Annotated in this window: 196 protein-coding genes and 2 pseudogenes (1 of these 198 only partly in view); 105 read left to right on the plus strand and 93 right to left on the minus strand. The window is 65.7% G+C overall.

Going from position 1 to position 230,686, the window contains the following annotated elements:
* Positions 1 to 59, plus strand: partial view of a transcriptional regulator CynR gene (gene cynR, locus H3H55_RS30755; protein ID WP_193101562.1) — the 3' portion only. It extends 823 nt beyond the left edge of the window; the window shows 59 of its 882 coding nt (coding positions 824-882); the start codon falls outside the window, past its left edge; its stop codon occupies positions 57 to 59.
* 87 nt (positions 60 to 146) lie between these two features.
* Here the strand turns inward: cynR and H3H55_RS30760 are convergent, their stop codons facing one another.
* Positions 147 to 350, minus strand: a complete 204-nt coding sequence (locus tag H3H55_RS30760) for a hypothetical protein (RefSeq protein WP_193101564.1) — start codon at positions 348 to 350, stop codon at positions 147 to 149.
* A gap of 34 nt (positions 351 to 384) precedes the next feature.
* Entirely contained in the window at positions 385 to 1,704 is a 1,320-nt protein-coding gene (locus H3H55_RS30765) for a DUF3422 family protein (RefSeq protein ID WP_193101565.1), read from the minus strand.
* A gap of 129 nt (positions 1,705 to 1,833) precedes the next feature.
* Here H3H55_RS30765 and H3H55_RS30770 point away from each other — a divergent pair, with 129 nt between their 5' ends.
* On the plus strand, positions 1,834 to 2,709 hold the full coding sequence (locus H3H55_RS30770) for a LysR family transcriptional regulator (protein ID WP_048249776.1): 876 nt from the start codon (positions 1,834 to 1,836) through the stop codon (positions 2,707 to 2,709).
* On the opposite strand, the gene H3H55_RS30775 is transcribed toward H3H55_RS30770, so the two are convergent.
* The 3 genes from H3H55_RS30775 to H3H55_RS30785 form a co-directional block, all read right to left on the minus strand.
* The gene (locus H3H55_RS30775) at positions 2,710 to 3,270 is read right to left on the minus strand and encodes a hypothetical protein (RefSeq protein WP_193101566.1); all 561 of its coding nucleotides are present in this window, start codon (positions 3,268 to 3,270) and stop codon (positions 2,710 to 2,712) included.
* A gap of 62 nt (positions 3,271 to 3,332) precedes the next feature.
* Positions 3,333 to 3,683 (minus strand): hypothetical protein, encoded by a 351-nt coding sequence (locus H3H55_RS30780; RefSeq protein WP_193101567.1) that lies wholly within the window; start codon positions 3,681 to 3,683, stop codon positions 3,333 to 3,335.
* Between the two features lie 172 nt (positions 3,684 to 3,855).
* Positions 3,856 to 4,773 (minus strand): LysR family transcriptional regulator, encoded by a 918-nt coding sequence (locus H3H55_RS30785; protein WP_193101568.1) that lies wholly within the window; start codon positions 4,771 to 4,773, stop codon positions 3,856 to 3,858.
* Between the two features lie 325 nt (positions 4,774 to 5,098).
* Here H3H55_RS30785 and fae point away from each other — a divergent pair, with 325 nt between their 5' ends.
* The 4 genes from fae to H3H55_RS30805 all read left to right on the plus strand — a co-directional run bounded on the left by fae (position 5,099) and on the right by H3H55_RS30805 (position 9,655).
* Complete coding sequence (gene fae / locus H3H55_RS30790; protein ID WP_011356415.1) at positions 5,099 to 5,623, plus strand: formaldehyde-activating enzyme; 525 nt, start codon at positions 5,099 to 5,101, stop codon at positions 5,621 to 5,623.
* A 40-nt stretch (positions 5,624 to 5,663) separates the two neighbouring features.
* Positions 5,664 to 6,686, plus strand: a complete 1,023-nt coding sequence (locus tag H3H55_RS30795) for an aldo/keto reductase (RefSeq protein WP_193101569.1) — start codon at positions 5,664 to 5,666, stop codon at positions 6,684 to 6,686.
* A gap of 22 nt (positions 6,687 to 6,708) precedes the next feature.
* Positions 6,709 to 8,160 carry an NAD-dependent succinate-semialdehyde dehydrogenase gene (locus H3H55_RS30800; protein ID WP_193101570.1) on the plus strand — a complete coding sequence of 484 codons (1,452 nt, stop codon included), beginning with the start codon at positions 6,709 to 6,711 and terminating at the stop codon, positions 8,158 to 8,160.
* A gap of 121 nt (positions 8,161 to 8,281) precedes the next feature.
* Positions 8,282 to 9,655 (plus strand): MFS transporter, encoded by a 1,374-nt coding sequence (locus H3H55_RS30805; RefSeq protein ID WP_193101571.1) that lies wholly within the window; start codon positions 8,282 to 8,284, stop codon positions 9,653 to 9,655.
* Positions 9,656 to 9,843: 188 nt separating this feature from the next.
* Here the strand turns inward: H3H55_RS30805 and H3H55_RS30810 are convergent, their stop codons facing one another.
* Together H3H55_RS30810 and H3H55_RS30815 are read right to left on the minus strand one after the other, a co-directional pair.
* A complete protein-coding gene (locus H3H55_RS30810; RefSeq protein ID WP_164462844.1) occupies positions 9,844 to 10,143 on the minus strand; it encodes a type II toxin-antitoxin system RelE/ParE family toxin in 300 nt (99 codons plus the stop codon).
* Positions 10,140 to 10,397, minus strand: coding sequence for a type II toxin-antitoxin system ParD family antitoxin (locus tag H3H55_RS30815; RefSeq protein WP_048249785.1), 258 nt, complete (start codon positions 10,395 to 10,397; stop codon positions 10,140 to 10,142). Before H3H55_RS30815 ends, H3H55_RS30810 begins: the two co-directional genes overlap by 4 nt.
* Before the next feature lie 31 nt (positions 10,398 to 10,428).
* Here H3H55_RS30815 and H3H55_RS30820 point away from each other — a divergent pair, with 31 nt between their 5' ends.
* Together H3H55_RS30820 and H3H55_RS30825 are read left to right on the plus strand one after the other, a co-directional pair.
* A complete protein-coding gene (locus H3H55_RS30820) occupies positions 10,429 to 11,487 on the plus strand; it encodes a hypothetical protein (RefSeq protein ID WP_226800415.1) in 1,059 nt (352 codons plus the stop codon).
* A complete protein-coding gene (locus H3H55_RS30825) occupies positions 11,484 to 11,849 on the plus strand; it encodes a hypothetical protein (RefSeq protein ID WP_193101572.1) in 366 nt (121 codons plus the stop codon). The genes H3H55_RS30820 and H3H55_RS30825 overlap by 4 nt, the downstream gene beginning before the upstream one ends.
* A 99-nt stretch (positions 11,850 to 11,948) precedes the next feature.
* Here H3H55_RS30825 and H3H55_RS30830 read toward each other — a convergent pair whose 3' ends face one another.
* Positions 11,949 to 12,824, minus strand: a complete 876-nt coding sequence (locus H3H55_RS30830) for a LysR substrate-binding domain-containing protein (RefSeq protein ID WP_129516382.1) — start codon at positions 12,822 to 12,824, stop codon at positions 11,949 to 11,951.
* A 198-nt stretch (positions 12,825 to 13,022) separates the two neighbouring features.
* Between H3H55_RS30830 and H3H55_RS30835 the strand changes: the two genes are divergently transcribed.
* The 6 genes from H3H55_RS30835 (at position 13,023) to H3H55_RS30860 (ending at position 21,858) form a co-directional block, all read left to right on the plus strand.
* Positions 13,023 to 13,961 carry a LysR substrate-binding domain-containing protein gene (locus H3H55_RS30835; RefSeq protein WP_193102249.1) on the plus strand — a complete coding sequence of 313 codons (939 nt, stop codon included), beginning with the start codon at positions 13,023 to 13,025 and terminating at the stop codon, positions 13,959 to 13,961.
* Between the two features lie 314 nt (positions 13,962 to 14,275).
* Complete coding sequence (aldA, locus tag H3H55_RS30840) at positions 14,276 to 15,700, plus strand: aldehyde dehydrogenase (protein WP_129516381.1); 1,425 nt, start codon at positions 14,276 to 14,278, stop codon at positions 15,698 to 15,700.
* Between the two features lie 130 nt (positions 15,701 to 15,830).
* Positions 15,831 to 17,153 carry an MFS transporter gene (locus tag H3H55_RS30845; RefSeq protein ID WP_226800416.1) on the plus strand — a complete coding sequence of 441 codons (1,323 nt, stop codon included), beginning with the start codon at positions 15,831 to 15,833 and terminating at the stop codon, positions 17,151 to 17,153.
* Positions 17,150 to 18,367: a mandelate racemase/muconate lactonizing enzyme family protein gene (locus H3H55_RS30850; protein ID WP_048249792.1), complete on the plus strand. Its 1,218-nt coding sequence runs from the start codon at positions 17,150 to 17,152 to the stop codon at positions 18,365 to 18,367. Before H3H55_RS30845 ends, H3H55_RS30850 begins: the two co-directional genes overlap by 4 nt.
* A 17-nt stretch (positions 18,368 to 18,384) precedes the next feature.
* On the plus strand, positions 18,385 to 20,052 hold the full coding sequence (locus H3H55_RS30855; protein ID WP_193101575.1) for a GMC family oxidoreductase: 1,668 nt from the start codon (positions 18,385 to 18,387) through the stop codon (positions 20,050 to 20,052).
* Positions 20,053 to 20,490: 438 nt separating this feature from the next.
* The gene (locus tag H3H55_RS30860) at positions 20,491 to 21,858 is read left to right on the plus strand and encodes an acetate kinase (protein ID WP_193101577.1); all 1,368 of its coding nucleotides are present in this window, start codon (positions 20,491 to 20,493) and stop codon (positions 21,856 to 21,858) included.
* 68 nt (positions 21,859 to 21,926) lie between these two features.
* Here the strand turns inward: H3H55_RS30860 and H3H55_RS30865 are convergent, their stop codons facing one another.
* From H3H55_RS30865 to H3H55_RS30895, 7 genes are all read right to left on the minus strand, one after another.
* Positions 21,927 to 22,523, minus strand: coding sequence for a hypothetical protein (locus tag H3H55_RS30865; RefSeq protein WP_193101578.1), 597 nt, complete (start codon positions 22,521 to 22,523; stop codon positions 21,927 to 21,929).
* 8 nt (positions 22,524 to 22,531) lie between these two features.
* A complete protein-coding gene (locus tag H3H55_RS30870; protein ID WP_193101580.1) occupies positions 22,532 to 23,224 on the minus strand; it encodes a C39 family peptidase in 693 nt (230 codons plus the stop codon).
* 3 nt (positions 23,225 to 23,227) lie between these two features.
* A complete protein-coding gene (locus H3H55_RS37430; RefSeq protein ID WP_226800418.1) occupies positions 23,228 to 23,698 on the minus strand; it encodes a hypothetical protein in 471 nt (156 codons plus the stop codon).
* A gap of 230 nt (positions 23,699 to 23,928) precedes the next feature.
* Entirely contained in the window at positions 23,929 to 25,173 is a 1,245-nt protein-coding gene (locus tag H3H55_RS30880; protein ID WP_193101582.1) for a hypothetical protein, read from the minus strand.
* Between the two features lie 688 nt (positions 25,174 to 25,861).
* The gene (locus tag H3H55_RS30885; protein WP_053077708.1) at positions 25,862 to 26,683 is read right to left on the minus strand and encodes a quaternary amine ABC transporter ATP-binding protein; all 822 of its coding nucleotides are present in this window, start codon (positions 26,681 to 26,683) and stop codon (positions 25,862 to 25,864) included.
* Positions 26,684 to 26,697: 14 nt separating this feature from the next.
* Positions 26,698 to 27,663, minus strand: a complete 966-nt coding sequence (locus tag H3H55_RS30890) for an ABC transporter permease (protein WP_129516372.1) — start codon at positions 27,661 to 27,663, stop codon at positions 26,698 to 26,700.
* A 70-nt stretch (positions 27,664 to 27,733) separates the two neighbouring features.
* A complete protein-coding gene (locus H3H55_RS30895) occupies positions 27,734 to 28,771 on the minus strand; it encodes an ABC transporter substrate-binding protein (protein WP_193101584.1) in 1,038 nt (345 codons plus the stop codon).
* Positions 28,772 to 29,341: 570 nt separating this feature from the next.
* Here H3H55_RS30895 and H3H55_RS30900 point away from each other — a divergent pair.
* The 3 genes from H3H55_RS30900 (at position 29,342) to H3H55_RS30910 (ending at position 32,674) form a co-directional block, all read left to right on the plus strand.
* Positions 29,342 to 30,493, plus strand: a complete 1,152-nt coding sequence (locus tag H3H55_RS30900) for a porin (protein WP_048249800.1) — start codon at positions 29,342 to 29,344, stop codon at positions 30,491 to 30,493.
* 235 nt (positions 30,494 to 30,728) lie between these two features.
* Positions 30,729 to 31,538: an OXA-1043 family class D beta-lactamase gene (blaOXA, locus tag H3H55_RS30905; RefSeq protein ID WP_193101586.1), complete on the plus strand. Its 810-nt coding sequence runs from the start codon at positions 30,729 to 30,731 to the stop codon at positions 31,536 to 31,538.
* Positions 31,535 to 32,674: an acyltransferase family protein gene (locus tag H3H55_RS30910; protein WP_193101588.1), complete on the plus strand. Its 1,140-nt coding sequence runs from the start codon at positions 31,535 to 31,537 to the stop codon at positions 32,672 to 32,674. The genes blaOXA and H3H55_RS30910 overlap by 4 nt, the downstream gene beginning before the upstream one ends.
* Positions 32,675 to 32,819: 145 nt before the next feature.
* On the opposite strand, the gene H3H55_RS30915 is transcribed toward H3H55_RS30910, so the two are convergent.
* The 5 genes from H3H55_RS30915 to H3H55_RS30935 form a co-directional block, all read right to left on the minus strand.
* Positions 32,820 to 33,575: a hypothetical protein gene (locus H3H55_RS30915; protein WP_193101590.1), complete on the minus strand. Its 756-nt coding sequence runs from the start codon at positions 33,573 to 33,575 to the stop codon at positions 32,820 to 32,822.
* Positions 33,576 to 33,612: 37 nt separating this feature from the next.
* Positions 33,613 to 35,004: an alkaline phosphatase gene (locus H3H55_RS30920; RefSeq protein ID WP_193101592.1), complete on the minus strand. Its 1,392-nt coding sequence runs from the start codon at positions 35,002 to 35,004 to the stop codon at positions 33,613 to 33,615.
* Positions 35,005 to 35,036: 32 nt separating this feature from the next.
* The gene (locus H3H55_RS30925) at positions 35,037 to 36,470 is read right to left on the minus strand and encodes an alkaline phosphatase (RefSeq protein WP_193101594.1); all 1,434 of its coding nucleotides are present in this window, start codon (positions 36,468 to 36,470) and stop codon (positions 35,037 to 35,039) included.
* Positions 36,471 to 36,624: 154 nt separating this feature from the next.
* Positions 36,625 to 37,215, minus strand: coding sequence for a class I SAM-dependent methyltransferase (locus H3H55_RS30930; RefSeq protein ID WP_193102251.1), 591 nt, complete (start codon positions 37,213 to 37,215; stop codon positions 36,625 to 36,627).
* Between the two features lie 198 nt (positions 37,216 to 37,413).
* A complete protein-coding gene (locus H3H55_RS30935) occupies positions 37,414 to 38,397 on the minus strand; it encodes an aldo/keto reductase (protein WP_193101596.1) in 984 nt (327 codons plus the stop codon).
* A 120-nt stretch (positions 38,398 to 38,517) separates the two neighbouring features.
* On the opposite strand from H3H55_RS30935, the gene H3H55_RS30940 reads away from it, so the two are divergent.
* Positions 38,518 to 39,435: a LysR family transcriptional regulator gene (locus tag H3H55_RS30940; protein WP_193101597.1), complete on the plus strand. Its 918-nt coding sequence runs from the start codon at positions 38,518 to 38,520 to the stop codon at positions 39,433 to 39,435.
* Positions 39,436 to 39,495: 60 nt separating this feature from the next.
* On the opposite strand, the gene poxB is transcribed toward H3H55_RS30940, so the two are convergent.
* Together poxB and H3H55_RS30950 are read right to left on the minus strand one after the other, a co-directional pair.
* Positions 39,496 to 41,217 (minus strand): ubiquinone-dependent pyruvate dehydrogenase, encoded by a 1,722-nt coding sequence (gene poxB / locus H3H55_RS30945; protein WP_193101599.1) that lies wholly within the window; start codon positions 41,215 to 41,217, stop codon positions 39,496 to 39,498.
* Positions 41,218 to 41,443: 226 nt separating this feature from the next.
* Positions 41,444 to 41,971: an Lrp/AsnC family transcriptional regulator gene (locus H3H55_RS30950; RefSeq protein ID WP_047901851.1), complete on the minus strand. Its 528-nt coding sequence runs from the start codon at positions 41,969 to 41,971 to the stop codon at positions 41,444 to 41,446.
* 150 nt (positions 41,972 to 42,121) lie between these two features.
* Between H3H55_RS30950 and mdeB the strand changes: the two genes are divergently transcribed.
* Positions 42,122 to 44,854 carry an alpha-ketoglutarate dehydrogenase gene (gene mdeB, locus H3H55_RS30955; RefSeq protein ID WP_193101601.1) on the plus strand — a complete coding sequence of 911 codons (2,733 nt, stop codon included), beginning with the start codon at positions 42,122 to 42,124 and terminating at the stop codon, positions 44,852 to 44,854.
* A 60-nt stretch (positions 44,855 to 44,914) separates the two neighbouring features.
* Here mdeB and H3H55_RS30960 read toward each other — a convergent pair whose 3' ends face one another.
* The 3 genes from H3H55_RS30960 to H3H55_RS30970 form a co-directional block, all read right to left on the minus strand.
* Positions 44,915 to 45,388 carry an RES family NAD+ phosphorylase gene (locus H3H55_RS30960; RefSeq protein WP_193101603.1) on the minus strand — a complete coding sequence of 158 codons (474 nt, stop codon included), beginning with the start codon at positions 45,386 to 45,388 and terminating at the stop codon, positions 44,915 to 44,917.
* Complete coding sequence (locus H3H55_RS30965; protein WP_193101605.1) at positions 45,385 to 45,888, minus strand: antitoxin Xre/MbcA/ParS toxin-binding domain-containing protein; 504 nt, start codon at positions 45,886 to 45,888, stop codon at positions 45,385 to 45,387. The genes H3H55_RS30960 and H3H55_RS30965 overlap by 4 nt, the downstream gene beginning before the upstream one ends.
* 110 nt (positions 45,889 to 45,998) lie before the next feature.
* Entirely contained in the window at positions 45,999 to 46,499 is a 501-nt protein-coding gene (locus H3H55_RS30970) for an Lrp/AsnC family transcriptional regulator (RefSeq protein ID WP_129516359.1), read from the minus strand.
* 196 nt (positions 46,500 to 46,695) lie between these two features.
* On the opposite strand from H3H55_RS30970, the gene H3H55_RS30975 reads away from it, so the two are divergent.
* From H3H55_RS30975 to H3H55_RS31045, 15 genes are all read left to right on the plus strand, one after another.
* Complete coding sequence (locus H3H55_RS30975; RefSeq protein ID WP_048249818.1) at positions 46,696 to 47,712, plus strand: 1-aminocyclopropane-1-carboxylate deaminase; 1,017 nt, start codon at positions 46,696 to 46,698, stop codon at positions 47,710 to 47,712.
* Positions 47,713 to 48,319: 607 nt separating this feature from the next.
* Positions 48,320 to 49,732, plus strand: coding sequence for an undecaprenyl-phosphate glucose phosphotransferase (locus H3H55_RS30980; protein ID WP_193101612.1), 1,413 nt, complete (start codon positions 48,320 to 48,322; stop codon positions 49,730 to 49,732).
* 52 nt (positions 49,733 to 49,784) lie between these two features.
* A complete protein-coding gene (locus tag H3H55_RS30985) occupies positions 49,785 to 50,936 on the plus strand; it encodes a polysaccharide biosynthesis/export family protein (RefSeq protein WP_193101614.1) in 1,152 nt (383 codons plus the stop codon).
* Positions 50,933 to 51,430, plus strand: coding sequence for a low molecular weight protein-tyrosine-phosphatase (locus tag H3H55_RS30990; RefSeq protein WP_193101616.1), 498 nt, complete (start codon positions 50,933 to 50,935; stop codon positions 51,428 to 51,430). Before H3H55_RS30985 ends, H3H55_RS30990 begins: the two co-directional genes overlap by 4 nt.
* Positions 51,427 to 53,724 carry a polysaccharide biosynthesis tyrosine autokinase gene (locus H3H55_RS30995; protein WP_193101617.1) on the plus strand — a complete coding sequence of 766 codons (2,298 nt, stop codon included), beginning with the start codon at positions 51,427 to 51,429 and terminating at the stop codon, positions 53,722 to 53,724. Before H3H55_RS30990 ends, H3H55_RS30995 begins: the two co-directional genes overlap by 4 nt.
* Positions 53,721 to 54,968 (plus strand): glycosyltransferase family 4 protein, encoded by a 1,248-nt coding sequence (locus H3H55_RS31000; protein WP_193101619.1) that lies wholly within the window; start codon positions 53,721 to 53,723, stop codon positions 54,966 to 54,968. The genes H3H55_RS30995 and H3H55_RS31000 overlap by 4 nt, the downstream gene beginning before the upstream one ends.
* Positions 54,965 to 56,137: a polysaccharide pyruvyl transferase family protein gene (locus H3H55_RS31005; protein WP_193101621.1), complete on the plus strand. Its 1,173-nt coding sequence runs from the start codon at positions 54,965 to 54,967 to the stop codon at positions 56,135 to 56,137. Before H3H55_RS31000 ends, H3H55_RS31005 begins: the two co-directional genes overlap by 4 nt.
* Positions 56,131 to 57,423, plus strand: a complete 1,293-nt coding sequence (locus tag H3H55_RS31010; protein WP_193101623.1) for a lipopolysaccharide biosynthesis protein — start codon at positions 56,131 to 56,133, stop codon at positions 57,421 to 57,423. Before H3H55_RS31005 ends, H3H55_RS31010 begins: the two co-directional genes overlap by 7 nt.
* Positions 57,413 to 58,543, plus strand: coding sequence for a hypothetical protein (locus H3H55_RS31015; RefSeq protein WP_226800419.1), 1,131 nt, complete (start codon positions 57,413 to 57,415; stop codon positions 58,541 to 58,543). Before H3H55_RS31010 ends, H3H55_RS31015 begins: the two co-directional genes overlap by 11 nt.
* Complete coding sequence (locus tag H3H55_RS31020; protein ID WP_193101625.1) at positions 58,536 to 59,561, plus strand: acyltransferase family protein; 1,026 nt, start codon at positions 58,536 to 58,538, stop codon at positions 59,559 to 59,561. Before H3H55_RS31015 ends, H3H55_RS31020 begins: the two co-directional genes overlap by 8 nt.
* A 329-nt stretch (positions 59,562 to 59,890) precedes the next feature.
* Positions 59,891 to 60,487, plus strand: coding sequence for a fimbrial protein (locus H3H55_RS31025; RefSeq protein ID WP_319022340.1), 597 nt, complete (start codon positions 59,891 to 59,893; stop codon positions 60,485 to 60,487).
* A 70-nt stretch (positions 60,488 to 60,557) separates the two neighbouring features.
* The gene (locus tag H3H55_RS31030) at positions 60,558 to 61,277 is read left to right on the plus strand and encodes a molecular chaperone (protein ID WP_193101627.1); all 720 of its coding nucleotides are present in this window, start codon (positions 60,558 to 60,560) and stop codon (positions 61,275 to 61,277) included.
* A 171-nt stretch (positions 61,278 to 61,448) separates the two neighbouring features.
* Complete coding sequence (locus tag H3H55_RS31035; RefSeq protein ID WP_193101629.1) at positions 61,449 to 63,893, plus strand: fimbria/pilus outer membrane usher protein; 2,445 nt, start codon at positions 61,449 to 61,451, stop codon at positions 63,891 to 63,893.
* A gap of 241 nt (positions 63,894 to 64,134) precedes the next feature.
* Positions 64,135 to 64,947: a molecular chaperone gene (locus tag H3H55_RS31040; RefSeq protein WP_193101631.1), complete on the plus strand. Its 813-nt coding sequence runs from the start codon at positions 64,135 to 64,137 to the stop codon at positions 64,945 to 64,947.
* 131 nt (positions 64,948 to 65,078) lie between these two features.
* Positions 65,079 to 66,098, plus strand: a complete 1,020-nt coding sequence (locus tag H3H55_RS31045) for a fimbrial protein (RefSeq protein ID WP_226800420.1) — start codon at positions 65,079 to 65,081, stop codon at positions 66,096 to 66,098.
* A gap of 334 nt (positions 66,099 to 66,432) precedes the next feature.
* Here the strand turns inward: H3H55_RS31045 and H3H55_RS31050 are convergent, their stop codons facing one another.
* Entirely contained in the window at positions 66,433 to 69,501 is a 3,069-nt protein-coding gene (locus H3H55_RS31050) for a hybrid sensor histidine kinase/response regulator (protein ID WP_193101633.1), read from the minus strand.
* A 173-nt stretch (positions 69,502 to 69,674) separates the two neighbouring features.
* A complete protein-coding gene (locus H3H55_RS31055; protein ID WP_129516343.1) occupies positions 69,675 to 70,349 on the minus strand; it encodes a response regulator in 675 nt (224 codons plus the stop codon).
* A 166-nt stretch (positions 70,350 to 70,515) separates the two neighbouring features.
* Between H3H55_RS31055 and H3H55_RS37800 the strand changes: the two genes are divergently transcribed.
* Positions 70,516 to 70,950 (plus strand): hypothetical protein, encoded by a 435-nt coding sequence (locus H3H55_RS37800; RefSeq protein WP_164992078.1) that lies wholly within the window; start codon positions 70,516 to 70,518, stop codon positions 70,948 to 70,950.
* Between the two features lie 105 nt (positions 70,951 to 71,055).
* Here H3H55_RS37800 and H3H55_RS31065 read toward each other — a convergent pair whose 3' ends face one another.
* From H3H55_RS31065 to H3H55_RS31080, 4 genes are all read right to left on the minus strand, one after another.
* On the minus strand, positions 71,056 to 74,118 hold the full coding sequence (locus tag H3H55_RS31065; protein WP_193101635.1) for a hybrid sensor histidine kinase/response regulator: 3,063 nt from the start codon (positions 74,116 to 74,118) through the stop codon (positions 71,056 to 71,058).
* A 364-nt stretch (positions 74,119 to 74,482) separates the two neighbouring features.
* The gene (locus H3H55_RS31070) at positions 74,483 to 75,511 is read right to left on the minus strand and encodes a hypothetical protein (RefSeq protein ID WP_129516340.1); all 1,029 of its coding nucleotides are present in this window, start codon (positions 75,509 to 75,511) and stop codon (positions 74,483 to 74,485) included.
* A gap of 115 nt (positions 75,512 to 75,626) precedes the next feature.
* A complete protein-coding gene (locus tag H3H55_RS31075) occupies positions 75,627 to 76,454 on the minus strand; it encodes a hypothetical protein (RefSeq protein WP_193101637.1) in 828 nt (275 codons plus the stop codon).
* A gap of 117 nt (positions 76,455 to 76,571) precedes the next feature.
* Entirely contained in the window at positions 76,572 to 77,165 is a 594-nt protein-coding gene (locus H3H55_RS31080; RefSeq protein ID WP_193101638.1) for a tetratricopeptide repeat protein, read from the minus strand.
* 358 nt (positions 77,166 to 77,523) lie between these two features.
* Between H3H55_RS31080 and H3H55_RS31085 the strand changes: the two genes are divergently transcribed.
* The 3 genes from H3H55_RS31085 to atsR are packed head-to-tail and all read left to right on the plus strand — an operon-like array spanning position 77,524 to position 80,762.
* Complete coding sequence (locus H3H55_RS31085; protein ID WP_129516337.1) at positions 77,524 to 78,396, plus strand: response regulator; 873 nt, start codon at positions 77,524 to 77,526, stop codon at positions 78,394 to 78,396.
* A 49-nt stretch (positions 78,397 to 78,445) separates the two neighbouring features.
* Positions 78,446 to 78,949: a molybdopterin-dependent oxidoreductase gene (locus H3H55_RS31090; RefSeq protein WP_193101640.1), complete on the plus strand. Its 504-nt coding sequence runs from the start codon at positions 78,446 to 78,448 to the stop codon at positions 78,947 to 78,949.
* Between the two features lies 1 nt (position 78,950).
* A complete protein-coding gene (atsR, locus tag H3H55_RS31095) occupies positions 78,951 to 80,762 on the plus strand; it encodes a hybrid sensor histidine kinase/response regulator AtsR (RefSeq protein ID WP_193101642.1) in 1,812 nt (603 codons plus the stop codon).
* A 20-nt stretch (positions 80,763 to 80,782) separates the two neighbouring features.
* On the opposite strand, the gene H3H55_RS31100 is transcribed toward atsR, so the two are convergent.
* On the minus strand, positions 80,783 to 81,202 hold the full coding sequence (locus tag H3H55_RS31100) for a secondary thiamine-phosphate synthase enzyme YjbQ (protein WP_129516334.1): 420 nt from the start codon (positions 81,200 to 81,202) through the stop codon (positions 80,783 to 80,785).
* A 10-nt stretch (positions 81,203 to 81,212) separates the two neighbouring features.
* The gene (locus H3H55_RS31105; RefSeq protein WP_129516333.1) at positions 81,213 to 81,539 is read right to left on the minus strand and encodes a thioredoxin family protein; all 327 of its coding nucleotides are present in this window, start codon (positions 81,537 to 81,539) and stop codon (positions 81,213 to 81,215) included.
* A 284-nt stretch (positions 81,540 to 81,823) separates the two neighbouring features.
* On the opposite strand from H3H55_RS31105, the gene H3H55_RS31110 reads away from it, so the two are divergent.
* The 6 genes from H3H55_RS31110 to H3H55_RS31135 all read left to right on the plus strand — a co-directional run bounded on the left by H3H55_RS31110 (position 81,824) and on the right by H3H55_RS31135 (position 85,585).
* A complete protein-coding gene (locus H3H55_RS31110) occupies positions 81,824 to 82,525 on the plus strand; it encodes a flavin reductase family protein (protein ID WP_193101645.1) in 702 nt (233 codons plus the stop codon).
* 90 nt (positions 82,526 to 82,615) lie between these two features.
* Entirely contained in the window at positions 82,616 to 82,948 is a 333-nt protein-coding gene (locus tag H3H55_RS31115; protein ID WP_193101647.1) for a DUF2322 family protein, read from the plus strand.
* An 81-nt stretch (positions 82,949 to 83,029) separates the two neighbouring features.
* The gene (locus H3H55_RS31120; protein ID WP_193101649.1) at positions 83,030 to 83,911 is read left to right on the plus strand and encodes a PASTA domain-containing protein; all 882 of its coding nucleotides are present in this window, start codon (positions 83,030 to 83,032) and stop codon (positions 83,909 to 83,911) included.
* Between the two features lie 210 nt (positions 83,912 to 84,121).
* The gene (locus H3H55_RS31125) at positions 84,122 to 84,754 is read left to right on the plus strand and encodes a LysE family translocator (RefSeq protein WP_048243087.1); all 633 of its coding nucleotides are present in this window, start codon (positions 84,122 to 84,124) and stop codon (positions 84,752 to 84,754) included.
* Between the two features lie 215 nt (positions 84,755 to 84,969).
* Entirely contained in the window at positions 84,970 to 85,311 is a 342-nt protein-coding gene (locus H3H55_RS31130) for a type II toxin-antitoxin system RelE/ParE family toxin (RefSeq protein WP_193101651.1), read from the plus strand.
* Positions 85,298 to 85,585, plus strand: a complete 288-nt coding sequence (locus tag H3H55_RS31135; RefSeq protein WP_193101653.1) for a helix-turn-helix domain-containing protein — start codon at positions 85,298 to 85,300, stop codon at positions 85,583 to 85,585. Before H3H55_RS31130 ends, H3H55_RS31135 begins: the two co-directional genes overlap by 14 nt.
* Positions 85,586 to 85,616: 31 nt before the next feature.
* Here H3H55_RS31135 and H3H55_RS31140 read toward each other — a convergent pair whose 3' ends face one another.
* The 3 genes from H3H55_RS31140 to H3H55_RS31150 all read right to left on the minus strand — a co-directional run bounded on the left by H3H55_RS31140 (position 85,617) and on the right by H3H55_RS31150 (position 87,680).
* Positions 85,617 to 86,288 (minus strand): YebB family permuted papain-like enzyme, encoded by a 672-nt coding sequence (locus H3H55_RS31140; RefSeq protein WP_193101654.1) that lies wholly within the window; start codon positions 86,286 to 86,288, stop codon positions 85,617 to 85,619.
* A 144-nt stretch (positions 86,289 to 86,432) separates the two neighbouring features.
* Positions 86,433 to 87,002, minus strand: a complete 570-nt coding sequence (locus H3H55_RS31145; protein ID WP_129516325.1) for a hypothetical protein — start codon at positions 87,000 to 87,002, stop codon at positions 86,433 to 86,435.
* Positions 87,003 to 87,221: 219 nt separating this feature from the next.
* Positions 87,222 to 87,680, minus strand: a complete 459-nt coding sequence (locus tag H3H55_RS31150) for an Lrp/AsnC family transcriptional regulator (RefSeq protein ID WP_006749370.1) — start codon at positions 87,678 to 87,680, stop codon at positions 87,222 to 87,224.
* Positions 87,681 to 87,805: 125 nt separating this feature from the next.
* Between H3H55_RS31150 and H3H55_RS31155 the strand changes: the two genes are divergently transcribed.
* The 3 genes from H3H55_RS31155 (at position 87,806) to surE (ending at position 89,797) form a co-directional block, all read left to right on the plus strand.
* The gene (locus H3H55_RS31155; RefSeq protein ID WP_047901893.1) at positions 87,806 to 88,540 is read left to right on the plus strand and encodes an AzlC family ABC transporter permease; all 735 of its coding nucleotides are present in this window, start codon (positions 87,806 to 87,808) and stop codon (positions 88,538 to 88,540) included.
* Complete coding sequence (locus H3H55_RS31160; protein WP_047901894.1) at positions 88,533 to 88,841, plus strand: AzlD family protein; 309 nt, start codon at positions 88,533 to 88,535, stop codon at positions 88,839 to 88,841. Before H3H55_RS31155 ends, H3H55_RS31160 begins: the two co-directional genes overlap by 8 nt.
* A gap of 179 nt (positions 88,842 to 89,020) precedes the next feature.
* Complete coding sequence (surE, locus tag H3H55_RS31165) at positions 89,021 to 89,797, plus strand: 5'/3'-nucleotidase SurE (RefSeq protein ID WP_193101656.1); 777 nt, start codon at positions 89,021 to 89,023, stop codon at positions 89,795 to 89,797.
* An 83-nt stretch (positions 89,798 to 89,880) separates the two neighbouring features.
* Here surE and H3H55_RS31170 read toward each other — a convergent pair whose 3' ends face one another.
* Both H3H55_RS31170 and H3H55_RS31175 read right to left on the minus strand, forming a co-directional pair.
* Positions 89,881 to 90,702, minus strand: coding sequence for an SDR family NAD(P)-dependent oxidoreductase (locus tag H3H55_RS31170; protein WP_193101658.1), 822 nt, complete (start codon positions 90,700 to 90,702; stop codon positions 89,881 to 89,883).
* Positions 90,703 to 90,716: 14 nt separating this feature from the next.
* A complete protein-coding gene (locus H3H55_RS31175; protein ID WP_193101660.1) occupies positions 90,717 to 91,958 on the minus strand; it encodes an MFS transporter in 1,242 nt (413 codons plus the stop codon).
* A 118-nt stretch (positions 91,959 to 92,076) separates the two neighbouring features.
* Here H3H55_RS31175 and H3H55_RS31180 point away from each other — a divergent pair, with 118 nt between their 5' ends.
* Positions 92,077 to 92,751 (plus strand): ArsR/SmtB family transcription factor, encoded by a 675-nt coding sequence (locus tag H3H55_RS31180; RefSeq protein WP_193101662.1) that lies wholly within the window; start codon positions 92,077 to 92,079, stop codon positions 92,749 to 92,751.
* 58 nt (positions 92,752 to 92,809) lie between these two features.
* Here H3H55_RS31180 and H3H55_RS31185 read toward each other — a convergent pair whose 3' ends face one another.
* From H3H55_RS31185 to H3H55_RS31200, 4 genes are all read right to left on the minus strand, one after another.
* The gene (locus H3H55_RS31185) at positions 92,810 to 95,479 is read right to left on the minus strand and encodes a GH92 family glycosyl hydrolase (RefSeq protein WP_193101664.1); all 2,670 of its coding nucleotides are present in this window, start codon (positions 95,477 to 95,479) and stop codon (positions 92,810 to 92,812) included.
* Between the two features lie 103 nt (positions 95,480 to 95,582).
* Positions 95,583 to 98,051, minus strand: a complete 2,469-nt coding sequence (locus H3H55_RS31190) for a GH92 family glycosyl hydrolase (protein ID WP_193101666.1) — start codon at positions 98,049 to 98,051, stop codon at positions 95,583 to 95,585.
* A 323-nt stretch (positions 98,052 to 98,374) separates the two neighbouring features.
* Positions 98,375 to 98,842 (minus strand): cupin domain-containing protein, encoded by a 468-nt coding sequence (locus H3H55_RS31195; protein WP_193101668.1) that lies wholly within the window; start codon positions 98,840 to 98,842, stop codon positions 98,375 to 98,377.
* Between the two features lie 119 nt (positions 98,843 to 98,961).
* Positions 98,962 to 100,185 carry a Zn-dependent hydrolase gene (locus tag H3H55_RS31200; RefSeq protein ID WP_193101670.1) on the minus strand — a complete coding sequence of 408 codons (1,224 nt, stop codon included), beginning with the start codon at positions 100,183 to 100,185 and terminating at the stop codon, positions 98,962 to 98,964.
* Between the two features lie 144 nt (positions 100,186 to 100,329).
* On the opposite strand from H3H55_RS31200, the gene H3H55_RS31205 reads away from it, so the two are divergent.
* Positions 100,330 to 101,250 (plus strand): LysR family transcriptional regulator, encoded by a 921-nt coding sequence (locus H3H55_RS31205; RefSeq protein WP_193101672.1) that lies wholly within the window; start codon positions 100,330 to 100,332, stop codon positions 101,248 to 101,250.
* Between the two features lie 36 nt (positions 101,251 to 101,286).
* On the opposite strand, the gene H3H55_RS31210 is transcribed toward H3H55_RS31205, so the two are convergent.
* Together H3H55_RS31210 and H3H55_RS31215 are read right to left on the minus strand one after the other, a co-directional pair.
* Positions 101,287 to 102,639 carry a pyridoxal phosphate-dependent decarboxylase family protein gene (locus H3H55_RS31210; protein ID WP_193101674.1) on the minus strand — a complete coding sequence of 451 codons (1,353 nt, stop codon included), beginning with the start codon at positions 102,637 to 102,639 and terminating at the stop codon, positions 101,287 to 101,289.
* A gap of 29 nt (positions 102,640 to 102,668) precedes the next feature.
* Complete coding sequence (locus tag H3H55_RS31215; RefSeq protein ID WP_129516314.1) at positions 102,669 to 102,968, minus strand: ArsR/SmtB family transcription factor; 300 nt, start codon at positions 102,966 to 102,968, stop codon at positions 102,669 to 102,671.
* A gap of 129 nt (positions 102,969 to 103,097) precedes the next feature.
* On the opposite strand from H3H55_RS31215, the gene H3H55_RS31220 reads away from it, so the two are divergent.
* Positions 103,098 to 104,216: a hypothetical protein gene (locus H3H55_RS31220; RefSeq protein WP_193101676.1), complete on the plus strand. Its 1,119-nt coding sequence runs from the start codon at positions 103,098 to 103,100 to the stop codon at positions 104,214 to 104,216.
* A 13-nt stretch (positions 104,217 to 104,229) separates the two neighbouring features.
* On the opposite strand, the gene H3H55_RS31225 is transcribed toward H3H55_RS31220, so the two are convergent.
* The gene (locus H3H55_RS31225) at positions 104,230 to 105,117 is read right to left on the minus strand and encodes a LysR family transcriptional regulator (protein ID WP_193101678.1); all 888 of its coding nucleotides are present in this window, start codon (positions 105,115 to 105,117) and stop codon (positions 104,230 to 104,232) included.
* Positions 105,118 to 105,253: 136 nt separating this feature from the next.
* On the opposite strand from H3H55_RS31225, the gene H3H55_RS31230 reads away from it, so the two are divergent.
* From H3H55_RS31230 to H3H55_RS31240, 3 genes are all read left to right on the plus strand, one after another.
* Positions 105,254 to 106,291, plus strand: coding sequence for an aldo/keto reductase (locus H3H55_RS31230; protein ID WP_193101680.1), 1,038 nt, complete (start codon positions 105,254 to 105,256; stop codon positions 106,289 to 106,291).
* 146 nt (positions 106,292 to 106,437) lie between these two features.
* Complete coding sequence (locus tag H3H55_RS31235; protein ID WP_193101682.1) at positions 106,438 to 106,914, plus strand: GNAT family N-acetyltransferase; 477 nt, start codon at positions 106,438 to 106,440, stop codon at positions 106,912 to 106,914.
* Between the two features lie 230 nt (positions 106,915 to 107,144).
* Positions 107,145 to 107,408, plus strand: coding sequence for a helix-turn-helix domain-containing protein (locus H3H55_RS31240; protein ID WP_193101684.1), 264 nt, complete (start codon positions 107,145 to 107,147; stop codon positions 107,406 to 107,408).
* A 62-nt stretch (positions 107,409 to 107,470) separates the two neighbouring features.
* Here the strand turns inward: H3H55_RS31240 and H3H55_RS31245 are convergent, their stop codons facing one another.
* Positions 107,471 to 108,196: a class I SAM-dependent methyltransferase gene (locus H3H55_RS31245; protein ID WP_193101686.1), complete on the minus strand. Its 726-nt coding sequence runs from the start codon at positions 108,194 to 108,196 to the stop codon at positions 107,471 to 107,473.
* A 178-nt stretch (positions 108,197 to 108,374) separates the two neighbouring features.
* Here H3H55_RS31245 and H3H55_RS31250 point away from each other — a divergent pair, with 178 nt between their 5' ends.
* The 7 genes from H3H55_RS31250 to H3H55_RS31280 all read left to right on the plus strand — a co-directional run bounded on the left by H3H55_RS31250 (position 108,375) and on the right by H3H55_RS31280 (position 119,792).
* Entirely contained in the window at positions 108,375 to 109,361 is a 987-nt protein-coding gene (locus H3H55_RS31250) for a hypothetical protein (protein ID WP_193101688.1), read from the plus strand.
* Positions 109,362 to 109,715: 354 nt separating this feature from the next.
* Positions 109,716 to 110,267 (plus strand): fimbrial protein, encoded by a 552-nt coding sequence (locus tag H3H55_RS31255; RefSeq protein WP_193101690.1) that lies wholly within the window; start codon positions 109,716 to 109,718, stop codon positions 110,265 to 110,267.
* A gap of 55 nt (positions 110,268 to 110,322) precedes the next feature.
* Positions 110,323 to 111,069 carry a fimbria/pilus periplasmic chaperone gene (locus H3H55_RS31260; protein WP_129516306.1) on the plus strand — a complete coding sequence of 249 codons (747 nt, stop codon included), beginning with the start codon at positions 110,323 to 110,325 and terminating at the stop codon, positions 111,067 to 111,069.
* Positions 111,070 to 111,175: 106 nt separating this feature from the next.
* Positions 111,176 to 113,821, plus strand: coding sequence for a fimbria/pilus outer membrane usher protein (locus tag H3H55_RS31265; protein ID WP_193101691.1), 2,646 nt, complete (start codon positions 111,176 to 111,178; stop codon positions 113,819 to 113,821).
* A 28-nt stretch (positions 113,822 to 113,849) separates the two neighbouring features.
* Positions 113,850 to 114,962, plus strand: a complete 1,113-nt coding sequence (locus tag H3H55_RS31270; RefSeq protein ID WP_193101693.1) for a fimbrial protein — start codon at positions 113,850 to 113,852, stop codon at positions 114,960 to 114,962.
* 166 nt (positions 114,963 to 115,128) lie between these two features.
* Positions 115,129 to 115,326, plus strand: a complete 198-nt coding sequence (locus H3H55_RS31275) for a hypothetical protein (protein WP_193101695.1) — start codon at positions 115,129 to 115,131, stop codon at positions 115,324 to 115,326.
* Between the two features lie 275 nt (positions 115,327 to 115,601).
* Positions 115,602 to 119,792: a beta strand repeat-containing protein gene (locus H3H55_RS31280; RefSeq protein ID WP_193101697.1), complete on the plus strand. Its 4,191-nt coding sequence runs from the start codon at positions 115,602 to 115,604 to the stop codon at positions 119,790 to 119,792.
* Positions 119,793 to 119,896: 104 nt separating this feature from the next.
* Here H3H55_RS31280 and H3H55_RS31285 read toward each other — a convergent pair whose 3' ends face one another.
* Together H3H55_RS31285 and H3H55_RS31290 are read right to left on the minus strand one after the other, a co-directional pair.
* Positions 119,897 to 123,268, minus strand: a complete 3,372-nt coding sequence (locus H3H55_RS31285; RefSeq protein ID WP_193101698.1) for a hybrid sensor histidine kinase/response regulator — start codon at positions 123,266 to 123,268, stop codon at positions 119,897 to 119,899.
* Between the two features lie 197 nt (positions 123,269 to 123,465).
* Positions 123,466 to 126,807, minus strand: a complete 3,342-nt coding sequence (locus H3H55_RS31290; protein WP_193101700.1) for a hybrid sensor histidine kinase/response regulator — start codon at positions 126,805 to 126,807, stop codon at positions 123,466 to 123,468.
* Positions 126,808 to 127,199: 392 nt separating this feature from the next.
* Between H3H55_RS31290 and H3H55_RS31295 the strand changes: the two genes are divergently transcribed.
* On the plus strand, positions 127,200 to 127,889 hold the full coding sequence (locus H3H55_RS31295) for a response regulator (RefSeq protein WP_193102257.1): 690 nt from the start codon (positions 127,200 to 127,202) through the stop codon (positions 127,887 to 127,889).
* Positions 127,890 to 128,455: 566 nt separating this feature from the next.
* A complete protein-coding gene (locus H3H55_RS31300; protein ID WP_193101702.1) occupies positions 128,456 to 129,265 on the plus strand; it encodes a TlpA family protein disulfide reductase in 810 nt (269 codons plus the stop codon).
* Between the two features lie 81 nt (positions 129,266 to 129,346).
* Here the strand turns inward: H3H55_RS31300 and H3H55_RS31305 are convergent, their stop codons facing one another.
* The 3 genes from H3H55_RS31305 to H3H55_RS31315 all read right to left on the minus strand — a co-directional run bounded on the left by H3H55_RS31305 (position 129,347) and on the right by H3H55_RS31315 (position 132,260).
* Positions 129,347 to 130,603 carry a putative Na+/H+ antiporter gene (locus H3H55_RS31305; protein ID WP_193101703.1) on the minus strand — a complete coding sequence of 419 codons (1,257 nt, stop codon included), beginning with the start codon at positions 130,601 to 130,603 and terminating at the stop codon, positions 129,347 to 129,349.
* A gap of 548 nt (positions 130,604 to 131,151) precedes the next feature.
* Positions 131,152 to 131,886 carry an aquaporin Z gene (aqpZ, locus tag H3H55_RS31310; protein WP_193101705.1) on the minus strand — a complete coding sequence of 245 codons (735 nt, stop codon included), beginning with the start codon at positions 131,884 to 131,886 and terminating at the stop codon, positions 131,152 to 131,154.
* Between the two features lie 92 nt (positions 131,887 to 131,978).
* Entirely contained in the window at positions 131,979 to 132,260 is a 282-nt protein-coding gene (locus H3H55_RS31315) for a hypothetical protein (protein WP_193101707.1), read from the minus strand.
* Positions 132,261 to 132,352: 92 nt separating this feature from the next.
* Between H3H55_RS31315 and gltS the strand changes: the two genes are divergently transcribed.
* A complete protein-coding gene (gene gltS, locus H3H55_RS31320; RefSeq protein WP_193101709.1) occupies positions 132,353 to 133,564 on the plus strand; it encodes a sodium/glutamate symporter in 1,212 nt (403 codons plus the stop codon).
* A 60-nt stretch (positions 133,565 to 133,624) separates the two neighbouring features.
* On the opposite strand, the gene arsH is transcribed toward gltS, so the two are convergent.
* From arsH to H3H55_RS31370, 13 genes and pseudogenes are all read right to left on the minus strand, one after another.
* Positions 133,625 to 134,347, minus strand: coding sequence for an arsenical resistance protein ArsH (gene arsH / locus H3H55_RS31325; protein WP_193101717.1), 723 nt, complete (start codon positions 134,345 to 134,347; stop codon positions 133,625 to 133,627).
* 65 nt (positions 134,348 to 134,412) lie between these two features.
* Positions 134,413 to 135,483, minus strand: coding sequence for an ACR3 family arsenite efflux transporter (arsB, locus tag H3H55_RS31330; RefSeq protein WP_129516292.1), 1,071 nt, complete (start codon positions 135,481 to 135,483; stop codon positions 134,413 to 134,415).
* Positions 135,484 to 135,547: 64 nt separating this feature from the next.
* The gene (locus H3H55_RS31335; RefSeq protein ID WP_193101719.1) at positions 135,548 to 136,042 is read right to left on the minus strand and encodes an arsenate reductase ArsC; all 495 of its coding nucleotides are present in this window, start codon (positions 136,040 to 136,042) and stop codon (positions 135,548 to 135,550) included.
* Positions 136,043 to 136,064: 22 nt separating this feature from the next.
* Positions 136,065 to 136,400, minus strand: coding sequence for an ArsR/SmtB family transcription factor (locus H3H55_RS31340; RefSeq protein WP_193101721.1), 336 nt, complete (start codon positions 136,398 to 136,400; stop codon positions 136,065 to 136,067).
* A 119-nt stretch (positions 136,401 to 136,519) separates the two neighbouring features.
* Positions 136,520 to 136,801, minus strand: a pseudogene (locus H3H55_RS37440) (helix-turn-helix domain-containing protein); the annotation flags it as partial.
* A gap of 107 nt (positions 136,802 to 136,908) precedes the next feature.
* The gene (locus H3H55_RS31345) at positions 136,909 to 137,604 is read right to left on the minus strand and encodes a GntR family transcriptional regulator (protein WP_193101723.1); all 696 of its coding nucleotides are present in this window, start codon (positions 137,602 to 137,604) and stop codon (positions 136,909 to 136,911) included.
* Positions 137,605 to 137,859: 255 nt separating this feature from the next.
* Positions 137,860 to 138,047, minus strand: a pseudogene (locus H3H55_RS37445) (IS3 family transposase); the annotation flags it as partial.
* Between the two features lie 110 nt (positions 138,048 to 138,157).
* Positions 138,158 to 139,438: an MFS transporter gene (locus H3H55_RS31350; protein ID WP_193101725.1), complete on the minus strand. Its 1,281-nt coding sequence runs from the start codon at positions 139,436 to 139,438 to the stop codon at positions 138,158 to 138,160.
* Positions 139,439 to 139,601: 163 nt separating this feature from the next.
* Complete coding sequence (locus H3H55_RS31355; RefSeq protein ID WP_193101726.1) at positions 139,602 to 141,203, minus strand: CoA-transferase; 1,602 nt, start codon at positions 141,201 to 141,203, stop codon at positions 139,602 to 139,604.
* Positions 141,200 to 142,009: an enoyl-CoA hydratase/isomerase family protein gene (locus H3H55_RS31360; protein WP_226800424.1), complete on the minus strand. Its 810-nt coding sequence runs from the start codon at positions 142,007 to 142,009 to the stop codon at positions 141,200 to 141,202. Before H3H55_RS31360 ends, H3H55_RS31355 begins: the two co-directional genes overlap by 4 nt.
* A complete protein-coding gene (locus H3H55_RS31365) occupies positions 141,984 to 143,321 on the minus strand; it encodes an FAD-dependent oxidoreductase (RefSeq protein ID WP_193101728.1) in 1,338 nt (445 codons plus the stop codon). Before H3H55_RS31365 ends, H3H55_RS31360 begins: the two co-directional genes overlap by 26 nt.
* Positions 143,322 to 144,532: 1,211 nt before the next feature.
* Positions 144,533 to 144,655 carry a hypothetical protein gene (locus tag H3H55_RS37605; RefSeq protein ID WP_264299680.1) on the minus strand — a complete coding sequence of 41 codons (123 nt, stop codon included), beginning with the start codon at positions 144,653 to 144,655 and terminating at the stop codon, positions 144,533 to 144,535.
* Between the two features lie 230 nt (positions 144,656 to 144,885).
* A complete protein-coding gene (locus tag H3H55_RS31370) occupies positions 144,886 to 145,905 on the minus strand; it encodes a LacI family DNA-binding transcriptional regulator (RefSeq protein ID WP_193101730.1) in 1,020 nt (339 codons plus the stop codon).
* A gap of 73 nt (positions 145,906 to 145,978) precedes the next feature.
* Here H3H55_RS31370 and H3H55_RS31375 point away from each other — a divergent pair, with 73 nt between their 5' ends.
* Entirely contained in the window at positions 145,979 to 146,116 is a 138-nt protein-coding gene (locus H3H55_RS31375) for a hypothetical protein (protein ID WP_193101732.1), read from the plus strand.
* A 208-nt stretch (positions 146,117 to 146,324) separates the two neighbouring features.
* Here the strand turns inward: H3H55_RS31375 and H3H55_RS31380 are convergent, their stop codons facing one another.
* The 4 genes from H3H55_RS31380 to H3H55_RS31395 all read right to left on the minus strand — a co-directional run bounded on the left by H3H55_RS31380 (position 146,325) and on the right by H3H55_RS31395 (position 151,439).
* Positions 146,325 to 148,649, minus strand: coding sequence for a beta-glucosidase family protein (locus H3H55_RS31380; RefSeq protein ID WP_226800425.1), 2,325 nt, complete (start codon positions 148,647 to 148,649; stop codon positions 146,325 to 146,327).
* Complete coding sequence (locus H3H55_RS31385) at positions 148,571 to 149,743, minus strand: porin (RefSeq protein WP_226800426.1); 1,173 nt, start codon at positions 149,741 to 149,743, stop codon at positions 148,571 to 148,573. Before H3H55_RS31385 ends, H3H55_RS31380 begins: the two co-directional genes overlap by 79 nt.
* A 94-nt stretch (positions 149,744 to 149,837) precedes the next feature.
* Positions 149,838 to 151,190: a GntP family permease gene (locus H3H55_RS31390; RefSeq protein WP_193101734.1), complete on the minus strand. Its 1,353-nt coding sequence runs from the start codon at positions 151,188 to 151,190 to the stop codon at positions 149,838 to 149,840.
* Between the two features lie 75 nt (positions 151,191 to 151,265).
* Complete coding sequence (locus tag H3H55_RS31395) at positions 151,266 to 151,439, minus strand: hypothetical protein (RefSeq protein WP_193101736.1); 174 nt, start codon at positions 151,437 to 151,439, stop codon at positions 151,266 to 151,268.
* 666 nt (positions 151,440 to 152,105) lie between these two features.
* Here H3H55_RS31395 and H3H55_RS31400 point away from each other — a divergent pair.
* Positions 152,106 to 152,810: a septal ring lytic transglycosylase RlpA family protein gene (locus H3H55_RS31400; RefSeq protein ID WP_226800427.1), complete on the plus strand. Its 705-nt coding sequence runs from the start codon at positions 152,106 to 152,108 to the stop codon at positions 152,808 to 152,810.
* Between the two features lie 140 nt (positions 152,811 to 152,950).
* Complete coding sequence (locus H3H55_RS31405) at positions 152,951 to 153,229, plus strand: hypothetical protein (RefSeq protein ID WP_193101738.1); 279 nt, start codon at positions 152,951 to 152,953, stop codon at positions 153,227 to 153,229.
* Between the two features lie 455 nt (positions 153,230 to 153,684).
* Here H3H55_RS31405 and leuA read toward each other — a convergent pair whose 3' ends face one another.
* Positions 153,685 to 155,394, minus strand: coding sequence for a 2-isopropylmalate synthase (gene leuA, locus H3H55_RS31410; protein ID WP_048243104.1), 1,710 nt, complete (start codon positions 155,392 to 155,394; stop codon positions 153,685 to 153,687).
* Between the two features lie 950 nt (positions 155,395 to 156,344).
* Between leuA and H3H55_RS31415 the strand changes: the two genes are divergently transcribed.
* From H3H55_RS31415 to H3H55_RS31430, 4 genes are all read left to right on the plus strand, one after another.
* Complete coding sequence (locus H3H55_RS31415; RefSeq protein ID WP_129516282.1) at positions 156,345 to 156,734, plus strand: fucose-binding lectin II; 390 nt, start codon at positions 156,345 to 156,347, stop codon at positions 156,732 to 156,734.
* Positions 156,735 to 156,854: 120 nt separating this feature from the next.
* Complete coding sequence (locus tag H3H55_RS31420) at positions 156,855 to 157,691, plus strand: fucose-binding lectin II (RefSeq protein ID WP_193101740.1); 837 nt, start codon at positions 156,855 to 156,857, stop codon at positions 157,689 to 157,691.
* 199 nt (positions 157,692 to 157,890) lie between these two features.
* Positions 157,891 to 158,631 (plus strand): fucose-binding lectin II, encoded by a 741-nt coding sequence (locus H3H55_RS31425; RefSeq protein ID WP_193101742.1) that lies wholly within the window; start codon positions 157,891 to 157,893, stop codon positions 158,629 to 158,631.
* A 149-nt stretch (positions 158,632 to 158,780) separates the two neighbouring features.
* Entirely contained in the window at positions 158,781 to 159,620 is an 840-nt protein-coding gene (locus tag H3H55_RS31430; protein ID WP_193101744.1) for an AraC family transcriptional regulator, read from the plus strand.
* 82 nt (positions 159,621 to 159,702) lie between these two features.
* Here H3H55_RS31430 and H3H55_RS31435 read toward each other — a convergent pair whose 3' ends face one another.
* Positions 159,703 to 163,002 carry an autotransporter outer membrane beta-barrel domain-containing protein gene (locus tag H3H55_RS31435; protein ID WP_193102265.1) on the minus strand — a complete coding sequence of 1,100 codons (3,300 nt, stop codon included), beginning with the start codon at positions 163,000 to 163,002 and terminating at the stop codon, positions 159,703 to 159,705.
* A 183-nt stretch (positions 163,003 to 163,185) separates the two neighbouring features.
* Between H3H55_RS31435 and H3H55_RS31440 the strand changes: the two genes are divergently transcribed.
* Positions 163,186 to 163,326: a hypothetical protein gene (locus H3H55_RS31440; RefSeq protein ID WP_193101746.1), complete on the plus strand. Its 141-nt coding sequence runs from the start codon at positions 163,186 to 163,188 to the stop codon at positions 163,324 to 163,326.
* A gap of 149 nt (positions 163,327 to 163,475) precedes the next feature.
* On the opposite strand, the gene H3H55_RS31445 is transcribed toward H3H55_RS31440, so the two are convergent.
* Positions 163,476 to 164,849, minus strand: coding sequence for a M23 family metallopeptidase (locus tag H3H55_RS31445; protein WP_193101748.1), 1,374 nt, complete (start codon positions 164,847 to 164,849; stop codon positions 163,476 to 163,478).
* 336 nt (positions 164,850 to 165,185) lie between these two features.
* Here H3H55_RS31445 and H3H55_RS31450 point away from each other — a divergent pair, with 336 nt between their 5' ends.
* On the plus strand, positions 165,186 to 166,055 hold the full coding sequence (locus tag H3H55_RS31450) for a mechanosensitive ion channel family protein (RefSeq protein ID WP_193101750.1): 870 nt from the start codon (positions 165,186 to 165,188) through the stop codon (positions 166,053 to 166,055).
* Positions 166,056 to 166,151: 96 nt separating this feature from the next.
* Here H3H55_RS31450 and H3H55_RS31455 read toward each other — a convergent pair whose 3' ends face one another.
* Both H3H55_RS31455 and H3H55_RS31460 read right to left on the minus strand, forming a co-directional pair.
* Positions 166,152 to 167,294, minus strand: a complete 1,143-nt coding sequence (locus H3H55_RS31455) for a branched-chain amino acid ABC transporter substrate-binding protein (RefSeq protein WP_193101752.1) — start codon at positions 167,292 to 167,294, stop codon at positions 166,152 to 166,154.
* 70 nt (positions 167,295 to 167,364) lie between these two features.
* On the minus strand, positions 167,365 to 168,402 hold the full coding sequence (locus tag H3H55_RS31460) for a histone deacetylase family protein (protein ID WP_193101754.1): 1,038 nt from the start codon (positions 168,400 to 168,402) through the stop codon (positions 167,365 to 167,367).
* A 126-nt stretch (positions 168,403 to 168,528) separates the two neighbouring features.
* On the opposite strand from H3H55_RS31460, the gene H3H55_RS31465 reads away from it, so the two are divergent.
* From H3H55_RS31465 to dbpA, 5 genes are all read left to right on the plus strand, one after another.
* Positions 168,529 to 169,017 (plus strand): Lrp/AsnC family transcriptional regulator, encoded by a 489-nt coding sequence (locus tag H3H55_RS31465; protein WP_193101756.1) that lies wholly within the window; start codon positions 168,529 to 168,531, stop codon positions 169,015 to 169,017.
* 65 nt (positions 169,018 to 169,082) lie between these two features.
* A complete protein-coding gene (locus H3H55_RS31470) occupies positions 169,083 to 169,370 on the plus strand; it encodes a hypothetical protein (RefSeq protein ID WP_193101757.1) in 288 nt (95 codons plus the stop codon).
* A gap of 575 nt (positions 169,371 to 169,945) precedes the next feature.
* Entirely contained in the window at positions 169,946 to 171,607 is a 1,662-nt protein-coding gene (mqo, locus tag H3H55_RS31475) for a malate dehydrogenase (quinone) (RefSeq protein WP_193101759.1), read from the plus strand.
* Positions 171,608 to 171,870: 263 nt separating this feature from the next.
* Complete coding sequence (locus H3H55_RS31480) at positions 171,871 to 172,068, plus strand: hypothetical protein (RefSeq protein WP_129516267.1); 198 nt, start codon at positions 171,871 to 171,873, stop codon at positions 172,066 to 172,068.
* The gene (dbpA, locus tag H3H55_RS31485) at positions 172,065 to 173,462 is read left to right on the plus strand and encodes an ATP-dependent RNA helicase DbpA (RefSeq protein WP_129516266.1); all 1,398 of its coding nucleotides are present in this window, start codon (positions 172,065 to 172,067) and stop codon (positions 173,460 to 173,462) included. The genes H3H55_RS31480 and dbpA overlap by 4 nt, the downstream gene beginning before the upstream one ends.
* Positions 173,463 to 173,510: 48 nt before the next feature.
* Here dbpA and H3H55_RS31490 read toward each other — a convergent pair whose 3' ends face one another.
* Together H3H55_RS31490 and H3H55_RS31495 are read right to left on the minus strand one after the other, a co-directional pair.
* The gene (locus H3H55_RS31490; RefSeq protein ID WP_193101760.1) at positions 173,511 to 174,335 is read right to left on the minus strand and encodes a phosphate/phosphite/phosphonate ABC transporter substrate-binding protein; all 825 of its coding nucleotides are present in this window, start codon (positions 174,333 to 174,335) and stop codon (positions 173,511 to 173,513) included.
* Positions 174,336 to 174,357: 22 nt separating this feature from the next.
* On the minus strand, positions 174,358 to 175,458 hold the full coding sequence (locus tag H3H55_RS31495; protein ID WP_193101762.1) for a porin: 1,101 nt from the start codon (positions 175,456 to 175,458) through the stop codon (positions 174,358 to 174,360).
* 664 nt (positions 175,459 to 176,122) lie between these two features.
* Here H3H55_RS31495 and H3H55_RS31500 point away from each other — a divergent pair.
* The 6 genes from H3H55_RS31500 to H3H55_RS31525 all read left to right on the plus strand — a co-directional run bounded on the left by H3H55_RS31500 (position 176,123) and on the right by H3H55_RS31525 (position 182,455).
* Positions 176,123 to 177,046 carry an ABC transporter substrate-binding protein gene (locus tag H3H55_RS31500; protein WP_129516263.1) on the plus strand — a complete coding sequence of 308 codons (924 nt, stop codon included), beginning with the start codon at positions 176,123 to 176,125 and terminating at the stop codon, positions 177,044 to 177,046.
* Complete coding sequence (locus tag H3H55_RS31505; RefSeq protein WP_193101764.1) at positions 177,043 to 178,266, plus strand: ABC transporter permease; 1,224 nt, start codon at positions 177,043 to 177,045, stop codon at positions 178,264 to 178,266. Before H3H55_RS31500 ends, H3H55_RS31505 begins: the two co-directional genes overlap by 4 nt.
* The gene (locus tag H3H55_RS31510; RefSeq protein WP_193101766.1) at positions 178,263 to 179,201 is read left to right on the plus strand and encodes an ABC transporter ATP-binding protein; all 939 of its coding nucleotides are present in this window, start codon (positions 178,263 to 178,265) and stop codon (positions 179,199 to 179,201) included. Before H3H55_RS31505 ends, H3H55_RS31510 begins: the two co-directional genes overlap by 4 nt.
* Positions 179,198 to 179,956 (plus strand): ABC transporter permease, encoded by a 759-nt coding sequence (locus H3H55_RS31515; RefSeq protein ID WP_193101768.1) that lies wholly within the window; start codon positions 179,198 to 179,200, stop codon positions 179,954 to 179,956. Before H3H55_RS31510 ends, H3H55_RS31515 begins: the two co-directional genes overlap by 4 nt.
* 84 nt (positions 179,957 to 180,040) lie before the next feature.
* Positions 180,041 to 181,066 carry a fatty acid desaturase gene (locus tag H3H55_RS31520; protein ID WP_193101770.1) on the plus strand — a complete coding sequence of 342 codons (1,026 nt, stop codon included), beginning with the start codon at positions 180,041 to 180,043 and terminating at the stop codon, positions 181,064 to 181,066.
* 186 nt (positions 181,067 to 181,252) lie between these two features.
* Positions 181,253 to 182,455, plus strand: a complete 1,203-nt coding sequence (locus tag H3H55_RS31525; protein WP_193101771.1) for a benzoate/H(+) symporter BenE family transporter — start codon at positions 181,253 to 181,255, stop codon at positions 182,453 to 182,455.
* 43 nt (positions 182,456 to 182,498) lie between these two features.
* Here H3H55_RS31525 and H3H55_RS31530 read toward each other — a convergent pair whose 3' ends face one another.
* Both H3H55_RS31530 and H3H55_RS31535 read right to left on the minus strand, forming a co-directional pair.
* Positions 182,499 to 183,386 carry an NAD(P)H-binding protein gene (locus H3H55_RS31530; RefSeq protein WP_193101773.1) on the minus strand — a complete coding sequence of 296 codons (888 nt, stop codon included), beginning with the start codon at positions 183,384 to 183,386 and terminating at the stop codon, positions 182,499 to 182,501.
* Positions 183,387 to 183,530: 144 nt separating this feature from the next.
* Positions 183,531 to 184,454 carry an AraC family transcriptional regulator gene (locus tag H3H55_RS31535; RefSeq protein ID WP_193101775.1) on the minus strand — a complete coding sequence of 308 codons (924 nt, stop codon included), beginning with the start codon at positions 184,452 to 184,454 and terminating at the stop codon, positions 183,531 to 183,533.
* Between the two features lie 192 nt (positions 184,455 to 184,646).
* Between H3H55_RS31535 and H3H55_RS31540 the strand changes: the two genes are divergently transcribed.
* Positions 184,647 to 184,844: a hypothetical protein gene (locus tag H3H55_RS31540; protein WP_193101777.1), complete on the plus strand. Its 198-nt coding sequence runs from the start codon at positions 184,647 to 184,649 to the stop codon at positions 184,842 to 184,844.
* A 34-nt stretch (positions 184,845 to 184,878) separates the two neighbouring features.
* Here H3H55_RS31540 and H3H55_RS31545 read toward each other — a convergent pair whose 3' ends face one another.
* Positions 184,879 to 185,832: a LysR family transcriptional regulator gene (locus H3H55_RS31545; protein WP_129516254.1), complete on the minus strand. Its 954-nt coding sequence runs from the start codon at positions 185,830 to 185,832 to the stop codon at positions 184,879 to 184,881.
* A 99-nt stretch (positions 185,833 to 185,931) separates the two neighbouring features.
* Here H3H55_RS31545 and H3H55_RS31550 point away from each other — a divergent pair, with 99 nt between their 5' ends.
* Positions 185,932 to 187,290, plus strand: coding sequence for an NAD(P)/FAD-dependent oxidoreductase (locus H3H55_RS31550; RefSeq protein WP_129516253.1), 1,359 nt, complete (start codon positions 185,932 to 185,934; stop codon positions 187,288 to 187,290).
* A 325-nt stretch (positions 187,291 to 187,615) separates the two neighbouring features.
* The gene (locus tag H3H55_RS31555; RefSeq protein WP_021158004.1) at positions 187,616 to 188,050 is read left to right on the plus strand and encodes a hypothetical protein; all 435 of its coding nucleotides are present in this window, start codon (positions 187,616 to 187,618) and stop codon (positions 188,048 to 188,050) included.
* A gap of 64 nt (positions 188,051 to 188,114) precedes the next feature.
* On the opposite strand, the gene H3H55_RS31560 is transcribed toward H3H55_RS31555, so the two are convergent.
* The 3 genes from H3H55_RS31560 to H3H55_RS31570 all read right to left on the minus strand — a co-directional run bounded on the left by H3H55_RS31560 (position 188,115) and on the right by H3H55_RS31570 (position 189,915).
* Entirely contained in the window at positions 188,115 to 188,357 is a 243-nt protein-coding gene (locus H3H55_RS31560) for an energy transducer TonB (RefSeq protein WP_226800642.1), read from the minus strand.
* 88 nt (positions 188,358 to 188,445) lie between these two features.
* On the minus strand, positions 188,446 to 188,790 hold the full coding sequence (locus H3H55_RS31565) for a transcriptional regulator (RefSeq protein ID WP_193101780.1): 345 nt from the start codon (positions 188,788 to 188,790) through the stop codon (positions 188,446 to 188,448).
* A 186-nt stretch (positions 188,791 to 188,976) separates the two neighbouring features.
* Entirely contained in the window at positions 188,977 to 189,915 is a 939-nt protein-coding gene (locus H3H55_RS31570; protein WP_193101782.1) for a sterol desaturase family protein, read from the minus strand.
* 93 nt (positions 189,916 to 190,008) lie between these two features.
* Between H3H55_RS31570 and H3H55_RS31575 the strand changes: the two genes are divergently transcribed.
* Positions 190,009 to 191,055 carry an AraC family transcriptional regulator gene (locus tag H3H55_RS31575; RefSeq protein WP_193101784.1) on the plus strand — a complete coding sequence of 349 codons (1,047 nt, stop codon included), beginning with the start codon at positions 190,009 to 190,011 and terminating at the stop codon, positions 191,053 to 191,055.
* A 90-nt stretch (positions 191,056 to 191,145) separates the two neighbouring features.
* Positions 191,146 to 191,445 carry a hypothetical protein gene (locus H3H55_RS31580; RefSeq protein WP_193101786.1) on the plus strand — a complete coding sequence of 100 codons (300 nt, stop codon included), beginning with the start codon at positions 191,146 to 191,148 and terminating at the stop codon, positions 191,443 to 191,445.
* Positions 191,446 to 191,935: 490 nt separating this feature from the next.
* Here the strand turns inward: H3H55_RS31580 and H3H55_RS37450 are convergent, their stop codons facing one another.
* Complete coding sequence (locus H3H55_RS37450; RefSeq protein ID WP_226800655.1) at positions 191,936 to 192,094, minus strand: hypothetical protein; 159 nt, start codon at positions 192,092 to 192,094, stop codon at positions 191,936 to 191,938.
* On the opposite strand from H3H55_RS37450, the gene H3H55_RS31585 reads away from it, so the two are divergent.
* Positions 192,021 to 193,589 carry an EAL domain-containing protein gene (locus H3H55_RS31585; protein WP_226800429.1) on the plus strand — a complete coding sequence of 523 codons (1,569 nt, stop codon included), beginning with the start codon at positions 192,021 to 192,023 and terminating at the stop codon, positions 193,587 to 193,589. The genes H3H55_RS37450 and H3H55_RS31585 overlap by 74 nt on opposite strands.
* Positions 193,590 to 193,636: 47 nt before the next feature.
* Here H3H55_RS31585 and kdgR read toward each other — a convergent pair whose 3' ends face one another.
* Genes kdgR through kduI form a run of 3 tightly spaced genes read right to left on the minus strand, consistent with a single transcriptional unit; the run spans position 193,637 to position 196,225 of the window.
* Positions 193,637 to 194,518, minus strand: a complete 882-nt coding sequence (gene kdgR / locus H3H55_RS31590; RefSeq protein WP_193101790.1) for a DNA-binding transcriptional regulator KdgR — start codon at positions 194,516 to 194,518, stop codon at positions 193,637 to 193,639.
* A gap of 59 nt (positions 194,519 to 194,577) precedes the next feature.
* The gene (kduD, locus tag H3H55_RS31595; protein WP_193101792.1) at positions 194,578 to 195,384 is read right to left on the minus strand and encodes a 2-dehydro-3-deoxy-D-gluconate 5-dehydrogenase KduD; all 807 of its coding nucleotides are present in this window, start codon (positions 195,382 to 195,384) and stop codon (positions 194,578 to 194,580) included.
* A 4-nt stretch (positions 195,385 to 195,388) separates the two neighbouring features.
* The gene (kduI, locus tag H3H55_RS31600) at positions 195,389 to 196,225 is read right to left on the minus strand and encodes a 5-dehydro-4-deoxy-D-glucuronate isomerase (RefSeq protein ID WP_193101794.1); all 837 of its coding nucleotides are present in this window, start codon (positions 196,223 to 196,225) and stop codon (positions 195,389 to 195,391) included.
* A gap of 280 nt (positions 196,226 to 196,505) precedes the next feature.
* Here kduI and kdgT point away from each other — a divergent pair, with 280 nt between their 5' ends.
* Positions 196,506 to 197,525 (plus strand): 2-keto-3-deoxygluconate transporter, encoded by a 1,020-nt coding sequence (kdgT, locus tag H3H55_RS31605; RefSeq protein WP_193101796.1) that lies wholly within the window; start codon positions 196,506 to 196,508, stop codon positions 197,523 to 197,525.
* 477 nt (positions 197,526 to 198,002) lie between these two features.
* Here kdgT and H3H55_RS31610 read toward each other — a convergent pair whose 3' ends face one another.
* Genes H3H55_RS31610 through H3H55_RS31620 form a run of 3 tightly spaced genes read right to left on the minus strand, consistent with a single transcriptional unit; the run spans position 198,003 to position 204,375 of the window.
* Positions 198,003 to 199,655, minus strand: a complete 1,653-nt coding sequence (locus tag H3H55_RS31610) for a tetratricopeptide repeat protein (RefSeq protein ID WP_226800431.1) — start codon at positions 199,653 to 199,655, stop codon at positions 198,003 to 198,005.
* Positions 199,655 to 201,646, minus strand: a complete 1,992-nt coding sequence (locus tag H3H55_RS31615) for a phospholipase D-like domain-containing protein (protein ID WP_226800432.1) — start codon at positions 201,644 to 201,646, stop codon at positions 199,655 to 199,657. Before H3H55_RS31615 ends, H3H55_RS31610 begins: the two co-directional genes overlap by 1 nt.
* Positions 201,643 to 204,375 carry a type VI secretion system Vgr family protein gene (locus H3H55_RS31620; RefSeq protein WP_193101798.1) on the minus strand — a complete coding sequence of 911 codons (2,733 nt, stop codon included), beginning with the start codon at positions 204,373 to 204,375 and terminating at the stop codon, positions 201,643 to 201,645. The genes H3H55_RS31615 and H3H55_RS31620 overlap by 4 nt, the downstream gene beginning before the upstream one ends.
* A gap of 548 nt (positions 204,376 to 204,923) precedes the next feature.
* Between H3H55_RS31620 and H3H55_RS31625 the strand changes: the two genes are divergently transcribed.
* From H3H55_RS31625 to H3H55_RS31635, 3 genes are all read left to right on the plus strand, one after another.
* On the plus strand, positions 204,924 to 207,302 hold the full coding sequence (locus H3H55_RS31625) for a DNA polymerase II (protein WP_193101799.1): 2,379 nt from the start codon (positions 204,924 to 204,926) through the stop codon (positions 207,300 to 207,302).
* Positions 207,303 to 207,455: 153 nt separating this feature from the next.
* Positions 207,456 to 207,773 (plus strand): DUF4148 domain-containing protein, encoded by a 318-nt coding sequence (locus H3H55_RS31630; protein WP_193101801.1) that lies wholly within the window; start codon positions 207,456 to 207,458, stop codon positions 207,771 to 207,773.
* An 88-nt stretch (positions 207,774 to 207,861) separates the two neighbouring features.
* A complete protein-coding gene (locus tag H3H55_RS31635; protein ID WP_193101803.1) occupies positions 207,862 to 208,989 on the plus strand; it encodes a J domain-containing protein in 1,128 nt (375 codons plus the stop codon).
* Positions 208,990 to 209,054: 65 nt separating this feature from the next.
* Here H3H55_RS31635 and H3H55_RS31640 read toward each other — a convergent pair whose 3' ends face one another.
* Positions 209,055 to 210,431 (minus strand): pectin acetylesterase-family hydrolase, encoded by a 1,377-nt coding sequence (locus tag H3H55_RS31640; RefSeq protein WP_193101805.1) that lies wholly within the window; start codon positions 210,429 to 210,431, stop codon positions 209,055 to 209,057.
* 66 nt (positions 210,432 to 210,497) lie between these two features.
* On the minus strand, positions 210,498 to 211,211 hold the full coding sequence (gene plcR, locus H3H55_RS31645) for a phospholipase C accessory protein PlcR (protein WP_193101807.1): 714 nt from the start codon (positions 211,209 to 211,211) through the stop codon (positions 210,498 to 210,500).
* 429 nt (positions 211,212 to 211,640) lie between these two features.
* Here plcR and H3H55_RS31650 point away from each other — a divergent pair, with 429 nt between their 5' ends.
* The 5 genes from H3H55_RS31650 (at position 211,641) to H3H55_RS31670 (ending at position 217,957) form a co-directional block, all read left to right on the plus strand.
* Positions 211,641 to 212,867, plus strand: a complete 1,227-nt coding sequence (locus tag H3H55_RS31650) for an amino acid deaminase/aldolase (protein ID WP_193101809.1) — start codon at positions 211,641 to 211,643, stop codon at positions 212,865 to 212,867.
* A 65-nt stretch (positions 212,868 to 212,932) separates the two neighbouring features.
* Positions 212,933 to 214,327: a D-arabinono-1,4-lactone oxidase gene (locus tag H3H55_RS31655; protein WP_193101810.1), complete on the plus strand. Its 1,395-nt coding sequence runs from the start codon at positions 212,933 to 212,935 to the stop codon at positions 214,325 to 214,327.
* Positions 214,324 to 215,508 carry an MFS transporter gene (locus H3H55_RS31660; RefSeq protein WP_193101812.1) on the plus strand — a complete coding sequence of 395 codons (1,185 nt, stop codon included), beginning with the start codon at positions 214,324 to 214,326 and terminating at the stop codon, positions 215,506 to 215,508. The genes H3H55_RS31655 and H3H55_RS31660 overlap by 4 nt, the downstream gene beginning before the upstream one ends.
* A 135-nt stretch (positions 215,509 to 215,643) precedes the next feature.
* Complete coding sequence (locus tag H3H55_RS31665; RefSeq protein WP_193101813.1) at positions 215,644 to 216,840, plus strand: porin; 1,197 nt, start codon at positions 215,644 to 215,646, stop codon at positions 216,838 to 216,840.
* Positions 216,841 to 216,934: 94 nt separating this feature from the next.
* Positions 216,935 to 217,957, plus strand: coding sequence for an AraC family transcriptional regulator (locus H3H55_RS31670; protein ID WP_129516235.1), 1,023 nt, complete (start codon positions 216,935 to 216,937; stop codon positions 217,955 to 217,957).
* 21 nt (positions 217,958 to 217,978) lie between these two features.
* On the opposite strand, the gene H3H55_RS31675 is transcribed toward H3H55_RS31670, so the two are convergent.
* Together H3H55_RS31675 and H3H55_RS31680 are read right to left on the minus strand one after the other, a co-directional pair.
* Positions 217,979 to 219,250, minus strand: coding sequence for a Zn-dependent hydrolase (locus H3H55_RS31675; protein WP_129516234.1), 1,272 nt, complete (start codon positions 219,248 to 219,250; stop codon positions 217,979 to 217,981).
* The gene (locus tag H3H55_RS31680; RefSeq protein ID WP_193101821.1) at positions 219,247 to 220,632 is read right to left on the minus strand and encodes a dihydroorotase; all 1,386 of its coding nucleotides are present in this window, start codon (positions 220,630 to 220,632) and stop codon (positions 219,247 to 219,249) included. The genes H3H55_RS31675 and H3H55_RS31680 overlap by 4 nt, the downstream gene beginning before the upstream one ends.
* A gap of 99 nt (positions 220,633 to 220,731) precedes the next feature.
* On the opposite strand from H3H55_RS31680, the gene H3H55_RS31685 reads away from it, so the two are divergent.
* From H3H55_RS31685 to H3H55_RS31715, 7 genes are all read left to right on the plus strand, one after another.
* A complete protein-coding gene (locus H3H55_RS31685; protein WP_193101823.1) occupies positions 220,732 to 221,622 on the plus strand; it encodes a LysR family transcriptional regulator in 891 nt (296 codons plus the stop codon).
* 180 nt (positions 221,623 to 221,802) lie between these two features.
* Positions 221,803 to 222,894: a DUF917 domain-containing protein gene (locus tag H3H55_RS31690; protein ID WP_193101825.1), complete on the plus strand. Its 1,092-nt coding sequence runs from the start codon at positions 221,803 to 221,805 to the stop codon at positions 222,892 to 222,894.
* 15 nt (positions 222,895 to 222,909) lie between these two features.
* A complete protein-coding gene (locus tag H3H55_RS31695) occupies positions 222,910 to 224,550 on the plus strand; it encodes a urocanate hydratase (RefSeq protein ID WP_193101827.1) in 1,641 nt (546 codons plus the stop codon).
* A gap of 30 nt (positions 224,551 to 224,580) precedes the next feature.
* On the plus strand, positions 224,581 to 225,903 hold the full coding sequence (locus tag H3H55_RS31700) for an MFS transporter (protein WP_193101829.1): 1,323 nt from the start codon (positions 224,581 to 224,583) through the stop codon (positions 225,901 to 225,903).
* Positions 225,904 to 225,920: 17 nt separating this feature from the next.
* Positions 225,921 to 227,555, plus strand: a complete 1,635-nt coding sequence (locus tag H3H55_RS31705) for an HAL/PAL/TAL family ammonia-lyase (protein ID WP_193101831.1) — start codon at positions 225,921 to 225,923, stop codon at positions 227,553 to 227,555.
* Between the two features lie 150 nt (positions 227,556 to 227,705).
* A complete protein-coding gene (locus tag H3H55_RS31710) occupies positions 227,706 to 228,806 on the plus strand; it encodes a porin (RefSeq protein ID WP_193101833.1) in 1,101 nt (366 codons plus the stop codon).
* Positions 228,807 to 228,890: 84 nt separating this feature from the next.
* Complete coding sequence (locus tag H3H55_RS31715; protein WP_193101834.1) at positions 228,891 to 229,961, plus strand: porin; 1,071 nt, start codon at positions 228,891 to 228,893, stop codon at positions 229,959 to 229,961.
* A 19-nt stretch (positions 229,962 to 229,980) separates the two neighbouring features.
* On the opposite strand, the gene H3H55_RS31720 is transcribed toward H3H55_RS31715, so the two are convergent.
* The gene (locus H3H55_RS31720; protein ID WP_129516227.1) at positions 229,981 to 230,685 is read right to left on the minus strand and encodes a GntR family transcriptional regulator; all 705 of its coding nucleotides are present in this window, start codon (positions 230,683 to 230,685) and stop codon (positions 229,981 to 229,983) included.
* Position 230,686: the final 1 nt, after the last annotated feature.

Consider the following 230,686-nt stretch of genomic DNA (forward strand, 5'->3'; position numbering starts at 1 on the left):
GGAGCGCGGCCGCGCGTGCGTTCGTCGAGCTGGCGCTCGCGCAGGGGCGGGGAAAATGAAGGGAGAAGGCGATTCACTTCCGGCCCGCCGAAGGACGGCCGGAAAATGAACGCCTGTACTACATTGAATCGACGCGAAAAATCGCGTCAGTTGTACCCGAGAATCGCCACTGCCGCGACATCCGGCCGATCGAGCGTATTCCCGACGAGCGACGTCATCGGCTCCTGCAGCACGGCCTGATACGACGTCACGCGCGCTTCTTCCGACACGCCCGCGTCATCCGCTGCCGGTTCATCAAACGCATCGAAACCACTAAAGAACGCCGCCGGTTGTTTCTGCGAAAAAGTCATCTCCACTCCTTACCTTGATTATGTTGTCGATGTTTTAACCAGCCTGCTTCAACGTCGCCGCGTGCACGGTCGTGCCGTCATGCGCGGCTTCCGATCGTGCAAGCTGCGCACGCGTGCGCCGCGTGATGTGAATCACCGCGAACACGACCGGTGCGATCAGCAGGCCTTCCGCCAGTTCGGGATCGACCGGCAGGTTCATCACGTGCAGCGCCTTGAACGCCGCCGTCGCGAGCGACAGCACGTAGTACGAAATGGCCGCCACCGACAGCCCTTCGACCGCGTGCTGCAGATGAAGCTGATTGCGCGCGGTTCGCTCCATGCCCGCCAGCAGGCGCGTCACGTCCTTTTCCTGAGCGAGATTGACGCGCGTGCGCAGCAGGTCGACCGCGCGCGCGATCCGCGCGGCGATCTGCTCGTGGCGCGCCCACACGCTGCGGCACGTTTCCATCGCCGGCGCGAAACGCCGCTCCATGAACTCGGCGATCGTCGGCATCCCTTCGATGCGCTCCTCGCGCAATTCCTGGATGCGCGCCAGCACGAGCTTCTCGTATGCCCGCGACGCGCTGAAGCGCGCGCCCGATCCCGCCAGCGATTCGACCCGCACCGCGAGATGCGTGAGCTTGACGAGCAGCGCCGCGTCGTCGCCGTCGGCGCCGCTCGCGTCCATTCGCTGCATCAACGCATGCAAGGCCGCGTGGATCTCGTCGAGCTCGCGGCTCATCCGGCGCGCGACGGGCAGCGCGAGCAGCGCCATCATCCGGTACGTTTCGATTTCATAGAGACGCTGCAGCAAGCGGCCGCCCTGCTCCTCGCGGAAATCCTCGTCGACGACGAGAAAGCGCATGAAGCCGTCGTCGCGCACATGCCAGTCGCAGAACACCTTGCCGCCGCCGAGCACGTTGCTGCCGACGAGCGCGGGCCCGTCGATCCAGCGGCGCAGGTCGCCGCAGACGAGCCGCGCGGCGTCGCCCGACAGCAGTTCCATCCGCACCGCGACGAAGCGGATGCCGGCGAGCCGCGCGAACCACGCGGACGGAATGCCTTCGATCGCCAGATCGTCGAAATAGCCGGTGTCGCGGCGCGGCGCGACGAACGTGAAGGTCGAGAATTCGGTGTGGCGTTCCCACTTCAGGTGCCAGCCGCATGGCGACTGCACCGCGTAGTGCGTCGCGCCTTCGTGCGGCGCGGTGATGCCCGTATCGCGGCACAGCGCGTGCAACAGCGTTTCGTGGATGTCGGGCTGGCCGTCCGCATAGATCGCGTAATGCGTGAGCGACACGGCTTCGGCGAGCCGCAGGAACGGCCGGGCATGCAATTCCGCGGCCAGTGCGGCGCGCAACGGATGGTCGATCATCGAGACACCACTTTTCCCTGTTCAAGCCTGCGTGCCGGGCGGAGCGCCAGCGTGATCGCACTATGGCAGACACACAGCAACAATAAAAACGCATAATGTTGATCGTTACATTCAGTTTTCCTGATACCGATGAAGATGCTCGATCACGACGTGCTCGCCACCGTCGTCGCCGTCGCGGAGACGGGCAACATGACCCGCGCCGCCGAGGCCGTGAACCGCTCGCAGTCGGCCGTGAGCATGCAGATCAAGAGCCTCGAGGACGCGATCGGGCGACCGCTGTTCGTGCGCAAGCCGCGCAGCATCGTGCTGACACGCGAGGGCGAGGTGCTGCTGGGATTCGCCAGACGAATGCTGGCGCTGCGCGACGAGGCATGGGCGGCCGTGGTGCGGCCGGAAGTGACCGGCAAGGTCGTGATCGGCGTGCCGGACGACTATGCGTCGTCGCTGCTGCCGTCGGTCCTGAAGAAATTCTCCGGCACCTACCCGAAGGTCGAGATCCAGGTGATGGGGCTGCCGAGCAGCGCGCTCGCGCCGCTGATCAAGGACGGCACCGTCGACCTCGTGTGCGGCACGCGCATCAAGGGGCTGTCCGGCGACTTCATCCGCCACGAGCCGATGGCGTGGGCCGCGATGACGAACGGGCCGCGCGTGTGGGAGGAACGGCCGCTGCCGATCGCGGTGTTCATGCCAGGCAGCGTCGCGCGCGAGAACGCGATCCGCAGCCTCGAACGCGCGAAGGTGCCGTACCGCACGTCGTATGAAAGCCCGAGCCTGCTCGGGCTGCTCAGCATGGTCGAGGCCGGCCTCGCGGTCGCGCCGCTCGCGCGCTGCGCGATTCCCGCGCAACTGTCGATGCTCGGCCGCTCGCACGGACTGCCCGACCTGCCACCGCTCGAACTGATCCTGGCGCGCAGCACCAAATCAAAGCGGCCGCCGTGCGACTTTCTCGCGGAACAGCTGATGGAAGACCTGCAGCGGCAGACCGGGCAAACCGGCGACGCGTGATCAGCGCGTCGCGCCGAACCCCGCCGCGCCCAGCGCCGCGTTGACGTTCGCGGCGACCGCATCGACGAGTGCCTCGAGCGTATCGCCGCGCACGTGCAGGTGTTCCGGTGCGACGTGCTCCACACGTTGCCAGCCCCACTGCGCGCCCGATGCGACCGACAGCGTCGCGCCGAACCGGTTGCCGTGGCGGCGGCCGAAGATGCTCACGCGCCGTTCGGCCAGATACGCCTGCTCAGGCAGACAGAGGCGGATCTCGACCGCGACCTGGCCGGGATCGTTGACGCGGGCGGCCGGGCTGACCGCCGGCGCGAACACCTTGCCGATCCGCAACGTCACGCAGGTCTCCCAGGCCGCGAGCGGCCCGCCGTCCGCGTCGACCCGCTCGGTGTCGACCGACCACTGATGCCCGTCGGGCACGACGATCGCCTGATGCAGCAGCACTTCGGCGACGCGAACCGTCGTCACGAGCTGACGCGCGAGCTGCTGGCTCGACGGCAGCGACGCCGTCCGCACGCGGCGGCTTGCCGGCCGCGCGATACGCACTTCTTCCGTGAGGTACATAGGCACTCCGTATTCAGGAACCGCGCCGCGCACGACGCGACGCGCAACCGGCATGTCCCGGCTCACCAGGCCTTCGACCCGATCCGCAACCGGCGCGCGACCGGCCCGATCACCGCGTCGGCCTGCTGGGCGATCAGCATGTGCAGCGTGAAATCGAGGTCTTCCGGCGCGATGTCGAAGTGCACGTGGATCACGTCGCGCACGGCGCGCGCGCTGACGACGTACACGCCGAGCGGGGAATTCAGCAGCGCGGCGAGCCGGGCGCGCGCACGCTCGCCGGAGTCGGCCGTCAGCGTGACGGGCAACTGCAGGCGCGGGCGCGGCGGCGGGAAGGGAATGACGTTGTTGTGTGCACCGGCGCGCAACTGGCGGCCGGCGACATCGAAGGCGGGAACGGGATGGATGAAGGTCATGGAGCGGACGGAAGCCGTCTCGGCTGTTCGACACATCCCCAGCTTAGAAGAGACCGCATAAACGTCGTGCAAAAAAACGGGGCGGCAGTGCAAAAAACGGCATGCGGGGCGCATTGATCCGGCCCCGTGCCGAATTGCCCGCCCCACCCGCTCCCGCTTCGCAATTGCCCCGCTACGCGAACGCCTCGAGCGATGCGCGCCGCCGCTCGTCGACCATCGATTCGATCAGCGACACCAGATCGTCGGTCAGCGGGTCGCAGATGCCAGGCGAGCGATGCAGTTCGAGATCGGCCGCCGGCAGCGGCGGCAGCCCGTCCGTTTCATCGAGCACGCGCCAGTTCTCGGGCAGCGTGCAGCGATCGATCATCGTCACGGCCGCGCCGTGGTTCACCGCGATCTTGATGCCGGTCGGGCTCTGGCTCGTATAGACGACGTGATACGGCCGCTCGGCCGTCGCGAGCGCCTGCAGCCCGCGCTGCCGGTAGCAGCACGTCTCGGGAAACAGCGCGAGCGGCACCGACGCCTGCGCGCCGAGCGCGAAATCCCGGTGCGCGGCCCACACGACGTCGTGACGGCCGAGCAGCCGCCCGCCCGCGTTCGGCCCGTGCCGCACGACGAGCGCGACGTCGAGCTCGCCGGCCTGCAGCCGTTCGAGCAGTTCGAGCGACGTCCGGCAATGCACGTGCAGGCGCGCCCCCGGCCGCATCGCATAAAACGACTTCAGCAGGTCGGGCAGCCACAGCTCCGCATAGTCCTCGGGCAGCCCGAAGCGCACCACGCCGCGGTCGCTGCTCGTCTGCTTCAACGCGATGATCGCGTCGTTCTGCACCTGGATGATCCGCCGCGCGTGGATCAGGAAATTCTCGCCGTCGCGCGACAGTTCGAGCCGCCGGCTGTTGCGCATGAACAGGTGCGTATCGAGACGCTCCTCGAGCGTGCGGATGCGCAGGCTGATCGTCGACTGCGTGCGATGCAGTTGCCGGGCCGCCGCGGTGAAGCCGCCGCTTTCGACGACGGCGACGAATGCCCGGATCAGCTCCGGATCGAGCGAACTCAGCTTCGACCAATCGGGCTTCTGAATGGCAGCCATCGGAATTACTCGCTTTCGAAAAGAAAAGGGAAGACGAAAGATAGGGCTCGGAGTACGCCGATTGTTGTCCAGATGCGCTCGGCCCTCCAACCCCTGCCCGGGTATGACAAACCCGGAGCCGGGACGCGAACGCCCACCCGCCGATGCCGTTCCGCCGGCCGTCACGACGGCGGCCGCGGCCCGCCCGGCGGGCGTTTGCGCGCTGGGCCAAGGGCTTTCCCGGAGACGACGAAAACTCATACCTCGATCAGAAAACATCGATTCACCGGCCGCACCGCGGCCCACCACAATCGCCTCACACCAACCGTATCGACGAGACACCGCAATGACCGCATCCCAACCCAGGCAGCTCTACATCGGCGAAGGCTTCGAAGGCCCCGGCGTCAACCTCGCGCACATCAACGTGCTGGTCGGCCCGCGCAACGGCCCGGCCGGGCAGGCATTCGCGACCGCGCTCGCGACGCCGTCGGCCGGCCATGCGCCGTTCGTCGTGATCGCGCAGCCGGGCGTGCCGACCAAGCCGCTCACGCTGTACGTGAACAAGGCGCAGATCGCCAGCGACTTCCACGGCAACGCCACGTGGGGCGCGTCGCAGGCCGGCATCGCGAAGGCCGTGGCCGAAGCGCTCGAGAACGGCACGCTGCCGCCCGAAGCGGAGAACGACTGGGTCGTCGTGTCGGCGAACTGGGTGAACCCGCAGACCGACGACCTCGATGCCGTGTTCGAGAACAACTACCGTGCGTGCCGCAACGCGATCGTCGCCGCGATGGAAGGGCTGCCGCATCGCGACGCCGTGTTCGCCGCCGCGCGCGACGTGTCGAACCCGTTCTACACGCCGAAAAAGAACTGACAGACAACGCGCGGCCGGCCAGGCCGCACCAGGAGGAAGCATGGAATACGTCCGCCTTGGCCAGTCCGGCCTGAAGGTGTCCCGCCTGTGTCTCGGCACGATGAACATGGGCACGCCCGAGTGGAAGCCGTGGATCTTCGACGAAGCGCAGAGCGAGCCGATCGTGCGCCGCGCGCTCGACGCCGGCGTCAACTTCATCGATCTCGCGGATTTCTATTCGACCGGCGTCGGCGAGGAAGTGGTCGGCCGCATCCTGAAGCGCAACGCGCGCCGCGAGGAGCTCGTCGTGACGACCAAGGTCGGCTACGACATGGGCAGCTACCCGAACGCGGGCGGCCATTCGCGCAAGCACGTGCTCGACGGCATCGACGGGTCGCTGAAGCGCCTCGGGATGGATTACGTCGACATCTTCATGCTGCATTTCTTCGACGTGAACACGCCCGTCGAGGAAACCATGAGCACGCTGCACGACATCGTTCGCGCGGGCAAGGCGCGCTACATCGGCGTATCGACGATGTACACGTGGCAGTTCGCGAAGATCATGCAGGCGTGCGAGCGCAACGGCTGGGACAAGCCGATCAACATGCAGCTGCAGCTCAACCTCGCGTATCGCGAGGAAGAGCGCGAGATGGTGCCCTACTGCATCGACCAGGGCGTCGGCGTGTCGGTGTTCAGCCCGCTCGCGCGCGGCCTGCTGACCTGCGAGCCGCAATCGACGCGCAACCAGACCGACTTCTTCACCGCGCAGATGTATGGCGACGCGTCGTCGCTCGCGATCGCCGAATCGGTCGCGAAGGTCGCGAAGCGGCGCGGCGTGCCGCCCGCGCAGATCGCGCAGGCGTGGGTGCTGAGCCGGCCCGGCATCGCGAGCATGCTGGTCGGCGCGGATTCCGTCGAGCAGTTCGACAGCGCACTCGGCGCGCTCGAAACGCGGCTGACCGATGAAGAGCTGCACGAACTGGAACGCAACTACACGCCATGCGACCTGATCAACGACTACACGGCCGGCAAGCGCATCGCGCGCGAGTCGCGTCCGGCGCAGGGCAGTTTCGCGGCTGACTGAAGCACTGAAGGAACGACACACGATGAGCGAATTTCTGAGAACCGGCCATTACATCGGCGGTGAATGGCACGAATCGCATGGCGCGAGCGACGCGACCTATCCGGTGCTGAATCCCGCGACCGGCGAGACGATCGCGAAGGTCGCGAAAGGCGGCGCCGACGACACGCAGCGCGCGATCGATGCGGCCGCCCACGCGTTTCCCGCGTGGCGCGCGCTGACCGCGAAGGAACGCGGCGCCCGCGTGAAGCGCTGGGGCGAGCTGATGCTCGAACACCGCGATGCGCTCGCCGAGCTGCTGACGCGCGAACAGGGCAAGCCGCTTGCGGAAGCGCGCGGCGAAGTCGCCTACGCGGCGAGCTTTCTCGAATGGTTCGCGGAAGAAGCGAAGCGCATGTACGGCGACGTGATCCCGAGCCCGAAGCCGAACGCGCAGATCGTCGTCACGCGCGAGCCGGTCGGCGTCGTCGCGGCGATCACGCCGTGGAATTTCCCGCTCGCGATGATCACGCGCAAGGCCGGCCCAGCGCTCGCGGCCGGCTGCACGATGGTGCTGAAGCCGTCCGAGGAAACGCCGCTGTCGGCGTTCGCGCTCGCGGTGCTCGCCGAGCGTGCGGGTGTGCCGGCCGGCGTGTTCAACGTCGTGTCGGGCGACGCGGTCGCGATCGGCGAGACGCTGACGAGCTCGACCGTCGTGCGCAAGCTGTCGTTCACGGGCTCGACGCGGGTCGGCAAGCTGCTCGCGAAGCAGTCGGCCGACACGCTGAAGAAGCTGTCGCTCGAACTCGGCGGCAACGCACCGTTCATCGTGTTCGACGATGCCGATCTCGATGCGGCGGTCGAAGGCGCGATCGCGTCGAAGTTCCGCAACACGGGCCAGACCTGCGTGTGCGTGAACCGCTTCCTCGTGCAGGACGGCGTGTATGACGCCTTCACGCGCAAGCTCGCGGACGCCGTGCGCAAGCTGCGCGTCGGCAACGCGCTCGCGGGCGACGTCGACCAGGGGCCGCTGATCAACGAAGCGGCGCTCGGCAAGGTCGAGCGGCACGTCGCCGATGCCACCTCGAAGGGCGCGAACGTGCTCACCGGCGGCAAGCGCCACGCGCTCGGCGGCACCTTCTACGAGCCGACCGTGCTGACCGGCATGACGCCCGGCATGCTGATCGCCGAAGAGGAAACCTTCGGCCCGGTCGCCGGCTGCTTCCGCTTCACGACCGAGGACGAAGCCGTCGCCGCGGCCAACGACACGCCGTTCGGGCTGTCCGCGTATTTCTACACGCGCGACCTCGGCCGCGCGTGGCGCGTGTCGGGTGCGCTGGAAAGCGGGATGGTCGGCGTCAATGACGGGATCATCTCGACCGAAGTCGCGCCGTTTGGCGGCGTCAAGCAATCGGGGCTCGGCCGCGAAGGCTCGAAGTACGGCCTCGACGAATACGTGGAACTCAAGTACACGCTGATGGCCGGCCTCGGCCGCTGACCCCCGACCGCTCTCCGCGGTCGATCCGCGCCGCGCGCCGCCCGGCCGCGCGGCGCCTCGCACGGCTTCGCGGCGTCGTCCGACGCCCGCGTGCCGCATGCATAACAAATCCGGAGGCAGCTTGACCCAAGCCAACGTTCAATCCGGCACTGCCCGCGCGCTGCCGCTGTCGCGCGGCGCCGATGCGCCGCACCGCCCCATCGCGCTCGACGACGTGCCGCTCAACCGTTTCCACGTGAAGATCGCCGGCCTGACGTTCGGCGCGCATTTCACCGAGGGCTACACGCTCGGCACGATCGGCTATGCGCTCGCCGCGCTCGGCAAACAGATGCCGATTGACGCGTTCTGGATGGGGATGATCGGCAGCTCGGCGCTGATCGGCATCTTCTTCGGCAGCCTCGTGTTCGGCTGGCTGTCCGACCGTATGGGCCGGCAGAAAATTTTCCTGACCAGCTTCGTGATCATCACCGCGGCCGCGTTCGCGCAGTTCTTCGTGAGCTCGCCGCTCGAACTGTGCTTGCTGCGCGTGCTGATCGGCTTCGGGATGGGCGGCGACTTCACGGTCGGCCACGCGATCCTCGCCGAGTTCTCGCCGCGCAAGCATCGCGGCGCGCTGCTCGGTTCGTTCAGCGTGATCTGGACGATCGGTTATGTCGCCGCGAACGTGCTCGGCCTCGCGTACAGCGACGCCGCGCCCGACGCATGGCGCTGGCTGCTCGCGTCGGCCGCGTTGCCCGCGCTGATCGTGCTGGTGCTGCGGATCGGCACGCCCGAATCGCCGCGCTGGCTGCTCGGCAAGGGCCGCGTAAAGGAGGCGCGCGCGATCGTCGCGAAGCATTTCGGGCCGCACGTGATGCTCGACGGCTCAGCCGAGCCGCATGCGAATACGGGCTTCGGCCGGCTGTTCCAGCGCGACCTGATCCGCCGGACGATCTTCAACTGTGCGTTCTTCGTGTGCCTCGTGATTCCGTATTTCGCGATCTACACGTTCCTGCCGACGATCCTGAAGACCATCGGCCTTGCCGAAGGCTTCGGCGCGGACCTGCTGCTGAACGGCTTCCTCGTGCTGGGCGCGCTGATCGGCATCTGGCTGACGATCCGGCTGTCGCGGCGTGGCTTCCTGATCGGTTCGTTCACGGTGACGTGCGCGTCACTCGTTGCGCTGGCGGTGCTGCCGTCGTCGGCGGCCATCGCGATGATCGTCGCGTTCGCGATCTTCACGCTGACGATGTCGGCGTTCAGCAACCTCGTCGGCGTGTTTCCGCCAGAGTGCTTCCCGACCGAAGTGCGCGCGTGCGGCGTCGGCCTGGCGATCGCGTGCAGCCGGCTCGGTTCGGCGATCGGCACGTTCCTGCTGCCGGTCGGCATCGCGACGCTCGGCTTTCACGCGACGATGTTCGCGCTGGCGGGCGTGCTGCTGGTCGGAATGATCGTGTCGATCGCGTGGGCGCCGGAGACGAAGCATCTGACGCTCGAGGAGGCGTCGGGGCATTGATGATGGAGGCAGGCGTCGTGCCTGCCTGTGGCGGTGCACACAAGCGCTTTCGGATCGGCACGCCGCTTATGTGCGGCGGTAATGTGGAATGCGGATTGTGATTCGAACGAACCCGGCCGAGGCCGGGTTCGTGCATTCGAGCCGGCCGTTTTTCTACCTTTCCGACAACTCGCGATTCGTGTAATCGCTCAGAAGAGAATCGACGCGTAATCGCGCGCGCCGTGCAGGATGTGAAGAATATCGATCCGCGTCGGCGGATCGCCGACGACCCGATAGAAGATCTGGTAGTTGCCGTACACGCGGTGTCGCACACCGTGACGCTCGAAGCGCGGCACCAGCGGAAACGCCAGCGGCATCCCGGCAAGGCCCAGACACTTGTCGCGAATCTCCCGCACGAAGGTCACGGCTCGTTGCGGATTGTCACGCGCAATGTAATCGGCAATCGCTTCGAGTTCGGCAATCGCGAAGTCCGACAGGCGGACGGTCATGCCTGACGATTCGCCTGTGCCCGATACTTCGCTTCGAGGCGATCGAATACTTCCTGAGCATCGGCGCCGCGTCCGGCTTCCGCATCGGCCAGGCTGCGCGCGATCACCGCGTCCAGCGCATTCAGTTGCGCCTCGCGATCCTGAATCAGACGCACACCTTCGCGAAGCACTTCGCTCTTGGACCCGTAGCGCCCCGATTCGACCAGCTTCGCGACATAAGCCTCCAGTTGCTGGCCCAGTTCCGCACTGATCATGTCGACCTCCCGACTGCATTGAATTCGATGCATGAAGGGTAACCTGGTTATCAACAGTTATCAAGAAAATGAACTCCAGTCGAATCGGCACGAATGCAGGCGCCGCCAATCGCGCATCCTGTTCTCGCCTGCTTTCAGGTCGCCTTGCCGGGCTCTCCCGGTGCGAACGCCGATCATGATTGAAGGCATCGTCACGCCACAACCCGGCCTGAAGGTCTATCCATCGGATGCCGTCGTCTTCGCCGAGCCCGCTGCCGGGCTCGCGCGTCACCTGCGTCCGCGTGTTCGAACTGGCCGTTCGGCGGACTCTGCGAACCGGATTCGCGGCGATATGCTCGGTGCTTTCCACTCAGCGCCCGCAGCCATGCCCGCCCAGCGTGTCGATCTCAGTCATGTCCTGCCGTACGAGACGACGTACTTCGACGGTCGGCTGACGGTCGATCGAAACGATCTGGATATCTCCGCACTGCTCGGCGTCGACCGTCACGTTTCCGACGAATTGCTGGTCTCGTTATGCGGCGCGCCGGCCGGGTCGGACGTTCAAACCTATCTCGACAGTGCCGGCAAATTGACATTCGCCGTCACCCACCCCACGTTGATCCGATCGGAAAACCGGATATCAGTATTCCGAACTGCCGATACGCGGGTGCTCGAACTCCGTGCAATCGATCTGGCCGACGGCACGGTCGCCGGACTCGGCGCGGCAATGCTCTGGAGAATCGTTCGGGCGTGTGATACGTTGGACATCACCCGGATCAGCGCTTTGGCGATGGGTGGCCGCAAAGCACCGCCGGAACCCGGCGGGCCCCGGCTCTATGGATATTACGCGTGGCCGAGGTTCGGTTTCGATGCGCCCATTCCCGGCGCGCATCCAGACGAAGCAGCCCTGTTCCAGTATTTCCAGGGATATCCGGTCGGGTTGGCCGATGGCTCGCTTCGATCCCTGCGCACACTCTATGCGACCCGGGTCGGGCGAGACTTCTGGCGAGTCGCCGGGTCACATCGGTGGGTGACATTCGACGTTGCGCCGCATGGTGCATCCGTGCTGACACTGCGGGATTACTTGATCGAGAAGGGGATTTACGAATGACAGAAAAGCACCGCCCAATCGCCGGATTCCGGATCGTGCGGCCGTCGGTGGCGCGCAGTCGTATGAGCGGAAATCGTCTCGTCTGGCGCGCGGAAATGCGGCAACTCCTCGAAGCATTCCTCGCGAACGAACTCCGTCGCAGCCTCGCGCTCACGTCCGCCGCCGAGCCGGTCGCACAATCGACCGGCGAGCCGACGCCCCCGCTGCCGAGAAAAGTCTTCAACGTGGGACGCATCGATCCATCGAAGTGCACGTTGCCCATCATCTCGGAAGCCGAAGCCAAAGCCATCGGGGGCCGGGAAACGTTCATGCATTTCGGCCTGGATCCCGATCTGTACACCGCAACTTGTGACACTCTCTGACAGATCGAGATCGGAGGATCGCCGTGTGAACGATCGACGAACATCGTCGTCGTGATCGATACCGCATTGCGATCCGGGCGCCCCCTTCGCGCCTCTCCCCTACCCCCGCCTCACCGCCTGCTCCCGCAACCACGCGGCGAACGCGATCACATGCTCGACCGCGACGCTCTCCGGCTCGACATCGAGCCAATAGCCGAACGGCCCGATCGGCTGCACCGGCGACAGTCGCACGAGGCTGCCTTCGCCGATCTCCTCCTCGATCATGTTCAGGTCGACCACCGCGAGCCCCGCCCCTTTGCGCGCCGCGCGGATCGCCTGTTCGAGCGTCGAGAACTCGATGCCGTCGCCGATCCGCGCGACCGGCACACCCGCCTGCTCGCACCAGTCGGCCCACAGCGTCAGGCGCTTGCCCTCGTGCAGCACATGCAGCGACGGCAGCCGGCCGAGCAGCACATCGAGCGCGTCGCCGCGATAACGCGGCGCACCGACGAGCGCATGCCGCTCCATCATCAGCAGTTCCGATTGCATCCCGGGCCTCGCCGCGCGCCCGAAGCGGATGTGGCAATGGCAATCGTCGGCCGGCTCCGTGCGGATCGACAGCTCGACGTCGGGCAACGCCTCCGCGAGCGTGCCGAGCCGCGGCGAAAACCACTGCGTGGCAAACGTCGGCGGCAGCGACACCGTCAGGCGCCGCTTCGCGCCCGGCTGCGCGGCGGCCACTTCGCCGACGCCCCGCTCGATCGTGTCGAACGCCTGCCCGATGAACGGCAGCAACCGCTGGCCGGCATCGGTCAGGCGCACGCCCTTGTGATCGCGCTCGAACAGGCGCGCGCCGAGCGCTTCCTCGAGCAGCCGGATCTGTCGGCTCACCGCGCCCTGTGTCACGCACAGCGAGACCGCCGCGCGATTGAAGCTCAGGTGACGCGCGGTCTCCTCGAAAAATCGCAGCGCGATCAACGATGGCAGGCGTCGCATGATGTGTATTCCTCTCGTTCGTTCTGTTGCCGGCCGGCACCGCCGGCCATCGTGCGGGCAGCTTTATCGCAGAAAAGCGCGCCGGCCGTCACACCGTGAAAACCCCGAGGCCCGGCCCGCCACTGCATCACGCGTCGCCCCGTCCCGCCTACAATAACCATCCCGCACCCGACACGACACCGCCCCGTGAGACGCAAGATGCCGGCGCTGAATGCGCTGAAAGCCTTCGAGATGGCCGGCCGCACCGGCAGCTTCACGCGCGCGGCCGAACTGCTCAACGTCACGCAGAGCGCGGTGAGCCGCCAGGTCCGCCAGCTCGAAGGCCAGCTCGGCGAAACCCTGCTCGAGCGCCGCCATCACCAGCTCGAACTGACGGCGGCCGGCCGCGTGCTGCTGCGCGCGCTGCAGCAGTCGTTCGACAAGATCGAGCTGACCGTGCGCAGCCTGCAGGAAAAGACCCACCTGAACCGCCTGCGCGCGAACGTGCCGCCGACCTTCGCCGCGCGCTGGCTGATGCCGCGTCTCGGCCGGCTGCGCGATGCGCATCCCGAATTCGAACTGAGCCTCACGACCCGCATTCACGACAGCCTCGACGAATCGCGTGTGCTCGATTGCGCGATCCGCTTCGGCGACGGCGAATGGGACGGCTTCGACAACGCGCTGCTGATGCAGGAGCAGCATATCGCCGTCTGCGCGCCCGCGCTGTATGCGCGGCTGCGCCAGGAAGGCGCGCCGATCGACCTGAACCGCTTCACGCTGCTGCACGTGCTCGCGACCGACGACCAGCGCTACCTGACCTGGCAACACTGGCTGAAGGCAGCCGGCATCACCGACGTCGACACGCGCGGCGGCTACGAATTCGACCTGCTCGACCATGCGATCCGCGCGGCGATCGACGGCCTCGGGATCACGATCGCCGACCGCCACATGGTCGCGCGCGAACTCGCGACCGGGCAACTGATGCAGGTGCTCAACGTCCACGTCGACGGCCACCAGTCGTACTGGTTCGTCACGCGGCCCGAGCAGACGAACCTGCCCCACATCGTGCAGTTTCGCGACTGGCTGCAACAGGAAGTGTGGCTCGCGAAGCGCCACCTCGAACCGTCGTCGCCGCTACCGCAGGTGCCGCTGGCCTAACGCACGCTCCGCCCCGGCCCGCCACGACCGGCGCCCGCGGGCGACACCTTAGCGCCTTCCGCGCCCGCCCGCATTCGGACCAGTCGGAAAACGCGGCCTGACCACCGCCCGCGCCGCATCCCGCCACCGCCATACCCGCCTTGCCGGACGGGCGATTCCGGCCGATTCGCCGAGTAACGTGCATTTTTCTCATGCTCGGCGCGAAAATAAGTCGTTTGTCGTGCGCTAAACGCATGAAGAGAATGGCCTCTATCCCGTTACGCGCGTGTCGCCACTCGAAGCGATCCGCCCGCATTCATCGGAGGAGTCACTTCATGCGCACCGAACGCAACTATGTGAACGGCCGTTTCGCCGTCCCGGAAAACGACGCGTTCATCGTCGTCCACAATCCCGCCACCGAAGCGCCGTTCGCGCGCGTGCCGGCTGCAACGCCGGCCGACGCGCTCGCCGCCGTCGACGCCGCGGCCGCCGCGCAGAAGGCGTGGCGCAAGCTGCCGAGCGCCGAGCGCGCCACCTACCTGCACCGCTTCGCCGACGCGCTGACCGCGCGCGCGCCGGAGATCGGCGCGGCGCTCGCGCAGGAATCCGGCAAGAGCGTCGAGGATGCGTCGAACGAAGCCGTCTACGCCGGCCAGATCACGCGCTACCACGCCGAGTGGGCACGCCGGATCGAGGGCGAGATCATCCCGAGCGACACGCCCGACGAGAACCTGTTCCTGCAGCGCGAGCCGATCGGCGTCGTCGCGTGCCTGATCCCGTTCAACTATCCCGTCTACACGCTGCTGCGCAAGGTCGCGCCCGCGCTGATCGCCGGCAACACGGTGGTCGTGCGCCCGAGCAACCACACGCCGGTGTCCGCGTTCGAGATCGCCAAGGCCGCCGACGATGCAGGCTTCCCGCCCGGCGTCATCAATATCCTGACGATGGACCACGCGACGGCCGAGGCGCTGTGCACGCATCCGGCGGTCGGGATGATCACGCTGACGGGCAGCGTGAACGCCGGCCGCAAGGTGCTCGACTACTGCAAGGCGAACATCGCGAAACCGTCGCTCGAACTCGGCGGCAAGACGCCCGCGATCATCGAGCCCGACGCCGACCTCGAACGCGCGGCCGCCGCGCTCGTCGCATCGAAGACGACCCACTGCGGCCAGCTGTGCACGGCCATCGAACGCGTGTACGTGCACGACAGCGTGCACGACCGCTTCGTCGCGCTGCTGAAGGAAAAGATGGGCGCCGTACGCAGCGGCAACCGCGCGGCCGATCCGTCGAACATGGGCCCGCTCGTCAGTGCGTCGGCGCGCGCGCACATCCACGGCATGGTCGAACGCGCGATCGCGGCCGGCGCGACGCTCGAAACCGGTGGCGCGATTCCCGACGGCCCCGGCTTCTTCTACCCGGCCACGCTGCTGACGAACTGCCGGCAGGACATGGAGATCGTGCAGGAGGAAACCTTCGGCCCGATCATGCCCGTGCTGCGCTACTCGACGATCGACGAAGCCATCGGCTTCGCGAACGACCACCAGTTCGGGCTGTCGTCGGTGCTCTACACCGAGCAATACCGCACCGCGATGACCGTCGCGAACGCCATCGAGGCGGGCGAGCTGTACGTGAACCGCACGCCGGCCGATCCGTACCAGGGCTTCCACGCCGGCTGGAAGCGCTCGGGTCTCGGCGGCGACGACGGCAAGCACGGAATGCTCGAATTCACGCAGACGCGCCTCGTCGTCATGAAGTACTGACGCCACACCGACGCTCCGTTTCCGGCGCGCGCATCCCGACACCACGCTGCGCGCGCCGCCCCTGATCCGATCGAACACAAAACAAATCTGCAGACCTCCGCCTGAAGGAAGTCTGATGGAGGAAGACATCATGCCGACCCAACCGTCGACGCCCGCCGCGTCGCTCGCGTTGCACGATAAAACGCACGCGTCGCCCGACTCGCGCGCGCAACGCTACCTGCAACTGCTGCTGCTCGTGATCGCCGCGGGCGCGATCTACCCGATGCTGTACCTGCGGCAGGTGTATCAGCCGACGATGCTGCAGTTCTTCCGTATCGACGACGTGCAACTCGGCTACCTGTATTCGTCGCTCGGCACGATCTTTCTCATCAGCTACCTGCCGAGCGGCTGGCTCGCCGACCGCCTGTCGCCACGCTGGCTGATCTGCTTCTCGCTGCTGGCGACGGGCGCGCTCGGGCTCGTCTATGCGACCGGGCCGTCGTTCAACCTGCTCGTATTGATCTTCGGCGGCTGGGGGCTGACCACCGGCCTCACGTTCTGGGCGGCCGTGATCAAGCGCGTGAACATGATCGCGGGCCCCGACGAACAGGGCCGCTTCTTCGGGCTGCTCGACGGCGGCCGCGGGCTCGTCGAGGCGCTGCTCGCGACGATCGCGATCACGCTGTTCGCGTACGTGACGCAAGCACGCGGCGGCACCGATGCGGCCGGCTTCAAGCTCGTCGTGCACCTGTATGCGTTCTTCTGCATCGCGCTCGGCGTGCTGCTTGCGCTGGTGAAGGATCCGTCCCGCGCGAACGATCGCGCGGCGGCCACCGAGCGCCGCAAAGGCAGCGTGCTGACCGACCTGAAGACACTCGCGGCGATTCCCGAGCTGTGGCTCGTCGCGGCGATCGTGTTCTGCGGCTATCAGGTGTTCTGGGCGACCTACAGCTTCTCCGCGTACCTGCACGAAGGCAATTTCGGGCTCAGCGCGACGGCGGCCGGCTTCATCACGACGCTCAAGCTGTGGATGCGTCCCGTCGGCGGCATCGGCGGCGGCTTCCTCGGCGACCGCGTATCGAAGGTGTCCGTACTGTTCTGGGCGCTCGTGCTCGCCGCGCTGTCGCTCGTCGGGCTGATCGCCGCACCGCCGCACAGCCCGCAGGCGATGCTCGTCGTGCTCGTGCTGTTCATCGGCATCCTCACTTATGCAATCCGCGGCCTGTACTGGTCGCTGCTCGACGACTGCAAGGTGCCCACGCATTGCGCGGGCCTCGCGATCGGCCTGATCTCGGTGCTCGGTTATTCACCCGACGTGTTCGTGCCGCTGATCAACGGCTACGTGACGCAGACCTACCCGGGCGCGCACGGCTACCAGCTCTATTTCGGCTATATCGCGGCCATCGCGCTCTGCGGCGCGGGCGCCGCCGCGTTCCTCAAATACCGCCTCAACCGCCTCAAGGAGTCCGCATGAAGATCGTTTCGCTCGAAACCCACATCGTCGCCGTGCCGCCGCCGCATATCGGCGGGATGTACTGGATCTTCGTGAAGCTGAAGACCGACGACGGCATCGAAGGCGTCGGCGAGATCTACTCGGCGACGTTCCATCCGAAGGCGATGGGCCCGATCATCGACGACGTGTTCGACCGCTACCTGCTGAACCACGATCCGCACCATGTCGAGCGGCTGTTCCGCCAGACTTATTCGAGCGGCTTCACGCAGCGGCCCGACCTCACGATGATGGGCGTCGTCAGCGGCCTCGAAATGGCGTGCTGGGACATCATCGGCAAGGCCGCCGGCAAGCCCGTGTACGAACTGCTCGGCGGCAGGATCCACGAGCGGCTGCGCTCGTACACGTACCTGTACCCGAAGAACGCGAAAGGCGAATACGACTACGACGATCCCGACCTCGCGGCCGAATGCGCGGCGGAGAACGTGAAGCTCGGCTTCACGGCCGTCAAGTTCGATCCGGCCGGCCCGTACACGGCGTATTCGGGCCACCAGCTGTCGCTCGAAGTGCTCGACCGTTGCGAGCTGTTCTGCCGTCGCGTGCGCGAGGCCGTCGGCAGCAAGGCCGACCTGCTGTTCGGCACGCACGGGCAGATGGTGCCGTCGTCGGCGATCCGGCTCGCGAAGCGGCTCGAAAAATACGATCCGCTGTGGTTCGAGGAACCCGTGCCGCCGGGCCAGGAAGAAGCGATCGCCGCAGTCGCGAAACACACGTCGATTCCGATCGCGACCGGCGAGCGCCTGACGACCAAGTACGAATTCCACAAGCTGCTGCAGGCAGGCGGCGCGTCGATCCTGCAGTTGAACGTCGCGCGCGTGGGCGGCCTGCTCGAAGCGAAGAAGATCGCGACGCTCGCGGAAGTGCACTACGCGCAGATCGCGCCGCACCTGTACAACGGGCCGGTGGGCGCGGCCGCGAGCATCCAGCTCGCGACCTGCACGCCGAACTTCCTGATCCAGGAAAGCATCATGACGTGGGGCGGGTTCCATTCGGAGGTCGTGAAGACGCCGATCCGCTGGGAAGACGGCTACATCATCCCGTCGAACGAGCCGGGTCTCGGCATCGAGCTCGACATGGACGTCGTGAAGCGGCACACGCCCTACACCGGCGAACGGCTGCACCTGCAGATGGGCGAGAAACCCGTCGACGTGAAGGATCTCGCCCCCGCGAAGGGCTGACCAGGAACAACGCGACCATGACTTACGACTACATCATCGTCGGCGCGGGCTCGGCCGGCTGCATTCTCGCGAACCGCCTCAGCGAATCGGGCCGGCATTCGGTGCTGCTGCTCGAAGCGGGCGAGCGCGACGCGTCGTTCTGGTTCAAGGTGCCGGTCGGTTTCACGAAGACCTACTACAACCGCCGCTACAACTGGATGTATTACAGCGAGCCCGAAGCGCAGCTCGCCGATCGCAAGCTGTACTGCCCGCGCGGCAAGGTGGTCGGCGGGTCGGGCTCGATCAACGCGATGGTCTACGTGCGCGGCCAGCGCAGCGACTACGACGACTGGGCCCATGCCGGCAATCCGGGCTGGGCCTACGACGACGTGCTGCCGTACTTCCGCAAGCTCGAAACCCACGCGGCCGGCGCGACCGATCCGCAGCATCACGGCGCGACGGGGCCGATCCACATCACGTCGATGAAGGCCGACGTGCATCCGATCGTCCACGAGTTCCTGAACGGCTGCGCGCAGCTGAACCTGCCGCGCACCGACGATTTCAACGGCGCGCAGTTCGAAGGCGCGGGCATCTACGACCTGAACACGAAGAACGGTGAACGCTGTTCGAGCAGCTTCGCGTACCTGCGGCCCGCGCTGGGCCGTGCGAACCTGACGCTGCGCTCGGGCGTGCTCGTGCGGCGCGTGACGTTCGACGGCACGCGCGCGACCGGCGTGGTCGTCGCGGGCGAGCACGGCGACGAAACGCTCGTCGCCGCGCGCGAGGTGATCCTCGCGGCCGGCGCGGTCGATACGCCGAAGCTGCTGCAATTGTCGGGCGTCGGCGATCCGGCTCTGCTCGCGCGGGAGCGCGTGCCGCTCGTGCATGCGTTGCCGGCGGTCGGCCGCAACCTGCAGGACCACCTGTGCGTGAGCTTCTACTTCAAGGCGAACCGGCCGACGCTGAACGACGAGATGGGCACGCTGCTCGGCAAGATGAAGATCGGGCTGCGTTACCTGCTGACGAAGCGCGGCCCGCTCGCGATGAGCGTGAACCAGGCCGGCGGTTTCTTCCGCGGTTCGGCCGACACGCAGGAGCCGAACATCCAGCTCTACTTCAACCCGCTGTCGTACCGGATTCCGAAGAGCGACCGCGCGAGCATCAAGCCCGAGCCGTATTCGGGTTTCCTGATCGCGTTCAACCCGTGCCGGCCGACCAGCCGCGGCACGATCGAGATCGCGTCGAACCGCGCGGAAGACGCCGCGAAGATCCGCATCAACGCGCTCACCACGCAGAAGGATCTCGACGAAGCCGTGCAGGGCAGCAAGGTGATCCGTGCGCTGATGCGCGCGCCGGCGCTGAAGTCGATGACCGTCGAGGAAATCTCGCCGGGGCCGCAGGTCGACTCCGACGAAGCGATGCTGCAGTATTTCCGCGAACAATCGGGTTCGATCTACCACCTGTGCGGATCGTGCGCGATGGGGCCCGATGCGGCGACGTCGGTTGTCGATGCATCGCTGCGCGTGCACGGGCTGCAGGCGCTGCGGATCGTCGATGCGTCGGTGTTCCCGAACATCACGTCGGGCAACATCAACGCGCCGACGATGATGGTCGCCGAGAAAGGCGCGGATCTGATCCTGGCGGATGCACAACGCGCGGAAACCGCCGGCACGCGGATGCCCATCCGCGAATCCGTCCCGCACTGACGCGATCGCGTCTCCAGCGACGTCAGCCGGCCCCGTGCATCGTCTGGTCGGAACAATGCCCGCCGGTACACGGGAAAACACCCCCATGAACATGCCGCTCGGCCCGTCCGCACAGGCTCGAAACGTGCATTCGGTTTGACGGAAGTCCCCGCGAAACAGGTGTCGCCGTGTCGTTCGACCGGCGGGACGTGACGTCGTGGGGACGTTGTGCACACGACAAACCAGTGTCGGCGCGCGGCCTCGCTGCCGAAGTTTCATTGCGTTCGATCACGCACATCGATGCGGCCAGAGAGATCCTTTGGCTCGCGTGCGATGTGACGCGCGTTCAGCGCTCGCGTGACGTGACGCGAAGCGAAGCGATCCGGGGCAACGCGCGCGCCGGCCTGCCGTCGGCGTGCAACGGGGAGAGAACCGCGGGCCCGATCGTGGAGGCGCACCGTGAAGCGCATGCCATTTCGCTGCATCCAAGCCATCAGCTATGCAAGCGTGCTGCTCTTTCAGGCCGAAACGCAGGCCCAGTCGCTGGACGCCCAGTCGACGCAGGAGAACATTTCCGCACTGCGCCAGGAAGTCGATCACCATCAGCAGGAACTGAACGCGCTCAAGCGCAGGCTGGCCGACGAAGAAGCCAGTCTCTCGCGCCTGAGCCGGGCGCTGGACAGCCGGGAACTCGCGGCCCGGCGCGGCACGGGCCCCGGGGACGCCGGCGGCCCCGGCGACGCAGCGCCGCAGGCCGATACCGGCGCCCCGGGCGGCACGGCAGGCAATGCCCCCGGCAACGTGCAATCTGCGGCCGGGCCAGCCGCGCCGCCGAACCAGCCGGTCGGCCAGGCGCCGGTGCCGGACACCGCGCCGCCGCCCGTCGCGCCGATCTTCGATCAGCCCGGCGTGCTGACGCCAAAGCACAAGTTCGTCGTCGAGCCATCGCTTCAGTTCAGCTATTCGTCGTCGGACCGCGTCGCACTCGTCGGCTACACGATCATCCCGGCGCTGCTGATCGGCCTGGTCGACGTGCGGGAAGTCAAGACCACCACGCTGACGGCTGCGGTCGCGGTGCGCTACGGGATCACCAACCGGATGGAAGTCGAAGTCCGTATCCCCTATGTGTACTCGACGAACGACACGATCAGCCGCGAGATATTCACCGGTACCGCCCAGGACAACGCGTTCAACAGCCACGGCAAGGGCCTCGGCGACGTCGAAATGACGCTGCGCTACCAGTTCAATACCGGCGGCCCCGACAAGTTCTATTACATCGGCTGGCTGCGCTTCAAGACGGCCACCGGCAAGAGCCCGTTCGACGTCGTCACCGACTGCGTCACGCGCTGCGTCGGCAATGCGACCGGCACCGGCCTGCCGCTCGAGCAACCGACGGGCTCCGGCTTCTACGCGATCCAGCCGGGCCTCACGTGGCTCTTTCCGTCCGACCCGGTGGTGTTCTTCGGCAACGTGAGCTATCTGCACAGCTTCAGCCGCGACAATCTCAGCCTCACGATTCTCGATGGCCAGAAGGACTTCGTCGGCAAGGTGCAGCCCGGCGACATCTGGGGCTTCAATATCGGCATGGGCCTCGCGCTGAACGAGAAAGCGTCGGTGAGCCTCGGCTACGACCAGAGCATCGTGCTGCCCACGAAACAGAACGGCCAGACGGTCCCCAGCTCGGTGCGCGTGATACTCGGCACGCTGCTCGTCGGTTACTCGTACCGGCTGTCGCCGAAGACCACGCTGAATCTTTCGATCGGCGCCGGTCTCACGCGCGACACGCCGGACGTGGTCATGACGCTGCGCGTGCCGATTGCGTTCTGATCACCGGACGGCGCCGGCGGCGGGCCGCTGCCCGCTCATCAGCCATGCATCGGTCGCGCGCCGAGCCGTCATCGTCCCGGCAACGCGCCGAGCAGCGCATGGCTCAGCGTCGACATCACGTTCAGGTTCTTGAACATCGACAGTGTGTTGACGGTCGTGTTGATCGTCGTCATCGCCTGGATTTGCTGGTTGTTCAACGTGTTCTGGATCACCGCGCCGGTCAGCGCCGGCAGCGCGGCGGGCTGCGCGGCGTTGCCGGCGCCGACCTGGATCAGCCCGCCCGCATTGGCGGCGGCCAGCGCCTGCGCCTGTTGCGCCGTGATATGACTGATGTCCGGGATGTTGAAGCTGGTCGACGCGACCAGATTGCCGTTCACGAACGCGACACGCGACACGCCGAACGAAACCTTCAGGCCGCTCGGCATATCGAAGCCGCCGCGCATCGCATCGAGGCGCGCGTCGCTGAGCGCGATCGCGTCGGCTGCCGGCCAGCTCCGTTCTTGCGCGCCGCCCGGTTCGGAGGCCGGCACGACACCGCTCGTCTGCGCGACAGGCTCGACGGTCGCGGAAGGCACGCCGTCCTGCATCGCTGCCGCACTCACGGACGTCACCCCGCCGCACACCATCGCGGCGATGCCGGCGATCTTCCTGGTCTCGGATCTCATGACGGTCCTCAAAAGTCGCTCGGGCCATGCTTCGGCATCACGACGTTGTACAGGCCGTCGCGGGCGATGCCGGTGTAGAGCGGCGCGCTTGGCGCGACGCGCCAGTCACGCGGGTCGTTGAACACCGCCAGCTCGGGCCGGTTGTGGATCACGAAAATCACGTGGTCTTCCCACTTCTGCTCGAAACTCGCCAGCGACATCGGCCGCGTGCCGGTGGCCGGATCGCCGACGAGCACACGCCCGTCACGCAGCCCCTTCACGACCACGAAATGGTGATAGCCATGCTCGGTGATCAACACGATCGCCGGCGTGTGCGTCTTGGCGAGCGTCTGCAACGGCAGCTCGTAGCCGTCCGCGACGAAGCCGTGCGCGCCGAGAAAACGCCGGATGTCGAGCAGCGAGAAGCCCTGCCGGCGGATCTTCTCCTGATTGCCGTTCTCCCACATCTGGGCGAAGGCGGTCTGCTCGGTCATCGGATAGTCGTACTGATAAGTCAGCAGCGTCGCGACGGCAGCCGACCCGCAGCTGAAATCGAACTGCTGCTTGACGGTGCGCTTGAAGCGCGCTTCCTTGAGACTCGTGACGTGCATCGCATAGCCGGCGCCCGTCGGATCGACGACCGTCATCTCGTCCGCCCGTGCAACCGGGCCGGATAGCACGTACGCGAGCGCCGCGATGCACGCTGCGGCAACCTGTCTCATCGCTCAGTTCCCGAAGCGCACGTTGAGCACCGTCGCGTTCTGAATCAACACGTTGGCGCCGGTATTCTGGATGACCGTCGGCAGACCGCTCGAATTGGCGAACGAGCCGTCGGCGATCGAATTCGAGCCGGTCGACACCCGGTTCGCCACGTTGTCGGTCACCGCGCCAGTCAGATAGTTCTGGCCGATCAGCGCATCGCCACCCCGATGCTCGTCGAGCTGGTCGGGCGTCATCGCGACGCCGAAGCTGCCCGCTTGCGCGGTCGCGGCGCCGGTCGCAGGGAGTGCGGCGGTCTCGGCCGGAGCGGCCTGATCCGCGCGCGCGGTGGGTGGGGAAGGTACGGCTGCCGGCGCCACGCCGACGGCTGCCTCCACCGCAACGGTTCGTGCCCAGTCATCCGCGGCATGGGCCGTCAGGCCCGGCAGCAGCGCCGCAGGCAATATCACCAGCGAAAGTGCCGTTCGGATTCGCATGGCTGTCTCCTTGGTCCCTGCGCGAGTCGGCTCGAACCCGACGCACAGGGAGCGGAATCCGCGTGACCGTCGATCGACGGAAATCAGCCCGGCTTGCGCCAACGGGAGCGAGACGGCCATTCAGCCATCCCGCCCTCGCCGGCAGTCCTTCCGTCCGGCGATGGAACGCAAGCCGCGGGATCGCATGCGCCCGCGTCCATGCATTCGACTCGCCAGGACCAACCGGCCTTCTAACGTCCTACGGTCAGGTTCGCCTGCACGGTCACGGCCTGCTGAATGAGCGACGCCATGCCGCTGTTCTGGTTGGCGACCATGATGCCCGCCGCGGTCTGGCCGACGCTCGTCATCGCGTTGGACATGTTGAACGTCCCCGCGTCGACCGTATTGACTCCGCCTGCGCCACCCGCGCCGCCGACCGCACCGTTACCGGTACCGCCTGCGCCGATGCCGCCTGCGCCGCCCGCGCCGCCCATCGCGCCCACCGCGCCGCTACCCGCGGTTGCGCTGCCGTTGCTGGCCGTCGTCGTCGCGCCACCGTTCGCCGCGCTGCCGCCCGTGCCTGCGCCGCCTGCAGCGCCGTTGCCCGCAACGGCCGCGCCCGAGCCGCCTGCTCCGCCCGAAGACGTGCCGGCACCACCCATGCCCGAGCCCGATCCGCCCGAAGCGGTCGACGTACCCGCCGACCCTGCGCCGCCTGTGCCGCTACCCGTACCACTGCCGGTCCCCGTGCCGGTGCCGGTGCCGCTGCCGGCCGATGCCGACGCGCTTCCGCTGCCATGATTCCTGGCCCACGCGGAACCAGGATTGGCGGTGCCGGTGCCGCCGCCCCAGCCGGTGCCGCTGCCCGTGCCGTCGCCGCCTACGCCGACCGAAGCCGCGACTGCGCCGCCGCCCTTGCCGGAACCGTAGCCGCCGCTCGCCGTGGCGGAGCCGCCTGTCCCGCCATCGGCCACGGACGAACCGCCGTTGCCGCCCTTGCCGGCGTTGCCGGTGCCGGCCGTCGCGCTGCCGTTGCTGGCGTTGCCCGCCGTGGCGCTGCCGTTATGCGCGCTGCCGCCTTTGCCGCCGTCGCCGCCCGCACCGCCGCCTCCGCCGTTACCGCCCGTGCCACCATAGCCATACCCGTTGCCACCCTTGCCGCCGCTTCCACCCGCCGCGCTGCCCGAGTTGGTCGCGTGGTTGCCGATACCCCAGACCTGGACGTTGCTGACGTAGCCGTCGAGCTTGCTGAGCGCGACGACCTTGGTGCTGTTGTACGAATCCTGATAGACACTCGCGCCCGGCGAAACTTCATTCGCATTGGACCCGGTGGTGCTGGTCTGGCTTGAGTTGACTGTGTTGGTGAGGGTGTTCGATCCGTCATCGGCTTTCTGGCTGCATGTCGAACTGGTATCGCTGCTGCATGGATTCGCTATCGCGTAGCCGCTGCATCCCAAGGCGAGAAACGCAGCGGACGCCAATAAAGTCTTGCGCATGAAATCCTCCTGAAGTAACGAGGAACGGTTGGCCGACCGCACCAATCCGGACGACAACACGCATCGGCGATGCCAATCCCGCATGCGGCATGAACACAAAGAGACCGTTGGATTCTTCACGCGACGTGGCCTGACTGCCCGATCCCGGCACGCGGTTTATGTTTCAAGTCTGAAACGCGTGGATCGGCATGGCGCCGGGACATCCGCGATATGCGGATGGATTTCCCCTTTACATTCATACGCTTGCCTGACACTACGAACGCAGGCCCTGCAAGCGCGGAATGTTTCACTTTTGAGCCTGCCGCGTCTGGCGCATCCGGGTATGCCCGTAGCGCCGGGTATTCGATCCCGATCGCAAACGCAAGCCCGGCAAGGACGCTCGCCGAATTCATTCCGCCAAGGCGTCAAAAGCCCGCATGGAACGCCATTCAGAAATGTTTCGACTGTGATAGGTCGCTTTTTCTTCGAATTCTGTCCGCGGCGAGCGTCGGCGCGCGCGGGTCGGGATATCGGCCGGAACGAGGATTCCGGCCGGCAGGCGCGATGGCGTGGCGACGCCAATCCCGCTGCAGTGCACCGTACGGAACCCGCGGGCCGCCTGACGCTCAATCACGTGCGGGTGCCCGCCGGCTGCCGCTCAAAACGCAGGCGAGGCACCCCGTGCTTCGCCGGCCGTTCTCGCGCCGGCTCAGTTCACGCTCGACCGCTTCTCCACGAACCTGCGCACGTAATCGTCGGCGGGACGCGACAGGATGTCGTCCGGCGTCCCGACCTGCACGAGCGTGCCGTCGCGCAGGATCGCGATCCGGTCGCCGATGCGCAATGCCTCGTCGAGATCGTGCGTGATGAACACGATCGTCTTGGAAAGCGTCGCCTGCAGTTCGAGCAGCTGATCCTGCATCTCGGTGCGGATCAGCGGATCGAGCGCCGAAAACGCCTCGTCCATCAGCAACACGTCGGTATCCGCGGCCAGCGCCCGCGCGAGGCCGACGCGCTGCCGCATCCCGCCCGACAGCTCGTCCGGGTAATGATCGCCATAGCCGTCCAGCCCGACCTTCGTCAGCCAGTTGCGCGCCGCTTCGGCCGCGTCGTGCCGCTTCTCGCCGCGCGTGCGCAGCGCATACGCCGCGTTGTCGAGCACGGTCTGGTGCGGCAGCAGCCCGAAGTTCTGGAACACCATGCTGACCTTGAAGCGGCGCAGCTCGCGCAGCCCGTGCGCGTCGAGCTTGATCACGTCGCTGCCGTCGATCACGATCTCGCCGGCCGTCGGCTCGATCAGCCGGTTGAAGTGCCGTACGAGCGTCGACTTCCCGGAACCCGACAGCCCCATGATCACGAAGATCTCGCCCGACTCGATGCCGAGGCTCACGTCGTTGAGCCCGACGTTGCAGCCCGTTTCGGCCAGCACGTCGGCCTTGCGCTTGCCGGAGCGCAGCAGGTCGAGCACGCGCGCATGCGCGGCCTGCGGCCCGAACAGCTTGTACACGTGTTTGACGTCGATGGTCGCCATGTCTGTCTCCGTTCCTATGCGCGCGACGATTGCGTCGCCTGATTCGAATCGACGCCCGCCGACTGCGCCTTGCGCGGCAGCCGGTACGGTACGCGCGACGCGCCCTTCTGCCGGCGCTGCTGCGCGAGCCGCCGCCGTGCGCGCCGTTCCTGGCCGAAGCCCTGGCTGATCCGGTCGATCACGATCGCGAGAATCACGATCGCGAGGCCGGCCTGCGTGCCCTTGCCGACGTCGAGCGTCTGGATGCCCGCGAGCACGTCCTCGCCGAGCCCGCGCGAGCCGATCATCGACGCGATCACGACCATCGACAGCGCCATCATCGTCGTCTGGTTGATGCCGGCCATGATGCTCGGCCGCGCCAGCGGTATCTGCACGTTGACGAGCAATTGCCAGCGCGTCGTGCCGAACGCGCGCGCGGCTTCCGTCACGTCCGGATCGACCTGGCGGATGCCGAGATCGGTCAGGCGGATCAGCGGCGGCAACGCGTAGATGATCGTCGCGAGAATCGCGGGCACCTTGCCGAGGCCGAACAGCATCAGCACCGGGATCAGGTACACGAAGCTCGGCAGCGTCTGCATCACGTCGAGCACGGGCAGCAGCATCCGGCGCAGCCACGCGCTGCGCGACGCGAGGATGCCGAGCGGCACGCCGATCGCGACCGACAGCACCGTCGAGACGAGCATCAGCGCGAGCGTCTGCATCAGCTTGTCCCACAGGCCGAAGCAGCCGATCGCGTAGAGCAGCAGCATGAAGAGCGCGCCGAGGCCGATGCGGCGCGTCGCATTCCACGCGATCGCGCCGACGACCAGCAGCACGAGCCACGGCGGCGCCACGCGCAGCGCGCCTTCGAGCGGCACGAGCAGGTAGCGCAGCAGCATCGTGCTGAAGTGATGGAAGCTGTCGCCGTATTGCGCGACGAAAGTCTCGAGCGCGCTGTTGACCCAGTCGGCGATCGACAGGTGCAGAAAGAAGCCGTTCATGTTGATTCTCCGTCGCGCCGCGAAGGCGCGTGACGGCGACGGCGGGCGCGAGCCCGCCGCCGCGCGCAGGTTACGCGCCCTTCAGGTTGCCGGCGATCTTCTGCGCGACGTCGGCCGGCACCCACTGCTTCCACATGTCCTGGCGGGTCTTCAGGAACTGCGTGGCCATGGCCGCGCCGTCGATCTTCTTCGTCGTCATCTCGAGGATCGTCTGGTTCAGGAAGTCCATCGGAAAACGCACCTTGCCGAACACGCCGACGAGATCGGGGTTCGCATCGGCGAACGGCTTCGACACGCCGACCGTCAGCCGCGACACCATGTACGACGACGCGCACTGGTGCGTGCTGCTCTCGTCGCGCAGCGTCTTCCAGCATGCTTCGTTATAGGCCGGCATCTTCAGCGCCGCGAACTTGTATTTCGCCATCAGCGCGGCCGGGCCCCAGTAATAGAACACGATCGGTGCGCCGCGCTGATACGCGGAAGCAATCGCCGCGTCGAGCGCCGCGCCCGTGCCCGGATGGAAGTTCGTGTACGACTGGTCGAGCTTCAGCACCTTCAGCAGGCGCGAGTTCACGCGCTCGCAGTCCCAGCCGGTCGGGCAGTTCAGGAAGCGGCCCTTGTCCGGTTCCTCCTCGTCGGCGAACACCTGCTTGTATTTCGGCAGATCCTCGACCGACACGAGCCCCGGCGCGACCGGCTTGATGTTGCGCGCCGGATCGCCCTTCACCACGTATTCGGGCACGAACCAGCCTTCCGTCGTGCCGCCCGGCAGCGTGTCGCCGATCAGCTTCACGGAGCCCGACGCGACGGCCTTCGCGGTGATCTCGCTGCGGCCCGTCCATTGCTCGGCCCAGATCTGCAGGTCGTTGCGCGCAAGCGCCGTTTCCGTCGCGGCCGTGCTGCCCGGCACGACGTCCGTCTTGCAGCCGTAGCCCTTCTCCATGATCTGCCGCAGCACTTCGGTCGCGAACGACCCGCTCTCCCACGTGATGCCCGCGAAATGGACCGTCTTGCCGTCGGCACACGCGCCGCCGGCCGCATGGGCGGCGGGCGCGGACAGGATCGCCGCGGCGGCGAGAAGGACCGTTTTCAGTCGTCGAATCTGCATGGTGGGTCGTCTCCAAATCGAATCTGTAGTTTGTGCGTCGCGGCATGCGCGGCGACCGGCGAATCGCGAATCCATCCACGTCCGGTCAGTCTGCATCTTTGAGCCACCAATTTGTTTAGGGAAACGAGTAATTCCGATCATTGCAATCGGCAGCGCCAATCGATCGCCGGATACCCCGTCAGGCCCGCCGGACGGGCTTCTCGGCCGATTTCCCGAGGCCAATCGCGGCCCGGGGCGAGCCGTGTCGCGCCCACGCCCGGCGGTTGTTCGGCCGGCATTGCACCGCAGCGCCACGCGTGCCGTTTCGACTGTCGAAACCGCCCGTCGCGCCCCCATCGGCGAACCCGATCCCATCCATCGAAATTACTCGCTTTCGGTTCTTTTTAGGGTTGGGAAGAATGCGCGGTGTCATCGGAGGAGACACGACCCGACGCTGCCGGTCGCCGCGCCGCCGCGCATTGCGCGTTTCCGGCGCCGCGCGCGCTGCGCCGGATCGCCCCGGATGACGGGGCGCGCCTCGCCGGACGCGCTCACGACAACCGATACAAGCTGGATATCCCGGAGATCTCAATGAAAAAGACCCTGACGGCGCTGGCCGTAACGACCGCCTTCGCGTCCCCCGCGTTCGCACAAAGCAGCGTCACGCTGTACGGCGTGATCGACGAAGGCCTGAACTACACGAACAACGTCGGCACCGGCCACGTCTACGAAATGGCAAGCGGCTACGCGCAAGGCAGCCGCTGGGGCCTGAAGGGCAGCGAGGATCTCGGCGGCGGCATGAAGGCGATCTTCCAGCTCGAGAACGGCTTCGACGTGAACACCGGCCGGCTCAACCAGGGTGGCCGCATGTTCGGCCGCCAGGCGTACGTCGGCCTGAGCCAGGCGCAGTACGGCACGCTGACGTTCGGCCGCCAATACGACTCGGTCGTCGACTATCTCGCGCCGACCACCGCCAACGGCAACTGGGGCGGCTACCTGCTCGCGCACCCGTTCGACAACGACAACACCGACAACTCGTTCCGCCTCGACAACACCGTCAAGTACGCGAGCCCGAACTTCGGCGGCTTCCAGTTCGGTGGCGCCTACAGCTTCAGCAACAGCACGAACTTCTCGGACAACCGCGCGTACAGCTTCGGCGCGCAGTACCAGAACAACGGGCTGCTGATCGGCGCCGCGTACCTGCAGGCGAACCATCCGGGCGACGGCTCGGCCGGCGCGATCACCGCGAACGACGCGAGCTTCATCGCCGAGCGCATGCGCGTGTTCGGCGCGGGCATCAACTACACGTTCGGGCCCGCGACGGTCGGCTTCGCGTACACGAACTCGAACTACAAGAACCCGACCGGCAACGGCTACCTCGGCACGCCGGGCGCGATCATCGCGCCGGGAGCGACGGTCAGCGCGATCAAGTACCAGAACTTCGAACTGAACGGTTCGTACCAGATCACGCCGGCGTTCATGGTCGGCGCGCAGTACGTGCTGTCGCTCGAGAAGTACGACGCATCGACCGGCGACGCGAAGCCGAAGATCCACTCGGTCGGGCTGATGGCCGACTACAACCTGTCGAAGCGCACCGACGTGTACGTGCAGGCCGCGTACCAGCACATCGCCGGCGACAAGACGAACTCGATCCTCGACCAGGCGTTCATCCCCGGCACCGACGCGCCGTCGTCGACGTCGAACCAGGTGGCCGTGCGTCTCGCGCTTCGTCACAAGTTCTGACGCCACGCGGTTCTCCAGACTTCACGCGACACCCGCGCGACTCCGCCGAGGTGTCTTTGCCCGCCCGCAAGCGCAAGCCTGCCGGCGGGCTTTTTCATGGGGCGCGGCCCCGCAACCGTGACAGGTCAACCGGCATCGATCCGCCGATACACTGTGCGATTCCTGCGCGCGCCGTCCATGGCATCGGTCCTGCGTAACCGGCGCGTGTTCGCCCCCTGTTCCGAAGGAGCCTCGCTTGAATCCCTGGCGCCGCACGCTGTTCGCCTTCGCCGTCGGCCTGCTGGCCGCCGCGTCCATTCAGGCCCGCCCCGTCTGTACCGTGGTCGCCGATGCAACCACCGGCCAGATACTCGTGCGGCAAGGCGATTGTGCGACCCGCGTCACGCCCGCGTCGACGTTCAAGGTCGCGATCAGCCTGATGGGTTTCGATGCGGGCATCCTGAAAGACGACCACACGCCGACGCTCGACTTCCACACCGGCTACCCCGACTGGGGCGGTGCGCCCTGGCGCGAACCGACCGACCCGGCGCGCTGGATGAAGCTGTCGATCTTCTGGTATTCGCAGCAGATCACACAGGCGCTCGGACAAGCGCGCTTCCAGCAGTACACGAGCGCATTCGGCTACGGCAACGCGGACGTCACCCGCCAAAAGGGCGAATCGAGCGGCGTGATGGGCGCCTGGGTCAATTCGTCGTTGCAGATCTCGCCGCTCGAACAAATCGCTTTCATGCGCGGGATCGCGAACCGGACGCTGCCGGTCAGCGCGCACGCGTATGACATGACCGAACGGATCACGCTGATCGACAGACAGCCCGGCGGCTGGATCGTGCACGGCAAGACCGGCACGGGATCGCCGGGGCTCAAGTACGACGCGTCGCACGCATACGGCTGGTTCGTCGGCTGGGCGGCGAAGGGGCCGCGCAAGCTCGCGTTCGCGTATCTGATCCAGGACGACAAGCGGCAAGCGCCGAACGCCGGGCTGCGTGCGCGCGACACGTTCCTCGACGCGCTGCCGGCGCTCGCCGAACCCGAGGAGCCACAGTGAGCACCATTCCACGCAATGCGCGGATCGACCTGCTCCGCGGCATATCGATCCTGCTCGTCCTCCTGCATCACTTCAACATCGCGTATCCGCTGCGCGACACGGCGCTTGCGCGCGTGCTCGGCTGGGACACGGTCCATGCAATCGTGCGCAACGGCAACTATGGCGTGACGATGTTCTTCGCGATCTCGGGCTACCTGATCACGTCGAATGCGCGCCGCCGCTGGGGCAGCCTCGGCGCGCTCGACGTGCGCGCGTTCTACGTATCGCGCGTCGCCCGCATCGTCCCGTGCCTGCTCCTGCTGCTCGCGCTCGTCAACGGCCTTGCGGCGGCCGGCGTACCGATCTTTACCAACCATGCGCCGCAGGGCATCGCCGTGTCGTTCTGGCTCGTGAATCTCGCGTCGCTCACGTTCTGGATGAACGTGCTGATCGGCGCATACGGATGGGTCAACTACGCGCTCGGCGTGCTGTGGTCGCTGTCGGTCGAAGAGATGTTCTATCTGTCGTTTCCGCTGCTGTGCATCGCGCTGCGCCGCGACACGCGGCTGTTCGCGTTCTGGCTGTTGATAACCGCGATCGGCCCCGTGTACCGCTTCATGCATCCGGGCGACGAAGGCGGCTTCCTGTACGCGTACTTCGCGTGCTTCGACGGGATCGCGATCGGCTGCTGTACCGCGTTGCTGGCCGAACGTGCGCGCTGGCAGGTGCTCGCGGCCGCGCCCGTGCAATGGCTCACGGCTGCGGCGATGACGGTGCTCTATCTCGCGTGGCCGATCGCGGAAAGCCATGTCGTCGGCGTATCCGCGATGGCGCTCGGCACGGCCGTGCTGCTGATCGGCGCGCATGCCGAACGCGAACGCGCGCCCCTCCGCGTGCTCGCGCCGCTGCGCTGGAGCGGCCGGCTCAGCTACGAGCTGTATCTGTTTCACCTGATCGTGCTCGGCGCACTGCGCACGTTCTGGCCGCCGTCGGATATGCACGGCGACGGCAAGCTGGGGTTGCTGGTCGCGTATCTGGTGCTGTCGGCCGGCTTGAGCGCATTGATCGCACGCGGCTATGCAACACCGCTCGACCGCTTCATCAAGCGGGTCGCATCGCGGCCTGCGGCGCGCGTGCCGGACGGCACGCGCTACTAGCAATTCGTCGGCAATCCCTGCCGCGCGGCGGGACAGAAAAAAACGGCCAGGGCCCGGCCGTATCGCACGATACCGGCCGGCCTGACCGCAAGCCCCGCTTACCAAATGTCGAGACTGCGCGACCACGTCATCAGTCGCGCGTCGGTCAATCCAGATAGTCCGCGTATTCCTTGCGCGTATAACCGGCGAGCGTCTGCCACGGCAACGGCGCCCTTCGCGCAGCCGGCTCCGGGGTCAGCGTCAGCTTGCGCACGACGCGACCGTCGGCACTGCGGTATTCGACCGACAGCGGCGCCTGCAGCCGTTCGCTCCACAGGATCCGGTTCACCCCGCGCGCGCCGGGCGACTCGACCGCCTGCTCGTACCAGCGGGTGCCGGGCGCATCGCCGCGCTTTGCGACCGCGAGCCGCTTCAGCTGCGACGGCGGCGTCACGTAGTACGCGTTGTCCCACGAGCCGTCGAAACCCGTGGTTTCATACTCGGCCGGCGGCACACCGACGACCGTCCGGTTCGCCGCGTCCACGTACTCGATACGCGCCGTCTTGCCGTCGTAGGTGACGTGCCGTGCGGCCGCCTGGAAGTTGAAGTGCTTGTGGCCGGCATGGGCGGCGGCCGGCTGCACGCCGGCGCGTGGCGGATCCTGGCGCGCGCCGCCAGCGTCGTGGTCATGGTCGTGATCGTCGCCATGACCGCCGCCCGCCGCCGCGACGGGCAGCACGCGCTCGACCCACACGTGGCCGTCGCGCCGCACCATCCGTTCCCGGTACATCGTGGTGCGCGTCACACCATCGGCCGTCACCGTGCGGCTTTCGTGCAGCAGCACGGCGTCGAGGTCCGCCGCCGCAAAGGCGGGCAACGCGATCAACCCGCAAGCGAGCGCACCGAGAAGCTGGCGTTTCATCGAGGATTCCCGTTCGTCATGAAGGCAGTCACCGGCGTCAGAAACCGAACGCCGAGCGCACGAGACCGAACACCTTCGTGTTGTCGATCGTGCCCTTGAACGCCTTCGCATCCGCACCGTCGGCAAACAGCATCACGTCGCCGCCGCCGTGCGTCTCCGAGCCCGCGCTGCCCATCCGCACGCCGACTTCCTGCAGATACGCCTCGTTCATCGCCGTGGCCGAATCGACCGATGCGCGCACGTTCGGACGGTTCGCGCCATTGCCGAACACCAGCGTCGTGTAGGTATTGCCGTCGGCATCCTTGCTCGGCTGGCCGTCGCGATAGTTGCGGCTGATGTCGAGAATCGGATTGCCGCGCTTCGAATAGCCGTTGATCGTCATCGTGTGGTCGTGGTCGGCCGTCACGACGATCAGCGTATTCGACAGGTCGACCTTCGACAGCGCGACGCGGATCGCTTCGTCGAATGCCGCCGTGTCTTCGAGCGCGCGCTTCGCGTTGGTGCCGTGCAGCGCGTGATCGATCCGGCCGCCTTCGACCATCAGGAAATAACCGTTCGAATTCTTCGACAGCACGTCGATCGCCTTCGACGTCATGTCGGCGAGGCTCGGCTGCAACGGCCCTTCGCCCTTGCCCGCCACGCGGTCCAGCTCGTACTCGAGATGGCTCGTCGAACTGAACAGACCAACCAACTTGCCGTTGCCGGCCTGCGCGAGCTGATCCTTGCTCGCCACGACCGTGTAACCCTTCGCCTTCATCTCGTCGAGCAGGTTACGCCCGTCCGCGCGCCCGCGCTTGTTGGCCACCGGATCGAACGGCGTCCAGTGGTTGCGGCCGCCGCCCATCAGCACGTCGACGCCGTCGCCGAGCGCCGCGTTGTAGCCGGCACCGCCCGGCGCCGCCTGCGCGGCGATGTCGTACTGCGCGTCGCGATGGCAGATGTGCGAATAGGTCGCGGCGGGCGTCGCATGCGTGAGTTCGGTCGTCGTGATCGCGCCGACCGCCTTGCCGCGCGCCTTCGCCAGTTCCAGCAGCGTCGCGACCGGCTGGCCGTTGCCCGGCGCGCAGTTGTTGACGGTCTTGTTGCCGTTGACGTCGTTGCCCGGCGCGACCGCGCGCGTGTCGGACGACATCGACAGCACCTCGTTGTTCATCTTCACGCCGGTCATGTACGCGGCCATCGACGGTGCGCTGTCGGTGGTCTGCGCGTCGTTCGAGAAGGTCTTGACGCGCGCGGTGCGGGCCAGCTTCTCCATCGTCAGTTGTCCTGACTCGCCGACCTTGTAGATCCGGCTCGCCGTCACGGTCGTCGGCCCCATGCCGTCGCCGAGAAAGAAAATCACGTTCTTCGCCTGGCCGGCGGCCTGCGCCGGGCCGCATGCGAAACCCACGACGGCCAGCGCCGCCGCGATGCATTTGATGGTCGACATCCTGTATTCCCCTGTACCCGTGTTGTCGGCGCTCAAAGCTGCACCGCGTTGCGCACCAGCTCGAAGACCTTGTTGTTCTCGATCACGCCGTGGAACGCATCCGCGCCGCGGCCGATCGCCCCGAGGAACACATCCGTGCCGCCGTGCGTCTCGTTGCCCTTGTCCATCCGCACGACCGCCTCCTGGCGATAATCGTCGGCGCCCGTCACCGCGTCGGTGAGCGCGGTGCCCGCGCGGCTGCCCTGCACGCGGTTCTCGCCGTTGCCGAAGCCGATGATCGTGTACGGTGCGCCGTCCGCGTCCTTCGCGACCGCGCCCGTCTGGTAGCTGCGCAGCACGCCCAGCACGCCGGGCTTGCCCGCTTCGGTCTTGCCGGTGCGCGCCGCATAACCGTTCAGCACCAGCGTGTGATCGTGATCGGCCGTGACGACGATCAGCGTGTTCTTCAGGTCGGGATCGGTCTTGCGCACCTTGTCGAGCGTCGCCTTGATCGCGTTGTCGAACGCGACCGTGTCCTGCAACGCGCGCTTTGCGTTGGTGTCATGCAGCGCGTGATCGATCCGGCCGCCCTCGACCATCAGGAAATAACCCTTCGGGTTGTTCTGCAGCACGTCGAGCGCACGCGTCGCCATGTCGGACAGGCTCGGCTCCTTCGTCGCGCCGCGATCGAGGTCGTAGCTCATGTGGCTCGACGAAAACAGGCCCACCAGCTTCCCGCTCTTCGTCGCATCCGCGGCCAGCAGGTCGTCGCGGTTCTGCGCGAACGCGTAGCCCTTGGCCTTCAGTTCGTTGACCAGGTTGCGCCCGTCGATGCGCTTGCCGCCACCGTCCTTCGGTACGAAGAATTGCGTGCCGCCGCCGAGCACGACGTCGACGCCGTCGCCCAGCGCGCCGTTGTAGCCCGCGCCGCCCGGCACGAGCTGGGCCGCGATGTCGTTCTCGGCGTCGCGATGGCACACGTGCGCATACGTCGCGGCGGGTGTCGCGTGCGTGACGCGCGTGGTCGTCACGACACCCGTCGCCATCCCCTTCGCCTTCGCGATCTCCAGCAGCGTCGTCGCCGATTTGCCGTTGTTCGCGCCGCAGTTGCCGGTGAGGCCGGCGGTCGGCTCGATCGCCTTCGTGTCGGGCGACATCGAAATCACTTCGTTGTTGGTCTTGATGCCGGTCATGTACGCCGACATCGACGGCGCGCTATCCGTCACCTGCGCGTCGTTCGAATAGGTCTTCACGAACGCGGATTCGGGCAGCGTGTCGATCGTGAGCGCGCCGTCTTCACCGACCGCATAGATGCGTGCGGCGGTCAGCGTCGTCATCCCCATGCCGTCGCCGAGGAAAAAGATCACGTTGCGCGCCGCCGCCTGCACGGGCGCGGGCGTCGAGCTGGTCGGGCCGTCGTCGCTGTTGCATCCGGCAAGCGCAAAGGCGCCGGCACACAGCAGCGCCGCCATTTTGATTCGATTCATGTTGCCGGTTCCCCCCGGTGTTGATGCTTTCGAAATGAAAGGCGATGTTAGGAACCTGATGTGACGGCAATATGAATGGTATTTGGAAGGATTGGTATGGATTATGAAAGACGTCGTCGCGGCGCCGTGCAGCGACGCCACGCGCGCGGCGGCGTCAACCCTCGGCTTCGGCCGTGGCGTTGCGCACGGTCACGACCCGCGCGGGCGGAATATTTGCCCAGACGATCCGGCTGCCGCATGCAACAAATGCCGAATCGCTCAACGGATGACGGCCGGGCGACCGCAAGTCGTAGGTGAATTGAATCATCACGCCGTCGGCCGACAGCACTCGACGACATTGATCGACGATGGCCGTCACGTCCTGGCGCGGCAGCGTGCGCAACGGCAGGCAAGACACGATCGCATCGACCCGCGCGGCGGGCGGCAGCAGCCGTTCGAGCTGCCGCGCATCGCCCCACACGACCGACACATCCGGAAAACGCCGCCGCAGGTGCTGCACGAACGCCGGCGAACGCTCGACCACGACGAGGCGCCGTGGCGCGACCCCGCGTTCGAGCAGCGCCGCGGTGATCGCGCCGGTGCCGCCGCCGAGTTCGACGACCAGCCCGTCGCCGTCCGGCACCGCATCGGCCATCTCGCGCGCCAGATGCCGCGAACTGGGACACAACGCGCCCACCGCGGCCGGGCGGCCGACCCACTCGCGCACGAACAGTGCCGAGACACGCCACGCGTTCGGCCAGATCATCGGCACGCCCCGATCGGTTGCGCGTTCAGCCTCGATATGCCGCTGACTTCGCGGGGCAGGGCAACGGCAATGCGGGATTCTTTCACGTGCATCCTCCTGTACGAATCGCTCCGTCGCAGGAAGCGCGACGATCAAATGGATTCTAGGAAACGCAAACTTAAGGCGACGTGAAGATTGTCCCTAATACCCCGCGACGGATCAACGATCGACGCGCTGCTGGAAGCTCGCCGGATAACGCTCGCCGACGATCCTGACCTGTTGCAGCGCCACCTCGATCGCGGCGAGATCGTCGGCCGTCAGCACGACGGCGGCCGCGCCCACGTTCTCGTCGAGTCGATGCAGCTTCGTCGTGCCCGGAATCGGCACGATCCACGGCTTGCGCGCGAGCAGCCATGCCAGCGCGATCTGTGCGCGCGTCACGCCCTTGTCGGTCGCGATGCGGCCGAGCAGATCGACGAGGCCCGCGTTCGCCTTGCGGTTTTCCTCCGAGAAGCGCGGCACGATATTGCGGAAGTCGTTCGCGGCGAACGTCGTGCTCGCGTCGATCGCGCCGGTCAGGAAGCCCTTGCCGAGCGGGCTGAACGGCACGAAGCCGATGCCGAGCTCCTCGAGCGTCGGCAGGATGTGCGTTTCCGGCTCGCGCCACCAAAGCGAATACTCGCTTTGCAGTGCGGCGACCGGCTGCACCGCATGCGCGCGGCGAATCGTCTGCTCACCGGCTTCCGACAGCCCGAAATGCGCGACCTTGCCCTCGCGGATCAGGTCCTTGACCGTGCCCGCGACATCCTCGATCGGCACGTTCGGATCGACGCGATGCTGGTAGAACAGGTCGATGCGGTCGATCTTGAGCCGCTTCAGCGCCGCGTCGGCCACTTCGCGGATATGCGACGGCCGGCTGTCGACGCCCTTCATCGGCTCGGCGTTCTCGAAACCGAACTTGGTGGCGATCACGACCTGGTCGCGAAACGGCGCCAGCGCCTCGCCCACCAGTTCCTCGTTGACGAACGGACCATACGCTTCCGCGGTATCGAAGAACGTCACGCCGCGTTCGAACGCCGCGCGAATCAGCGCGATGCCGCTCGCCTTGTCGATGGCGGGGCCGAGCCCGAAACTCAATCCCATGCAGCCGAGCCCGATTGCCGAGACTTCGAGGCCGCTCTTTCCAAGCACGCGCGTTTGCATGAATTTCTCCTGCAGAAAGGTGAAGACGATCGACGGGATGCCGAGGAAGCCAGTGTAGGTTGATGGATACTGCTCAACAATCGGCGTACTATTTCATGCGTTATTGAGGAAATCTCACAAATGCGGCGCACCGACATCGGCGAACTGACGACCTTCATCACGATCGCGGAGCAGCGCAGCTTCAGCGGCGCGGCCCGGATTCTCGGCGTATCGCCGTCGGCGCTGAGCCATACGATCCGCCACCTCGAAGCGCGGCTCGGCGTGCGGCTGTTCAACCGCACGACGCGCTCGGTCGCACTGACGGAGGCCGGCGAACAGTTGCTGCTGCGCGTGCGGCCCGCGGTGGCCGATCTCGAGGACGCGCTGAACGACGCCGCGACCGCCCGCAACCGGCCGTCTGGCCAGATCCGGATCAGCGCGTCGGAGGCCGGGTCGCGTCCGTTGATCCGGCATGTGCTGCCGGCCTTCGTCGCCCGTTACCCGGACATCCACGTCGAATTCGTCGTCGATTCGCGGCTGATCGACATCGTCGAGCACGGTTTCGACGCCGGCGTCCGCGTTCACGAAGACGTGCCGCGCGACATGATCGCCGTGCGCTTCGGCGGCCCGATGCACTTCGTCGCGGTGGCATCGCCCGACTACCTGACGCGGCACGCGCCGCCGGAGAGCCCGCACGACCTCACACGTTACCCGTGCATCCGCTTCCGCTTCGAAAGCGGCGCGCTCTATCGCTGGGACCTGATGCGCGACGGCAAGCGCGTGAGCGTCGACGTCGACGGGCCGTTGACGCTCGGCAACCAGACCCTGATGGTCGACGCGGCACTGACCGGTATCGGGATCGCGTGGGTCGCGGAAGCGCACGTCACCGGCCATCTGGCCGCCGGACGACTGGTGCGTGTGCTGCCCGAGTGGGGCCAGACCTTCGACAGCATGTGCCTCTACTATCCGGCGAACCGGCATCCGCCGGCCGCGTTGCGGCTGTTCGTGGAGGCCGTGCGCGAGTGGGCTGCCGGCGCGCGCGAAGCAGCGCCGGATTGACCGATCGGGAACACAAGGCAAGCCGCGCGCGCTACATGGCGCATCGCACGCGGCACACCATCAACGCAAGTTGGTTCTCGCCAGTTCGACGATCTCGTCGCCGCGACCGCTGAGGATCGCGCGCAGCATGAACAGGCTGAAACCCTTCGCATGCGCGAGCTCGATCTTCGGCGGCATCGCAAGCTCGTACTTGGACGTGACGACGTCGACCACCGCCGGCCCGTCATGCTCGAACGCCATGCGCAGCGCTTCCTCGACGTTCTCCGAATGCTCGACCCGCACGCTGAAGATCCCCGCGCCCTTCGCGATCGCCGCGAAATCGGTCGGGCTCAGGTCGACATTCGTGTCGAGATAACCGGCCGCCTTCAGCTCCATCGACACGAAGCCGAGCAGGCTGTTGTTGTACACGACGATCTTGATCGGCAGCTTGAGCTGGCGCGCGCTCAGCAGGTCGCCGAGCAGCATCGACAGCCCGCCGTCGCCGGACAGCGACACGACCTGCCGCCCCGGATGCGCGCCCTGCACGCCGAGCGCCTGCGGCATCGCGTTCGCCATCGAACCGTGATTGAACGAGCCGTGCAGTTGCCGCTTGCCGTTCATCGTCAGGTAGCGCGCGGCCCACAGTGTCGGCGTACCGACGTCGGCCGTGAAGATCGCGTCTTCCGCAGCGACTTCGTCAACGATCTTCGTCAGGTATTGCGGATGGATCGCGCGGCCCGGCGGCTCGGCCACCGCGAGATCGTCGAGCCCCTTGCGCGCGGCCGCGTAGTGCTTCAGCGCATTCTCGAGGAAGCGCCGCTGCGTCTTGCGCGTGAGGCGCGGCAGCAGCGCCGCGATCGTTTCCTTCACCGTGCCGACGAGGCCGAGCGCGAGCGGCGCGCGATGCCCGAGCTGCGAGCCCTTCCAGTCGATCTGCGCAACCTTCGCATTCGACGGATAAAACGGCCGGTACGGGAAATCCGTGCCGAGCATCAGCAGCGTGTCGCAGGATTCCATCGCGTGATAACCCGAGCTGAAGCCGATCAGCCCCGTCATCCCGACATCGAACGGGTTGTCCCATTCGACGAACTGCTTGCCGCGCAGCGCATGCACGACCGGCGCGCCGAGCGTATCAGCCAGCGCGACCACTTCGTCGTGCGCGCCCTGCGTGCCGCTGCCGCACAGCAGCGTGACCGCGTCCGACGCATTGAGCAGCGCCGCGAGCCGGTCGAGATCGGCATCGGCCGGCAGGATCGACGGCGGCGCCGATGCGCTCCACGCCGGTGCTTCTTCCGGGCCGTCGCCGAGCGCGATGTCGCCCGGCAGCACGATCACCGCGACGCCGCGCTCCTCGATCGCGGTGCGCATCGCACGCGCCAGCACGCGCGGGAACTGCGACGCGTTGGTCACGAGTTCGGCGAAATGGCTGCACTCGCGGAACAGTTCTTGCGGATGAGTTTCCTGGAAGTAACCGAGGCCGATTTCGGTCGAAGGAATGTGTGCGGCGATCGCGAGCACCGGCTGGTGATTGCGGTGACAGTCGTACAGCCCGTTGATCAGGTGCAGGTTGCCGGGGCCGCAACTGCCCGCACACACCGCGAGCCGCCCGGTCGATGCGGCATCCGCGCCGGCCGCGAACGCGGCGCTTTCCTCGTGCCGCGTGTGCATCCAGCGGATCGAGCCGATCTGGGCCAGGCTGAACGACAGGCCGTTCAGGCTGTCGCCCGTCACGCCCCAGATGCGCTCGACGCCCGCCGCCGCGAGCGTCTTCGCCAGGTATTCCGCCATCGATTGTCTTGCCATGATGCCCTCGCTGTTGATGGGTCGAGACACGCATGCGCCGGACGTGCACGCGCAGCCGGCAGCGACCGGACGAGCATACGCGATCGGTTCGCGCCGCGTCGTGACGGTGCAAGCGGGCCGACGGCCGCAGGGCGCGCAGGCGCGCGACGGGTTCGATCCGGCGCGGCCAGCGTCATGGTTCCGTCACCGTGTCGTCAGCGAACGGACAGGCGAACAGGTCGTGCACTCAGCTCCAGTCGGACGCCGACTCGTCCGGATCGACGAGCGTGAGCCCCGCCGCCGGCAGCGGCAGCGCGGTCTTGTAACGCACCTGCTTCAACGCGAAGCTCGACCGAATGTTCGACACGCCCGGAATCGTGGTCAGCCGCTCGATGATGAAGCGTTCGAGCGTGCGCATGTCCGGCATCACGACGCGCAGCAGATAGTCGGCGTCGCCCGACATCAGATAGCACTCCATCACCTCGGGCCGCTGCGAGATTGCCTCCTCGAAACGCTGCAGCGCATCCTCGACCTGCTTCTCGAGGCTGACCTGGATGAACACGTTGATCCGCAGGCCGAGCGGCTCGGGATCGAGCAGCGTCACCTGCTGCCGGAACAACCCCAGCTTCTCGAGCGCGCGCACGCGGTTGAAGCATGGCGTCGTAGACAGGTTCACCGCGCGCGCCAGTTCCGCGTTCGTGATCCGCGCGTTCTGCTGAAGCTGGTTCAGGATGCCGATGTCGATGCGGTCGAGCCGCTTCGGGGAGGTGCTCATGGTTTGAATATTCCTTCTCTCGCGACGATTCCAGAATATTTACACTATACAGCGACAAATTCTGAATGAAATCAGACGCATATTCTGCGGATCGGCGCGTAGCATGAGTCCCATTGATGCGTGCCGCCGCCGGCGCGCGGGGAGACTGGCATGACGGATCTGTCGAACGGTATCGAACACGCGCAGCGCGCGGCCCTCGCGCGCGTCGATGCGGACCCGGAAGAAACCGCCGAATGGCTCGAGGCGCTCGACGCGGTGGTCGCGCACGTCGGCCGCGACCGCGCGCAATACCTGTTCGACCGGCTTGCCGAGCATGCGCGCGCGACCGGCCTCGCGTCGTCGCGCACGCCCGTCACGCGTTACCTGAACACGATTGCGCTCGCCGAGCAGCCGCCGTATCCGGGCGACCTCGACCTCGAAGAGCGGCTGTCGGCCGCGCTGCGCTGGAACGCACTTGCGATGGTCGTGCGCGCGAACCGCGCGTACGGCGAGCTCGGCGGCCACATCGCGAGTTATGCGTCGGCGTCTGACCTGTTCGAAACCGGCTTCAACCATTTCTTCCGCGCGGCGTTGCCCGCGAACGGCGACGCAGGCAGCACGGCCAGCGGCGATCTCGTGTACTTCCAGCCGCATTCGTCGCCGGGCGTCTATGCGCGCGCGTATCTCGAAGGTTTCCTCACCGAGGATCACCTGAAGCACTATCGCCGCGAAATCGCCGGCCCGGGCCTGTGCTCGTATCCGCACCCATGGCTGATGCCCGATTTCTGGCAATTCCCGACCGGCTCGATGGGGATCGGCCCGATCAACGCGATCTACCAGGCGCGCTTCATGCGCTACCTGCAGCATCGCAGCCTCGCGAACACCGCGGGCCGCACCGTGTGGGGCTTCTTCGGCGACGGCGAGATGGACGAACCCGAATCGCTCGGCGCGCTGTCGCTCGCCGCGCGCGAGGGGCTCGACAACCTCGTGTTCGTGATCAACTGCAACCTGCAGCGGCTCGACGGCCCGGTGCGCGGCAACGGCCGTGTGATCGACGAGCTCGAAGCGCAGTTCGCGGGCGCCGGCTGGAACGTCATCAAGGTGTTGTGGGGCTCCGACTGGGATCCGCTGTTCGCGCGCGATCACGCGGGCGCACTGGCGCGCGCCTTCGCCGACACCGTCGACGGGCAGTTCCAGACCTTCTCCGCGAACGACGGCGCATACAACCGCGCGCGCTTTTTCAGCCAGGATCCCGCACTCGAAGCGCTCGCCGCGCAGCTCACCGATGCGGAGATCGACCGCCTGCGCCGCGGCGGCCATGACGCGCGCAAACTGCACGCCGCGTATGCGCGCGCACTTGCGCACCGCGGCCAGCCAACGGTGATCCTCGCGAAGACGATGAAGGGATACGGGATGGGCACGGCCGGCCAGGGCCGGATGACGACCCATCAGCAGAAGAAACTCGACGTCGACGATCTGAAGGCGTTCCGCGACCGCTTCCGGTTGCCGCTGTCGGACAGTGACGTCGAGCAATTGAAGTTTTACAAGCCAGAGGAAGACAGCCCGGAAATGCGTTACCTGCATGCCCGCCGGGCTGCCCTGGGAGGCTATCTGCCCAGAAGGCGGATGGCGGCATCGAAGGGGCTGACCGTCCCTTCGATGCCGGCCTGGGGAGCGTTCGCGCTGGACGCGGCCGGCCGCGAGATGTCGACGACGATGGCGCTCGTGCGCATGCTCGCCGCATTGATCAAGGATCGCGACATCGGCTCGCGCGTCGTGCCGATCGTGGCCGACGAGGCGCGCACCTTCGGCATGGCCAGCCTGTTCCGGCAAGTCGGCATCTACTCGCCGCTCGGCCAGCGTTACGAGCCGGAAGACCTCGGTTCGATGCTCTATTACCGCGAAGACACGCGCGGCCAGATTCTCGAGGAAGGCATCTCGGAAGCAGGCGCAATCTCGTCGTGGATCGCCGCCGCGACGTCGTACAGCGTGCACGACCTGCCGATGCTGCCGTTCTACATCTACTACTCGATGTTCGGCTTCCAGCGCATCGGCGACCTGATCTGGGCCGCCGCCGACCAGCGCTCGCGCGGCTTCCTGATCGGCGCGACGTCCGGGCGCACCACGCTCGGCGGCGAAGGGCTGCAGCATCAGGACGGCAGCAGCCATCTCGCCGCGTCGACGATCCCGAACTGCCGCGCGTACGATCCGGCGTTCGCATACGAAGTCGCGGCGATCGTCGACGCTGGCATGCGCGAGATGGTCGAGCAGCAGCGCGACGTGTTCTATTACGTGACGGTCACGAACGAGAACTACGCGCAGCCGTCCGCGCCGGACGGTGATCCCGACGCACTGCGCGAAGGCATCCTGAAGGGCATTCATCTGCTGCCGGCCGAATCGAATGCGACGGCGCGCGTGCAGTTGCTCGGCGCGGGCGCGATCCTCGGCGAGGTGCTCGCCGCGCAACGGATGCTGAAGGACGACTGGGGAATCGACGCGGCCGTGTGGAGCGTCACGAGCTTCACCGAACTGCAGCGCGACGGAATGGAAGCCGAACGGTGCACGCGGCTTGGTGAGGATGCCGATACAACACCGTACGTGACCGCCGCGCTCGCCGCAACGCGCGGGCCCGTGATTGCCGCGACCGACTACGTGCGCGCGGTGCCGGAACTGATCCGCGCGTACGTGCCCCGCCGCTACGTGACGCTGGGCACCGACGGGTTCGGGCGCAGCGACACGCGCGACGCGCTGCGTGCGTTCTTCGAAGTCGATCGCGCGAGCATCGTGCTCGCCGCGCTGAAGGCGCTGGCGGATGACGGGGAACTCGATGCGGCTGTTGTGCGCGATGCGCGAGCGCGTCTCGGCAAGTCCGCGCAGCCAGGCATCGCGCCATGGCAGCGCTGATCGGGCGATACGGCCGCTCGGCAGTCGACGACTGTTCGTCGATCCAGGCAAGACGACCGATCAGCCAAAGAGGCGAGGATCCAGCGCGAACGCTTCTTTGCTGATCACTTTCACGCTCGAAGCAAAATCCGCATGCAGCGGGTTCAGCAACAAGTTGAAGTCGGTCGGGCAAACGACTGACGGTACGCGCATCGCCAACGGCTCGCCCGCTTCAAGCCAGGCCTGCCCGATCCGGGCAGTCGACTCCGGATCCTGCGACAGGACCGCCCAATCGTCCGGCAGGTCCGGCTGGTACGCGTTGTCATGGACGGTGTCGGGCACTTCGAGCGTCACTAGAGAAAATCCGCCAGCGGGAAGCAAGCCGGACATATGGACGAGCGCCTCGAGCAACGACGTCGACGCATGGCAGCAGGTGTACAGCACACGCATGCCGCGCGGATTCCAGCGGCCACCTGCGATCGCCGCGCCGTTCCCGCTCAGGTCGTCGGCCAGGTAGTGCCCCTTTCGTTCTTTCGCGAGACGATACAACCTCACGCGGCGACCCCGAACTGGGCACGGTTCAGAATGTCGCGCACCCGGTCGTAGCCAGGCTGTACGTCGAGCACTTCGAGCGGCTTCAACCCGTCGAGCTCCGCGTTCGCCCGGCTCATCCACACCGCTGCGCGCTCGCGGTCTTCAAACAGATCGGTCGCGAGATCCAGCACATAGAGCACGCGCGCAACGCGATCGGACTCGCCTTGCGACAACCGGTCGTGTTTGGCGATTTTCCGCAGAATGGTCGAGCTGGGAAGGCTCAGCGCGCTCAAGAGGGACTGAACCGGCACGCCGAGCAACTCGCGCGCGACGCGCTCGATGATGACCGCATCGAAACCCTCCGCGATCGTGCGCCGCTGCGACATCGGCGCCATCCGGCGAAAGGTGTCGAAATCGCCCTTGCCGGCGCCCAGACCGTTCGAGCCGCCCGCCGGCGGCGCGGCGCGGGGCGCGGCAGCCCGCTTGGCAGGCTGACGGGCCGCAGGTGTGGTTGCTGCCATTGCGACTCCCAAATGGGTTAATTTGAATTCCCATTATATACAACCAATCGAGAATTTTCAATTGACCAAATGGCATAGTCGTAACCGCCGCGAACCGCCGGCGCGCCGCGCTACACCGGCAGCGCGTGCGTCGACAGAATCTCCTTGAGCACCATGAACGATCGCACCTGCCGCACGCCGGGCAGGTAGATCAGTTGTTCCGCGTGCAGCCGGTTGAAGCTCTCGTTGTCCCGCGTGCGCACGAGCATGAAATAGTCGAATTCGCCGGTCACGACGTGGCATTCGACACATCCCGACACCTTCTGCGCGGCCTTCTCGAACGCCGCGAACGCTTCTGGCGTCGAGCGGTCGAGCACGAAGCCGATCACGACGAGCATGCCGGCCCCGAGCGGTTTCGGGTCGAGCAGCGCGACGATCCCGCGAATCATCCCCATCTCCTTGAGCCGCTCGACACGCCGCAGGCACGCCGGCGCACTCAGCTTCACCTTCGCGGCGAGGCTCACGTTCGAGATCGACGCGTCCTGCTGAAGCTGCCTGAGGATCGCGCGATCGATGCGATCGAGCGCGGGTGCGGCGTCGGGTGCCGCTGCCGATCTGCTGCTTAATTTCATTGCGTCTTCCTCCGCTTTAGAGAACTTGTATTGCGCTTTCATCGATTTCAACGTCATCAACGTAGGCCGACGATATTTATTTCGCAAGCTCATTTCGCGCCTGCATGCCTATCATTTTTTATCGGGAGACGCCGTGCCGGCTTCTCCCGAGCGCACCGATTCCCATGCACATCCCGCCTTACCGGAGACCGCTTCGATGAACCTGCAACGCTTCCCCCGTTATCCGCTGACGTTCGGCCCGACGCCGATCCAGCCGCTCAAGCGCCTGAGCGCGCACCTCGGCGGCAAGGTCGAGCTGTATGCGAAGCGCGAGGACTGCAACAGCGGCCTCGCGTTCGGCGGCAACAAGACCCGCAAGCTCGAATACCTGATCCCCGATGCACTCGCGCAGGGTGCGGACACGCTGGTGTCGATCGGCGGCGTCCAGTCGAACCAGACGCGGCAGGTCGCGGCCGTCGCCGCACATCTAGGAATGAAGTGCGTGCTGGTGCAGGAGCACTGGGTCAACTACGAAGACCCTGTCTACGATCGCGTCGGCAACATCCAGCTGTCGCGCATGATGGGCGCCGACGTGCGACTCGTCGCGGACGGTTTCGACATCGGCATTCGCCGAAGCTGGGAAGAGGCGATGGAAAGCGTGCGGCAAGCGGGCGGCAAGCCGTATCCGGTGCCGGCCGGCTGCTCCGAGCATCCGCTCGGCGGGCTCGGCTTCGTCGGCTTCGCGGAAGAGGTGCGCCAGCAGGAAGCCGAACTCGGCTTCAAGTTCGACTACATCGTCGTGTGCTCGGTGACGGGCAGCACGCAGGCAGGCATGGTCGTCGGCTTCGCAGCCGACGGGCGCGCGGATCGCGTGATCGGCATCGACGCGTCGGCGAAGCCGGAGCAGACGCACGCGCAAATCACGCGCATCGCGCGGCATACGGCTGAAATCGTCGAGCTCGGGCGTCGCATCGACGAACAGGACGTCGTGCTAGACACGCGCTACGCGGGCCCGGAATACGGACTGCCGAACGACGGCACGCTCGAAGCGATTCGTCTGTGCGCACGGCTCGAAGGCGTGCTGACCGACCCCGTCTATGAAGGCAAGTCGATGCACGGCATGATCGACAAGGTCCGGCTCGGCGAATTCGAGCCGGGGTCGAAGGTGCTGTATGCGCATCTGGGCGGGGTGCCGGCGTTGAGTGCTTACGCGGAGATTTTCCGCAACGGGTGACGCCCGCCCGATCGCGATCCGGCGCGCGCCTGCGCATGCCGTCGCCGCGCCGGTCCGATCGACGATCGTCGACGTCGGGCCGGCGCCGCTTTGTCCCATACCCCGCCCCCTGCCATCCGCCTGCCCGCCGTTCGCCGCGCACCGTTCAGTCGCGTCACGCGCCCCCTTTCCCCTGCGTATCCGACCGCCTCCGTCGCCGAGTTCGACCGGCTTCGCGCGGCTCGACGGATGCCCACGCCGAACGGGACTCGTCCGCGTCGACACATTGACCCTACGACGCAGTCTTGAATCATTCGTACCTGTCCGAGTCTATGAGCGCCTCATTTAGTAGGCGTTCTATTTAAATCGCCCCCCTGCTTGCCGAAAATTGACCGGGTCGAGTCGATTGCAACGTTTCGCAAACATTCGCCCGCAACGGCACGGTTGAAACCGCCGATGCGAGACGCGCGACCGTCCGGCCAATCAAGCAGCGTCATCGTCCAGCGATTGCCCACCCCACGCATTGGAAGCAGCAGCGACACCCGGCCCGGTCCGGGTGTGTCGTGCTGCGCCGCGTCGGGACAACGGCCGACGCGACCCATCCGACAGAACGACAGCAACGGGGCATATGGATACGTCATTCGAAGTCCGGCACACGCAGGTGTCGCCAATCGCGGGGGGATCGATCGCACGCGCGTCCGACGTCGCGCTGATCTCGATCGGCGCGCTCGCCGCGGCGCTGGTCCTGCCCGACACGCGAATCGACCGTTCGCCCGAATTGACCGCCGTCGCATGCGCGGCAACGTTCGCCCTGGTGCTGTTCCCCGCATTCGGCATCTACCGGATACCGCGCGGCCGTTCGAAACGACGCGCCACCGTCCTGACCGCGCTCGCGTGGCTGCTCGCGCAAGCCTGCGCGGCGCTCGTGATGCGCGCGCTGTCGCCCGCGTCGAGCACGCCGTCGAACTGGTATCTGCTCTGGACAGTGACGAGCGGCGCCGCGCTCTGCGTAGCGCGGCTCGTCGCCAGCCGGACGCTCGACCGGATCGGTCGTCCGCCCGAAGGCGGCTACCCGGTCGCGATCGTCGGCACCGGTGCGCATTGCAACGCCGTGCGCGACCGGATCGCCGGGATGCCGTCGGCAGGCTTCCGCGCCGCCGCCACGTTCGATCCCGGCGTCGCATGCCGCGAACGCCACGCCGGCGTGCCGCACTTCGATGCGCTGGACGCATTCGCGCATCATGTGCGAACGCATGCGATTCCGGAAGTCTGGCTCGCGCTGCCGATCGGCGACGCGCGCACCGTCATGACCGTGATCGATGCGTTCCGCAACGATCTCGTCAACATCCGGCTCATGCCTGACGTCAGCACCGTGTCGATGTTCGACACGGGGATGGTCGACCTGGTCGGCGCGCCGGCGATCAACCTCGTCGCGTCGCCGTTGTCGTCGCAAGCGCTGCTTCAGAAAGCCGTGTTCGACCGTTTGTTCTCCGCGGCCGTCCTGGTCGGCACGGCGCCGCTGCTGCTCGCGATCGCGGCGGCGGTCCGGCTGTCGTCGAAAGGCCCCGCGCTGTTCCGGCAACAGCGTCAGGGCGCGAACGGCAACACCTTCACGATCCTCAAGTTCCGCACGATGCGGCTGCACGAAGACAGCCGCGAAATCCGGCAGGCCACGCGCGACGATCCCCGCGTGACCCGCATCGGTGCGTTCCTGCGCCGGACGAGCCTCGACGAACTGCCGCAATTCATCAACGTGCTGCGCGGCGAGATGTCCGTCGTCGGGCCGCGCCCGCATGCGCTCCAGCACGACAACCTGTATCAGCCGATCGTCGACGGCTACATCCACCGTTATCGCGTCAAGCCGGGCATCACGGGCTGGGCGCAGGTCAACGGGCTGCGCGGCGAAACCGACTCCATCGAAAAGATGCAGCGCCGTGTCGAAGCCGATCTCCATTACCTGCGCAACTGGTCGTTCTCGCTCGACATGCGCATCGTCGCGGCCACGGTCGTACGCGGCTGGATGCACGGCAACGCGTACTGACACGCACGCGGCACCGGATTCATTCCGCGCCGCCACCTGATAAGGATTACTTATGACAAATCCAAAAGACATCCGCGCGGAGCATGCCCGCCCGCGCTGCGCGCGCATGCTGCTGGCCATGGCCGCAAGCGTCGCGCTGTCGGCCTGTGCGCTCGCGCCCGGCATGCGGATGAGCCCGCCCTCCGACGCGGCCGACACGCAGGCTGGCAGCGGCGCCCCCTCGTTCCGCATCACGCCGATCGATGCTGGCCTGATTCGCGCACTCGATGCGCAATCGGCCCGGCAACAGTCCGGGCAATCCGACCGTCTCGTCGCGCCGCCCGGCCCGTACCGGATCGGCCCCGGCGACGTATTGCAGGTCACCGTGTGGGATCACCCCGAGCTCGCCGCTTCGCAAGGCGCCGCGCCGCAGAACGCGCCGCGCGCAGCGGACCCGGCGTCCGGCTTCGTCGTCGATCCGGACGGCAACCTGTCGTTCCCGTTCGCGGGCAAGCTGCACGTCGCGGGGTTGACCGCCGACGCCGCGCAAGCCCGGATCGCCGCGGCACTGTCGCGCGTGTATCGCAATCCGCAGGTGACGCTGCGCGTCGCGTCGTTCCGTTCACAGCAGGTCTACATCGACGGCGAGGTCCGTACACCGGGCGCCCAGCCCGTCAACGACGTGCCGATGACGCTCTATGAGGCGCTGGGTCGCTCGGGCGGCCTCGGCCCCGCCGCCGACCAGAGCCGCATGACGCTGGTGCGCGGCGGCGTGACCTATCCGCTCGACCTGAGCCGGATGCTCAGGCACGGCCGCAATCCGGCCGACATCGTGCTCGCCGCAGGCGATCTCCTGCACGTGCCGGCCCGCAGCGATTACGGCGCGTACGTGATGGGCGAGGTCAACAAGCCGTCGCTCGCGGTGCCGCAACGCGACGGACGCCTGACGCTGTCCGACGCGCTGTCACAGGCCGGCAGCGTGAACGCGGGCACGGCCGACGCGGCCCAGATGTTCGTGATCCGCGGGTCGGGCACGGACAGCCCGCAGGTGTTCCATCTCGACGCGCGCTCGCCGGTGTCGATGGTGCTCGCGAACGAATTCGAACTGCGGCCGAAGGACATCGTCTACGTCGACGGCAGCGGCCTCGTGCGCTTCAGCCGCGTGCTCAGCCTGCTGCTGCCCGGCGTCAACACCAGCGTCACCGCGGCGCTCGCCGTCAAATGAACGCGGTCGCCACGCTGCTCGTCGTGTGCATCGGCAACGTGTGCCGCAGCCCGATGGCCGAAGCGCTGTTCCGTGCGCGGCTGCCGGGCGTCGACGTGCAATCGGCCGGCCTCGGCGCACGTGACGGCCAGCCGGCCGATCCGCATGCGGTCGACCTGATGCGCGAGCGCGGCCTCGACATCGCCGCGCACCGCGCGCGCCGCGTGCCGCCCGGGCTCGCCACGCGCACCGACCTGATCCTGACGATGGATGTCGACCAGCAACGCTGGCTCGAGCGCCGCCTGCCGGCGCTGCGTGGCCGCGTGTTCCTGCTCGGCATGCCCGATCCGCGTGACGGCCGCACACGCGGCTTCGACGTATCGGACCCGTACCTCGGCCCGCGCGCGTCTTTCGAACACAGCCTGCGGCACATCGAGCGCGGTGTCGACGCATGGTGCGCGCGCATCGCGCCGGCCGCCCCTTCCACGCTTGTCCTTTCCGATTCGACCCGATGACTTCCACACCTTCTCACGAGCATCCACACGACCGCGACGGCGAGCTCGATCTTGCCGGCGCGATCGACGTGCTCGTTTCCCGGCGCTGGCTGATCGCCATCGTCACCGCCGCCTGCATGGGCGCCGGTACGCTGTATGCGTTCCTTGCCCCGCGGCAATACCAGGCCGACATCATGGTGCAAGTCGAGGACAGCGGCGATTCGTCGGCCGCCAGGAGCGTGCTCGGCGACGTGTCGTCGCTGTTCGACATCAAGTCGAGCGCGGCCGCCGAAGCGCAGATCCTCGCGTCGCGACTCGTCATCACGCGCGCGGTCGACGAGCTGCGCAGCTACATCGTCGCGCAACCGAAGCGCTTCCCGGTCGTCGGCGAATTCGTGTCGCGCTTCAACACGGGAATCTCGCGCCCCGGCCTGCTGGGCCTCGGCGGCTACGCATGGGGCGACGAAAGCGCCGAACTGGCGCGCTTCGATGTACCGAAGCCGCTCGAAGGCGAGCGTTTCGAACTCTCGCTGCTCGACTCGTGGCGCTACCGGCTGACGGGTGCCGCGCTGCCGGAGCCGGTCACGGGTACGTTCGGTCACCCGGAGACATTCGCGACCGCCTACGGCCCGATCGCCATCGAAGTCACCCGCATCGACGCGCATCCCGACACCCGCTTCACGCTCGTGCGCGAATCGCGCGCCGGCACGATCGATGCGCTGCGCCGCGGGCTCGACGTCCAGGAAAAGATCAAGCAATCGAGCGTGATCGTCGCGACGCTGCGCGGCGCCGACCCGCAGCGCGTGCAGGCGCAGTTGCAAGCCATCGCGAACCACTACGTGCTCCAGCATATCGAGCGCAAGTCCGCCGATGCCGCGCAATCGCTCGCGTTCCTCAACGCGCAGTTGCCGGAGCTCAAGAAGCAGTTGCAGGACGCCGAACAGCGCTACACGAACATGCGCAACGCGAACGGCGCCATCGACCTCGACGAAGAGGCGAAGCTGATCCTGCAGCAATCGGCCGACGCGAAGACGCGCGGGCTCGAACTGCAACAGAAGCGCGACGCGATGGGCTCGCGCTTCGCGCCGGGCCATCCCGACATGATCGCGCTCGACGCGCAGATCGCGACGCTCGCGCGCGAGCAGCAGTCGTTCGAGCAACAGGTCAGGCGCTTGCCCGACCTGCAGCAGAACGCCGTGCGCCTGATGCTCGACGTGAAGGTCGATACCGATCTCTACACGGCGCTGCTCGCCAACGCGCAGCAGCTCGAACTGGTCAAGGCAGGCAAGACCGGCAGCGTGCGGCTCGTCGACACGCCGGTCGCGCCCGAGGACCCGGTGCGCCCGAACCGGCCCGTCGTGATCGCGGCCGCCGCGCTGCTCGGCCTCGCGCTCGGCGTCGCGCTCGCGTTCGTGCGCGACACCTTGTTCGGTGGCGTACGCAGCGCCGACGAGATCGAGCGGCCGCTCGGTATCGACGTCTATGCGACCGTTCCGGAATCGCCCGGCCAGCGGCAGGTCGCACGGCGCATCGCACAGTGCGCGCCGGGGCCGCATCTGTTGAGCGTGCTTCATCCGCACGATCCGGCGGTCGAGAGCCTGCGGAGCCTGCGCACCGCGCTCCGCTTCGCGATGCAGCGTGCGCGCAACAACGTGCTGCTGCTGACGGGCCCGGTGCCCGGCGCCGGCAAGTCGTTCGTCGCGTCGAACTTCGCGGCGCTGCTGGCCGCCAACGGCGAGCGCGTGCTGCTCGTCGACGGCGACCTGCGCCGCGGCTACCTGCACGACGCGCTCGGTGTCGGGCGCGAGCCGGGTTTCGCCGAGCTGCTTTCGGGTGCGGTCGAGCCGGATGCGGCGGTCCGCCGCGACGTGATCCCCAACCTCGACTTCATCCCGACCGGCGCAATCCCCGCGCATCCGGCGGAACTGCTCGTCGACGATCGCGTCGGCGCGCTGCTCGATACGCTGTCGGCCCGCTACGACCTCGTCGTGATCGACGCCGCGCCGATCCTCGCCGTCACCGACGCCGTCGTGCTCGGCCACCATGCGGGCACCGTGCTGCTCGCGGCCCGCGCGGCATCGACCCGCGTCGCCGAACTCGGCGAAGCGATCCGGCGCCTCGCGCACAACGGCGTCGATGCGAGCGGCGTGCTGCTCAACGGCGTCGATCCACGTTCCGGCGGCTACGGCTCGCGTTACGGCGCGTATCGCTACACCGAGTACCGCTATGCGCCATCGCGCTGCGGCATCGCGGCGTCGATCGGACAGTCGCTGCGCGCGTTCGCCGCACGCTTGCGGCGAGGAGCGCCGCGATGAACGATACCCGTCAACTCGAACGTCCGGCCGCCGGCGAAGCCGCGCGCATCGCGGCACGACCCGCCGCAGGACCACCCGTGACGCTCCGCGCGAACCGCACGCCGCCGCTGCGTGTCGCGCTCGTCGTCGAAGCGGCGGGCGGCGGCGTGGCCGTCCATCTCGCCGACCTGATCGACGGACTGAGCAAGGCCGGCGGCGTCGAACTGCACCTGATCGTGCCGCGCGGGCCGCGCTTCGACGGTACGATCCTCGACGCGCGCGTGCTGTCACTTTGCGCGAGCGTGCACCATGTGCCGATGCGGCGCGCGGTCGGCTGGCGCGATGCGCTGGCCGTCGCGCACGTGTATCGATGCCTGCTGCGCATTCGCCCCGACATCGTGCACAGCCACAGCTCGAAGGCCGGCGCGATCGCGCGCCTGTGCATCGGGCCGTGGCGACACGTGTACACGCCGCATGCAATCTACACGCTCAACCCGGCCCTGAGCGGGCTGCAACGCTGCGTGTACGGCACGATCGAGGCACTGCTCGGCCACTTCCGCTCGCATCGAATCGTCGCCGTCTCGCGCGACGAAGCGCGGCATCTGCACGACGCGCTCGGCATCCCCACGCATCGCGTTGCGACGATCGCCAACGGCGTCCCGTCAACCGCGACGCTCCCGCGCCGCGACGCGCGGCTGGCGCTCGGCCTGCCGAACGATGCGATCGTCGTCGGTTTCGTCGGGCGTTTCAGCCACCAGAAAGGCGTCGATCGGCTCGTACGGATCGCGCGCGGCGTCTATCGTCAGTGCGGCCTCGACGTGCGCTTCATCGCGATCGGCCCGGGTAACTTCCCTGCCGAGGCCGGCCCCGAGGCTGACGACGTGCCGCCCAATCTTCATGTTGCCGGCCCGGTCGAGCGCGCCAGCCGCTATTTCTCCGCATTCGACCTGTTCGTGCTGCCGAGCCGCTACGAAGGGTTTCCGTACGTCTGCCTCGAGGCGATGGCCGCGCGTGTGCCGATCGTCGCGTCACGCGTCGCGGGCGTGACCGAATTGGTCGACACGCACGGCATCGGCATCGTCGTGCCGAACGACGACGACACGACGCAATTCACCCGCACCGTCGTCGCGCTCGCCCGCGACGCGGAGCGACGCCTCGCGATGCGCACGCACTGCGCGGCGACGCTCGACCATTTCTCCGCCGCGACGATGGTCCGGCGCACCCACGACCTGTATCGCGCACTCGTTCAAGGACACCTCGCATGACTTCCTCTCCCCACGTCGCGCTGCTGCACGCATACAGCGCCAGCAACGCCGGCGACGGCCTGCTGGTCGACCTGTCCGTCTCGCTGCTGCGGGAGGCCTTCGGCGACGCGACACGCGTGTCGATCGTCGCCGCCGATCCCGCGTCGTTTCCCGGCCACGACGACGTGCGCCCGGCCCCCGTGCTCGCCGGCGGCGGCTGGCGACGGCTGGCCGCCGCTGCCGGCGCCGCGCTGCATCTGCCCGCGAACGGCGGGCTGCGCCCGCTCGGCGACTTGCTCGACCAGGTCGACCTGATCGTCGGCGTCGGCGGCGGCTACCTGCGCGCGCGCAATCCGCTCGAGGCGCTCAAGCTCGAAGCCGGGCACCTGCTGCAGATGCGCGCCACGCGCGCGTCGGGCAAACCGGCCGTGTATCTGCCGCAAAGCATCGGACCCACGCTGTCGGCTGGCCCGGTCGGTGCGCACCTGCGCTCGCTGCTTGCCGCGTTCGACACGGTGTTCGTTCGCGACGACCGTTCCGCGGCCTTCCTCGCCGCGAATCCGAATACGCGGCGCGCCCCCGATCTCGCCGTCCTCGATTTCGAGCATCGCCGCGACGCGATCCTGCAGCGCGCGGCGCGCGCCAATCGCGACGTGCGGCACGTCGCGTTCGTGCTGCGCCGCGCACCCGCATGGTCCGCCGCACAACGCGCGCGCTACGACGCATCGATCCGGCAGCTCGTCGAACAGGTAAGCGCAACATGCCGGGTGAGCTTCGCGATACAGAGCACCGGACGCGGCAACGACGATCTGGCGTACTACCACCGCCTCGGCATCCGCGATCCACTGGTACCGCTCAAGGCGCTGCTCGAGCACGACCGGCCCGACGTCACGGTGTCGGTGCGGCTGCACGGCGCGCTCGAATCGATCCTGCACGGCGTGCCGGCATTCCACGTCAGCTACGAGCGCAAGGGCTTCGGCGCCTATGCGGACATGCGGCTCTACGACTGGGTCGTCAACGGCGCGAACTTCGATCCCGCGTCCGTCGCCGACACGATCTTCGCGCCCGGCGCGACGGCGGCGTTCTGGGACGCCGCGCAAACCGGCTTCGCCCGCATTCGCGCGGCGCGCGTGCGCGTGATCGATGCGCTGCGCGCCGCGCTCGATACCGACAAGGGCGAACGATGCTGACGCGCCTGTTGTTGCGGTTTTCGGCGCTCGGCCTCAAATTCGCGCTCGCGATCGTCGTTGCGCGCACGCTCGGCTTCGACGCGATCGCCGCGTACGGGCTGGCGGTCGCCGCGTCGGTGATCGCATCGAAAGTGCTGGGCCTCGGCTTCAGCCCCGAGCTCAACCGGCGCCTGAGCGAGGCCAACCCGCTACCGGCCATCGGCAATGCGCGCCGGCTGTGCGTCGTCTATGGCGCGCTCTACCTGTTGCTCGCCGCCGCGCTTGCCGTGGCGACGCTGAACGAAACCGCCGCCGCGCTGCTCGCGCGCTTCGGGCTGCCAGCGTCGCTCGCGTGGAGCGTACTGCTCGTCGCGCTGTCCGAGCACGCGGCATTCGAGACGAACGGATGGCTGTTCTCGCTGCACCGGCCGCGTGCCGCGTCGCTGCTGCTGTTCGTGCGCACCGGCGCGTGGGCCGGCGTCGCGTGCGCGGGGCTGCTCGCGGGTGTCGTGCAATCGATCGAGACGGTGTTCGCGATCTGGGTCATGACCAACATACTCGTCGTGATCGCGTGCCTGCGCCGGATCGATGCGTTCGCGCACCGCGCGCGCGGCATCCGTTTCCCCGAGAGCGCGACCGATTCGGACGGCGTGTTCCCGGTCTGGTTGCACGGGCTGCCCTTCTACGCGGCCGGCGTGCTCCTCGTGGTGCTGCAATACGCGGAACGCTTCATCGCCGGCAGCCATGTGAGCGCGGATGTACTCGGCCAGTACGTATTCGCATGGTCGATCGCCAACGCCGTGCAGACGGTCGCGTTCGCAACGGTCGTGGCGACGGCCGGCCCGCGCTTCGTGCGAACGCTGGCCGATACGCCCGGCGCGTTTCTGCATCAGGTACGCCATGCGGCGGCGGCCAGCGTGGGCGTGACGCTGCTCGCATCGGCAGTCATCGCCGTCGTGTACCGCGACCTGTTCGCGTTCGCGCACGAGCCGGCGGACGCCGGCCATGCCGCGCTGCTCGCGGTGCTGCTCGTGTCGTTCGTCCTGCGCGCGGTGGCAGACGTACTGTGGGCCGCCGCGATCGCGCTGCGTGGCGGCAGCGTCGTGCTGGCCGCATTGACGGTGATCGCGCTGCTGTACCTGCCGGTTGCGTCGCAACTGATCGCGCGCGACGGCGTCATGGGCGCCGCGCTCGCCCATCTGGCGACGAGCGTCGCGGTCGCCGCGATGCTCGCGCTGAGCGTCGCGCGACTCACGCGCCGACATCGACACATCCCGCCCGCCACGGAGCTGAATCATGCTGGATAAGCTGATTTGCGCGGGCCCGCGGCTCAGCCACGGCCTGATACGCGCCGTCGCCGCGCTGGCCGTGCTGGCTTACTGGGGCATCTATGCGAAAGCCGGTGCGTTTCTGCCCGAGTTCATCTTTCGCGATGCGGAGAAGATCCAGAGCCAGATCGGTGGCGCCAGCACCTACGAAGGCACGTCGTTCGATGCGGTCGCGCGGCTCTACGCGGCGCTCGGCGCGACCGGTACGCATCTGTTCGTCGCGTCGGTCGGCGCGCTCTGCATCTGGTTTGTGCTCGGCCAGGGCAAGCGCGTTGGCTCGATGGCGGCCTGCATGGTGCTGCTCGCGCCGTGTGTGTTCTTCAACCTGTTCGTCGCGAGCAAGGACACGCTCGTCGTGCTGATGGCCATCGCGCTCGCGCGGATCGCGCAGCGTCGCGCCGCGCTTGTTGCGATCGCGGCCGCCGTCGTGCTGTACAGCGCCTATGCAGCCTTTGTACGCAGCTATTTCGCGCTGATTCCCGCGATCGCGATCGGCGTGCTGCTGTTTCGGCGAGGTGCGTGGCCGCGCAAGATCGTGCTGATGCTTGCCGTGCTGCTCGCGATCTTCCTGCTGCCGAACGACGTGTATTACCTGCTGCAGCATCCGCGCGACATGGCCGCGGACTATCTCGAATACGGCTCGCCGTTCGGCGCTCGCACCAGCTTCCGCAACCCGGCCGAGCCGGTTTCGTTCGTCGCGTTCGGCGTCAACTACCTGTATGCGGTGCTCCGCCTGAATCTGCCGGTGCTGTTTTCGCCCGGGCCGAAGGAGATCGCGATGCAGGTGTTCGTGTGGATCGCGCTGGCCGCCGTGTGGCGACGTGCGCGGGGCGATGGCGGTCACGGCCGCGAGGTGCTTGCCGCCCTCGTCATTGGACATGTTGCCGTGTCGATGCTGTTCGAGCCCGATCTCGGCAGCTATACGCGCCATTTGTCGAGCGTGTCGCTGCTGTGCGCGGTGCAGTTCGTGGGTGCGTCGCGAGTGGTGCGGGGGCCGGGGCGGAGATCCGGTACGTCCGGTGCGTCCGACATCACTGCCGGTCACCGCAACCGATCGGCGGTGTCGCGAGAAATCCCGACCGGAAATCGCCATGCGTGACACCGTGCACCCACGCGCGTTCTTCCCCAATATCCAGGCAGCCCGGGCCTTCGCTGCCCTCGCGGTGGTCGCATATCACATGCGCGTGCTTCCGTTCGGCCAGGCTGGTGTCGACGTCTTCTTCGTGATCAGCGGGTTCATCATGTCGTGCGTCGCGCCGGACGAAGGCCGCGCGTTCTTATACAAGCGCCTGGTCCGGATCGTGCCGCTCTACTGGGTGACGACGCTCGGCATCTACGCGATCGCCGTGCTGCGTCCGCACTGGCTGAACACGACGACGGCCGCACCCGAATACCTCGTCAAATCGCTGCTGTTCGTGCCTTACGTCAAGGAAAACGGTCATTGGGGCCCGCTGAACCTGAACGGCTGGACCCTCGAGTACGAGATGCTGTTCTATCTCGCCATTGCGGCAAGCCTTGGGGTCGTCCGCGCACGCTACGCGACGGCGCTCGCCGCGATGGTGCTCGCGTTCTTCTGTGTAGCGGTGGCAATCGGTGGCACGCCCGGCACCGTCGTCCATCACCTCGGACAACCGTTCGTGCTGGAGTTCGGCCTCGGCGTCGTGGCGTATCGGGTGCTGCAGACCCTCATCGCCCGGCGAATCGCCGTGCCGGTGTGGATGTGCGCGGCAGCGGCAACGGCCGCCGTCGCGGCGATTTCGTTGCCTCATGCAATTTTCGGCACGCCGCAAGCGTTGACGCGTGTTGCGCTATGGGGTGTGCCGGCGTGCGTGCTGATCGTTTCGCTGGCCGCGCTCGACATGCGGAACCAGTCGCTCTCGAATCGGATCGTCGCTTCGCTCGGCGCCGCCAGCTATTCGATCTACCTGATCCATCCGTATGTCATAGGACTCACCGAGAAGATCGTCGGCGCGCATGCGAATCTTCAGACGTGGACTGGCATCGCGACCGCATGCGCAACGCTCGGCGTGGTCTGCGTATCCGGATATGCACGCCATGTCCGGATCGAACGGCCGATGGTGTCGGTATTGAACCGATGGCCCCGGCCACCATCGTGATCGCGCTATCGCCGGTTGCCCCCGAGGCAATAGCGCACAAAGTGTGCCACCGCATCATCGCCATTCATGCGTCGAAACGCCACGGACGCGACCGCCCTCTCGTCCAGCTCACCGGACGGCTGTTATCCCGACACGTCAACAACGTCAAATCCCCCGAGTCATTCGCAACCAGGCGTGGCGTTCCCCGCGAAAAGTGAGAAATCGTACGAATCACCTGTTACGGAAAATTTCATTCGTACTCGTCCTATAAGAGAATTTTCACCCCCCCGATAACATTTCTCCTGACTCTTCCAAGAGTTAATTCACCTAAATCTCGAACGGAGAAAATCGTGGCTTTCAACAAGAAAATTCTCGCGCTGGCAGCAATCGCAAGCATGTTCGCAGCCGGCTCGGCGATGGCGGCCGACGGCACGCTCAACTTCACCGGTGCGATCACGGCCGCATCCTGCTCGATCACGGGCGGCGCCGGCTCCAGTGTCACGGGTGGGAAGGGCGACCAGAACATCGCAGTCAACCTCGGCACCGTCAGCGCCGACGCGCTCGGCAGCACCGCGGGCGGCGGCATCGCGGCCGGCACGTCGATCAACCTCAACCTCGATTGCGGCAACACCGCGGCTGGCTTGACTTCGGTCAAGGTGAAGTTCGACCCGATGGCTGGCTCCGGCACCGATTCGAAGAACAACAAGCTGCTCAAAACCACGGGCACGGCCAAGGGTGTCGGCATCGGTATCTACGATGGCGACAACAAGCTGCTGAACCTGGCTGCCAACGAGACCTTCGACGCAGCGCTGACCAAGGGCGGCACCGAAGAGGCGCCGGTCTACACCGCGCAGCTGAACATGCGTGCCGGCTACGTCGCGAACGGTGACGCTATCGACGCAGGTACGGCAAACGGCACGTTGCCGTTCACGCTCACCTACGAGTAATTCGCCCCAACCAAGCGGCAGGATGGTGATTCATGCCGTCCCGCCGCCCTGCCCAGATTCAGATTCCGACATGAAAAGAACACTCATCGCCGGGCTGGTCGCGGCTAGCTCGCTGCTGTCCCTTCCCGTTCCCTCCCACGCCGGCATTTCACTGTCCAGCACCCGGGTGGTCTACACCGCGAAAAGCAAGGAAGCGTCGGTACTCGTCAAGAACCGATCGAAAGACGACGTGATGATCCAGTCGTGGCTGGAAGCGCCAAACGACGCTCATCGCGATCTGCCATTTGCAATCACGCCATCTCTCAGCCGCCTCGGCGGCGAGAAGCAGCAAATGTTGCGCATCTTCTATTCCGGGCAAGGTCTGGCACCCGATCGCGAATCGGTCTTCTGGCTCAACGTGCAGGAAATTCCACAGAAGCCGAAGGACGACAACTCGCTTCAGATCGCAGTACGGCAGCGCATCAAGCTCTTCTATCGGCCTGCTGATCTTCCCGGCAAGCCCGAGGAGGCCCCTGGGCAATTGAAGTGGCGCTGGGCCGACAACGATGGCAAGCCGGGGATGGAGATCGTCAACGACACGCCGTATTACGTGTCCGTGGTGCGTGCAAGCCTCCGTAGCGGCTCGAATGCCTACACCGTCACCCCGGAAATGATCGCGCCAAAATCGTCGCAACGCGTCGCAGTCAAGGATTTCTCGGGTCGGTCCGTCGCAGCGGACGCGAAAGTGGAGTTCGAATCGATCGACGATTTCGGCGCGGCAGTCCGCACCCAATCAGTCATCTCGAGATGACCGAGCAACCGCACCACGTCGTCTCGACCGAATCCTCAATATATTCAGTTTTACTAATTTATTAGAGGGCGCGCATTTCGGAAACTTCGGCAGACGAGAGACGCACTCGAACAAGGCATGAATACAACCGTAAAGAAAATCGCAGCGGCTTGCCAGGGAGCATACTGTCTGATGGCGCTCGGCGGAATCGCCATACCAGCGGCCGTTCAGGCAGCTGAGTTCAACGACATGTTCCTGAAGAAGGACGAGAAAAGCGACTCGACTGTCGAGCTCAAATATTTCGAGCAGGGCAGTTCGGTTCCGCCGGGAACGTACGATATTGACGTGTCGCTTAACCAGCGGCGCGCGAAGCGAGAATCCATTGTCTTTACGGCGAGCGCGTCAGGCGACGTCAAGCCGGTCATCACATACGGGCTGCTCAAGTCGCTCGGCGTGGATGTGAAGCGTCTCGAACGTGAAGGCAAGCTGGAGTCCGGCCTTGCGGATGACGCGCAGGTGAATCTGCCCGATCTCGTCGAAGGTGCGTCGTCGGTTTTCGACGTCGGTATGCTGACGCTCAGCGTAAGCATACCGCAGGCCTACGTGCAGGGCCAGGCGCGAGGTTATGTCGACCCGTCACAATGGAACGAAGGTGCCACTGCAGCCTACACCAACTACCAGGCGACCTTCAGCCACGATACCGACTCCGGGTATCGCAGCGATTACTACTACCTCGGCCTGCGCAATGGCCTCAACGTCGGCGCCTGGCGGTTCCGCAACGAATCGTCGCTGACGGGACGGCGCGGCGCGACATCGAGCTTCACGGCCAACCGCAGCTACGTCGAGCGCGATCTGCAGGGCATCAAGAGCCGGTTGTCGATGGGCGAGGTGTATTCGTCCGGCGAAATCTTCGACAGCGTGCGCTTCGTCGGCGTTCAGGTGAGTTCCGATACGGGGATGCAGCCCGACAACGAAGTCGGCTATGCGCCGGTCGTACGCGGCATCGCACAGAGCAACGCCGTCGTGGAGATTCGCCAGAACGGTTACGTGATTTACTCGACGTCTGTCACGCCGGGCGCATTCGAATTGCGCGACATCTACCCGAGCGGCTCGAACGGCGATCTCGAGATCCGGATCATCGAATCCGACGGCAGCGTGCGCACCTACCGGCAGTCGTACTCGTACCTGCCGGTCATGATCCGTCGCGGCACGATGCGGTATGCGTTCTCCGCGGGCCAGTACCGCGGCTTCGGCCAATCGCGGCCCAAGTTCGTGCAAGGCTCGGTGGTCTACGGCGTGTCGGATAATCTGACCGGCTACGGTGGCCTCATCGGCGCCGAGCGCTATGCAGCCATCGCACTCGGCGTCGGCTATAACTCACCGTTCGGCGGCGTGTCGTTCGACGTCACGCACAGCCAGTCGAATGCGCCGGGACACAAGGCGAGCGGTCAGAGCTTCCGCTTCCTGTATTCGAAAACGCTGTCGGCGACCGATACGACGCTCACCATGGTCGGTTATCGGTACTCGACCGACGGCTATCGCACGCTCAGTCAGCACGTCGACGATTTCGACAGCAGTCAAAGCGGCGGACTGCAACGCCAAAAGAGCCGTGTCGAACTGAACATCAACCAATCGCTCGGCGGCAACGGATCGGTATATGCGAGCATCGGTGAGACGAGCTACTGGAATCGCGGCGGATCGAGCCGCAACATCCAGCTCGGCTATAGCGGAGCGCTGAAGAATCTCAGCTACAGCGTCGCAGTCGCGCGTACTCAGGATACCGGACCATTCGGACGCTCAGACACACAGATCAGCGCATCGATCAGCATCCCAATCGGCGGCGGTACGCGCTCGCATCGTGCGTTCGCGAGTACGGTCGCGTCGACGAACGGCGCTATGAACGTCCAGGCTGGCGTCAGCGGCTTCCTGGATGAACGGAATACGGTCAACTATTCGGTACAGGGTGATTACCGGAAGCATAGCGGCGGAGCCGGCGGCGTAGGCCTCGGGTGGGATACGCCGACGACCAAGCTGACGGCGAACTACAACCAATCCGGTCACGGCAAGCACGTGGATATCGGTGCTTCGGGGTCGATCGTCGCGCATCGAGGCGGCATCACGCTCGGCCAACCAGTTGGCGAAACGTTCTCGATCGTCGAGGTACCGGGCGTCAAGGGCGCACGCTTCGACTCCTCGTCGACGATCAGCACCGATCGTAGAGGGTACGCAGTGCTGCCCTATGCGCAACCCTACCGATACAACTGGATCAGCATCGATACCGAAAGCCTCGGCAACAACACCGAGATTGTCGAGAACTCGAAGACAATCGTTCCGACACGTGGCGCCATTGTCGCAACGCGGTTTGCAGCGGAAACGGGTCGTCGCATCCAGTTCGACGTAACGACAACGGATGGCAAGAAGGTGCCATTCGGTGCGACGGCTTACGACCAAAACGACAAGGTGCTTGGCATGGTCGACAACGCATCGCGTGTGCTTGCTTTCGGCCTGAAGGATCAGGGGAATCTGTCGATTCGCTGGAGTGAAGGCACGTGTGAAGGCAACTACACGCTCCCGCCGCAGAACAAGGCACTCATGTACGAGCGTGTCGGGATGAGTTGCCGGATGACGGGACGCTGACATGCATCACCAAGAGTTGCGGCGAAACAAGTCGCACTCATCGTGCGGCAGCGGACCCCGCATCAGTCAAGCAGCCGCACCAAAAATTTGGTCGGCCAACGCGCAATAGCGAGGACAGATCAGCCAGCACCGCACGCACGAAGGATCGGGACGTCACACGATTCGTTCCCCGAGTCACGACGGTCCTGGCATCGCAAAACCTCATCTTTTCGACGACAGATATGGCAAGGACGGCGAAGTTATGACAAATCGATTCGGAAAAGCGACTGACTCAGCCTGCGTGTTCGCCCGGCTGGCAGCTTCGTGCCTCCTCCTGCTCATTCTTTGGCAGAGCAACGCGGTGCATGCGGCCCTCAGTTTCGATGGTCTCAGCCGGTTTGTCATGGATGAAGGGTCCGGTAGAAAGCAGATCGATATCGTCAACGACGGAGCAGACCCTGTGCTTGTGCAAGTCTCGATCGAATGGGGGGATTTGCTGGAAGGAAAAGAGTTGCCCTTGGCTGTCTCCAACCCGCTGATGCTGATTCCCGCGAGCGGACGCAAGTCGATCTACGTCTTCTATCAGGGAACCAGTTTGCCGAAGGAGAGAGAATCCTATTTTGTTCTCAGCGTCCTCGAGATCCCGCAGCGACCGACTGCCCCGAACACCTTGCAGGTCGCGTTCCGGCATCATCTCAAGTTTTTCTATCGACCTCGATTGAATATTGGATTGCCTGAAGCCGTAGACAAGCTCGACTGGAAGACGATTCGAGACAAACACCCCACGCGCGTCAAGGTGCGGAATGATTCGCCGTACTACCTGACCCTGACAGACGTCGATCTGAAGAGTGAATCCGGGGAAGTCTGTAGCAACGCAGTCGCGCACCTCATGCTTCAACCGTTCTCTTCCCACTTGGTCGAAGAAGGCGCCTGTTCCAACTCACTAGCCGAGGTCAGCTATTACTACGTGGGAGACAGTGGAATGACATTTCACCGGACATCGCGCCTGCAACCCGAGGACCGATCACGTGGCGCTCTCGAAGATCAAAATGACTCACAAAGAGGTAACCAATAATGCGATTTCGAACACCGCTGTCGATGGCTCAGTTGCCATACCGGCTTGCGAATTGCCTCGCGTCGATCTATCGCGAAATAGCCTGCGCTGCGCGAGAAACGGTGGCAAAGCGGAAGATCCGATGGATTCTCATGGGCCTGATGCTTACACTTTCACAGGAAAGCTTCGCGTTGGCCTGCCTGAACAATGCCACCTCGAACGGGAATGGATTCGGTGGAGAGGATTCGAAGACATCGTCGATCGACACCACCATTGCGGTTTCCAACACGCTGCCCAAGAACACCATACTTTGGCGTTCGAATGAAATCACCCTCGACATGACGTGCTGGGCAGACCAAAACTCCGAAAGCGAGTCTGTCTATATATACCTTAGCCCCTCGGATCCAGGCTATACCCAACTGGGGCCGGATCTGGAACTGGGTGTCAGAATGAATAATGTGGACTACTACTGCGCTAACCAAATGGAAACCGTCGGCGGGCGCTGCAGAACGGCAGTGCCAGATATGGTTATTCCGCGCTGCACTGGCGGGAGCTACGGCTGCGCAAGTGACGCAAAGAAAAAGCGAATGACCGTCAGCTTTTTCATAATGAAAAGAAGTGCGCCCAGCGCAGGCAAGGACGGTCCGCTGACCGGTGTGACCGGAACCTACGGTGCATTCCAGCTCGACGGCAAGGGCGGCATGAATAACCAGCCCCAAAGAAACTTCCGGATGAATGTGACCGGATTGAACAAGATGCGCTATGTGGCCTGTTCCTCGACCCTCTCTGTCTCGCCCAGCACAATCAACTTTCATAATGTCGCTGCGGAGTCTGCACAGTCGGGAAAGACGATTACGGAAGTTCCGTTCTCCGTAACAGCCAAGAAAACATGTGACAGTGTCTATGGTCTGGGGGCGAAGCTCACGCCGCTCAATGCAACCGTCCAAAACAGCGACACCCTGGTGCCCAAAGACAATGCTTCCGTGAGCATTCGTCTGCTCTGGGAGAAGAACCGCAGTAGCGTCCCATTCAACACGGAGTTTGTCTTGGTGCCGAACGGAAAGGATCGTGTGGTAGTCAATGATTTCCTGGCTCAATTGAAGTGGAACACCAGCAAGCCCGTAATGGGAGCATTCAATGCTGGCGCCGCAGTCGAAATCTACTATAAGTAATTCGAAACGCGGACGGAACGAGTTTTGACACCGTCGTCAGAAGAGTATGCTGGCGACGATTTTTATCAACGCCCCATGTATGACGGTGAGGCACTGGTACCGGGCGCACAATCGCCTGAAAGCCACTGCCGTGCGGCTCACCACGACGAGTGATCTGCGTGGCAATGCCGACAGCGTGCGGTGGCCTGTGATATATGTCGTAGTCGTGGCCATGATCTGTTTTCTGCATGACCACGGGCTTTGAAAGCAACCGTCGCGCTTGCCTCGAATACACGTGATGGCTTCAACGGGGACAACAGTTGGAGGACGTTGCTGCGCATGGTGTCCGTGAAGATCAGTTCGGTCTCTGCGTCATATCCACCCGGGCTTCGGCCAACCTCGCCAGCGCATTTCCAATGACTTCCCGAAAAGACGGCCAAATCTCCGCCAATGCGGCCAGTCCGCCTTCATTCAGCAACCTTTCAGCACGCGCGCACGTATCTCTTGCCACCGTCGCGCCCGCCATTGCGAAACCACCGCGCATCGAGTGAAGCTCGATCCTGGCCAGGTCGGCATCACCGTTCGACAATGCGTTTTCAAGCACCGTTAGCGAACGCAGCGACGCCGCGTGTAGCGTCTGCCTGATCTCGTGCGTCATCGCGACCTGCTCGGCGCGATCCAGTTGCTTCTGCCCCGTTTGTCCGTCACGCCCCGCATGCCGCCGCAATACCGCTTCAAGCGTCGTGATCGACAACGGCTTCAACACGACCTCCACCGCCCCCGCCCGCTCACAGCGCCGGCGGTCCTCATCGGTCGCGTGCGCGGTCATCGCGATCACCGGCACCGTCGAACCCTGCTCCCGCAGGAAATTCGCCAACGCGAACCCGTCCAGCTCGGGCATGCCGAGATCCGTCAGCACGACGTCGAACGGATGCTCGAAGAACGCGCGCATCGCTTCCACGCCGTTGCAAACGATCGTGGCGTCGTAATGCAGCGCATCGAGCTGGTCGCGCAGCAATGCGCGACTCGCCGGATGATCCTCGGCGACGAGCACACGCAGCGGCTCCTCGTCGTCGTCCCAGGCCAGCGTGCCGGCTTCCGCACCCGCCGTCGCGCGAAGCACGTCATCCGCTTCGGATGCCGATCCGTACCCGCGCACCGCATCCGCGAACGCCGGCAGTTCCGGCGTGTCGATGCGCCAACCGGGCGCGGCATCGGGCAGCGGCAACGCGGCTGTAAATATCGTGCCTTCGCCAAGGCGGCTTACGACATTCAGTTCGCCGCCCATCAGCGTGACGATGCGCTTGCACAGCGGCAACCCGAGCCCCGTGCCGCCGAAGCGGCGATACACCGATGCGTCGGTCTGGATATAGACGTCGAACAGCGTCGACATGCTGTCTTCGGGAATGCCGATGCCCGTATCGCGAACGACGATCTCGACACGCGGCCCGGCCGTGCCGACCGGCGCGGGCCGCGCTTCGATCGTCACGCCGCCGCGCTTCGTGAACTTGATCGCGTTGCTGACGAGATTCGACACCAGTTGACGCAGCCGGGTCGGATCGCCGACGTAGCCGTCGGCCAGATCCGGGGCCACGCGACAAGCAAGCGCCAGGTTCTTCTCGTCTGCGAGCGGCCGGAACATCGCGGTCACGTCGTCCAGCATGCGACGCAGATCGAACGGGATGCTTTCGAGCACCATCTGGTTCGACTCGGCCTTCGACAGGTCGAGCACGTCGTTGATCACGCGCAGCAACGCATCCGACGACGACGCAACCGTATTCAACCGCCGCTGCTCCGCCGACGGCAGCGACGCGCGCGCCATCAGTTCGAGATTGCCGATGATCGCGTTGAGCGGCGTGCGGATCTCGTGACTCATCGTCGCAAGGAACGTCGACTTGGCCTTGTTCGCGTCCTCGGCGGCCACGCGCGCTTCACGGAGCGTCTCTTCCACTTCCTTGCGTGCGGTGATGTCGATCAGCGTGCACAGCAGCACGTCGATGCCGCGGTACTTGGCGCGCACCATGTGGGCGTCGAGATATGCGGTGCCGTGCTCCGCGCGCTCGATCGCGAATTCATGCGTGACGAGCTCGCGCGCACCGTCGTCACGCACCTCGTCGCGATAAACCTGCCACAGTCGTTTGCCGAGCGGCGGCCCCGACACGGCCTTGTCGTAAGCAGCCATCGCATCGTTGCGCACGATCGCGTCGCCGTCGGCGAGCGACAGCAGCGCGAGGCCGGCCGGCGCCGTGCGAATCAGCGTGCGATTCAGCGCCTCGCTTTCGATCAGTCGTACCGCGCGCCGATTGGCAGGACGCAGCGCGCGTCGGTCGAACATCACGATCGCGGTCCACAACACCGCGATGCCGAACAGCGCCAGGACGCACGTGATGCCGATGCGCGTGGCATTGGCCATCGCCACGCTTTGCCACGAAACGCTCTTGATCAGCACGAGGTCGGCCCCTGGCAGGCGATCCCCAAGCACGAAGCGGCCGCCGATGCGATGCGGAATGGCTGGCGCACGATCCCGATTCAGCACGCGATCGAGCATTCGCGCGACGACGCCGCTGTCATGCGTCCGCCCCATCACGATATGCCCGCTCGTGTCGACGAGCACTTTCTCTTCGTCCGGCGCCTGCGGCGCCATGATCCGGTCGAGTTCGGGACGCCCGTTGAAGACAAGCCATGCGAACGGCTCGCCGTTCACGTTGCGCAGCCGTTGCGCGATCCGGGTCACCGGCCTGCCAAGCAACGGATCGTCGCGCGTCTCGATGACGACGCGGTCATCGACACCCGCCGGTTCGAGGCGTCGCGCCAGCGCGTGCAGATCGGACGGAGCCAGCCGCGCGGGAGCCCGCTCAGCCAGTTCGGCGCCGAACAACACCAGATAGTCGTCGTTCACGCCAATCAGGTAAGCCGAGAAACTCAGTGCAATCGAAACCGGCGACGGCGTGGCCACGGCGTGACCCATCCGGTAGAGCGCGCCGATATAGCGCAGATACGCAGCAGGCGAATGCCCCGGCGTGATATCGGCAAACCCGACGACCCTCGATTTCCCGTACGGGTTCGGCCAATCCAGTCGGCCACCATTGTCGATCAACGTTTGCAGATCGGACGGCGGCACGACTTCAGGGTTGCTGTTGGCCGCGGTCATGTTGTCGGCGAATCGCCCGAGCAACACCTTCGTCACCTGCAACTCGCCGTGCAGTTGCGCCGCGTCCCGCAGGAACGACGAGCGCATCTGGGCAACGTAGTCGCCAACGGCGAGCCGGACGACCAGGATCGCGCACAGCACGATGAACGCGGTGATCGCCACGCCGCCGCCGTACAGCAGCGCGTGCTGCTGGCGCCGGACCCGGACCGGGTCGAACGGCTTGCCGCCCACGGCGGCAACCTGCGCGGCCAGCCTTTTCAGTTTGTCGGGCATACGATTCGCTGTGGTTTCACTGTCGTCGAACGTGAGCCGGTATTCGCCCGTGCCGGCGGCAGCTTGCCGTGGGCGCAACCGTCACGCATCGAACCTGCGCGCAGGAACATTGCGGCACCGTGCCGCCCTCACGGCGCGCCTGCATGTGGCCCGTACCGAGCCGTGTGTGCAGGTCAGTCACGCGCGGCGGGTGCGCCCGGAGCGGACGGATCCTGCACGTCGCCTTCGTCCGCATACCGGATCAGGTCCGCGTCGCGAACGATTCCCAGCTTCTTCATCGCGCTCGACTTCTGGGAACTGATGGTCTGCTTGCTGCGATGCAGCTGCGTGGCGATCTCGCCCACCGTATAGCCCGCGCCAAAGAGCCGGACCACCTCGATCTCCCGGGTGGTCAGCGCACGCGCGACGGGCATGGAATCACCGTCCTGCAGCAGCTGCTTGACGAACGGCGACATGTAGTTCGCGCCGACGTAGGCCGCATGCACGGCGCCGATCAGGTGCGACAGTGCATCGGACTTGCTCAGGATGCAGTGCACGCCCTGCTTGTGAATGGCGCGCAGCACGCTCGGATTGTCGATCATCGTGATCGTCACGATACGCAGCGCGGGGTAACGGCGCTGCAGGAACGACAGCAGCACGAGACCGTCGCCGTACTTTCCGCCGGGCATCACGTAATCGAGCACGAGCACGTCGCTCGGTTGCGCGTCGAGCGCCGCAACCAGATCCGTCGAGTTCGAAACGGCGCCCGCGAGCTTGATCGTGCTGTTGCCTTGCAGCGCCTGCGACATCCCGAGCGCCGATGCCGGATGATCGTCCGCCACCATCACGCGCACTGAGAATTCGTCCATGTACCAGTTTCTCCCCGAGGCTTTCGTTCACGCATCCGGCTCGCGCCGCGACAGGCGCGCGCTCGCGTTGTCGGCCAATAGTCAGCCGCGTTCGGCTCGCCGGACGACAATGACTTAATTTTAAGATAAATCCGGCTTCGCTCACCGGTCGGGCGCGACCGTCCACGTGCCGCGCATCTTGCGCGCCAATGAGCAGGCGCGCTTCGGCGCCGCCCTCTCGCGGCTCGCGCAGCGGCCAAATCGAATCCGGGCGCCGCTGACATCCGCCGTGCGACCTGCACCGTACACGGCGACAGCGGCGCTGGCGATCGGGCCCGAATCGATCGATCTTACCCGCGTATCGTACGCCGGGCAGCGCGACGGGCAAGTGTGGCGTGATCCCGATGCGCGCCCGCCCTACATCGTGCGCTACCGGTGCGTCGACTCGCGAGGTTCGTCATGCTGGCTGCCTTCCTGTTGCATTTTCCATTCGTTGATCGCGCGCCGCCGCTGGGCCGGCGACATCAGCAGATACTCGTTCATCATCGTCAGAAACTCCCTCCGTGATTTTTCGGACAGTGTCGCGAATTCGATCAACAGCGCGAATATCTTCCCCAAGTGACGCACGGCCTTCCCCTCCGGTGTGATTTGAAATCCGCCGCGCTACAGGCGTCGGTCCCCTGCCTTTGTTATCTCGGACATGCGTTGCTGAATTCACTGTTGCCGATTACCCGCCATGCAATGCCGCCTCGCGATCGGCCGTCCTGCTTGCCGCGTCGCACCGCTGCCACGCGGGCGCGAGCGCGCCGCGCAGGTGCGCGAGCGTCACGGGTTTCGTCAGCACGCGCCGCACGCCCGCCGCGATGCAACGGCGCATGCCTTCGGGTGTCATGTACGACGTGACGACCAGCACGTCGCACGCCGCGGCGCGGCCGCGCGCGGCTTCGGCCAGTTCGTGCGCGGGCAGATCGGGCAGGTCGCCACCGATCAGCAGCACGTCCCAGCCTCCGCCGGCCAGCGATTCGAGCGCCGCGCGCCCGGACTCGACCTCGGTCACCGTGCAGCCGAGCGCATGCAGTTGCTCGCGGAAAATGGATCCGTCGACGGCTTCGTCATGCGCAACCAGCACGCGCAATGCACGGGAGACGAACGGCTGCAGCCACACGGGCCCGGTGCGCCGCCGGCCCCGGATATCGACGTGCGACGGCTCGGCGGAGGATGAACGGGCGATCGCACTTTCGCGGGGACACGATTCGATGCACGTCAGCGCGGCGCGCAGACCACCGAGCGAATAACTCGATACGCGCACCGTACCGCCCGCGCGGTGCGGTTCGAGCGGGCCGTCGCGCGTCGCCAGAATCAGCGGCGCACAGCCGCGCAGGCTGCCCAGTTCCACGTGCGACCAGGTGTCGGGATCGCCGACCAACACGACCGGGCCCGCCAGTTCGCCCGACAGGCGCGACGGACTGTCATACACGTCGACGTCGAATCCCCACGCACGCAGATGCGGCAACACAAATTCGCGCCACTCGGGCTGCGCGGCAACGAGCGTCAGCGCACATGCGTGCACACTGCGCGGACGGCCGCGCGCGGCGATGTCCGTGCCGAGCGGCAATCGAATCGTGAAGCAACTGCCGATGCCCGGCTCGCTCGTGACCTCGATGCGGCCACCCATCGCCGCGACGAGCCGATCGCACAGCGCGAGCCCGAGCCCTGTGCCGCCATAACGCCGCATGATCGACGTATCCACCTGCGAGAACGCCTTGAACAGCTTGTGCCGATCCTCGGCGGCAATGCCGATCCCGGTATCCTCGACCGCGATCGACAACGCCGGCCCATCGTGGCCGCCGGCGACGACGGCGCAACGCACGGTCACGCGGCCCGCATCCGTAAACTTGATCGCGTTGTTCAGCAAGTTACCGAGTACCTGAGCGAGCCGTGTCGGATCGCCGCGCATCCGCTGCGTGCTGCAGGCGTCGACCTCGCAGAACAGTTGCACGCCCTTCGCTTTCGCGATCGGTGCGAATGCGCTCAACTCGCGCGCGACCGTCGCGATCACGTCGAACTCGATCGACTCGACCCGCATCGCGCCGGCCTCGATCTTCGAGAAATCGAGAATGTCGTTGACGAGCGCGAGCAGGCTCGTCGCCGACGTGCGCAGCGTGCCGACCCGGCCGTGCTGGACCGCATCGAGCGCCGAGCGCTCGAGCAGTTCGAGGTTGCCGAGGATCACGTTCAGCGGCGTGCGGATCTCGTGACTCGTCGCCGCGAGGAACGACGATTTCGCGGCGTTGGCTGAATCGGCTGCGCGCACGGCCTCTTCGAGCCGCTGCGTGAGTTGCCGCTTCGCGGTCGTGTCGGCGACCGCCGCAATCAGCACGTCCGCGCCCTGGTAACGCGCGCCGCACGCAATGAATTCGAAATGCAGGTGCGCGGCCTCGTCACCGCCGAGCAGCAGATCGTCGTGCAGCACGCCGCTCGCGTCGCCGCTCGCGACATGCGCCTGCCACGCGGCAGCCACCTGGTTCGACAGCGCGTGATAGTCGCCGCCGAGCCGCGCGACCATGTCCGTCAATGCGGGGCTCGCGAGCAGGAAATGCCCGTCGTCGCGCGCGATCAGCCCGAGCCCGATCGGCGCCATCTCGATCACGCTGCGGCACAGCGCCTCGCTGTCGAACACGCGCTGCGAGCGCGCGTAGAGCGGCGCGAACTCGCGCCGGTAAAAGCGCAGCAACAACCCCCACATGACCGCGAGCGTCAGCAGCGTCGCCGCCACCAGCGTGCCTGCCGAACGCGCGACGCCGGTCGCGATGTCAGCCCACGACAACGCGTACGAGAGCGTCCAGCCCGTCGATTCGAGCTTGCCGTGAAACAGCAGGAAACCGTCGCGGAACACCGGCGAGCCCGACGACGCGCCGCCCCGCCACGGAGCCAGCGCCAGCAGGCGCGCCGCGCGACCGGCGTCACCCACGGCGGGATCCATCGCGACGAGCCGGCCATCGGCCGTCGTGATGGTGAACGCGCCTTCGGGACGATAGTCGGCCAGCCACGACAACAGGTACTCGGGCGGATATTCGGTCGCGAGCACCGCGAACGTTTTACCGTTGTCGTGCGCCTCGGCCGCGATCCGGATACGTGGCTGCCCCGATACGGGATCGGTGAACGGTGCCAGCCAGCGCACGTGCGGGCGGGCATCGACGACACCCGGATACGCGCGCTCGAAATCGATGCGCAGTGCGTCCAGCACGCGTGCGCGATCGTCGGGCGATACCAGCGCGGGATCGTCGCGGTTCCGGTTCGGCACCAGCCCGAACATGCCCGTGCGCGTGCTGTAGTGGTAGCCCTCCAGCGTGCGTCCGCGATTGATCGAGCTCGCCGCACAGATGCGCGACAGCAGCACCGACAGCGACAGGTAGCGCGCCACCTCGGCGCGGTCGCCGGTTTGCCCGGGCACGCCGAGCACGAGCGACGGATGCGGCCGGATCGCGATGCGCTGGTCATCGCGGAAGAATGCATCGACAGCCGATGCGGGTGCGCTATTGGCCTCGCGCCATATCAGCTGCGCATTCGCGACGCCGTTGCGGAACGACGTCTCGCTCACCTGGATCTCGTTGAGCGTCTGCTCCAGCCCGTTCAGGTAGTTGCGCCGCTCGCCCTCGACATGGCCCGAGACGATCGCCACCATCCCGAGACCGCACGCGATCAGGACCAGGACCGTAACGACGATGCCACCACCGAACACCGAAATGCTCAGATAGCGGCGGAGGGATTGAAGCGAACTCTGCGGCATGACGCGCGGCGGGGGCCGCGACCTCGAACAATGCCGATTCGGATCGCAAGCCCTCGCCGGAACTCACCATGGAAAAGATGGAATGAATTCCGACGATGCCAAACGCGTGTACGAGCGTCCACCCCGAGTGAACCGTTTCGTACATGTCAAGTGTCATTGAATCGATTTTTAGAACTTGACCTAGATTCGATGCCGTAAAGGGCCGCAACAGGACGCGTCCCAGCCGTGCGTCGAAACATGCGACGCGCGGCCGAGAGGGGAAGGAATGAGGAAAAAAGCGGGGGCGAGCCCGAAAGCGGCGGGCCCCCGCGGAGACGCCGCGCAAGCGGCGAGGCACATGGACAACCGGCGAACGACGGCCGGTTCAGTTCTGCGTAAGCGGGTTGAGCGTCGTGCACAGGAAGCCCGTGCAGTTCGTCGGTTTGAAATAGAACGACGCCATCACCGGGCTCGTTGTGCCGAGCGCGAGATCGCTCAGATACGCGGAGCCCTGCGCGCCGTACGTGTTCGACTGCTGGACGAACGCGGCGCCGGTCGACTGGATCGTGGCCGATTGATACGTGAAGGTCGGCGACTGCGTCTGGTCCTTCACGTAGACCCACGAGATCGTACTGCCGAACAGCATCCCGCCCTTCGCGCGATAGCCCTTCGCGCCTTCGCTGTTGGCCTGCGCGATGAAGTCGCTGACGGTCGTCGTCGGCACCAGTGCATCGTACGTATAGGTCGCGTTCGACGCGTTGTTCTTCATGTACACGTTCGCCTGCGCCGATCCGACCGCCATCGGGCCCAGGAACCAGTAGCCCGACTGGCCCTGGCCGTTCGCCTGCGTGAGGAATGCGTTCGGGTCGGCCGGCAAGCCGGTCGTCGTGTACGTGTAAGTGGCCGACGAGCCGCCGTCCTTGCGATAGAGATAGCCGTACGTAAGCGGCCCTTCGTATCGGTAGCCGCTTGCGCCTTGCGTGTTGGCCTGACTGACGAAACCCGGCATGTCGGCCGGCGTCGCCTGCAGTTGGTACGTGTACGTCTGAACGGTGCCGTCGCTCACGAAGATCGAGCGCGACCCGCCATTGGATGCGTTGTAGAAGTAGTCGCCGAGATAGCGGTAGCCCTTCGCGCCTTCGCTGTTGAGCAGCGTCAGGAAGCTCGCCTGATCCGCCGCGGTCGGCTGTGCGTCGTAGCGCAGCGTCAGCGTGCTGCCGCCCGAACCGCCGCTGCCGCCAGTCCCGGTGCCGCCGGTTCCGGTACCGCCCGACCCCGTGCCGCCAGTGCCACCGGTTCCGCCGTTATTGCTCGTGCCCGATCCGCCGCCGGACGCTGCGGGCGAGGAAGCGTCGTCGCCGCCGCAAGCGGTCAGCGCCAGACAGGTCAATGCGATCAATGCAGCGGCTTTCATCAGGATCACCTCGAAACGTAAAGGACGAGAGAAGCCGGTACGCGCGTATCACACCGCGCGCACGGACCGTCGGGAATCAGGAATCGGGCGGCGGCACACCGCCGGCCCATGAACGTCAGTTGACCTGGAGCTGGCCACCGCGGCCGAGGCCGCCCTTGACGTCCTGCGCCTTGTAGCTGCGCAGTGCGACGACCATCTTGTTGTACGCGTCGATGAACGCAACGACGGTCGCCTTGCCTTCCGGTGTCGTCGAGAAGCCCGCAAGGGCGCCGCCCACGCCGCCGCCGAAACCACCGAGCGCCGCGCCGTAGTTGGTCGCCGTCGAGCTGCCTTCCGACGCCGCGATCTGCACGGCCGAGCGCACGTCGAACAGCGTCAGCGTGACGACCGATGCCTTCGTCTGCAGGTGGCCGGCCACCGCCGCCACCGCGCCGTTGCCGATCAGCCCGCCGATCATGCTGCCGATGCCGGCGATCGGCGAATCGTTGATGACGATCTGCGGTTCCATGTAGTAGTCGGCCGCAACACGCTGGCCCTTCTGCTGCTTCGAGCCCGCGCGGTATTCGCCGGAGTTGCGCTGCAGCTGCGTGATGCGCGACAGGCGCGCGTCGCTCTTCTGGTTGCCGATCGACGTGATCACGAAGCAGTTCGACTGCTGCACGGCCAGGCGCAGCAGCGGATCGATGGTCGTCATCTTGGTCGCGCTGCCGAACGGGCCCCACCAGTCGGCATTGCGGCCGTCGTCGACGGCGATCGTGCCGAGCGGCGACGCGCAGCGCTGCAGCCCCGAATCGGCGCCGGCGCTCGTGCCGCCTGCTGCCGCGCCCGTCACACCGGCGTTCTGGCCGCCGGGCGTCACCACGCCGCCGCAGCCCGCGACGGAGGCGCAAAGCGCTGCGACCAGCGCACCTTGAGTGAGACGATGGGAAAGGATGGTCTTCATGTCGTTATCGATCGAGTGAGTCGTTGTTCGGCTTATGTGTTCGTGCGAACTTCGTAAGCCCCCCGGGCTTGGCGCGATGGTGGTCTCCCCGCTGCCGCCCCGTTGCTTCCAGCCCGGTCAGTAGTACCAGTACGTCTGATTCCAGACGCCGTAGTACGGATAGCCCGAGTACCAGTAGCCGTAATAGACGTCACGCCATTGCGTGCGCCATTTCCAGTCTTCTTCGTCTTCCTTCTTGGCCTTGCGCGCGAGCTCGAGCAGCTTCTTCGATTCCTTGTCGCCGCGGCCTGCCGCGATCGACAGCCACTTGTCCGCTTCGCGCGGATCGGAGCCCATTTCCTCGAGACCGAACAGGTAGAAACTGCCGAGCGCCTTCTGCGCCTGCAGGTCGCCGCGCTCGGCTGCGTCGCGCATCCACTTGAGTGCCTGGTAGCTGTCCTGGCGCACGCCGTCGCCGCGGAAATAACGCAGGCCGAGGTCGTACGCGGCCTTCGGCTGGGTCTTCGCGGCTTGCTTGAGCGCAACGATGCGCGGCTCTTCCCGGTCTTCCGTATCGTTCTTCTTTTGGTAGGAGACCTGATCTTTGGGACGATCTGAACAGCCTGTGTCGTCGCAGATTCGCACCGTGTTGCTCGTCACGGACGGATCCTGCGCGCACGCGGCCAGCAGCAGCAGCAACAGCAGCCCCGGTGCGAGTAAACGGCGGTACATTGGTACTTTCCTCAAGTTTTATTTGCGCCGCAATTCTTCGAGCTTTCACCCCCGTGAGCTCGCACCCGGCTGCGCGCGGCGCAGCGGATACAATCCGCCGACGCCGACACGCTATCCAAGGCTCTCTCAGGTTCTCTCTTCGAATCGTTCAGTCACTGCTTCATTGCCGTCGCTTTTCGCTCGACCGGTTATCGCCGGTATCGATCTCAAAACATGACGCGACAAACAAAGGTGACGTGGTGAGCAATAATAATGAAGAAAAATGGCATGTCAAGGTCATTCGCTTTTTCAAAGCTTGCATGACGCGTCACTTTTGATATGCTCTTCCTCGCCCAAAACCCCTGGAGACCCCATCGAGATGTCCAACAGCGAGCAGGCCAACGTCGATCTCATCACCGCCAACAAGGTGCGCGACCTCCTGAACCGGAACGGCATTCCGCCGCGAAGTCACAACACGACGATCGCGAATGTGCTGGGCCTCAGTTTCTCGGTCGTCACGCGCAAGATGAAAGGCCTGATCCCGTGGAACCTGTCGCAACTGCAGGACATCGCGACGCACTTCAGCGTGCCGCCCGCGATCCTGCTCGACGACAAGGGCACGCAGCCGGCCGCGGTCGAGATGATCGACGCGACGCTCGTGATCGAGTCGCGGCGCTTTCGCTGCCGGGCCGCGATCTCGGCGAAAGCCAGCAGCCAGATCGAAACGGATTTCGTCGCGCTGCAGTGGCAAGGCGAATGGATCGTTACAGAACGTCAACATGCGCGCGAGGGCCGCACGTATCCGGTCGACGTCGTCGAGCTGCGCTCAACCCAGCCGAACGTGTATGCGGCGCGGATCGCCGTGGTGGACGATTCGCAGGACGTCGCCGAAACGGTATGTGAATATTTCATCGAAAAAGGCGTGAACGCGATCCCGTACTTCGACGGCGCGACGTTCCGCAAGGCGCTGGAGGTCGAGGATTTCGACGGCTACATCCTCGACTGGATGCTCGGCGACCAGACCGCCGCCGAACTCGTGCGCGGCATCCGTTCGAGCGAGAACAGCGGCGCGCCGATCTTCCTGCTGACCGGCAAGATCTCGACCGGCGAAGCGAGCGAGGACGAGATCGCGCACATCGTGTCGCACTACAACGCGCGCTGCGAAGAAAAGCCGGTGCGCCTGCCGATCCTGTTCGCCGAAGTGGCGCGCGAACTGAAGATCACGCTGCCGGCCGCGGCCGTCGCGAGCTGAGGCCGGAGCGACCACCAATAACCAACAACGACATGACCGAGGGAAAGACATGCGAATTTCGACCATCTGGACCAAGAGCCTGCTGACGGCCTGCCTGCTCGGGCTGGCCGCCGCGACATGGGCCGCTTCGTCGTTTACGTTCACGGTCGACGGCAAGATCGACAAGAGCAACCAGCAGGGCAAGAAGGTCTACGTGTTTTCCGAGCAGGCGCTGATGGCGCTGCCGCAGCATACGATCGTCACGTCGACGAGTTGGACGCCGAAAGCGACCTTCACCGGCCCGCGCCTGTCCGACATTCTGAAGACCGTCGGCGCGCACGGCACGCAGATCGAATTCCGCTGCATCGACGAATACACGTTCACGATTCCCGTGTCCGACGCCGACCGGTACGGCGTGATCCTCGCGCGGACGATGAACGGCAAGGTGCTCGGCAACGACAACTACGGCCCGCTGTGGATCATGTATCCGCGCGACCAGTATCCCGACGAGCTGAAGACGCCGCTCGGCGAAGCGAAGTTCGCGTGGCAGATCATCGGCCTGACCGTGAAGTGAAATGAAACGCCGGCGGTGGAAAAATAGAAAAATCATCCTGGTCCTCGGGTCCCTGTGGATCATGGGATTCGCCGCATGGGCGTTCCTGCTGTGGGACCTGCTGGCGACCTCGGTCAACGAAGGCGTGCTCGAAGGGCCGCGCGAAGGCGTGTTCTGGACCGCCGCGCAATACCGGAACGTCTATACACGGTTCGACCGTCAACTGATCCTCTACGCGACGCACGAGGACGACGACTTCGACCACGTGCAGATGCAACTCGACAGCCTGTCGGTGTCGTTCGGGTTCCTGCAGCGGCCGTCCGAGGTGTCCGAATACTGGCTGCGCATCCCGCGCGCGCGCAACGAGATCGACGCGCTCGGCGAATTCATGGCGCGCCTGAAGCATGACGTGCCGTTGCTGCGCGACAAGCCGAAGGACGCGCAGCACGTGATCGACGACGTCAACGCGTACTGGCCGAAGGTCAACGGCCTCGCGAACTACTTCCGCGCGATCGAGATGGCGCAGCGCGACTTCACGTTCCATCAGCTGAAGGAAAAGCAGCGGGCGATCCTGATCCTCGGCAGCGTGCTCGGCGTGATTCTGTGCGCGCTGTTCCTGCTGCTGTTCTATACGATGCGTACGCGCGACGACCTGCTTGAACGCCAGGACGCGGCGCTCGACGCGGAACGCAAGGCGTCCGACCGTGCGTTCGAGATGATCGAGGCGAAGAACGCCTTCCTCGGGATGGTCAGCCACGAGCTGCGCACGCCGCTCCAGGCGATCTGCGGGTCGATCGAGATCCTGCTCGCGCGCCCGCAGTCCGACGCGAACCTGAAGACGATCCGGCGGCTGCAGAATTCCGCGTTGTCGCTCGAAGCGCTCGTCAAGGATCTGACCGACTACATCAAGCTGCGCTCGACGAAGCGCCTCGCCGAACTGGAAACAGTCGGCATGGCGTCGCTGCTGATCGAAGTGATCGAGCCGCTGCGCAAGAAGATCGCGGCCAAGCGGATCGCGATCACGCAGCAGGTCGAGCCGCACGATCTCGCGATCCGTTCGGACCGCAAGCTGTTGCGACAGGTGCTGTCGAACCTGATCGAGAATTCCGTCAAGTACACGCTCGGCGGGTCGATCAAGGTATCGATCACGCTCGCCGACGCGCCGGCCGGCCAGCAGTTGACCATCGCCGTGCGCGATACGGGCGCCGGCATCGCGAAACAGCATCTGTCGAAGATCTTCGAGCCGTTCTACCGCGCGAACGACGCGGTCGGCCTGCATGTGGACGGGATCGGCATGGGGCTCGCCGTCGTGCGCGAAATCGTGACGACGCTGCGCGGGCATGTGGATGTTCGCAGCGTCGTCGGTGAAGGCAGCGAATTCGTCGTGACGCTGCCGGCCGAGGCACCCGATACGAACGAAGCGGCCAGCGACGTGCCCGCGCTACCGCACGCCGCCGCGCACCGCGACCGGCGCGCGCTGGTGGTCGACGACAACGACAACGCGCGCGAAACGCTCGGCGCGATGCTGTCGGCGCTCGGCATCGACGCCGACCTGTGCGGCACCGGGCAGGAAGGCGTCGCGCGCTTCGGCACGGGCCGCTACGACATCGTGGTACTCGATCTCGAACTGCCGGACCTGAGCGGCTTCGAAGTCGCGCGGCGCATTCGCGCGGTCGCGGAACCCGACGAAGACGGCCGGCATCCGGCGATCCTCGGCGTCAGCGCGTATGAATCGGCCGCGCTGCGCGAGAACAAGCAGGTGTTCGACGAATTCCTGCCCAAGCCCGTCCACCTGCGCGAACTCGGCACGCTCGTCGAGAAGCTGCTCGGCTGAGCGCGCCGCTCACGCGCCGTTCACTCTCCGATCAGATGCAGCACGATGTCGCGCCGGTGCGCCGCGCGACGATGCTCGAACAGGTAGATCCCCTGCCACGTACCGAGCACCATGCGCCCGTGTTCGACCGGGATCGACAGCTGCACCTGCGTGAGCGCCGTGCGCAGATGCGCCGGCATGTCGTCGGCGCCTTCGGTATCGTGTTCGTAGCGCGTGTCGTCCTCGGGCGCGAGCGTCGCGAAGTAGCGTTCGAGATCGCGCCTCACCGACGGATCCGCGTTCTCCTGGATCAGCAGCGACGCCGACGTATGGCGGCAAAACACGGTGAGCAGGCCCGTGCGGATCGACTGCTGGTCGACAAACGCGCGCACTTGCGACGTGAACTCGACGAGGCCGCTGCCGCGTGCGTCGACGCCGATGTGCGTGATGGCTTGTTGCATGGCCGTAGTGTCAGGCGAGCGCGGCGAAGCCGTCGGCTTCGATCTGCTTCGCGTCGGCGGGACGCACGACGCGCGCGACTTCAACGCCATCGCGCAGGAACACCAGCGTCGGCCACAGCTTCACGCGGAATGAACGGCCGAGCGGGCGGCCCGGGCCGTCCTCGATCTTCAGGTGCCGCACGGCGGGATGCGCGGCGAACGACGCGACGATCGCCGGTTGCGCGCCCGCGCAGATCCCGCACCAGTTCGTGCCGAATTCGATGACGGTGGTGCCGGCCAGTGCGTCGACTTCAGCGCGTGTCGGCGCGTCTTCGGAATAGCGTTGCGGAGTGTGCATCGGGGCCCTCATGTGGAATTCCGGAACGTGACCGCGCAGGGTCGGCGGGTGCCGTCCGCGCTGTCCTACTGTAGCGGAAAAGCCCGTGCGCTGCCGGCGCGCGCGGACGCGGAAACCGGCCGTCGAAATCGCCCGCCGCCTTCCTGGCGCCGCCTGCGCATGGCGCGTAATACCCGTTCCTCCATCGTTCCGCCCCCGCCGGAATGACACGACAAGATTCGGAGCGCCGTGCCGTCGCGACGGGATCAGCATACAGACTGATCCCGTCAACGAAGGCTCCGACCATGAATGCTCCGCATCGCGTTACCGAACCGAACATCCTCTATTTCGGCACGCCCGTCGTGCTGGTCAGCACGCTTAACGAGGACGGCACGGCCAATCTCGCACCGATCTCGTCCGCGTTCTGGCTCGGCTGGCGCGGCGTGATCGGCATCGCCGCCAGTTCGCAGACCACCCGCAACCTGATGCGTACCGGCGAATGCGTGCTGAACCTGCCGTCGGCGGCGCAGGCGCATGCGGTCGACCGGATCGCGCGGACGACGGGCACGTATCCGGTGCCCGACGGGAAGCGCGCGAAAGGTTATGTGTTCGAACCCGACAAGTTCGGCACGGCCGGGCTCGCTGAAGCGGCGTCGCAAACCGTCGCGCCGCCGCGTGCGCTCGAATGTCCGGTGCACATGGAAGCGGTCGTCGCGGCCACGCACGGGATCGGTGAAGAAGCGCCCGACCTGCGCGGCTACATCCGCGTGTTCGAACTGCGCATCCAGCGCGTCCACGCGCATCCCGACCTGCTGATGGACGGGTATCCGGACCGCATCGATCCGGACAAGTGGTCGCCGCTGATTATGAGTTTCCAGAAGTTCTATGGCCTCGCGCCGCAGCAGGTACACCCGTCGCGGCTCGCCGAGATTCCCGAGCGCGCGTATCGCAGTCCCGACATCGAGCGCTCGCGCGAGGCGGGGGTAGTGGTCGACGCCGGGCGGTGATGCGCGGCCGGCCGGTGCGCCGAGGCCGATCGGATAAGATACGGCCGGCCACGCACTTTGGCCCCTGACCGAACCGACGGAGTGTTTTCAGTGATTCAACCGACCCCAGTATTCAAGGACAACCTCGCGCAACTGCCGGCCATCGACGGTATCGCGCGCATCGATCTCGTCGGCACGAGCGGCGACGTGGTCGCGACCATCGAGAACCAGCCGGGCAAGCAAGGCTCGCTCGCGGTGTACAACTACCTGCAGCACGCATTCGGCACGCTCGACGCGAAAGCCGCCGAGCACGGCCTCGCCGTGTTCGCCGAACATACGGCCGACGCGCGCAACCGTCCGGGCGCGCATCCGAACGTCGATCGACTGCTGGCGATCGTCGCCGGCGGCGAAGCGCTGCGCATCGACGTCGTCGCGAAGGGCTGAGTCGCCGGCGACACGCCCCTGACACGCGCGCGGAAACCCGCGATCATCGCGTCCGTACCTCTTTCCCCGGAGACTGCCCGCGTGTCCCGCTTCCTTGCCCTGCCGTTTGCCCGCCGACTTGCGTCGCACACTGCTTTCGCTTCGATCGCGGCCGTTGCCTGCGCCGCACTCGGCGGCACGGCATCGGCCGAACCGCTGCATACGGCATCCGACATCGCCGGCGCATCGCTGGTGCCGCTCGCTGCGCTGCCGCGCTCACCGGAGAACGGCTCGCTCGACGATTTCTGCGCGCAATACCGCGTGAAGAAGCTGACCACGGCGGCCGGCCGCGACGTCGCGAAGCTCGGCTGGATCGTGACTTCCGAGGCGCCGCTCGGCCGCTACACGGTCGTCACGTTCGCGAGCGGATTCAAGCCCGGCACGAGTGCGATCTGTTTCGCGCGCAACGGCAACATCGGTGTGTACGACGGCACGACGCTCGTCGCGCTCGGCTATACCTCGCGCGCGGCAGACTGGCAGCTCGGCTCGGCCGATTCACTGGAAAACGGCGCGCTGCTGATCTGGGGCGGCGACGGCCCGGCGCCACCGGTCGGCGAGTTGCACGAAGAGAACGGCGGCCTGCGCCTGACCCGCGTCGCCGCCGAACATACGTACTGCGGCGGCCGCACGGTCGTGCCCAACGTCTACGGCAAGCCGCTCGACGCGGCGCGCAAGGTCCTGATTGCGCATGGCTGGCAGCCGCTGCGTCCGCGTGAAAAGCCGGACGCGACGGACGGCGCGGCTACGCTCGCGAAGCACGGCATCATCGAAGCCGAAGCCTGTTCGGGCACCGGCATGGGCTATTGCGCGCTGCGATACCGGAACGCGGCCGGCGTGCTCGGCGTGACGACAGTCGGCGGCGAGCCGGACAAACCGTCCGATAACACCGTGATCGACTATCAGGTCGCGTGCCGCAAGCCGTGACGTGTGCTCCGGCCGTGCGCGCATGACGCAGCACCTGCGCGCGCCGTCGAGTCTGCGGCGGGCCGCATCGTCGTGCCTGAGGCGGGACGCATGCGTCGATACCCAGCGCAACCTGAGCGCCGGATCATCGCCCATTCGCGCAATTGACCCGCGTCGCGCGCGCTCCTAAACTGACCTCCCTTTTGCGTCGCTCCGACGAAAGGGACTCCCATGATCGACCTCTCCACGCTCGCGCTGTTTTCCGGCGCGTGTCTCGCGCTGACCGCCACGCCGGGCCCCGACATGCTGCTGATCGCGTCCCGTAGCGTGAGCCAGGGACGGCGCGCGGGTTTCGCGACGCTCGCGGGCATTCAGGCCGGCACCTACTGCCACGCGCTCGCGGCCGCGCTCGGGCTGTCACAGCTGTTTGTCGCGGTGCCGATCGCCTACGACGCCGTGCGCTTCGCGGGCGCCGCGTATCTGCTGTATCTCGCGTGGAAAACGTTCCGTTCGGATGCGACCGCGCTGTCGCCCGTCGCGTCGCAGCGGCGCCACTCGACCGCGACGATCTTCCGCCAGGGCCTGACGACGAACCTGCTGAATCCGAAGATGGCGCTGTTCGTGCTCGCGCTGTTCCCCCAGTTCGTGCGGCCCGAGCACGGTTCGATTGCCGTGCAGATTCTCGTGCTTGCGACGGTGCTCAACCTGATCGGGATCGTCGTCAACGGCGCGGTCATTCTCTCCGCGAGCCGGTTGAGCCAGCGGATCGGCGCGCGCCGCCGCCCGTCGAAGCTGCCGCAATACCTGCTCGGCACTGTGTTCGTGGGGCTCGCGGCACGGCTTGCGGTAGCGGGGCGGAACTGATCTCGCGTCCTCCCGAAGCGCACCGGCAGGCCCGATACCCGTTCGGCTAGCTGGTCGAATTCAGGCCGCCGACAAACAATCTGGTTCGCACATCAGCAGCGAAGCAACGGAGAAGCGCCTGAGCGTTTCTCCGCTGCTTCCGTGCATCCGGCGAGCCGCCCTCACGACAGATGCGACGGCGCTCCTTCTTGCAAGGAAATAACATATTTGTTACTATGCGAACCGTCGCGTATGAAATCCGTTTCTTCAGCGAGCACGTCGAGGCAGGCGTGTTTGCGCTACCGAAGACGCTGACCGCCAGGTTTTTCGCACTCGCTGACCGTATGGAACAGTACGGCCCGAACCTGGGCGAACCTCACACCAGGCCGATGGGCGACGGCTTGTATGAAATGCGCTTGAAGGGCCTGGAAGGTATCGCCCGTGTGTTTTACTGTGTGGTCGTCGGCCGGCGGATCGTCATGCTTCACTGCTTCGTGAAGAAGACGCAGAAAACGCCGCAGAAGGAACTGGACACCGCGCGCCGCCGGTTGAAGGAGATTCGATATGGCAACCTATAAGGCACTACGCGAACGCGCGTTGGCCGATCCAACGGTACGCGCCGAATACGACCGGCTGAACCGCGAGGAATTCGCGCTGCTCGACGCCATGCTGGCTGCCCGGCGAGAGGCCGGCCTATCTCAAGCCGATGTGGCGGAGCGTATGGGCACGAAAGCGCCGGCCGTGACACGGCTCGAGCGCGCGCTCGCAACGGGCCAGCATTCGCCGTCCATCGATACGCTGCGCAAGTATGCGGCGGCTTGCGGCAAGAAGCTCGTGATCTCGTTCGCCTGAGTCGCGCCAACCGCAAGCGGCCGACGCCCCGTCACTCCGCGTCACGCTCGCGCGTATCCACCACGACACGCAACGCCCCACTGCCAAGCAGGCTCGCCGGCGTCACCGTGCGGCGGCGCCACGGAATCCGGCCGAAATACCAGATCTTCCAGAAGCCGAGCGGATGATCGGGATTCCGGCGCAGCAGCGTGTCGAAGGTTTCGACGTCGCCGAGCACGATCCGCGTCGCATCGCGCACGACCTCACGCACGAAACGCGAACAGAACTGCCGGCTTGACGCGAGATTGAAGCCTGTGTCGTAGACCACGCCGATCCGGCGCATCGCCGCGTCGACGAGCCGGCGCCGCTGCGCGGCATCGAGCGGCTGCTTCAGCCGCGCGATCACGCATGCGCCGCGATCGGAGCGCGCGAGAAACCGCGACATCGTCGTGACGCGCGACAGCGGAAACGTGCTCTCCGCGACCAGCGCTTCGCCGCCGCGCTCGCCGACGACGATCCCGACATGATTCGTCCATGAGCGCGTCGCGCTCGCCACTTCGAGAAATGGCCGCACCGTCACACGGATGAAGACGATGTCGCCGATCTCCGGCTCGACCGGCAACGGCACGTCATGCGACCCGGAAGCACCAACGGAGAAAAGACGCCGCCGGCCCACGCCGGGCGAGCGGATCATGAGCGGCTGGGAGCCGGTGTCGACAAGCATACGGACCTCGCGCGAGTGAACTTGGCGCGAGCATGGCAGCAGCGACCGCGCGCCGCATCCGCTTCATACGCGAGGGTGCGAATCCGTGCCGCGGGGTGGCGGATTTCGATACCACCGTGAGGCATGACGCGTGACGCCGAGCCTTCAGCGCGTCGCGCCCAATGCCACGCGCAGCCGTTCCATCAACTGCGTGTAATACCGCAGCACATCGTCCTTCGACACGACATTCGCGGTCGCGAAACGTTCGGACCACGCCGGCTTCCATTCATACGAGCCGTGCACGCTCCGGTCACCGTCGGGCGCCTGGATCAGCGAACGGATCCGCGCATCGCGGCCCGGGCCCGTATGCATGTCGAACAGCGCGTGGATATACGTGTGATACGCGTCGTACACGTCGTCGTCGAACAGGTAGCGGTAGATGTGGAACGTGCGGTCGAGCTCGCGCTTCGCGCGGATCACGTCGTCCGGCGAGATGTCCTTCCAGTAGCCGATCCACGTATAGAAGCACAGCAGCGCATTAAGCTGCGGCGCGACCGCGTCGTACAGCGCGAGCCGCTTCTCGATCAGCCGCTGGTTGGTCCACTGCACGAGTTCGAGCCGCTTCAGCCGGCGCGCGACGAGCCAGCCGAGACACGCGACCGACAACGGCGTCAGCACGCCGAGCGTGAGCTTGACGATTTCCAGCGAATTCCACGGATTGTTGAATGGCTGCATGAATGGCCCGACAAGAAGAAACGCATCCGCGCCGGTGCATGATCCGGCGCGCGCGCCGCCTGCCCGATCGCGTTGACATTGACCGTTAGTTGCTTGCGCATCGAACGTCGCACGACGGTGCGAGCCGTGCGTTCGATGCGGCGTGACTCGCCAGTTTACCGGTCGATTGTCACCGAGCCATGACCGTTCGTCGACTCGTCGACGAACGCCCGCGCCGCGCTAGGTTGGCAGCGCCGACGTGAGCTTGACCTTCTGCATCGGGATATCGGTCTTCACGCTCAGCACGCCGGGAATGCGCGTCAGCGTTTCCATCTGGAAACGGCGGTAGTCGTCGATGTCGGCCGCGACGACCCGCAACAGGAAATCGCAATCGCCAGCCATCAAGTGGCACTCGACGACTTCCGGCATCTGCTGAACGGCATCGGCGAAGCGGTTCACGGATTCCGCGTCCTGCCCCTTCAGCCACACCCGCGTGAAGATGGTCAGCCCCTTGCCGACCTTCGCGGGATTCAGCACGGCCACGTATTTCTCGATCACGCCGGCTTCCTCGAGGAGGCGCACGCGGCGCAGGCACGGTGACGGCGACAGCCCGACTTCGTGCGCGAGCTCCACGTTCTGCATGCGGCCGTCGCGCTGGAGGGCGCTCAGGATCCGGCGGTCGATGGCGTCAAGTTTCATTTGGCACCCAATTCCAATAAATTCGCAAATCATGCGTTCAATGCCAAATTCTCAGAAAAATCTGGCCACAACGCAACCCGATTCGAGTCAAAAAAGCAGACAATTCCTCCCCCGAAGGAGGAGTAATGAGCAGTAGCGTTTCAACGTCGTCCGGGCTTCGCGACAAGCCCGCCTATGTCGCCGAGATGGGTCGCGGTTTGCGCGCGGCGCTGCCCGTCATGCTGGGTTTCGTGCCGTTCGCGCTGGTGCTGGGCGCGCAGGCCGCGCAGAAAGGGCTGAGCCTGTTCGAGGTGCCGATGATGACGGGCCTGAACTTCGGCGGCGGTTCCGAATTCGCGGCGATCCATCTGTGGACCTCGCCGCCGCACATCGCGCTGATCGTCGCGATGTCGTTCCTCGTGAACTCGCGCCACATCCTGATGGGTGCGGCGTTCGAGCCATATATCCGGCGCCTGCCGCGCCGCCGCGCGTTCGTCGCGCTGTTCTTCATGTGCGACGAGAGCTGGGCGATGTCGCTCGCCGACGCGCGCTCGCGCTCGGCCACGCACATCAGCGTGCCGTATTACGCGGGCATCTGCGTGGGGCTCTACCTGACGTGGATCTCGATGACCACGCTCGGCGCGGCGGTCGGCCCGACGATCGGCAACGTCGAGCAGTACGGCTTCGACATGGCGTTCACGGCCGTGTTTCTGGTGCTGCTGCGCGGGATGTGGAAAGGGATGCGCGCGAGCCGCCCGTGGTTCGTCAGCCTCGTCGTCGCGGCGGCCACGCACCTGGCCGTGCCCGGCGCGTGGTACGTCGCGGCCGGCGCGTGTGCGGGACTGATCGCCGCGTTGCTGTGGGAGCCGCGCGATGCCTGAGCTTCCGGATTTCAGCACGGTCGCGACGATCGTGCTGATGGCGTCGACGACCTATCTGTCGCGCATCCTCGGCTACGTGCTGCTGCGCAACCGCACGCTCAGCCCGCGCATGGCATCGGTGATGGAGAACGTGCCCGGCTGCGTGCTGATCTCGGTGATCGCGCCGGCCTTCGTGTCGACGCGCCCTGCCGACCTGCTCGCGCTCGCCGTCACGCTGCTGGCGGCAACCCGCCTGTCGATCCTGCCGACCGTCATCGTCGGCGTCGCGTCGGCCGGGCTGCTGCGGCACCTGCTCGGATAAACCGTTCCGACCCGCCGCGTGCGCGGCACCTCCACCGACCAACGGGCGCGCGATGCGCCCGTTTTCACATCCGCGCCGGCGATGCGACACGGCAAGGCTCACGCGGGGATGCTAGCCTTGTGGCTTGCGCCACGCTGCACTCCCCCCTCTCATCGCCCATCTCCGCGAGGATCTTCCCGATGCAAGAAACTCCGCTGTTCGACCGCGTCCTGCTCACCAACGACGACGGATTCGATGCCCCCGGCCTGGAAGTGCTCGAACAGGTCGCCACGCAACTGGCGCGCGAAGTGTGGATCGTCGCGCCGGCGGAAGACCAGAGCGGCACGTCGCATTCGCTGAGCCTGCACGAACCGCTGCGCGTGCATCGCAAGGGCGAACGCCGCTTTGCCGTGCGCGGCACGCCCGGCGATTGCGTCGCGATCGCGGTCAGCCACCTGATGAAGGACGCCAGGCCCGACGTCGTGCTGTCCGGCGTGAATCGCGGCGCAAATCTCGGCACCGAGACGGTGTTTTCCGGCACGGTCGGCGCCGCGATGACGAGCATGCTGGTCGGCGTGCCGGCGATCGCACTGAGCCAGGCGTTCACCGATCGCCAGGCGGTGCCTTGGAACACGGCGCTCACGCTCGCGCCGGGCGTCATTCGCCGGCTCGCCGCCGCCGGCTGGGACAGCGACGCGTGCCTCAACGTGAATTTCCCGGCGCGCCCCGCGCAGGACGTGCGCGGGCTGAAGGTGACGAACCAAGGCACCGGCACGCTACAGGGTGTCGAGATCGTGACGGGCCGCGACCCGCGCGAGCTCGACTATCACTGGCTGAAGCTCGCTCGCGCGCCGCGCGACGACGATGCGAATTCGGAAACGGTCGCGCTCGGCGAGGGCTATATCGCGGTCACGCCGCTGAAGTTCGAGCGCACGCACGACCACGCGCTTGCGCGGCTGCGCTCGAATCTCGGCTGAGCGCACATTCCGCGAAGCGGCCCCGGCAGGTGCGCGCGATGCTGGCGCGCGGCTGTCCGGCGGCCGTGCTGCATCCCCCCGCATCAAGTCAGGTTCAAGCCCCCGTCGAGCATCACGATCTCGCCCGTCACGTAATCGGACGCGACGAGCATCGCAACCGTCTGCGCGATGTCGTCCGGTGTCGCCGCGCGGCGCATCGGCGCGCGCTCGCGCCACAGCTGCTGCGCTTCCGTCCAGTCGGCGGTCAGCGGCGTGTCGACCAGCCCCGGCGCGACCGCATTGACGCGAATGGCCGGCGCGAGCGTGCGCGCCAGCAGCCGCGTCGTGTGATTGAGCGCGGCTTTCGCCGCCGCATACGGAATCGACGCGCCCTTCGGCCGCACGCCCGCATGCGAGCTGACGTTCACGACGCAACCGGCCCGTCCGCGCGACGCCGCTTCGAGCAGCGCGGCCTGCGCTTCGGCGACGAGCCGGAACGGCGCGATCACGTTGATCTCGTGCATCTCGCGCCACACGTCGGGTGTCGCCGCGGCGAGATCGTCGTGCGGAATCACGCGGCTGATCCCCGCATTGTTGACGAGCACGTCGAGCCGCCCGTGCACGGCGAGCGCGTCGCGGATCAGCCGCACGCGCTCGGCATCGTCGGCAAGATCGGCCTGCACGTAGGCCGCGCCGAGTTCGCGCGCCATCGCGTGCCCCGTGTCGGCCGAGCTGCGGGAATGCAGGATCACCGCGTAGCCGTCCGCAGTCAGGCGCCGCGCGATGGCCGCGCCGATGCCCGACGTCGATCCGGTGACGAGCGCGACCGGCCGATGCAGGCGCGACGCGCGCGGCTCGGCGGCGGCTTCGGTTTCAGGTGCCGTTTCGGCAATCGGGGCATGCTTCGGCGGGAGCGGCGCGTCCATATCGGAGAACCCTGTCAGTGGCGTTCCCGCATCATAAGCGCGACGACGCACCCGGACGCGAACGTGACGACGGCCACCGCCAGAATCGCAGCGGCGAAGCCGAAACGGTCGGCCATCAGGCCGGCCGACAGCGCGCCGATCGCATAACCGAGATCGCGCCAGAACCGGTACACGCTCAGCGAACGTGCACGCCAGCCAGGCTCGGACGCATCGGACACGGCCGCGATCAGGCTCGGATAGACCATCGCCGTGCCGAGGCCGAGCAACACGCTCGCAACGAGCCACCAGCGAAACTGCCCCGTCAGCGCGGTCAGCGCGAGCCCGGCCGCCTGCACCCACATCCCGGCGACGATCAGCCCCTTACGCCCCCACCGGTCGCTCAGCGGCCCGGTGACGACCTGGCAGCTTCCCCATACGATCGGATAGACGGCCTTCAGGATGCCGATCCGTTCGATGCCGAGCCCGAGCGTCGTGAAGAACAGCGGGAAGATGCCCCAGCTCATCCCGTCGTTGAGGTTGTTGATCAAACCGGCCTGCGACGCCGCGAACAGGTTGCGGTCGCGAAACGACGTCAGCATGAATACGTCGCGGAACGACAGCGCGGACGCGCCGGTCGGTTTGCCGCTTTCGAGCCGCACATGTTCGCGCGTGTCGCGCACGACGAGGATCGACAGCAGCAGGCCCGCGATCGCGTAGAACACGCCGAGATAGATCGGCATCGGGCGCAGCCCGTAACGGCTCGCGAGATAACCGGTCAGGAACGCGGTCAGGCCCACCGCGAAATAACCGGCGAATTCGTTCAGGCCGACCGCGAGGCCGCGGCTCCTCGGCCCGACGAGATCGACCTTCATGATCACCGTCATCGACCATGCGAAACCCTGGCTCAGCCCGAGCAGCACGTTCGCGGCGATCACCCACTCCCAGTTCGGCGCCGCGATGATCATGAACGGCACGGGCAGGCCGACCAGCCAGCCGACGACGAGCACGCGCTTGCGCCCCCAGGTGTCGGCGAGCTGGCCCGATACGAGGTTCGCGAACGCCTTGACCAGCCCGAAGCTGACGATGAACGACGTGATCAGCGCGGTCGATTCGAGATGGAACTGCTCGGAGCCGATCAACGGCACGACCGTGCGCTCGATGCCGACCATCCCGCCGACGAACGCGTTGACCAGCACGAGCAGCGCAAACTGCCGCCAGTTCTCGCGCAGGCCGAGCGCCACGGCACGCTCGCCGCGCGCCACCGCTACGTTTCCCATCGCGCTAACCTCCCGGAACGGGCGGCGGGAATTGTCTGACGATCATCGGATTGCTCCCATCCCGCGAATGCGGTAACATTCAATCAATTTGATGAATGATTGATCGAGGAGAGGCCACGTGTCAAGCACGGGACCCAAGCAAGCGATCTATGCGAGCCTCGCCGAGGTCGCGCAGGCGATCGGCCACCCGAACCGGCTCGAGTTGCTCGAACACCTCGCGCAGCGCGAGCGGTCGGTCGAGGAACTGACGGCGCTGTCGGGGATGACGTTCGCAAACACGTCGCGGCACCTGCAGATCCTGCGGCGCGCGCGTCTCGTCGATACCGAGCGGCGCGGCAAGCACATCGTGTACCGCCTCGCCGGCGACAGCGAGGTCGTCGTGCTGATGAAGGCGCTCGGCCGCGTCGGCGAGCGCAATGTCGCCGAGGTCAACCAGGTGCTGGGCGATTATTTCCATGCGCGCGATGCGCTGGAGCCGGTGTCGCGCGGCGAGCTGACCGCGCGGCTGGCCGACGGGCTCGTCACGCTGCTGGACGTGCGACCGCACGACGAATTCGCGCTCGGGCACCTGCCCGGCGCGGTGAACATTCCGTTGAGCGACCTCGAAGCGCGCCTCGGCGAACTGCCGGCCGACACGGAGATCGTTGCGTATTGCCGCGGCCCGTACTGCGTGTTCGCGTTCGAGGCCGTTGCCGCATTGCGCGCGCGCGGCTTCAAGGCCGCGCGGCTGGAAGACGGGTTTCCGGAGTGGAAGGCGGCCGGCCTCGCGGTCGAGACCGACGCCGCGGAGTGACAGAAAATGCGGCCCGCGTCGAAGCGGGCCGCTTGCTGTTGCCTGCTGCTACTTCCCGCTACTTGCTGGTCAACACCAGCGACGGCGCAAGCGCGCTGTTGGGATCCTGCCCGTTCCACGTGCCGACCCATGCGTCGTTCGGCGTCGACCCCATCACGAAGTCGAGCTTGCCGCCGGCCTTCATCTCGTCGTACGTGATGTAGGGCCGATGCAGCGGCGTGCCGTTCAGGCTGACCGACTGAACGTAACGATTGACCGCCGACGGTGCGCCGCCGCTGGCCGTATGCGCGGTCACCTTGAAGCGCCGCGTCGCGCCGAACTTCAACGCGCCACTCGCCCCGCCGCCCGACACAACCGGGATGTCGATCGTCGCTTCCTCGAACAGCGGCGTGCCGAGGTAAAACACGCCGCCCACCGGGTTCAGCGAATAGATGCCGAGCGCGGACAGCACGTACCACGCGGACAGCTGGCCGCAATCGTCGTTGCCGGGAATCGCGGCGTTGCGCACGCGCCTCGGATCGTCCAGCGCGGCCTTCAGGCTGTCGCCGCTCAGCAATGCACGGTCGCCCGCCGTCAGCGTCAGCGAGTACATGTCGTCCATCACCGTGCGAACGCGGTCCTGCGTCTTCGACGGCATGCCCGCGACGTCGTACAGGTACGGCAGATGATTCGCCGGCTCGTTCCCCGCGAAGAACTGGCCGCTGCGGCCGGTCAGGTCCGGAAAGCCCTGGTTATTGAGGAAGGTCAGCGGGTTGGCCGGATCGAACGTGCGGTCGAGTTGCGCGATGAACTGGCTCTTCCCGCCCAGCAGCGCGACGAGCCCCGGGAAATCGTGGAAGATGTTCCACGTATCGACCCATGAGTTCGATTCGGAGAAATCGGTTTTCTCGGCGGCCGTCGGATCGAAGCCCGCCACCCAGTTGCCCTGCGCGTCCTTCGGCTGCGCAAACTTCCAGCCGTTGTTCAGCACCGGGTTGAACACGTTCCGGTAGTTCTGGCTCCGTTGCAGGTAAGGTCGGTAGTCGGCCGTGCTCTTGCCCGCGGCCTTGCCAACCGCGGCCGTCGCCCAGTCGTCGAACGAATAGTCCTGCGTCGTCGACACCGATGCGTTGTCGCCGGCGTACACGTAGCCGTTCTGACGATACTGGTCGAAGCCGTGCGCGCTTGCGCTCTGGGTCGTCGTCAACGCGGTCCAGATGTCGTCGATGCCCGCGCTCGTCAGATGCTTCAGATACGCATCCGCGATCATCGGAATCGACGGGTGGCCGGCCATCGTGAAGGTTTCCGTTTGCGCCAGCGGCCAGACCGGCAACTCGCCCTTGCCGTTCTGCTTGAACTGCGTCAGCAGCGACTTGACCCAACCGTCGACGCGCTCGGGCTGCACCAGCGTCATCAACGGCGATTCGGCGCGGAAGGTGTCCCACAGCGAGAACGTCGACGAATAGTCGAATCCCGGATTCGCGTGCTTGCTCGTCGTCGGCGGCGACGTCGTGCCGTCGTTGGTCGAATCCGTGCCGACGTAGCTGCCGTCCGCGTTGTTGTAGACGGTCGGCGCGAGCATCGTGCGATACAGCGACGTGTAGAACATCGTCCGCTGATCGGCGCTGCCGCCCTTGATCCGGATCCGGTCGAGCGCGGCGCTCCACACGCGCTCGGCCGCGCCGCGCACCTGGTCGAACGTCTTCGCGCCGACTTCCGACGCGAGATTGGCCTGCGCATCCGCGATGCTCGACGGCGAGATGCCGACCTTCACGGTAACCGCGCCGCCGCCATCGTTACCGTCGGCCGCGAACGTCAGGTACGCCTTGAAACCGTCCGCGCTGAACGCGACGTTCTTCGTATCGAACGGCTTCGAGAAACGCGCGACAAAATACGTCGGCTTGTTGTTCGCCCAGTTGTTCGTGATCTCCCATCCGGCGATCGTCTGTGCGTCGATGACCTGGATCCTGCCGCTCGCGGTCGACCCGCCGATCGGGTTGTCGATGCTCACGATCATGCTGCGCTGCTGCCCGGCCGCGCTCGGGAAATACGTGTAGCGATGCACGCCCGCATGCGAAGTTGCCGTCATCTCGGCGAGGATCTTCGCGCCCTGCACGTTCCACGGCGTATTGCCGCTGCCGACCGGCGACATCCGCACGCGGTAGTAGCCGGGGCTCGCGCTTTCGTCGCCGTGCTTGAACGACGCGTTGTAGGTGATCGATGCATCGGCGGCCACCTTGGCCAGCGTCGCCTTGTCGACCGGCGCCAGCGTCGGCAGGAACCGCACTTCGCCGCCCGAGCCGATGCCGGTGCCCGACAGGTGCGTATGCGTGAAGCCGGTGATGAACGGATCGTCGTACTGGTAGCCCGACGTGCGATCCCAGTTCCACGGCAGCGTATGCGCGCCGCCGGTCGTGTCCGGCCCGAGCTGCACCATCCCGAACGGCACGGTCGCGCCCGGGTACACGTGGCCGTGGCCGCGCACGCCGCTGCTCCAGTCCGCGTTGATGTCGAGATTCGCGGTGCCGATCATCGGATCGACGCTGCGCAACACCGACCTCTTGCCCGCGCCGCCGTTCTCGCCCTGGTCGTTCTGATTGCCCTGATCGTTCTGGTCCCCCTGCGACGATCCCGATCCGGCGGCGTTCGACATCTGCGCGAGCACACTCGCATCCGTCGAAGCCTGATCGCCCCCGCAACCCGACAACACGGCAAGGCATCCGATACCCACCACGTGACGTAGCTTCATTCGTTCGTCCCTCCCTTTCTCTGCGTCGATCCTGTTGGCAAGAACCGCTCGTTGAACCGCCTCCGTCTGCAACCTGTGCTGAATGCGTTGCGCCGTTCGCGACTTACGGCGCGCTCGCCGCCTGCGGGAACGACGGCATCGCGGATGCATCGGTGCCCCACGTCGCGGCCGCCGCGTCCGCCGTCATCGCGTACGACAGCGTGCCGCCCTTCGCGATCTTCTCGAGCGGCAGCCATGCGGCCGAATGAGGTGCACCGTTCAGCCGCAGCGACTTCACGTAGAACGACGCGGTGTCGGCAGAGCCCGCGCCAGGCGCGGCGATCCGCAGCAGGCGGTAGCTGCCGTCCATCTGCCCGACGCGCACGTCGATCTTCTCGAACTGCGGGCTCGACACCGCGACGCCGCTCACGCCCGGCACGACCGGATAGAGGCCCAGCGCGGCCCACACGTACCAGCCCGAGATCGCGCCGAGATCGTCGTTGCCGGGCAAGCCCGCCGCGCCGGTGCCGAACTCGTTCGCAAGCGACGCGTGCAGCACGCGCTGCGTATGCGACGGCGCACCGGCCCACGCATAGACCCACGGCACGGCCATCGTCACTTCGTTGCCGACGTAGAAATACGGTTGCACGGTGCCGATGTTCAGGTGCGTGAAGAACGTGTCGAGCCGGTTGACGACCGACGCGGCACCGCCGGCCTGCGCGACCACGCCGCCGAGATCGTGCGGCACGTACCACGTGTACTGCTCCGAGTTGCCTTCCATGAAGCCGGTACCGTCGGTGACCCACGCGCCCGCCGACGTCTTCGGCTGGATCGCGTTCTTGTCGAACAGGTTCTGCCAGTTGCCGCTCGACTTCAGCAGCGCGCCGGCCGTCGCCGTATCGCCGAGCGCCGTCGCGAAGCGCGACACCGCGAAATCGCGCACCGCGTATTCGAGCGTGTTCGATGCGGTCTGGTTGTCGCCCGAGCCCGACGACGGCACGTAGCCGAGCCGGTCGTAATCCGCGCGGCTGCCCATCACCGGCGTGCCGGCACACGCGGCGCCCGGTGCCGTGCTGCTCTTCATGATCGACAGCGCGCGCTGCGTGTCGAAGTTCGTCGCGCCGAATGCATACGCGTTCGCGGCGATGATCGAGCCCGCATCGCCGGGCATCACGGCCGTCTCCGTATTGAAATACGCCCAGCGCGGGAACGCGCCGCACGCGGTCGCATCGAGCACGAGCGACTGCACGATGTCGCTGGTGCGCACCGGATCGAGCAGCGCCTGCAACTGGATGAACGAGCGGTCGATGTCCCAGCCGGAGAAGTTCGCGTACATCGTGCGGCCTTTGTCGACCTGACGCGTCGGCGCGGTCGATGCACCGTTCGACGCGTAGAAGTCCGGATACTGGCCGTTCACGTCGTTGAACACATTTGGATGCAACGATGCGTGATAGAGCGCGGTGTAGAACTTCGTCTTGTCGGCGTCGCTGCCGCCCTTCACCTGGATCGCGTTCAGGCGCGCGTTCCACGCGGCGCTCGCCGCGCTTCGCACCTTGTCGAAATGCCAGCCTGCGCGACCATGCGCATCGCTGCCCGGATTTTCCGCGTCGAGGTTCGCTTTCGCGTTCGCTTCGCTGACGAACGAGATGCCGAGCTTCATCATCACGGCCGGGTGTTGCTTGTCGACCGCGAACGTCACGGCGAGCGGGCTATTGGCGGCCAGCGACGGCTTCGCCGCGAACGGCTGGCTGAACTCCGCGTAGTAGTAGAGCGGCACCGCGTGCCCCGCCCAGCAGAAGCCGCTGCCCGCGATCGTGCCGGACAGCGCGCGATCGCCGACCTGCTTCACCGTGTCGGCCGTCGAGCCCTGCGAGCGGTTGTTCTGCACCGTCGGATCGATCGCGATGGTCGCCTGCTGACCCTGCGCGAGCGATGGATACGTGAAGCGCGCGAAGCCGGTGCGTACCGTCGTCGTCAGTTCGGCCTTGATGCCGTTGCCGAGCGTGACGCCGTAGTAGCCGGCTTGCACGGTTTCGTTCGCGTGGCTGAAGCTCGCGGGCGTGCCGGCGTCGCCGGGCGCAAGCTGTGGCATCACGTTCAGGTAACCGCCGTTCGCCCAGCAGCCGGTGCCGCTCAGGTGCAGCACGCTGAACGCATTGATCGCGGTATCGCCGTACCAGTAGCCGCCGGAGAAGCCGGAGCCGTCGCCCTTGCGCGAGTCGTATTGCGCGGTCGGCGTCATCGGGCTCCATTGCATCATCCCGAACGGCACCGTCGGGCCCGGGAACGTGCCGCCGCCCAGGCCCGAGCCGACCGGGTCGGCCGGCTGATCGGTGGCGTAGTCGGTGCCGATCAACGGATTGACGTACTGGACAACGCGGATGTCGGCGTTTTTCTTCGACGCTCCGTTGCCGTTCTCGTTGCCGTTGCTGTTGTCGTTGCCGCCGGCATTACCGTTTTCGTTGCCCTGCGCTCGCGCGGCGGCCGACAGGTTTGCGGCCGCCGCCGATGGTGAATCGCCATCGCCGCCGCATGAAGTCACGGCAACGCACAGCGCCAGCAGCGCCGTTCCCAACCCCCAGTTCCTCGACATCGCTTGTCTCCGTATCGTTCTTGAATCAAGCCATTGTTTCGAACTACTTAGCTTTAAGTCAGGATTCTTTTCGTGACGTGTCGCCTGCCCGGCCAATCGGTCGAAAATCCCGGGCGCATGTATTTATTTCCGCCTTCGGGTGCCTGGAAAAATACGCGCCGGCATGTCGAAATACCGGCGCCCAGGAACGAACAATGGGCACAAGCGTGCCCAAATAAACGGGTTTTCTCTACCCCGTGTTTTTACGAATTTTTATTTTGTTTATCTAAACAAAATTCATTTATACCGATTTTTATGCGGTGTTTAGGGTGTCTCGAATCCGATTACGGCTGTTTCGGCAGATCAACGTAATCTTCGAGTTCGCCGGCGATATGAAGCCGCTTGCCGATTCTCGGGTATTCGCACACGTCGTGTTCGAGGCGCTGCCCGGCCACCAGCATTTCGAGCGGCACGTCGCCCGTGTTCTGCAGCGTGTGCGCTTCGCCGCCGCGCGGGAAACCGATGAAATCGCCGGGCCCGACATCGTAGAGGCGTTCGCCGATCGTGACCGTGCCCGTGCCGGACAGCACGTACACGCATTCTTCTTCATACAGGTGACGGTGATACTCGGCCGACTCGTGGCCAGGCATCAGCGTGAGCAGATGGACGCCGAACTGCGTCAGGCCGGTCAGGTCGCTGAGCTGCCTTTTGAGCCTGACGGCATTGGGATTCAAAGAATGAACCGCACGCGTCGGTTCCATCTTCGCGATGTCGGCAGCCTTCAGCAGCTCCCGGTGGGGTGTCGTCGACATGGGGATCTCGCAAGCGTGAATGCTTCGGTTGAACGCGGCGCCGGCGCGGCGCGCGTGACGGCTATTGTCCGATATTTTCACGGCTGCAAGCGCGCCACGGGCACCGCCATGCCGCTCGGCTAGCGCGCGCAATCGGCCAGCAGGTTCGCCAGCACCGACGCGCCTTGCGCGAGATGCACCGGATCGGCATCTTCCGCCTCGTTGTGGCTCAGTCCGGCCTTGCACGGCACGAACACCATCGCCGTCGGGGCCACGTACGACAGGTTCACCGCGTCGTGCCCCGCGCCGCTGCACATCTCCAGATACGGATAACCGGCCGCGGCCGCTGCCTGCCGAACGCGCGCGACGCACGCTGCATCGAACGCCACCGGCGCGTATTCGGCGATGGTCTGCACCTGCACGCTCGCGCCGCGCAGCGCGGTGCGCTGCAGGCAGATCGCCTCGATGTCGGCGACGAGCCGCTGCAGCGCCGGCTGCGACGGGTGACGCACGTCGACGCTGAACCTGACCTTGCCGGGTATCGTGCTCGGCGAGTTCGGCTGGCATGCGACATGCCCCACCGTCACGCGCGCATCGGCATCGAATTCGTGACCATGCTCGACGATCGCGGCGATCATCGCGGCCGCCGCTCCCATCGCGTCCTTGCGCACGCTCATCGGCGTCGTGCCCGCATGCGACTCGAAACCGGTGACCGTGACGTCGAGTTCGTAGATGCCCTGCACACCCGTCACGACACCGATCGGCAAACCGGCCTGCTCCAGCACCGGCCCTTGTTCGATATGCGCTTCGAAATAGGCCTTGGGCATCTGGCGCTCGCGCTCGGGGCCGGCGAAACCGGTGCGCGCGAGCTCGTCGCCGAGCAGCACGCCCGTCTGCATGCAGGGCCGGGCCAGTGCATACGCGAGATCCAGCGTGCCGGCATAGACGGCCGAGCCCATCATGCCCGGCGTGAAGCGCGATCCCTCTTCGTTGGTCCATGCAACGACGTCGATCGGATGGCGCGTCGCGATACCGTGCTCGTTCAATGTGCGAATGGCCTCGAGGCCGGCGAGCACACCATAGACGCCGTCGAAGCGGCCGCCGAGCGGCTGCGTGTCGAGATGGCTGCCGCACATCACGGCCGGCGCGTCGGGCTGCGTACCCGGACGGCGCGCGAACACGTTGCCGATCGGATCGATGCGGATCTCGCAACCGGCTTCCTCGCACCAGCGGATGAAGCGACGCCGGCCCAGCACGTCGTCGTCGCTCAGCGCGAGCCGACAACTGCCGCCGTGCGCGGTCGCGCCTATCGTCGCCATTTCCATCAACGAATCCCACAGCCTTTGCCGGTTAGCGAAAATCATCGTGACCGCTCCTTAAAAACACCGAGCATATACACTCGATCCGACAAGAAAAATCCAAGAGTTTATTGTGGATGATAATTTTTTCTTGTCACCCGGCATTCCGCCCGAAACCCCGCGTTTCCTTCGCGATCGGACCGCTCACCCATGAAGCTCAAGCAGCTCGATGCCTTTCTCGCGGTCGCCGAGCACCGCACCATCCGCGGCGCGGCGCGCGCGCTCGGCGTCACGCAACCGGCCATCAGCAGCATCGTGCGCGAGCTCGAACTCGAGCTGGGCGTGCCGCTCGTCATGCGCAGCGTCAAGGGCATCGCGCTGACCGATTACGGCAGCGCGCTGGCAATTCGCGCGCGGCTGATCGCCGAGGAGATCCAGCGCACGCGCGACGAAATCGAGCAGTTGCGGCTGGGCACGACGGGATCGGTGTCGATCGCGGTCAGTCCGACCGTCGCGCTGACCATCCTGCCGCGTGCGTTCGACGCGTTCACGCGCGATCTGCCCGGTGCGACCGTGAACGTCGACGATGCGCTGACCGCGACGGATCTCGCCCGGCTGCGCGACGGCACGCTCGATTTCATCGTCACGCATCAGTTGTCGAACGCAATGCCGGACACCGACGAATTCGCCAGCATTCCGTTGTTCAGCACGGTGTTCGCGGTCGTGGCAAGAAAACGGCATCGGCTCGCACGCGCCCGCTCGCTGCGCGAGCTCGGCGATGCGCAATGGTGCGTGCCGCGCTACGGGGAGGAAGGAGACGATCTGGTCCGCTCGATCTTCATGCCGCTCGGTATCGACATGCCGAAGCGGGTGATCCACTGCCCGTCGTTTGCCGCGACGCTGGGGCTCGTGTCGCAGACGGACGCGCTCGGCGTATTCGCCCGGCCGCTCGCCGACGTCGAGCACAAGTCGCGCGGGATCGTCGCGCTGAATCTCGTCGAGCCGCTGCCGGCATTGACGGTCGCGATCGTGATGCGGCGGCATGCGTTGCCGACGCCGGCCGCGCTGCATTTCATCGAATGCCTGAAGGCTGCGTCCGCAACTATTTCTGGCCAGGACGACGGCCGGTGACGGAAGCCGGCGACGCGGATGTCGCGCCGCCGCTGCTCAGCGCACGTGCACGCCGCGCAGCTCCGTCAGCAACGCAACGAGACGATCGATGTGCGCGTCTTCCGTGCGCCACGACGACACGCTGATCCGGAACGCCGGCCGCCCCTGCCACACGGTCGCGCCGAACCACACGTCGCCCGAATCCTGCGCGGCCTCGCGGATCGCGACGGTCTCGTCGTCGGTGCCGGCGCGCACCAGCACCTGGTTCAGCACGACGCGGTTCAGCACGTCGTAGCCGGCCGCACGCAGGCCGTCGGCGACACGCGAGGCCTGCGCGCAATGCCGCTCGATCATCGTGGCCAGCCCGGCACGGCCGAGCGAGCGCAGCGCGGCCCACACGGGGATGCCGCGCGCGCGCCGCGAGAATTCGAGGTTCAGGTTCTTCTGCGAGTCCTGCGCGCCGCTCAGGTAAACGGCATCGCTGTTCATCGCGGTGGCAAGTGCCGCTGCGTCGCGGCAGATCACCATCGCGCCGTCGTACGGCGTGTTGAGCCACTTGTGGCCGTCGGTCGTCCAGCTGTCAGCGCCGTCGATGCCGTCTGTCAGCGCGCGCTTCGACGACGCACGTGCCCACAGGCCGAACGCGCCGTCCACGTGCACCCAGGCGCCGGCCGCCTTCGCCCGCGGAATCAGCGCCGCGAACGGATCGAATTCGCCGGTGTTCACTTCGCCGGCCTGCACGCAGAGGATCGTCATGTTGTCGAGCGGCGGCAACTGCGCCGGATCGATGCGGCCATGTGCGTCGACCGGCGCGACAACGATGCGCTTCATCCCGAAGCCGAGCACGCGCAGCGCTTTCTTCACCGTGATGTGCGCGAGTTCGGAGATCACGACCTTCACCTCGGGCGCGCCGATCAGGCCGTCCTCATCGATGTCCCAGCCCTTGCGCGCGAGCAGCGCACGCCGCGCGGCCACCAGCGCGACGAGCGTGCACGCCGTCGCGCTCGTGCCGAAACCGACCGCGCTGCCTTCGGGCAGCGCGAGCGCGTCGACGACCCAGCGCGCGGCCTGGCGCTCGAGCGTCGCGGCCACCGGCGAATTCGCATAGGACGATGCGCACTGATCCCACGCGAGCATCAGCCGCTCGGCCGCCGCCGCGGCCGGCAGCGTCGCGCCGATCACGAAGCCGTAGTAGTTCGGGCCGTTCGACGCGACGGTCGCGGGCGAGCCGTTCTCGTCGAGCAGGCGCAGCCCGTCGTCTGCCGGGCGGCCCGCATCGGGCAGCGGCTCGTCGAACGCGGCGAGGCCGGCCAGCGCGGCCGCGTCGGGAAACGCGCGCCGCTCGTTCGTCGCGGCCAGATACGCGTGCGCGCGCCGGTCTGCGTCGGCCAGCAATGCAAATTCGTCCATGTCGGTTGCCTCGGTCAGGGTCAGTCGAATCAGAGTTGCGAGAGATCGCGGCCGAGCTGCTGCAGCGCGGCGTCGATCCGCTTGTAGTACGTGAACTTGCCGACGCGGGTCGCACGCACGAGCCCGGCATCCGCGAGGATGCGCATGTGGCGCGTGGTCGTGGCCGGCGCAATGCCGAGCTTCTCGGTGATGTATGTACAGCACACGCCGAGCTCGTCGAAATCGCCGTGCGGTTGCGGCGGGAAATGCTTGCGCGGCTGCTTGAGCCAGCGCATCACGGCCAGACGGCTTTCGTTGGCCAGTGCGCTGATGCGGGTGACGTCGTCCATGGGGTGCGGTTTCGTTTGACGTTTTGAATATTAGCTAAATGACGAAATGTGGGCAAGCGGGGCGAGCGATGCGTTAGAGTATCCGCCATTCATCGAACAACAAGATCATTCATTCCATCGGGGCCATTCATGATCGATCGAAAACTGCGACAAGCGCGCGTCGTGGCAGCGCTGGCTGTTTCCGTATTGCTGGGCGCATGCGCGACCGCTTCGGATTCCAAGCCGCGCCCTATTGTCGGCCCGGCCTACCCGTTCATGCAGTTCAGCGCGCATCGCGCGCTACTGACCGAACCTGTCGTGAACGGCAACTTCTCCTCAACCCAATGGCGCTTCGTCGACAGCGAACGGCACACATCGACGGATTTCCCATCCGGTGCGCAAATCGAATACACGACGTTCCGCAGTGACGATCCCGATACGATCGTGATTTATGCCGGACAGGATTCATCGAACCGATGCAAAACCGGCGTCGCCAAGGACAAGGCATGCCCGCGCCTGTTCATCTGGCTCTCGACCGATGGCGGGCAGCATTTCCTGCGCCGGGCAATCGACCTGCCCGCGCTCGCTCACTCCATCTATAGCAACGCCGGCAAGCACGGCGGCACGCCGCCGTTTCCGGTGCCGGCGATGGTCGTCGAGCGCGGCATCCTCTATGTCGCGACAGGCGGTGATTCAAAGCCGCTCGTGCACATGAACGAGCGAGGCGACCTGACCATCCTGTCCACAGGCGAGGCCGTCCAGAGCGATGACACCATCGGGCGCGGCTATACCTGGCCCGCCGGCATCGAACTGCTGCGGTACTACGACAGGATCGGACCGCTGAAGCGCGGCCCCGTCTATCTGTTCGCGGTCACCTTGCCGGCCGCGACACAATCGCCGCCATACGAACCCGCGACGGCCGTGACGCCGGACACGGACGCGCCAGTCTGCACCTATCGCCGCATGCGCAAAGCGTCGAGCGCGCTCCCGAACCTGACGGCCGTTGCGCTCATCGGCAACAAGATCGACCGTGCGCCCGCGCTCCCCGACTACGTCGTGCCGACAAAGATGCCCTACCCGTCGGGCGATCTCTACTACGCAAGCATCAGCGAAACCAGCCGCGGTGAGTTGATCGACAAGTGGCGCAATGTCTATCCCGAGTGGACCGCCGCACAGCCGCCCGTGAAACGGTTCGCGCCGCGCGCCCTGCTGAAATCGCGCGCGGCCGAGATTGACTGCGGCCCCGACTACACGTCGCGGTGGGACTAACGCGGGCCTGCGGTCACGCCCCCGCGAGCGCCTGCGCCAACCGCTCGATCAACGCGCGCACGCGCCGCGGCTGCACGGCGCTGCCCGGATAGACGATCTGCAGATCAACGTCACCCGGCGAGAACGCGCGCAGCACCTCGACTAGCGCGCCGGACGCAAGATCCTGTTCGACGTCGACCAGCGACTTCAGCGCGACGCCGTGCCCTGCGACGCACCACGCGCGCACGAGCGCGCCGTCGTTGGCAACGCGCCGGCCGCGCACCATCACGCGCGTCAATTCGCCATCGATGTTGAACGGCCACTCGGCATACAGGTCCGGCCCGAAACGCATCACGATGCAGTCGTGCGCGGCCAGATCGTCCGGATGCCGTGGCGTGCCGTGCGCGGCGAGATACGCGGGCGACGCGCACACCACGCGCCGTGCACGGCCGAGCGAACGGCTGCGCAGCGAACTGTCCGCGAGCGTGCCGCGGCGGATCGCAAAATCGAGCCCCTGCCCGACGAGATCGACGTAACCGTCGCCGAGATGCAGGTCGACCGTGACACCCGGATGCTCGGCCAGGAACGCGTCGACGACGGGCACGACACGCTCGCGCCCGAGATCGGCCGGCGCGCTCAGGCGCACGGGCCCCGACAGCGTCTGCGCGCCCACGCGCACGCGGCTTTCGAGTTCGTCGGCCTCGGCCAGCAGGCGCCGCGCGCCCGCGACGAGCGTGCGGCCCTCGTCGGTGAGGCTGATCGCGCGCGTCGTGCGCGTGAGCAGCGCGGCGCCGTAATGGCGCTCGAGCGCCGCCAGCCGCTCGGACACCGTGGCCGGCGACAGGCCAGCCTCCCGGCCCGCCGCAGCCAGACCGCCCTTCTCCACGATGCGCAGGAACAGCGCGAGGTTATCGAGCAACATTGTTCGCCTTATCCGAAGGATATTTTCGAAGTCTGCCCAATTATCTGAAATATCCGCAAGCGATACAGTGTGATTCCGCCGCCGAGCGCCCGTCCGGCACGCGTCGGGCTTCGACCATCATTCAAGGGAAACGCACATGGAATACCGTACGCTCGGCCGCTCCGGCCTCAAGGTTCCCGCGCTGAGCTTCGGCGCAGGCACGTTCGGCGGCAGCGGCCCGCTGTTCAGCGCATGGGGCAACACCGGCGTCGACGAAGCGCGTCGCCTGGTCGACATCTGCCTCGAAGCCGGCGTCAACCTGTTCGACACGGCCGACGTGTATTCGGACGGTGAATCCGAACGCGTGCTCGGCGCGGCGATCAAGGGGCGTCGCGACCAGGTGCTGATCTCGACGAAGACCGGCTTGCCGACCGGCGACGGCCCCAACGATGCGGGCACGTCGCGCGCGCGGCTCGTGCGCGCCGTCGACGCCGCTTTGCGCCGCCTGGACACCGACTACATCGACCTGCTGCAGTTGCACGCGTTCGATGCGGGCACACCGGTCGAGGAAGTGATGTCGACGCTGGACGATCTCGTGCGCGCGGGCAAGCTGCGCTATATCGGCGTGTCGAATTTCGCGGGCTGGCAGATCATGAAATCGCTCGCGGCGGCCGACCGGCACGGCTGGTCGCGCTACGTAGCGAACCAGGTCTACTACTCGCTCGTCGGCCGCGACTACGAATGGGACCTGATGCCGCTCGGCGCGGACCAGGGGCTCGGCGCGCTCGTGTGGAGCCCGCTCGGCTGGGGCCGGCTCACCGGCAAGATCCGTCGCAACGCGCCGCTGCCCGAAGGCAGCCGCCTGCATGAGACGGCCAGCTACGGGCCGCCGGTCGACGACGCGCGCCTGTACGACGTGGTCGATGCGCTCGACACGATCGCGGAGGAAACGGGCAAGACCGTGCCGCAGATCGCGCTGAACTGGCTGCTGCAGCGCCCGACCGTGTCGTCGGTGATCGTCGGCGCGCGCAACGAGGAACAGTTGCGCCAGAACCTCGGTGCGGTCGGCTGGGCGCTGACCGATGCGCAGGTCGCGACGCTCGATGCGGCGAGCGCCGTGGAAGCGCCGTATCCGTACTTCCCATATCGCCGGCAGCAGGCGTTCGCGCGGCTCAATCCACCGATGCGCGGCTAAGCCGTGACGCACGCGTCCATCGTGGCACCAGAAACCGCGACCGTCATGGGCCTACCCAGCCCGACCCGAACTTCCTATCGTTGATGCCTGCGTCGTTGCCGGCCGAGCCGGCAACACGTCCAATCCTCATCGAAAGGTTCGCGCACATGAACGCTACCGACGCCGGCCTGACCGTACGCGCGGTCCGGGAAGACGACTACGACAACTGGCTGCCGCTGTGGGACGGTTATAACCGCTTCTACGGCCGCTTCGACGATACCGCGCTGCCGCTGCAAGTCACGAAGCTCACGTGGTCGCGATTCTTCGACGGTTACGAACCCGTGCATGCTTTCGTCGCGGAACGTGAAGGCAGGCTCGTCGGGCTCGTGCATTTCCTGTATCACCGCAGCACGACGCATGCCGGGCCGACCTGCTATCTGCAGGATCTGTTCACGCTCGACAGCGAGCGCGGCAAAGGCGTCGGCCGCGCACTGATCGAGGCCGTGTACGACGCCGCGCGCCAGCATCGCGCCGAACGCGTGTACTGGCAGACGCACGAGACGAATCACACGGCGATGCGGCTCTATGACACCGTCGCGGGAAAAACGGGGGGCGTGGTTTACAGGAAGGAGCTGACGCGGTGAGCGCGGTGGGTGGTCGACTGAGTGGCCGCGATCAATCCGCGAAATTCTCTCGAAGCGGATTAATGGGTGTAAATGGGGTATCGAAATGGCGACCGGTCTTGCGCCAACATGACTGGCGTCGGCGAGCCTTGGTAGCCCGAGGGATACAAAATCTTCCTTTTCATCGGTTTTTGTATCCCCAAGGCTACAATCAGAACCGATCTGGTAATTTTTGATGCCCTGGGCTGCGAATGACAACACTGGCCGATGTTGGAGAGATGCTGAGAGAGGCCCGACGTACGGCAGGTCTTTCGCAGCAAGAGCTGGCAGAGCGCGCCGGTGTCGCGCGTACGACGGTCGCCCGCATGGAAACGCTTGCGCGAGGCGACATGAGCGTATCTGCGCTCGTCCGCCTCCTCGAGGCAGCCGGCTATGACCTGCGAACGGTCAAGCGCGGACATGTACGCACGTTGGAAGACATCCTTGCTGAACAACGCACGATGGGAAACTCGTGACATGCGCCTTCACGTCTACGAGGTTCAGCCAACACGAACAAGTCCAGCCCCTTACGCTTGACTCACCCCACCGGCCGCGCCTTGATCCACAGAAACAACGGCACGCGCGCCCACTGCTTCAACTGATCCGTATCGGCATGGTCCGGCGGCGGTTCGCGCAGCGACACGATCGCGAACCCGGCCGCTTCCAGCGCTTCCATATACGCCTGCAGCGGCAGCGACCAGCCCGCGAAGTGCATCGACAACCCGTCGCGCGCCTCCACGCCGTCGAAATGCTCGCGCCCGTAATAGCTGCCCTTCAGCACGAACGGCGCATCGGGTTGCGGCCCCGCGAAACCGCCGCGATCGCGGAACGGGTGCACGAGCGAAATGAACAGCAGCCCGCCCGGCTTCAACACGCGGCGCGTCTCGTTCAACGCGCGTTGCATATCGTCGAGATCCATCAGCACGTTGTACGCCATCACGAGATCGAAGCTGGCCGCATCGAACGGCAGCGACGCCGCGTCGGCCAGTTCGTAGCGATGCGCGGAATCCGCGTGACGCGCGGCGTCGAGCATCGCGGGCACCGCGTCGCTCGCGGTCACGTCGTAACCGAGCGCCTTCAGCTCGCGGCTCACGCGGCCTTCGCCGCAGCCGATCTCCAGCGCGCGACCGGTGCCGCGGCCGATGTAGGCCGCGAGGCCCACGCGGTATTTCCAGAACGCATCGTGGCCGGGCCTGCCGGCCCAGTCGATCCATTGGCCGGCCACCTGCGTCCAGTGGGCGGTGATCGGTTTCGTGTCGGTCATGGGCGCTCCTGATCGGGTTCGTCATCCGTGCTCGGGTTGCGCATGGTAAGCCGAAGCGGCGGAACGCGTGAGCGGGTTCCGTTTCCCGAAGCGACGGCATACAGTAATACGAGTTGGCACAAGCGCCGCGACGAGTCGTCTTCGTTCGACGGCGCACACCCGATCCCGAGGAACCGTCATGCCGCCCGTCCCCATCGTTTCGCCCGATCTGCCCCCGAGCCCCGTCGCGGCGGAAACGCGCATGGTGCACGACGTCGCGACGCTGAAGCCGTCCGACTATCGCTCGGCCGACGGCCAGTCGTGGGTCATCGCCGATATCACGCCCGCCAAGGACAGCGGCGCAGCCGTGACGGGTACGTCGTATTTCGACACCGCGAAAGGGAAGACCGTCCCGGTGCCCGATGCGCGCCGGCGTTACGCAAACCGGGGCACGTGGCAGGTCGTCGCGAGTTCGAGCTCGTCGGTGCCCGCGACGGGACACTACGACTGGTTGACGCTCGCGTGGCTGCCGATCAATCGGCGGCCGCTGCCGCAAACGCCCGAGCATCTGTATTCGCCGTTCATTCGCGGCGGCACGATCGTCTATCGATGGAATCCGGCGGCGGAAGGCGGTGAGCAGTTCGGTGCGGTCAGGATGATTTTTCCGGAGTGGAAGCAGCAGGTGGCGGAGGCATTGCGAGCGGCGCCGGCCAGTGCGTCCCGCGCGAATCCCCTCGATCGCGTGAGCCAGGACCGGAATCCGATGACCGCCGTGCTCGACTTCGGCGATGCGCTGCGCGACGAACCGGTGGACAAGATCGTCACGCAGTTGCCCGGGCTGATGCGCGTGAGCGATCTGCACGAGTTGTCGGCGCTGGTGTTTCTGTGTCTGTCGACGTCGCGCGACGAGGACCGACCGCGTTTCGTCGAAGCGCTCGATGCGTCGATCGCCGGCATCGACGACAACGCACGTCTGCTTGCGGTCGCGTACGGCGCATTCGCGGCGGGAAGGTCACGGCCTTATCCGTTCAATGATGCCGCGCAGACCGCTCGCATCAACGGCGTATTCGCGACACTGAGACAGCGCACGTCAGCGCTTGAGTTGCCGGTCGGAGAAGGTACGCCGTGGTATGAATTCTTCACTGCCTACAGGCTAGGCGCCAGGGTGGCCGACAAGGGCTCGTGACAGGCGGGAATCGTCCGCCTTGCCCGACGCAGATTCCGGTGCTCGCGCACCGGTCGACAACCTCCTCCCGCCGCCGCCCCCTTCCAATTTCCCCGAGCGATATCCGCCCATCAAATGCGGCAAACACGCCGCGCGCGACACACGGCCGAATCCGGCTCTTTCCGACCGCTCCTCCCACATTCAGACCAGTCAGATTTCGAATCAGACCGATCACATAGGAGTGCGACCAACGCATCCATAAAATTCGTTCGTCGTCGATCGCATGACCGTCGATACAGGACCACACGATCCACCGTCCACGATGTGCGCGAGAACGTGTGATTCGCCACCTTTATACGAACCATTCGACTCAAAATGAAAAAGGCACTCATCTCCCTCACCGCTATCGCCCTGCCCGCCTTCGCACCGCTGGCACACGCCGCCGACGGCACGATCAACTTCACCGGCGAACTGATGGCACAGACCTGCACGATCGACGTGAACGGCACGGTCACGCCGGCCGTCGCCACCGTCACGCTGCCCACCGTCTCCACGGGCAAGCTGACCGCGTCGGGCGAAACGACCGGCCAGACCGGCTTCGTCGTCGGCCTGAAGAACTGCTCCGGCCCGGCCACCGCCGCATCGGCGTTCTTCGAGAACGGCCCGACGGTCGATCTCGCGTCCGGCAACCTGAACACGACGGCCGGCGCCGGCGCCGCGACCAACGTGCAGCTGCAACTGGTCGACGCATCCAACGGTTCGACGATCAAGGCCGGCAACACCGACCAGAACACGAACACCACGCGCATCGCGCTCGACACAAGCGGCAACGCGAACCTGCCGTATGCAGTGCAGTACTACGCCACCGGCGCGACGACGGCCGGCTCGGTCAACAGCTCGGTCACGTACTCGATCACCTATCAGTAACGCGAACGTCGGCGGCGGCTCCCACCGCCGCCGCCCCGATCTTCAGGAGAACCCGATGAAACTGGCCCGATTGACTCGAACCACCGCAGCATGCATCGCCGTGCTGGCCGCCATGACGGCAAACGCGAGCGTCGTGATCACCGGTACGCGGGTGATCTACCCGGCAAGCGAACGCGAAGTCACGGTCAAGCTGAACAACGACGGCAAGGTGCCGGCGCTCGTTCAGACCTGGATCGACGACGGCGACGAATCGGTCGACGCGCAGAAGCGTGCGATGCCGTTCAGCCTGACTCCGCCGGTGTTCCGGCTGGACCCAGACAAGGGCCAGACGCTGCGACTCGCCTATACGCATGACCCGCTTCCAGACGATCGCGAATCGGTGTACTGGCTGAACGTGCTCGAGATTCCGCCGCGCGCGAAAGCAGAGGATGCCCGCAACGTGCTTCAGATGGCATTCCGTTCACGCATCAAGATTTTCTACCGGCCCGCCGGCCTGCAAGGCGATGCGAACGATGCGCCGCGCAGCGTCACGTGGACGCTCGCGCCGTCGAAGGACGGCAAGCACGTCGTCGTCCGTGCGGACAACCCGACGCCGTACAACGTGAACGTCGCGAAAGCGAGCGTCACCGTGAGCGGCAAGGCCTACGACAGCCAGGGCGGGATGATTCCCCCTCGCGGCAGCCATGAATTCGTGCTCGACGACCTGCATGGCACGCCTTCGACACTCACGCCGATCCGCTACGAAACCGTAAACGACTACGGCGCGATCGTGCCCGCCGTGTACCCGCCCGATTCGAAGTAACGCGTCGCGCCGCCAGCGGCCGACGATCGATTCCTTCTCCCGTTTTCCTGATACCGAACCGGCCGCGACACGGCCGGACGGGTATCGCTTTGCCTCGTCCATCGCCATGAACCAAGCCCATGCACCGTTGCCGGATTCGACCGGCCTGTCGTCATCGCTGACGCGCTTCTGCGTGGCGGTGCTGCTCGCGTTCGGTGCGGCAGAGGTACAGGCAGCGAACGCGACCGCGTTCGATGGTGACGCGACGACGCACGACACCTTCGAACAGGACGATCCGAAAACTGCCCGCCGTTCGGCGCCGGCGCAGGCGGTCGAATTCAATTCGGACTTCCTGTCGCCGCAGGCGGCCAGCACCGACGTGTCGCGATTCGAAAAAGGCAATCCCGTGTTGCCGGGCTCGTATCGCGTCGACCTCTATCTGAACGGCCGCGCTCTCGGGCGCACGGGCGTCGACGTCAAGGCGGGCACCGATCCGCAGCGCGGCCGCGTCTGCATGACGCGCATGCTGCTCGACCAGATCGGGCTCGACTGGTCGAAGGTCGATGCGCAACGGCTGCACGCATTCGATGCAGCGGATCATTGCGTCGAACTCGCGGAACTGGTCGACGACGCACACGCCGATCTCGACACCGGCGAGCTGCGTCTCGACCTGAGCGTGCCGCAGGCGGTGCTGCGACGCACGCCGCGCGGTTACGTCAGCCCGGAACTGTGGGACGCGGGCGTGACGGCCGGCGTGCTCGGCTATACGTTCAACGCGTACCGCACCGATGCGAGCGGCGCCGCGAGCAACTCCGCCTATCTCGGCGTGAACGCGGGCTTCAACCTTGGCAAATGGCACTTCCGGCACGACGGCGCGATGAACTGGCAAAGCCGCTCGGGCAGCCAGTACCAGAACATCAACAGCTACGTCGAACGCGACCTGCCGTCCATCACCAGCCGGCTCACGCTCGGCGACGGCAACACGACCGGCGAACTGTTCGACACGCTGCCGTTTCGCGGCGCACAACTCGCGACCGACGACCGGATGCTGCCCGACTCGCAGCGCGGTTATGCGCCGATCATCCGCGGCATTGCCGAAACCAACGCACGCGTGACGGTCCGGCAGCGCGGCTCGGTGATCTACGACACGCCGGTGTCGCCCGGCCCATTCATCATCGACGACCTGTATCCGACCGGGTACGGCGGCGATCTCGAGGTCACGGTGACCGAAGCCGACGGCCGCGTGCGCAAGTTCGCGGTGCCGTATGCGTCCGTCGCGCAACTGCTGCGCCCCGGCATCTCGCGCTTCAGCGTGACGACCGGCCTGATCCGCAACGAATCGCTGTCGTTCAAACCAAAACTGCTGCAGGCGACTTATCAGCGCGGGCTGACCAATCACCTGACCGGCTATGGCGGCGTGCAGGCGAACGAGTACTACGCGGCCGTGCTGACCGGCGTCGCGGTCGGCACGCCGCTTGGCGCGCTGTCGCTCGACGTGACGGGCGCACGCACGCGCTTGCCGAACGAATCGCAAGCGGGCATCAGTGTGCGCGTGGGTTACAGCAAGCTGTTCGAGGAAACGCGCAGCAACGTGTCGGTGGCCGCCTACCGGTTCTCGACCAGCGGCTTCATGGACATCGCGAACGCGATGCAGACGACCGACGCGGTGCGCGAAGGGATGTCGTCCGACGCGATTTCGCGGCCGCGCAACCGGCTGTCGATCACGTTCAACCAGGCGCTCGGCGACCGCTGGGGGCAGCTGTTCGTCAGCGGCTTCACTCAGGATTACTGGAACGCCAATCGCAAGGACGTGCAGTTCCAGGGCGGCTACAGCAACCAGTACAAGTCGCTCGCGTACACGCTGTCCGCCAACCGCGTTCGCAATGCATACGGGCAGATGGACAACCAGTTCATGGCGAACCTGTCGATCCCGCTCGGCAAGTCGACGCGCGCGCCGCAGTTCGGCGTGAACGTGACGACCCAGCCCGGCGCGGGCACGACGACACAGACCACGCTCGGCGGCGTCGCCGGCGCGGACAACCAGTGGAGCTACGGCGCGAGCGTGTCGAACGGCCCGGCAGGCAGCGGCACGGCCGGCACCGTCAACGGCCAGTATCGCGGCGCGAAGACCACCGCGCAGGCCGGCTTCGCGCTCGGCCGCGGCTACAACAGCACGTCGGTCGGCCTGTCGGGCTCCGTCGTCGCGCATCCGGACGGCATCACGCTGTCGCCGTACAGCGGCGATACCGTCGCGGTCGTCGCCGCGCCCGACGCAGCCGGCGCGCGCATTCTCGGCTACGCAGGGCTGTCGCTCGACGGGCGCGGTTATGGCGTGGTGCCGTACCTGACGCCCTACCGTCTCAACGAAGTCGCGATCGATCCGAAAGGGCTCTCCGCCGACGTCGAACTGAAGACGACGAGCCAGCTCGTCGCGCCGCGCGCGGGATCGGTCGTGATGATGCGCTACGACACCGTGAAGGGCCGCGCGGTGCTGATCGATGCGACGCGAGCGGACGGAGAAGCGCTGCCGTTCGGTGCGGATGTGGTCGATGCCGACGGCAATTCGGTCGGGGCGGTCGGTCAGGCGGGGCGGATCTTTGCGCGGCTGGCGGCAGACAACGCGACGCTGGCGGTGCGCTGGGGGCTGGCGAACGATCAGCAATGCACGATGCGTGTGGCGTTGCCGGAGATCGCGGATCGGAAGAACAAAGGCAACGATATCGAGCGCGTGCAGTTGCCGTGCGTGTCCCATCCTGACGCCGCGCAGCGCTGACGTGCGGCGAGACTATCTGGAGTCCGAGATGAATCTACTTACCCACATCCAGCGGTTTTCTGTCCGGTTGATGATCGTATGCGCGGGCATGCTCACGGCAACATCCACTCATGCCCGGACGTGCACCTACAATCCCGCCAATCCCTATGGAAACGGCCCGGGCACGCTCGTCACGCCGCTCAACATCAACGCACTCACTGTCGGGCGCGACGTTCCGAATGGAACCGTCCTCTATCGGCAAACCGTTACACCGATGGGTCTGGCTATTGATTGCACAGGATCGAACGACACGATCAATGCCCGCTATTCGCTACCCACTACACCGTTGCCCCTGTCGAACTGGAATGGCAACCTTTACCCCGGCCGCGTCTATGAAACCGGCGTGCCGGGTATCGGCATCGCGCTCTGGTACGCGGGCAACGCGTTTCCTTACAGCCGACTCGTTTGCGGCGGCGCGACCTGCCAGATCGGTGGGCCCTATGCCGCCTACTTCGACATCAGTCTGATCAAGATCGGCCCCGTATCGCCTGGTGTTATCCAGGGGGCGAACCTTCCGTCGTTTCAGGTCGATTACGCATCTGACAACGTCTTGCCGCTGATTCGTGGAAGTTTCATCGGCAGCATCAATATCGTCTCGAGAACGTGCACAACCCCGGACGTGAACGTCGACATGGGCCAGCACCAGACCAAGGCGTTCAGCGGCTCGGGCAGCGCGACACCATGGAAGGATTTCAACATCCAGTTGCAGAATTGTCCGGCGTTCCTCGGCGCAAGTGCGTATACGCGAACCACTGACACGGCGACCGGCTGGAGCCGCGAAGTCGTCACCGCGACTCCAAACACACTGGGCTTCTCGCTACAGCCGACCACGACAATCGTCGATCCGACGCAAGGCATCGTCGCGCTCAAGCAAACGACGTCGGGGCCCGCTGCTGCAACCGGTGTCGGCCTGCAGATCGCGAACGCGTCGAACCAGCCGGTATCGTTCAACTCGACGATGTCGAGTGGCATCACGCCGACCGCGACACCGGGTGCGAACTACAGCATCCCGCTGCGCGCACGCTATATCCAGACCGGCAGCGCCGCGCCGACGCCGGGGCCGGCGGATACATCGGTGATGTTCACGATCAACTATCAATGAACGCGTCGCCAGATTCAGATTGGTCAGATGGGCGAATCGTCAAACGCGTCTTACACTTTTCCTCCATAACGATGAGCATCGCCCGTTCGCGTGGCCGCGCGAATACGGCGATCAGCGATCACGATAGAAGTCGCCGTGCTCGCCGGATCAACGCCGCGAGGATCAAGTGTCGAAAAACAATCATCTGGAGCTTCAGCAGATCCTGCTCACCTTCGCCGGACTGACCGACGCCCAGCGCCAATTGTTCATCTCGCAGATGAACAAGTACCTGCTCGCGTCGAGCAGCCAGCGCAAGCAACTCGTCGAGCAGTGGCGGCATCTGCTCGAACCGGCGGCACTGCCGCGCGACGCGTTGAACGACTGATCGATCCGCGTCGTTCCGGCCGTCGCTCCGCACATCATTCGACCTCTCACCCGCCCACGCCACCTCCGTTCGACGGCGGCCCGCATCCGACCCCGCCGGGAAGGCCGCGCATCGGGCCGCGCAGCGCTTCGGCATCAGTCTTCATACCTGTATCGATCTGGTCCGAACCCCGAAATTCAGACTAGTCAGATCGGCATTCTGACCGATCACATATTCAGAAATTCCTCGAAAAAATAACCTATCCCTGTCGATCAATTCAGCAAACAGGGGCAATCATGAACAACGCATATCGAGTGGTCTGGAACGCAGTGACGAAAACGTGGACGGCCGTTTCGGAGCATGCGCGCGGTCGCAGCAAGGGCGCGACGCGCAATGCGCTCGTCGCATCGGTCACGCTGACCGCCGCGATCGCGGGTGCCGGTTTCGCGACGAACGCGAACGCATACGTCGCGGGCAACGGTGCGGTGCAAGGCGACAGTCGCCACACCGTCATTGGCGACAACGCCGACGGCAGCGCGGCCGGTTGCAACTCGACCTATCTGCCCGGCACGGCATGCAGCACGATCATCGGCAATAGCGCGTCGTCGACAGGTCGGGCAACCACTGTGATCGGCGATCACGCTACGTCTTCCGGCGCAAACAGCATCGCGATCGGCGCTTATGCCAACGCAGCACAATACTCGCAAGCCATCGGCGCCGGCGCAGATGCAACCGGGGGCTGGGCAACCGCAATCGGCCAGTCCGCCACGGCAACAGGCAGGGACGCCAGCGCAATCGGCACGAACTCGTCCGCACTCGGTGCCCGAACCGTCGCGCTCGGCAGCGGCGCGCACGCGGAAGCCGACGATTCCTTTGCGCTCGGCTGGAGCGCGTCCGCCGTCGGCACCGGCTCGATGGCATTCGGTACGCGTGTCACGGCGAATGGCGACAATGCCGTTGCGCTAGGCCTCGGCTCGGCCGCAAACGGCAGCAGCGCGATTGCAATCGGCGCCAATGCCGAGGCGACGCCGGACAACAGCGTCGCGCTCGGCGCGGGCAGCATCGCTGACCGCACGAACAGCGTGTCGGTCGGTGCCACAGACGCAGAACGCCAGATCGTCAACGTCGCGGCAGGCACGCAGACGACCGACGCCGTCAACTTCGGGCAACTGACGAACACCGCGCAAAGCGTTGCTACCGCACTCGGCGGCGGCGCCGCGGTCGCGGCCGACGGCACGATCATCGCGCCGACCTACACGCTGAAGGGCACCGACTACCACACCGTCGGCGATGCGCTCTCCAACCTCGACACGCGGGTTACCAACGTCGAGAACATTTCGGCGACCGGCAATCCGTATCTCGCCGTATCGCGCCCCACCGGCCCGGCATCCGCCACCGGCGACTATTCGCTCGCGGTCGGCATGAGCACGCGCAGCACGGGTGTGGGCTCCGTCGCGGTGGGATCGAGCGCGAGCGCATCGGCAAACGGCGCGATCGCGATGGGCCAGAACTCCCGCGCGACCAACAACAACAGCACAGCCATCGGTTATGTGGCGACGGCGTCCGGCGGCAATGCCACGGCGTTCGGCACGAACAGCGTCGCCAGCGGCGGCAACGCGGTGGGCCTGGGCAATAACGCGACCGCATCGGCCGGCAACTCGGCGGCCCTGGGCAACTATGCGACCAGCGGGGCCATCGGTTCGATCGCGATCGGTTCGACGGCGAAAGTCGTGTCCGGCGCGGCTGCGTCGATCGCGATCGGTCAGGCTGCCAACGTGGCGGCGACCGCAGACAACGCTGTTGCGCTCGGCGCCAATTCGAGCGCGACGCGTGCCAGCACGGTATCGATCGGTGCAGCCGGCAGCGAACGGCAGCTCACGAACATGGCAGCAGGCACGGCAACCACCGACGCGGTGAACGTGTCGCAGCTCCAGGGCGTCACGAACGCGCTCGGCGGCGGTGCATCGGTCGATGCGTCCAGCGGCGCTATCGTCGCACCGACGTACAACGTGCAGGGCGGCACGCAGAACACGGTCGGCGACGCGCTCGACGCACTCGACGGCGGCCTGAAGACGGCGCAAGGCGACATCACGAACCTCGATGGCCGCGTGACGACCAACGAGACGAACATCACGAACCTGCAGCAGCAGATCGGCAGCGGCACCATCGGCCTCGTGCAGCAGACGGGCCCGGGCGCAGACCTCACGGTGGGCGCAGGCACCGACGGTGCGCGCGTGAATTTCGCCGACCAGAACGGCAATGCCCGCACGCTGGCGAACGTCGCCAACGGTGTCGCCGACAAGGACGCGGTGAACGTCAGTCAGCTCCGCAGCGAACTGGCGAGCGCCAGCGCCAGCGATACGGCGTACTTCCAGGCCGACGGCTGGAGCAGCAAGGGCGACGCCGCGAAGGTGCAGGCCGGAAGCTACGGCGTGGCCATCGGTTCGAACGCGCGCGCCACCGGAGAAAACTCGGTCGCCCTCGGTGCGGATTCGGTCGCGGATCGCGACAACGTGGTGTCCGTCGGCTGGGGCATGGGTGGCAACGGCACGCGCCAGATCGTCAACGTCGCGAACGGCAACGAGAACACCGACGCGGTGAATGTGCAGCAGCTCAAGCCCGTGATCGCGGGCCTCGGCGGCGGTGCGTCGATCAATGCGAACAACGGTGTGGTGACTGGCCCGACGTACAACGTGCAGGGCGGCACGCAGCACACCGTCGGCGATGCGCTCGACGCACTCGACGGCGGCCTGAAGGCGGCGCAGGGCGACATCACGAACCTGGATGGCCGCGTGACGACCAACGAAACGAGCATCACCAACCTGCAGCAGCAGATCGGCAGCGGCACGATCGGCCTCGTGCAGCAGACGAGCCTGGGCGCAGACCTCACGGTCGGCGCAGGCACCGACGGTGCACGCGTGAACTTCGCCGATCAGAACGGCAACGCACGTACGCTGGCGAACGTCGCGAACGGTGTCGCTGACAGTGACGCGGTCAACGTGTCGCAACTCAAGGCTGCGCAAGGCCAGATCGGCGACCTCGACCAGCTCGCGGTGAAGTACGGCGACGCATCGCAGGCATCGATCACGCTCGGCGGCGCGAACGGCACGCAGATCCACAACGTCGCGGACGGCACGGCCGACCATGACGCGGCGAACGTTGGCCAGCTCAACGCGGCGGCCACGCAGCTCGGCGACCAGATCACGACCGTGAACAACAACCTGACGCAACTGGGCAACCAGGTCGCATCCGGCAAGGTCGGTCTCGTGCAGCAGGCAGCGGCAGGTGCGGACCTCACGGTGGGCGCAGGCACCGACGGCGCGCGCGTGAACTTCGCCGACCAAAACGGCAATGCCCGCACGCTGGCGAACGTCGCGAACGGCGTCGCCGATAGCGACGCGGTCAACGTCGCGCAGCTCAAGGCCACGCAAGGCCAGATCGGCGATCTCGACCAGCTCGCGGTGAAGTACGGCGACGCATCGCAGGCATCGATCACGCTCGGCGGCGCGAACGGCACGCAGATCCACAACGTCGCGGACGGCACGGCCGACAACGATGCGGTGAACCTGTCACAGCTGAAGAACGTGCAGGCGCAGATCGGCGACGTCGGCGCGCAACTCGGCGGTGCGGTGATGTACGACCGCTTCGCGGACGGTTCGCTGAATCTCGGCTCGGTCACGCTGGGCGGTGTCGGCAGCGCGGCGGTCACGCTGACCAACGTCGCGAACGGCGCGGTCAACGCAACCAGCACGGACGCGGTGAACGGCAGCCAGCTGTACGCGCTGCAGACGCAGGTGGACGACATCAGCGGCCGCCTCGGCCCCGTCACGGTCAAGCCGGGCAACGGGTACTTCGATGGCACCGACGCGTCGAAGGACGCCGCGGCAACGACGCCCGTCTACGCAGGTTCAGGCGTCGGCAACACAGCAGGCGGCTCGGGCGCGACGATCGCGGACGGCGTGGACAACAGCTCGGCGCTCGGTTCGAACACCAGCGTGACTGCGGACAACGCTGTCGCACTCGGCGCGGCCTCGGTGGCCGATCGTGCAAACAGCGTATCGGTCGGCTCGGCCGGCAACGAACGCGCGATCACGAACGTCGCCGCCGGCACCGCGCCGACGGACGCCGCGAACACGCAGCAGGTGAACGACGCGCTGAAGTCGGCGAACAACTACACCGACAGCTCCGTCGGCGCGCTGAGCAACTCGATGAACCAGCGTTTCGACGACACGAACCGTGCGATCAACCAGGTCGCGAAGAACGCGTACGCCGGTATCGCCGCTGCGATGGCGATGCCGAACATGACGCCGTCGGGCCCCGGCAAGACGATCGTCGCGGCGGGCGGTGCGACCTACAAGGGCGGCAGCGCGGTGGCGGCCGGCGCGACGTATCGGTCGCGCGACGGCAAGTGGCTGGTGAACGGCGCGCTGTCGGTCACGTCGACCGGCGACGCGGGCGCACGGGCACAAGTGGGCTACGAGTTCTGAGTGACCCGGCAAGCCCGGCGCGAGGCGCCGGGTGGTCTGTTCCGCGCGGGTTCACACGCGGTTGCGCCTTCGGCGCAGCCGCGTTTTTTTTGCGTAACAGGGATTCAGTCCGTTGCGCTCGCCCGGATATCGGCGTCGAGTGCGGCGAGCAGATCGTCGGTCAGCGCCCGTGCCCCCTCCTCGGCCACCTGCGCCTCGAGCGCCGCGCAACGCAATGCCAGCGAGCGCATCCGGAACACGCCGAGCATGCCCGTCAGCGCGTGCAGTTCGGCCTTCATTGCGAGCGCATCGCCGTTGCGCTTTGCGTCGAGCAGCGCATCGAGCGATGCGGCGCTCGTCTGCCGGAACATGTCGAGCACATCGGGCGGCAGCGCGCGGCCGCCGAGCAAGCCGTCGTCTTCGCCTTCGTCTTTGTCGTTGCCTGCGCCGCCACCGCCGCGTGCGTCATCGACGACCGGAGCGACCGCCGCCGCGGACGCCGCCTGCGCCCCCGATCCGACCGTCGCTTCGAGCACATCGGCGAGCGCGGCGAGCGACAACGGCTTCGTCACGACCGCCGTCATCCCGGCCGCCGCGCATTTCGCATGCTCGTCGAGCGTCGCCTGCGCGGTCACGGCCACCACCGGCAGGCCGGGATGTCGCGCCCGCGCTTGCTCCGCGAGCGAGTAACCGTTCATGCCAGGCATGTTGAGATCGGTCAGCAACACCTCCCACGTCCATTCGTCGAGTGCGGCCAGCGCGGCTTCACCGCCGTCCACGACCTGCGCGTCGCAGCCCAGCAGCGCAAGCTGCTCCTCGAACAATCGCCGATTCACCGCGTTGTCCTCCGCGACCAGCACGGCCAGCGGCCGGCTCAGCGTGCGCGGGCCGCCCGGTGTCGGCGCGGGCGGCGCGTCGCCGAGCAGCGCGACGCGCAACGCGTCGTGCAGGCCACGCAGCGAATAGCACGTGACGTCGACCATCCGCGCGATGCGGACGGGCCGTGCGGGGCCCTCCGCGCCGGCGGTCACGACCCAGGTGCCGGCTTCCACGAGCCGGTTCTCCGCATCGGCGTCCCAGCCGTCGCGCTCGCCGATCAACAGGATCGCGGCCGCACCGTCGAGCAATGCATCAGGCACGTCGCCCGGCGACGCATACGCATGCAGGTCGAGGCCCCACGACAGCAGATGCGGCGTCGCGAATGCCTGCCACTGCGGCCCCGATGACAGCAGGATCAACGGGCCGCGCACGCGTTCGAACCGGCGCACCGGCGCTTGCACGGGCTCGCCGAGCGGCACGCGCACCGTGAAGCGGCTGCCCTTGCCCGGCGCGCTGTCGACCGAAACCGCGCCGCCCATCGCAACCGCGAGCCGATGACACAGCGCAAGGCCGAGCCCCGTGCCGCCGAAGCGCCGGCTGATCGTGCCGTCGGCCTGCGCGAACGGCTGGAACAGCGCGGCCTGCTGCTCGGCCGTCATCCCGATGCCCGTGTCGTCGACCGTCACGTGCAGGCTGTCGCCGTCGACCGACACACGCAGCGTCACCGCTCCTCGTTCGGTGAACTTGATCGCATTGCTCAGCAGGTTGTTCACGATCTGCCCGAGGCGCGTCGGATCACCTCGCATCGCCTGGTCGACGTCGCACGCGAACGCCGGGTACAAGCGCAGCCCCTTCGCGCGCGCAACCGGCACGAAGATCGCGAGCGATCGTTCGAGCACGTCGACGACGGAAAACGCGAGCGATTCGAGCGCCATCTCGCCGGCTTCGATCTTCGAGAAATCGAGTACGTCGCTGATGATCGCCAGCAGACCGTCGGACGAGCGGCGGATCGTGTCGAGGCGATCCTGCTGCACGCCGTTCAACGGCGTATGCGCGAGCAGCTCCAGATTGCCGAGGATCGCGTTGAGCGGTGTGCGGATCTCGTGGCTCATCGTCGCGAGGAACGCGGATTTCGCGGCATTCGCCGCGTCGGCAGCCTGCTTCGCGTCACGCAGCCGTTCCTCGAGCAGGTTCTTCGCGGTCACGTCGGCGAGCGCCGTCACGACGACCGGCTGCCCCTGATAGCGCGCCGCCGCCATGCTGACCGACAGGTCGACCCGCGTGCCGTCGTGCGCCTGCAGCGTCAGCTCGTCGTGCGTGACGGCCGCCCCTCGCGACGCGGCCTGCCGCTCGGCGAAATGCGACGACCATGCGCGCTCGTCGAGCGCGACCCGGGCGGCCAGCGCGTCCAGCGCCGCGCTGCGCAGCAGCGGCGTGCCGTCCTTCTGCGAGATCAGCCCGAGGCCGACCGGCGCGGTCTCGATCAGCGTGCGGCTCAACTGTTCGCTGTCGAACACGCGCTCCGACTGTTCGAGCGCGGGTTTCACCATCCTCCGGTTGAACACCAGCAGCACGATCCACAGCACGATGACGATCGCGAGCGTCGTCGCGCCGTTCGTCGCGATCAGCGGCCAGATCAACGCGGCCGACTGCTGCCACGACTGCATGTAGACCAGCGTCCATCCCGCATCGTTGAATCGCTCACGCAGGACGATCATCCCGTTCGAAAAATAGCTGCGCTCGTCCTCGTGTTCCGCGGCGAACGGACGCGCGGCCTGCAGCTTGTCCAGCAGTTCGGGCTTGACGGGCGACGCCGACGCGCTCAGGACAACCTCGCCGTCCTGCGTCGTGATGAAGAACGTGCCGGGCACGCGATCGACCGGAAACCGCGTGCGCACCACCGCGATCGGCCACTCGCCGACGAGCACACCGATCGGCTTGCCGGCCGCATCGCGCACCAAGGCCGCGATGCGCGCGGCCGGCTCGCCCGTCAGCGGATCGGTGTAGGGCGGCAGCCAGCGCAGCGGGCGCTGGCCCGTGCGCACATCGACGTCCGGCAGTGTGGCGGGCATCAACGGCTGGCCGCGATTGGTCCCGAACGCTTCCAGCACGCGATCGCGATCGGCAAGGCGTGTGCGCAGCACGGCCGGATCCGGCCACGTCGACAGCGACGCGAGGACAAGGCCGTTTTCAGGCGAATAGAGGTAGTTGGTCAGCGAGCCGGCGCCGCGCGACTGGATGATATGAAGCACGCCGGCCATCCGTGTCGCCACGCCGATATAACGATTCAGCTCGGGCGGAACCGGGCCGCCCGCACGGCCCGCCATCAGGACCGGTACGGAATTCGTGTCGCCGGGCATCACGAGCACGCGGCCCTGCGCGTCGAATGCGGCGACAGTTGCCGCCTCGGCCTTCGCGCCGCCGTTCCAGGTGGCTTCGACATTCAGCAGGTTGTTGCGAAACACCGCTTCGTAACGGGTCGTCTCCTGTTCGATGCGACGCATGTCGAGCGTCCATTGCTGCGTGATCTGGCGCACGTAGGTTTGCACCGTGGACACCGCGTCGATCGCGAACGCGGCAACGACCACCAGCGTGACGACGATGCCGCCGCCGTACAGCAGCAGGTTCTGGTTGTGTCGGATGCGCCCGGAAAGGCCGCGTCGCGGCTGGTCGTTCATGGATTGGCAACCCGTCGATGAGGGGCCGAACCAGCGGGCGTCTGCGTCGCGTGGGACGCGGCGCGCCGGTATCGGCGCGCACGGGCAGGCGCCATGAAAGGGTCATATGGGTCGGCACGGGGCTCATACTGCGCGCGTCACGATGACATTGCAAGCGCCCGCGGGCCGGCAAACGCGCCCGGAATTGCCGTCCGGCATCAGTCCGGTTCGACCGCCTCGAGCGGCGCCAGCGCGCGGACGGCGTCGGCCAGCGCGTCGAACTGCGCTGTGTCGAAGCCGCCCGGTTGCGCCCACGCCGCTTCAAGCGCCGCGCAACGCTGCGCGAGCGCGCCGGCCCGGAACACGCCGAGCGTACCCTTCAGCGAATGCAGTTCCGCCAGCGCGCGGGCCGTCTCGCCGGCGAGCATCGCGTCGCGAATCGTCGCCAGCGACGTCTCGCTGGTCTCCCGGAACAACTCGACGAGCGACGCGGGTAACGGCCGGCCCGCGAGCAGGTCGGACGGTTCGCGCGCGTCGCGGCCGGCATCGCCCGGGCCGGGCATCGCTGCATCGCCGGTCACGGCTTGCAGCACCGCGCGCAGGCCATCCAGCGACAGCGGCTTCGCGACGACCCGCGCGATCCCCGCCGCCGCGCAGCGCGCGCGATCGTCGAGCGTCGCCTGCGCGGTCACGGCGACGACCGGCAACGCCGGATGGCGCGCCCGCGCGCGCAGCGCCAGCGTGCAGCCGTCGATGCCCGGCATGTTGAGGTCGGTGAGCAGCACGTCCCGGCGTTTCGACGCGAGCGCGATGAGCGCGTCTTCGCCCGACGCGACGACTTCCGCGTCGCAGCCGAGCAGCGCGAGCTGTTCAGCAAGCAGCATGCGGTTGACGGGGTTGTCTTCGGCCACGAGTACCGCCAGCCGCCGGCCGAGCGCCGTCGCGGCGGCGCCGCGTCCGCGACGGTGCGGCTCCGGCTCGCCGAGCAACGCGATCCGCAGCGCGTGCTGCAGCGCACGCACGGAATCGCCCGTCACTTCGACGAGCCGCCCCGCCCGCACGGGTTGCCACGGACCGTCGGCGCTCGCCACCACGACGCGCGTGCCACGCTCGACCAACCGGTTCTCGTCGTCCGCGTCCCAGTCCGGCGCATTGCCCGAACCGGCCAGCACGACCGCGCACGCCGCGCGCAGCGTCGCCGCATCCGCTTCCGCCGGCGCGGCGAACAGGCGCGCATCGAGCCCCCATGCGCGCAGGTGCCGGCCGATCCCCGCGCGGCCATCGGGATCCTTCGAGACGACGACGACCGGCCCGCGCACCGCGCCGAACACGCGCCCGGCCGCCCGCACCGGTTCGCCGAGCGGCAGCCGCACCGTGAAGCGACTGCCGTCACCGAGCCGACTGTCGACGCCGATCGTGCCGCCCATCGCCTCCGTCAGCCGCCGGCACAGCACGAGACCCAGCCCGGTGCCGCCGAAGCGCCGGCTGATCGTCCGGTCGGCCTGCGCGAACGGCTGGAACAGCCCGGCCTGCTGCGCGGGCGACATCCCGATGCCCGTATCGCGCACGGCGAGCGCGATACGGCCGGCCGCGACCGCGACGTCGACCATCACCGCGCCGCGCTCGGTGAACTTGATCGCGTTGCCCAGCAGGTTGTTCAGGATCTGGCCGAGGCGGACCGGGTCGCCGCGCATCGTCTGGTCGACCGCGCAATGCGCACGCACGCGCAGCGTCAGCCCCTTCGCGCGCGCAGCCGGCGCGAACACCGCGAGTGCGCGGTCCAGCACGTCGAACACGGGGAAAGTCAGTTGCTCGAACGCCATCTCGCCGGCCTCGATCTTCGAGAAATCGAGCACGTCGCTGATGATCGACAGCAGGTTGTCCGATGCTGATCGAATCGTTGCGAGCCGGTCCTGCTGCTTCGCGTTCAACGGCGTATGGCTCAGCAGTTCGAGATTGCCGAGGAATGCGTTCAGCGGCGTGCGGATCTCGTGGCTCATCGTCGCGACGAACACCGACTTGGCCGCGTTCGCGTCGTCAGCGGCCTGCTTCGCGTGGCGCAACTGCTGCTCGATCTGCTTCTGCGCGGTCACGTCGACGAAGGCGGCGACCAGCACGGCCTGCCCCTGGTAGCGGGCCGGTGCCGTGCTGACGGCGAGATCCACACGTGCACCGTCCACCGTGTCGAGCGGCAGCTCCGCGTGCGCGACCGCCTCGCCACCGCGCGTGCGATGCAGCCGCACGAGCGCCGAAGGCAGCATGCCGCCGGACGGCCTCGCGCGCTCGGCCAGCCGCTCCATCAGCGGGCTCGCGAGCAGCAGTTGCCCATCCGCGCGCGCGATCACGCCGAGGCCCACCGGCGCCGTTTCGATCAGCGTGCGGCTCAACTGCTCGCTGTCGAACACGCGCTGCGACTGCGCATAGACGGGCGCGAACTTGCGGCGCGCGAGCAGCAGCAACACGCTCCACAACGCGGCGATCAGCGCGATCGTCGCGATGCCGGTGGCCATCAACTCGACCGAGATCGCACGCAGGATGTCGGTCCACGAAAACGCATAGACGAGATTCCAGCCCGTATCGCCGAGCCGGTCGCTGATCGTGAAGATGCCGACGATCCCGTTCCGGTAGATCGCGCGCAGCCGGTGGTCGGGCAGCATCGCCTCGCGCGACTGACGCACGCGCTCGACCAGCCCGGGATTTGCCGGATGCTGCGAATAGCTCGCGACGACCGAACGGTCGTCGCCGACGATCAGGAACGTGCCGCCGAAGCGGTCGACCGTCAGCGGATGCAGCAGGCCCTGCGGATCGTATTCGGCGACGAGGACCGCGACCGGCGCGTCGCTGTCCCGCACGACGGCGGCGGCGCGCACCGCGCGCGTGCCCGTCAGCGGATTGAGCGCGGGCGGCAGCCACGCGACGCGCGGATAGTCGGGACGCAACGTGCGCGTCATGGCCGGCGCCTGCTCCAGCCCGGTGTCGAGCACGCGCATCAGCGCTTCGCGATCGGCCAGCATCGCCTGAGCGCGCGCATCGACCGGTGCGGGCGCGGGAATCAGCGCGGCGAAGTCGCGCCGCGCGCTGTAGTAGTAGCCGGTCTGGATCTTGCCGCGCAGCAGCGAACTCGCGGTCGTCGAGTGCGCCATCTGCACCGCGAGCCCGAGATAGCGCTGCAGTTCGGCGTCGGTCGCGCCCGGATGCCCGCTGACGAACGCGAGCTGCGGCGTGAGCGAACGGCTCGGGCGCAACGTCATCGTGCCGCCGCTCGCGCGGAACCGCTCGACCGTGCGCCGGTCGGCCACCGAGCCGTCGTGCCACGCGAGCTGCGCGCTGACGACCGCGTGCCGCAACGACGCTTCCCGCGCATCGATCTCGCTCATCACGAGGCTGCGATCGACGACGAAATCCTGCTGCTGGTTCAGCAGCACCGCGCGCGCCATCGACATCGCCACCAGCCCGAACGCGAGCAGCAGCAGCAACGTGATCGCCGCGCCCGCGCCATAGGTCACCAGGCGCTGATAGCGCCTGAGCTGGACCAGGGTGGTTTGACGGAGTGACGGCATCACGGATCGGCGACGAAACTGGGAAATGGAAAGGCGCGCGGGCGGTGGCGCCGCGCATGAAGCAACGGGACGGATTATCGGGAAGATGAAGGCGGCGCGGACGGCACCGCGGCCGAATTCTGACTAGTCAGACACGTCTGAAAGCCTTTTTTGACCAGTCAGAAGAAATCGCCCGATCAGGCCTGACACAATGCAAAGCGGGCGCCGGACGCCCGGCCGAGAATCGTTTCCAGGCAGGGCGGAAACGGCGACAACGGTCGGACCGCGCGAGGGCGTGACGCGCGCGCATAAGACTAGTACGATTCGCGACATACGACCGAATGCCCGGCCCGCCGACAACCAGCAGCGTGCGGCCGGCGTCGACTCAACGGGATGCAACTTCCATGACAAGCGTGAAAATCAATGTGGTGTTGGCCGACGACCACCCGGTCTTGCTGCGCGGCGTCATCCACGAGCTGTCGGGTGTCTCCACGTTGAACGTCGTGGGCACGGCGAATAATTCGACGGAGCTGATCGAGCTGCTCGGCAGCGCGCCGGTCGACGTGCTCGTGACCGACTATTCGATGCCGGGCGGCGAATACGGCGACGGGATGCAGCTCGTGTCGTTCGTGCGGCGCCGCTTTCCCGATCTGAAGATCATCGTGTTCACCGCGATCGCGAACGCGGCGCTGGCCGCCGAGATGCTGAAGCTCGGCGTGCGCGCGGTGCTGAGCAAGGTCGACGACGTGAGCCACCTGATCTCGGCGATCCACGCGGTTCAGACGGGGGCACGCTACACGTCGCCGTCGCTGGAAGCGATGCAGCAGGCGAACGCGGGGCAGGCGTCGGCCGGTACGCATCCGGAGCTGACGAAGCGCGAGGCGGAGGTGATCCGGCTGTATGTGTCGGGGATGAGCATCGACGAGATCGCCGCGCAGCTGCATCGGACGAAGCAGACCGTCAGCGCGCAGAAGAAAAGCGCGATGCGCAAGTTCGGTATCGAACGCGATGCGCAGTTGTTTCTCTACGCGTATGAAACCGGCCTCGTCACGCAGGCGCAAGGCGGCGCGCACGTGCCTCCGGTGAGCGACACCGACGCATGATGCGGGCGGATGGCGCGGTGGTTCACCGGCGCCGTCGGATGTCCCCCTTTCACCGCACTGCGACGGCAAAGATCGAGCGCAACGATTTTCTTCGGGCCGCTGCGCGTTCGCAGCATGCTTCAGTATCGTGTCGGCAACCGATCTTCATCGGCATTGCCGCTGGTGCGGACGCGCAAAAAAAACGGCTGCGTTGAAGCAGCCGTAAAGGAGAGGTCTTCCGTGCAAACGGAGACGCCGTCCGGCTACCACACCGTCCGGTAGACCTATTGTTGACGAGCACTTCGCATCTGGGAATCGGACGGGTCTGAATTACGTGCGGTCGCATGCGGCTCCTGCATCGTCGCGTTACCGACCGGTATCATGAGTGCCGAACTCGTTACGTCCGCGCTCGAACCCGGACGCGCGCGGCAACGCCTCATCCCGCAACGCGAGTACGACGGTCTGTCCGCGTTGCGGCACATGCGCATCGAAACGCGATGATGCCGTCGCGTCGGGAACGCTTCGCGCGCCCGGGCGTCAATCATCAACGCATTCCTCATCCGATTAATGACAATGAACGCTTTCTCATGCTGAGCATCGGCCCCTTTTCCGTCAGGGTCGTAGCCGTCGCCATCGCCGCGCTGATCGCGTGGCTCGTCGCGCGCTTCGCGCAGCGCAACCGTCCCGAGGGTCAGCACCGGACGTCGGCCAGCCTGCTGCTCGACGCGCTGCTGATCGGGCTGATCGCCGCGCGCGTCGGTTATATCGCACGCTGGTGGCCCGACTACTTTGCCGCGCCGAAATCCATCGTCGCGCTCGGCGACGGCGGCTTCACGTGGTGGATCGGCCTGCCGGTCGCGCTCGCGTATATCGGCTGGCGCTCGCGCCGCCTGCCGGGGCTGGCCCGGCCCGCGCTCGCCGGCATCGCCGCCGGCATGCTGGCATGGGGTGCGGCGCAAGGCGTGCTCGCGACGTTCGACCGCGCGGCGGCGCCGTTGTCCGCGTTGCGCGTGGAAACGCTCGATGCGACACCCGTTATACCGGGCAGCTTTGCGGGCAAGCCGGTCGTCGTGAACCTGTGGGCAACCTGGTGTCCGCCGTGCCAGCGCGAAATGCCGATCCTGGCGCAGGCGCAGCTCGATTACCCGGGCATCAACTTCCTGATGATCAACCAGGGCGAGGACGCGCAGACCGTGCGCGCGTTTCTCGAACGCAAAGGACTGCGCTTCGACCACGTGCTGCTCGACCGCCCGCTCGGCGCGATGCGGACCTACGGGTCGCGCGGGCTGCCGACGACGCTGTTCTTCGATGAAAAGGGCAAGCTGGTCGAGTCGCACATGGGCGAGATCACCGCAGCGCGGCTCAAGGACGCGGTCAATACGCAGTTCGGCCGCTGAGGGCACCGCGTGCGACGCGCTGATCGCTCGATAGTGATCAGGTGCTCGCCTGTCGGCAGCGGCGCTGTTTGACGTTGAAACTCAAAGGAACAACAACGCCGCGCTCGCAACGAGCGTCGGTACCAGTGCCGCCGCCAGCAATCCACCCACACTCACCGATTCGTCGTGAAAGCCCTTGCGCACGATCGCGAGCCCGGCCGGATTCGGCGCGTTGGCGATCACGGTCAGACCGCCGCCTGCGACCGCGCCCGCGACGAGCATGTACTTCGCTTCGTCCGGAATGCCGGCGATCAGCGAGCCGAGATAGGTAATCGCGGCGTTGTCCATGATCGCGGTGAGACCGAGCGCGCCCGCATACAGCGCATACGCATCCATCGATTCGACGACCGGCTGCAACCACCATTGCTGGAGCCCGCCGAGCACGACGAGGCCGCCCAGGAAGAACGCAACGAGCAGGCTCTCGCGCAACATCAGCGGTGACTGGTAACGCTCGTATGCATGCGTGAAGCCAAGGAAGAACAACAGCAGGCCGACGAAGATCACCGGATGATGCGCGGTCAGCACGACGGCGACCAGGAAGCCGACATGAATCAACGTGACGCCGACCGGCACACGCACGGCGTCCGGCTGCGCGGCCGGCGCGGGCGCGGCGGCAAGCTCGCCGCGCATCAGCGCGGTCAGCACGGTCGCGTTGATCAGCACCGCGACGAGCGCCTTCCAGCCGAACTGCGCGGCCATGAACGCGCTGTCCCAGCCCCACGCGGACGCGACCATCAGCACCGGCGGCGCCGCATAGGCGGTCAGCGTGCCGCCGACCGACACGTTGACGAACAGCACGCCGAGCGCGAGGTACTTCCAGTGCTCCTTGATCGGCGCGCCGAACAGCCGGTCGCGCAGGATCAGCGCGGCGAGCGTCATCGCGGCCGGCTCGGTGATGAACGAGCCGAGCAGCGGAATCAGCGCGAGCGACAACCACACGACGGCCACCTCGGTGTTGACCGGCAGTACGCGCGCGATGCGCAGCACGATGCCCGTGACCGCGTCGAGAATCGGCTTGCTCGCGGCGATCACCATGATCGTGAACACGAACATCGGTTCGGTGAACACGCGCGATTCGGCGTAGTCGAGCGCGACCTTCGGGCCCGCGAGCGCCGTCATCGCGACGAGCAGCACGAGCGCCCAGAAGCCGAACACGACCTCGACCTCGCCGAGAAAGTGGAACAGACCCGCGTGGCGCGGATGACGATGCGCGAGCACTTCGAAGCGCTTCGCGAGGAAGGTGTGCAGCAGCGCGAGACCGAAGATGATCGCGCCGGCGAGTTCGACGGTGTGGGGCATGTCGGTATCCAGTGCAGTGACGATCCGGCACGCGATGGCTCGCGGCTGGCGCCGAGTGAAACACGATGGGCTGCGCAACGACGGTCTCGGCAACGAGACCGCATTGTCGCGAACGCGAATGGCAGACGGGTGAAAGGCGGGCCGCCCGTTCTGATCAGGTGACCGAAGGGTATCGCGATCGCCGGGGCGCGCCCAATCGGACCGGTCTTATAAACGAGGTAGACGGATCCGATTGTGCAGCCCGGTGGATCGCTCGCGCCGCGTCACGCGCGCGATCATCCTAATGAAAATATTGAGACAAGCCAAGCGCGCCGGCCTGCGACTTTGTGGCGCACCCTCCATGGGCTGTGCCGCGCAGCGACGCGTCAACGAGCGCCGGCCATCAATGCTGGAGCTTGCGAACACCCATAATCAGACTGGTCCGATTGGTCGTCGGGGCACCCGCCGATACGCTATCGTCAGTTGCCCGAATCGCAGTATCTGCTGATCACGCTGACGCTGATGGCGCGGCGTCGAACGGCTCGGCGCCGACGCCGCTTCGTCCCGCGCTAGTCTTGCGCGTGCGCCGGCGTCAGCCGATCGGCCGGATCACGCCCGGCCACCAGCGGATAGATGACCCCGGCAATCGCCGCGCCGATGATCGGTGCGACCCAGAACAGCCACAGCTGGCCGATCGCGTCGCCGCCGACGAACAGCGCGGGGCCGGTCGAGCGGGCCGGGTTCACCGACGTGTTGGTGACCGGAATCGAGATCAGGTGAATCAGCGTCAGGCACAGGCCGATCGCGATCGGTGCAAAACCGGCCGGCGCGCGCTTGTCGGTCGCGCCGAGGATCACGAACAGGAAGAAGGCCGTCATCACGACTTCGCAGATGAACGCCGAGCCGAGCGCGTAGTGGCCGGGCGAACGTTCGCCGAAGCCATTCGTCGCAAAGCCGCTCGCGACGACGTCGAAGCCGGGCTTGCCGACTGCGATCAGGTACAGCACGCCCGCGCCGATCACGCCGCCGATCACCTGCGCGACGATGTACGGGCCGAGATCGCGCGCCGGGAAGCGGCCGGCAACCGTCAGGCCGACGCTCACCGCCGGGTTCAGGTGGCAGCCCGAAATATGCCCGATCGCGAACGCCATCGTCAGCACGGTCAGGCCGAAAGCGAGCGCGACACCGACAAAGCCGATGCCGAGGCCCGGAAAGGCCGCGGCCAGCACGGCGCTGCCGCACCCGCCGAGCACCAGCCAGAACGTGCCGAACATTTCCGCTGCCAGTCGATGAGATAGATTCATTGCGTGGACTCCTGATCGAATGAGAAGAAGACGCAGACACGGCCGCCGGAATCGGGCCTTTACCCATATTAGGCGGGATTATTGAAAGCGAACTATTTTTTTGAGATCGGATCAGGAATGTCGGCGCAGCCGGCTCGATCAGGAATTTCATCGATGAATTCATCCCGCATTCGAGGAAATTCAGGCCGAAAGCCCGATGAAATCCAGCATGTTTTGCAAGCGTCGATTCCGGCGTTGCGACGCAACATGCGTGCGAGGCAAGCGGCTTTTGTGCCGCCCTGAAAGCTGCCGCGACGCAGCACATACGCATCCGGATCCACAGTCACCCGCCGTGATCCGAAGCGGAAACAATCGGACCGGTTGCCCGACTTCATTTGAATTCGTTTTCCAGAACAACTTCAATGCGCTATTCCCGTCCGCATGCGTTCGAGGATAATGCGTTCACACCAGCGAAAGGATCTGCTCCATGCAAATCGACACCTTCGGCACACTCGTCGCGGCATCGCTCGTTCTGCTGCTCGGTCAGCTCCTGGTTTCCCGCATCGGCGTGCTGCGCGCGTACACGATTCCCGAGCCTGTCGCGGGTGGCCTCGTCGTCGCGCTGGCGCTCACCGCGCTGCGCGGTTTCGCGGGCACCGAGATCCGCTTCGACACGTCGATGCAGGCGCCGCTGATGCTCGCGTTCTTCGCATCGATCGGCCTGAACGCGAAGCTGTCGAGCCTGAAGGCCGGCGGCCCGATGCTCGTGCGGTTCCTGCTCGTCGTGCTCGGCCTGCTGATCCTGCAGGATGCGATCGGCATCGGTCTCGCGAAAGCGATCGGCCTCGATCCGCTGCTCGGCCTGCTGGCCGGTTCGATCACGCTGTCGGGCGGGCACGGCACGGGCGCGGCGTGGAGCAAGGTGTTCGCGGAGCGTCACGGGCTCGAATCGGCAACCGAAGCCGCGATCGCGTGCGCGACCTTCGGCCTGGTGCTCGGCGGGCTGCTCGGCGGCCCGATCGCGCGCTTCCTGACCCGCAACATCAAGACACCCGGCCTCGCCGAGCCGCATGCGCCGCAGGGCATCGCCGGCGACACGAACGGCTTCGAACATCCGAAGGAGCAGCAACCGCTGACGCCGTCCTCGTTCATCAACACGCTCGCGCTGTTCGCGATCGCGCTGTCCGGCGGCACGGCGATCGAATCGCTGATCCGCGGCACCGCGTTCGAGTTGCCGACCTTCGTGTGCGTGCTGTTCGTCGGTGTGGTGGTCAGCAACGGGCTGTCGCTGTTCGGCTGGCGGCCGTCCGAGCATGCGGTATCGCTGCTCGGCAACGTGAGCCTGTCGCTGTTCCTCGCGATGGCGCTGATGACGCTGCGACTGTGGGATCTCGCATCGCTCGCGCTGCCGATCCTCGTACTGCTCGTCGCGCAGACGGCGCTGATGGTCGCCTACGCGGTGTTCGTCACGTACCGGCTGATGGGCCGCAACTACGACGCGGCCGTGCTTGCCGCCGGCCACTGCGGCTTCGGGCTCGGCGCGACGCCCACCGCCATTGCGAACATGCAGGCCGTCACCGCGCGCTTCGGCCCGTCGCACATGGCGTTCCTGATCGTGCCGATGGTCAGCGCGTTTTTCATCGACATCGCGAACGCGCTCGTGATCAAGCTGTTTCTGGCGCTGCCGATCTACGGGTGACGGGCGGTCGGCGCGCGGCGCGTCACCGCTACCGCGCGCCGACCGCCTCCGCTGCGTCGTTCAGATACTGCGCTGATTCCCCCGCTTCGACAGTTCCTCCGCGCTCTCCTTCCGCTCGCTATACCGATCGACCAGATAAGGCCCGACGTCCCGCGTCAGCAACGTGAACTTGACCAGTTCTTCCAGCACATCGACCACGCGATCGAAATACGCCGACGGCTTCATCCGCCCGGCCTCGTCGAATTCCGCGAACGCCTTCGCCACCGACGACTGGTTCGGGATGGTCAGCATGCGCATCCAGCGTCCGAGCACGCGCATCTGGTTCACCGCATTGAACGATTGCGAGCCGCCGCTGACCTGCATGACGGCAAGCGTCTTGCCCTGCGTCGGCCGAACGGCGCCCATCGTCAGCGGAATCCAGTCGATCTGCGCTTTCATGATCCCGGTCATCGCGCCATGCCGTTCGGGCGAGCACCACACCATGCCTTCCGACCACGTCACCAGCTCGCGCAACTCGACGACCTTCGGGTGACTCTCGGGTGCATCGTCCGGCAGCGGCAGGCCGCTCGGATTGAACACACGCACGTCGGCGCCCATCGCCGTGAGCAGGCGCGCGGCTTCCTCGACCAGCAGCCGGCTGAATGAACGCTCGCGCAGCGAGCCGTACAGCAGCAGAAGCCGGGGCGGATGCGTCGACGGCGACGCCGGCCGCAACTGTCCCGCATCCGGCACGCGGAAAGAATCGATATCGAGCTGCGGCAGGTCGTCCAGACGGTCAGACATGCTTGCCCTCCGCGCAATCGCGGTAAATCGTGACGTCGTTCATGCAGATGGATTCCTCTGTTTGCTCAAGCGCGTTCGTACCAGCCCTTCGACCGGTTCACGATGCGCACCACCAGCAGCATGACCGGCACTTCGATCAGCACGCCCACGACGGTAGCCAGCGCCGCGCCCGAATGAAAACCGAACAGGCTGATTGCGGCCGCAACGGCCAGCTCGAAGAAGTTGGACGCACCGATCAGCGCCGACGGGCACGCGATGTTGTGCTTCTCGCCCACGGCGCGATTGAGCCAGTACGCGAGCGCCGAGTTGAAGAACACCTGAATCAGGATCGGCACCGCGAGCAGCGCGATCACCAGCGGCTGCTTCAGGATCGCTTCGCCCTGGAACGCGAACAGCAGCACGAGCGTGGCCAGCAATGCCGCGATCGACCACGGGCCGATCTTCGCCATCGCGACATCGAACGCCGCCTGCCCGTTCGCGAGCAACCGCTTGCGCCAGAGCTGCGCGAGGATCACCGGGATGACGATATAGAGCACCACCGACGTGAGCAGCGTCGCCCACGGCACGGAAATCGCGGACATCCCCAGCAGCAGGCCGACCAGCGGCGCGAACGCAATCACCATGATGCTGTCGTTCAGCGCGACCTGCGACAGCGTGAACAACGGATCGCCGCCGGTCAGCCGGCTCCATACGAACACCATCGCCGTGCACGGCGCGGCCGCCAAAAGAATCAGGCCGGCGATGTAGCTGTCGAGTTGTTCCGCCGGCAGCATCGGTGCGAACAGATGGCGGATGAACAGCCAGCCGAGGAACGCCATCGAGAACGGCTTGACGAGCCAGTTCACGACGAGCGTGACGCCGATACCTTTCACGTGCTGACGCACTTCGTGCAGCGCGCCGAAGTCGACCTTGACGAGCATCGGGATGATCATCACCCAGATGAGAAGGCCGACCGGCAGATTGACCTGCGCGTATTCCATCCGGCCGATCTGCTGGAACAGGCCGGGCAGCACCTGACCGAGCGCGATGCCGGCCACGATGCACAACGCGACCCAGACCGTCAGATAGCGTTCGAAGAAGTTGATGGACGGCCTGGCAACAGCCTTGCGAGGCGGGATGACGTTGGACGTGTTCATGGGACGGGGCCGGTCTTGCAGACGCAGGCGGCATCTTCACTCAGGCTTGCCGCCGTGCGACCGCTCAGTTTCGTGAAATGTCGGTCAAGGCCGTCTGAAGTTCGGCGTTGCTCATCCGGTCGAGCGGCAGCGCCAGCAACTGCAGCATCCGATAGCCGATGGCCTCGCGCGTGAGTTCGAACGCGATGCGCTTGCCGTCGTCGCCACCCAACGCATTCGACGGATCGGCGTAGCCCCAATGCACCTTGACGGGGCTGCCGGGCCAGTACGGGCACGTCTCGGCGGCCGCGCTGTCGCACACGGTGATGACGACGCGCATTTCGGGCGCGCCATCACCAGTGAACTCGTCCCAGCTCTTGCTGCGGTAGCCGCTCACGTCGACGCCAGCGTTCGTCAACGCTTCGAGCGCAAACGGATTGAGGCGACCGCTCGGCGCACTGCCGGCGCTGTACGCGCGCACATCCTTGCCGAGCTTCGCGGCCCAATGATTGAGCATGCCTTCGGCCAGCACGCTGCGCGCGGAGTTGTGGGTGCAGAGGATCAGGACGTTCGTGGTCATGGGAAAGTGACGCGAATGCGCTTCAGGATTGACATGTACCGGACGGCGAACACGCGGCTGCCGGCGAACAAGGATTACCGCCGCAGCAGTTCTCCGTGAGATAGGCCAGCAGCCCGTTCATCGTTGCGAAGTTCGCGCAATAGATGACGAAGCGGCCTTCCTGCCGGCTCGTGACGAGCTGCGCATGGGCCAGTTCCTTCAGATGAAAGGACAGCGATGAAGGGGGCACATCCAGCAGCGTGGCGATCTGCCCGGCCGGCAGGCCCTGCGGCCCCGCCTGCACCAGCGCGCGGAAGACGGCGAGCCGGGATTCGTGCGCGAGGGCCGCAAGCGCGGCGATGGTTTCGTTCGTTTCCATATTTCGATAATAGTCGAAACATGGAAGAATGAGAAGCCTCCTTGGCGCGGGAACGTCAGGACGGTCATTACACACGCCTCGCTCAAGATCTTGTGAATGGTCGCGAGGGGCAGTTCTCATTGCTCGTGCCGTCGCGGTTCATTCGGGATTCGCCGCGCGCCTGTGTGCGCGATACGCAATCGAAGGATCGTTGCCCGGTCAGCCTCGAAGACCTTCCGGTCCGGGCTGTGGAGTGGACGTCGACTTTGGGACTGGAGACCTGCTTCACCGGTCTCCTGACAGCAACGCAGCGATTTGCGAAGTGTTGGTCGGGATATGTCGCACCTCGCACACACGGGTCGGCGTTGTCGGTCTCGTGGTACGCGTACCCACCGAATTCGTGTGACGATCTCCCGATCCATCGCCACATTTCAGTTGAAACGATGCCTATGGATCACACACAAAAGGCGACGCATAAGCGCGCGCCCTCAGCCCCGTGGAAGGCAGCCCGCAAGTCTTCTGCGGTCGATCAGAATGTGTCGAGTGCGGAGCGGGTAAATCGTTCGATGAACTGCATCAATCCTTGAACTGCGGCAGTTGCCCGTTTGCCGTCACCCGCGGCAATCGCCTTTAGCACGTTGGAATGCAACTGCGCGCCTTCGACGTATGCACGATTCTGCACGATATGTTGATACCAGAAGCGCCGTGACTGCGCATGAATCGGCAGCATGCTTGTGATCAGCATGCTGTTGTGCGTGGCGTAAACTTCGGCATGATGTATCTCTCCACCGATCCTGATCCAGGATTTCGTGTCTCCGCGTTCGGCTGCCGTCATCATCTCCTTCGCGAGTTTGAGCAGATGCGTTCGCTCTTCGGGGGTCGCGCGTACCCCGGCTACTTGTGCCACCAATTCCTCAAGCGGGCGCCTGACCTCGAGCAGTTCCAGTTGCTGGCGAATATCGACGCCTGCAACGAGGGTGCCGCGGCGTGGCAATGTTTCCACGAAACCGATCTGCCGTAGCCGCTGAAGCGCTTCTCGTACCGGCGTGCGTCCCATTTCCATCTCGACGGCAAGCTGGCTTTCAGAGATCATCGAACCGGGCGGTAGCTTGCGCGTAATGATCATTTCCTCGATCTGCGCAAACGCCACGTCGGCCAGCAGTTGATCGGGCGGGCTCGATGGTTTGTGTCGGGAGACGTTTTTGGCGGAGCCTGTTTTCTTCATGGAGGAGAGCGGAACAATGACCTCGAGGATTATGCCCCGATGAGGGTCGCATTGGCGTACTTTCGCCTGCGAACGCGTTCGGGAGCCTGCTTGTCTCGCTATGGAAACGAGGCACTGCACGCAGTCGCGGCCGCACTGAACATCGATCTCGCAAGGCTCTTGGGTGGAAAACCGCAGCGGAACATTGTATGCGATGTCTAAATCGAGCTTCTAGCCGCATGTTGCGACAACCGGCTGAATGCGCGTTGGCTACCGCAATCGGAGTACAGCGGCGATATACAACCAGCCCTCGCAGGTCGTCATGAAGATGAGGTCGCTCACCTGGGTTCATTGGGCCTCCAGCCGTCGAAACGCCGATCCAATGGATTCGGCGCCACCCGCAGGGGGTGAGCCGATTCCGTCGTCACGCTATCGGGACGCTTGTAGACCGGACGCCGCCCCTGACTGACGACGCAGAGAAGCGCGGGCGACGCTCCTCAGTTTTATGGATACATACTCCAGCCCGCACTGAACGTTATTATCGACAAGTCGACCGGCATCACTAAAGCTACCATTACCGAACTTCTGCGCCATTTGTCGGCATTTCAACATCCACACGCGGTGCACTCACAAATACCGCCACTGCGACTGCTCCTGCCAGTGCCACGCCCCCGCTCAACAGAAACGCGCTCTTGAATACATGCGTCCATTGCACGAGGAGGCCCGTGAGGATCGGTGCGAGAATCCCCGCCGTGTTTGCGAGCAGATGCATGAAACCACCGACGCCGCCCATCCGTGCGGGTTCGACCGTATCTAGAATGATCGCCCAGTACACGCTGAGGGTAAGGTTCATGAAGAACACCGTCGTGCCCATCAGTGCAACGGCCGAGACAACGGTGGTTGCCGTGCCGGCGAGTGCAACGCAGACTGCCGCAACCAGCAGGCCGCCGACGATCACGATCTTGCGAGATTTCAACGCATTGCCAGTCCAGCGGAAAATCAGATCGGACGTGAGCCCGCCGAGTGCGATCCCCGCGAAGCCGAGCAACCACGGAATGACGTTGACAATACTCATCGACGACAGACTCAAATGCCGCTCCATCATCAGATAGCTCGGGAACCAGGACAGGAAAAAGTACAGGATGTACGCGTAACCGAAGTAGGCGAGAGAAGTGGCCCAGATCGTCGGGCTCTTCAGATAGTGGACCAGCGACATATTTGGAATCGATCCGGATTCCGGACGATCGGCCGCAGCCCGTGCCAACGGTGAGATTGCACCGCGCACCCAACGGTTATGCTCGGGCCGATCCGTCGAAAAGATCGACCACATCAGCACCCACAGAATGCCCACAATACCGATCACGATAAACGGAATGCGCCAGCCCCAATGCAGCGCCATCAGCCCGACAATGGGCCCGGCGAGCGCTGCGCCCAGTTGCAGGCCCGAATTCGCGAAACCGACGGCGGTGGTCTGCTCCTTGCGCTCGAACCAGTTGCTGATGATTTTGTTCGTGCACGTCGCCAGCGGTCCTTCCCCCGCGCCGAATATCACACGAATCACGAGCAGGGCCACTAGCGTCGATGCCGCCGCGGTCAGCCCGCAGAAAATCGACCAGAGGCCGATCGCGACGATCAGCACCCGCTTCGCGCCGAAGCGGTCCGCCGCATAGCCGCCAACAAAGCAGAATATCGCGTAGCCGACAAAGAACGCGCTGAAGACGATGCCGAGATGTGCGGCATCGAGCTGGAGATCCTTGGCGATGAGCGGCGCGGCAACCGAGAGTGCGGCTCGGTCGAGATAGCTGATTGCGCACGCGAGAAACAACATGAAAACGATGAACCAGCGGTACTTCATGATCGTCTCCTCCAGATCTCAATTGATGATCGGGATGGTTTGGCTGTAATCGGCACCGCATCAATACGCAGTGCTATGTAACTACAGTATCGGAACCGACGCGGCGTCTGGTCGATGGCAACTGCCAGAGGTAACCAGAGTGGCCGCGTCATCGCTGTTCGTATTAGCTATCAACTACAGCATCGGCCTGGTGGCCGACGCTGTCGGTGAACAGCGATTCAGGCATAAGCGGCAACGGGTCGAGAATATGAGCGGGCCGAAATGCCATCAGATCGAGCACGTCCCGGCGCACGTCCACGCCTGGCGCAACCTCGGTCAGCACGAGACCACTTGGGGTCTGTTCGAACACTGCGCGTTCGGTCACGATCAGTGCGCTCTGCCCGGCCGCCACGCCATCCGCGACCGGATAGGTCCGGCTCTGCACCGTATCGACGAACTTGCTGACCTTGCCCTCTTTCACGATCCGCATGCGGCCCGCGTCGTAGGCGATATCAAGCCCGCCAGTCGTGAACGACCCCGTAAACACAAGCCGCTGCGCATTCATCGCTATGTCAATGAAACCACCCGCTCCAGGGTTGACCTTGCCGAACTTGCTGACGTTGACCGTACCATGTGAATCGTACTCGGCGAAAGCAAGCGCTGCGAATCGGCACAACCCTCCGTCGATCACGTCGAACTGTGTGACGCCGTCGAGCAGGGCCTGCGGCCGCAGATTCGCCGAAAACTGCCAGCCGTTCATCACGATACCGCCATAGGAGCCGTGTTCCGTCGTGAACCAGTAGTCGTTCGGGCGATTCTCCAGATCAATGAGACCCTGCTCCGCCATGACGAGCGGCACGTCAGCCGCCGCACCGAAGCCAAAAATCGACAACTCATGCTTCCTTACTTCAAGCGCCGCACGACGCGCGATCACCTTGTCGGGGCCAAACGGAATCGCGGGTAAACGCGCATCCACGGCGGACGGCCGCAGATAAGCCTCGTCGTATGGTGTATCGGTGCTCATCATCATGTGCGGATCGACCACGAGCGAGTCGACGAACATGCCCGGCAGGCGCACCGACGTCGCCGCGCGCTCACCGCCGGGTACGATACGGCGAACCTGCGCGATCACACGCCCGCCGCTGGCCTTCGCCGCCAGCGCGAGCGCGAGGCTTGCGGAAACCAGCGGCTCGTCTTCGAATGAAAGGTTGCCGAACTCGTCAGCACTGCTGGCGCGGATAATGGCGACATCGATCGGCCAGCTTGGATAAAACAGCAAGTCTTCGCCGTTCAGACGGATTTTCTGAATGAGATCATCCTCGCAGCGGCTCGTGAACTTGCCACCACCGTGCTGCGGGTCTGCATACGTGCCGACGCCGACGCGCGTCATATAGCCCGGGCTCCTGCGCGCGACCTCGCGCAACCAGTGCATCGACGCACCAATCGGCCACGAATATGCTTCAATCCGGTTCTCCTGGATGAGCCGCATCAACGCGGGACGTTCTCCGGTGTGCGGATTGACCGGGTTGATGTAGGAGCCGGAAACGATGCGCTTCATCAGCCCCTCCTGCGCAACATGATCCATCCCGCGAATGCCGACCGCGTCACCCGTCCCGCATGGGAAGTAGAACGTCAGATTGCGCGGCGCACCCGTTTCGCTGAAACGCTTGCCGATCGCCGCGAGTGTGGCATCGGGTACGGTCCAGCCGATAACGCCTACGGATGCGACCGTTTGCCCATCCTGAATCGAAGCGACAGCCTGTGCCGCGGACATGATTTTCGTCATGACTTCACCTTGAACTTCGAAAAAATTGCCTTGGCTGCTCCCCCTTCGCAATTGCTCGCGAAATGCCGGGAAGCCAGATTGTCGAGCCGTTCGCCGTCAAGCGAAACGAAAGGCTCGAAGAAGCGCTTCGTGGAAGCGACCGCGGCGGGCGGCAGCGCGGCAAGCCGTTTAGCGAGTGCGAGCGCTTGCTGGTCGGCAGCACCCGGTTCGCTCAAATAGTCCGCAATGCCAAGACGGTGCGCTTCGACGCCATCCATCACGTCCGCGGCCCACGTCAGCAAGCGAGCACGCACCGGACCCACTCGCGTGAGCAGTGCCTGCAGCCCCCACGGCGGCAGCCAGCCATTTGGCACCTCGGGAAGATGCCAGCGCACATTCGATGCGCTCACAACGATGTCGCACGAGATCGCCAGGACGAAGCCGCCGCCCAGCGCGAAGCCTTCCACCGCGGCAATGACCGGCTTCGACAGACTCGCGATGGAGCGAGCGACGCGCGCCGTGTCCGACTCGGAATCGCACATCTCCTGAATCGACATCGTCGCGAGCTCCTTCAGGTCGCTGCCCGAACAGAATGCAGGTGGAGCCCCGGAGATCACAATCGCACGCACCTCCGGGTCGCGGTCGGCTTGCTGCAATGCCCGCTCCAGATCCGCTATCGATTCGCCGTCGAGCGCATTGCGTCGTTCGGGCCGGTTCAACGTCAAGTGACAGATATCACCCATGTTCACGCTAATCACTTGCACACCCTCCAAGTAGACCTTCTCAATACCAATCTCACCGTTACAGATGAGCACCGTCTCGCCCAAGCGCGGTACGTATCGCCTGCGAGTCGACCTTGCGCGGCTCAACACCCTGACGCACGGCCAAGGCAGCGGCATGGCCGATCGCATGGCCGTATGAAAAGCACTGCGCCGTGACACGGGCAGACGCTACCGCCTCATGCTCCGCGGAAAGACACCGCCCCGCTACCAGCAGCCCCTCGCCGCGCGACGGCACGAAGCAGCCGTAGGGCACTTCGTAATAGTCGTCGAGCACCCACTCCACCTTCGGCTTCGAGCCCGAGTGCAATTCAATCGGCCAAGGCGAACGTGCAATACCGTCGGAAAACTTCCTCGCACCGACCACATCGGCGTTCATCAGCTTTGTCACGCCTTCGACCTGGCGAGTCTGGCGCACGCCCACCTGAACACCCGTATCGTTGACGTAAGCACTTTCGCATCCAACTACGTAGTCCTTAATGAATCGCGCATACGAATGAACCTGCTTTCTACCGTTCATCTCGCCTTCCGTGAAATCATCGTAGAGAAGCGGGTTGAGCTCTCGGCCGTCGGAGCCAGTAATTCGCGTGCAGTTGCATAGCAGTTCGCCGGGACGCGTGGTCGGGAAGAGCCATATTTTCGAGCGCGGCAGGTTATCGCCGGCGAGTTGCCGTTCGCGCAGCAGCGCGGAAATGGCCTCGCCCATGATCGTGTCATCGCCGTAAGCGTCGGTAAACCGTTCGACGTCGACACCCTGCAGCCTGAAGATCATCGTCGGGTTCTGCACACGCGTGCCGTCACCCATGAAACTGTCGAAGCCGGCCATCGCGACGAGATCGGCGTCGCCGCTGGCGTCGACGGTGACACGCGAGCGAATTGTCAACGGCCCCTGCTTGGTCCATGCCGTCACGCCCTCAACGCGCTCGTTGCCGTCCAACAGCACGCCGGTCGCAACCGTGTGATAAATCACCTTGACGCCCGCTTCTTCCAGCAGGCTGTCGGCCGTATCACGCCACACCAGCGGATCGTGAACGCGCGTCCAGGTTTTCCCATAGCGTACTGGTGCGGCAAGACCGCCGCGCTGCTCCAGTGCGTCGCAAAACTCCTGCGCGAAGCCGGTGACGATCGCTTCCGGTTTCGCCCCGGTGCGGTCAGTCGCAAGGTACAAGCCGCATACCGTACCCGACAGCCCTGCAACCGCCCCACCGCCGCAAAAGCCATAGCGCTCCAGGAGGATCACCTTGAGCCCTTGCCGACTCGCGGTGATGGCGGTCGCGACTCCAGCGGCGCCTCCGCCTGTTACAAGGACGTCGCATTGAAGATCGGCAACGGACCGGACATCGACTCCAGCTTTTTTCATCTTCCACATCCTTCGTGTCGTCATCTGATATGTCAGCTGACGACATTTGTACCGAGGCGAAATTGGCCTGTCAACAGCGAAAGTAAAAACGAGGAACGTCTGAGGTGGAGTAGATGCGTTGATTCGCAGATGGGACAGGGATTTGCTGGCGAAATGAGCTGCGTAGCTAACGTTTTCCCTAGCTCGGGCTACTCGCACAAAAGGCGACGATCTTTCCCTGCCCGGGAGCGTTCCGCGTTCGTCATGGCTCGCGACGTCAAACGCGGTGACGCAGCGCATCAATACGCATCTGGTCAGGTGGCTGCGAGGACCGCCTTGCCGCAGCGACCCGGTAGCGCGCACCGCGTCGGGTTATGTGTCGGCCGAGGCGATCGAGGACGAGTCAAAAAGCCTGTAGCTCGCGAGCGCTATCGCGACAGGTCAGGTGCGAGCGACGTTGGCCGACTTTCGCCGCTATCTCTCCGGTGCCCGCAGGCCAAAGCGATGTTGATGCGGCGCAAGGCGTTGGCGATCAGCAGTGGGGAGAGATCGACCAGATCGACACCACGTCGATCTACGCAACGGCGGAGCTCGGTCGGCAGTACTGCGGAGCCGATACCTTTCTGCGGCTGCCGATGTCGGCCAGCGCACCGCCCACCGCATCAGGGCGGGACTAACCGAAAAGCGTGATCGAACACTCATCCCGCCGATTCGAATCCAGCGGGTACGGTCCCAGTTCACGTCACGTTCCATATTGCGCCGAAGCGCGCAGGTGGCGGCGATATGGACGGATACGGGGACGCATTTCGCGCACGAAAATCCGCGAAGAACCAAAAAAAACCGCGCCCGAGGAGGCGTCGGGCGCGGCAACAGGCTTCAAGACCACACAATCCGGGGAGACCCGAGGGAGTCCCTATCGCTTGCGTGGCAAACGATAGCCCGGACTGCAAAGCAATGTTATAGCCGGGCGAGCGGGGCATTGTGAACATATGTGATGGCATCGCACTTCGGCGGACATGAGGTCCTCGCCCCCGGTCTCAGGCGTCGCGACTCAGCCGCGCGTGATATTTCGCTGCCTCACGACGCATCCGCGCTTTCTCCGGCGGCACCTGAATCGACATCGTGCCGAGCGACGCGTGCCTCAGCGTACGATGACGCACGGGCTGCTCGCATGTACACAACAATCCGTAGCTCGAAACACTAGCCGCGGCCCTCGAGCGCGGTGTACGTGCTTAGTGCCGGTCCGCCGCGTGATGGTGGTGATGGCGATGGTGATGATGCAAATTTGCCGCACTCGCAGCGCCGGCAAATGCGAAGGCCACAGCAGCAATGACGGTCATTTTCAGCAGTTTCATGGCAAAACTCTCCCGCGGGGTTGATCGATTAGACACGAACGTGCGTCTGATCAATCAACGATTCGTCGCCAACGGTCGTTGACGCAAAACATCCGCGTGACAAATGTTGTCAATGCACACTGGTACGGCAGTCTCGACGTATGCGCATGCGGCTTATCGGTGGGCGCTCTTCCCGATCGTACGCGCGATATCCCGGACAGTCGTGACAAGAAGCATCCCCATGGCACGGCTCAGGAGCTTTCTCGGACAATGAGTTCAAAACCAGTATCGACTATCGGCTCAACCACCCGTTCTCCCCGAATCATCGCAAGTAGCATGAGTGCAGCACGACGGCCTATTTCGGCGCGAGGAGTGCGAATTGTGGTGAGGCGCGGGACCGTATACGCGGATCCCGGCAGATCGTTGAAACCGACCATCGCGACTTTCTGTGGCACCGGCACGCCGCGACGCAATGCTTCGAGAAGCGCGCCATGCGCCAAATCGTCGTTGCCGAAAAAGATGCCGTCGACATCAGGGTGTCGCTCCATGATCTGCGCAAACATCTCGCAGCCAAGGCCGATCGACGAGGGAGTCGGCGACAGGAATTCCAGCTTGGCGTCATACATGCCAGCTTTTTGCAGCGCGCGACGAAAACCTTCGCCTCGCTGCATGATCCGTGGATCGAGCTGAGCAGCCACGAACGCGTTTCGACGACGGCCACGTCCAATCAGATGCTCTGCCGCAATCTGGCCAGCACCCGTCTGTGCAAAGCCGACGCAATGTACGCCGGGACCGTGCGAGATTTCCATCATGTGAACATATGGCACGCCGCTCGTGTCGATCAGGCGTCTAGCGACTTCCGTGCGCTCCGACCCGGTCAAGATCATTCCGCTCGGGGCCGAGGCGAGGTAGCGCCTGATCAGATCTTCTTCGGCATCGCACGCATAGTGCGTGTTGCCGATCAGGATCTCGAAGCCTTCGGGCCTGAGTATCGTATGGATCGACTCCAGTACGTCGACGAACACAAGATTGGACAGGGATGGAACAAGCACCGCGACGGCTTCGCTACGCGCGGAAGCGAGTGCCCGGGCGGCTGTATTGGTCGCATAGCCGAGTTCCTTCGCTGCGTCACGGACGCGCTGCGCCAGGTCCAACCCGACGGTCTTGACGTCGCGAAGTGCGCGGGACGCAGTGATCGTGCTTACACCGGCTCGGCGCGCCACCTCCTCCAGCGTTGGACGGCCGGTGCCTCGTGTTTTCCGGTCGGTCATATTTTCAGAAATATCTCGTATTACGTCCGTGCGTCACTGATCTTGATTCGCTGAAGTCGGTCGGATTCAGTGGATGCAAGCGCGTCAGGCCAAGATCGAGGCGCTGCCGAGAGGCAGCCGCGACAGGGACATCAGTTTGCCGCTGGTTATCGAACGTTTCGATTTACTCGTCGATGGCGCGCTTGGCCTCGCATGTGTTGTAGCGCGGTAACGATGATAGATCAGTTCACTCTTGAGTCAACCCCAAATTGATCGATCGGCTCGCTATCGCCACAGTTGCCGCGGCGGCAGCCGAACTCGCTGCAGAGCTTCTGATACATGTTCAAAAAAAGCTGGCCGCCCTGCACCAGGGCGGCCAGATGATCCGGATGTTTCCCGAATCTCAAGTGCGAGGAAGCTTGCGACTCAGATACCCATGCTCAAGAAGCAAGGCTACGAGCGTTCAGCTTGATGGAGCGAATCAACTTCGAGTCGCCGGCGGACGTACCTACGTAAATCGAGTACGTGCCCTCCGGGATACGCCACATATGGCTCTGATTGTCGAACTTCGCAAGCAAACGCGGATCGACATCGATTGAAATCTTCGTCGTTTCCCCGGCCTTCAGATCGACCTTCTTGAATCCGCCGAGTCGCCTGGGTTCGTTCGCGGCGGAAGGCAGTCCGATATAAACCTGGGCCACTTCCTTTCCGTTACGGCTACCCGTGTTTGCCAGATCGAAGGTTACGGTCAGTCCGGTGGTGTTTTCTCGCACGTTCGCGTTCGAATACGCGAATGTCGTATAAGACAAACCAAAACCAAACGGGAAGAGCGGTACCTGACGCGTCTTCTCATACCACTTGTAGCCAATCGAAGCGCCTTCGATGTTGTAATCGACCGCAGCATCCGGTGCGATTTTCGGCCGAGGCAATTGCGCAACGCTGGCAGGGAAGGTTATCGGCAAGCGGCCGGACGGATTGACGTCGCCATACAATACGTTCGCAATCGCTTCGCCACCTCTCGCGCCGGGATACCACGCCTCGAGCACGGCACTTACCTTCGACAGCCATGGCATAAGAACCGGGTTGCCGGTCTCCAGCACAACAATCGTGTGGTGATTTGCGGCCGCCACCTGCTCGATCAATTCATTCTGGGCGTCGGGCAGAAGAAGATCACTTGCGTTATCGATGGATTCGGCACTCCACTGGTGTGCAAATACGATCGCGACGTCGGCATGCTTCGCGAGTTCCGCCGCCTTCGCGGGATCAGCGCCGTCGTCGTAGGTCACGCGGCCCTCGCCCTGCACTTTTGCGTGGATCGCCTTGAGCGGTGACGAAGGATCATAGATCACTGGATTCGGAAAGCTGAAGCCGCCCAGTGCCGCGGCCGGGCCTCCGACCGGCCACACCTGCGAGGACCCGCCACCCGAAAGCACGCCGGCATCTGCATGTGAACCGATTACCGCGATCGACTGACCGCCGGCTAGCGGCAGCTGCTTTGCGGTATTTTTCAGCAGAACGATACCCTCCTCCGCATCTGCCTGCGCGATCGCTGCATCGGCCGCCACGTCGAGCGGGCGCAGCACCGGCGGATTTTCCATCACCCCCTTTGCGAACATCGTGCGCAAGATTCGATGGACCATGTCCTTCAGTCGGCTTTCCGGCACGATGCCTGCGCTCAGTGCCTGCTTCAGCGTTTCACCAAAAAACGGACCACCGTTGTCCTTGTCGAACGATTCACCCGATTCCTGATCGAGCCCGCTCACCGCATCCTTGACGTCATGCACGGCCCCCCAATCCGACATCACGTAACCCTTGAAGTGCCAGTCGCCTTTCAGGATCCCGTTCAGCAACATGTCGTTTGAACACGCCCAGACGGTATTGATCTTGTTATACGAGCACATCACGGAACCCGGGTCGCCCTTTTCAACAGCAAGCTGGAACGCGAGCAGATCCGATTCCCGCGCGGCCGCCCAGTCGATGTTCGAGCTTACCTTGAACCGATTGGCTTCCTGGTCGTTCAGCGCGAAATGTTTGACCGTCGCGATCACGTGCCGACTCTGGGTGCCGGCAATCGCCGCGCCGGATATCGTCCCGGCCAGCAGCGGGTCTTCGCCTGCATATTCGAAATTGCGGCCATTGCGCGGATCGCGCGCGAGATTCGTCCCGCCGCCAAGCAATACGTTCGAACCCACCCGGTGCGCTTCCTCGCCAATCATCGCCCCGCCATCGAACGCACGTTGCGGATTCCACGTCGCCGCCGTCGTCAGCCCCGAAGGCATCGGCGTCGCCGCGCCCGTGTCGACACCACGGACCGGTAGCCCGGTAGTCTTGTCGAGCAACGACCGGATGCCGAGGCCTGCATCGGACTCGACCTGATCCGGAATCCCGAGGTGCGGGATCCCTGCGATGATGCCGGACGGCAGCAGCGGGCTCTTTGCGAAGCGCCCGTAGAGCCCGTGCACCAGTTGAATCATATCGTCCCGCGACATCTTCGCGATCAACGCATCGGCCCGCTGATCGGGAGTTGCGCCGGTATCGACGCTCGCAGACGACGAAGCATGAGCCACGGATGCACAAAAAGCGAAAGCGAGAACGGCAATCGCCCTGGGCTTGAATGGATTTCCTTTTGGTACGGTTCGTTCATTTTTCACGCTGGTTGTCTCCTTGAATATCGACGACGGGTGCATTAGAACTTGTGCAAAATGCCCGCGATCGCGGTGGTCTGAACGCCCGTCGAAGAAGGATTCGACAAACCATTGATCCATGCCGCCCCGCCGCTACCGTGCATGTAGATAACGTTCAAATACAGATCCGTGCGCTTGGAGAGGTAGTAGCTCACATTACCGCCAATCTGATGATATTTCGCATTGCCGCCGACCGACTGGTGCACGGTCGTGAAGTCGTAACCCACGCCAAGCTGCCAGACCGGCGTCGCCCAGTATTGCGCGCTCGCCTCGTAGTTCGAGAAGTCCAGACTGTTGCCAACGAGCGAGAAATTCGATTGCGTGTGCAACAATGCGACGCTCAAGGCGCCGACCGTGTAGGCACCGCCGACGCCCCAGATCTGCTGGCGCTGCACGTTCGAAACAACCGAAGTCGGGAAATAATTGTCGGACGGGATCGCCCCGGTCGTGTTCAGCGCGGGTTTGTTGAGCAGTGCATAGGCTGCATCAATGCGCAACGGACCATTCAGATATTGCGCACCGACGCTCCAGCTGCGGTTGTCCGCCGCGCCGGGGCTGTTCGAAAAGGCGTAAAGGGCTTCGGCTTGCAACCCATTGATGCGCGGTGAAGTGTATTTGATCGAATTGTCGGATCGGAACGTGTTGTTCAGGTCGTCGTTGTCGTAGAGGATGTTTCCGTACTGGGTGTACGCACCGACCCCGTCGTTGGACAAATAGTCTTGAACCGGATTGAATTGGCGCCCCGCCGTGACACTGCCCCATCTGTCGCTGTTGAGACCGACCCATGCACCACGCCCAAACAGTCTGCCACCCTGCTTCAAGGCGCCGCTATCCGTGTCGAAGCCATTCTCCAAGCGGAAAATGGCGCTCAGGCCGCCACCGAGGTCTTCGGTTCCCTTGAATCCCAAACGCGACCCCTGCTGATTTCCCGCAGTGGCCTGCACGAGACTTTTTCCGCCCTGATTGCTCGTGTAGGTAAAACCGCTATCGACGATCCCATAAATCGTTACGCTGCTCTGAGCCTGCGCGACGTTGACTCCGGCACTTGCCAGCACGAAGAGCGACGCCCCAGCTGCGCGGCCAGCCCATTGCAAGGGCGAAAGCTTGCCGGCGGCATCCGGAGTTTTCATACGATCATTCAAATTATTTCGCATACCGAATGATTTAGCTTTCATTTTATCTCCTCTCATTGGATTTCCTCCGATTTGATTCACTGCTACCGATGGACTGGAACTGCGTTCACGCCCCTCCAGAGAAGGGCGGAATAGGTTATACAAACGTTGAGAGGACCATTATGAGAACGATCGCAACGACCGAGACGATGGTCTCCATCACCGTCCAGGTCTTGAAGGTCTCGACAACGCTCATATTGAAGTACTGCTTGACAAGCCAGAATCCCGCGTCGTTCACGTGCGACAGGATCAGCGAACCTGCACCGGTCGCCAGCACCAGAAGTTCACGATTCACACCGGGGACCATTGCAACAACGGGCGCGACAATACCAGCGCCAGTGATCGTCGCCACCGTCGCGGACCCCGTCGCAATTCGAATCATGGCCGCAACAAACCATGCGAGCAGAATGGGAGACATATGTGCCTGCACCGCCATCTGGCCAATCGCGTCGCCGACGCCGCTTGCGACAAGCATTTGTTTGAATCCGCCGCCAGCGCCGATGATCAGAATGATGGCCGCCACGGGCCCGAGACTGGAGTCGACGAACTTCAGAATCTGCCTGGAATCGAAGCCGCGTGCGATGCCGAACGTGTACAGAGATACCAGCAATGCCAGCAGCAACGCAGTAATCGGATGGCCGATCATGTCCATCCAGGCGCGCAAACCGCTATCTGCATGGAGGCTGATGTCTGCGAATGTCTTGATCAGCATCAGCAATACCGGCAGCAATGCGGTGAAGATCGTCACCGCGAACCCAGGCAAGCTTTTCGATTCGGATTCCTTAGCAAGTTGCTCAAGCAATTCTCGAGACGCCGAGCCCTGAACGTATCTCGCGACGAACGAACCGTAAAGCGGACCCGCTATGATTGCCGTCGGCAAGCCGACGATCAGCCCGTAAAAGATGGTCTTGCCGATGTCGGCGCCGAACAGGCCGATCGCAAGCAGGGGACCGGGGTGAGGTGGCACGAGGCCGTGGACGACCGACAGACCTGCGAGCAGCGGGATGCCGACCTTGATCAGCGGCACGCCGGTGCGTCGCGCAACGATGAAAACGAGCGGAATCAGCAGGACGAATCCAATCTCGAAAAAGAGCGGGATGCCGACTAGAAACGCGGCACACATCATGGCCCACTGCACCCGCTCCTTGCCGAACGCATTGATCAGGGTACGGGCGATGCGATCTGCTCCGCCTGATTCGGCCATCATCTTGCCGAGCATGGTGCCGAGTCCGAGAACGATGCCCACGAAGCCCAGCACGCCCCCAAAACCATCCTGGAAGGACTGCACGATCTTTGCGACCGGCATCCCGGAAATCAGGCCAAGGAATCCGGACGCGAGTGTCAGCGCGACGAATGGGTGAATCCTGAAGCGGGTGATCAATAGAATCAGTCCGACGATCGCGATCAGCGCGTCGATCAGCAGATGAGCGCTGCCTGCTACGTTATGCATAGTGTCTCCATTGTTGTAGTGCCCGCTGTCCCTCTGAGTGGATGCGGTGATAAGACTGCAGAGATATCTGCTATCTCATGCGACCAAGCGAATGTCGCCAGGAGCGAGATCGTCCAACCACTTCGCCCCTAGACGGGTGATGTCGGAACGCGGCGATGCCGCGTTGGCGGCGAACGTCCGGGATTCGGCGGCGTAGTCGGCAAATTCCGCGGCAACACCCACCACTACCCCAGATACCGTTTCGTTCACGGAAGCCGTCACCGTTGAAAGATAGCGCTATCTCAAGAACACAAATTTAAGCGCATCTCGCAGTCGCGTACCGCACCTCCTGTCACGATAAATGCCATCGCCGCAAGTCACATCGCTAATACGACCCAACAAATTAGTAGTAATCCTAATTTACTGAACGAATGAAATTGCGCGCTGGTTATCACCGATCGCCCGTCTGCTGGCGATCAAGCACAACATCTCAGCGTCACACCACCGATGATATCGAGTTCCGTGCGATCCAATGTCACAGTTTGTGAACTATTGGTTGATAAGTTGCGCTTGGCGTTCCATGACGGTCGGGATGTGTGCCGGTGGATATGCGTGTTGCATGACAAGGACACGCATGCATTTCCAGAATACTCGGTCGTGGTCGAGGGTGGCCGCCGCATTTCCACGCGCGACGGCCGTTCACGCTGATTGCGATCGATCTGAACGCCTCGGCTGACAATGTCCTTCAAGCGATTGCGCTAGCGGCTGATCGTCGATTTGACAATTGTTCAGCCCGCTTGATACCACTGCGGACACTTTCCGAATAGCATTGGAGAGGTGAGGGCCAATCCTGCTCACGGGCACCTAGCCCGGCCGCAGCACCGACTTCCGCACCTGTTGCGCCGCTTGCTGATGCCGACGTCTGGGCAGTCATGGATGATGACGGCGAGTCCGCCGGCTCGCCGTTCATCCGCTCTGGTCTTTCCACGCCCAATGCAGTTGCGTCTGGCGCCATCTGATATCGATTCCACCTCTACGTATCAACTCATGATTTTTAATTTTCGCTATCCTAATCTTTTACTGATCATATACATCGCCACAGCCACACTATCGGGTTGTCATTGTGTCCCGGTAGATCAGCATTCCATTACATCCCCATTATCTAAAACTCAATCGAGCGAGAATCAACCCGAGATTGTTGGTTCGAGTCCGAGCGCGTCGGAACCGCAACCGGTTAAATCGACAGTGTCCTCGGCATTCCATCAACAGTGGATTACGTCGCAGTACGAAAAGACATCCGACGGACGTCGCCCTTCAGACGGTGAACAAGGTAAGCCCACAGCGTCGACTGCCCTCCCTCAGCAGGGGATTGCGTCATGGTATGGCAAGGCATTCATCGGGCATCGCACTGCAAGCGGTGAGCGGCTCAACATGAATGCCATGACGGCAGCACATAGAACGTTGCCTCTGGGTTCGTATGTCCGCGTCACACTGGCCAGCACCGGAAAATCCGTCATCGTCCGTATTAACGATCGTGGCCCGTTCAACTTTCATCGAATCATCGACCTGTCGTACGCCGCCGCATCAGCGCTCGGTATCCAGAGAACAGGTACTGCCCGCGTGGCGATCACGCAGCTGTGACCTGCTGCCGATCCAATCGGGCATCGCCTCGGAGCTCGACACGGACATCGTCAGGACCATCACTTCGACCCATCCGCGCATTTTTGGATAGGCGCGTGGGTCTGCAGCCGAGCCGATAGCAGATGAGAGGAGGTACTGCGATGCTGAAAATTGACGAAACGCTTCCGGTGGGGGCGCGCATTATTATCCTGATGTCGGACGGGGGTGAGTGGACTGTCAAGAAACTGAGGCAACCGCTCGGCCTGACGACCATTCAAGTGCGCCGAGCAATACGCACGTTGGCCATCAATGGAATCGTCAGCGTTACTCGCTGCCTTATTGCGTCCCACGAGAACGTCTACAAGCTCGCCGGCATCGAAACGACCGGCGATGCGGCGGCGCTTGCGGAGATGGCCCGGCCGGTCGTCACCACCGAGTAGCGCGACGGACTCCGCAAGTTTTCGCGGGATCTGCTGATACGGGCGCTGGTCTCGTTTGGCCAGCGTGTGGAAATCGTGGTGCGGCCTGCGAGTGACTCGCGCCCGGCAGGCATCATGGTGACCTGCTGACGGCCCGCGAAGCGGACAGAAAGAAAGGTGTGGCGGCAGCAGGCGAAGCGGCTTCGGCGCCACACCCGTTCAATCTGACCTGGCCGAACGTGAAAAGCCTGACGCACAGCTCAAGGCCGCGACAACACCATCACGCGCCCCGACACGCGCTGAAACTTGAGCCAGCCCGTGTCAGCCGTGAACCGGAGTTGCTGCACAGGAAAATCGAAACCCGACTTCTGTGCGGCACTGACCACCGCATCGGCGATCCAGCGGATCGGTTCCTTCCCCTCGTCGGGGCACGGCGACCACGCCGGGCAACGCCGGCGTAGTCATCACCGCCCTGCTTACGCGACGGCCTTCACCGCCGGCTGCGCGGCAAAAAACGTCGCCTGCGCCGCTTCGTCCGCGCGCACATACGCACGGTTGATGCCGCTGATCACCGCGCGGATCGACGCGGTCGTCAGGTTCGCGTCGATGCCCACGCCGAACGCGCTGCCGCGCACGCCCGAACCGGCCAACTCCGCGATCGCGATTGCCTTCGCATCGGCGCCCTGCGACAACGCGCGTTCCTCGTAGTGCTGGATCCGCAGCGGCGTGCGCAGCGCATGCATCAGCGCATCGAGCGGGCCGTTGCCTTCGCCGCGCAGCACGCGTCGCTCGCCGTGCACGTCGGCGGTCAGCACGATCGTCTCGCGGCCGTCGCGTTCCGACAGTTCATGGCCGACATAGTGCAGCGGCGCGTCGCCCTCGACGTATTCCTGCTGGAACAGCGACCAGATCTGCGCGCTCGTCACCTCGTGCCCGCTGTCGTCGGTCAGGCGCTGCACGGCCGCGCTGAAGTCGACCTGCAGGCGACGCGGCAGCGCGACGCCATAACCCTGTTCGAGCAGGTACGCGATGCCGCCCTTGCCCGACTGGCTGTTCACGCGAATGATCGAATCGTACGTGCGGCCGAGGTCGCTCGGATCGATCGGCAGATACGGCATTTCCCACACGGCGTCGGGTTTCTGTACCGCGAAGCCCTTCTTGATCGCGTCCTGGTGCGAACCGGAGAACGCGGTGAACACGAGGTCGCCGACATACGGATGGCGCGGATGGATCGGCAACTGCGTGCACTCCTCGGACGTGCGCGCGACCTCGTTGATCTGCGAGAAATCGAGGCCCGGATCGACGCCCTGCGTGTACAGGTTCAGCGCAAGCGTCACGAGATCGACGTTGCCGGTACGCTCGCCGTTGCCGAACAGGCAGCCCTCGATGCGGTCGGCGCCAGCCATCACCGCCAGCTCGGCCGCCGCAACTGCGGTGCCTCGGTCGTTGTGCGGATGCACGGACAGGATCAACGCATCGCGACGCGCGAGGTTGCGGTGCATCCATTCGATCTGGTCCGCGTAGAAGTTCGGCGTGCCGACCTCAACGGTGGCCGGCAGGTTCACGATCGCCTTGCGCTCGGGCGTCGGCTGCCAGACGTCGAATACCGCATCGCAGACTTCCTTCGCGAAGTCGAGCTCGGTGGCCGTGAAGGTTTCGGGGCTGTATTGCAGCGTGAACTGCGTATCGGTCGCGGCATCGGCGCAGCGCTTGATCGTGCGCGCGGCGTTCACCGCGAGCTGCTTCACGCCGTCGCGGTCGAGCCCGAACACGATCTTGCGGAATTCCGGTGCGGTCGCGTTGTACAGGTGCACGATCGCGCGCTTCGCGCCGCGCAGCGATTCGAAGGTGCGCTCGATCAGGTCGTCACGCGCCTGCGTCAGCACCTCGATCGTCACGTCGTCGGGAATGTGGCCGCCTTCGATCAGTTCGCGCACGAAGTTGAAGTCGGTTTCGGACGCAGACGGGAATGCCACCTCGATCTCCTTGAAACCGATCGCGACCAGCGTCTTGAACATCCGCATCTTGCGCGTCGCGTCCATCGGCTCGAACAGCGCCTGGTTGCCGTCGCGCAGGTCGGTGCTCATCCAGATCGGCGCGTGCGTGATGGTGCGCGACGGCCATGTGCGGTTCGGCAGGTTGACGGGCGTAAACGGTCGGTACTTCGTCGCGGGGTTCTTCAGCATCATGATGTTCGGTCCTCGGTCGGTTTGTCGGGAAACCGCGGCGCGGCGGCCATCGGCCATGGAGGCCGGCTGCGCGCGCAGCGTTGAAACGGCAAAAAGCGGCACAACGGCAAAGCGGTACGGCGAACGACAGCCTTGACGGTTGAGCGACCGGGACGGAGCGGAGCGATACGGAAAAAAGACGAACTCAGGCGCCGGTCGACAACCGGGGCCAGGTCGGTGATACGGGGGAAATCTGGCGCTTCAGGAAAGAAGCAGATGGAAAGCGCGCAGCCGCAGACCCAGCCCGGAGAAACGGGCTAGTAGTCGTAGCGAGAAGAGGGGCTGGGCGGCTTGCATGGCCGGAATCAGATCACAGGGTGGCCGGGGCTGTCAACGGGTTGCTCGCCGGACGGGGGCCCATCGCGCGGCGGTGGTGCCTGCAGAATCAGTCCCGTCCGATAGGCGGCGGCCTTTCGCGTCGATATGCTTCACGGGTGCGGCGCCGGTGAAGTCCTATTCATGTTCGGAGTGAGTCGGTCCATCCTCTTTGCCGGTTGCCGCACACCATTCTCTTGCGATCGGGCTTCGGCGTGAGCGTTCGGTGGTGGCCGGTGGGCGCGGCCATGACAGAGATGCTGATGTTGAAACAACACGCTGCCATATGCGAACACCGAGCGCTCGCTCCGAAGCCCGATTGCCTCCGCCTCTCCCGATCCGCCTGCGCAACCGCGCATCGTTCATCAAATCGATACACGAATCGATATAGTTTCGCGAATATATCGAAATACAATCCATTAATCACATTTCATTAAATCGATTAACGTTGATTTTCTGTTTACTGAACAATAACCATTCCCAAGAGAATATTTTTTTATTTATTTTTCGACATGCTTGTCGAACCGCGTTTCAAACGTAAAACGTTTGCGCAACGCGGCGAGACGCCCTACCACTGTTCTTCAGGAGGAAGCATGGCTGATTCTCAAACGTCATCCAATCGCGCCGGTGAATTCTCGATTCCGCCGAATACCGACTTCCGCGCGATTTTCTTCGCGAATGCCGCCGAACAACAGCACATCAAGCTGTTTGTCGGCGACAGCAAGGAACCCGCCGCGTATTACAAGCTGACGACGCGCGACGGCACCCGCGAAGCCACGCTGAATTCCGGCAACGGCAAGATCCGTTTCGAAGTGACGGTGAACGGCAAGCCGTCGGCCACCGACGCGCGCCTCGCGCCGATCAACGGCAAGAAGTCGGACGGCTCGCCGTACACGGTCAATTTCGGGATCGTCGTGTCGGAAGACGGTCACGACAGCGACTACAACGACGGCATCGTCGTGCTTCAGTGGCCGATCGGCTAAGTCACTGCGTCATCGATTGACTGACGACCGCCGGGCAGCCGCCAGCAACGCCGCCCTGCGGTTCCGCATCACATCGCGAAGCATCCCAATCGAAACCCGTTTCGCCTTCAGGAGACCGCCATGCCCATCCTTTCGGCTTCGATCAACAGCGCGCCCGTCGTGACGTCCGAGACTTACGTCGACATCCCCGGCCTGTATCTCGACCTCGCGAAAGAAAACATTCGCGACGGCAAGCTGCTGGTCACGCTCAACGTGCCGACGCCGTACGCCACCGGCAACAATTTCCCCGGCATCTACTTCGTCATTACGACCAACAAGGGGATCGTCGCGGACGGCGCGTTCTCCTACTTCTCCAAGGTGCCGGAGAATCCCAGTCGCATCCCGTTCACGCTCGTCGTCGCGATCGACGTCGCCGACGGCCACACGTTCGTGAAAGGCCAGTGGAAAAGCGTGCGCGGCAGCACGATGCACATCGACTCGTTCGCGAGCCTTTCCGCGATCGGCGACACGGCCGCGCAATCGTCGTCGCAGGGCAGCGGTAATCAGGGCGCAGAAACCGGCGGCAGCACCGGAACCGGCGGCGCCGGCAACATCGGCGGTGGCGGCGGCGAACGCGACGGCACGTTCAATCTCCCGGCCAACATCAAGTTCGGCGTCACCGCGCTCGCGAACGCGGCGAACGAGCAGACGATCGACATCTACATCGACGACAACCCGAAACCGGCCGCCACGTTCAAGGGCGCCGGCTCGCACGACGAGAACCTCGGCACGAAGGTGCTCGACTCGGGCAAGGGACGCGTGCGCGTGATCGTGACGGTGAACGGCAAGCCGTCGCGGCTCGGCTCGCGTCAGGTCGACATCTTCAAGAAGTCGTACTTCGGGATCGTCGGATCGGAAGACGGCACGGACGACGACTACAACGACGGCATCGTGTTCCTGAACTGGCCGCTGGGCTGAGCCACGGCAGACGCCAGCACAGCGTCACGGCGCGGCATGCATCGCGCGCCGTTATCGATACCGCAATGGCGACGCGGTCGACCACCCATTGCGATTCGTTCGGGCAGTCACGTCTGCCCATGCTTTGCTCCGCGCGCGGCACGGCGAAACCGATTCGCCGGCCGCGTCACGCGAGACATCCCATTACGACGAGGACGACATGACACAACCCTTTACCCATGACGATCTGTACGCGCTTCTGCAACTCGCCGGCAACGACGCGCTCGTCGTGCAGGCCGGCGGCGACCAGGCCGTGCTCGACCGGATGCGCCAGTTCATGACCGCGCAACTCGTGGAAAAACTGCCGCAATACGACGTGTTCGTGCATCTCTCGACGGTGCCGTACAGCTTCGACATCAGCAGCTGGATGAACAAGGTCAAGACCGATGCAACAGGGAAGGTCGACGCCTGCACGGTGACCTGGGCCGGCGCGCCCGGCGTGCTGCCCGGCGCCGCCGCGAAGTTCGGCATCGGCGCCGTAGTCACGTACTTCGCCAAGGCGACGGCGCAGCCGCAACCCGCGCAGCCCGACCCTGCGACAAGCGGCGGCGGCGAACGCGACGGCCTCTTCAACCTGCCGCCGAACATCGCGTTCGGCGTGACGGCGCTCGTCAACTCCGCCGCGCAACAGACGATCGAGGTCTTCGTCGACGACAACCCGAAACCGGCCGCGACCTTCCACGGCGCCGGCACGCAGGACGCGAACCTGAACACGCAGATCGTGAACTCCGGCAAGGGGAAGGTACGCGTGGTCGTGACGGCGAACGGCAAGCCGTCGAAGATCGGCTCGCGTCAGGTCGACATCTTCAAGAAGACCTACTTCGGGCTGGTCGGGTCTGAAGATGGCGCGGACGGCGACTACAACGACGGCATCGCGATCCTGAACTGGCCGCTCGGCTAAGCAGCGCAATCCCGCCGCCTCTCGCCACGCCGCCCGGCGTGGCGATTTGCTTCAGCGCCCCCGTTGCGCCACGTCACGCACCGCAAGAACGATCAAATGCCCCAGTCGCCGATACCCTATAGTCCGCCCGACACACTCATTGGGACACTATGGATCCGGTTGGAAAAGCACTCTGGTTCATCGAAACCGAACTGGACAGGGAACTGACACTCGACAGGATTTCCGCCGATTGCGACATGACGCGCTTCGGCTTTTCACGCCTGTTCTCGATGAATACCGGCTGGCCGGTGATGCGCTATGTCCGGTCGAGACGGTTGACGCGTGCGGCGCGAACCTTGGCGCAAGGCGCGCCGGACATCCTTCCCGTGGCACTCGATGCCGGATATGGCTCCCATGAGGCGTTTACGCGCGCCTTCCGCGATCTCTTCGGCGTTACGCCGGAAGCGGTGCGGACACGGCGCACTCTCGACGGGTTGTCTCTTGTGGAGCCGTTTCGCATGAAAGCGCTGAAAATCATCGCCGTGACACCATCACGCTTCGAAGTCACCGAAAAGCAGCTGATCGCGGGCATGAGCAGCCGCTATACCTTCGAAACCAACGAAGGGATTCCGGCGCTCTGGCAAGCGTTTATCCCGTACATCGGCCACATCCCCGGCCAGGTCGGCGGCGAAACGTATGGCGTGTGCTGCAACCCGGATGCGGATGGCAGCTTCGAATACATCGCCGGCGTGGAGGTCAAGCATCGCGACCGGTTGCCCGCGCCATTTCGCTGCGTCGAGCTCGAACCGCAACGTTATGCGGTCTTCGAACACAGCGGGCACATCTCGACGCTTCACCAGACCTTCTACAGCATCTGGAACGGTTGGCTGCCGACGTCGGGATTCAAGGCGGTGGACGCGCCCGAGTTCGAACGCTACAGCGAGGACTACGATCCGGTGACGGGTACCGGCGTGCTTGAAATCTGGTTGCCGGTCGAACAATCCGCGTGAGCACGTGAGTGCATGACCTGCGCCGATCGGCCGCGACGTCGCTCGCCACGGCCGATCGATCAATGCATCGCCCCGATCGAAATCACCACGCCCAGCGCACGCCCGCATTCCCGGTGATCGTGCGCTGATGCTCGCCGCCGAGGTTCGTCAGGTAGCTGACCGTTGCATACACGCTGCCGCGCTTCGTCAGCTGCGCAACGAGCCCCGCGCCGACCTGCCCGGCCGTCTGCCCGACCTGCGTGCCGATCGTCGTCGCGCCGCCGAACGTCGTCTTGTCGTCGGTACCGAACGAGCGCAGCACGTTCACGCGCAGGTACGGCTTCCAGCTCACGCCGTTCGCATCGAACGCGTATTGCAGCCGCGCGCCGATCCGGCCGAGGAAGGTATTGCCGTTGTTCCATGCGATGCTCGACACGCCGTCGTTGAAACGATCGAGCGACAGCCATTGCCACACGAGCTGCGCCTGCGGTTCGAGCGTCAGCCCGTAGCCGAGCGCGATCGGCAGCCCCGCCTCGACCGAACCCGTGAACGCGTTGCCGTTCGTCGAGCCGTTCACGTTGTCGTTCGAATGCGTGCGCACGGTCAGCGCGCTGCCCATCAGCACGGCGTCCGTGTACCAGCCGCCCGGGCCGATATGCGTCCAGTAGCCGCCGAGGTTGTACGCATTGACCTGCAACGTGCCGACGCCCAGATCGGGCTGCGCGAGCGCGAAGCCGTTCACGTCGCCGACCGCGCGCGAGAAGCCGAGGAAGAAGCCGTAGTGGTTGCGATGGCCGCTCGGGCTGTTGTCGGCATAAAGATCCTGACCGACCTGCATCCCCCACACGGTGCCGTCGAACGACGGGGTCACGTCACCCTTCTGCTTGATGTTGCTGTTGCCGCCCCACACGCGCGCCCACGACGCGGGCATCGGGCCGTTCTCGCTCAGCAGCCCCTGTTCGCCCTGCCGGTCGTGGAACGTGTCGATCTGCAGCAGCCCGAGTTGGCGCGCGACGGCCGGCGCTTCGGCGTACAGCGGCACTTCAGGGCGGTAGATCGGTTCCGGGTTGCCGCCGGTGCCTGCATCGGTGACGGCTTCGACAATCGATTCGGGCGTGCCTTCGGCCGGCGTGACCGGCGTCACGGGCGGCGGTGTCGGTTGCCCCGGCTCGACCACCGGCGGCTCCGGCTTCGGCCGCACCGTGTTGCGCAGGTACCAGCTGTCGCCGGTGCCAGTCGCCGCGCCGCCTTTCGCGAGGAAGTACGAATACGCGCCGGCGCTCACCGTGCCGCCCGACAGCGTGAACGCGCCCGCGCTCGACGTCGCGCCGTTGGTCGCCTGCACGACCTCGATGCCGTCGCCGGTCGTCTGTGCGCCCGCGCCGCCGACGTTCGTCACCTTCAGCGTGCTCGAGCCGCTCGCCGTGCCACCGCTGACGATCAGCTTGTCCGACGGCGCGCCGTCGCCGGCGAGCGTCGTGTTCAATGCGATCGTCGCGTTCTGGCCGACGTAGTTGCCGGCCACCGTCAGCGTGTTGCCCACGCCGCTGCCGCCCAGTTGCACGAGCCCCGCGTTCGTCAGGTTGCCGTTGATCTGGAAATTGCCGGTCGCGCCGCTCGCGAGACTCGCCAGCGCGTTCGCGACCGAGAGCGTGCCGTTGTTGGTTACGTTGCCCGTGACGCTGCCGTAGCCGCCGAGCGTCGCGCCCGACGCCACCGTCACCGGCCCGCCGCCGCCCAGCGCCGCCGACGCGCTCGTGCCGTCGCCGACGATCACGGTGCCCGCATTGACGTTCGTACCGCCCGCATAACTGCTCGCGCCGTTCAGCGTCAGCGTGCCGCTGCCGAGCTTCGTCAGCGAACCTGCACCCGTGATGCCCTGCGTCAACGTCGAGTTGAAGCCCTGCGTATCGATCGTGCCGTTGTTCGACGTGATCGACACCGTGCGGCCCGACGCGAGATTGAACGCGCTGCCGAGCTGCAGCGTACCGCCGTTGAATATCAGGCTTCCTGACGATGCGCCGAGCGCATTGTCGGCCGCGACCGACAGCGTGCCCTGCGTGATCGTCGTGCCGCCCGAATACGTGTTGCCGCCGGCGGCAGAAGGCGCGACCGTCAGCGTGCCTGCGCCGGTTTTCTCCACTGCGCCCGCGCCGCCGATCGCGCCCGTGTACGTGCCGGCACTGTCCTGCTGGAAACGCACGAGGCCGTTGTCGGTGACGGACAGCGGCAGGTTCGACGCATTCGCCTGCAGCGTCGCACCCGCGTTGACGGTCGCGACGACGGACGCCGTCGTCGTGCCGAGCGTGCCGGTCAGATTCAGCGTGCCGCTCTGCACCAGCGCGGTCGAGAACGTGCCGGTGCCGGCCCACGACCAGTTCGTGCCGGCCATCGTCAGGCTCTGGAAGTTCGTGAACGCGTTCGACGCGGTGCCCGTGCCCTGCAGCGTCACGGTGTTGGTGCCGGCGCCGCCGTTGGCCGTGCCGACGATCTGCGAACCCGTTTGCAGGATCAGCGTCACGTTGCCGTTGCCGCCCTGGATCGCGGTGCCGCCACCGCCCTGGATCAGCCCCGCATTGGTGATCGTGGTCGCGCCGTTGGTCGAGCGCACGCCGATGCCGTTGTTGCTGATGATCCTGCCGCCGGCCTGATTCGTGATCGTCGCGGTAAACGAGCTGCCGAGCGTGTTCGACACGACCGCGTCGACGCTGCCGCCGCTCGTCGCGGTGCCCGTGGTCTGGATCGTGCCGCTGTTGACGAGCGTGTCGTTGTTGCCCTGCATGTAGACGGCCGGCGCATCGCGGCCGTTCGACGTCAGCGTGCCGCTGTTGGTGATCGTGCCGTTGCCGCCGAGCAAGGACGCCGCGCGCGCGTTGTTGCCGGACGTCGTCACGGTGCCGGTATTGACGATCTGGTTGCCCGCCGCGCCGGGATTGCTCTGCCCCCACGCGGCCGTCATCCCGTACGAGTTGTTGCCGGTGGTCGTGATCGTGCCGTTGTTGACCAGCGTGTTGTTGTTGCCGTTCGCGGCCATCCCGTCGTTGTACTGGCCCGACGTCGAAATCACGCCGGTTGCGGCATTGGTGAGCGTATTGCCGTTGTTCACACCGAGCAGCACCGCGCCGCGGTTCGCGACGCCCGTGCCGTTGCCGGACATCGACAGGTTGCCGTTGTTGGTAATCGCACTCGACGTGTCGACGGAAAACGGCGTCGGCGTGGACGCCAGCACATAGCTGCCTGTCACGGTCGAATCGAGGTTGATCGTCACGTTGGTACTGCCGGCCGCGGCCACGACCGACGGCGCATTGGCGCCGGAACACGTGACCGTCGTGCCGCTGGTCGGCGCAGTGGCCGAACATGCCGCATAAGCACCCACCGGCATCGCGCCGGTCAGGATCGCCATCCCACCCAAACCCAGGTTCCGCGCCTTTCTTTTCATTTTTCGGCTCGCCTTTATTGGTGACGTTATTGCTGCAAATCGGTGCGTGAACCGGGTTATATCACCTGCCTTGAAATAATCGCAAGATCCGATCGCGTGATATTGGAAATCAGCGCGGGATTAATTTCGCATTCGGAAATAACGGGAATGGCCGCACTGTTGCGTTGCGGAAAATCACGGGTGACAGGCGTGGCGGGAATGCGGGGCGGAAACCGGTTGAATTTGCCGGTTTTTATGAAAGACTCAAAAGCGTTGAAGAATGCGAATCGGGCAAGCCGGAAAATTTGACGTCATTCGACGATCAATTAATCGTGCATGGGTTGCCGGCCATTCTGTCATGCTGCTGCGCACGATATCCGGCCACCGAAGCGGCCGGCGCGCGCGTTGATGCGCGCCTGCAACGATGCCGGCCGTGGCGGTCGGCATCTGGTCAGCCGTCAGCCGGCGGGCGATGCGGCAGGCGCCGACATCGCGACCGGCATCGACCACGCAGCCGACGCCAGGCGCGTGCGCGCGTCGAGGGCCACGCGGTTGAACGCGACCCGCCGTTCGCCCTTCAGCGTCGCCGCTTTGGCGGCCTGCACGAGTTCGACCGGATCGACGACACGCGCATGGCGCCGGACCTCGAAGTGCAGATGCGGGCCGGTCGCGGTCCCCGTACTGCCGACGGCACCGACACGCTGGCCGCGCTCGACACGCGCGCCGGTCCGCAGCGTCGGTTCAAACGCCGACAGGTGCGCGTAGTACGACGCATAACCGCCGTCATGACGAATCACCACATACTTGCCGTAGCCGCTCGGCTCGGTGCCGATGAACGTCACGGTGCCGCGCTCCGATGCATGGACCGCACGGCCCGCCGGCGCGGCGAGATCGACCCCGGTATGCTCGTGACGCGCGCCGGTCACCGGATGCACGCGAACGCCGAACTGAGAGCTGATCCGCGTCGCGGCGACCGGCATTGCGAATCGCGTACCGGCAAGCGGCACGCCGTTGAGGTCGTAGTACGCGCCCGGCGTGCCGACATCGGGCGCGAACCACACACCCGCGACGTGTTGGCCGCGAAAGCGGATATCGAGCGCCGTCACACGCACGCCGTGCGGCAGCGTTGCGCTGTCGTCCGGTTCGTATGCGACGCGGAAGGTGTCGCCGATCGTGCCACGCTGCTTCGGATCGATACGCCCGGCCAGCATGCGGGTGATCTGCGCCGCGACACCGGCTGGCAAATCGGCACGCGCCAGCGACGCTTGCAGGGTGCCGGAAATTGCCACGGCGCGTGTGCCGCGCTCCGGCGCCGCGAGCATGAACGGTTCGGCGGAAGCCAGATCGACCGCACGCGGCTCGAATGCCGTTTGCGTACCCATCTCAGGCAGCGGCGAAGAAAGTCCGTAGTCGAACCGCGACGCATATCCACGTTCGACCGCGTCGCGCGCCGCGTCGCACAGCACGCGATAGGCCACGCATGCGCCGAAGCGTGCAACGGGGTCATTGCGATCGGTGCCCGTCGGTGGGGTCGACGCATGCGATGCGTACGCGACGTCGAGCGACGCGGCCGCCGAAGCACGCAAGCCGCCCCACGTCGTCCGCTCGGGACTGAAAAAAGGCACGTCGACAAGGTCGGTCGTTGCCGCCGCCGCGTAGGCGAAGGGCACAGCATCGTGTGCAGCTTGCGCTGCCGCACCGTGTGCGCCGGCCGCGCCGGCTGTCGCGATGACACCGCACAGCAGCGCGTGGCGAATCGACAAGCACGTGGCGCCGCGTCGGGCGGTTTGACCTTGTTCGCGTGCGAGACGGAAACGCAGGTCTAACCGCATGACGTCGTCACTCGCTATCTATCAATGAAAAATCGGGAACGGACCGGGTATCGCGGAGGAACGAGCGTCGCGATCCGGCAACTTGAAAGCGAGTGTATCGGCGTGCCGGAAACGTCTAAATAGGACCAATCTTATTTTCCTGAGCCCGCGCTTAGTACAAGAACTAAATCCGGGTCGCGCCATCTGCCAGCATGGCGCTCCGACCCCATGCATGCATTCGCGCGAACCATCGCATGACGTTTGCAGTCGAACGCTGCCTGCGCGCGGACCCGTGCCTGCCCGAATGCGGCGGGACCACGGCGTGTCGCGCAACGTGCCACCCAACCGGAATCCCGCATGTTTCTCGATCAACTTCATCCGGAACGCTGGACGTTCCTGTGGAACGCGCTGTCCACCCTTTCCATCAGGCTGTGCGCCGGCCTGGCGCTGCTCGTCGCGGGCTGGTGGCTGTCGAAACGCGTCGGCAACTGGCTGAACCGGCTGCTCTCGAACAAGGAGCGCGTCGACGACACGCTGCGGCCGATTCTCTGCGACGTCGCCGTATGGGGCATCCGCATCGTCGCGAGCGTCGGCGCGCTGTCGCAGCTCGGCATCGAAACGGCGAGCATCGTCGCGGTGCTCGGCGCGGCCGGCCTCGCGATCGGGTTCGCGCTGCAGGGCACGATGCAGAACATCGCGGCCGGCATCATGCTCCTGCTGCTGCGACCGTTCAAGGTCGGCGACTATATCGACGGCGGCACCGGCGTCGCGGGCACCGTCGACGAAGTCGGGCTGTTCATGACGCGGCTGACGAAGCCGGACGGTATCTGCGAATACGTGCCGAACAGCGCGCTGTGGGGCAGTTCGATCCGCAACTACACGCGCAATCCGACGCGCCGTCTCGATCTCGAAGTGGAAGTGTCCGTGCACGACGATATCGATCGCGCGCTCGGTGCGCTGCGTGCGCTGGCCATCGCCGATCCCGACGTGCTGCAGGAACCGGCGCCGGACGTGATGGTGATGCGCTTCGACGACAGCACGCTGGTTGCGAACATGCGCGTCTGGACGCATACCGACAAGTTCTGGGCGATGCGCTGGCGCCTCGCGCGTCAGGTGCGCAAGACGCTCGCCGATGCGAACTGCGCGCTGCCGATCCGCACGCGCGAGCTGCACATCGTGCACGACGCGGCGCGCAGCGCGGACGGTGCACGCACGCGGGCGCTGTAACAGCCGTATGCATCGTCCGGGCCGCCAGCCCGGTCCCGCGACGGAACCAAAGCACGCGCGGGCGGGCAAACGCCTGCTGCCCGGCCCGCTCCAGCATCACATCTTCACGATATCCAGCAGCGCCTTCTTGCCGCTCTTGTACGTGAACACCGAGATCGCACCGTGCTTCAGGTCGCCCTGCGGCGTGAAGCTGGTTTCGCCGATCACGCCGCGATAGTCGGTGGCCGGCATCGCGGCCAGCACCTTCGCCGGGTCCGTCGAGTTCGCACGCTTCATCGCGTCGACGATGATGTACACCGCGTCGTACGAGAACGGCGCATACACCTGCATCGGCTGGTGGTAACGCGCTTCGTAGCGCTTCGCGAACGCCGCGCCGCCCGGCATCTTCTCGAGTGCGATGCCGGCTTCGGAACACACGACGTTGTCCGACGCCGGGCCCGCGAGCTTCGGCAGGTCGGTCGAGCACACGCCGTCGCCGGCGAGGATCTTCGCGCGCATGCCGAGCTGCCGCGCCTGCTTCGCGAGCGGGCCGCCCGTCGCATCCATCCCGCCGTACATGATCGCGTCCGGGTTCTCGCCCTTGATCTTCGTGAGGATCGCGCGGAAGTCGATCGCCTTGTCGTTGGTCGCGTCGCGCGACACGACCTTCATCCCGGCCGATTTCGCCGCCTTCTCGAACTCGGTCGCGAGGCCCTGCCCGTACGCGGTCGAATCGTCGACCACGGCAACGGTTTTGATGCCCATGTTCTTCGCCGCATACATCGCGAGCGCCGGCCCCTGCTGCGCATCGGTCGCGACGACGCGATACGTCGTCTTGAAACCCTGCTGCGTGTACGTCGGGTTGGTCGCGGCCTGCGAGATCTGCACGACGCCGCCGTCGCGATAGACGCGCGACGCCGGGATCGACGTGCCCGAGTTGTGATGGCCGACCACGCCGACGACCTTGTCGTCGACGAGCCGCTGCGCGACCTGCGTCGCGGTACGCGGATCGCCCGCGTCGTCCTGCGCGTCGAGCTGCAGCGTGACTTTCTTGCCGCCGATCACGAGCCCCTTCGCGTTAATCTCCTCGACCGCGAGCCGCGCGCCGTTCTCGCTGTCCTTGCCGAGGTGCGCGATCGCGCCGGTCAGCGGCGCGACGTGACCGATGCGCACGACTTCGTCCGCGTGCGCGGGGAACGCGGACAGTGCGCAGGTCAGCGCTGCCGCGGTGGCGAGTGCCGTCTTGTGATGTCGATTCATGCTTGTCTCCTTCCTTGTCGCTCTTCGTTCGGGTTCGGATACGTCGTTCGTTGAAGGCAGTCCCACGCGCTTATGCGCGCCCTTCGAATCCCAGCAGCACGTTCACCGCGTTGATGCCGATCTCCTCGACCATGTAGCCGCCTTCCATCACGAACAGCGTCGGCAGGTTCAGGCGCGCGAGCGCCTCGCCGATGCGCAGGTAGTCGGGCGAGCGCAGCCGGAAATGGCTGATCGGGTCGTGCTCGAACGTGTCGACGCCGAGCGACACGACGAGCAGGTCGGGTGCATGCGCAACGATCGCGGCCGCCGCATGGCCGAGCGCGGTTGCGTAGGTGTCCCACTGCGTGCCCTTCGGCAGCGGCAGATTCAGGTTGAAGCCTTCGCCCGCACCCGCGCCGCGCTCGTCCGCATAACCGGAGAAGTACGGATACGACACCGGCGGCTCGCCGTGGATCGACGCGAACAGCACGTCCGGGCGGTCGTAGAAGATGTCCTGCGTGCCGTTGCCGTGATGGAAGTCGACGTCGAGCACCGCGACGCGCGCGGCGCCGCCCGCGATGCCGTGCTGCGCCGCGATCGCCGCGTTGTTCAGATAGCAGTAGCCGCCCATGTACTCGCGGCCGGCATGGTGGCCGGGCGGGCGGCACAGCGCAAAGGCCGCGCGCGCGCCGCCGTTCGACAGCAGGTCGGCGCAGGTCAGCGCCGAGTTCGCGCTCGCGCTCACCGCATCCCAAGTGCCCGCGTTGATCGGCGCGCCGGCGTCCATCGCGAAGAAACCGAGCTTGCCGTCGATGAAGCCGGGCAGCGTCGCGGCCGCCGGCATCGCGCGCACCGGCCATACGAGCGGCAGCGCCTGGCAGGTGCGGCCGGTCGCGGTCCATTCGCCCCATGCGCCGGCGAGGAAATCGACGTAGCGCGCGCTGTGTGCGCCGGCATAGCTCGCGCGGTCGAACGCGCGCGGCGCGATCACGTCGCCGAGGCCGGCCGCGCGGACCTGTGCGAGCACCGTTTCGGCGCGAAGGGGGTTTTCGAACGACTCGGTGATCGCGCCGTCCTTCAGTTCGACGCCGCGATGCAGGTGGTGATCGCTGCTGTAGACCGTGAGCATGGTTGACCGTTGCTGTGATGGCAGTGAGGGGGTGGCAACAGTCTATTGACGCCGACCGGCAATAACTTTGCTTTTCGCTTCTTCGTTTCGTACAATTTTGAGAAAACTGTCTACGGAATCACGGATATGAGCAAAAATCGCGCTTCGGTTGAACTGGACGGCGTCGACCGCGCGATGCTCCGCCTGCTGCAGGAAGACGGCGCGCTGTCGAACGCGACGCTCGGCGAAAAGCTGTCGCTGAGCGTCACGCCGTGCTGGCGCCGCCGCAAGCGGCTCGAGGACGAACGCGTGATCACCGGCTACCAGGCGAACCTCGACCGGCGCGCGCTCGGAATGAACGTGTTCGCGTTCGTGCAGGTGACGTTCAACATGCACTCGGGCCAGGATTCGGATCATTTCGAGGACGTGATGCGGCGTCACGACGAGGTGCTGTCGTGCCACAAGATCACCGGCGCGGCCGACTACATCCTGCAGGTCGTCGCGGCCGATCTCGACGCGTATGCGGATTTCGTCGAGCGCGTGCTCAGAAAGCAGGCCGGCGTGTCGTCGATCCAGTCGAGCCTCGCGTTGCGCGAGGTGAAGTTCTCGTCGCGCGTGCCGGTGCCGGACGCGTGAGCGGCAGGATGAACGGGCAAGCCCGTCATTCCGTTCCCAATCCTCATCCCATGGAGCACTACCTGATGAAGCGAATCACTTCCTCCGCCTCGCTTGTCGCCGCGCTTGCATGCGCGTTCGCGTTGAGCGCCTGTGCGGCGCAATCGTCCGCGCCGGCCGATTCGTCGGCGCCGGCCGCACCGCCGATGGTCGGCGGCGACCGCGATGCGCACGGCTGCATCGGCTCGGCCGGCTACGCATGGTGCGAACAGACGCAGCAATGCGAACGCCCGTGGGAGCTCGCCAAGCAAAAGGGCTTCGCGAATTCGGCGCAAGCGTACGAGCAGTTCTGCCGGAACGCAGCGGCGAAGTAAGCGGATCGCGGCGCGACGCCGCGACGCAATGACATGCCGGCGCGACGCGTTGCGCGATCGCTCGCGCATCGCATCGGCGCATCGCGCGATAAGACATTCCGACCTTTCACCTCGGCACGCGGCGCGCCCATCGCGCGCGCCGCACCGTCGAATGCCCGCCGGTTTTCCGGCGCGGCACAGCGCGATTCCGGAAACCCGGACACGAGAAAAACCCCACAAAAACAAGGACATTTTTCGCGTGCGACACGTTAACCGAGTTCGGTTATATTACGCGCCCCTTGCCACCCCGCCCCCGCCGACAACGTCGCGTGCGGCCCCTTTCGACGCAGCCTGAAACCCCAACCGCTCAGGCTTGCCGCGAGGGCCTCGGCGCAAAACGCGCCCCGTGACGCCGGCCATTGCGCGCCGGTCGCGAACCGATCCGAAGGTCTCCTTCGCATCGGTTTCGCGTGCGCAAATGCAACGGCGAGCAGCGTCGATCCGGAATTCCGGATTCGCGATCCGGATCTCCGGATCCGCGTATCGGCCGCGATCGCAACGCTCGTCGGGCGGCATGGCAAACCGATGCATCCAAGTTGAAAAAGGGATCTGCTGTGATCAAAACGTTACGGGTAATACTGTCGGCGCTCGCGCTGTGCGTCGCCGCGTCGTCCGCGCACGCTGCCGACACGAAGAAGGTCGACGTCCTGCTGGTGGGCGGCGGCATCATGAGCTCGACGCTCGGCGTCTGGCTGCACGAGCTTCAGCCTGACTGGTCGATGACGATGGTCGAGCGCCTCGACGGCGTCGCGCTGGAAAGCTCGAATGGCTGGAACAACGCGGGCACCGGCCACTCGGCGCTCGCCGAACTCAACTACACGCCGGAGAAGGCGGACGGCAAGATCGACATCTCGAAGGCCATCGAGATCAACGAGTCGTTCCAGATCTCGCGCCAGTTCTGGGCGTGGCAGGTCAAGCAGGGCGTGCTGAAGAACCCGCATTCGTTCATCAACTCGACACCGCACATGAGCTTCGTGTGGGGCGACGACAACGTCCGCTTCCTGAAGAAGCGCTACGAAGCGCTGCAGGCGAGCCCGCTGTTCCGCGGCATGCAGTATTCGGAAGACTACGACCAGATCAAGCAGTGGGTGCCGCTGATGATGGAAGGCCGCGACCGCAAGCAGAAGGTCGCCGCCACCTGGACGCCGATCGGCACCGACGTGAACTTCGGCGAGATCACGCGCCAGTTCGTCGGCTACCTGAAGACGCAGCCGAACTTCACGCTGTCGCTGTCGAGCGAAGTGCGCGAGATCACGCGCAACGCCGACGGCACGTGGCACGTGTCGTGGGTCAAGCTGCATTCGGATGAACCGCCGCAATCGGTCGACGCGAAATTCGTGTTCATCGGCGCGGGCGGCGGCGCGCTGCACCTGCTGCAGGCGTCGGGCATCCCCGAGGCGAAGGACTACGGCGCGTTCCCGGTCGGCGGCTCGTTCCTCGTGACCGACAACCCCGATGTCGTGAAGCAGCACCTCGCGAAGGCATACGGCAAGGCGTCGGTCGGTTCGCCGCCGATGTCGGTGCCGCACCTCGACACGCGGATCATCGACGGCAAGAAGATCATCCTGTTCGGACCGTTCGCAACGTTCTCGACCAAGTTCCTGAAGAACGGTTCGTATTTCGACCTGCTCAAGAGCACCAACACGCACAACGTCGCACCGATGATGCGCGTGGGCGTCGACGAATTCCCGCTGGTCCAGTACCTCGCCGGCCAGCTGATGCTGTCCGACGACGACCGCTTCAACGCGCTGAAGGAATACTTCCCGGACGCGAAGAAGGAAGACTGGCGCCTGTGGCAAGCCGGCCAGCGCGTGCAGATCATCAAGCGCGATCCGGTCAAGGGCGGCGTGCTGAAGCTCGGCACCGAGATCGTCAGCTCGCAGGACGGCAGCATCGCGGGCCTGCTCGGCGCGTCGCCGGGCGCATCGACGGCTGCGCCGATCATGCTGAACCTGATGAAGAAGGTATTCAAGGACAAGGTCGCGACGCCCGAGTGGCAGCAGAAGATCCGCCAGATCGTGCCGAGCTACGGCACGAAGCTGAACGACAGCCCGGCGAAGGTCGTCGAGGAATGGACCTATACCAGCGACGTACTGCAGCTCTCGCCGCCGCCGAAGATCGACGTCAGCGTGCCGTCGCAGGCAACCGGCACCGCGCCGGCCCGCCCGGCGAAGGCATCGGCCGACATGGCGCTGTAAGCATCGCAGCAACCGCGCCGCACGACACGGCCGCCCTCCAGGGCGGCCGTTTTTCATGATGCGGACGGGCCGGTCGCCCGGCCGATCGCCCAGCCGGTCGCCCGCTTCCGCTAGAATTGCGGCACGCGCGACCCCGTGTCGCCGCCCGATCCACCATCCGCACCGACGCACGGTGCGGCCCGCGCCCGAGCCGCGCGAGCGCCGCACACCGTTGCCGCGCCCGCCCGGGCGCGCCACCAACCGAATTCAGCTGGAGAAAGACCGTGTTTACCTGCAGAAACCAAAGCTGCGGCACGCAGTGGGAAACGTCCGACGTCGTCATCAAGGACGAGGGCCAGGGGCTGCTGTTCCGCTGCCCGCTGTGCGGCGCGCGCAACTATCTCGAACGCTTCGAGGGCGAAGACGGCACCGTCGTCTACGAACAGATGGAAGGCAAGCCTTACCTCGGAGACCTCGAATGACCCAACCGACCGCCACGCCCTTCAGCGCGCTGCCGCTGACGCCCGCGACACTCGCCAACCTCGCGCAGCTCGGTTATGTCGACATGACGCCGATCCAGGCCGCGAGCCTGCCGATCGCGCTGGCCGGCCAGGACCTGATCGCGCAGGCGAAGACGGGCAGCGGCAAGACCGCAGCATTCTCGCTCGCGCTGCTGTCGCGCCTCGACGCGCGCAGCTTCGACGTGCAGGCGATGATCCTGTGCCCGACGCGCGAACTCGCCGACCAGGTGGCGCAGGAAGTGCGCCGCCTCGCGCGCGCCGAGGAGAACGTGAAGGTGCTGACGCTGTGCGGCGGCACGCCGATGCGCCCGCAGGCGCAGAGCCTCGAGCACGGTGCGCACATCGTCGTCGGCACGCCGGGCCGCATCATGGATCACCTCGATCGCGGCAACCTGAAGCTCGACGCGCTGAACACGCTGGTGCTCGACGAAGCCGACCGGATGCTCGACATGGGCTTCTTCGACGACATCGCGAAGGTCGCGCGGATGTGCCCGACGACGCGCCAGACGCTGCTGTTTTCCGCGACCTATCCGGACGGCATCGTGAAGCTGAGCCAGCAGTTCCTGCGCAACCCGAAGGAAGTGAAGCTCGAAGAACGTCACGACAACAGCAAGATCCGCCAGCGCTTCTATGAAGTGACCGAGAACGAGCGGCTGCACGCGGTCGGCCAGTTGCTGAACCACTACCGGCCGGTCAGCACGATCGCGTTCTGCAACACCAAGCAGCAGTGCCGCGACCTGCTCGACGTGCTGCACGCGCAGGGCTTCCACGCGCTCGCGCTGCACGGCGAGCTCGACCAGCGCGAACGCGACCAGGTGCTGATCCAGTTCGCGAACCGCAGCTGCTCGGTGCTGGTAGCGACCGACGTCGCCGCGCGCGGGCTCGACATCGCGCAACTCGAAGCGGTGATCAACGTCGACGTGACGCCCGACCCGGAAGTGCACGTGCACCGCATCGGCCGCACGGGCCGCGCCGATCAGGACGGCTGGGCGCTGAGCCTCGCGAGCATGGACGAAATGGGCCGCGTCGGCTCGATCGAGCATGCGCAGAAGCGCGACGTCGAATGGCATCCGCTCGCCGAGCTGAAGCCGGCCGGCGACGACACGCTGCTGCCGCCGATGGAGACGCTGCAGATCCTCGGCGGACGCAAGGACAAGATCCGTCCGGGCGACGTGCTCGGTGCGCTGACCGGCGATGCAGGGTTCGACGGCAAGCAGATCGGCAAGATCAACGTGACCGAGTTCTCGACCTATGTCGCGATCGAGCGCGGCGTCGCGCACGACGCGCTGCGCAAGCTCAATGCGGGGAAGATCAAGGGCAAGCGGGTCAAGGTCCGGTTGATGGACGAAGAGTAAGACGATCCGGGCGGCGCGACGCCGGGCCACCGGCACGCCGCCCGCGTATCAGGCCAGCGCCGGATACCCGTGCGCGGCCGCATCCCGCGCGAATCGTTCGATCGCGTCATAGGCATCGGGCGCGAGCCGCTCGAACCCCTTCAGCCGCAGCACGCGCGCACGCTCCGTATCCACCGACACCGCGCGATCGAGCGCGTCCCTCAACGCGGCCACCTGCGGTTCCTCCAGCGTACGCGACGCGATCAACGGCAAGCCCGGCGCGGATGCCGTCTTTCCGATGATCCGGACGTCGTGCAGCAGCTCGGGCAACGCGTCCTTCACATATGCGAACGTCACGCAGTCGATCGCCGCGCAATCGGCATCGCCGACAGCCAGCGCACGCAGCACGTTCAGGTGCGAGCCGAACGCCGTGACCGATCCGAAGAAACGGCCGTCGTGCGCATGCGGCGCAACCGCATGCCGTAACGCGTTCATCCCGCTGTGCGAATCCTCGCCGTTGAATGCGGCCCGCAGCCCGCGACAGGCGGCAAGCGTCGTCGCACCGCCCGCATGCACACGCGCCGACACGACCAGCACGCTGCTGTAGCGCGCGCCGTGGCAGCCGTCCGCATTGAAAACCGGTGTCGCGATCAATCGCACGGTATCGCGCAGGCCGAGCATCCGATACGGATAACCGCATGTCTGCGACAGCAGCAGATCATCGCGCCGCCACAGCGCGTGCAGGTCGCCGAACGGCTCGTCGAGCAGCGCGACGCCGGCCGGCCCGCCCGCGTTCGCGAACGCGTCGAGCACGTCGAGCAGCAGCGCATGCCACAGCGCGGCGTGGCGCGGCGTCACGTTGTACATCGGCAGTCCGGCGATCCATGAGCTCATGCGCGCATTCTACGGTCTGGGCTCAGAACAGGTGGCGAATGCCGGCACGCCCGACTGCCTGCTTCTGATTGCTCGACGGATTGAAACCCGCGATCTGCGCGACCGGCGCATCGCCCGCCGCCTTCTGGAACGCGCCCATCACATACACGCTCGTGCGCTTGGACAGCGCGTATTCGACGCTCAGGTTGAACTGGTGATACTTCGGCTCCGCGTTCGTCGCGTGGTCGCGGCCCGTCGTGTACGTGTAGCCCGCGCCGACCGTCACAGCGGGTGTCGGCGTGATGAGCGTCGACAGCTCGTAGTTCTGGAACGTCGCGTCGTGCCCCGCGCTGCCCTGCTGGAAGTTCGTGTTCGTGAAGTCGGCCAGCAGCTTCAGCCACTGCACGACCTGGTACGACGCGCCGACGCCGAACACCTTCTGCGCACGCGCCGCATCCAGGTAGTTGCCGTAGATCGCGTTCGTGAAGCCCGGATAGTTCTGGTAGCCCTGCGTCGACACGCCCGGGTTGTTGATCCGCAGATAACCGATGCCGACGCCGACTGGGCCCGCCGCATAGTTCGCACCGACGCTGAACGTCGCGTTGTCGGAGAAACGCCCCGGCTGCCCGCCGAACGCATAGAGGCCGCCGAACGTGAAGCCCGCGATCGTCGGGCTGCGGTACTTGACCGCGTTCGAGATCGGGAAGCCGTTGTCGGTGTTGTCCATGTCGTTCGGGTGCGCGAAGTAGTAGCCGCCGATGTTGCCGTTCAGCGTGAACGGCTCGACGTAGTCGACGATCGAATCCCACTGGCGGCCGAGCGTGAGCGTGCCGAGCTTCGTGTCGTTCAGGCCGACGTAGGCATTGCGCGAAAACGCGAGCCCGCTGCCGAGCCGGCCGGAGTTGATGTCGAAGCCGCTTTCGAGCCGGAAGATCGCGCTCAGGCCCCCGCCGAGATCCTCGGTGCCGCGCACGCCCCAGCGGCTGCCGGCGGTTACGCCCGATGCGAGCTGCACGAGATGCTTGCCTTGCACGTTCGACACGTAGTCGACGCCATCCTCGACGATGCCGTACAGCGTGACGCTGCTTTGCGCGTGGGCGGTAGCGGCCGCGGCGAGAGGCAGCGCGAACAGGAGTTTCTTCATCGGGATGTTCCGTTTTATTTGTTCAGACATGCGAACCGTCTGCGGGGAATGCGGGACTATATCGACGCGACCGGCGCGCGCCAACGAACGAATCGAGAATTCGATTCCCGTTTTTGCACGATCCGCGCCCCGTCGCCCCCGCTGACAGACCCGTCGCAGGATACGGGCTCACAAGATCATGCGACCCTTTATTTTTTCGTTATTTATTCACAGAAATTAAAACAAACGATCCACTATCAGCAGAAAAACAACGCTCCCGCCACAAAGTAGCTGCCGGAACATCGGTCTGCCCAGGTTCGAGGTGCATGGAAGCACCACCGAACAAGAGGCGAGAACGGCAAAGCGCACCACTGACATCGCGGTCGCCGGCAACCATTCGCCCCATTGCACACGCCCCTTGTGAGCCATCGCGATAAGCAAATGCGAATCGATTGATTGGCCGTCCGGCATCGGCTCGGTACAGTTCGCTTTCCTTCCGAATCGTCGCGAGCCGCCTGCGGTTCGCCCGCACGTCGCAAAGCGGCCGGCACACCGGGCCGGCCGTTTCGCAGGTTGCATCCGTCGCGTCACCCGCGCGACGGGCGCCCCGATGCCCGCGCGCACGACACGCCACGCGGCGCGGCATTCGGCAAGCCTCGACAACACGCTGGAGCCCCGGTCCCCCATGACATTCATCCGCTCGATCCGCCGCCTTGGCATCGCCGCCGTCGCCGCCACCGCTTCCGCCGCCGTCTGCGCCGCGCCGTCGATCACGGTCTCGTCGAAGATCGACACCGAAGGCAACCTGCTCGGCAACCTGATTTCGCAGGTGCTGAAGTCGCACGGCATCGCCGTCACCGACAAGATCGGGCTCGGCACCACGCCGATCGTGCGCAAGGCGCTGACGACCGGCGAGATCGACATCTATCCGGAATACACGGGCAACGCCGCATTCTTCTTCAACAAGGCCGACGATCCGGTGTGGAAGGACGCGGCAAAAGGCTATGACACCGCGAAGCAACTCGACTACGCGGCGAACCATCTCGTCTGGCTCACGCCCGCGCCGGCCAACAACACGTGGGGCGTCGCCGTGCTCGGCACCGTCGCGAAGGCGAACGGGCTGAAGACGTTCGACGACTTCGGCAAATGGGCCGGCAACGGCGGCAAGGTGAAGCTCGCCGCGTCGGCCGAGTTCGTGAACAGCGCGTCCGCGCTGCCGTCGTTCGAGAAGGCATACGGCTTCAAGCTGAAGCAGGATCAGTTGCTCGTGCTGTCGGGCGGCGACACGGCCGCGACGATCAAGGCCGCGGCGAACCAGACCGACGGCGTGAACGCCGCGATGGTCTACGGCACCGACGGCGGCATCGCATCGAGCGGCCTCGTCGTGCTCGACGACGCGAAGCACGTACAGCCCGTCTACGCACCGGCGCCGGTGATCCGCGAAGCGGTGCTGAAAGCGCATCCGCAGATCGCCGACTATCTGAAGCCGGTGTTCGCGAGCCTCGACCTGAAGACGCTGCAGACGCTCAACAGCCGCATCCAGCTGAACGGCGAACCCGCGTCGGCCGTCGCCGCCGGTTATCTGAAGTCGAAGGGTTTCGTCAAATGATCGCCGGTGCGCACGCAGCGGCCCCCGGTCGTGCGCAAGCCGGTTCGACCGCCGATGCCGCCCGCGTGCGCACGGCGCGCGTCGACCGCGTCGGCGTGCTGATCGCCGGCACCATCGCGGCGGCGCTCGCGTTTGCGCCGTTCGTCACGTTCCGCGCGAACCGGATCGTCGCCGGGCACGATCTCGCGCTCGCGGAGATCTTCCCGCACTGGCAAGCCATGACGCTGTACGCGGCCGGCGCGGCGAGCGCGCTGTTCGCGCTGCTGCGCAGTCGCCCGGCGCCGCGTTTCGCGGCGGGCGCGGTGCTGCTGCTCGGCCTCGGCGCGCTCGTCGGCCATGTGCCGGCCCATCTCGTCACCGACGACAACCCGCTCGCGCGCGTGTCGCCGGCCACCGGCGCGTGGCTGCTGTTCTTCGCGTACGCCGCGCTGGTGGTCGATGCGTCCGCGCGGCTCGCGCTCGGCCCGGTCAGACGCCTCGCCGCGCTGGCCGCCGCATGCGCCGTGCTCGCCGCGCTGCTGCATGCCGGCTGGTGGGACGGTCTCTCCGTCATGCAGGAATACGCGGCGCGCGCCGACACGTTCTGGCAGGAGGCCAGTCGACACACGGCGCTGGTCGGCGGCTCGGTCGCCGCCGCGATCGCGGCCGGCGTGCCGCTCGGCGTCGCATGCGCGCGCTCGGCCGCGCTGCGCGGCGTGCTGCTGCCTGCGCTCAATATCGTGCAGACGATTCCGAGCATCGCGATGTACGGGCTTCTGATGGTGCCGCTCGGGCTGCTCGCCGCGCACGTGCCGCTCGCGGCCGCGCTCGGCATCCGCGGCATCGGCGCCGCGCCCGCCGCGCTCGCGCTGTTCCTGTACTCGCTGCTGCCGATCGCGTCGAGCGTCGTGGTCGGGCTGCGGCAGATTCCGCCGCATGCGGTCGAAGCCGCCGCCGCGATGGGCATGACGCGCGCGCAGCGGCTGCTCCAGATCGAGCTGCCGCTGGCGCTGCCGGTGATCCTGAGCGGCGTGCGCATCGTGCTCGTGCAGAACATCTGCCTCGCCGCGGTCGCCGCGCTGATCGGCGGCGGCGGCTTCGGCACCTTCATCTTCCAGGGCATCGGACAGTCGGCGACCGACCTCGTGCTGCTCGGCGCGATCCCGACGATCGCGCTGGCACTCGCCGCCGCCGTCGTGTTCGACGCCGCCACCGCACTCGCGAAAGGACGCCGGGCATGATCGAGATCGAACACGTGAGCCGCCGCTTCGGCGAACAGATTGCCGTCGACAACGTCACGCTGTCGATTCGCCGCGGCACGATCGCCGCGCTCGTCGGCGCGTCGGGCAGCGGCAAGTCGACGCTGCTGCGGATGATCAACCGGTTGATCGCGCCGACGAGCGGCACGATCCGCGTCGACGGCGTCGATACCGCAACCGTCGCGCCCGAGCAGTTTCGCCGCGGCATCGGTTATGCGATCCAGGGGCATGGGCTGTTTCCGCACTGGAGCGTCGCGCGCAACATCGCGACCGTGCCGCGACTGCTCGGCTGGCCCGCCGATCGAATCGACGCGCGCGTGCGCGAGCTGCTCGCGCTGTTCGAACTCGATCCGGCCGTGCACGCGGACAAGCTGCCGCACGAACTGTCGGGCGGTCAGCAGCAGCGCGTCGGCGTCGCGCGCGCGCTCGCGGCCGAGCCCCGCATCCTGCTGATGGACGAGCCATTCGGTGCGCTCGACCCGATCATCCGGAACAAGGCGCAGGACGACCTGCTCGCGCTGCAGCGCCGCCTCGGCATCACGGTCGTGATCGTCACGCACGACATGGAGGAAGCGCTGAAGCTCGGCGACACGATCGTCGTGATGGATCGCGGACGCGTGCTGCAGGCCGCGCCGCCCGCCGATATCCTGGCGCGGCCCGCACCCGGTTTCGTCGAACAGCTCGTCGCCGGCGACGACCGGCCGCTCAGGCTGCTTGCGCTGACCCGCGTCGACGAAGCGGTCGAACCCGGTACGGCCGACGGCACGCCGCTGCCCGGTTCCGCGTCGCTGCGCGACGCGATCGCCGAGCTGCTGTGGCGCGGCGTCGATGCGCTGCCGGTTGCCAACGCGGACGGCCGCGTGAACGGCCGGATCTCGCTGCCTGCGATCGTCGCGCGTGCGAGGCAGCCGCGATGAGGCTCGCCGCATTCGCTTCCGGCGCCGCACGCGCCGCCGTACTCGCCGCGCTGCTCGTGCTGCTGTTCCGCGGCGAATGGCTTGCGCCGCTGTTCGCGCCGTTCGCCGACAACGGCGCGCCGGCGCTCTACGACCGTGCGAGCCTGCTCGACCTGACACTGGCGCATCTCGCGATCGTCGCGGTTTCCAGTGCGGTCGGCGCGCTCGTGGCGCTGGCGGCCGGCGTGTTCGTCACACGGCCGGCAGGCGCCGACTTCCTGCCGATCGCGCGCAGCATCGTCAACATCGGCCAGACCTTTCCGCCCGTCGCAGTGCTCGCGCTCGCGGTGCCGGCCGTCGGCTTCGGCGTGAAGCCTGTACTGATCGCGCTCGTGCTGTACGGGCTGCTGCCCGTGTTCGAGAGCACGATCGCGGGGCTGCGCGACATTCCGGCCGCGACGCTCGACGCCGCGCGCGGGATGGGCATGAGCGCGCGCCAGCAGCTGTTCGCGGTCGAGCTGCCGCTCGCGTTCCCGGTGATCCTGAACGGCATCCGGCTCGCGGTCGTGATCAATCTCGGCACCGCGACGATCGGTTCGACGGTCGCCGCGAAAGGGCTCGGCGACGTGATCATCGCGGGCCTGCAGACGTCGAATACCGCGTTCGTGCTGCAGGGCGGGATCGTCGTCGCGTTGCTCGCGGTCGCGGTCTACGACGTGCTCGGCCAGGCCGGCCGCGCATGCGCGCCGGCCGCCGCGCGGCTCGCGCCCGACTGACCGGCGCTCGTCGCCGTTTTCCGTTTTCGCTCGTTGTTGTCCCGGCCGGCGCACCGCGTCGGCCCGCTCTTCCGTCACCGCACCATGGCCGAATACTTCGACGTCGACCACGCGCACGCGATTGCCGCGCTCGACGCCCGCTTCACCGCCCGCACCGAATGGCCGACCTGGCTGCTGATCGTCGCGATCTACGGCGGCTGGCTCGCCGTGCTGCTGCTCGTGCGCGCCGAGCGCCTGTCGCTCGTGGCCGCGACGCCGCCGCTGATCCTGCTCGGCGCATGGCACCTGTCGCTGCAGCACGAGTTGCTGCACGGCCATCCGACGCGCTCCGCGTTCGTGAACAAGCTGCTCGGTTATCCGCCGCTGACGGTCTGGTATCCGTACGCGCTATATCGCGACACCCATCTCGACCATCATCGCGACGAAGACCTGACCGTGCCGGGCGTCGATCCCGAAACGAACTACGTATCGCGCGAACGCTGGGCGCGGCTGCCGCGCTGGCGCCGCGTGGCGACGGTCGCGCGCAAGACCTTTGCCGGACGGATCGTCGTCGGGCCGCCGCTCGCCATCGCCGCGATGTTCGCCGACGCGTTCGCCGCGTTCCGACGCGGCGACTTCCGTTATGTGCCGATGTGGGTGACGCACGTGACATGCGTGGTCGCGCTGCTCGCGTGGCTGCAATGGGCGATCGGCGTGCCATGGTGGTACTACCTGCTGGCGGTCACGTGGCCCGCGCTGTCGCTCGCGATGATCCGCTCGCTGTACGAGCACCGCGCCGCGCGGCATCCGAAGGCGCGTATCGCGATCAACGAAGCCGGTTTCGCGATGCGGCTGCTGTACCTGAACAACAACTACCACCTCGTCCATCACGACCTGCCGAAGCTGCCGTGGTACGACCTGCCGCGCGCGTACCGGATGCGGCGCGACGCGTATGCCGAAAAAAACGGCGGCTTCGTGATCCGAGGCGGCTATCGCGAACTGCTGACGCGCCATGCGTGGACGCCGACCGATACGCCCGTGCATCCGTTCGACCAGGGCACGGCGTCGCTGTCGACGGGGAGCGGGGTGAAAGTGGCGGTGGTCGACCAGGTGCTGCAGATCAGCACGTAGCGTTCGACGGGCTCGCGCTTCGTCGTCGACCGGCCCGTCTTGCTGTCTATTTCTTACGAAAAGCCGACATCGCCGGAGAATTGCCAATTGCGCCGGCAATGTCCAGAATGGCGGCTCATCCGGGGCTTCCAACAATCATTCGCCCCGGCTCTGCCTCCCGGCCGCGCGCCGCATTCCCCGACGACGATGCAACCGAACACCCCGCCCGGCGCGATCCGCGCGATCGGCAACGACTGGTCCGTTTCCGCGATCACCGCGGGCTTTCTCGCGGTATTGATTTCCTACGCGGGCCCGCTCGCGATCTTCTTCCAGGCCGCGCAGGCGGCTCACGCATCCAACGCGATGGTGTCGTCGTGGGTCTGGGCGATCTCGATCGGCGCGGGCGTGTCGGGCCTGTTCGCGAGCTGGAAGCTGAAGGTGCCGGTGATCACCGCATGGTCGGCGCCCGGCACCGCGCTGCTCGTCGGCCTGTTTCCGCAACTGACGCTCAACCAGGCCGTCGGCGCGTACATCACAGCCGCGCTGATCATCCTGCTGATCGGCGTCACCGGTTATTTCGACCGGCTCGTGCGCCACATTCCGCGCGGCATCGCGTGCGGGATGATGGCCGGCATCCTGCTGCCGTTCGGCACGCATGCGTTCGCCGCCGCGTCCGAGCAGCCCGCGCTCGCGTTCGGGATGATCGCTGCCTACGTGATCTTCAAGCGCCTGCTGCCGCGCTACAGCATCGTGCTCGTGCTGCTGACGGGCGCCGCGCTCGCGACGCTGCTCGGGATGACGCATCTCGGCAACGTATCGCCGAGCATCGCGCGGCCGATCTTCATCGCGCCCGAATGGACCCTCGGCACGACGCTCAGCCTCGCGCTGCCGCTCGTCGTCGTCAGCCTCACCGGCCAGTTCCTGCCGGGGATGACGATCCTGCGCGTGTCCGGTTATCACACGAATGCGCGGCCCATCATCACGGCGACCAGCGTGATGTCGCTCGTCGTCGCGTGCTTCGGCGGGATCACGATCGTCGTCGCGGCGATCACCGCCGCGTTGTGCACGGGCAAGGATGCGCACGAGGATCCGGACCGGCGTTATGTCGCGGGGCTCGCGAACGGCGCGATCTACCTGATCGGCGGCCTCTTCGCGGGCACGATCGTCACGGTGTTCTTCGCGCTGCCGAAAGCGTTCGTCGCGATCCTTGCGGGGCTCGCGCTGATCGGCGCGATCGGCGCGAACGTGCACGGCATCTTCGAGGACGAGAACCACCGCGAAGCGTCGCTGATCACGTTCCTCGCGACCGCGTCGGGGATGACCTGGCTCGGCCTCGGCTCCGCGTTCTGGGGGATCGTGATCGGGTCGCTGTCGTATGCGGTGCTGAACAAGGTGCGGCGGCCGGCGTAATGCACGTGGTGCCTATCGTGCGCATCGCACGCCGCCGCCTCGGTCACCGCGCGTGCTGGCGCACCAGTTGCGCGAGCGCATCCACCAGCGTCGTCGTGCCGTAAAGCCGCTCGGACACGCCGGCCTCGACGTCGATCTGCCCCGCGTTGTGCACGTCGTAGAGATCGACGATCAGCTGCGCATGGCGTTCGCTGAGGCCCGCGCGCAGCAGCGTCGCCGCCCATGTGTCGCGCGGCAGCTCGTGCGCGACGATCGCGCGGCCGGCTGCCGCGCCGAGCGTGTCCGCGATCGCCGTCACGCTCACCCGCCGCGGCCCTTCGATGCTGACGATGCGCGGCCCGTTGCCGCCTTCGGGCACATCGAGCAGCAGCCGCGCCGCGACGACGCCCACATCGGGCGCCCAGACCGTCGGAAAGACCTTGCCGACCGGATGATGAAAGCTCGGCAGCACGCCGGTCCCGAGCGCGACCGGCAGGATCCGCGTCCAGTTCTGCAGATGCTCGGCCGAACGCAGCAGCGTCAGTTGCGTCGGGATCGTCTTCAGCCGCTGTTCGAGGAGATGGAACAGGCGGGTGATGCCCGTATTGCCGTCGCGCTCCGCGCCGTAGTCCGACAGCGCGAGCAGCGCCGGCGGCGGGTTCGCGGCGAGCGCGGCGGTCGCGACGTCGATCGTCCGCGCCATCGTCGCGGCCGGATCGGGATCGGCGACGGGCACCGGGCACAGCATCTGCACGGCCTGCGCGCCGTCGATCGCCGACGCGATCGCGCGCTCGTCCGTCAGCGCCGCGATGGCCACGTCGCAGCCGAGTTGCTCGAAACGTTCACGATGGCGTGCGTCGCGCAGCACCGCGCGCACGGGATGGCCGGCATTGCGCAAGGTTGTGACGGTCGACAGGCCGACGTTGCCGGATGCACCGAAGATCACGAACACGATCCGCTCCTAGGGGGATGAAGGTGAGGTGATTGTCGGCACGCGCGGGCCGGACGGCGCGCAGGGAGGGATGAATCGAGCAGGAAAGGATGACGGGATGCGGGGTCGCGCATCGATCGCGCGGCCCGCATGGCTGCCGGGAGGCTATCGAGGTGAGGGCTTCGCGCCTTCTTCGCCGTCATACGCGAGCCGCAACGCGCCTCGCGCCCCCGACCGCACGATCTCCGTCGGCGTCGCGCCGAGCACGCGGTTCATCCAGTTCGCCATGTGGCTCTGGTGCGCGAACCCGGCTTCCAGCGCGATCTGGCTGATGCTGAGTCGGCCTTCGAGCAGCAGCGCCTTCGCGCGCTCGACACGGCGCCGCACGACGTACTGGTGCACGGGCATCCCGACCGTTTCGCGGAACAGTACCTTGAAGTGCGGCACGCTGATCGACACGAGCGCCGCGAGTTCGGCCAGCGTCATGCGCCGGTCGAGATTCGCCTCGACATAGTCGATCACGCGCGCCGCGGCCTTCGGCGCGAGCGTGCGCCGGCGCTCGCGGAATGCCGGCTGGCTGTCGACCAGTCGCGCGACGAGCGCCGTGCACAGGCTTTCCGCGTAGAGCGGGTCGGACGCATCGTCGGCTTCGAGTTCGGCGGCCATCGCCCACGCGATGTGCTGCAGGCGCGGATCGCGCACCTGCAGCCGGCGACGGATCTGCGCCTGCGACGGCTTCAGTTCGAGGTGTTCGAAGGTGCGCCGCACGAACGTGTCGCTGAGCATGATGTGCAGGATCCGGCAGTCGGCACTGTCGGTCCACTGGCCGGGCAGGCCGGCCGGAATCACGTCGACGTCGCCATGCGCCTGGATGCGCGACACGCGCTCGCCGTCGCACACGCAGTCCGCGCGAACAGGCCCGCCGATATGCACGCCGATGCGGTGATGGTCGGCCGCCGGGATCCGGTACGTGCCGGCGCGAATGTCGAGTAGCGCCGCGCCGAAGCCGCGCCAGCCGAGCCCGCGGCTGGAACGCAGGCTGACCGGCACGCCGTTGTCCGGCGGCGCGGCGAGAATCGGATCGCTCATGGCTTGGCTCCACCAGATGGTGTGTCGAACGCGCATTGTGACGCGTTTTCGGCCGGCGTGCCGGGCCTGCGGGGGCCGGATCCTGCCCGACGGAAAAAGATCATCCGTTTCTGCTCAAACCGATCCTAACGTGAGCGCCGGCGGGCGTCGTGCCCCCTACGATCGCCCCATCCGACACCTACGGAGACCGTCATGCCCCATTACTGCCCGCTGCGCGCGTCGTTCATCGCGCCATCGCCGTCCGGCGCCACCCGCCCTTCCTCGGCCCCTCGCTCCCGCAACGGCCGCGCCGCCATCGTCGCGTGGTGCCTGCGCATCATCGGCTGGTATCGGCTCGAACGGCTGCTCGCGTCGATTCCCGACAGCAACGACGACTTCGGGCTCGTCTGACCGGCCGGCGCGGGCGGCATCCGCCGGCTTGCGCCTACTTGCGCCGCCGCTCGTGCAGCGCCACCGTCGCGCCGTCGATCACCGGCCCGCCCTGCTTGATCAGGAAGTCGCGGAACAGCCCCGTCACCTGCGAGATGCGCCGGTCGGCGAGCGTGACCACATACCATTCGCGCTCGATCGGGTTGCCGGGGAACGGCAGTTGCCCGAGCAACCCGGTGCGCAGTTCGAGTGCACACGCGTGCAACGACAGGAACGCGATACCGAGCCCGGCTTCGGCCATCTGCTTGATGGCCTCGTTGCTCGACAATTCGGAGCCCACATGGAAGCGGTACCCGGCCGTCTTGAACAGGGTCTCGACGGTCGAGCGCGTGCCGGCGCCGCGTTCGCGCACGAGCAGGTGCGCGGATTCGAGATCCTTCAGCGCGACGCGCTTGCGCTGCATCAGCGGATGGCCGGGCGCCGCGACGAACACCATCGGATGCTTCGCGAACTCGACCGCATGCGTACGCAGCTCCTTCGGCGCGCTGCCCATCACCGCGAGATCGATTTCATGCGTCGCGAGCATGCGGATGATGTCGTCGCGATTGCCGACCTTGAAATACGTCTTCACATGCGGACGCGTCGCGGTGAATTTGACCAGTAGCGGCGGGATCAGGTACTCGGCCGTCGTGATCGCGCCGATCCGCAGCGTGCCGCCGAGATCGCCGGTCAGCGCCGCCACTTCGTCGCCGGCCTCGCTCCACAGATGCAGGATCTCTCGCGCATAGCGCGACACGATCTCGCCGGCCGCGGTCAGCTGCACGCCGCGCCCCACCCGCTGCAGCAACGCGGCGCCCACCGCCTCCTCGAGCAGGCGAACCTGCAGCGACACGGCCGGCTGCGTCAGGTTCAGTTCCTCGGCCGCCCGCGACACGCTGCCGAGCCGCGCAATCATGTCCAGCGCCTTCAGCTGCCGGAACGTCGCGGTCTTTCCTATAAGTGAATACATATGAGTCGCTTATAAACATTAAATTGTTCGAGTGGGTTCCAAACTATATCGTCGGTTCTTGAGCAATGTCATCCGAATCGTCATCAGCGGGAGCCCAACATGGACAACATCACGCCCAACCTTGCAACGGACCGCGCACCGCGCATGCCGCGCATCGTGATCGTCGGCGGCGGCGCCGGCGGCCTGCAGCTCGCCACGCGTCTCGGCGATACGGTCGGACGCCGCGGGCAAGCCGAGGTCGTGCTCGTCGACCGCTACCCGACGCACTTCTGGAAGCCGCTGCTGCACGAAGCCGCATCGGGCCATCGCGACCCGGCTTCCCACACGATCGAATACGCGGCGCAGGCGAAGCGCCACGGTTTCCGCTTCGTGCAGGGCGCGCTGCAGCAGGTCGACCGCGTCGCACGCACGGCGACCATCGCCGCGGTGCAGGACGCGGACGGCACGGAAATCCTGCCGCAGCGCGAGCTCGGTTATGACGATCTCGTGCTGGCGGTCGGCAGCGTGACGAATTTCTTCAACGTGCCGGGCGCGGCACGCCATGCGCTGCCACTTGAAAATCTCGACCAGGCCGAGGATTTCCGCCGGAAGTTCCTCGCGGCCTGCACGAAGGCGAATCACCTGGCTGAGCAGCAGCCCGCGCGGCGCGCGGCGCCGATCTGCATCAACGTGATCGGCGCGGGCGCGACGGGCGTCGAGCTGGCCGCCGCGCTGCGGGACGCGATCCAGCAACTGACGACGTATCGCTTCAAGGCGCTGGTGTCGGCGCGCGACGTGCACATCCGGCTGATCGAAGGCGGCCCGCGCATCCTGCCGGCGCTCGACGAACGGCTGTCCGCCAAGATGCACGCGCAGTTGCGCGCGCTGAACGTCGACGTGCTGACCGATACCCGCGTGGCGGAAGTCGGCGCGGATGCCGTGACGACCGCGACGGGCGAACGACTCGCGAGCGACATCACGATCTGGGCGGCCGGCGTCGCGGGGCCCGCGCTCCTGCGGCAGATCGGCGACATCGCGCTCAACCGGTCGAACCAGGTGATCGTGACCGACACGCTGCAAACGCCGGACGACCCGCACGTGTATGCGTTCGGCGACTGCGCCGCATGCCCGTCGGCCGGTGCGAGCGGCTTCCTGCCGCCGCGCGCGCAGGTCGCGCACCAGCAGGCCGTGTATCTGGTCCAGGCGTTCGCGCGGCGCGTCGCCGGCAAGCCGGTGGCCGGCTTCACGTTCCGCGATGCGGGCACCGTCGTGTCGCTCGGGCACGCCGGCGCCGTGTACCAGGCCGACCTCGGCGTGCGTTCGCGCTCGCTGATCGTCGACGGGCTTGCCGCGATCGGCCTGTACAAGTTCCTGTACCGCAAGCACCTGTTCAGCGTGTATGGCGTGAAGCGCGCGCTGTTCCAGTCACTGAGCCACTGGCTGCAAAGCCGCAACCAGCCGTCGATCAAGCTGCACTGATCGACCGTTCACACGCGGCATCGCAAGACGGCGTATCGGGCGCGCATCGCCCGATACGCCGTTTTTTTCATATGCATATGACCGATGCATGCGCAACGTGCGCGAGTTTGGTGCATCACATTGAAGGCCGTCGATACGATGCATTTCGCGTGGAGCATGTTGCGCGACACGCATCCCGCGCCCACGCTGGCTCGCAACCCGATTCATAAGCTGAATCGTATGAGTTGGATAAGAATATTAATTGGTCGCGTTTTCCGGATCGACGCTAAGGTGTGTGGCATTCCCGTCGGCGAACGGATCATCACGTCTCTGAAGAGGAATCACCGTGGTTATCGAAGCCATCGTCACCCGTCTCGACGCAGCATTCGCGCAGATCGAAGCAACACCGGATTCGCACGAATCGCGCCATCAACGCGACGCGATCATCCAGTGGCTCGACCGGGCATCGGAAGAAGGATACCGACTCGGTCTCGTCACGACGCTGCCGGCCGCACGGCTCAGCGACATGTTCGAAGGCCAGTTCGGCCGCGCGAACCTCGACCGCTTCTCGGTCGTCGTCACGGACGCCAATCAGCAGGACTCCGGATCAAATCAGCATCCTTTCGATGTCGCGCTTCAAGCGCTCGGCGTGCCGCCCGAACGCGCGGTGGGCATTGCGAGCAGCGAACCGGAACGCCGCGAAGCCGAGCATTTCGGCCTGTCGCGCTGCGTGAACATCACCGACACGGTGCGCTCGATCGCATCGGCTGGCCTGCACTGAATCGACGGTTGCCGTGTCGCAACCGGTGGTGTGACGGCTATCGACGACGCGCAGCGGCGCGCCGTCAGTCCACCGGATAGTTGAGATCGTGCCAGCGCTTGGCGGATTTCCCCCCCGAGCCGAGGTGGCCGCCAGGGAAGCGCATCACGGCAATCGCGTGAAGCGCTTTCTCGTCGAGAGCGGGATCGCCGCAACTGCGTCGGACCTTGAGATCGCGGACGCGCCCCTGTTCGTCGAGCCACACACGCACGATCACTTGCCTTCGCGACGACGCGTTCTGCACTCCGCGTGACAACAAACGGTCCATCAGCGACACGATATTCTCCGTAACCGTCGAATGCTGCGATTATGGCCGAGCGCGGCGACACGTCGACGCGCGTCGTGGATTCAATGCTTCAAGGCCGCACCGCCGCGCTCGTGCGTACCACCCGTGCTCGCGACGGATTCGCGACGGTTTTCCGCTTCGGATCGGCGCTCCCCGCCTCTTGAAGCTTCGGGGCCTTGGCGGGAACCGGTTGCAACTTTGCCGCAGGCTTCGCGTCGGCATGCGCGACGACCGCACCGGTCGCGCCGGATCGAACGGATGGCCGAACCGGCTTCGCGGCCGTCGAACTGCTCGCCGCGGCGGTCGGATGCTTGACTTGCCGCGCTTGTTCCTTCACGTCACGGTCGCTCATCCACGCCTCCGTATAGGCGGCTGAAGCAGGATGCGCGAGATTGAGATAGGCGAGCGATGCCACGAGAAATGCACGGACATGCGTGCGACGAGTCGATGCGGTAATGACGGGTGCTCCTTTCGATCTGGCTTGACGCCCGGTGTCGGCGTGGTCGTGGCGGCACAATAAATGAGCGCATTCCGCGTCGCAAGCGTCCGACCGGTGATCCAAACGATTGTTAACGTTTGGATCACCCCGCCAGCCCGAACCTTACCCGCCGTCCTCCTCTCCCTTGCGCTCGACACTCCACGTATGGATCGGCCGGTGCCCGGGTCGCTCCCACTCGGGCGGCATCCACAGGTGCTTCAGCCGCTGCATGACCGGCCCGGGCGCGAACACGTCGCGCCACATGTCGACGAACTCGTGCAGGTTCAGCACAAGAAAGTTATACGAACGAATCTGCTGCGTGATCCCATAGTCGACCGGCTCCGTCTCCTCGACGTAGGTGCCGAACATCCGGTCGAAGATGATCAGCACGCCGCCATAATTCTTGTCGATGTAACGCGGATTACGGCCGTGATGCGCGCGATGATTCGACGGTGTATCGAACACGTACTCGAACCAGCGCGGCAGGCGCCCGATCGACTCGGTATGCACGAAGTACTGATACGCGAGATCGACCGCGAGCAGGAACAACACGACGGCGGGCGGAATGCCGAACCACACCGGCGGCAGGTAGAACACGAACACGCCGACGAACGCGTTCAGCAGCGACTGTCGCATCGCCGTCGTGAAGTTCATCACTTCGCCGCTGTGATGCGGCACGTGCGCGGCCCAGAACCAGCGCACGCGGTGCGACGTGCGGTGAAACCAGTAGTAGCAGAACTCGACTAAAACGAAGATCGGCACGATCGTGAAGCCGTTTACCGGCACATCGAACAACCGGTGCCGGTAGACCCACGCGAAGATCGCGCCGGTGAACAGAAGCCCCATCACGGTTTCCGCCACCTGATAACCGGCACCGAGCGACAGGTTCGCGACGATCTCCTTCCAGCGAAACGGCGCGCGGCGGCCGCGCTTGGTCGCCACCGCGTATTCGATCGCGAACGCGATCAGGAAGACCGGCGTCATGCCGATCAGCAGCACCTGCTTCCAGTCCACGTCGTTACCCAGGAACGCATGGAGCCACGTCATCAACTCGGTCGGCATGTTGCGGCCTCGATCGGAAACTGACGGGCAGTATCGTCGCGTGCAGGTCGGCGCGCGTTGACACTTGCAGACGATTACTTGACACTTTCCGCCATGTCCGCCGCCTCCCCGCTATCGACACAGCGCATCTACTACTCGAGCACCTACGTGCGGCTGCTGTTCGACTATCTGTCGGAACAGGGCAAGGACGCGGCACGCGTACTCGGCGAGGCGCGGCCGCCCGAGGACGATCGCGGGCTGACGCTGTACGCGAGCGCGCATTGGCGGCGCCTGCTCGAATGCGCGGTCCGCGCGCTCGACGATCCGCTGCTCGGCCTGCACGTCGGCCAGCGGATCACGCCCGCGCATCTCGGCGCGCTCGGCTACGCATTGCATGCGTGCCGCGACGCCGGCGCCGCGCTCGCACGCTGGCAGCAATACGAACATCTGATCGCGAACGTCGCGCGCATGGAAGTACGGGTCGAGGCGAACTCGGTCGCGATCGAATGGCACGACGCACCCGAACCGCTCGGCCCGCTCGTCGATGAAGTGGCGCTGACCGCGATCGTCCAGTTCGCGCGCAATATCACCGGCACGCGCAACGGGCCCGACGAAGTCTGCTTCGTGCATCCGTCGCCCGGCGACGACCAGCCGTACGTCGACTATTTCGGCTGCCCGGTCCGGTTCGGCCAGCCGGTGAACCGGCTCGCGTTCCCGTTGCGCCTGCTCACGCAGCCGCTGCGCCAGCCGGACGACGCGCTGCTGCAGATGATGGAACGCCAGGCGAGCGCGCTGCTCGCCGAGTTGCGGCAGACGGACGATCTCGAACAGTCGGTGCGCGAAGCCGTCGCGCGCTTGCTGACGCAAGGCGACGCGAGCATCGAGCAGATCGCGTCGGACCTGCATGTGTCGTCGCGCACGCTGCATCGCCGGCTTGCCGAACTCGGGCTCAACTTCCGGACCCTGCGCGAGGACACGCGGCGGCGGCTCGCGATCGACCATCTGAACGATCCGCGGCTGACGCTCGCGGAAGTGGCCTGGCTGCTCGGTTATTCGGAACACAGCGCGTTTACGCGCGCCTTTCGGCGCTGGACCGGCGAATCGCCGCAGCAGTGGCGCAGCCGGCAGCCGGCGCGGGCGGCAAGCGTCGCGCGCGGATGAACGGATGAACGGGTAAGCGAGTGACGTAGCCGCGCAGCCGCCGAACTCGCGCCGGCCCGCGCGGTCGAACCAGCATCGCCGGAGACTCCCATGAAACGCGTTGCCACTGTCGCTGTACTGACCCTGCTTGCCGCCGTCAGCTTGCCGGCAGCCGCCGGCGCCCCATCCGGCGCCGCCGCGCCGGTTCCGGCGTACGCGAAGAATTGCGTCCCGTCCCGGGGCGCCGCGCAAGACGCCCACTCGCCGTCCAAGGCGCCGCCGATCCGCGTATGCGTCGGCGATTCCGATACGCAGCTGAACCTGCCGTGGTTCCTGACCGATGTGCTAACCGCGGTCGACACGCACCAATCGCCCGGCGACCTGCTGCACAAGATGCGCAACGATTTCTGAATCGCGGCCGGTGCGACGCGCCGGCATGGCATCGTTCGTTCAACGTCAGACCGCTTCGCCACCGGCATGAATATGTCGGCGATTCCTGTCGTTCTCCTTTCGACCGTGGTCCGCGCGCTCCTGTGACGGCGTCACGGCGCGGCAGCAAACCGCCGAAAACGGCGTCTCACGAAAATATTTCTTGTCGAGATGCAATCACAAAACTGCACCAATTGTTAAATAACAATATTTCGTAATCGCGCGTCACATCTTATACTTGCCGCGCACCATCCTCGTGCCAAGAGACGGTGTCTTTTCATCCCGGCCGCACGACCCTGCGGCCGGGGTTTTTTTCGGTGTGCTACGTCAATATATATGCGCAGTCTGCGCATGTTATAGCGCGAAGCCGCCGGAATGAATGGCCGATCGCGACGGTGCTGCCGCCCATGCCCATCGCGACCGTTGAATCGATTAGCATCGCGATACCGGCGCGCGAGGGGCATCGTCCGGATCAGGCATGACGCATGCGCGCGGTTTGCGCATCAACCGGTTCGGCTTGCCACTCCATGCGCACAACACCAAAGGCAACCGCGGGAATGTCGGCGCTCACGCCAGGCTCGAAGCCAGTTTTCCAGCGCAGCGGCGCATGGCCGCGGGTTGTCTTGTTCATCGCCGTAATCGTTTGCGTGCTCGTGCCCGTATTCGCGATCGTGCTTGCCGATCGCTGCGCGCGTGAGGCCGTCACCGCGCATGAACGCGCTGTCGCGAACGACAGCGTGGCATCGGTGGACCGCATCCTGGACGGCGTTCGCCTGCGGCATGCGGACGAGCTGACCGCGCTCGTCGGGCGGCCATGCGCGACGGTATTCCGGACGCTGGCCGAAATCGGCACCCGTCTGCGCTACCTGCGTGCCGTCGGGCTGGTGAAGGACGGCCGCGTCATGTGCTCATCGGCGCTCGGCGCGATCGACGTGCCGCTCGACGCCTACACGCGCGAGCCGGAACCGGGATCGATGATCGTCACGTTGCTGCGCCAGACGCCGTTTCAGCACGGCATCCCGGTGCTGTCCGTGTTTCGCGCCACCGCGCGCGGCGCGGGTGTCCTGTACCTGATCGAGGGCGACTACGTGGCCGACGCGCTCGCACGCAGCACCCGCGACAGTACCGGAACCGCCACGCTGTCGATCGCGGGTTCGGGCCGTCTCGACCAGCATGGGAAGTTCATGCCGGAAGCGGGCGCGGGCCCCGCGGGCGGCAGCGCGATCACGTCGCACCGCTGGCCGTTCACGGTGTCGGTTGCCGCATCGGCGCACTATGCGTCGCAGGTCCGGCGCCACGATCGGCTGATCGGCATCACGATCGCGCTGCTGGCGGATGGCCTCGTAATCGCTGCCTACCTGCTGGCGATGGCGCCGCGGCGGCTGTTGCTGAAGGCCGTTCGCCAGGCACTCAGGCGCAACGAGTTCCATGTCGTCTACCAGCCGATCGTCGATGTCCAGACGCGCAGGATGGTCGGCGTCGAGGCGCTGCTGCGCTGGCAGCATCCGAAGTGGGGGGCCATCAGCCCGGCCCTGTTCATCCCGCAGGTGGAATCGAGCGCGGTGCTGCCCAAGGTGACGGAGTTCGTGCTGCGGACCACCGTGTCCGAACTGGCCGCGCTCACGCCGTCCGCGCCGCTGCGCATCGCCGTGAACATCGCGCCGAAGGATCTCGAGCGCGCGCGGTTCGTGTCCGTCGTCGAGGACGCGATCCGCGCGCTGCCGCCCGGTTTTACGCTGGTGCTCGAAGTCACCGAGCGCATCCTGCTCGAAAAGAACGCACGGACCACCGCGATCTTCCAGGCGCTCAGGTCGAAAGGCGCGAAGTTCGCGATCGACGATTTCGGCACGCATCACAGCAATCTCGACATGCTGTCGCGCTTCCCGTTCGACTACGTGAAGATCGATCGCCAGTTCGTTGCGCAACTGAACGGCGGTGGCGCAGGGCTGATCGAGGGGATCGCGGCCGTCGCGCATCACTACGACCTGAAGATCATCGCGGAAGGCGTGGAGACGGAAGCGCAGCATCGTGCGCTGCATGCGGTCGGGATTCAGTATGCGCAGGGGTATCTGTATCAGCGGCCGCAGCGGGTGGAGAAACTGAAGCGCGATGTGGTGCGGGTGTAGCGGCGTGGCTGCCGATGCGGGCGGCCACCGTGCCGCACACCGGACGCTCAGTCATGCCCGACCTTCTCCGGCGCGACGCCGGCCGCTTCCGCGTGGTGCCCGAGCCGTTCAGAAATGGCTCGCCCGGATGCCTTCAGCAGTGCGACGTAATGCGCCTTCGTATCCGCGCCGCAGCGCATCGTCGGAAACGAAATCGACAACCCCGCGATCACGCGATCGAAACGGTCGAACACGGGCACGGCGAGACACAGCAGGCCGTCTTCCTGCTCTTCGTTGTCCTCGCCGTAGCCCTGCTGTCGCACGTGCGGCAGGATGCTCATCACCGCGTCCGCCGACGACAGCGTCTTCGCGGTCGACTTCCTGAACTCGATACCGGCCAGCACCGCTCGCGCTTCGTCGGGCGCCATCCACGCGAGCAGCACCTTGCCGATCGCCGTGCTGTAGAGCGGATTGCGCCGGCCGATCCGCGAATGCATGCGCAGCCCGTAATCGGCATCGATCTTGTGGATGTAGATGATCGCGTCCTCGTCGAACGCGCCGAGATGCACGGCTTCGCGCGTCAATTGCCCGATGCGGCGCATCTCGAGATCGGCCTCGCGCACGAGGTCGACGCTCTCCAGCGCCTTGCTGCCGAGCTCGAACAGCCGGATCGTCAGCCGGTAGCGATCGGTCTCGCCTTCCTGCGCGACGTAGCCGAGCGCCTTGAGCGTCTGCAGGAAGCGATGGACCGTCGTCTTCGACATGCCGAGCTGCTGCGACAGTTCGCTGATGCCGATTTCGCGGCGATCACCGAGCGCCGCGAGGATCGTGAAGACCTTCCCGACGGCCGCGACCGAATCGGCCTTCTCGACACCGCCGGCCTCCGGCTGGCCGGCTCCCGGCTCCAAGTTCGCCTGATCGTGCTTGCGCTGCCTGGGCGTTGCTGTCATTTGCATGAATCCGTGAGATGCGAATCGGGAAAGCATAACGCGTCCGCCGCGCGCCACGGTCAGCGCGCGAGCCACCCGCCGTCTACGGCGAGCGCATGACCGTGCACGTAGTCCGACGCGCGCGACGCGAGGAACACGACCGCGCCCGCGAGATCGTCGGGCACGCCCCAGCGGCCGGCCGGGATGCGGCCGAGGATTTCGTCGCTGCGCCGGCTGTCCTCGCGCAATTGCGCGGTGTTGTCGGTCTCCATGTAGCCGGGCGCGATCGCATTCACGTTGATCCCGTGCGCGGCCCATTCGTTCGCGAGCAGGCGCGTGAGACCCAGCACGCCGCTCTTCGACGCCGTGTACGAAGGCACGCGGATGCCGCCCTGGAACGACAGCATCGACGCGACGTTCACGATCTTGCCGCCGCGTCCCTGTCGCACCATCTGCCGCGCGACGGCCTGCGACAGGAAGAACACGCTCTTCAGGTTCACGTCGATGACGGCGTCCCAGTCCGCCTCGGTGAAATCGAGCGCGTCGCAGCGCCGGATCATGCCCGCGTTGTTGACGAGGATGTCGACGTGGCCAAACGCATCGACCGCACCGGCGACGATCCGCTCGACCGGCTCGAGCGTCGACAGGTCCGCACGCACGTCGACGAAACGCCGCCCGGCCGCCGCGACACGCGCCGACGTCGTATCCGGCGACGAGCGGTTCGCGCCGACGATGTCGCAACCGGCCGACGCGAGCGCGACGGCCATCGCCGCGCCGAGCCCCGTGTTGCAGCCCGTGACGATCGCAACCTTGCCGGTCAGGTCGAACAGGTCGGCGAGCGCGGAACGCGCGTCGGCGGAAGGAAGATCGGGGTTATCGCGTTTCATGGTGTCAGCGCAGGTCGGCGACGGCGATGTGGTCCATGTCCTTGAACACCTGGTTCTCGCCGACCATCCCCCAGATGAACGTGTACGCCTGCGTGCCGACGCCCGAATGGATCGACCAGCTCGGCGAGATCACGGCCTGCTCGTTGTGCACGACCACGTGGCGCGTCTCCTGGGGTTCGCCGAGCATGTGGAACACGGCTGCGTCGTCGGCAAGGTTGAAGTAGAAATACACCTCCATCCGGCGCTCGTGCGTGTGGCACGGCATCGTGTTCCACAGGCTGCCCGGCTCGAGTTTCGTCATCCCCATCGACAGCTGGCACGTGGGCAGCACGTCGGGCACGATGAAGTTGTAGATCGTGCGGCGATTGCTCGTGGCCGCGTCGCCGAGCGTTTCGGGCGACGCCTGCGCGAGCGTGATGGTGCGCGTCGGATAAGCGGTGTGCGCGGGCGCGCAGTTCAGGTAGAACTTCGCGGGATGCGTGCGATCGTCGCTGCCGAATACGACACCCTGCCCGCCTTGCCCGATGTAGATCGCCTCCTCGGTGCCCACCGCGTGTCGCTGCCCGTCGACCTCGACCCAACCGGGCCCGCCGACGTTGATCGCGCCCAGTTCGCGCCGCTCCAGCAGATGGCTCACGCCCATCGCCGCACCGATCGACGCGGGCACCTCGACCGGCCGTGTGGCCGGCCACGCGCCGCCGCCGATGATGCGGTCGATATGGCTGTAGGTCAGCGACAGCGCATCCGGCGCGAACACGTTCTCCACCAGGAAATGCCGGCGCAGCCCGGCCGTGTCGAGCGTCTTCGCGTGTTCGCTGTGTATGCCTTGCCGCACTTCCATGCCGGTTCTCCGTGGGGAATGGACGGGCCGCCGACGCCTGTGCGATCGGTGGTCATACGATGAATTGACGCACAGATTTCGTAAATTCGGAACGATGAACCGAATTCTTCATCGCGCGCTGCGGCGCCATTATTCTCTTTATTATCAGCGTCATATTGAGTTACGGGTATACGACTACCCGGCAAGTTCACAAAAACGGACCGACGTTCCGAATCATGTTCTATAGTCAGTCAGCAGACATCATTCGACAATGGGACGCATCGACGTCCACGGAGGAGACGTGAAGCTGAAACAGGCCATCGACCGCATTCCGGGCGGACTCATGCTGGTCCCGATGCTGCTCGGCGCGTGCGTGCATACGTTCGCACCGAACGCCGGGAAGTACTTGGGCTCGTTCACCAATGGCCTGATCGCGGGCACGGTGCCGATCCTCGCCGTGTGGTTCTTCTGCATGGGTGCGACGATCAACCTGCGCGCGACGGGCGTCGTGCTGCGCAAATCGGGCACGCTGCTCGCGACGAAGATCGTGATCGCGTGGCTCGCGACGTTGATCGCCGCGCAGTTCATCCCTGACGAAGGCATCCGGACGGGCCTCTTCGCGGGCCTGTCGCTGCTCGCGATCACGACGTCGATGGACATGACCAACGGCGGCCTCTATGCGGCCGTGATGCAGCAGTACGGCAGCAAGGAGGAAGCCGGCGCGTTCGTGCTGATGTCGATCGAATCGGGGCCGCTCGTCAGCATGCTGATTCTTGGCGCGGCCGGCGTCGCGGTGTTCGAGACGCGGCTGTTCGTCGGCGCGGTGCTGCCGTTCCTGATCGGCTTCACGCTCGGCAACCTCGATGCGGACCTGCGCGAGCTGTTCGGGCGCTGCGTGCATCCGCTGATCCCGTTTTTCGGCTTCGCGCTCGGCAACGGTATCGATCTCAACGTGATCGCGAAAAGCGGGCTGCCGGGAGTGGCGCTCGGGCTCGCGGTGATCGTCGTGACGGGGGTGCCGTTGATTCTCGCCGATAAATTCATCGGCGGCGGCAACGGGACTGCGGGGCTTGCGGCGTCGTCGACGGCCGGCGCCGCGGTCGCGAACCCGGCGATCATCGGCGAGATGATTCCGAAGTTCAAACCGATGGTGCCGGCCGCGACGGCGATCGTCGCGACCGCTTGCCTCGTGACGGCGATTCTCGTGCCGATTCTGACGGCGATGTGGGCGAAGCGGGCGGCACGGATGTCAGGGGCGCCGTTGGTGGTTGCGGGGCGATCGGCGCGCGGTGGGGTGGTCGAGCATGAGGGGCATGTTTGAGGGTGCTGGTTTGAGTCCGCCCTCAGGCACCCGCTTCGAGGCAACCAATCTTCGATGGCATAAAAACCCCCGGAGAATCAGTGATTTTTCGGGGTTTTGTTGGTCGATGGTCGAGAGCCCGGAAGCCGAGTTTGCACTATCTTCTTGCGGACGTGATCGATCTCGAACTCCTTGCTTGCCCCATTCGACATGGTTGAAGGATCCGCGTGGCATGCTGCCCCTCTCCGTGACGAAGCGGAACGGAACATTCCGTTGCTGCAACTCAAGAATGAATTCGTGACCGACTTCATCGTATTACCTCAAATCGCGAATACGTCGGACCTACTCAAGGCATCGACAACGTCGAATGACAGGTTTTCCGCTGATGGTGACTGTGCTTGAATCCGTGTCACCGGTACCTCCATGGGGCACGAGCGCGGCACCAACTACAATGACCCGACGCCCCATTTTTAGCCGAATACAGCTTGCGCTACATCTTTACAAACTGACGGCGTATATGCCTGACGTGCCAGTTTCTGCATTCGGACTGCCCAGATACGTCCATTGGACATCATTGATCGCAATGTCGATGAATCGGTCGCCAGGCTGGGGGAAGGCCTGCCCCTTTTCAATGAACGCCTGTTGATCCCAGCGGTTGTACAGCATCGCCATCGGATGGTCGTCCTCGACGCGACTCCCCCATATCCCTGTTTCCGGGCAGCTATCGTCACCTGCACATCTCAATACCGATGGTTGTGCCTCAACCTCGCGCAGCATCCCCGCCTGAGTCAGATTCGCAAGAAAATCTGTACGCTGTGGCGGCAGGCGGTACGCTTCGCCGAGGAAATACCATTGCACCCGATCCGGTGACAACCATTCATGTACGGGTGGTTCAAATCGCTCGCCAGCTTCGAAACGCTCGGGCAGCCCTGATCGAGCAATCAGTCGGCCATCCGGTTCAGTCGAAGAGCCGTACAGCGCCAGCCAGTAACCAGCTTTGGGCACCCATTGATCGCCACCAACTGCAAGCGTACTCGTTTCCAGTGCGGCGACGGCATAGCCGTCCGGCACAAAAAGGCGCCCCTGCTGCAGGTTGCCTTTTTGTGATCTGACCGGCGGAGTAACCGCCTTCGCCGCATTGATCAACGTTTGGACATCACCATTCCACTTGGGCAGTGGCGCAGGCGGTAGCGGCAACACCTTGTCCAGGTTAGGAAGCCTCAGACGCCCATCATAAAGCTTTAGTACGTCGCCAATCTTGCTGTAGCGTTGAGCACGCGCCTTGTCGATATGACCAATAAGGTTCTCTCCACGCGTCAGCCCAAATCCGTTGAATTCTGTCGACAGATTGTCCGCGCACTCTGCGCAACCTAGCTTGACGCCCTCGTGCAAAACATGAAGTGCGCGAGCCTTCGACTCCGGCGTGGTGTCGCGATAGATATACGACAGTTTGTCTGCAGCAACCCCATAACCTTGAGCAAGTGCGCACTCCAGCATCTTGGTAGCAACAGGCAAATTGCCCCAGAATTCGCCGCCGGGATCATCGTAGGTCCCCGACATCTTGTCGCCCAGAAAAGTCATCGCGGCCGCGCTCCCCATATCCGCTGCACGCTGGAAGAACGCATAGCCAGTCGAAGCATTACCGCCCTTGACTACACCGTTCAGGTGATACACCCCCATCCGATCGTAGGCATCCGGCGCGCCTAGCGTCATTGCTTTTTCTACCCAGCGGATTGCCGTCTCCGGATCGTGCTCCGGTACACCCGGGTCATCGCGCAGAATCAACGAAGCCAGATTGAGCATCGCTTTCCAATGGTTTCTCTCGGCGGCCTGCAAGTACAACTGATACATCTTTGCGTAGTCGATGTTCCTGATATTCGGGTTGTCCAGGGCGACGGCCTGCTGAAACCACATCTCAGCCTGCGGTTCAAAGGCGGGAACCCTTTGTGCCTGATAGACACAGCTGAACTCTTTACGGTGCGGGTTGAAGGGCGGCAGTTTTTCGTAGCGTGGCAGATCGGACATAGTGGCATTGATCTTGGGATGCAGCGAATCGAGAAGTCCTGCATGAACCGGAAGCATCTGCATGCAGCACACCATCAAGGCCGCGAAGCGTGCAACGCGAATAAGAAATCGCATGATCTCATTCATCAGACAGCCGCTGTGTCGCTGGATGATGGAACGTCAACCTGCCCCAAAAGCTGCGTCGTGGAACGGTGGTCTTCGAACGGCAACAGAAAACCTGTCATCGGTTGCTTCTTTCTCATTTTGGACAGGTTGTCATTCATCGTTTTTTTCCAAAGTTTGAACTTATCGGGAAGCTCGTCCGGGTTGTTGCTACCCTCATTTTCGCCACCGGAATGCAAGGCAAACACCCGCTTCCGCAGATTAGCAGCATAGAGGGATCCAGTGGCTGCGATATTGATCTCGCTGTCCACCGACATACTACGCTGATTCAGGTTTGCACTGCCCACAGTGATAAAAGCGTCGTCGATAATCATCAACTTCGAGTGGATATAAATTTCACGGTAGGCCATATTACCTTTCGCATCAGGACCGCTTGTACGCAACCGGGCTACGGTCACTTCAAGCCCTAGCTGGCGCTCAAGATCCTGGACGCTCGGGCGGTCGAGGACCTGCCCTCCCTTTGGTCCCTTGCGAGAATTCGGGTACTTCTGATCGAGCTTACCTTTATCCGAAAGTGCTCGTTGTTCCGGCATCGCCTCAATACCATCGACCTTCTGACCATACCCCAGTCCCGTTAATGTATCGTAGGTGCGTGGGATCATCTGATTCCGTTCTGGATGAGGAATTACGATAAACAAGTGAAGTTTCGGGATCTCAGTAACGGGTTTATGCGATTTCTCGACCCATTTATCGCAAAATTCCTTACGAGTTTTAGTCAGATGCCGAGAAAATTCAGGATAGAAGAAATACTGGTTCTCCATGTAAATATAATTGTGCGCGCAGCTACTTGCCTGAAAATAAATTTCCTTGATTGATTTTTCAAGTTCGTGCGGCTGCGTGCGAACGATCTGGACAAGATGCGCAGGACTGCCCGACACCGTCTTGATCTTTGCCGGTGGTGCCGGCGGCTTGTCGAACGGCAATGGTTGCTCAAGCGCCGCCGCCCATCCATTCTCGAAGTTGTACTTCAATTGCGCGAGTGCGGGGCCTTGAACCCGGCATGCGTAGTCCTGGAAAGGTTTGGAATGCTCGTAAACAGAGCCGCTTGCCTCGCCTTCGGCATCTTTCTGGTGATCAGTCTCACCTTTCAACGCAGAATCTACCCAACGCTCCCGACGCTCATCGTCTACCTTGTGCTCCGAACCGTCCCAGTAATCCGTAACCGAGTTGAGACCCATGACGTAGCCAATAGCCTTGCTACCCTGATCATAGTCGTAGTCGATCAGGACGGGTTTCTGGTGGTGCGTCGCAGCCATTTCAAACCCAGCCTGCTCGACCCGGCCGCGCGTGTCCTCATCTTCCTGCACCGTCGGGGCCTGCATCTTGAGCAAAGCGATCGCATCGTTTCGGGAAACACTCCGCAAGACGACACGCAGATTGGGATTCGCCCCTGCGTTGCTGCGCCCCTTCGGCAAATTCTTCGCCCACCACGCGATACAGTAGTCTTGACGCTCTTGGCTGTCATAGGGAGAAGACAAGGCCCATTTGTTCGGATAGTAATCCGAACTATCTGTAAATCCCGGCATGTTGTTCGCTTGTGACCAAACGACCGGGTCTGGTTCGTACCATACGAGCAAGCGAACCGTAACGGGATTTTCCTTGCGCTGAGTAATCTCGTCGAGCAACTCTCCATAAGTCTGACCGCGTCGCCATTTACCGCCGCTTCTCTCAAGCTCCATGCCCGGATCAAACCCCCAGCATATGATGTCCGCCGTCGCCTTTGCTTCCTTCAGGTCTTTCGCGATCGACTTGAATCCGTCTTCAGAGTTGACGATGAAGCTCAGGGTATTGCCGCGCGTGATGGGAATCTTGTCCCTGCCTTCGAGGAGCCATTGAAGCGAGCCCCTTGCTTGCCGGGTTTTTTCGTCAACCGCAACTTTTGATGACTTGTGAGTCTTGAGCGGGAAATCTGCCACGTTTACCTCAATGATGAAAGTCAGAAGGGACGTGCTCAAGCGTTCCGTTCGCCGCGATTGGTTCGCTGATCGATGTGATCAGGGTCATCGTTAAGCGCATCCTTCACGTCCAAATCGTATTCCGCCCCGTTACTCAATTTAGCTGTGTACGCAGGCGTGCCGGATTCGTGATCTTTCACGACGATGCGCCCGAACTGATCCGTGACGCCTTCGCCGATCTTTGCGCCGCCCTTATACAAGTCATAGGGCTCGCTGGCGATCTGATGTCCATCACCGGGCAAGGCCCTCAACGCGAAGTGCAACTGCTCCTTCTCTGGCGGCAATGCCGGGATACTCGGCGTACTGACACTGTCCGGCCCAACGAAAGTCTGGCTTGCCGAATGCACCTCAAAGCCGCCCGACGTGCCGCTTTTGATCTGTCCACCCGTCCAGCGGGTATAACTACCGCCGCCATTGATCTCAACTTCCTGCTGCGCACTGATCGTGATCTTGGTAGCTGTGACTGTCACATTCAGTTTCGCCAGCAGATTGATGCTGTCCTTGAGCGCCTTTACGTCAATGTCACCAGCCGCCGCAACGAGCCGCATGCCAGCCTCATAGGCGAATAGGCGAAGCGCCCGGCGTGCACTGGCAAAGAATCCACCGCCCGTACTGACAGACATATGTTCGCCAGTGGTAACTGCTGTGGTTTTGCCACTGCTCAGGTGAATCTGCTCGTCAGTTGTGGCCGCTACACCTGCCGGACTGGCCAGCACCAGATGCGGCTGCTCGAACTGCTTGAGCGTACCGCCACCTTGAATCGCCTTCGCTTGGGCCTTCAACGAGTCAACTACAGCCTTCTGCTCGCCGTCTTGCGCTCTCGCAGCCTGAGCCGACTGCGCAACGCTAGCGGCTATATCCTGAGCGTTCGCGAGCTGAAGATTCACCTCATCGACGCTAACCGTGTCACCGGTCGCCCCCGAGCGAGCATATGTTGACAAGAGCAAGCCACGCGCACCGCGCACCGCGACATGACCGTCCGTCCGCAACTCAGCACCTTCGCCGCGCTTCTCGCCGCGCCCGGCGGGTTCGCTCACACGTGTCAAGTAGCCCAAATGCAACCCAGACTCGAGGTGATCGCTCCGAATCTGGGTTTGAACTTGGCCCGCCGTGTCATCCTTCAGCCAGACGTTGTTCTGCGCTCCCCCGATCTCCTTGCTGACGAAGCCCGACAGCGCGTGTTGATCTGGAAGATTCCACTGTGGCCGATTCGAGCCGTTCCCTACACGGGCCGTGATCACCGGCCTATCAGGGTCGCCGTCGAAAAATGGCACTACTACCTCGTCACCGATTCTCGGCAACTGGATACCACCGAATTGGGCACTGGACCACGGCTGCGCGACTCTCACCCAGCACGAGCTACGCTCGTCACGTTGCCCGATCCGGTCCCAGTGAAACTGCACTTTCACGCGCCCCAGTTCATCCGTGTAGATTTCCTGACCTTGCGGACCAACCACCGTCGCTGTCTGCATCTGCATGACCGGCTTTCGGTGTTCGAACGGGCTGCGATACGGAACGGACTTTCTTTGCGTCTCGATCTCGACGAGAAAGAAGCCTTTGGCTCCATCATCGTGCGCTACGATCGATGAGCTTCCGGCGCTTTGGCTCGCCATTGCTTCGGCCAGCCGATCCTGCAGGCCATGCGGGAAGTTTGCGTGATGGCTCGATCCAGGGAGGTTGTTCTCGATCAACCATACCGTTTCGATGATCGCAAATTCACGCCGCTCGGCAGAATCTCGATCGTGTTCCGGATGTCCAGTGAGTTCGAACCACTTGCCCGCATCGGCTGCGCGCAGGCCACCCGTACCGTAAAACCGCTTGGCACTCGATTCCCACTCCTCCATCCGCACTTTGGTGAGGTGGTCTCCCCGTTCCTGCTTCAGATAGGTGTACGGACCCGTGTACTCGTACATCTCCAGCTGTTCGGGCAATTCGGAGGACATCGTTGGTACATTGGTGCCCTTTGGATTGCCGAGGGAGGACGGACTCTTGTAGTCGAACGTCCGGGTCGTCAGCGCGGCGCTATGCAGGGTTCGCACTCCAGACCATTGAACCAGCGCATCGACCTCGCTATTTGCACCATCACGCGAGAACTGAACCGACTGTGGAGCGAGTGGTTCACATGTGTCCAGGCGATCGGTGACTGTCAGCGTATGCGATTTGCCGTCGCCAGCCTGCGTCCAGATGCTGAACAGACCTTCAGCCTCCATCAGCCGATGAACGAAGTTCCAGTCGTCCTCGTATTGCGTGCAATACGACCTCGGCGGAAGCGGGTTTGAAAGTGCGAACTTAAACTGACCTTTCGCCTGCAGATGTGCATTAAAGACGTCGCTGAGGATTTCATCGACCGGCTTATCCTGCCAGATACGTTGATCTCGGCGAAACTTCAGGAAATTCATCCACGATGCAAATCCGATCTGGTAGCTGGTCAGCCCACCTTCCGCTCCCAGCCTCCGTATCGAATAGACATAGCCGTGCCGCGGAAGGTAGGACCCGTTCGCCTGTTGAGTCCACAGGGTAATAGGTTGCCCAATCAACTTTTTCAGTTTGGGATCGCTGCGCGTCGACAGCGCATCGAGCGTGAAGTCGTAGTGCCGTCCGATGCGAGACCAACCCACCACACGTTGCGGCAGCATCACGTTGGGGCCAAGCGGGGTGTCGAGTTTCAGCAGGCGGTCTTGTTGAAGCAATCCGCCCTGAAAGGCCCTCACGATATCTTGCGCATCCATTCCCATCCCTTTCTTACTTTTTGCTTACTTATTGTCATTAATATGACATGGGCTCTCCGAGGCGATTCTAGCTGCACTCCGACATATGTGGCACTAGCCTGACAAAACTTGACCGCACGATGGCGCCGCAAAGACACAAATGAAATTATTCTTATATGCTTTTGAAAGCATTTTGAAATGAGTATCGTTGCGATAGCACGTATCCTGGATGGTTATCAACCCCGGTTCGGTGCAGTCCTTGTCGTGGCGTGCCCCGGACGACCGCCAGCACTGTTGAATGCAAAGCGGGATGCCCTTCGCCAATTCGCGGCCTACGGCACCTGCCACCGGTTTCTGCCGTGTCCGTTTTCTGCTCCTGCATCAACGCATCTTTCCCCTCCTGCTTCCTGCCCTCAGTGAGGCGAAACGATCCCCGCGGCCGTTTGACAAGCCCTCCACCGCCCTGCTGCAGCGCACAACCCACTCGCACCCGTACGCGCCCACCATCGGCACGCCCCCCGCCCAAGCGCTAAAATCCGCCGCCTGGGCATCCACGACGAGCAAGCGTTTTGACGGAGTTCGAGCAGGGTTTCATCCTCACCCGCCACTGGCGGGACACCGCGACCGGCATCGAGATCGAGTTCTGGCTGGCAACCGAACATGGTCCGCGCCGCGTGCGGTTGCGCCCGCAGGAAGCCGTCGCGTTCATTCCGGGCGAACAGCAGGCGCTCGCCGAACGCACGCTGGCCGGCGAGCGCGATGCCGAGTTGCGCCCGCTCGCGCTGCGCGACTTTCGGCAGCGCCCGGTCGTCGGCCTCTATTGCCGGCGCTACCGCCATTTGTCCGGGCTCCAGAAGCGCCTCGCCGCGGCCGGCGTCGACGTCTACGAAGCCGACGTGCAGCCGCCCGACCGCTACGCGATGGAGCGCTTCATCACCGCATGCGTGCAGTTTCGCGGCCAGCCCGGCAGCGACGGCACGCTGAGCGCCGCCGAACTGAAAACCGCGACCGGCTACCGCCCCGCGCTGCGCTGCGTGTCGCTCGACATCGAAACCAGCGTCCACGGCGAGCTGTATTCGATCGCGCTCGAAGGCTGCGGGCAACGGCAGGTCTACATGCTCGGGCCGCCGAACGGCGATGCCGATGCCAGCGCCATCGACTTCCGCCTCGACTACTGCGACAGCCGGCCCGCGATGCTCGCGCGGCTCAACGACTGGTTCGACGAACACGATCCCGATGCGGTGATCGGCTGGAATCTCGTGCAGTTCGACCTGCGCATCCTGCACGCGCACGCGGAGCAATACGGCGTGCCGCTGAAGCTCGGGCGCGGCGGCAGCGTGCTCGACTGGCGCGCGCACGGTCAGCAGCCCGACCACTTCTTCGCGGGTGCGGCCGGCCGGCTGATCCTCGACGGCATCGACATGCTGAAATCCGCGACGTGGACGTTCCCGTCGTTCAGCCTCGAATACGTGTCGCAGTCGCTGCTCGGCGAAGGCAAGTCGATCGACAACCCGTACCAGCGGATGGACGAGATCCAGCGCCGCTTCGATCACGACAAGCCCGCGCTCGCGCACTACAACCTGAAGGACTGCGAGCTCGTCACGCGGATCTTCGACAAGACCGACCTGCTGTCCTTCGCGCTCGAACGCGCGAGCGTCACGGGGCTCGCGGCCGATCGCACCGGCGGGTCGGTCGCGGCGTTCACGCACCTGTACCTGCCGCGCATGCACCGGCTCGGTTATGTCGCGCCGAACCTCGGCGACGTGACGGGACAGAACAGCCCCGGCGGCTTCGTGATGGATTCGCGCCCGGGGCTGTACGACTCGGTGCTCGTGTTCGATTACAAGAGCCTCTATCCGTCGATCATCCGCACGTTCCTGATCGATCCGGTCGGCTTGATCGAAGGGCTCGCGAACCCCGGCGACGACGCGTCGGTGCCCGGCTTTCTCGGCGCGCGCTTCTCGCGCACCGCGCATTGCCTGCCCGATATCGTGCGCCGCGTGTGGGAAGGCCGCGACGACGCAAAGCGGCAGCGCAACGCGCCGCTGTCTCAGGCGCTGAAGATCATCATGAATTCGTTCTATGGCGTACTCGGTTCGACGGGCTGCCGGTTCTTCGACCCGCGCCTCGCGTCGTCGATCACGATGCGCGGCCACGAGATCATGCACCGCACACGCGAGCTGATCGAAGCTCAGGGTTACGAAGTGATTTACGGCGATACCGATTCGACGTTCGTGTGGCTCGGTCAAGCGCACGACGACGACGAAGCCGAACGCAAGGGCCGCGCGGTCGTCGAGCACGTGAACCGCTGGTGGCAGGCGCACCTGCACGATCAATTCGGGCTCGAAAGCGCGCTGGAGCTGCAGTACGAGCGGCACTACCGACGGTTCCTGATGCCGACCGTGCGCGGCGCGGAGGAAGGCAGCAAGAAGCGCTATGCGGGCCTCGCGGCGACGGCCGACGGCGGCGAAGACCTCGTCTTCAAGGGGCTCGAGACGGTGCGTACGGACTGGACACCGCTCGCGCAGCAGTTCCAGCGCGAGCTGTACCGGCGCGTGTTCAGGCGCGAGCCGTACCAGGATTTCATCCGCGACTACGTGCAACGCACGCTGGCCGGCGAATTCGACGACCAGCTCGTCTACCGCAAGCGCGTGCGCCGGCCGCTGCGCGAGTACGAGCGCAACGTGCCGCCGCACGTGCGCGCGGCGCGGATCGCCGACGAGTTCAACCACGCGCAGGGCCGGCCGCAGCAGTATCAGCGCGGCGGCTGGATCAGCTACGTGATGACGACGGCCGGCCCCGAGCCGCTCGAGACGATGCGCTCGCCGATCGACTACGCGTTCTACCTGAGCCGCCAGCTTCAGCCGGTCGCCGATGCGATCCTGCCGTTCCTGCGCGACGATTTCGAACGCGTCATCTCCGGGCAGGGGCAGCTGTTCGGCGACTGACGGCACGCTGGCGCGCCCGTCACTCTTGATCATTCTGGAAAACAGCTCGCCACGAATCGCCATTTATCCGGCCGGTCCGGGTTCCTAAACTTGTCTCGTCGGTTCAGCCAGGCGAATTCATGCCGAACCGCAACGAAAACGTCTGAGGAAACCGTGAAATCCATCATCGTCACCATCGCCACTGCCGCCGCTACCGTCCTTCTCGCCGCACCGGCCGCGTCGTACGCGCAATCGTCGCACTCGACGCTCACGCGCGCACAAGTGCGCCAGGAACTGTTCGACCTCGAATCGGTCGGCTACGAGCCGATCGCCGGCAACGGCGACAACTATCCGGGCGACATCGTCGCCGCGCAGGAACGCCTGGCCGCCAAGCGCCTCGCCGAACACAAGAGCGCCGAAGCGGCGTACGGGTCGAACGGCGCGCCGGGCATGGATTCGGGCGCGCCGGTAGCTGCGACGGCGAAGCCGTAACGCGCCGCCGGTCGTTGCGGGCGAGAATGCCGTTCCGGCTAAAATACCGGCCTGCCGCGCGTCCCGCCGCGGCCGGAGAACCCCCATCATGACCGCACGTCGCGGAGCCGCGGTCGCCATCGCGCCCCACCACGAGACAGCCAGCCTGTCGAAAGCCCAGAAGACGTTCAATACGCTCGTCAAGCAGATCGAACAACGGCGCGAACGTCTCGGTGCATGGGACGCCGTTTTGCCGGTCTTCCAGAAAAAATTCGTCGACGGGCTGTTGCCGCTCGAACAGGCGTCGACGGCGTTGCGGATCGGCATGCTCCATCGGCTCGACGACGCGTTCCTGCAGAAGGGCTTGAGCAAGGCAGAACAACGCACGCTGTCCGAGCTGATCGTCGATATGGCGCGCAACCTGCTCGACGTCAGCGACGACCCGCAGTTGAAAGTCATCTACAACCGGCACAACGCATCCGGCGACGACAGCAACGCAGCGGTCGATCGCGCACCGTCGAAGCGAGCATCGGCGCCGACACCCGCCGCTGAACCGGCGGACGATCTCAACACGCTGTCGCCCGACGAACTTGCCGAGCGTTTGCAAGCCGAACTGGACGAACAGTTCAAGCGGGACATGGCCCAGCACGAGGCCCGCGAGGCACAGCGCGCCAAGCGCAAGAAATCGCCCAAACAGTCGGCCGCGCAGGCCAAACGCGAAGCCGAGCAGGCCGAATCGAGCAAGTCGATCCGCGAGGTCTATCGCAAGCTGGCCAGCGCGCTGCACCCCGATCGCGAATCCGATCCTCGCGAACAGGAACGCAAGACCGTGCTGATGCAGCGGGTCAACCACGCGTATGCGAAAGGCAATCTCCTGCAGCTGCTGGAACTGCAGCTGGAGATCGAACAGATCGACCGGCGCGCGATCAACGGCCTCGGTGAAGACCGGTTGATGCGCTACAACGGCATCCTGGAAGAACAGATCCGCGAGCTGGATCAGGAGATCCAGCACGTGGAGACCGATTTCCGGCGAACCTACGGCATCGCGCCGACCGTCAAGGTGGCGCCCGATACCGTGGTCCGCATGCTCACGCGCGACATTGCAGGTATGCAGCGCAGCAACCACGACCTGAGCATCGCGCTGCGCGAGTTCGACGATCCGGAAAAGGTCAGGGACTGGCTGAAAGACATGAAGCGCCGGCACGCATCGTCCCGCTTCGACGACGATTCGTTCTAAGCGAGCCCGCGCGCTCCTCGCGGAACGGCGGCACGCTGCGCCGCCGCCCGTTCAAGCGAACCACCTTACGCCTTGTGCCCCGAGATCGGCCCCGCTTCGCCGGTCAGGTTGAGCACGCTGTCGATCCACGCGAGAAACGTCGAGAACGTGAAATCCGACCACTGCTGCGTGCGGAACGCCTTCATCACCGGCGTATCGGCCGGGTCCTGCTGGTTCAGCAGGTTGTCGACGAACGTGCCGATGTCCGCGTCGATGCCGTTCTCGTGGATCCCCGACCCGGTGAAGCTGACCGCCGTCACCTGGTGATTGTCGATAAAGTCGTTGCGCGCCCACGGCATGAAATAACCGAAGTTCGGCAGCGGGTTCAATGTCTGCTTCAACCCGTCCAGTTCCTGCGCGAACATCGCGAGCGACAGCGAATCCTTCGTCGCGTCATCCGGCGCCGCAATCACGGCCGGTACGAACGCGCGATAGTGATACGCGGCGATGATCTTGTCGCGCTGGTAGCTCGAAAAACCGAAACGGTCATGCGGATAAGTCGCGGACAGCGCCGCGTACGCGCTCCCCATGTTGCCGGGATCGAAATGGCTGGTCAGGCGGCTGTTCACGGTGATCATCCCGTCGGGGCCCGTCATCCCCCACTCGGTACGCACCTTGTCGTACAGGCCGACCGACGGATGCGCGGCCGCATCCGCATCGAACGGCGTATTGAACACCGTGCCGGCATCGTCGAGCAGCGAACTGTGCGCCTGCGGCTGCAGTGTGTTGCGCAGCGTCGCGTAGTTCGCGAGCGTGCCGTAGCCGCCCGCGCTCATCCCGTACACGAGCAGCCGGTTCGGCTTGCCCAGGCCATGCGACACGAGCCACTGCGCGACGGCCTGGATGTTCTTCAGCCCGCTGTAGTGCTGGAGGCGCCAGTCGCCGGTCGGCGACGTGTAGTTGCGCACCGCGCTGCCCATGTGGATATCTCCGGTGCAATAGGGCACGAAAACCTGTGTCCACTGCTGCGTCTCGACCTTCGGTTCACCGACGAGGATATGCGCGAGATCCATGCGCGTCAGCAGCGGCGACAGGAACGACGACAGCAGGCTCTCGTTCGCGGTGCCGTTCATGTAGTTGTGCGGGATGCCGTCCGGGTTGAAGCCGCCGAGGCCGGCTTCGGCACCGGTGGACGTCTGCGTGCAGGTGCCGTAGTCCCAGCACGCGCCGCCCGGCTCCATCATGTACAGCAGGTTGTCCGACTGCGCGCGATTGACGTAGAAACGCATCGGCGTGCCGTTGCCGCATGACGCGCCGCTGCTTTCCGGCAACGTCACTTCGTACCACGAATAATACGGAATCGACGGATCCGGCATCGTCGTATCGGCCGCGTGGCCGTTCAGTGCCGCGCAACCGAGCAGCGTCGCAACGGCGGCGCGCAGCAGGCATCGTGCTGATGACATCTCCCCTCCTTGTCGATGGACATGACGCGGCCGCCGGGCAGGGTCCCGGTGTCGCGGATTCGGCGCTCAGTGCGCGCCGGACGGTGAAGCGCCGTCGAACAGCTGGACACGCAGCGCCTGCAGGCGCTGCGCGATGACGGTCTGTTGCTGGTCGGGATCGGGAATGCTCGCCTGAACCTGCCGGACGACATCGCGGCTCTGCTGTTCGTACGCGAGATAACGCGGGTCCTGCGCCGGCGACGGGCCGACCGTCTGCTGCGCATACGCATCCCATTGCGCGCGCATCGACTGGAGCGCCGCGCCGCGTGTCGCGGGATCGGATTCGGTATCCGTCAGCAGCGCCGCGCTGAGCGCTTCGGCCTGCACGGGCACGATCTCGTTGCGCGCGACATGGTCGGGCAGCTCGTCGAGAATCCGGTGCGCAAGCGCGGCGCGCTCGGCTTGCGGCAGGCTGTTGCGGCGATCGCCGTAGGCGGCGACTTCGTCGCGGAACCGCGCGAACGCGACGATGCGCTTCACTTCGGCGTCCGCGTCGGGCCGGCTCGCAAGGCTGCGGCGCAGCGCGTCGACGTCGAGCCGCCGTTCTTCGGGCCCCGGTGTCGCGGCCCCGGTGCCGAATGCATCGGCCGCGACGGACTGCACGCTCGCCGTCGTGCCCGGTGCGCCGGATGACGCAGCCTCGGCCGGTGTCGCCGCTTCATATCGCCAGATCGCGACGGCCGCCACGCCGATCGCCACGATCGCGCCCGTACGCCGCCAGAGTGCCCTGTTCTTCTTCACGTCGCCTCCTCGTCACGTCATGCCGTTCTTCGCCGGTGCATCCGCGAGTAGGTTCTAGGTCGAATCCGGCACGCAGTCAAAAGCGGCGCTAGAACGCAGGCACTAAACCCGCGCGTAACGGCCTTGGCTGGAAAAACGTTTGAAACGCTTTTCGTGGCCGCTCACGCGAACGCGCAACCTCGCGCGCCACGCCCGTCCGGCGGCGCTTCGGGCCGACACGTACCGCGCGCGTCGCGACACCAAGCAAACCGCGGTCCAGCCGCGCGGCGCACGCCGGCCGTGCCTCCGCGTGGCCGATACGGATGGCCGGATCGGACCCGTCGAACGACCCGCTGAGCGCTTGGTCGGCATTTTGGCCAGCCCTATGCTGATTTCCGACACGCGCCGAACGGTCGGCGCGCCGCCCCCTGAACCAGCCGAGCCCGTTCAATGAGCCGTGCAGACCTCCCGCATCGCGCACCCGCCGCCGTCCACGACTATCCCACCTATCGCAACGCGCTCGCGGGCCACCGGCTCCCCGCCGCGTTCGTCGATCTCGATTGCCTCGACGCGAACCTCGCCGACCTGAAGCGCCGTGCACGCGGCCGGCCGATCCGGCTCGCGACGAAGTCGGTGCGCTCGCGTGAAGTGATCGGCGCGGTGCTGGCCGCCGGCCCGTTCATGCAGGGGCTGCTGTGCTATTCGGCCGCGGAAGCCGCGTGGCTCGCGGACGGCGACTTCGACGACATCGTCGTCGCGTATCCGACCGTCGAACCCGACGACCTGCGCGCGGTGGCCGCGCAACTCAGGCGGGGCCGCTCGATCACGCTGATGGTCGACGACAACGCACAGGTCGATGCAATCGACCGGATTGCACACGAGGAACGCGTGACGATCCCGCTCGCGATCGATCTCGACATGTCGTCGGCATACCCGGGCCTGTACTTCGGCATGTACCGCTCGCCGGTGCGCGACGCCGCAAGCGCACTCGCGCTCGCGAACCGCATCGGCCAGCGGCAACACGTCCGGCTCGACGGGCTGATGGGCTACGAAGGACAGATCGCCGGCGTCGCGGATACCGAGCCGGGCGGCGGCATGCGCAACGCGCTGGTGCGCTACCTGAAGCGGCGTTCGGCGCGCGAGATCAACGCGCGCCGCCACGCGGCCGTGCAGGCGCTCGCGGCCGCCGGCCACACGCTGCGCTTCGTGAACGGCGGCGGCACCGGCAGCTTCGAGAGCACGCTCGGCGACGCGTCAGTCACCGAGCTCGCGGCCGGCTCCGGCCTCTACGCGCCGGCGCTGTTCGATCACTACGCGGCGTTCCATGCGCAACCGGCCGCCGGCTTCGCGCTGCCGGTCGTGCGGATGCCGCAGGCGGGCATCGTGACCTGTTCGGGCGGCGGTTATATCGCGTCCGGCCCGGCCGGCAAGAGCCGCCTGCCGCGGCCGTGGCTGCCGGCCGGCTGCACGCTGATCGGCAACGAGGGCGCGGGCGAGGTGCAGACGCCCGTGCGCGTGCCGCACGGCGTCGCGCCGGCGATCGGAGAGCCGATCCTGTTCCGCCACGCGAAGGCCGGCGAACTGTGCGAGCGCTTCAACACGCTGCTGCTGATCCGCGGCGGCCGTGTGGTCGGCGAGGCGCCCACCTATCGCGGCGAAGGCAAGAGCTTTTTCTAACGGGCCGCACGGCCCGTCATTCAAACCTTTCGACCCATTCAAACGACAACCACGGAGACAACGCCATGTGGCGCAACTGGTCGGGATATGTCTGCAGTCCTGATGCAACCGTATCGACGCCTTCGTCGCGCGCCGGGCTCGCGGCCGTGCTGCGCGACGCCGCGGCTGCCGGCGCCACCGTGCGCGCGGCCGGCGCCGGTCATTCGTTCTCGCCGCTCGTGCAGACCGACGACGTGATCCTGTCGCTCGACGCGATGCAGGGCGTGATCGACGTCGACCGCGACCGGCGCGTCGCGCGCGTGCATGCCGGCACGCGGCTGTGGGCGCTGGGCCCCGCGCTCGCCGCGCACGGCCTCGCGATGGAGAACCTCGGCGACATCAACGTGCAGTCGATCGCCGGCGCGACCAGCACCGGCACGCACGGCACCGGCATCACGCTCGGCAACCTGTCGACGCAGATCGACAGCCTGACGTTCATGTGCGCGGACGGCAGCGAGATCCGCGCAACGGCCGACACGCATCCCGAGCTGTTCGCGGGCGGCCGGATCGGGCTCGGCGCGCTCGGCGTGCTGACCGAGATCGGCCTGCGCCTCGTGCCCGCGTTCCGGCTGCGCCTCGAGCGCGGCGGCATGCGGCTCGACGACTGCCTCGCGCAAACGGACGCGCTGATCGCGAAGCACCGCTCGTTCGAGTTCTACTGGTTCCCGCATACGGACACCGTGCTGACCAAGGCATGGGACATGACCGACGAGCCGGCCGACGCCGTGCACTGGGCGAGCCGCGCGTCCGAGTCGTTCCTCGAGAACACCGTGTTCGGCGCGCTGTGCGGGCTCGGCAAGCGCGTGCCGTCGCTGTGCCCGGCGCTGAGCCGGCTGTGCGCGTCGACCGTGTCGGCCGGCCGGCACGTGGATGCGAGTTACGCGATGCTGTCGACGGTGCGTCGCGTGCGCTTCAACGAAATGGAATGGTCGGTGCCGGCCGAGCGCGGCGCCGACGCGCTGCGGGAAATCCGCACGTTCATCGCACGCCGCAGCTTCCCGCTGATGTTCCCGATCGAATACCGCTGGGTGCGCGGCGACGACATCTGGCTGAGCCCCGACTACGGGCGCGACAGCGTGCGCATCTCGGTACACCAGTATCGCGGGATGCCGTTCGACGCGTACTTCTCGGGCGTGCAGGCGATCTGCCGCAATCACGGCGGGCGGCCGCACTGGGGCAAGGTGCATGCGCTGAAAGCCGCCGAGCTCGCGGCGTGCTACCCACACTGGGACGATTTCCTCGCGCTGCGCGAACGGATGGACCCGCACGGCCGCTTCCTGACGCCGTACCTGCGCACGCTGTTCGGCCTGCGGCAGCGCGCAACCGCCGCCGCTGCGACGGCCGGCCGAGGGACACACCCGATGCCCGAAACGGCCCGCGTCGAGCAAGATCGGCCGCGATCCAACCAGGAGGCCTCATGACCAATGCCACCCTGCGCGTGACCGCGCAGTCGCGTCCCGATCCGTCGACCGGCGCCGTCGTCCGCCTCGCGCTCGCGTTCGCGGCGGCCACCAACGGCCTGATCCTGTCACCGTTCCTCGTCGCGGCCGTGATGACGCGCTTCCGGCTCGACGAAGGCACCGCGACCGCGCTCGTCAGCGCCGAGATCCTCGGCATCGCGATCAGCTGCGCGCTGCTGTCGCACCGGATCGCACGCGCCGCGCGGCCGTTCACGCTAGCCGGCGTGGCCGGCACGATCGCGGGCCAGGCGCTCAGCGCGATCGCGCCCGGCCTCGTGTCGGCGGCCGCCGCGCGCGGGATGACGGGGCTGTTCGAAGGGATGCTGTTCGTGGTCGTCGCATCCGGCGTGTCGCAGCGCGCGTCGACCGACCGCCTGTGGGGGCAAATCAACCTGCTCGCGGGCGGCATCAACGGCGGCATCCTCGTGCTGATCTCCGCGCTGCCGGCCGCGTGGCTCGGGCGCTGGGTGTTCGCGCTGCTGGCGGCCGTCGTCGCCGTGCTGGCGCCCGCGATCCGCGGCATCGATGCGTTCGCGAGCGCGCAGTCGCAGGCCCGCGCGCGCGGCCATGCGCTGCCGTGGCGGCCGGTCATTGCGATCTGGGTCGTGACCGCGCTCGTCTATGGCGTGCAGGCGTCGCAGTGGGCAATCGCCGGCTTCGTCGGCGAGCGGGCCGGGTTGTCGCCGACGACGATCGGCGTGCTGCTGTCGGTGTCGTCGCTGCTCGGCTTCGTCGGCGCGGCGATTCCGTCGCATCCGGCCAGCCACAAGCACCGCCTCGCGCTGATCTGGGCCGCACAGCTCGCGATGATCGCGTCGATCGAATGGTTCTTCGGCGCGCGCGGCGGCCATGCGTACTTCCTGAGCCAGTTCGTGCTGAACAGCGCGTTCTTCGTGATCGTGCCGTTCCTCACCGGCATGCTGTCCGACGTCGACCCGGACGGCTCGCTGGTCGCACGCACGCTCGTCGTCACGTTCTTCGCGGCCGGCATCGGCACCGCGCTGTCCGGCGCGCTGCTCGACCGCTTCGGCGGCACCCGCGTCGCGCACGTGCTGTGCGTGGCCGTGCTGGCCGCGGCGCCGTTCGTGCGGCTCGCGCTGCGCCGCGCGGCGCCCGGCACCGTGGCCCGCGCATCGCCCTGACCGCACTGCGTCATGCACTGGCCGCGACGCACCACGAGATTGGCCGCCGCGGCCTTGGCCCGTAAAAATTTGGCTTCCTACAGTCGTTTCCGGCGGTGCGATGCCGCCCGCCCCTTGTTCCATCCGGAGTCCCGAATGAATCGTCCCGAAAGCGTTCGCGTGGCGTGCTGCGCGATGATGGTCCTGGCCGGTACCGGCGCGCACGCGCAAAGCAACGTGACGCTCTACGGCGTGATCGACGCGGGCATCCGCTACGAAACGCATGGCGTGTCCTACGGCGCCGACGGCACCCCGGTATCGACCGGCCGCAAGATCTCGATGGCCGACGGCGGCGGCCTGACCGAAAGCTACTGGGGCCTCAAAGGCAACGAAGACCTGGGCGGCGGGCTGTCCGCGCAATTCAACATCGAGAGCCACTTCGGCCCGAACAGCGGCAGCATCGTGCCGGCCGGCTCGCCGAACTTCTTCCAGGTCGCGTACGTGGGGCTGACGTCGACGTCGCTCGGCCAGCTCTCGCTCGGCCGTCAATACAACGTGCCGTTCGAGATGGTGTCGCTGACCTACGGCTCGAACCTGTGGGCCGGCCCGCAGGACCCGTACTTCAACCTGTTCAAGCCCGAGCAGACGATGCTCGCGGCCGCGCGCACCAGCAACATGATTCAGTACGGCGCGCAGCTCGGCAGCCTGTACCTGCTCGCGCAGTACGCGCCGGGCGGCCATGCGGGCGGCGGCGTGCTCGGCAGCCAGCTCGGCGGGGCCGTCGCGTACGCGCCGGACAAGGGGCCGTTCACGGTCGGCGCATCGTTCATGCGCAGCTGGGACGACGTCACGCACGGGAAATTCGACGTCTACGGCGGCGGCGGCTCGGTGACGCTCGGCAACGCGACCGTCAACGCCGGTTATATCGAGAACGCGCGCGACAACGACTTCACGTCGTTCGAGAACGGCCCGTTCAGCCCGACCGACCTCGCGGGGCTCGGCATCATCTCGCCCGCGCAGGTGGTCGACCCGACGGTGCCCGGCGGGTTCCGCCGCCGCAAGATGGCGCTCGCGGGGCTGACGTACCGCTTCACGCCGGCGTTCACGGCGGCCGTCAATGCCTGGTGGACCACGCAGTCCGGCTATACGTCGGACTTCGACGGCCGCGCGCGCCAGTTCCAGGTGATCGCCGGCTACAACCTGTCGAAGCGCAGCATGCTCTACGCGGAAGTCGACTACGCGATCTACCGCGGCGGGCTGATCGGCGCGCAGCTCGTCGGCGTGAACGGGCAATCGCCGAGCACCAGCACCACGCAGCTCGGCGCGACGATCGGGCTGCGCCACTACTTCTGAAGCGGGGTCGTATGGCATGTGGCCGATAACGGCCGGGGCGGCACCCCGGCCGGGCGGGACGAGTACAATCCGTGGAAAAAAACACGGAGCATCCATGGACGATACCGCCCGTTATACGACGGCGAATCTGCCGGTCCATTTACTGCGGTGCCTCGCGGAGACAAGCAAGGAACTGGGCATCGATCCCGTGCGGCTGTGCCTCGGGCTCGGCTTCGACGTCGCCGACCTGTCGAATCCGTCGTGCCGGATTTCGTTGCGTCAGGCGAGCACGATGATCCGGCGCGCGCTCGAGATGGCGCCGGGGCGGGCGCTCGGCCTCGAACTCGGCACCAGCGAGACGATCGCGTCGATCGGGCTGGTCGGTTACGCGATGCTGACGAGTCCCACGCTGAAGGACGCGATCACGGTCGGCCTCGAACTGCAGCGCCACACGGGGCCGCTGATGCGCTTCGACCTGGTGTCGGACGCGCGCTCGCTGTCGATCCGCGCGACCAACGTCTTCCTCGAACCGGACATCGAGGCGTTCCTCGTCGAGGAAGCGTTCGGCAGCTTCATGAAGATCGGGCGCTCGCTCGCCGGCCCCGCGTTCCAGCCGAAGGTCATCGATCTCAGCTACCCGCCGCCGGCTTACGCGGACCAGTACGCACGCGTTTTTCCGTGCCCGGTGCGCTTCGAACAGGAGCAGAACCTGCTGACGTGCGACGCGTCGCTCGGCCATCGCGCGATCGCGACGCACGATCCGCTCGCGCATCGCCAGGTACTCGAATTCCTGCAGGACGCGCTGCCGCCCGAACCCGAGGGCACCGAGTTTCTCGAATCGATCGAACGGATCATGCGGCGCGACCTGCGCCATACGCCGTCGCTCGCGGCGATCGCCGCGCAGCTGTGCATGAGCGAGCGCACGCTGCGACGGCGGCTGGCCGACCAGGGCGTGTCATACCAGACGGTGATCGACACGATCCGCCGCAAGCGCGCGTTCACGCTGCTGAGCAACCCGCGGCTGTCGATCGAGGATGTCGCACACGAAGTCGGGTTCAGCGACGCGCACAACTTCCGGCGCGCGTTCAAGCGCTGGACGGGGCACGGGCCGCGCGAAGGGCAGCGCACGCCGTTGTAACGGCGGCCCACGCGGGGGCCGTTACGCCGCGCCCGCCAGCGAACGATCGAGCGCGACGAGCGTCTGGTACAGCACGCGCGTGCCGTCGAGCAGCTGCTGCGGCTCGATCCACTCCTCCGGGCAATGGCTGCGGCCGCCCAGGCACGGAATGAAGATCATCCCGATCGGCCCCGTCGGCGCGACGTACACGGCATCGTGCCCCGCGCCGCTCGGCAGGCGCATGCTCGGATAACCGAGCTGCGTGGCCGCCTGCTCGACCGCGTCCATCACGAGCGGCTGGCAGTCGGTCGGCCGCGCGCGGCTCACGTGCTCCGCGTGCGCGCTCAACCGCAACGCGTCGAGCCGCGCGGCCGCACCGGCCAGCAGCGCCTCGGGGAACGCGTCGAGCACCGCGTCGCTGTCGCTGCGCACTTCCAGCATCAGCTCGACCTGGCCCGGCACCGCGTTCGGCACGTTCGGCGTCATCGCGATCCGCCCGATCGTCGCCACGACGTAGTGCGGATTGCCCGACAGCGCCGACGCGCGCGCATGCGCGGCCTCGATCAGGTGCGCGGCGCCGACGAGCGCGTCGCGGCGGATATCCATCGGCGTCGTGCCCGCATGGTCGGGCTGCCCGGTCACCGTGATCAGCACGCGCCGGATGCCGACGATGTTGGTCACGACGCCGATCGGCAAGCCGCGCGTTTCCAGCACGGGCCCCTGCTCGATATGCAGCTCGACGAACGCGGCCGTGCTGCCCGGCGCGCGCAGCGGTTCGCGCAGCGCGTCCGGGTTGCCGCCGATGCGCCGCAACGCTTCGGCGAGCGTTTCGCCTTCGGCGTTGGTCGCGCGCAGCATGCCGGCATCGAGCACGCCCGACAGCGCGCGGCTGCCGACGCACGAGATGCCGTAGTCGCTCGGTTCCTCGGACAGGAAGTCGATCACCTCGAACGGATGGTCGAGCACGATCCCCTGCTCGTTCAGCGTATGCGCGACCTCGATGCCGGCCAGCACGCCGATGATGCCGTCGAAGCGGCCGCCGCCGACGACCGTGTCGCAATGCGACCCCGTGACGAGCGGCTTGGTGCGGCGCCCGCTGCCTTCGCGACGGCCGATCAGGTTGCCGCCCGCGTCCATCGATACCGCGAGCCCGGCTTCGGCGAACTGCGCGGCGAGCCACGCGCGCGCTTCGGTGAACAGCGGCGAGAACGCGCGGCGCGTCCACGGGACGTCGGGCCGCGTGAAGCGCGCGAGTTGCTCGACGCGCGCGTTCAGGCGTTCGGCGTTCAGGGGCGGAAAGACCGTCGGATTCATGCGTGCTCCGTTTGCGTGGCGATCGGCCGGCTGCCGTGCGGCCTCAGGAAGCGGCCCGAGCCTGCCGGATTGACGATGCGTGCGCCGTCGTACACGAGCGCGCCGCGACAGTAGGTGGCGGCGACGCGCACCGTGAATTCCATGCCCTCGAACGCGCTCCACTGCACGGCCGACAGGCTGTGCGACGGATCGAACGCGTAACGCTCGGGCGTGAGGATCACGAAATCCGCGTCGGCGCCGACGTCGAGCGACCCCTTGCGATCGTCGAGCAGGAAGTGCCGCGCCGGGTTCGTCGCCAGTAGCTCGGCCACGCGCGTCGGCGCGACGCCATGCTGCTCGCAGCCGGTCCAGAATGCCGGCAGCAGCGTTTCGAGGCCAGGGCCGCCCGACGCGTTACGGAACACGTTGGCGTCGCCCTTGCGTTCGAGCCCCCAGCTCACGTGATCCGACGACACGAACGTGCACTCGCCGCGTGCGATATGCGTCCACAGCAGTTCCTGCTCGGCGCGCGGGCGAATCGGCGGGTAGTGCTTCGTCTTCGCGCCGAAGCGCTTCGTATGCGTTTCGTGATCGAGCATCAGGTACTGCACGCAGGTCTCGATGCTCGCGCGATGGCCGGCCTGCCGGAACATGTTGCACAGCTCGAAGCCGCGCGACGTCGACACGTGCACCGCGTGCGCGCGGGCGCCCGTCTCCGCGCCGATCTCGTAGATCAGCGCGGTCGCGAGGTTCTCGATCAGCGGCGGATGCGCGCGCAGGAACGCGTCCCAGCCCGTGTCGCCGGCCTCGATCATCCGCGTGATGTTCTTGCGCGTCAGGTCCTGCATCTGGTTATGCACGCCGCACGCGAGGCCCGACGGCGCGATCAGCCGGAACGCGTCGTACAGCACGTCCTCCTCGACCCGCGGGAACCGGCCGGGCGTTGCCTCGAACGTCGAGAACTTGAACGCGCAGACGCCGCCGTCGATCAGCCCGGCCGCCGCTTCGAGGCCGTGCTTCGCGTTGAGCGTGCCGTACAGCGCGACGTCGACGTGGCAATCGCGCTCGGCCTCCGCGATCTTGCGGTCGAGCTGCGCGCGTGACGCGACGGGTTCCGGATCGTCGTACGGCATGTCGACCATCACCGTCACGCCGCCCGCGGCCGCCGCGCGCGACGCATGGCCCAGCCCTTCCTGGTTCGCCTGGCTGGCCGCATGCACCTGCCCGTCGACGACGCCCGGCAGCACCCACTGCCCGCGCGCATCGATCGTGTCGCGTGCCGCCGGCGGCACGCCCGCGCCGCGCGCGGCGATCCGGCCGCCCCGGATCGCAAGCCAGCCGTCGTCGACCACCTCGCGTGCGTCGACCAACCGGCCGCGCACCACCTGCTCGAATTCGCTCATCTGCGCCTCCTGCTTTTTTGATCACGAGCAGTTTAGGCAGCGCTCTGCCAGAATGTCTCATGCCGATTTATCGCCCCCACATAACATGGAGTTAAGGCTGTGCGTCTGAACCTGCGCCAGATCGAAGTGTTTCGCGCCATCATGCTGACCGGCTCGATCAGCGGCGCCGCGAAGCTGCTGCACGTGTCGCAGCCGGCGGTGTCCCGGCTCATTTCGTATGCGGAGCAGCGGCTCGGTCTCGCGCTGTTCGAGCGCATCAAGGGGCGGCTCTATCCGACGCCGGAAGCGCAGCGGCTGTTCGTCGAAGTCAACGCGGTGTACCAGGGCGTGCAGCGCGTCAACGAAATCGCGGAAGACCTGATCGAGAACCGGATGGGCCACCTGCGCATCGCGTGCAGCCCCAATCTCGGGCAATCGCTGCTGCCGCGCGCGATCGCGGCGTTCTACGAGCGTTTTCCCGACGTGCGCATCATCCTGCACACGATGATCCCGAGCGTGCTGCTGCAGGCCGTGCTCACGCAGCAGGTCGAGCTCGGCATCGCGTTCCTGCAGGACACGCACCCGAACGTCGAGAGCCGGCACCTCTACGAAAACCGGATGGTCGCGGCCGTGCCCGCGTCGCACCCGTTCGCGCGGCGCAAGACGCTGGCCGTGCGCGATCTCGCGAACCAGCCGCTGATCGGTTATGGCAGCGACATTCCGCTCGGGCAACTGGTGCGGCGGCTGTTCAGCGACGAAGGCCTGGTGCCGCAGGTCAGGGTCGAAGTGCAGCAGGCGCACGTCGCGTGCGCGCTCGCGCAGGCCGGCACCGGCATCGCGCTGATCGACGAACTGACGGTCGCAGGCCCCGTGTGGCCGCAGATCGTCGTGAAGCCGATCGTGCCGACCATCGCCGCGCCGGTCAGCGTGCTGCACCCCGTGCTCGCCCCGCTGTCGCGCCTCGCGCACGAGTTCATCGACACGCTGCATGCGCTTTCCGCGGACGCATGAATTGCGGCGTTAACACGCCATCACGGGATTACCCTAGCCTTAACATCGCGTTATGAAGTCTCCATAAAATAGCAATAACGCTCAATATTCGGCGTCCCTAGAATCGTTTGGACAGTACCGCCACACAAGGCTTTCCGCCTGGCGCGTACGGCCTTTTTCCCCTCTCAGGACAAACGACACATGGGACGCATTCTGTCTTCGAAGGACGTCGAAGCCGCCGTCAAGGGCGGCTCGGTTTTCGCATGCGGCGGCGGCGGCTGGGCCGACCACGGCCGTGAACTCGGCACGCTCGCGGTCACGATCGGCCGCCCCGAACTGGTGACCATCGACGAATTGCCGGACGACGCGTGGATCGCCACGGCCGCCGCGATCGGCGCGCCGGGCGGCCTCACTGACTGGCAAATGCTCGGCGCCGATTACGTGAAGGCCGCGCAGCTCGTGCAGGAAGCACTGGGTGCGCCGCTCGCGGGGCTCATCATCGGGCAGAACGGGATGTCGAGCACGCTGAACGCGTGGCTGCCGTCCGCGCTGCTCGGCACCAAGGTGGTCGACGCGGTGGGCGACATCCGCGCGCATCCGACCGGCGACATGGGCTCGCTCGGCCTCGCGTCGAGCACGGCGCCGATGATCCAGGCGGCAGCCGGCGGCAACCGCGCGCAGCATGCGTACATGGAAGTGGTCGTGCGCGGCGCGACCGCGAGAGTGTCGCCGGTGCTGCGCAAGGCAGCCGACATGGCCGGCGGCTTCATCGCGAGCTGCCGCAACCCGATTCGCGCGTCGTACGTGCGCCAGCATGCGGCGCTCGGCGGCATCAGCCGCGCGCTCGCGCTCGGCGAGGCGATCATCGACGCCGAACGGCGCGGCGGCAGCGCGGTGATCGATGCGATCTGCGCGGCCACACACGGCGAGATCATCGCGAGCGGCAAGGTCGAGCGCAACACGCTCGAATACACGCGCGAGGCGTTCGACGTCGGCCTCGTCTACATCGGCAGCGGCGCGCAGCGCGCGGTCATTCATGTGATGAACGAGCACATGGCGGTGGACGACGCGCACGGCGAACGGATCGCGACCTACCCCGACGTCATCACGACGCTCGACAACGAAGGCCGCCCCGTCAGCGCCGGGCAGTTGAAGGAAGGGATGGAGATCCACGTGCTGCGGGTGGCGAAAGCGCATATTCCGCTGTCGTCGTCGGTGTTCGATCCGGCGGTCTATCCGCCGGTCGAAGCGGCGCTCGGCATCTCGATCGCCAACTACGCGCTCGCGCGCTGACCGGAGGGCGACACCATGACCCGCACCTTCGAAGTCACGTCCGGCAACACGCTGCGCTGCAAGGGTTGGCGCCAGGAAGCGCTGCTGCGCCTGCTCGAGAACGTGCTCGCCGTCGGCGAGGACCCCGAACAATTGATCGTCTACGCAGCGCTCGGCCGCGCGGCGCGCGACTGGCCGTCGCACGACGCGATCGTGCACACGCTGAAGACGATGGACGAGGACCACACGCTCGTCGTCCAGTCCGGCAAGCCCGTCGCGCTGCTGCGCACGCATGCGAGCGCGCCGCTCGTCGTGATGGCGAACTGCAACCTGATCGGCCAGTGGGCGAAAGCCGAGCACTTCTACGAACTGGAACGGCGCAACCTGATCTGCTGGGGCGGGCTGACGGCCGGCGACTGGCAGTACATCGGCTCGCAGGGCGTGATCCAGGGCACCTACGAGATCTTCTCGCGGATCGCCGAGCGCCACTTCGACAACGACCTGCGTGGGCGCTTCATCCTGACCGCCGGCCTCGGCGGGATGGGTGGCGCGCAACCGCTCGCGGGCCGGATGGCCAACGCGGCGACGCTCGTCGTCGAGATCGACCAGACGCGCATCGACAAGCGGCTGCAGATCGGTTTTCTCGAACGGCAGGCGCGCGATCTCGACGAGGCGCTCGCGCTGATCCGCGACGCGCAGGCGCGGCGCGAGCCGATCTCGGTCGGCCTGCTCGGCAACGCGGCCGACGTGTTCCCGGCGATCCTCGTGCGCGGCGTCGTGCCCGACATCGTCACCGACCAGACGGCCGCGCACGATCTCGTGTACGGCTACGTGCCGTCCGGTTACACGCTCGACGAAGTGCGCGCGCTGCGCGACCGCGACCGCACGCGGCTGATGGATGCGAGCCGCGCGTCGATCGTGCGACACGTCGAGGCGATGCTCGGCTTCAAGGATCGCGGCGCGATCGTGTTCGACAACGGCAACCTGATCCGCACGCATGCGAAGGACGGCGGCGTGGCGCGCGCGTTCGAGATCCCGGTGTTCACCGAGGCGTTCCTGCGCCCGTTGTTCTGCCGCGCGATCGGCCCGTTCCGCTGGATCGCGCTGTCGAACGACCCGAACGACATCCGCGTCATCGACGACTACCTGCTCGCGCACTTCCCGGACAACCGGATCGTCACGAACTGGATCCAGCGCGCGCGCGAATGCGTGCCGTTCGAAGGCCTGCCCGCGCGGATCGCGTGGCTCGGCCACGGCGAGCGCACGCGGCTCGCGCTCGCGGTCAACGCGATGGTGCGCGACGGCGTGCTGGCCGGGCCGGTCGCGTTCACGCGCGACCACCTCGACGCCGGTGCGATGGCGCACCCGAACATCATGACCGAGAACCTGCGCGACGGCTCCGATGCGGTGGCCGACTGGCCGCTGCTGAACGCGATGATGAGCTGTTCGTCGATGGCCGATCTCGTCGCGATCCATTCGGGCGGCGGCGGTTACAGCGGCTACATGACGAGCGCGGGCATCACCGTGGTCGCCGACGGCAGCGCGGCGGCAAACGAGCGGCTGACGCTGTCGATGACCAACGACACCGCGCTCGGCGTGATCCGCTATGCGGACGCCGGCTACGAAGAAGCGCTCGATGAAGCGGAACGCAAGCAGATTCCGCATATCCGGCTGTAAGGCCGCCCCGCACGACGACAGGAGATCGAAGTGAAGCAAACCGCGGTTCCCCTCGACACGGCCACGGCCGTGTCGCCCCCTGCCACACGTGCCGGGCGCGCCATCGCCGCGGCCTCGATCGGCAACGCGCTGGAGTGGTACGACTTTTCCGTCTACGCGTTCTTTGCCGTGTACATCGCGCAGAACTTCTTCCATCGCGGCGACACGGGCACCGAGCTGGTCGAGGCGTTCATGGCGTTCGGGATCGGCTTCATCGCACGGCCGCTCGGCGCGCTCGCGATCGGCGTGTACGGCGATCGCGCGGGCCGCAAGGCCGCGCTCACGCTGACCATCCTCGTGATGGCGGCCGGCACGGCCATCATCGCGTTCGCGCCGCCGTTCACCGCGATCGGCGTCGGCGCGCCGCTGCTGATCCTGTGCGGCCGCCTGCTGCAGGGCTTCTCGGCCGGCGGTGAAGTGGGCGGCGCGGCGGCGTTCCTGATCGAGCACGCGCCGGCGGACCGCAAGGGCCGTTACGCGTCGTGGCTGCAGGCCAGCATGGCCGCGTCGAACATCCTCGGCGCGCTGGTCGCCACCGGCGTGACGCTCACGCTGTCGCACGAACAGATCGGTGACTGGGGCTGGCGGATTCCGTTCATCCTCGGTCTCGCGATCGCGCCGGTCGGCCTGTGGCTGCGCAAGACGCTCGACGAAACGCCGCATTTCCGCGCGGAGATGGCGCGTGCCGCGCGCGCGCCGGCCGAGCGCAAAACGCCGCTGCTGCAGGTCGTGCGCGACTATCCGCGTGCGCTCGTGGTGGGTACCGGGTTCTCGGTATTGTGGGCCGTCTGCGTGTATGCGCTGGTGATCTACATGCCGACGCACGTGCAGCGCGCGCTGCACTTCGACGGGCGCGACGCGTTCATCGCGTCGCTGGTCGGCAACTGCCTGATGGCCGTCACCTGCGTGTGCGCGGGCAGCTGGTCGGATCGCTTCGGCCGGCGCAAGGTGCTCACGGCCGGCGCGCTGCTGATGCTCGTGTCGGTGTATCCGCTGCTGCGCTGGCTCGCCGACGTGCACACGCTCGCCGCGCTGATCACGGTGCAGAGCGCGTTCTGCGTGATGGTCGCGATCTTCACGGGCGTCGCGCCGGCCGCGTTGTCGGAGCTGTTCCCGACCCGCGTGCGCGCGACCGGCATGTCCCTGTCCTACAACATCGCCACGACGATCTTCGGCGGCTTCGCGCCCGCGATCCTCGCGTGGCTCACGCAACGGTCCGGCAACCCATTCGCGCCTGCCTGGTATGTGATGGTCGCGAGCGTCATCGCGCTCGCGTCGATCGCCGCGCTGTCTTCCACGTCACGTCACGCCTGAAATCGGAGAACTGCTTCATGCAACGCTTCCTCATGCGGAGCGCGATCGCGCTCGCGCTTTTCGCCGCCGTCCCGGCCTTCGCGGACGTCACGCTCGACGGCCGGTCCGTCACGCCCGAATCGATCGCGCGCATCGCCGACGGCGAAGCCGTGTCGATCGCGCCCGCCGCCCGCCAGCGGGTCGTCGCCGCGCACGACGTGCTGCTGAAGGCCGCCGCGGCCGGCCAGCAGATCTACGGGCTGACGGTCGGCGTCGGCCTCAATAAAGACCGCGAGATGGTCGATGCGCACGGCAAGCTGTCGCAGGAGGTCATCGACGCGTCGACGCGCTTCAACATCGGGCTGATCCATGCGCATTCGGGCAGCGTCGGCCCCGACATGAGCGTGCGTGTGGCCCGCGCCGCGATGGCCGCGCGCCTGAACGCGATGCTCGACGGCGGCGCCGGCGTGCAACCGGCGATCGTCGACGCGTACGCACAGTTCCTCAATCGCGGCGTCACACCGGCGATGCCGGCGGACGGCTCGATCGGCGAGGCCGACATCACGATCCTGAGCCATGTCGGCCTCGCGATGCTCGGCGAAGGCGACGTGTATTACCAGGGCCGCAAGCTCGCGGCCGCCGACGCGCTGAAGTCGGCCGGCATCGCGACGATCCATCCGTACGGCAAGGACGCGCTCGCGATCCTCAGTTCCAACGCGTATTCGGCCGGCATGGCGGCGCTGGCGCTCACCGACATGGCGCGCCTCGCGCAGGTGTCGAAGCTCGTGTTCGCGCTGAGCCTGCAAGGGCTGAACGGTAATGTGTCGCCGTTCCGCGAGGACACGCTGGCGCTGCGGCCGTTCCCGGCCACGCTGCGCGCCGGCGCGGCGCTGCGCACGCTGCTCGCGGGCAGCAGCCTGTGGAACAAGGACGCGGAGCGGCCGCTGCAGGATCCGCTCAGCTTCCGTTCCGGCGTCTACCTGCTCGGCGAAGAGGATCGCACCTACGACGAGGCGCGCGCGTTGCTGCAGGTCCAGCTCAATTCGAGCGACGACAATCCGGGCGTCGCGGTCGGCGTCACGCCGAAGTCGAACCGCGCGCAGGATGCGGCCGGTTATGTCGACGGCGGCGGCGCGGTGCTGCCCAGCGCGAACTTCGAGCCGCTGCCGTGGGTGCTCGCGTTCGAACAGCTCGGGCTCGCGCTCGGCCACAACGCACTCGCGTCCGCGCAGCGCATCGTCAAGCTGAACGACCCGCACCTCACCGGCCTCTCGCGCTTCCTCGGCACCGAGGAAACCGTGCATGCGTTCGGTGCGATGGAGAAGCCGCCGACCGCGCTCGCGATGACGGTGAAGTCGCTCGCGATGCCCGTGTCGCTCGATTACCTGCCGGTGGCCGGCGGCATCGAGGACATCGCGACGAACGCGCCCGACGTCGTGCAGCGCGTGCAGAAACAGATCGACGCGAGCTACACGCTGCTCGGCCTCGAACTCATCGAAGCCGCGCAGGCGATCGACCTGCGCCAGCGCAAGCAGCCGTCGTTCACGCTCGCGCCGGCCACGCAACCGCTGTACCGCGCGCTGCGCACGAAGGTCGCGTTCCTCGAGCGCGACCGCCCGCTCACGCCCGACTTCCGGGCCGCCGATACGTTGCTGCGCGCGTATCGCGACTGAGCGACAGCGGCACAACACACTCCCTTCGTTTCACCGTTTTCCCGCCGCTGCGATCGTCGCCCGATCGCGGCGCGGGGGACGCACGTCCGCATGCAACCGGATCGACCCACCGTTCGCCGTCTTTCACCCACACCGCACCGGAACACCACCATGAAAAAACTCCTGTTCGCGCTGCCGCTCGCCGCGGCCGCCACCGCCCACGCGCAAAGCAGCGTCACGCTGTACGGCATCGTCGAGGATGGCGTCGACTACGTGTCGAACGTGCAGGGCAAGCATCTCGTACAGCTCGCATCGGGCGTGACGGCCGGCAGCCGCTGGGGCGTGCGCGGCACCGAGGATCTCGGCGGGGGCCTGAGCGCGATCTTCCGGCTCGAAAGCGGCTTCGACATCAACTCCGGCCGGCTCGGCAGCGGGCTCGCGTTCTCGCGTAATGCCTACGTCGGCCTGAACGACACGAAGCTCGGCACGCTCACGCTCGGCCGCCAGTGGGATTCGATCGTCGACTACGTCGAGCCGTTCACGCTGAACGGCAACATCGGCGGCTACTACTTCGCGCACCCGAACGACATGGACAACACCGACAACGGCTTCCCGATCTCGAACGCGGTCAAGTACCGCAGCCCGACGATCGCGGGTTTCACGTTCGGCGGCCTCTATGCGTTCGGCGGGCAGCCGGGCCGGTTCTCCGACAACGCGACGTTCAGCGTCGGTGCGAACTATGCGGCGGGGCCGATCGGCGTCGGCATCGGTTATCTGCGGATCAACAACCCGGGCGTGTCGACGCAGGGATATCAAAACTATCCGGGCTTCACGAACGCGATCTACGGCAACTACCTCGATGCGGCGCGTGCGCAGAAGGTGTTCGGCGTCGGCGCGTCGTACCAGGTCGTGCAGTGGCTCAAGCTGCTGGCCGACTTCACGAACACGAACTTCCAGCAAGGCAGCGCGGGGCACGACGCGACGTTCCAGAACTACGAGCTGTCGACGCTCATCACGCCGACGCCCGCGGTGACGGTCGGCGCGGGCTACACGTACACGACGGGCCGCGACCACGCGACGAACGCGGAGCCGAAGTATCACCAGTTCAACCTGAGCGTCGAATACGCGCTGTCCAAGCGCACGAGCGTCTATGTGATGGGTGCGTTCCAGAAGGCGGCGGGCGATGCACCGGTTGCGCAGATCGCGGGTTTCAATCCGTCGAGCAACCAGAAGCAGGCAGTCGGGCGCGCGGGTATCCGGCACGTGTTCTGACGTTCCCGGCGGCTGACGGCTGGGCGTGGCGCCCGCCGTCGGCCGTTCCGTTCGCCTTCGCTTCCTTTATACGATTCGATCAGTATGCCTATTCATTCAATCCGGAATGCCGGCCGGCGGCGACGCCTTCTGTCGACCCTCGGCGCATCGCTGATCGCGTGCACGATCGCCGACGACGTCGCGGCCCAGTCGTCCGTCTCGCTGTACGGGCTGACCGACGTTTATGTCGGCACGCAAAAGAGTCTCGGCAAGCCGCGCGCGGTTGCGATGAATTCGGGCGGCTTCACGACGAGCTTCTGGGGAATCGGCGGCCGCGAGGATCTCGGCGGCGGCTACGTGCTGCAGTTCGCGCTCGAGGCGTTCATGCGCCCGTCGAACGGCGGCGCCGGCCGCTTCAGCGGCGATACGTTCCTCGGTCGCAACGCGTATGTCGGCGTTTCCACACCGTACGGCGTGCTGCGCGCGGGACGCAACACCACGCCGTATTACATCTCCGTCGTGCGCTTCAACCCGTTCTCGACGTCGTTCGGTTTTTCGCCGGCGCTGAACCAGGTGTACAAGGGCGTCGCGGGGCAAGGCCTCGTCGGCGACAACGGCTGGAGCAATTCGGTGCTGGTTACGACACCCGCCGAGCATGCGCTGCAGGCAAGCCTGATCTATGCGACGGGCAACGAACCCGGCCACACCGGCGCGAACCAGTGGGGCGGCAGCGTCACCTATGACCGGCAACGCACATTCAGCGCGACGCTTGCGTTCCAGCAGGCGCGCTACGACCGGACGCCGGGCGACCTGACCGCATCGATCGCCGGCTTCACGCAGCAGGACGCCGTGCTGGCCGGCGTCGGCTACGACCTGAAGTTCGTGAAGTTCACCGCGCTCTACCAGTACGTGCACGACGCGATCGACAGCGGCGGGCTCGGCACGCATAGCGGCCAGGTGGGCGCGGCCGTGCCGCTCGGCTTCGGCACGCTGCTCGCGTCGGTGATGGCCGCGAAAAGCCACGGGCGCGACCGCCCGTCGAGAACGACCTGGGCGGTCGGCTACGACTACCGGCTGTCGAAACGAACCGACGTCTACGTCGCGTTCATGCGCGATCGCGCGAGCGGAGTTGGGAATGGCGATTCGGCGGGGCTCGGCCTGCGCACCGCATTCTGAGTTCGCGCGCGGTGCGCGCTCAAGCGTCGACTTCCGCGTGCAGCAGCAACACCGCGTCGCGCTTCTCCAGCAGATGGCGCCGCAGGATCGCCGCGAGCGCCTTGCCGTCGCGCGCCTCCAACGCCTTGATCATCTCCTCGTGATCGTGCACCGCGCGATCCCACTTCTCGACGTGCTGGTTCGAGCGGAACCGCATCGACATGATCCGGCGGTTGATCGCCTGGTACGTGCCACGCAGCGCCGAATTGCGCGCGGCCTCGTTGATGCGGTCGTGGATTTCCTGGTTGCGGCTGTAATAGCCGGGCAGGTCGTTCTGCATCCGGCACGCGAGCATCGAATAGTGCAGCGCCTTGATCTCCGCGAGCTCGGCCGGCGTGATCCGCTCGCAGGCCAGCTCGCCTGAGAACGCCTCCAGCCCCGACATCAGCTCGAACGTCTCGCGGATCTCCGATTCGCTCATCCGGTACACGCTCGCGCCGCGGTTCGGCGACAGCACGAGCAGCCCCTCGGCCGCCAGCACCTTGAACGCCTCGCGCAGCGGCGTGCGCGAGATGCCGAGCGTCTCGCACAGCTCGCGCTCGTTCAGCCGCATGCCCGGCGTGAGCACGCCTTCCACGATGAATTTGCGCAGGTGCTCGACCACCGTGTCGTGCAGCCGCTGCCGCTCCAGTTTCGGCAATGCCGGCGCGCCGCCGACATGCTCCAGATCATTCAAATCTTGCATG

Source organism: Burkholderia sp. Z1 (genome assembly GCF_014893795.1).
In the GTDB taxonomy this organism is placed as follows: Bacteria; Pseudomonadota; Gammaproteobacteria; order Burkholderiales; family Burkholderiaceae; genus Burkholderia; species Burkholderia theae.

Bases quoted from the DNA above. Each gene is read 5' to 3' on its own strand.
- H3H55_RS30760 (WP_193101564.1), bottom strand. From the start codon at position 350: ATGACTTTTTCGCAGAAACAACCGGCGGCGTTCTTTAGTGGTTTCGAT.
- H3H55_RS30765 (WP_193101565.1), bottom strand. From the start codon at position 1,704: ATGATCGACCATCCGTTGCGCGCCGCACTGGCCGCGGAATTGCATGCC.
- H3H55_RS30770 (WP_048249776.1), top strand. From the start codon at position 1,834: ATGAAGATGCTCGATCACGACGTGCTCGCCACCGTCGTCGCCGTCGCG.
- H3H55_RS30775 (WP_193101566.1), bottom strand. From the start codon at position 3,270: ATGTACCTCACGGAAGAAGTGCGTATCGCGCGGCCGGCAAGCCGCCGC.
- H3H55_RS30780 (WP_193101567.1), bottom strand. From the start codon at position 3,683: ATGACCTTCATCCATCCCGTTCCCGCCTTCGATGTCGCCGGCCGCCAG.
- H3H55_RS30785 (WP_193101568.1), bottom strand. From the start codon at position 4,773: ATGGCTGCCATTCAGAAGCCCGATTGGTCGAAGCTGAGTTCGCTCGAT.
- fae (WP_011356415.1), top strand. From the start codon at position 5,099: ATGACCGCATCCCAACCCAGGCAGCTCTACATCGGCGAAGGCTTCGAA.
- H3H55_RS30795 (WP_193101569.1), top strand. From the start codon at position 5,664: ATGGAATACGTCCGCCTTGGCCAGTCCGGCCTGAAGGTGTCCCGCCTG.
- H3H55_RS30800 (WP_193101570.1), top strand. From the start codon at position 6,709: ATGAGCGAATTTCTGAGAACCGGCCATTACATCGGCGGTGAATGGCAC.
- H3H55_RS30810 (WP_164462844.1), bottom strand. From the start codon at position 10,143: ATGACCGTCCGCCTGTCGGACTTCGCGATTGCCGAACTCGAAGCGATT.
- H3H55_RS30815 (WP_048249785.1), bottom strand. From the start codon at position 10,397: ATGATCAGTGCGGAACTGGGCCAGCAACTGGAGGCTTATGTCGCGAAG.
- H3H55_RS30820 (WP_226800415.1), top strand. From the start codon at position 10,429: ATGAAGGGTAACCTGGTTATCAACAGTTATCAAGAAAATGAACTCCAG.
- H3H55_RS30825 (WP_193101572.1), top strand. From the start codon at position 11,484: ATGACAGAAAAGCACCGCCCAATCGCCGGATTCCGGATCGTGCGGCCG.
- H3H55_RS30830 (WP_129516382.1), bottom strand. From the start codon at position 12,824: ATGCGACGCCTGCCATCGTTGATCGCGCTGCGATTTTTCGAGGAGACC.
- H3H55_RS30835 (WP_193102249.1), top strand. From the start codon at position 13,023: ATGCCGGCGCTGAATGCGCTGAAAGCCTTCGAGATGGCCGGCCGCACC.
- aldA (WP_129516381.1), top strand. From the start codon at position 14,276: ATGCGCACCGAACGCAACTATGTGAACGGCCGTTTCGCCGTCCCGGAA.
- H3H55_RS30845 (WP_226800416.1), top strand. From the start codon at position 15,831: ATGCCGACCCAACCGTCGACGCCCGCCGCGTCGCTCGCGTTGCACGAT.
- H3H55_RS30850 (WP_048249792.1), top strand. From the start codon at position 17,150: ATGAAGATCGTTTCGCTCGAAACCCACATCGTCGCCGTGCCGCCGCCG.
- H3H55_RS30855 (WP_193101575.1), top strand. From the start codon at position 18,385: ATGACTTACGACTACATCATCGTCGGCGCGGGCTCGGCCGGCTGCATT.
- H3H55_RS30865 (WP_193101578.1), bottom strand. From the start codon at position 22,523: ATGAGATCCGAGACCAGGAAGATCGCCGGCATCGCCGCGATGGTGTGC.
- H3H55_RS30870 (WP_193101580.1), bottom strand. From the start codon at position 23,224: ATGAGACAGGTTGCCGCAGCGTGCATCGCGGCGCTCGCGTACGTGCTA.
- H3H55_RS37430 (WP_226800418.1), bottom strand. From the start codon at position 23,698: ATGCGAATCCGAACGGCACTTTCGCTGGTGATATTGCCTGCGGCGCTG.
- H3H55_RS30880 (WP_193101582.1), bottom strand. From the start codon at position 25,173: ATGCGCAAGACTTTATTGGCGTCCGCTGCGTTTCTCGCCTTGGGATGC.
- H3H55_RS30885 (WP_053077708.1), bottom strand. From the start codon at position 26,683: ATGGCGACCATCGACGTCAAACACGTGTACAAGCTGTTCGGGCCGCAG.
- H3H55_RS30890 (WP_129516372.1), bottom strand. From the start codon at position 27,663: ATGAACGGCTTCTTTCTGCACCTGTCGATCGCCGACTGGGTCAACAGC.
- H3H55_RS30895 (WP_193101584.1), bottom strand. From the start codon at position 28,771: ATGCAGATTCGACGACTGAAAACGGTCCTTCTCGCCGCCGCGGCGATC.
- H3H55_RS30900 (WP_048249800.1), top strand. From the start codon at position 29,342: ATGAAAAAGACCCTGACGGCGCTGGCCGTAACGACCGCCTTCGCGTCC.
- H3H55_RS30915 (WP_193101590.1), bottom strand. From the start codon at position 33,575: ATGAAACGCCAGCTTCTCGGTGCGCTCGCTTGCGGGTTGATCGCGTTG.
- H3H55_RS30920 (WP_193101592.1), bottom strand. From the start codon at position 35,004: ATGTCGACCATCAAATGCATCGCGGCGGCGCTGGCCGTCGTGGGTTTC.
- H3H55_RS30925 (WP_193101594.1), bottom strand. From the start codon at position 36,470: ATGAATCGAATCAAAATGGCGGCGCTGCTGTGTGCCGGCGCCTTTGCG.
- H3H55_RS30930 (WP_193102251.1), bottom strand. From the start codon at position 37,215: ATGATCTGGCCGAACGCGTGGCGTGTCTCGGCACTGTTCGTGCGCGAG.
- H3H55_RS30935 (WP_193101596.1), bottom strand. From the start codon at position 38,397: ATGCAAACGCGCGTGCTTGGAAAGAGCGGCCTCGAAGTCTCGGCAATC.
- H3H55_RS30940 (WP_193101597.1), top strand. From the start codon at position 38,518: ATGCGGCGCACCGACATCGGCGAACTGACGACCTTCATCACGATCGCG.
- poxB (WP_193101599.1), bottom strand. From the start codon at position 41,217: ATGGCAAGACAATCGATGGCGGAATACCTGGCGAAGACGCTCGCGGCG.
- H3H55_RS30950 (WP_047901851.1), bottom strand. From the start codon at position 41,971: ATGAGCACCTCCCCGAAGCGGCTCGACCGCATCGACATCGGCATCCTG.
- mdeB (WP_193101601.1), top strand. From the start codon at position 42,122: ATGACGGATCTGTCGAACGGTATCGAACACGCGCAGCGCGCGGCCCTC.
- H3H55_RS30965 (WP_193101605.1), bottom strand. From the start codon at position 45,888: ATGGCAGCAACCACACCTGCGGCCCGTCAGCCTGCCAAGCGGGCTGCC.
- H3H55_RS30970 (WP_129516359.1), bottom strand. From the start codon at position 46,499: ATGAAATTAAGCAGCAGATCGGCAGCGGCACCCGACGCCGCACCCGCG.
- H3H55_RS30975 (WP_048249818.1), top strand. From the start codon at position 46,696: ATGAACCTGCAACGCTTCCCCCGTTATCCGCTGACGTTCGGCCCGACG.
- H3H55_RS30980 (WP_193101612.1), top strand. From the start codon at position 48,320: ATGGATACGTCATTCGAAGTCCGGCACACGCAGGTGTCGCCAATCGCG.
- H3H55_RS30985 (WP_193101614.1), top strand. From the start codon at position 49,785: ATGACAAATCCAAAAGACATCCGCGCGGAGCATGCCCGCCCGCGCTGC.
- H3H55_RS30990 (WP_193101616.1), top strand. From the start codon at position 50,933: ATGAACGCGGTCGCCACGCTGCTCGTCGTGTGCATCGGCAACGTGTGC.
- H3H55_RS30995 (WP_193101617.1), top strand. From the start codon at position 51,427: ATGACTTCCACACCTTCTCACGAGCATCCACACGACCGCGACGGCGAG.
- H3H55_RS31000 (WP_193101619.1), top strand. From the start codon at position 53,721: ATGAACGATACCCGTCAACTCGAACGTCCGGCCGCCGGCGAAGCCGCG.
- H3H55_RS31005 (WP_193101621.1), top strand. From the start codon at position 54,965: ATGACTTCCTCTCCCCACGTCGCGCTGCTGCACGCATACAGCGCCAGC.
- H3H55_RS31010 (WP_193101623.1), top strand. From the start codon at position 56,131: ATGCTGACGCGCCTGTTGTTGCGGTTTTCGGCGCTCGGCCTCAAATTC.
- H3H55_RS31015 (WP_226800419.1), top strand. From the start codon at position 57,413: ATGCTGGATAAGCTGATTTGCGCGGGCCCGCGGCTCAGCCACGGCCTG.
- H3H55_RS31020 (WP_193101625.1), top strand. From the start codon at position 58,536: ATGCGTGACACCGTGCACCCACGCGCGTTCTTCCCCAATATCCAGGCA.
- H3H55_RS31030 (WP_193101627.1), top strand. From the start codon at position 60,558: ATGAAAAGAACACTCATCGCCGGGCTGGTCGCGGCTAGCTCGCTGCTG.
- H3H55_RS31035 (WP_193101629.1), top strand. From the start codon at position 61,449: ATGGCGCTCGGCGGAATCGCCATACCAGCGGCCGTTCAGGCAGCTGAG.
- H3H55_RS31040 (WP_193101631.1), top strand. From the start codon at position 64,135: ATGACAAATCGATTCGGAAAAGCGACTGACTCAGCCTGCGTGTTCGCC.
- H3H55_RS31045 (WP_226800420.1), top strand. From the start codon at position 65,079: ATGGGCCTGATGCTTACACTTTCACAGGAAAGCTTCGCGTTGGCCTGC.
- H3H55_RS31050 (WP_193101633.1), bottom strand. From the start codon at position 69,501: ATGCCCGACAAACTGAAAAGGCTGGCCGCGCAGGTTGCCGCCGTGGGC.
- H3H55_RS31055 (WP_129516343.1), bottom strand. From the start codon at position 70,349: ATGGACGAATTCTCAGTGCGCGTGATGGTGGCGGACGATCATCCGGCA.
- H3H55_RS31065 (WP_193101635.1), bottom strand. From the start codon at position 74,118: ATGCCGCAGAGTTCGCTTCAATCCCTCCGCCGCTATCTGAGCATTTCG.
- H3H55_RS31070 (WP_129516340.1), bottom strand. From the start codon at position 75,511: ATGAAAGCCGCTGCATTGATCGCATTGACCTGTCTGGCGCTGACCGCT.
- H3H55_RS31075 (WP_193101637.1), bottom strand. From the start codon at position 76,454: ATGAAGACCATCCTTTCCCATCGTCTCACTCAAGGTGCGCTGGTCGCA.
- H3H55_RS31080 (WP_193101638.1), bottom strand. From the start codon at position 77,165: ATGTACCGCCGTTTACTCGCACCGGGGCTGCTGTTGCTGCTGCTGCTG.
- H3H55_RS31085 (WP_129516337.1), top strand. From the start codon at position 77,524: ATGTCCAACAGCGAGCAGGCCAACGTCGATCTCATCACCGCCAACAAG.
- H3H55_RS31090 (WP_193101640.1), top strand. From the start codon at position 78,446: ATGCGAATTTCGACCATCTGGACCAAGAGCCTGCTGACGGCCTGCCTG.
- atsR (WP_193101642.1), top strand. From the start codon at position 78,951: ATGAAACGCCGGCGGTGGAAAAATAGAAAAATCATCCTGGTCCTCGGG.
- H3H55_RS31100 (WP_129516334.1), bottom strand. From the start codon at position 81,202: ATGCAACAAGCCATCACGCACATCGGCGTCGACGCACGCGGCAGCGGC.
- H3H55_RS31105 (WP_129516333.1), bottom strand. From the start codon at position 81,539: ATGCACACTCCGCAACGCTATTCCGAAGACGCGCCGACACGCGCTGAA.
- H3H55_RS31110 (WP_193101645.1), top strand. From the start codon at position 81,824: ATGAATGCTCCGCATCGCGTTACCGAACCGAACATCCTCTATTTCGGC.
- H3H55_RS31125 (WP_048243087.1), top strand. From the start codon at position 84,122: ATGATCGACCTCTCCACGCTCGCGCTGTTTTCCGGCGCGTGTCTCGCG.
- H3H55_RS31130 (WP_193101651.1), top strand. From the start codon at position 84,970: ATGCGAACCGTCGCGTATGAAATCCGTTTCTTCAGCGAGCACGTCGAG.
- H3H55_RS31135 (WP_193101653.1), top strand. From the start codon at position 85,298: ATGGCAACCTATAAGGCACTACGCGAACGCGCGTTGGCCGATCCAACG.
- H3H55_RS31140 (WP_193101654.1), bottom strand. From the start codon at position 86,288: ATGCTTGTCGACACCGGCTCCCAGCCGCTCATGATCCGCTCGCCCGGC.
- H3H55_RS31145 (WP_129516325.1), bottom strand. From the start codon at position 87,002: ATGCAGCCATTCAACAATCCGTGGAATTCGCTGGAAATCGTCAAGCTC.
- H3H55_RS31150 (WP_006749370.1), bottom strand. From the start codon at position 87,680: ATGAAACTTGACGCCATCGACCGCCGGATCCTGAGCGCCCTCCAGCGC.
- H3H55_RS31155 (WP_047901893.1), top strand. From the start codon at position 87,806: ATGAGCAGTAGCGTTTCAACGTCGTCCGGGCTTCGCGACAAGCCCGCC.
- H3H55_RS31160 (WP_047901894.1), top strand. From the start codon at position 88,533: ATGCCTGAGCTTCCGGATTTCAGCACGGTCGCGACGATCGTGCTGATG.
- surE (WP_193101656.1), top strand. From the start codon at position 89,021: ATGCAAGAAACTCCGCTGTTCGACCGCGTCCTGCTCACCAACGACGAC.
- H3H55_RS31170 (WP_193101658.1), bottom strand. From the start codon at position 90,702: ATGGACGCGCCGCTCCCGCCGAAGCATGCCCCGATTGCCGAAACGGCA.
- H3H55_RS31175 (WP_193101660.1), bottom strand. From the start codon at position 91,958: ATGGGAAACGTAGCGGTGGCGCGCGGCGAGCGTGCCGTGGCGCTCGGC.
- H3H55_RS31185 (WP_193101664.1), bottom strand. From the start codon at position 95,479: ATGAAGCTACGTCACGTGGTGGGTATCGGATGCCTTGCCGTGTTGTCG.
- H3H55_RS31190 (WP_193101666.1), bottom strand. From the start codon at position 98,051: ATGTCGAGGAACTGGGGGTTGGGAACGGCGCTGCTGGCGCTGTGCGTT.
- H3H55_RS31195 (WP_193101668.1), bottom strand. From the start codon at position 98,842: ATGTCGACGACACCCCACCGGGAGCTGCTGAAGGCTGCCGACATCGCG.
- H3H55_RS31200 (WP_193101670.1), bottom strand. From the start codon at position 100,185: ATGATTTTCGCTAACCGGCAAAGGCTGTGGGATTCGTTGATGGAAATG.
- H3H55_RS31205 (WP_193101672.1), top strand. From the start codon at position 100,330: ATGAAGCTCAAGCAGCTCGATGCCTTTCTCGCGGTCGCCGAGCACCGC.
- H3H55_RS31210 (WP_193101674.1), bottom strand. From the start codon at position 102,639: ATGGACGAATTTGCATTGCTGGCCGACGCAGACCGGCGCGCGCACGCG.
- H3H55_RS31215 (WP_129516314.1), bottom strand. From the start codon at position 102,968: ATGGACGACGTCACCCGCATCAGCGCACTGGCCAACGAAAGCCGTCTG.
- H3H55_RS31220 (WP_193101676.1), top strand. From the start codon at position 103,098: ATGATCGATCGAAAACTGCGACAAGCGCGCGTCGTGGCAGCGCTGGCT.
- H3H55_RS31225 (WP_193101678.1), bottom strand. From the start codon at position 105,117: ATGTTGCTCGATAACCTCGCGCTGTTCCTGCGCATCGTGGAGAAGGGC.
- H3H55_RS31230 (WP_193101680.1), top strand. From the start codon at position 105,254: ATGGAATACCGTACGCTCGGCCGCTCCGGCCTCAAGGTTCCCGCGCTG.
- H3H55_RS31235 (WP_193101682.1), top strand. From the start codon at position 106,438: ATGAACGCTACCGACGCCGGCCTGACCGTACGCGCGGTCCGGGAAGAC.
- H3H55_RS31240 (WP_193101684.1), top strand. From the start codon at position 107,145: ATGACAACACTGGCCGATGTTGGAGAGATGCTGAGAGAGGCCCGACGT.
- H3H55_RS31245 (WP_193101686.1), bottom strand. From the start codon at position 108,196: ATGACCGACACGAAACCGATCACCGCCCACTGGACGCAGGTGGCCGGC.
- H3H55_RS31250 (WP_193101688.1), top strand. From the start codon at position 108,375: ATGCCGCCCGTCCCCATCGTTTCGCCCGATCTGCCCCCGAGCCCCGTC.
- H3H55_RS31255 (WP_193101690.1), top strand. From the start codon at position 109,716: ATGAAAAAGGCACTCATCTCCCTCACCGCTATCGCCCTGCCCGCCTTC.
- H3H55_RS31260 (WP_129516306.1), top strand. From the start codon at position 110,323: ATGAAACTGGCCCGATTGACTCGAACCACCGCAGCATGCATCGCCGTG.
- H3H55_RS31265 (WP_193101691.1), top strand. From the start codon at position 111,176: ATGAACCAAGCCCATGCACCGTTGCCGGATTCGACCGGCCTGTCGTCA.
- H3H55_RS31270 (WP_193101693.1), top strand. From the start codon at position 113,850: ATGAATCTACTTACCCACATCCAGCGGTTTTCTGTCCGGTTGATGATC.
- H3H55_RS31280 (WP_193101697.1), top strand. From the start codon at position 115,602: ATGAACAACGCATATCGAGTGGTCTGGAACGCAGTGACGAAAACGTGG.
- H3H55_RS31285 (WP_193101698.1), bottom strand. From the start codon at position 123,268: ATGAACGACCAGCCGCGACGCGGCCTTTCCGGGCGCATCCGACACAAC.
- H3H55_RS31290 (WP_193101700.1), bottom strand. From the start codon at position 126,807: ATGCCGTCACTCCGTCAAACCACCCTGGTCCAGCTCAGGCGCTATCAG.
- H3H55_RS31300 (WP_193101702.1), top strand. From the start codon at position 128,456: ATGCTGAGCATCGGCCCCTTTTCCGTCAGGGTCGTAGCCGTCGCCATC.
- H3H55_RS31305 (WP_193101703.1), bottom strand. From the start codon at position 130,603: ATGCCCCACACCGTCGAACTCGCCGGCGCGATCATCTTCGGTCTCGCG.
- aqpZ (WP_193101705.1), bottom strand. From the start codon at position 131,886: ATGAATCTATCTCATCGACTGGCAGCGGAAATGTTCGGCACGTTCTGG.
- H3H55_RS31315 (WP_193101707.1), bottom strand. From the start codon at position 132,260: ATGAAGTCGGGCAACCGGTCCGATTGTTTCCGCTTCGGATCACGGCGG.
- gltS (WP_193101709.1), top strand. From the start codon at position 132,353: ATGCAAATCGACACCTTCGGCACACTCGTCGCGGCATCGCTCGTTCTG.
- arsH (WP_193101717.1), bottom strand. From the start codon at position 134,347: ATGTCTGACCGTCTGGACGACCTGCCGCAGCTCGATATCGATTCTTTC.
- arsB (WP_129516292.1), bottom strand. From the start codon at position 135,483: ATGAACACGTCCAACGTCATCCCGCCTCGCAAGGCTGTTGCCAGGCCG.
- H3H55_RS31335 (WP_193101719.1), bottom strand. From the start codon at position 136,042: ATGACCACGAACGTCCTGATCCTCTGCACCCACAACTCCGCGCGCAGC.
- H3H55_RS31340 (WP_193101721.1), bottom strand. From the start codon at position 136,400: ATGGAAACGAACGAAACCATCGCCGCGCTTGCGGCCCTCGCGCACGAA.
- H3H55_RS31345 (WP_193101723.1), bottom strand. From the start codon at position 137,604: ATGAAGAAAACAGGCTCCGCCAAAAACGTCTCCCGACACAAACCATCG.
- H3H55_RS31350 (WP_193101725.1), bottom strand. From the start codon at position 139,438: ATGAAGTACCGCTGGTTCATCGTTTTCATGTTGTTTCTCGCGTGCGCA.
- H3H55_RS31355 (WP_193101726.1), bottom strand. From the start codon at position 141,203: ATGACGAAAATCATGTCCGCGGCACAGGCTGTCGCTTCGATTCAGGAT.
- H3H55_RS31365 (WP_193101728.1), bottom strand. From the start codon at position 143,321: ATGAAAAAAGCTGGAGTCGATGTCCGGTCCGTTGCCGATCTTCAATGC.
- H3H55_RS37605 (WP_264299680.1), bottom strand. From the start codon at position 144,655: ATGAAACTGCTGAAAATGACCGTCATTGCTGCTGTGGCCTTCGCATTT.
- H3H55_RS31370 (WP_193101730.1), bottom strand. From the start codon at position 145,905: ATGACCGACCGGAAAACACGAGGCACCGGCCGTCCAACGCTGGAGGAG.
- H3H55_RS31375 (WP_193101732.1), top strand. From the start codon at position 145,979: ATGCAAGCGCGTCAGGCCAAGATCGAGGCGCTGCCGAGAGGCAGCCGC.
- H3H55_RS31380 (WP_226800425.1), bottom strand. From the start codon at position 148,649: ATGGATCAATGGTTTGTCGAATCCTTCTTCGACGGGCGTTCAGACCAC.
- H3H55_RS31385 (WP_226800426.1), bottom strand. From the start codon at position 149,743: ATGAAAGCTAAATCATTCGGTATGCGAAATAATTTGAATGATCGTATG.
- H3H55_RS31390 (WP_193101734.1), bottom strand. From the start codon at position 151,190: ATGCATAACGTAGCAGGCAGCGCTCATCTGCTGATCGACGCGCTGATC.
- H3H55_RS31400 (WP_226800427.1), top strand. From the start codon at position 152,106: ATGATGACGGCGAGTCCGCCGGCTCGCCGTTCATCCGCTCTGGTCTTT.
- H3H55_RS31405 (WP_193101738.1), top strand. From the start codon at position 152,951: ATGCTGAAAATTGACGAAACGCTTCCGGTGGGGGCGCGCATTATTATC.
- leuA (WP_048243104.1), bottom strand. From the start codon at position 155,394: ATGCTGAAGAACCCCGCGACGAAGTACCGACCGTTTACGCCCGTCAAC.
- H3H55_RS31415 (WP_129516282.1), top strand. From the start codon at position 156,345: ATGGCTGATTCTCAAACGTCATCCAATCGCGCCGGTGAATTCTCGATT.
- H3H55_RS31420 (WP_193101740.1), top strand. From the start codon at position 156,855: ATGCCCATCCTTTCGGCTTCGATCAACAGCGCGCCCGTCGTGACGTCC.
- H3H55_RS31425 (WP_193101742.1), top strand. From the start codon at position 157,891: ATGACACAACCCTTTACCCATGACGATCTGTACGCGCTTCTGCAACTC.
- H3H55_RS31430 (WP_193101744.1), top strand. From the start codon at position 158,781: ATGGATCCGGTTGGAAAAGCACTCTGGTTCATCGAAACCGAACTGGAC.
- H3H55_RS31435 (WP_193102265.1), bottom strand. From the start codon at position 163,002: ATGGCGATCCTGACCGGCGCGATGCCGGTGGGTGCTTATGCGGCATGT.
- H3H55_RS31440 (WP_193101746.1), top strand. From the start codon at position 163,186: ATGGCCGCACTGTTGCGTTGCGGAAAATCACGGGTGACAGGCGTGGCG.
- H3H55_RS31445 (WP_193101748.1), bottom strand. From the start codon at position 164,849: ATGCGGTTAGACCTGCGTTTCCGTCTCGCACGCGAACAAGGTCAAACC.
- H3H55_RS31450 (WP_193101750.1), top strand. From the start codon at position 165,186: ATGTTTCTCGATCAACTTCATCCGGAACGCTGGACGTTCCTGTGGAAC.
- H3H55_RS31455 (WP_193101752.1), bottom strand. From the start codon at position 167,294: ATGAATCGACATCACAAGACGGCACTCGCCACCGCGGCAGCGCTGACC.
- H3H55_RS31460 (WP_193101754.1), bottom strand. From the start codon at position 168,402: ATGCTCACGGTCTACAGCAGCGATCACCACCTGCATCGCGGCGTCGAA.
- H3H55_RS31465 (WP_193101756.1), top strand. From the start codon at position 168,529: ATGAGCAAAAATCGCGCTTCGGTTGAACTGGACGGCGTCGACCGCGCG.
- H3H55_RS31470 (WP_193101757.1), top strand. From the start codon at position 169,083: ATGAAGCGAATCACTTCCTCCGCCTCGCTTGTCGCCGCGCTTGCATGC.
- dbpA (WP_129516266.1), top strand. From the start codon at position 172,065: ATGACCCAACCGACCGCCACGCCCTTCAGCGCGCTGCCGCTGACGCCC.
- H3H55_RS31490 (WP_193101760.1), bottom strand. From the start codon at position 174,335: ATGAGCTCATGGATCGCCGGACTGCCGATGTACAACGTGACGCCGCGC.
- H3H55_RS31495 (WP_193101762.1), bottom strand. From the start codon at position 175,458: ATGAAGAAACTCCTGTTCGCGCTGCCTCTCGCCGCGGCCGCTACCGCC.
- H3H55_RS31500 (WP_129516263.1), top strand. From the start codon at position 176,123: ATGACATTCATCCGCTCGATCCGCCGCCTTGGCATCGCCGCCGTCGCC.
- H3H55_RS31505 (WP_193101764.1), top strand. From the start codon at position 177,043: ATGATCGCCGGTGCGCACGCAGCGGCCCCCGGTCGTGCGCAAGCCGGT.
- H3H55_RS31510 (WP_193101766.1), top strand. From the start codon at position 178,263: ATGATCGAGATCGAACACGTGAGCCGCCGCTTCGGCGAACAGATTGCC.
- H3H55_RS31515 (WP_193101768.1), top strand. From the start codon at position 179,198: ATGAGGCTCGCCGCATTCGCTTCCGGCGCCGCACGCGCCGCCGTACTC.
- H3H55_RS31520 (WP_193101770.1), top strand. From the start codon at position 180,041: ATGGCCGAATACTTCGACGTCGACCACGCGCACGCGATTGCCGCGCTC.
- H3H55_RS31525 (WP_193101771.1), top strand. From the start codon at position 181,253: ATGCAACCGAACACCCCGCCCGGCGCGATCCGCGCGATCGGCAACGAC.
- H3H55_RS31535 (WP_193101775.1), bottom strand. From the start codon at position 184,454: ATGAGCGATCCGATTCTCGCCGCGCCGCCGGACAACGGCGTGCCGGTC.
- H3H55_RS31540 (WP_193101777.1), top strand. From the start codon at position 184,647: ATGCCCCATTACTGCCCGCTGCGCGCGTCGTTCATCGCGCCATCGCCG.
- H3H55_RS31545 (WP_129516254.1), bottom strand. From the start codon at position 185,832: ATGTATTCACTTATAGGAAAGACCGCGACGTTCCGGCAGCTGAAGGCG.
- H3H55_RS31550 (WP_129516253.1), top strand. From the start codon at position 185,932: ATGGACAACATCACGCCCAACCTTGCAACGGACCGCGCACCGCGCATG.
- H3H55_RS31560 (WP_226800642.1), bottom strand. From the start codon at position 188,357: ATGGACCGTTTGTTGTCACGCGGAGTGCAGAACGCGTCGTCGCGAAGG.
- H3H55_RS31570 (WP_193101782.1), bottom strand. From the start codon at position 189,915: ATGCCGACCGAGTTGATGACGTGGCTCCATGCGTTCCTGGGTAACGAC.
- H3H55_RS31575 (WP_193101784.1), top strand. From the start codon at position 190,009: ATGTCCGCCGCCTCCCCGCTATCGACACAGCGCATCTACTACTCGAGC.
- H3H55_RS31580 (WP_193101786.1), top strand. From the start codon at position 191,146: ATGAAACGCGTTGCCACTGTCGCTGTACTGACCCTGCTTGCCGCCGTC.
- H3H55_RS31585 (WP_226800429.1), top strand. From the start codon at position 192,021: ATGTCGGCGCTCACGCCAGGCTCGAAGCCAGTTTTCCAGCGCAGCGGC.
- H3H55_RS37450 (WP_226800655.1), bottom strand. From the start codon at position 192,094: ATGAACAAGACAACCCGCGGCCATGCGCCGCTGCGCTGGAAAACTGGC.
- kdgR (WP_193101790.1), bottom strand. From the start codon at position 194,518: ATGACAGCAACGCCCAGGCAGCGCAAGCACGATCAGGCGAACTTGGAG.
- kduD (WP_193101792.1), bottom strand. From the start codon at position 195,384: ATGAAACGCGATAACCCCGATCTTCCTTCCGCCGACGCGCGTTCCGCG.
- kduI (WP_193101794.1), bottom strand. From the start codon at position 196,225: ATGGAAGTGCGGCAAGGCATACACAGCGAACACGCGAAGACGCTCGAC.
- H3H55_RS31610 (WP_226800431.1), bottom strand. From the start codon at position 199,655: ATGAATGAGATCATGCGATTTCTTATTCGCGTTGCACGCTTCGCGGCC.
- H3H55_RS31620 (WP_193101798.1), bottom strand. From the start codon at position 204,375: ATGGATGCGCAAGATATCGTGAGGGCCTTTCAGGGCGGATTGCTTCAA.
- H3H55_RS31635 (WP_193101803.1), top strand. From the start codon at position 207,862: ATGACCGCACGTCGCGGAGCCGCGGTCGCCATCGCGCCCCACCACGAG.
- H3H55_RS31640 (WP_193101805.1), bottom strand. From the start codon at position 210,431: ATGTCATCAGCACGATGCCTGCTGCGCGCCGCCGTTGCGACGCTGCTC.
- H3H55_RS31650 (WP_193101809.1), top strand. From the start codon at position 211,641: ATGAGCCGTGCAGACCTCCCGCATCGCGCACCCGCCGCCGTCCACGAC.
- H3H55_RS31655 (WP_193101810.1), top strand. From the start codon at position 212,933: ATGTGGCGCAACTGGTCGGGATATGTCTGCAGTCCTGATGCAACCGTA.
- H3H55_RS31660 (WP_193101812.1), top strand. From the start codon at position 214,324: ATGACCAATGCCACCCTGCGCGTGACCGCGCAGTCGCGTCCCGATCCG.
- H3H55_RS31665 (WP_193101813.1), top strand. From the start codon at position 215,644: ATGAATCGTCCCGAAAGCGTTCGCGTGGCGTGCTGCGCGATGATGGTC.
- H3H55_RS31670 (WP_129516235.1), top strand. From the start codon at position 216,935: ATGGACGATACCGCCCGTTATACGACGGCGAATCTGCCGGTCCATTTA.
- H3H55_RS31675 (WP_129516234.1), bottom strand. From the start codon at position 219,250: ATGAATCCGACGGTCTTTCCGCCCCTGAACGCCGAACGCCTGAACGCG.
- H3H55_RS31680 (WP_193101821.1), bottom strand. From the start codon at position 220,632: ATGAGCGAATTCGAGCAGGTGGTGCGCGGCCGGTTGGTCGACGCACGC.
- H3H55_RS31690 (WP_193101825.1), top strand. From the start codon at position 221,803: ATGGGACGCATTCTGTCTTCGAAGGACGTCGAAGCCGCCGTCAAGGGC.
- H3H55_RS31695 (WP_193101827.1), top strand. From the start codon at position 222,910: ATGACCCGCACCTTCGAAGTCACGTCCGGCAACACGCTGCGCTGCAAG.
- H3H55_RS31705 (WP_193101831.1), top strand. From the start codon at position 225,921: ATGCAACGCTTCCTCATGCGGAGCGCGATCGCGCTCGCGCTTTTCGCC.
- H3H55_RS31710 (WP_193101833.1), top strand. From the start codon at position 227,706: ATGAAAAAACTCCTGTTCGCGCTGCCGCTCGCCGCGGCCGCCACCGCC.
- H3H55_RS31715 (WP_193101834.1), top strand. From the start codon at position 228,891: ATGCCTATTCATTCAATCCGGAATGCCGGCCGGCGGCGACGCCTTCTG.
- H3H55_RS31720 (WP_129516227.1), bottom strand. From the start codon at position 230,685: ATGCAAGATTTGAATGATCTGGAGCATGTCGGCGGCGCGCCGGCATTG.